Genomic DNA, 230,686 nt, shown 5'->3' with positions numbered 1-230,686 from the left:
GTGACCTGTACTATCTTATGGGAGAAGCCAAAGTCACTGATCAAAAAGCGGTCATTGATGTTTCAAAGTTCAAATCCGGGCTTTACAAGATTGTGCTGGAAGGAAAATACAATACCGTCAACCGCTGGATTGTGGAGAAATAGTTGGCCGTAAATAATTACATCGGAGAGGCGGGAATTACTAGTTCCCGCCTCTTCCTGCTTTATAGGAATCATACTCTTCCAACAGTTTCAGCAGGTCATCCTCTCCGCTGAAATCAAGCATTTCTTCCTTGATCACATATTGCATTTTGTTCTTTTCGTCAGCGAGCAGTTTAAGAAAACTATTGCGGTCGCTGAGCGTTACCAGGTTGAGCTTATTATTTTTCAAAATGTAAAGCCTGGCATCTTTATCCATCTCCGTAGTAGCACTTGCCTTTTCAATTTCGATAGGCTTGGTATATTTTTTCAAAAGCTTGGTATTTCCGTCGTAAATAAGCCGGTAAAAACTCTTGTCAGTTTGTCCCGCTACGGCCGGGTACCCGTTTTTAAAAGTATACAAATCTGTACCGGTAGGAATATTGAACTCCGTCACACGCGCATCAGCCCGGTAAATGCTGCCGCCCGACCGGTACTCCACTTCATCCCTGGTAAGATCATAGCGAAGCATCACGCCATCGTGCATCTGGTCGTCATCTGTTCGCACGGAGCCGGTGTACCAGTCACTGAACAGGTAGGACGAGGTTCCGCGGGCATCCGCCTGATATGGTTTACCACCAATACCGGTAGAGTCCTGAGCTTGCAATGCAGAGCCGAAAACAACACTGAGAAAGAACAGAGAGGTCAATAAATAATTCATCATCTTGGTTGTGTTTATAGGTTTGTGTATAGATTCCCTACCATCTTTATGTACTTTTGCCTAAAAAATTATACCCGGAGCATTGGACATAAACGAGCAGCTGATACACATCCGGCAAAGCCTTGCCGGGATTTTACCGGAAATTTTCCTTGCCGTTTTGTTCTGCGTTTTTCTGCTTGCAGAGCTTCTTTTTTTGAATAAGGCAAAAGAACAAAAAAGCTCATACTTGCAAAACATTGCGCTGGCAGGAAGCCTCATTGCCCTCCTGCTGGTGCTCACCCAGTGGAACACCGAGCCCTCTTATCGTTTTCACCCCATGCTGTTTCTCGACCGGCAGGCGGTGTTTTTCAAACTGCTGATCATCAGTTCCTGGATTTTCACGCTGATCCATGTACGCATTCTGAAATATGATTTTCCTCCTGAATTTCATGCCCTGCTGATTGCGGTGGTAGCCGGCCTCAACCTGCTGAGTATGTCTACCCACCTGCTGAGCATTTACCTTTCTCTTGAACTTGTTTCCATTACCTCCTACCTGCTTGTCGCCCTTTCTCCCTACAAAAAAGCCGCCGAAGGAGGTATCAAATACCTGCTTTTCGGTACAGCGAGCTCGGCCGTGATGCTGTATGGCGTTTCGTACCTGTACGGACTTACCGGCACGATGGACATTACCAGCGATGCTATGGCGCGCGGCCTTGTCACAAATCCTGAGCTCGTAGTGACCGTAGTGATCGTACTTACGCTCGGAGGTTTGTTGTTTAAATTGTCACTCGTGCCTTTTCACGTATGGACCCCGGATGTATATGAATCGGCTCCTACTCCCCTGGTTTCATTCCTTTCGGTAGCACCCAAGGCTGCTGTAATCCTCGTCCTGATGAGGCTTGCCGGTGTTTTCCCGGAAGTTTACTTCCCGATCCTGGGTGGTATTGCATTGATTAGTATGACCTTTGGAAATGTGGCGGCATTGTGGCAGACCAATGCGCGCAGGCTGCTTGCCTACTCGTCCATTGCGCAGGCCGGCTACCTGCTGGTAGGTATTGCTGCTTACAGCCGTTTTGGCTTCGAAGCTGCGGTTTTTTATACCACCGCCTACCTGGTCATCAACCTGGCTGCCTTTTTCCTGATAGATCTGCTGCATCCGCGGGATACCACCAGGCTGGAACATTATGAAGGGCTTGGCAAAACCTCGGTGTGGATTTCTGGTATATTGACGGTAACAATGATTGCCCTGGCCGGCCTCCCGCCTACTGTCGGTTTTTCTTCCAAACTCTTTATTTTCTCGTCCCTGTGGGATAGTTACCGGGAGCAGCAGTTTCCATGGATGCTGTGGCTGCTCGTCGGCGGGATTCTTAATGCTGCTGTTTCCCTCGCTTACTACCTGCGGCTTCCGTATCTGTTGTTTTTCAAAGAGGCGGCGGCATACAACCCGGCTGAACAGCGCTTCTCGGGTAAGGTAGTGGCCGGAATGCTGCTGCTGCTCATCACACTTCTTTTTTTCAACCCCGAGTGGTTGATGACATGGATTTCTTCCTTCTGAACCGACAGCTGGAAAACGCATATCCACCGCTTGAAAATCGGTTTACCTAACAATGTCTGGGAGATCTATATTGGGTACAGTCAGGAAATCGCCCTGATGCACAGTTAAACCCGACTTTCAGGAATGATCCCTTTTCTTAATCTGCATAAGGTGAACGAACCACATCTCCGCGCCATTGAAGAAGCTATTTCCCGCGTATTGCGCTCAGGCCGTTTTATCCTGGGCAAAGAGCTGGAAAACTTTGAATCCTCATTTGCATCGTACTGCCGCGCAAAGCACTGCATAGGTGTAGCCAGCGGCATGGACGCCATTTTCCTGATTTTAAAAGCCCTCTCCCTACCTCCCGACAGCGAGGTAATTGTACCCGGCAACACGTACATTGCCTCCGTCCTGCCACTCAGCCAGCTCAATCTGCGACCCGTATTTGCAGAGCCGGATGCGCATACAATGACACTCGACCCGGCCAAGATCAAAGAAAAAATTTCGCGCTACACCCGTGCTATCCTGTGCGTGGACCTGTACGGGCGATGCTGCGACATGGATCCGATCTTTAAAATTGCCAGCCAGTTTGACCTCAAAGTGATTACCGATGCAGCCCAGTCGCATGGTGCTTTGTACAAAAACAAAAAAACGGGCAGCATTGCATTTGCAACTGCATTCAGCTTTTATCCTACCAAAAACCTGGGTGCGACGGGTGATGCCGGGGCAATTACCACCAACGATCATGCGCTGGCCGAAAAAATCAGGTATCTGCGCAATTACGGCTCACTTACCCGCTACCAGCACAGGTTTCAGGGAGTGAACAGCCGCATGGACGAAATCCAGGCTGCGGTACTCAATGCCAAGCTGCCTTTTCTGGACGCACAAAACAAAAGAAGGAGAAGGATTGCAGCACGTTACCTGGCCGAAATCAAGCTTAAAGACCTCATACTTCCTCCCGGCGATCAGATCAACCAGGATGTATGGCACTTGTTTGTAGTGCGGCACCCCATGCGCTCCGAGCTGGCTGCATTCCTGCATTCCAAAGGTATCGAAACCCAGATCCACTATCCCGTAGCCGTTCACAAGCAGCCGGCTTACAGCAGGTATATGCATTTGTCACTTCCGCTGACAGAGTGCCTGCATGAGCAGATTCTCAGCCTTCCGCTGAACACAGCCCTGCGCGACGAGGAGGTTACCCACATTATCCGCAGTGTCAATGCATTTGAAGCGACCAGTTTGTAAACATTGTACTAACCGTAAATCACAAATCCGCCCGGTGGGACTGTGAGTAAAACCGCGCAGCCGTTGCGCGGTTCAACCGGCAGTATTTCCGCACTTTCACCGGATGCGTAAAGACGCCTGAAAACACCCCCGCTCCGGTGCAGCGTGTAATCCACCGTTACCCAGGCTGTAATCGTGTTTTGGGGATCCGTATTAAAAGCGCACAGGATTTCTGTATCGTTCAATATTCTCGACCACGCTACTACCGAATGCATGCGCTCACCGCCCAGGCTTGGGTAGCCGAAAGTTTCCCCGTCACCTGAAATCTGCCGCAGGTACTGCCTGCCTCTTCGGAGCGGAATGCAGGCTTTCCGTACGGCAATGATCCTGGCTATTTCAGGAAAATAGGGATTGTCTTCTTTAAAAAAGTGGACATCTTTGGATCTGAACGCTCCAAACTTACCTCCGAACATCGTTTCGCGAATGTACCGGTCGCTATCCCCTGCACCATCAAATGCCTGTTCGGTACCATAGTACAAACACGGGATTCCCAATGAAGTAAGATTGAGCCCTACAATAGCTATCAAGAAGTCCCTCCCCGACTCTCCGGCACAAAACCGCGCCTTGTTACCCCCTTTTCTTACCTGATCATGATCATCGAAAAGCGTAACCACCTTGTTCCTGAACCACACATGTGAATCTTTCTGCACCAGTTCCGAGTTACGGAACAAGCTGAAATAATCTGACGGGTTGCGATAACCTTTCACGAGGTACTCCATTTTGTCAGGAATATCATCAATACCCAATGCAGCATCGAGCCCGGTCAGTTCCAGGGTTTCAAAAGCTCTCCTGCGCCCGCCGGTGATCTCTCCGATCAGGTAGAAATTTTCCTTTCCGATAGCCACTGCAAACTCTTTAATGCATGAAGAAAAAAAGCGCGTTGCACCCAGCTCCATGTGTTTAACCGTATCAATGCGAAAACCATCAATGTCTGTCAGTGCGATCCAATACTTATAAGCTTCTGCCAGACCATGGAGCGCGTCAGACACAACAAAATCTTCCAGGCCGCCAGTACCGTGATGAATGTCTTTCAGGGACTCAAAATCCCCTTCCAGAAATTCAGGATAATCGTCCCAGTGCGTGATCTTGCCTTTTTGGGTAAATGATTCAGCCTTTTGCAACTCTGCCGGCCAGATACCGGCATCAGGATCAGCATTACCTGTCAGGGTGTCAAATGGAAGGAAAGGCGAGCCGTCTGCAGTCCGGTAGCCGCGTACCGGGTAGGTTTGTCCGTTCTGATAAACCGGCTGGCCGTTCTCATAGGCATATACGTCGCCGGAGTGGTTCAGGATTATGTCAAGAATAATGTAAATGCCATGCTGGTGGGCGATCTTCACTACTTCAATCAGGTCCTCCTTGGAACCAAATCTGGGCTCGATTTCCAGAAAATCCTGAATTCCATACCCATGATACGTTTCCTGTGAAACAACTTGCTTGAATACCGGGCTGATCCAGATTGCGGTAATGCCCAGTCGGGCCAGGTAGCCGATTTTGGAAGCAAGACCCTTCAGGTTACCTCCCGTAAACCTTGTACCTGCCTCCCGCCACGCAGCAGTATCCTCAGGAGTGAGCACAGCGTTGCCGGCATCTTCCGGCTGAAAGGGCTTTGTGGTACCGGAGCTGACTTTATTCCCCTGATTATCCAAAAATGCATTTTCGCGGTTGTCAGAAAACCGGTCGAGCAGCAGGAAGTAGAGTACCTGATCTTCCCAGGCAAGTGGTGAGGGAAAATAGCCGGACTGCCTGATCTCACTGAGATCCACTTCCGCAACAGACTTATACTTTTTCATAACAGCTACATAGTTAAGCTGTTATAATAGTTTAGTTTATACAAAAACAAAAACCGCACGCTAAGTACCTGCACTTTCCCGATTACAAACCCTGGCGCAGCCTCCCGGAAATCGGGATATAGTTACCTCCCACAAGCCCGATAAAGCTTGCCACCAATCCGTAAATCATAGGTGGATACTCGGTATTGAGGTATGCGCACAGCATCCAGACAACCAGGCCGGCAATCATGGACAGGATACAGCCATTTTCATTGGACGACGACCAGTAAATACCCGCAGTGAGGGGTACAAACAAAGAAACCAGGCTGAACGCCGAAGATTCCGAAACCAGCTCAAAAATACTTTCGCGGGTGACGGCAAGCACGATACAAATGGAAGTAATCACCACAATCCCGATCCGGATAATGCGCAGTAACTGCTTGTCATCCAGTTCAGGATTAAAGAACTTGAAAATATTTTCGCCCAAAACCGCCGCTGGCGCCATGATGGCACTGCTCGTGGTACTCAGGATTGCGGATACCAATGCCCCGAAAAACATGATCTGTAAGGGAAGGCTCATGTGCTGCAATACCATATCGGGAATGATCATCTGCCTGTCGCCACCGGAGGATGGATAAAGGAAGTGGGCGCACAATGCAATAAAAAGGGGCAGCAGCGCAACCGTCAGGTACATCATGGACGAGAGCAGCGTCGCCTTTACAGAAACACTGGCGGACTTTGCAGACATAACACGCTGAAAAACATCCTGCTGCGGAATGGAACCTAAGCCGATGGTTATCCAGGCTGCGATATACTCGACCCCTGCTTTAAAGGTAAAGTCGGGAAAGAAGCGGAAAAATCCTTCCGGAGCAGCATCGACCAGCGGCTTAAAGCCTCCTACTTTCCCGTATAATACGTAGGAAACGGCAATCAGCCCGGCAATGATCATGATCGTTTGCAGGAAATCGGTAATGGAAATGGACCACATACCTCCCCAGATGGTATAAATGATCACAACTACCGAGCTGGTGAGGACGCAGGCGGTAAGCGACCAGCCGAGTACGATTTTGAGCACAATACCCATAGCCAGTAGCTGCGCGGCGATCCAGCTGAAATAAGAAGGTATAATGAGCACAGCCGAGAGCAGCTCGGCATACCGCCCGAACCGTATCCTGAAAAAATCACAGAACGTGATAATGTTCATTTTGTAGAAACGCCGCGCAAAAAACACGCCTACCAGAAAAAGGCAGAGTGCGGCCCCAAACGGATCTTCGATCACACCCAGCAATCCGTTTTCTACAAATTCCGCAGGTGCGCCCATGATCGTTTCCGACCCGAACCAGGTAGCGAATGTAGCCGATGCAGCCAGTACCAGCGGGAGGCGCCTGCCGGCAAGTACAAAATCCTGTGTAGTTGAAATTTTCCGGGATGCCCACAAGCCGATGAGGAGGTTGGCAAACAGGTAAAGGAGGATGGAAAAAGCAAGCATTAGTCGGGTACGATCGTCAGTTTTAACGAATTGGAGGTTGAAAATATAAAAAAATACATCAATTAGGGTATGGGCAGGCGTTTCTCTCCATCTTAGGAGGGACCAATTCCTGTTATCATGATTTTTCGAAGATTTGTTTTTACCCTGACTTTATGCTGCTGGTCCTTGCTGGGCTTTTCGCAGCAGACTTCCAACAAACCCGATCGCGTCCAATGGTTTCAGAACCTTGGCTTCGGGATGTTTGTACACTGGAATGTGGATGTATCACTGGGAGCGGTGATCAGTCACTCGCTGGCGGGCGCGTCGGATGAATATGTCGACAAATACATCCGCGAGCTGCCGGGCTTTTTCAATCCCAAGAAATTTGATCCGGATGAATGGGCGACCATGGCGCGGCTGGCGGGAATGAAGTACGTGGTTTTCACCACCAAGCATCATTCCGGATTCTGCATGTTTGATACAAAGTCAACCACCTTCAATGTGATGAACACACCCTTTAAAAGGGACGTGACGAAGGAGATCATCCAGGCTTTCCGCAAGCAGGGAATTGCCATAGGGCTCTATTTTTCACCGGAGGATTTCCTGTTTTTTCATAAAAACAATATCCCGCTGGGCAGGCTGCAGGATAAAAGACAGTTCCCTGTAAACAATCCGGAACTGATGGCCTACGACAAGCAGCAGATCAAGGAATTACTGACCAATTACGGCAAGATTGACATCATGTTTTTTGACGGGCCCGGTGACGGACTGCGTGAATATGCGTGGAGCCTGCAACCCGACCTCGTCATTACACGTGACGCCATGAACACGCCCGAGCAGAACATTCCCGACAAAGCTTCGCCCCGCCCCTGGGAAGCTTGTTATACCATGGGTACCGACTGGCAGTACAAGCCCACCAATGATCCGCATAAATCGGGTACTGAAATCATTAACATGCTGATCGAGATCCGGGCAAAAGGAGGAAATTTCCTGCTGAACGTAGGTCCGAAACCCAATGGAGAGATCCAGATTGAGCAGGAAAGCCTGCTGCGTGAGATCGCGCTCTGGAATTTTGCAAACAGTGAATCTATTTACGCGGTGAAGCCACTGCCGGTGATCCGTGACAAGGATGTATGGTTTACGCAGTCCAATGACGAGAAGACGATATATGCATTTGTAACCAAAAAGCGGGATGATGACTGGAAGTATGGCCAGCGGCGCGAGTTTTTGTTCCCGCTGATTGAAGGCACTGCGCAAACGAAGGTAAGCGTACTAGGATACAAAAGTGAGCTTGTGGAGTACGTCAACAATTTTGATGCCTCTATCCGGAGCTCGGCAACACCTCTGGGACTTGCAGTGAGTGCCGTGAATGGTCAGCGGTTTTACACCAACCGCCAGTGGCCCAATACGGTCGTACTCAAAATTGAGCATGCAAAATTTAAAGCGCCTGAGGAAGCCAAAACATCCAAATCAAACATAGACGGAGCTAACTAGCACGGGCATTACGCAAAAACAGAAAAAGGTAGAAATGCATGTCATTTCTACCTTTTTCTGTTTTCAAAATGTAACCTGATTATCTCGGACCGCGTGTGCGGTTCCGATTTCCGTAGTGATCGCCCCGGTGGTATTGCTGCCGGTAATGACGCTTGTCGTACCTGCTGGGCCGGTGCCTATCCGCATAAATAATGCGGTGTCGCGGTGCAGGAACAACTACTACTCGTCGGGGAGGGGGCGGTGGTAATGGCCTGTGATACCGGTAACCGTAACCATATCCATAATCCGGTCCGTAATAGGTACGATGGGAGCATGATGAGATGATAATGGTTGCGATCAACGCGAATACCGCTGTTAAGATTACTCGGTTCCTATTCATGGCAATCCTTGGTTTGTACTATTAATAAAACGTCAGATACCATTCAAAAGTGTCCTTTCAGGGATCAAGTAGTCACAGGGCAGAAGGTTGTAACAGAGTTATCCACATTTTACAACACTTGTAAACATAGGTTAACTAGCTGTCGTTCAATTATTTTCAATGTTATTAACAGTTTATCCACAAAATGAATGTGGATAAACTGTTAACATTTATTATCAAAGGTCAGGCTTCCACATCGTATATCACCACTTTCTCCCAGAGGTGGGCGCACTCTTCCACAAACTTTGTATGGAGGGGGTGAACCTGGTATTCGTCATGCGCGGCTTCATCTGCAAAAACAAGGACTTCGGCAAAGTCGTAAGAAGCATCGATTACCGGGCGGCGTGTACCGGCAGGCTCGCCAATGTAAGCTTTGTCGATGGACTCAATAGCTTCGAGTGACTTGATACCGGCCAGCAGAGCGCTTTTTGCTTCTTGATTATCTTTTTCTTTAAGCCAGAAGAATACGTTGTGAACAAACATGGAAAGAAGTTTAAATGATTATAAAATAGATTAAGGATGTTGCTCGGGCAGGGCTTCTTCGGTCTGGTTTTCGAGTGCATGATGCACAAAGGCTTTTTCAAGCTTGAACGAGAAAGTTGTCCCTTTGTCGGGCTTGGACATGACGGCGATCTTGGTATGGTGCGCATTGAGAATATGCTTCACAATGGCCAGTCCCAGCCCGGTCCCCCCGATGTCCTTCGACCGGCTTTTATCCACCCTGTAAAAGCGTTCAAAAATACGATTTAAATGCTCATGCGGAATTCCGGGACCATTATCACGAACCGCCACGTCAATATATTTTTTCGTTTCGGTAAACTGTACAACCACTTTTCCACCTTCCTTCCCGTACTTGATTGCATTTTCAATGAGGTTGAGCATTACCTGCTCGATCCGGTCCATGTCGGCCAGCACCCATACTTCGGGCATATCCTCGGGTTTAACTTTAAGTGTTACCTCCCGGCTATGGGCAATGTTTTCGAGCCGGCTAAAAATGTTATGCGTAAGCAGCCGGATGTCCATGGGAGCAGTATTCATTTTAATATCGCCTGTTTCCATTTGCGACAGCACCAGCAGGTCTTTTACCAGCACATCCAGGCTATCCAGATTTTTGGCCGCTTTTCTCAGAAAACGCTCCCGCACATTTTCGTCTTCCATAGCTCCGTCCAACAAAGTATGGATAAACCCCTGAGCCGCAAAAATGGGTGTTTTAAACTCGTGGGAGACATCTGCCAGGAACTCGCGGCGGAAGAGTTCCAGCTTTTTCAGCTCATCGATTTCCTTCTGTTTTTTGGTAACATAAACAAAGATCTCATCATTGATAGTCCGCATAGGGTTGGATTCCTGGATGAGCTTTTTGCGGGGCGTCATATTGAAATCCCTCATTTTGAGCTTGTGGATCGTGCGGTACATCTTGTTCACTTCCCTGAAAACAAGCACATCAATGGTGTAGAGGGTCAGGAAAAAGGAGGTTACCACCGACGAAATGGCGGTCACGAAAAGCATGCCTTTGGACACCCCGTCGACAAAGGCAAGAAAACTGGTGGTGATCAGGGAAATCAGCAGGGCGAGGATAACCGCAATAAACCGGGGACTGAGGGACATGGGTGTACGTTTTCGCGCTCCGGAGCTTTGTTACCCGCAGAGATGCGCGTTTTACAGGTTGAACGATGATTTTTAACTTAAAATTAACATATCTGCCCGGAAGAAGCAGTCCATCGTACTGACAGGCGCCTGATTTAACTGAATGTTAACACAATCATTGATGTAAAACAAAAAAGGCAGTACCCCTGTCAGGATACTGCCTTTGTGCCGGCGCTGATGATCAAAACCCGCCGCGGTACTTGTAGGTACTTGACACCTTGTCGATTGCCACGATATAAGCTGCAATACGAAGCGAAACCTTGTATTTTTGAGCGGTTTCATACACTTTATCAAATGAATCCTTCATGATCCTGTCCGTACGCCGGTTGATCCGGTCGAGCGTCCATTTGTATCCGATGCGATTTTGTACCCACTCAAAGTAGGAAACGGTAACACCTCCTGCATTCGCCAGGATATCGGGTACCACCATAATTCCTTTTTCATTGATGATGTCGTCGGCTTTGGCGGAAGTAGGACCATTGGCACCTTCCACGATTATTTTGGCCTGGATACCTGCGGCATTGCGGCGGGTAATCACATCTTCCTTCGCTGCGGGTACCAGCACATCCACCGGCAGGGTCAGGATATCATCTCCCGGTATCAGCTCGGCCCCCGGATAACCTTCCAGCGAACCATTGTTGTTCTCACGGTATTTTACGGCATCCGCTACGTCAATGCCCTTATCGTTATAATAGGCTCCGGAAATATCACTGATTGCATGAATAGCAACACCTCTTTCCCTCAGCAGCAAGGCAGCATGCGAGCCCACGTTGCCGAAACCCTGTACGGCTGCAGTAGCCCGGTAGGGATTAATGCGTAGCTTTTCCATGCCGGTCACTGCTGATATGGTAACACCGCGGCCAGTGGCCTCTGTCCGGCCCAGCGAGCCGCCGAGTACCAGTGGCTTGCCGGTTACCACCGCCTGCACGGTCATACCTTTTGCCTTGGAATATTCATCCATAAGCCAGGCCATTTCGCGGGGCCCGGTACCCATATCAGGCGCCGGAATATCCTGATCAGGACCGAAAACATCCAGGAGCGCGGTGGTATAAGCGCGCGTCAAGCGTTCGATCTCCCCGGCTGACATTTCCCGTGGATTACATGCAACACCACCCTTGGCACCACCATAGGGAATGTCCACCACAGCGCATTTCCACGTCATCCAGGCAGCGAGTGCGCGTACTTCGTCAATATTCACATCCGGGTCAAACCGGATACCTCCTTTACTCGGACCCAGAATCGTGGAGTGGATCACCCGGTAACCCTCAAATACGCGGATCTCGCCGGAATCCATGGTTACCGGCAAGCCCACTGTCACCTGCTTGCGGGGTACTTTCAGGATCTGATACATTTCTCCGGATATTCCCAGTAGCTCAACAGCCTTGTCAAATCTTTGCATCATGGACTCCAGTGGATTTTCTTTATCCTTAATTGGAGCAGGTTCTATGTACGACATCTTACTTAATTTAAGGTACTGTAAATTAGCGTGTTATAATATTGCGTCGTTGTGGTTACACAAACATAAAAGATTTGCTGATATAAAAGCAAAAAACTAGATATTCTTGGAATTGTATAATAAAGTGATGTTAAATAGAATGTATCATCAATAATTCAAAGCTTAAAAGGAATACACAGCATTATACAGGAAGACAGAATTTTGTAGAGTATTTACCTGAATTACTGAAATGTAAAAGAGCATGATAATAATGCCAGCAATTAAAACCAGGTGCCCGAAGTTTCCGGGATCATTTATAGCAGCAGTTCAGTAACTTCTTAATTTGATATAGGACTAAAACAAAAAAAGGAAGCGCGAGCGCTTCCTTTTTCCCAATCTGTATGTAAGTCAGACTATGCAGTTTCCAGCTTGGACGAGTAGCGCTTGCGCTCGTTTTCGTCCAGGTAGATTTTCCGCATACGCATGCTCTGAGGCGTTACTTCCAGGTATTCGTCTTTCTGGATGTATTCCATGGATTCTTCCAGAGAGAAGTTGATTTTCGGAGCAATTCTCAAACCATCGTCCGTACCGGAGGCACGCATGTTGGTCAGTTTTTTTGCTTCCTGAAGGTTCACTACGATATCGTTCGGACGGTTGTGCTCACCAATTACCTGTCCACCGTAAATCTCGTCACCCGGCTCCACAAAGAAGCGACCGCGATCCTGCAATTTATCAATGGTGTAACCGGTTGCCGGTCCTGTATTTTTCGAAATGATCGAACCGCTGATACGTCCCGGGATAGGTCCGCGGAAAGTACCGAACTCTTTAAAACGGTGCGTCATTACTGCCTCACCCTGCGTCGCTGTCAATACGTTTGAGCGAAGACCGATCAACCCTCTTGAAGGAATCAGGAATTCAAGATGCTGCAAATCGCCTTTAGGCTCCATGATCAGCAATTCACCTTTACGCTGGGTTGCAAGCTCGATTACCTTACCCGCAGTTGCTTCAGGCACATCCACAACCAGTGTTTCGATCGGTTCAAGACGCTCTCCTTTTTCATCTTCTTTAAAAAGCACCTGAGGCTGACCTAGTTGCAGCTCGTAACCTTCACGACGCATGGTTTCGATCAATACAGACAAGTGGAGGATACCACGTCCGAAAACAAGGAATTTATCTTCAGTATCTGTCGGCTCAACGCGCAATGCCAGGTTTTTCTCAGTTTCTTTCATCAGGCGGTCACGCAAGTGACGTGATGTTACAAACTTGCCTTCTTTACCAAAGAATGGAGAGTTGTTGATCGTGAAGAGCATGTTCATCGTAGGCTCATCCACGGCAATACGTGCGATTGGTTCCGGATTTTCAAGATCAGCGATGGTATCACCAATTTCGAAATCCTCAATTCCGGTTACTGCGCAGATATCTCCGGCAGAAACTTCCGAAACTTTCACCCGGCCCAGACCTTCAAACGTCTGAAGTTCTTTTACTTTCACTTTCTTGATCACACCGTCAGCCTTGCAGAGAGACAGGGTTTGTCCTTCTTTGATCGTTCCGCGTTTCACACGGCCGATGGCAATCCGTCCTACAAATGCATTGTAGTCCAGCGAAGTGATCTGCATCTGCAGGGTACCTTCCTCAATCACCGGCTCAGGAATCGATTCGATGATCGTATCCAGCAAGTACGTAATGTTATCAGTTGGTTTCTGCCAGTCCGGGCCCATCCAGCCTTGTTTTGACGAACCATAAACGGTCACAAAATCCAGCTGGTCTTCGGTAGCGCCAAGGTTGAACATCAGGTCAAACACATTTTCCTGAACTTCTTCCGGGCGGCAGTTTTCCTTATCTACTTTATTTACAACAACAATTGGTTTCAGGCCAAGTCCGATGGCTTTTCCCAAAACAAAACGAGTTTGTGGCATAGGTCCTTCAAATGCATCCACAAGAAGTAAAACACCATCCGCCATTTTGAGTACGCGTTCCACCTCTCCGCCAAAGTCGGCGTGACCTGGTGTATCAATTACGTTGATCTTCGTGTCTTTGTAGCGAACGGATACGTTCTTGGAAACAATGGTGATCCCACGTTCACGTTCCAGATCATTATTATCAAGGATCAGGTCCTCAAATTCCTGGTTGTCGCGGAAAAGCTTGGATGCATGGATGATTTTGTCAACCAACGTAGTTTTACCGTGGTCAACGTGCGCAATAATTGCGATGTTGCGAATGGCTTGCATTGTATTATTTGTCAATGGTTTATGATCCCCAAAAAGCAGAACGTTCTCACCGGCCGGGAACCATGGTGCTGTGTTGTAGTTTTGCACCCGGGCAAATGAGGTGCAAATGTACTGCTTTTTTACCTGAATAACAGTATTTTACAATTAAATAATTGTTACCTGGCTAAAAAGAGGCATTAAGCTGAAAGAAGTGCAAAAAGCCGGATTGAACTTCATGGCTGGAAGGATAGTGCTCCCATTTTATACAAGTTGTCAGGATCAAAATCAACTCCATTTCCCCAAGTCAATGTGCCGTAGGAATCAAGCTTCACAGACTTAAAATAATCAGGGTCACGCAACTGGCTGACCAATCCATCATTGATATCACTGTACTTCTGAATGATTGCCTGGAGGTTGACAGTCTTTACTTCCCCTGTATTGAAAAGGCAGGTAACAGTGTAAGCCTCTACATTAAGAATTTCCTTGATGTAATAGAGCATTATAGCAGTGGATCTATTTTTCTCCATTGTTTGATATCTAATCCAAGATCACGAAAATTACTGAGTAGCTCTTCCTCGCGCAGAATGGTCCAGGCCTGAACCAGCTTTAATTGTTTTGCAGGTAAATACCCCTCTAACAACTCTGCATCTCTGATACCGATGATTGTACGGCAATCCTGATATTCAACGTGAAAATGTGGTGGATTATGGTCATCAAAATACATATGGATAACAATTCCGAAGAATCTGCAAATTTCTGGCATAGCGTGATTTGTGTATAGTCAGGTTAAAATTACAACATTTTGCTTTGGCTCCATCGTTTGCTTTATTTGTAGAAACAGACCATACCTATTTTCATGAATAAAAGGAATTTACTGGCGGGTTGTGCATTGGCAATCAGCATGGTGGCCCAGGCACAGGACGACGCAGCAAAATACGCAGCTACCATTGACCCGGCCGATCTGAAAAAGCATCTCACGATCATTGCCTCAGATAGTCTTGAAGGACGGGACACCGGCTCGCCGGGCCAGAAAAAGGCTGCGGCATATGTATCCGGATTTTATAAGCAATATGGCCTCACTCCCGCTGCTACGGACTCGGCAGGCCAAAAATCATTTCTGCAGAAGTACCAGCTTTACAAAAGAAGCTGGGGCGAGGTTTACGTACGGGCAGGTGAAAGAAAGTACGAGTTCAACAAGGATTTTTACCTCAACGGACTCCTGAGCATTCCCGAGGAGATCAGAACACAGGCTGTATTTGCAGGCTTTGGGATACAGGAAGGCAGCTATAATGACTACGCCAGTGTTGATGTCAAAGGCAAGTCCGTGATCATTTTTGATGGGGAGCCAAAAAATGCCGAAGGCAAATCCATTCTGGGTAATTCGGAAAAAACAAAATGGAGCGGCTCACTCTCGTGGCAACCCAAAATGGCACTGGCACTGGAAAAAGGTGCAGCGTACGTTTTCATCATCACCGAGAAAACCGGCGAGGACCTGGACAAGGAAATTCGTCAGCGTGCTGTTATGACGCGGCGGTTCAGCGCGCCTACCCTGAAACCGGTACAGGAAAGCCCCGACAGACGGGCGGCATTTGTAATTTCTCCGGAAATGGCCGCTGATATCCTGAAAACATCGGTTCAGAAGCTGGAAAAAGACCGGGCTGACATCGGCAAATCGGGCAAGCCTGTTTCCAAAAACATGAAAGGAGAAATTGCCATCAAGGCCGAGCGCGCAAACGAAATCATTCACACCGAAAACGTAGCGGCTTTCATGGAGGGTACCGACAAGAAAGAAGAAGTGCTGGTAATCAGCGCCCACCTGGACCATATTGGCATTTCCCCCAATGGCGAGATCAACAATGGAGCTGACGATGACGGCTCAGGAACGGTGTCGCTGCTCGAAATCGCCGAGGCATTTTCAAAGGCGAAAGCCGATGGCAAAGGACCAAGAAGAAGCATTCTGTTTTTGAATGTAACAGGAGAAGAAAAAGGCCTTTTTGGTTCGGAATACTATTCAGAAAACCCGATCTTCCCTGTAAAAAATACGATTGCCGATCTGAACATTGATATGATCGGGCGAGTGGATGAAGCCCATAAATCGGACCCGAAGTATGTATACTTGATTGGGTCAGACAAGCTTTCATCTACGTTACATACGATCAGCGAAGACGTCAACAAAAAGTACGTCAACTACAAGCTTGATTATACTTTTAACGACCCCAAAGATCCGAACCGCTTCTACTACCGGTCTGACCACTACAACTTTGCCAAAAAAGGAATTCCGGTCATCTTTTATTTTACCGGCGTCCATAAAGACTACCATCGCCCTGGTGACGACGTCGAGAAGATTATGTTTGATAAACAATCCGGGATTGTAAAGCTGGTATTTCATACGGCATGGGAGCTGGTGAACCGGGACGAGCGCATTGTGGTGGATAGTCATAAAGAGTAGAATGGTAAAAGGAGGAAGGAGTATGGAGGCAAGGAGGAGATTTTTATTGTTTTGGATTTTGCTGATGATGCCCTGCTGGCCATTCGCGCAGGTTCCGGCGAAGGATGCTTTGCTCTGGGAAGTAAAAGCACCGGGCACAGCGGAACGGTCATATCTTTTTGGGACCATTCATTTGATCTGTGAAAAAGATTTCGTGCTCAGTGATTCCCTGAAATTCGCTCTGTCAAAATCGGCTAAACTCGCGCTGGAAGTAGATATTGACGATCCCGGTATGATGGGCAAGATGATGAAAACCATGTACATGGCCGGCGGACAGGATTTGAAAAGCCTGGTAGGAGAAGCCGGCTATGCGAAGCTCAGCCGCTTTTTTCGCGACTCTGTGGGTTTGGGCATTGATATGTTTGCCAAAGCAAAACCTTTTGTGATGATGGGGCCGCTCTTTAATGCCATACTTCCCTGCGAGCCCCGGTCCTACGAACTGACCCTCGCCAACCTGGCCGGAGAACAAAAATCGGAGGTGATAGGCCTGGAAACCATTGAAGAACAAATGGCCGTTTTTGACTCAATACCTTATCAGGAACAGGCTACCATGCTGATGTCGCTCATAGATAGCCTCCCCAAAGCACGGAAGGAGTTTGCCACACTGGTAAGCCTCTACAAAGATGCAAAGATCAATGACCTGTACCAGGCAGCGCTGAAAAGTGAATTTGGTATGGAAGGCAATGAAGAGCTAGTCCTCTTTGAGCGCAACCAGAAGTGGATTCCGCGTATCCGGCAGATGATGACGGCAGCACCAACCCTGTTTGCAGTAGGAGCGGCCCATCTCGGGGGTGAGAAAGGGATCATTGCCCTGCTACGCAAAGAAGGCTACACCGTACGTGCCATTCAATAATCTCATTTCCAGCTTTCCTGAATGCGGCTGCCCTCTTCGGTATCGGTAATTTTCAGGAAAGTCTGGATTTCCTGCTGCAATTCTTCCACGTGACTGATAATACCGACAATCCTGTTTTCTTTACGCAGTGATTTGAGCGTGTCAAAAACGGTCTGCAGTGCCAGCTTGTCGAGCGAGCCGAAGCCCTCGTCCAGAAAAAAGAAGTTATGCTGCGACTCATTGCGCACATGGATATGGTCTGCAAGCGCCAGCGCCAGGGACAATGCAGCCTGAAATTTCTGTCCGCCCGAAAGCGTTTTCAGCAGGCGCAGATGTCCGCCATTAAGCAGGTCGCGCACCCAGAAGCTATTGCCCTCACCCAGTTCAAGGTGGAGGCGCTGGTGTGTCATCTGGTGAAAACGATGGTTTGCAGCCTGAATCAAGTTCTTAAGGTAAATGCTTGATGCATAATCCACAAACCCGCTCGACCGGAAAAGCCTTGTCAGCTCGTCCAGATGTTCTTTCCTGAGCTGTAATTTGCCTTTTTCTTCCAGTAAAGACGCCTTTCGAGCCAGGTCTTCGGCCATTTTTTTCAGGAGCCGGTCCAGTCCGCCTTCCTCTTTGCGCAGTGCATTTAATTTTTCTTCAAAATCACGTTTTGACTGAATCAGCGCAATGTGCTGGTCAGCATCATAATCCTGTCCGGCATTTTCCTGAACCAGCCTGTTCAGGTCTCTTTCCGTGGTCTCACAGGCAAACCGGAATGTATCCAGTGCAGTGCGCTCCTCGTCTATCCTGATTGGGTGCTGCAAAATCACTGCAACCTGATCTTCTCCCGCAAACCCATACTTTACAAGCTGAAGATCCATTTGATGCTGTACTTCTTTCAGCTCGTTACGGCTGCCTTCCAGGGCAACTTCCAGGGTGGCCTGACTGCCTGCCAGCATATCCCGCTCCTTTTCCATCACATCCACGAGCTGCCGGGTTTCTTCATAAAGACGTGTTATCTCTCCGTAGCTTTGATGCAGCAGCTGCATTTTCTCCCTGATTTCCGCTTGGGGCTGCGTTGCTATTTCATCCAGGTCGACTTTCTCAAGCTGGGCCGAAAGCAATGCAGTAGTACTGTCCAGCCGCAGGATTTCGTCCCGCAGTACTTGCAAAGGTTTTTCAAACTTTTCAGTTTTTTCGAGTATTTCGGATTCGAGCCGGGCATTCAGCCGGCGTATCTGAGCCTCGGTTTCACGAATCAGCGCCTGGTCACGGGTTACCTGCTGAAAATGCTGCTCAAAGCCGCTGCGATCTGTTTTGTCAAACTTTTGCCAGATAAAACCAAGATCATGCTGCTCGATCCTGAGTCTGGCCTCGGTCCAGCGTTCCTTGATAGATGCCTTTTGTTTTTCAAGGTTCTCAATCTGATTGAAAAGCCGCTCAACTGGCGTCTGCATCTTCCTTGCATGGTCATCGAGCTCATCAAAGCGGGCAAGCTGACTTTCAATGCCGGTGAGCTCTTTAGTCACACTTTCGTCCGTGTGAAGCACAGCCGGGTGATGCTCCGCCCCGCAGAGCGGACAAGGTTCGCCTTCCTGCAGACTGACGGCATATTGCTGCAGCGCCAGCCGGGTACTTGCTTTGACCAGCTCTTGCCTCAGCGCTTTCCTGCGCTCTTCATTTTGGATGGCATAACCCTGCATAGCCGATTGAAAAACCGTCAGAACTGGCTGCTGAGGAAGATTGATGGCTAGCCGCGTGCTGATTTCACTCAATTTTGCGTCCAGTAATGCTTGCTGTGTGCCGATTTCAGCTTGCAGGTCCTCGGCCTCCTTTTTGATGGCCTGACGTGCTTCCACGAGGAGATCAGCCTGTGCAAACCATGACTTTATCGCCGTAATTTCCTGAATGTCGATCAATGCAGCCTTTCTGGTTTCATTGGCACCTTCCTGATCGAGCTTTTGGATCCTGATGGCTTCAATGCCTTTTTCCTTTTCGGCAAGCTGATGTTCACCACTTGCAAGCCGCTGTTTTTTCTGGCTTATCCATGCATTGTTGTCAATGATCTGAATGACTTTTCCAAGTTCGGCAATGGTATCCAGGAGTTCTTCGCGGGTGTCATAGCGTGGTTTCAGCTCCTGAATGACAGCTCTTTCACGGTCCGCACCCACCGTAAGTTCCCTGATCCGGGTTTGCTGGCTGAAATACACCTTTTCATCGCGGAGTACCGCGGCATTCAGGTGTTTTTTCTGATCGAGCAAAGATTTGAAATGCAGGGAGCAAATTTCAAAAAGTCGCAATGCCTCTTCTCTCGCCTGCATACCGGGACGCTGGCCGTCAAGTATATGGAGCTGGTTCCGAAGCAACCTGATCTTTTCATCAGCCGCTTTTTGATCCTGAAAAACTTTCTCCTGCTCAGCCAGCAGCAGCAACGCTGCATTCACCTCCCCGATCTCCGTCCTGATTGCATTCCTGCGGTTTTCTTCGGCTTCTACCATTTCAGGAGTCACTTCGCCCAGGCCTATGAGCTGGCCATCGAGACCGGAAAGAGATAAGTCGTTTTGCTTGGTCAAAGAGCCTACTTTCCGGCTCAGATCATACTTTTCGAGCTGGAAAAGCTCTTTCATCATCCTCGTACGGTCCGAATCTCTCAGTTCGATAAACTCCTGAAAGCGTCCCTGTGGAATAATAATGGTGCGGCGAAAGTTATCATAGCTCAGTCCGATAATGCTTTCCGCATTCACACTTTCTGACAGCGGTACCCAGGTACCCTCTTCGTGCACATAGGCTTTGCGCTCAAAAGTTTTTACATCCCTGAAATTTTTGCTGTTTCTTCTTCCCCGCACCGTAAACCGGTAATGCTCCGCATCCTTGCCTGCAATGCATTCAAAATCAATGAGCAGCTCGTCGGAGCGCAGGTTCATCATGTTGTAAGTACGATCATCCCCCGACTTGTTGAGCCGCTCGGTATCGCCGTACAATGCAAAGGTAATTGCTTCGAGAATGGAAGATTTACCACTGCCTACCGCGCCAAAAATCCCGAACAGGGAGGCATCAGTCAGTGCATCAAAGTGGATTTCCTGCTCGGTCTGGTAGGAATAGAGACCTTTTATTTTGAGGTACTTGGGGATCATGGGAGGGGGCTTTCGGCAGTCGGCTATCGGCAGTCGGCCTTTATGGGTTTGTATAATGCTTTTTTTGGGTAAATGTGGAATATAGTTGCAGTATTAAGTCAGCATCGTCGGAACCGGCAAAAAAGCCGGCAGACCGCTACTAACTCACTGCCGACTGCTATCCCAGCAGATCTTCCAAAAACTCCCGGCTGTTGCTCAGCCTCGGGACTTTGTTCTGGCCACCGAGCTTGTGGCGTTTTCCCATCCATGCATAGAAAGTCCCTGCGGGAACGTAATGCATAAGTGGCGGCAGCAGCGCCAGGTCTTTGTAGCGTTTGGCGTCGTAGTCGGAGTTTACCTCGCGCAGTGCTTCGTCGAGGATGGAGGTAAATGCATCGTAATTGTCAGGTTCTCTCGAAAATTCGACAATCCACTCGTGTCTGCCGCGCGTGCCATCGCCCATGTACACGGGTCCGGCGGTATAGTTGGCGACGACTGCACCGGTTTTTTGCGAAGCTACTTTGATACCATAATCCGCATTTTCCACGATCAGCTCCTCACCGAATGCATTGATAAAATGTTTGGTTCGTCCGCTTACCTTCAACCGGAAAGGGTATTTGGAGGTAAACCGTACCGTATCACCGATGAGGTAGCGCCACAAGCCCGCATTGGTCGAGATGACGAGTGCATAGCTTTTTCCAACCTCCACCTCGTCCAGCAGCAGTGCCCGGGGGTGCGGCTGACCAACTTCTTCCATCGGAATAAACTCATAAAAGATGCCATAATCGAGCATCAGGAGCATTTCCCCTACCCTGCTTACATCATCCTGTATCGCAAAAAATCCTTCCGACGCACTGTACGTTTCCAGGTACAGCACCTGGTCGGAGGGGAAGTACTTGGTCATAAATAACTCCCTGTACGGCTCAAACGACACAGCTCCATGCACAAATACCTCAAAGTCAGGCCATACTTCCAGCATATTTTTCGCCCCGGAACGCTCCATAATCTGATCCAGCAGCACGATGGTCCAGGTAGGAACACCCAGGATGCTGGTCACATTTTCCTGCGAACAAATGGACGCCATTTTGTCCAGCTTACTTTCCCAATGATCCATGAGTGCGACATCCAGCGGCGGTGTCCGCATAAATTCCGCCCAGGAGGGAAGATTCTGCATGATTACTGCGGACACATCGCCGATCTGCGTGTAATCATCAAAGGGATTGGCATGCAGCGTACCTCCGATCGACAACCCTTTGCCGTCAAAAACGCGGGTATCGGGCCGGTTATGGATCAGGAGCGTCATCATGTCCTTACCCCCTTCGTAGTGACATTCCTCCAATGCTTCGGGTGATACCGGGAGGAATTTGCTGCGGGCATTGGTAGTTCCCGACGACTTCGAAAACCATTCAATGGAGGAAGGCCAGAGCACATTGGGCTCGCCTTTGAGTACACGCTCGATATAAGGGTACAGGTCCTCGTAAGAGGATACGGGAACCTGGTTCTGAAAGTCTTTAATGGTTTTAATCTGTCCGTAATTGTACCTGCTGCCCCACTCCGTATACCGCGCAGTTTCGATCAGCTCGGAAAAAATGCGTTGCTGAGTTTCAACGGGGTACTTCATAAACTGTTCAATCCTTTCGAAGCGCCGCTTCAAAAACCAGACAGTCATATCATTGACCAGCTTCATGAATTCAGACTATTAAAATTTGTAATATGCAATCTGTAAAAATAGCAAAAATGGTGAGAGAACAGTTGGAAGCTGTTTCACCCACCATCTTATAAATGCGCGGACTACTGTTTTTTACCGGTCAAAAAACATATTGCTTCCGCCGGCCTTTTTCTCGATTGTCGACTCAATTTCTTCGCCCTTTTCAGACAAAATCCGTGTGTGATGCGCCATGCGGGTCACATGCGTACCCGTAATCTCGAAAAGTGCTTCGCCAAGCAGCGGGTCTTTGGGGCTGCCGTATGGATAAAGGATAATACCTTCGCCTATCGTGGTATTGGGAACAAAGCCCGTCGCATAGTCTGATTGCTTCAGGCTGTTCAGCGACTTGGATACGATCGGCTGCATACCCCACTTTATCTTGCCGTCAGAATCGGTAATGGTCACCGACCCGACGTTTTTGCCAACCGTTTTTTCACCTATAATTGTCACATCCATAAAGGGCTTCAGTCCGTTGATCAGCAGCTCGCTGGCCGAGGCTGTGCGGGATGAAGTGAGTACAATCAGCTTTTGAAGGCTGCTGCTGATGTTCTGACTTTTGGAAACAAACTTGTCGTAAAAGTAGGAGTCACCGTATTTTTTACGATTGGTCTCAGTCACCTGCGGGTTGTACTCTTTGTAATAAAAAACATCATTGGTAGTCCCTTTTGTGATGAGGCTGGCCAGGTTTATAGCCGAACTTACGTAGCCGCCGGGATTATAGCGCAGGTCCAATACCAGTGCATTTACCTGGGCTGCCTTGAATTTTGCAAAAATATCATCCAGCTTCTGGTCATACTCCTTGCCGGATGATCCATTGGGTGACGGAATAAACTGGTGATATACCACGTACCCAATTTTGTGAGCGTCGTAGGTATAGGTAGTATCAAAAAAGACAGGGTTTTCCTGCAAAACAACCGGTGCAACCTTCCTTTTTACCGTTGTCTCTTTCAGCACGTCGTCCACATCGAATTTGGAGATCGTGTAGGAAAGTGCGCCGCCTGCATTGAGCAGCTGGCGGTAATTGTCGCCTGTCAGCTTTGTACCGCCCACACTGCTGAAAATATCACCCCGCCGGAATCCCGCGTCAGATGCAGACGAGCCGGGAGCAACATACAATACCACCCCAATCACATTGGTGGAGCCGCTGGGATAGTAAAACAGCTTGTATTGCATTCCGGTTGTTTTGGTTTCACCGCTGAGTGAGGCTTTTAGCTCGTCGGCGCTCTCCTGGATCCACGAAAACCGGTCGCCATCGGGCCGCGTACCGGCATCGTAGCGATACAGCAGCGATTCAAAAAAGTCTTCGGGCGATTGCGTCAGGTCCGGATTGGCTGTGATATGGTCGTTCCAGTAATACCAGTACTTCATCTGGTCATAAATCCACTGGTTGGTCTCCGTGCTTGTGGCCGGCTCTACGTTCTTTTCCTTGCAGGCTGCACAAAGCAATGCAAGCAGGAAAAATGGAAGTAAAATTTTATTTCTCATCGACTTGCGTTTGTTTCCAGAAACACTTCCTCAATAATATCACAGGCCTGGTTCATCTGCTGTTCATTGATAACCAGAGGAGGTGCAAAGCGGATCTTGTTGCCGTGGGTAGGCTTGCAGAGCAACCCTTTTTCCATCATTTTGTAACAAAGATCCATTGCTGTGGTACTTTCCTCGGTATCATTGATAACGATAGCATTCAACAGGCCTTTTCCTCTAACGACCTCTATCAGAGAACATTGTTTTTGAAGATCAGAAATCCTCTGCCTGAACAACGCTCCCATCGCCTCTGCATTTCCAGCCAGGTTTTCACGCTGTACTACTTCCAGTGCGGCAATGGTCACGGCACAGGCCAGGGGGTTGCCGCCATAGGTAGAGCCGTGCTCTCCGGGCGCGATTGTGAGCATAACTTCGTTGTCCGCGAATGCAGCAGACACAGGCATCGTACCGCCCGAGAGGGCTTTTCCCAAAACCAGGATATCAGGTTTCACACCTTCCCAGTCACATGCCAGCCGCATGCCCGTGCGGCCAATGCCGGTCTGGACCTCATCGGCTATAAAAAGCACATTGTATTGGCTGCAAAGTTCGCGCACGCCCCTCAGGTAGCCCGCCCTCGGTACTACCACCCCGGCCTCGCCCTGGATAGGTTCCACCATGAAGCCGGCAATATCAGGATCATTTTTGAGCAGATTTTCCAATGCATCCAGGTTGTCGTAGGGAATGATTTCGTAGCCCGGCAGAAACGGACCGTAATCATCGGTACTGGACGGATCCGTGGAAGAAGAAATGGCTGCCAGCGTCCGGCCCCAGAAATTACCTGCGGCGTACACGGTTTTGGCTTTACCCGGCGCAATGCCTTTGACTTTGTATGCCCATTTGCGGGTCAGCTTCAATGCGGTCTCACCGCCTTCCACGCCCGAATTCATCATAAGTACCTTATCGTAGCCGAAATATTCGCACAGCATTTTTTCACATTCACCCAGCCGGTCATTGTAAAATGCACGGGAAGTGAGGGTGAGCTTTTGCGCCTGGCTGATCATGGCATTGACGATATGCGGATGACAATGCCCCTGGCTCACCGCACTGTATGCCGAAAGAAAATCCAGATATTGCTTGCCCTCCACATCCCAGACATACACACCCGCACCGCGTTCCAGCACTACGGGCATCGGTTTGTAATTATGTGCACCGTAGCGGTATTCGAGGTCGATCGCCTGTGCAGCTGCGCTGGTGAGCGTGTCGGAGAAGGTTGTCATGAGATAGTCAGGTTATACAGGATTTTCACTTCGTGTTTATGTAAAAATAGCGAAAAGAACTAGCTTTGCCCCATAATCTCAAAGGGGTGCCCTACCTGACGGGCTGAGATCATACCCATAAACCTGATCCGGGTAATGCCGGCGTAGGGAGAGAAGCCGGTTTTCAGGCTGTTTCTTGTTTTTATTTTTTGTATCCAAGATAGGTGGCCCCTGCCTGTTGTAACAACTTTATCGCAATGCGAACCGTTACTACCTATCTGCTGACATTCATTTTCAGCATTCTTTCCTTGTCCACTTTCGCCCAGCGCATGCTGAAAGGCCGCATTACCGATGCGGAAGACGGCAAGCCGCTGCCTGGCGCCACCATCAAAGCCGGCGATATCCGCGGCACACAATCCGATCAGCAGGGGAATTTTACATTAAGGAATATTCCTGACGCGATCCATGCGGTGGAGGTTTCTTACGTCGGCTTTCAGACTGCGGCTGTCACCCTTTCCGAAAATGATTTTCTGGATGTAAAACTGGTACGCAGTACTTATCAGGCCGACGAAGTAGTCATTAATGCGACGCGCGTCACGGACAAAAGTGCGATGGCTTATACCAATGTAAGCGCCGCCGCAATCGACAAGCAGAACCTTGGTCAGGATTTGCCGGTATTGCTCAACTTTACACCTTCACTCGTCAGTACCAGCGATGCCGGGGCGGGCGTGGGTTACTCGGGCATCCGCATCCGGGGCTCGGATGCAACGCGCATTAACGTTACCGTCAATGGAATCCCGTATAATGATGCCGAAAGCCAGGGTGTTTTCTGGGTCAACATGCCGGACTTTGCATCTTCCGTGAGCAGCATTCAGATTCAGCGCGGGGTAGGTACCTCCACCAATGGTGCAGGATCGTTCGGAGCAACGGTCAACATCAATACCAATGCATTGCGCAAGGAAGCATATGCCGAGCTCAACAACGCATACGGCTCTTTTAACACATTCAAAAATACGCTGAAAGTAGGCTCAGGATTGATCCGGGACAAGTTTACCTTCGATGCCAGGCTATCGCGCGTTTCGTCTGACGGCTTCGTGGACCGGGCTTCGTCGGAGCTGCATTCCTACTATTTGTCGGGCGGTTATTTTGGTAAAAAAAGCTTTGTGCGTGTCAATGTGTTTTCAGGAAAAGAGCGCACCTACCAGTCGTGGAATGGGGTGCCCGAGGCTAAGCTCCGGGGTGACAGGGAGGGTATCCTGAGCTACATTGACCGGAACGGACTGGATGAAGAAGATGCCCGGAACCTGCTTAATTCGGGAAACAGGACCTATAATTCATACACCTACAAAAACGAGGTCGATAATTACAGGCAGGATCATTACCAGCTCGTGTCGTCTCATAACCTTAGTCAGCAATGGACTTTTAACCTCAACGGATTTCTGGTCCGGGGACTGGGTTACTATGAACAATACCGCAAGGACGACGCCTATGCAAACTACAACCTGCCCGATGTAATCACCGGCACTGATACGCTCACCAGTACCGATCTGGTCCGCAGGCGCTGGCTCGACAACTACTTTTATGGAACTACCTTTTCATTTGATTATAATAGTTTTAAAAAGCTGACGGCAAGCATTGGCGGTGGCTGGAACAAGTACGACGGCGATCATTACGGACAGATTACCTGGGCACGCAATGCCGGGAACACCGAAAATGAGCACCGGTACTATTACAGTCAGGGGATCAAAAAGGACTTTAACATTTATGGAAAGCTGTACTACCAGTTTACAGATAAGCTGAATGCATTTGCAGACCTGCAATTCAGGACAGTAAGTCACGCCATTCACGGTACGGATAATGTTCAGATACAGCTGGCGGTGGATCAGTCGTATAATTTTGTCAATCCGAAAGCCGGGATTAATTACCAGCTGGCCGATCAGAGCTCGGTCTATGCATCGTACAGCGTCGGCAACCGGGAGCCGAACCGGGATGACTTTACAGCAGCCACAGCATTACTTTTTCCCAAAAAGGAAAATCTGCAGAACGTGGAGGCCGGCTTCCGGACGCAGCAGGGAAAATGGGCTTTTTCTGCGAATTACTACCTGATGCGCTACAAAAACCAGCTTGTACTCACCGGCCAGATCAATGATGTCGGCAACTCCATCCGGGTGAATGTCCCGAAAAGTTACCGGACCGGCATTGAACTTGAAGGAGCCGTAGCGCTGGGCACTTATCTGAAATGGAATGTCAATGCGACTTTCAGCAGCAATAAAATCGACAACTTTACGGAGTATGTCGTCAACTATGACACAGGCGGCTATAACACAATCAGTCACGGCAAATCCGATATCTCCTTTTCACCCAATGCGATTGCGGGCAGCCAGCTCATTTATTCCCTCCGGAAAAACCTGGAAATTGCTTTGCTGACCAAGTATGTCAGTAAACAATACCTGGACAATACCACAACCGAAACGCGGAAACTGGATGCTTACGTAACCAATGATGTGCGTCTTTCGTGGACGATCAAACCGGCCTGGGCAAATGAAATTGGCTTTAATCTGCTGGTTAATAATATTTTTAACGAGCAATATGAATCCAACGGATATACCTACGGCTACCTGGCCGGCGGTGCCCTGACACAGGAAAACTTCTACTTTCCGCAGGCAGGCACCAACTTTCTGGTTGGGGTGAATTTTAGGTTTTGAGTTTATCTTCCTGTTACCTTTGCCGCATGGATTTGAAAAATGACCTTTTACTCCGTGCGGCACGGGGGGAAAATACAGAACGCACACCGGTTTGGATGATGCGGCAGGCAGGACGGATTCTGGCGGAGTACCGCGCAGTGCGCGAGAAAGCCGGAAGCTTTATCGCACTCGCTACTACCCCTGAGCTGGCTGCCGAAGTGACTATCCAGCCGGTAGACCTGCTGGGTGTCGATGCAGCGATCATCTTTTCAGATATTCTTGTCGTACCGGAGGCGATGGGACTGCCCTATGAGATGGTGGAGCAGCGCGGACCTGTTTTCCCTGCTACCGTGCATACTTCGGCCGACCTGCAGAAACTTCATGTTGCAGAACCTGAAACAGACCTGAAATATGTACTTGATGCCATTAAAATCACCAAGCAGGCACTTGCCGGCCGTGTGCCTCTGATTGGTTTTGCGGGTGCTCCTTTCACCATCTTCTGCTACATGACGGAAGGAAAGGGTTCCAAGACCTTCTCAGTTGCCAAGAAGCATTTGTATGCTGATCCGGAATTCTCACATTCCCTGCTGCAGCAGATTACCGACAGTACCATTGCATACCTGAAAGCGCAGATCGCTGCCGGGGCCGACCTGGTACAGGTTTTCGATTCGTGGGCCGGTATCCTGTCGCCGGAACAATACCAGGTTTTTTCCCTTCCCTACATTAAACAGATTTGCGACGCCATCACGGAAGTACCGGTCACGGTGTTTGCCAAAGGTGCATTTTTCGCACGAAAGGAAATTGGCGAGCTCAGCTGCTCGGTGGTAGGGCTCGACTGGAACATGGATGTGAGGGAGTCGCGCGAGCTTATTCCCGGTAAAACGCTGCAGGGCAACCTGGATCCCTGTGTACTGTACGCATCCTACGATCAGATCAGGCTGGAAGTAAAGAAAATGCTGGAACAGTTTGGTACCCAAAGGTATATTGCCAACCTCGGCCACGGGGTTTATCCGGATACCGATCCCAATAAGGTCCGCTGCTTTATCGATGCTGTAAAAGAATTTTCCAGCTAGTGTGATGGAAAGTCTGAAAACCAGGTGCGTGTTCCTCGACCGTGATGGGGTACTCAATGAAGACTGTCCCGATTACCTCTACACGCTGGATCGTCTTGTCATTCCCGAAGGTGTGCCTGATGCACTTCGTGCGCTGAAAGATGCAGGGTATCTTTTGATTGTTATTACCAACCAGGCCGGTATTGCCAAAGGATTATACACGGCTGATAATGTATATGCAATCCACGAAGCTTTACAGCAGGCTTCGGGCCATGTGCTGGACGATCTTTATTTTTCGCCCTGCCATCCTGCTTACTCGGGCCGGTCGCTTTCGCGTAAGCCCGGCAGTCTGATGCTGGAAAAAGCAATAGCCAGGTATAACATTGATCCCGCTCAGTCGTGGATGATCGGCGACCGGGACAGGGATATGGAAGCGGGCCGGAATGCAGGTGTAAAAACCATTCACATTATAGCCGGCACGGAAGAATCAACGGGAGATTTTGCAGCCGGAAGTCTCCGGGAAGCTGCAAACATTATTTTAAAAACTAATTAAGCTTTTTCAGCAGCAACCGGCATAGCTTTCTGGACAGATCCGTAGGCCGGGCAGGCATGTTTGGTGCAGGAAGAAGCGGCGATGGTTCCGCAGACAGCAAGGAGGAGCAGTAGTTTTTTCATTTTCCTGATCGTATAGTTTTCTGTATAAGGCAAAAGTTCTTTGAACGATGTTATTTTCAATAACGAACCCGCTCAAAGAACTTTATACCCGGTATTAAATTTTTGTTTCCGCCAATTCAGGTTCTACTTCCACAGGCTGGCTTTCGTGTTCGTTTTTCACTTCAGGTGAAGTGTACGACTCATCCTTAAAGCCCAGGATACGCAGCATGGAATCACTTTTTTGTTCCTGCGCAAACACCCGCGTTGTGATTTTACCATCCTCATCCCGGTCTACCAGCACATGCTTGGGTGCAGGAATCAGGCAATGCTGAATGCCGCCATATCCACCCAGTGATTCCTGATAGGCGCCTGTATGGAAAAATCCTATGTACTGCTTTTCTGAATCCTCTTCAAAAATGGGCATGTACAAGTCGGCGCTGTGCATTTCACTGTTATAAAAGTCCTGGGAATCGCAGGTCAGCCCGCCCAGGTTTACTTTCTGGTACGGATTATCCCAGTTGTTGATCGGCAGCATGATGTACTTCTGGTTCATGCCCCAGGAGTCGGGCAGCTGGGTGATAAAAGATCCGTTGATCATATACCAGAGCTCTTTATCGTTTTGCAGCTTTTTATCGATAATCTCGTAAATAACCGCTCCGCTCTCTCCTACAGTATAGCTACCGAACTCTGTAAAAATGTGCGGTACAGGCACATTGTTCTTATTACAGATCCACTGAATGTTTTCAATGATTTCATCGATCATCTGCTGGTAATCGTAGCCGCTCTGCAGGGAGGTCTGGATAGGCAGCCCGCCGCCGATATCGATAGAGTCAAGTTCCGGACAAATTTTCTTCATCTCGCAGTACTTGAACATAAACCGGGTGAGCTCACTCCAGTAGTATGCGCTGTCCTTGATACCGGTATTGATAAAGAAATGCAGCATTTTGAGCTTGAACCGCGGATTGGTCTCTATTTTCTCTTTATAAAGCTGCTGTACATCATTATAGCGGATTCCAAGACGGGAGGTATAAAAAGCAAAATTCGGCTCCTCATCCGTAGCGATGCGCATACCAAAGTACACGGTATCCGCAGTAACCTGCTGCTCGTACGACTCAATTTCTTTCAGGTTGTCCAGGATTGGCACTACATTAAAGCCCTCGTTGATTAGCTCGCTGAGGTACTGGGTATAACGCGGCAGCTTGTAACCATTGGCAAGGATGTAGGTCGACTTGGTAACCTTTCCGCGGCGGTACAACTCCCGGATAATGGGAATATCAAAAGCCGAGGAAGTTTCAAGGTGAATATTATGCTTCAGAGCCTCTTCCAGCACGAAGCTGAAATGGGAGGACTTGGTACAGTAGCAATACGTGTACGTCCCTTTATAATTATGGCGCTTGAACGCATTCCGGAAAAACATATTGGCATTTTCAATATGCTCCCCGATCTTGGGCAGGTAATTGATTTTTAACGGCGTACCATGTTCCTTGATGATATCCATCAGAGGTACATTGTTGAACAGCAGCTCGTTGTTATCAACGTTAAACTCCATCGTGGGAAATTCGAACGTCTGCTGAATCAGGTCAATGTAGCTTTTCATTGATTTGTTTGTCGCGATGGCAATTAATGAATTGTGAGTTAATAATAGGAACGAAACGACCCGAAATTTGGCCAGAATTCATGTGATTTCCAAACACCGGAATTCAGCAAATCATTCCCCTGCAAAAGCAATTTATCAGGCTAATAACGAAGTTCATACCGGGTTTCATCCATTTGGTATTTCTTAGGTTGACCCCGACCAGCCTGCCTGCCTACTTTTGAACAGGCAGGTCAGCAAAAAACAGACCTGAGGTTACAAGAGAGTAGCCCGGGAAGCCTTGCAGCACTACCGGATCTGTCTGGAATACAATGCTTAATCCAAAGGATGATTTTCCCAGATCATGAAAGGCAGCAATATTTAACAATAAGATAATGTCAGCAGGGGAAATATACCGGTTTCGTAACCCGCTTCACCGGTATCTTGTATCTAGACTTACGTCCTGCTTGTAAGGATCAGAACAGTCAGACTTTTTTGATCTCAGAAAACTTTGAAACTTTCCGGAGTTTTCTTGGTTTTTGTGATCGGAAAATTACAAATTTGCCGGTGTGAAAGAGCGTATTATACAATCGGCCTATAAGCTATTCTGGCGCTACGGCATCAAGAGCGTAACCATGGACGATATTGCCAGGGAACTTGGAATTTCAAAGCGTACCATTTACCAGCATTATGCAGACAAGGAAGCGATTCTGGAGTTGGTTATCAGGCAGGTACTGGCCGACGAGCAATGTGAGATAGAGCGGATCGACGAGCAGGGACCCAATCCGGTGGAGCAGATGATTTTTACAACTGAACAAATGCAGCAAACGCTCACCCATATGAACCCGACTTTCCTGTATGACCTGAAAAAGTACTATCCGGATGCCTGGGGACTTTTTGATTCCTATAAGCATGAGGTCATACTCCGGCACATCCGCGACAACCTGGACCGCGGCATTGCATTAGGGCTCTACCATGCCGACATTGACACCGAAATACTCTCGCTCCTGCGCGTCGAACAGGTGATGATGGCCTTTGACCATACGATTTTCACCAACAAAAAGCATAATGTCATGTACATCCAATTGGAGCTGCTGACCCACTTTTTGCGGGGTATACTGTCGGAAAAAGGTTTGCAGCATTACAATTCTATCAAAGGCAAATCAGCAATCGAATATAACACCCATGAAAAATGAAACCTTTATGCGCCGCAGCTTCGCCCTGTTCGCGATCATACTCAGCTTTGGTCACGCGAAAGCCCAGGACAACAGCTTTTCACTGTCACAGGCAGTGGATTATGCCATCAAAAACAACCTGAATGTAAAAAACACGCAGCTGGATGCACTTTCCGCCGAAGCCCGGATTGGTGAAATACGTGCTGCCGGGCTGCCACAGGTGACTGCCAATTTCAATATCACTGACAATGTGATCATCCAGCGCTTCTTCCTGCCGGCCAACTTCGCGGATCCCAATGCGTCCGCTGATGCACCTCCGGTAGCCGTGAAGTTTGGGGTAAGGTACCAGGGTACAGCCGCGGCCACACTGCAGCAGCTGATCTTCAATGGATCTTATTTCATTGGTTTAAAAGCAGCAGCTACCTACCGCGAGCTTGCTCAGAAAAGCATTACCCAATCCAAAGTATCCGTGGCAGAAGCTGTGACCAAGGCGTATTATTCGGCCCAGGTGGCCGAAGAACGCGCAAAGCTGCTGGATCTGAACATCAGCCGTGTAGACACGCTCATGCTGGAAACGAAAGTCATGAATGAAAGCGGGTTTGTAGAATTGCTGGATGTAAACAGGCTCGAAGTACAACTCAACAACCTGCGTACCGAGCGGCAGAAAGTGCAGAACCTGATTGAGATCAGCTACGCACTTTTGAAATTTCAGATGGGCATGCCGGCAACGCAATCTGTGCGGCTGACGGACGATATCAATGCGGTAGACATCGACGCATTGCGTGCCAGTACCTCCAACCTGGCAGCCAGCTATGAAAACCGGGTAGAATTTGCATTGCTGCAAACACAGGAAAAACTTGCCGGCCTGGATATCAGAAATGTGCGTGCGGGCTACCTGCCCAGTTTGTCGCTGTCGTTCGGATACGGCCACAACAATGGTCAGGACAGCTTTACCAGCTTATTTTCGACCAAATGGTTTAACAATGCATTACTCAGCCTGAACCTTACTGTGCCGATCTTCGATGGTTTCAGCAAACGTTACCAGCTCGACCAGAAAAAGCTTGCGCTGGATAAAGTAAAAAATAACCAGACGCTTTTACAGCAGTCCATCGACCTGGAAACCAGTCAGGCCAGCATTAACATCAAGAATGCATTTGCCACCCTGGAAACCCAGAAACGCAACCTTGACCTGGCGCAGGAAATTGTACGTGTTTCCAAAATCAAGTACAAGGAAGGCGTAGGATCCAACATTGAGGTGATTAATGCGGAATCGTCCCTGAAAGAAGCCCAGACCAACTATTTCACAGCCCTTTATGACCTGATACTGGCCAAAGTAGACCTGAGCAGGGCAAGAGGCGAACTTTATGTTGAAAAATGAACAGAATATTAACACCGAAACAAAATCTGAAACTGCTACCTGATTATACCATGAAAAAGCATATCCTGATAATTACCATAATGGCCGCGCTGCTGTACTCCTGCGGTGACGCAAAAAAGGAAGGCCTGGAAGGTAAAAAGGAAGAACTCGCCAAGCTGAAAGCCGAGCGCAGTGAAACCGAAAAGAAGATCAAGACGCTGGAAACCGAGATCGCCAAACTGGATCCGAAAAAGGCCGGTGAAAGCAAGGTGAAGGCGGTATCTGTTGATACCCTGGGCGCGGAGACATTCCGGCATTATGTAGAGCTGCAAGGTACTGTCGATGCCAAAAACAACGTACTGGTCACGCCCAAAACAGGGGGCGTGATTACGGCCATGTACGTCAAGGAAGGTGATAATGTACGTGCAGGCACCGTAATCGGCAAGATCGACAACAGTATTCTGAGTGAGTCCATAGAAGAACTGAAAACACAGCTTTCGCTTGCAAATACGCTTTTTGAAAAGCAGCAGCACCTATGGGAGCAGAAAATCGGTACCGAGCTGCAATACCTTCAGGCCAAAAACAACAAGGAAGCACTGGAAAGAAAGCTTTCTACGCTGAATACCCAGCTGTCGCAAGGCAACATCGTCTCGCCCATGGCCGGCGTGGTGGACCAGGTTAATGTGAAGGTAGGAGAAACAGCGTCACCAGGTGTGGGCGTAGTGCGGGTTGTGAACCTGAGCAACCTGAAAGTATCGGCCAAAGTATCGGATACGTATGCGGCCAGCGTCAAAAAAGGCGATGAGGTGATTGTACAGTTTCCTGACCTGAAAAAGGAGTTTAAAGCCCGCGTTACATTTGTGAGCACCGCCGTGGACCCGCTTTCGCGTACGTTTACCATTGAAGCCAACCTGCCTTCCGACCGCGCCATCAAGCCCAACATGATGGCAGCCGTACAGATCAATGATGCCACTAGCAAAAATGCACTGGCCATCGACCAGAACTTTGTTCAGAGTACGGAACAAGGCAATGTAGTGTACGTAGCTGTGACCGAAGGCAATAAAAAAGTGGCGAAGGCCCGGGAAGTACAGACTGGTTTGAGCTACAAGGGCAAAGTGGAAATCCTGAAAGGACTCAGTGCCGGCGACCAGCTGATTACCATGGGTTACCAGGATGTTTCGGACGGCCAGCCGATCAGCTACTAAACATGAAGAGTGACGACCGCTCAGGTCAGTTGTAGTCAGTGAGTCAGAAATTGTCCGTCATTCGGTCATTCAATCATTCAGTCATTCAACATTATGAAATTTAGCGAATATAAAACCCTGGGCTTCACCAACTGGTGCGTTGAAAACCGGACGACGATTTACATCTTCACGTTCATTATCACGCTTGCCGGGTTTATGGTGTACAATAACCTGCCCAAAGAACAATTTCCGGATATCAAGATCCCCCAGATTTATATCAATACGGTATACTTCGGTACGGCGCCTGCAGACATCGAAAATACGATTAACAAGCCCATTGAAAAACAGCTGAAATCGCTGAACGGGGTGAAAAAGATTAAGTCCAATGCATTGCAGGACGTATCGGTGATCCTGGTGGAATTCACACCCGACGTACAGGTGGAGGTAGCATTGCAGCGTGTCAGGGATGCCATTGACAAAGCCAAAACCGACCTGCCGCAAAACCTGGATTCCGGCCCTACTGCCCAGGATGTGAACTTCTCGGAGTTTCCGATCATGAACGTAAACATCGCTGGTAACTATTCCCTGAAACAGCTTAAGCAATACGCGGAAGACCTTCAGGACGGCATTGAAGCCCTGCCTGAAATCACCCGAGTAGACATTCTCGGCGCATTGAACCGCGAGATCCAGATCAATGTCAACCTGGACCGGATGAAGGCGTCGGGACTTACGTTTTTTGATGTACAAACGGCGGTACAAGGCGAAAACATCAACGTGTCAGGCGGTGAACTGAATGTGGAAGGTGTACGCCGTACCTTGCGGGTAAAGGGTGAGTATACCAATGTAGACGATATGGGCAACATTCGCATTCGTACTTCTACGGGTGCTACGGTTCGCCTGGGTGACGTCGCTGAGGTAACCGACAGCTTTGAGGAGCAGCAGGACTTTGCGCGGCTGGCCAACAAATCCGTTATTACGCTGAACGTTATCAAGCGTTCGGGAGAAAACCTGGTAGAAGCAGCAGACAAGATCGAGAATGTAATTGCAGAATATAAGGAAGACCGTTTTCCGCAGGGACTTGATGTAAAAATTACAGCAGATCAATCCATACAGACACGGGCAGACCTGCACGATCTGATCAATACGGTGGTACTCGGCTTTATCTTTGTGGTAATGGTACTGATGTTCTTCATGGGTGTGCGCGACGCGATCTTTGTAGGGCTTTCGGTTCCGCTGTCTGCACTGGTAGCATTTGTGATGATGCCAATCATCGGACCTATGGTTGGTACTGAATTTACCCTGAACACCATTGTACTGTTTGCCTTTTTGCTGGGAATCGGGCTGGTGGTGGACGACGCGATTGTGGTGATCGAAAATACCCACCGGCTCTTCAACATGCACAAGGACTGGACCATCCAGCAGGCGGTAAAGGCAGCCGCCGGGGAAGTGTTTATCCCGGTACTTTCAGGTACGCTTACGACCATTGCACCGTTTTTTCCACTGCTTTTCTGGACCGGGATTGTGGGGGAATTTATGAAGTTCATGCCGCTCACGCTCATTATCACGCTGGGAGCCTCGCTGTTTGTGGCTTATGTCATGAACCCGGTTTTTGCCGTATCGTTTATGGGACGGCATGACGACGAAAAGGAAGCGCACGATACCAGCCTGAAATCCATCCGCCGCCCGCTGATCATTCTGGCAGTAGCCGCATTGCTGGGCTACCTCGTGGATCGTGGACTGGGTAACTTCTTCATTTTCATTCTGCTCCTGTACATTTTCAACCATTATGTATTGACGCCAAGAATCCTTGTGCCTTTTCAGGACAAACTTTTACCCGCATTGAAAAATAATTACCGCAAGCTTATCGACTGGCTGCTGAGAGGCTGGCGGCCGGTAGTAGCGATCGTGGTGATGGTCCTGATGCTGGTTTGCACCTTTGTACTGACAGGGATCGTACAACCCAAGGTATTGTTCTTCCCCAGCGGCGATCCCGACTATGTGTATGTTTATAATAAAATGCCCATCGGTACTGACGCCCGGGTGACAGACTCGGTAACGAAAGTGATTGAAAAGAAGGTTTTTGATGTGCTGGAAAAAGAAAAGGCCATGGATATGGTAAACTCAGTGATTGCTAACGTGGGCAAAAACGCGGGTGATCCGTATAACCCTGACCGTGCTGCAACACCACACAAATCCAAAGTAACTGTTGCCTTTGTATATGGTACCGAAAGAGGCGGGCGCTCGTCCGAAGACATTCTGAGGAAAATACGTGCGGCCGTAGTAGGCATTCCCGGCGCTGAGATTTCCGTTGAACGGGAAGCAGTAGGCCCTCCGACCGGTAAGCCCATCTCCATTGAAATTTCCGGGGACGATTTCACCGTACTGCAGAAGCTTGAAAAAACAGTACTGCAGCGTGTGGCACAGTCAGGTATCGAAGGTATTGATCAGCTCCGGTCCGACCTCGTTACCAACAAGCCTGAGATCGTTATTGATATAGACCGGGAAAAGGCGCAGCGTGAAGGGATCAGCTCGCAGCAAATTGCGTTGGCAGTACGTACGGCCTTGTTTGGTCTGGAAGTTTCCAAGTTCCGCGATGATAAGGACGAGTACCCGATTATGGTCCGGCTGGAAAAGGATGACCGTGAACAAATTGAAAAACTGCTGAGCCTGAATGTGGTGTACCGCGACATGGTGATGGGAGGTGCATTGCGCCAGGTGCCCATCACTTCTGTGGCCAACATTCATTACTCTACGACATTCAGCCAGATCAACCGCCAGGATCAGCAACGTATAGTGACCCTCGGATCGGACGTACTGCCCGGCTATAATGCCAATGAAATCGTGGCGCAAATCCAGACCCTGATCGAGGATATGGAGGTTCCGAATGGTTATACGATTAAAATGGGCGGTGAGCAGGAGGAGCAGAATGAATCTATGGCATTCCTGGGCACCGCTTTCGGTGCGGCTATCCTGCTGATTTACCTGATCCTGGCCACGCAGTTCAACTCGGTTGTCAAACCATTCATTATCTTCTTTACCATCCTGCTTTCGCTGATTGGCGTGTTACTGGGCTTCATTGTTTTCGACAAAGACTTTTCGGTCATCATGTCGGGTGTGGGGATCATTGCGCTGGCGGGGATCGTGGTAAAAAATGGTATTCTCCTCATTGAGTTCATTGAAGAGCTCCGCGGCCGGGGATATCCGATGCGGGAAGCTATTATTGAAGGGGGAGCGATCAGGCTCACGCCGGTACTTCTGACGGCTTCGGCTGCGGTACTGGGACTGGTACCCCTGGCGCTTGGTATTACGGTGGACTTTGTAGGTCTGTTCCGCAACCTCGAACCAGACCTGGTTGTAGGAGGACCGAGCTCTGTTTTCTGGAACATTCTGGCCTGGACCATCATTTTCGGGCTAACATTCTCGACTTTGCTGACATTGATTATAGTACCCTGCATGTACTATGTCAACGAGCGAGTACGTGACAAATGGTTCAGAAAGAGCGCTCCGGAGGTTGTAAACCCCAATTGGCAGAGTGAAACGATATAAAATTTTTCGCCCGTCCCCGGTTATTTTATCCTGGGACGGGCTTTTTTTTGAAAACATTTATAGATTTGCAACCCAAATGAGGAACGGGATGTAGCGCAGTCCGGTAGCGCACTAGCATGGGGTGCTAGGGGTCGCAAGTTCGAATCTTGTCATCCCGACATTGAAAATCAGCCACTTATGACCGAGAGTTGTAAGTGGCTTTTTCATTAGGTCGAACATAGGTCGAACATTTTTTCTCAGGTTCATCGAGTTTTTCTTGTTGTCGTCGTACTTATCGCGCCTAATTTAAGACTTCGACTTCCATAAAAGGCATCAAAATCTTTGATCGACTAGCTCGACCAGTGTTCGATTATACGGTCGTTAAAGTGTAATTTCAAGCTTGACCAGAAACGTGCCTGTATATCATTTGGACAAAGATTTGGGTTCAGTTAGCGCGGAGCAGTACACATTAATCTGTACTTTCCTATTGACTTCAGGCGTCCACAAGCAAACGCACGTATGCTTGTGGACAAGCCTAGTTAATTCAGCAAGTTCACAATCATCGCAGCGCCAGACTTATTGATTACCTGTTCTTCCAATACCATAATTTTAGTTTCACTCTTTAATAATCGTTTGCGTGTTACATACACAGCATTGACCTAAGAAACCCGTTTTGGCTTAACAAAGTTAATCGGCGCTTACTTGTAACCTTATTGTACTAAGCACAAGTAAGGGATTCTCATGAGACTCTTTTATGAGAAACCGACTGCTCCCATGATCAAAAACTATCTCAAAATTGCCTGGCGTAATCTGATTGGCAATAAGTCCTATTCTGCCATTAACATTGGTGGGCTTGCAATGGGTATGACAATAGCCATGCTAATAGGTCTATGGATTTATGATGAGCTTTCTTTCAATAAATACCACACCCACTACAAGCATATTGCTCGCATCATGCAGCAGCAGACCTTAGATGGTCAGTTAAATACGGGAGATAACGTCCCAGCCCCACTTTTTGAATCGCTGCAAACCGACTTTGGCAAAGACTTTGACCGTGTGGTAATTACTTCATGGCTACAACAATATACACTTACCTACAAAACGTCGAGCTTTACAAGGCCAGGCAACTTCATGTCTTTTGGTGCCGCCGAAATGCTCTCCTTACAATTGCTTAGTGGAAGCGCATTGGGCTTAAAAGATCCAGCCACAGTCCTGCTATCCGAATCCGTAGCCAAAGCAATCTTTAGGAATGCTGATCCTGTGGACAAAATGATCAAAATCAATGATGATCTTGATGTTAAAGTAGTTGGCGTTTACAAAGACATTCCTTACAACTCTGAATTTCACGAGCTCGGTTTTATCGCCCCGTTCGATTTGTATACCGCATCTACGGATTGGGTAAAAGAAGCCGTTAAAAACAGAGATTGGGAAAGCAGTTCATTTCAGATTTTTGTACAGCTTTCCAAGAACAGGGATTCGGACATGCTTTCCACAAAGATCAGGGACCTGAAACTGCGCAAAGTGGATGAAGCAGGACGGAAATTCAAGCCCCAAATTATATTGGTGCCTATGAGTCGCTGGCATCTATATTCTGAATGGCTCAACGGACAAAACACAACCGGTAGGATTGATTATGTCTGGTTATTTGGGACTATTGGCATATTTGTACTGCTATTGGCTTGTATCAATTTCATGAACCTGAGTACTGCGCGGTCGCAGAAACGGGCCCGGGAAGTAGGAATAAGAAAAGCCATAGGCTCGGTGCGGATGCAGCTGGTAAGCCAGTTTTTTAGTGAGTCGTTCCTGGTTGTCTTCCCGGCATTTCTAATCTCGCTGGTCCTGACATGGCTTCTACTGCCCACATTCAATGAGATTGCTGAAAAGAAAATGAGCTTTCCCTGGCTGAGCCCTGTTTTCTGGGGTTGGGGGCTGCTATTTACCCTGCTGACCGGCTTTATTGCAGGCAGTTATCCAGCATTTTATTTGTCCTCTTTCCAGCCGATTAAAGCATTGAAAGGTAGATGGGTTTCTTCAGGCCTGCGTGCGGCACTTCCACGAAAAGTGCTGCTGGTCATACAGTTCACGGTCTCCATTACACTTATCATCGGCACTGTCGTTGTTTACAAGCAGATCCTGCACGCCAAAGATCGGGCCACCGGATATAACAGGCAAGGCTTAGTCACCATGCTGGTCACTAACGAAGGTGTTCATACGCACTTTGACGCTGTGTTGGATGATCTGTTGAAAATGGGCACTGTAACATCGATGGCAGAATCGGCAGCTCCGCTCACAGAAGTATTTTCTGCCAATGTAGGTTTCAATTGGAAAGCCAAAGACCCAGGATTGCAATCTGAGTTTGCAACCATTGGGATATCCCATGATTTTGGCAAAACAGTCGGATGGGATTTTGTAGCTGGCCGGGATTTTAACAAGGCTTTTGCCACGGATTCTGCTGGGTTTGTAATCAACAAGGCGGCCGCCCAATTCATGGGTTTAGGGAAAAAGGACTTAAATGATGCTATCGGTGAAACTGTAACCTGGGATGGACGGTCATTTAAGATCATCGGAGTGATTGAAGATATGGTGATGGAATCGCCTTATGAGCCAGTTCGAAAATCCATTTTCTTCATCCACCCGAAGGGAGGGCGGTTCATAACAGTGCGGCTTAACCCTTCAACGCGTACCAGCCAAGCCTTAGGACAATTGGAAACTGTTTTCAAAAAGCATAGTCCTGATTCACCCTTCAATTATAAGTTTGTTGATCAGGACTATGCAGCCAAGTTTGCCTCAGAGGAAAAGATCAGTAGCTTGGCGGCAGTATTTACGGGCTTGGCGATCTTCATTAGTTGTCTTGGACTTTTTGGAATGGCATCTTTTATGGCAGAACAACGAACGAAAGAGGTCGGTATCAGAAAAGTGCTAGGAGCATCCGTCATCAGCATATGGCGGCTGCTATGCGCTGATTTTGTGGTTCTGATAATACTGTCTTGTCTATTGGCAACACCCGCCGCATGGTTGATAATGGATCGCTGGTTGGAAAAATATAGTTACCATACACAAGTTTCCTGGTGGATATTTGCGCTTACAAGCATAGGAACGCTTGCAATCGCCCTTACCACTGTCAGCTTCCAGGCTATTAAGGCAGCACTGCTAAATCCAGTGAAAAGCTTGCGTAGTGAATAGACTGATGATCTGAATGGCGCTTGAAAGCTCATGTATGTTTGACAACCTGCTTGCAGGAGGTAGCATTCAAGATCTTACGTGCTTTCATCTATATAGAAAATAGGGTCTTACTCACCTAGACCTAGTAGGAGCGGCCTTTAATTGATGATGCTAGATGGGTGGTACGATCTGGCTAATCACCAACTAATCCAGCAAATGCCGCACGGCTGCCAACCGTAATTTAACAGTAGGGGAAGAAACCGAGTGGCAAAGCATTTCAACCCAGGCGGCCACATGCAGCGGCATCACGTGGTCAATGGAGCTAACGCCAAGCTGTTCGCAGTACATTATAAAATCAGCGGCTGCCCGACCATAATACCTGCGGGTATTTGGGTTCCGGATCGTGGCCGCAAAGAATTCCAGGAAGCGCTTCTTTGCCCGGTCGCCAGCACTGGCCACCAAAGCCGGCACAGGTAAGGAAGAAATTTTAACAGTCAGCTCGTTCATAATAATTACTCACTTTTAACATGTGATAAAGGACGTTATCATATGTACTAAATCGAAGTTAATGAGGCCGCCTTTTTCAAAATTACTTACGCTAGTGTATTACCGCATACTCTGCTGGCGCTGCGCTGCTACCTCAGTCGGGGCATATTCGTTTGCCCAACTTTCAAGGGTCGCCAGGGCCGGGCCTAGTGTCTTGCCGCGTTCAGACAGGGCGTAGTAGACTTCGGGAGGAAAAGTATTTCTTTCCTCGCGCACAATTAACTGGTTAATTTCCAGATCCCGTAGCTGATCTAGCAGCACTTTTTTTGTCACTTTTGGTATGACGCGCCATAATTCTGTGAAGCGCATCTGTTCGTTATGGAAGAGATAAAATAAAATAATTGGTTTCCATTTACCAGATAACATGCCTAGCGCGACATTGAGGCCACAATGTCTGAATTGTTTCATATCCATAGTTACCAAAAGGGGAACAGGTTACAAAAAAGTTAATTTCAAAAAGATACGGCAAATAAAGTCAAACTTTGAAGGGTCAAAGTTAAATCATATCCAATGAAACTGCAGCTTTTAAGAAATGCCTCCCTGGTCCTTGATGTTCATGGCAAAATCTTTCTAATCGACCCGATGCTGGCCCAAAAAGAGGCTTATGATCCCATTCCAAACTCTGCCAACCCTGTCCGCAATCCGATCGTGGACTTGCCTGTCTCCGAATTAGAGCTCCAGGATCTTATCAGCCGGACTGACGCCGTACTACTAACGCATTTGCATAACGATCATTGGGATGAAAGGGCTCGTGAGCTTCTACCGAAAGATATCACGCTATATACTCCGCCGGAGTATGCCAACATAGTCCGCGAGCAAGGCTTTACCAGCGTAGTTGCTATTGATGACCAAGTAACAATCGACGAGTTACAGATAAAGCGCACGGATGGCCATCACGGGACAGGAGAAATCGAAAAAATGCTCGGGTCAGTGTCTGGTTATGTAATAGCTCATGAGGCCTACCGGCTTTACATTGCAGGCGACACCATCTGGTGCGACGAAGTTGGCGCTGCAATTGCCGACAATAATCCGACCCACATTGTATTGAACGGGGGTGGTGCCCGTTTCACTACCGGAACACCTATCATTATGGATATCTCCGATATTTTGACCGTGTGTCGTCATGCGCCAGCCGCAAATGTATATATCGTACACCTGGAAAGCTTGAACCATGTTCCAGAGTCTCGAAGTGATGTGCGCGCAGCACTCGTTTCCAATAGATTTTCAGGCCGCGCCTGGGCGCCCAACGACGGCGAAAAACTGTTCTAATTGCCTTGCATATGGGCAAGTTTTGATTATTAACACAATGCTACATGAGCTAAATGGTCTGACCTTTAATGAAAATCAACGTATACTGCTCATGTATAGGTTTAAGTAAGGGCGGTACCGGTTAAATTACCTGAACGTTAACATTTGCGCGTTGGATAGAGGCAACCAAAAGCATCCCACATATATTGCTATTTTGCGAGTTCAATATAGCTGCTATGAAGAAGAACGAATTACTAACAAATCCGCTGTTTTAAAAGCTGGTAAAAGCAATCGGTCAACGCTTTTCAGGACAGGTCAGGGGCAGCAAGGTTCACAAATACAGTCGTTCTTCTGTACTCTGGCGAGCATACGCACAGCTCTTGAAAATATCTTATCATTTTTTGCTGAGTATGATCGGCTCAACCTTATAGCCATCCTTGCGCAGTAGGGAAATTACACCTGTCCGGTAATATAGGTGGCCTAAACCAACAGCTATTAGAGTTGGTCGAGTAGAGATCATGGAGGTAATTTTGCTTATCCAATTTTTATTTCGCTCTTCGACGGGTACAAAATCGAAATCAGATAATAGCTCCATTTTATCTGCGTGCTGATCCAACTTGTAATCAAGATCAAAGGCCTTATAGCGGGAAATGATATCTTCTATACCGTCCTGATGGTAAATATTCCAATCAGACTTATCACTTCCTTCAATATAGCGTAGTGACCGCGCAAGGTATTCTCTTGCATGTTCAATGGCAACGGAGTCAAATTCCGAAGGAGCAACGCGATCCAGACGACCTCCTTTCCTGCCTAGTTTCTGATAATACTTAAAGAGGTCTAAATCCATAAAATTGGTGATTCCATTCGGACCTTTTGTCTCAGAAATCAGAGTGGTAATAATTGCACCTCTCATTTCAGCAACAGTCATATTTTCAGCGTCTTGATTCCCTTTTATCCCTTCACCGACACGAGCTATGAAAAAAGAATCGAGCGTCGCATATTGTTCTTCGTCCAGTAGTGGTATGGCTTTTAACTGATCTTTGCGCGGAATGGAAAATGCTGGTGTCGAATCTGTTGTGAATGCTTCTGTTAAGATAAATTCGGTTTCATCAATGGCCTTTTGTATTTCAGGATATGTATACAGCCAATCGGCATCAGCCAAATGAAATGTCCCCAACAAGTAGGATGGCTGTTTGGATTCTTTGCCGGTGATTTTCCACAATATGGTCGACGGCCCTGAAAGACGGCTCCCTTTCTTGTCTTTGAGCGTGTATCTAGATGGATTAAATAGTAAAAGTGTCAATATGAAGAACAGGGCAATTTTCATAGGCTAAGTCAACACATGTTTTGTTTATAAGCTTCAGGTCGGTGCATTCTAACATTATACGATCTTATCCTTAAAATAATCCGGTGGTTTTTCTGTACTCATTCAGCGTCGGTATGTGGCACCATAGACCTTTCTACTGAGGCTCGAGGTCTTTACGTTAAGATTTCAGCGAGCGCCTTCTTCATTTGCAGGTCGTGCCTTGGGCTGGGTCGTCTAGTTAATGCATAGGAAACTACTGCTGCGGCATTCTCCGTTCTTCACCTGCTGCTGTCGGATAAAGATGCGATCGTCCTGAAACCAAGTACCTTTTTATGCTAATCTCTGTGTTATCCTGCTCGGATCCGGATTCGATGCTATCCCATACATTCTCCGGATCAACTGTGATCAGTTCCCCTTTTGCTTTATCGGATCTGGCCTCTTTAACCCTCTTTTCAAAAGAACGGCTGTAAGGGCTTTTTTTACGTTTTCCCGAGTCATTCATCATTTAAAGCTTAGGCATGTACTATCTTTGAAAAGTAATTTCAATTGTAAGATCGCCTGTTATTACCTTTTTATAGGGTTCATACTTGATAAATAAAGAGTCCCCTGAAAGGCCTGATATGAGCATGAGAGGTGGATTTGTGATCGGGAGCAGAAATGTAGCTTGAGGCTTGGAAAAAACTGTATCTGAGGCAATTTTTACTAATGCCGTATCAGATAAAGTTTCGACAAAAGATACTCTGGCAGTAGTTGCCAGTTTCTCATTGTAAACCGCTATTAAAGTATCCCTGTTAAGGTTTATAACCTTGACTTGCTCCGTAAAGATGGGCTCGGCTTCTCTGTAATCTTCGCATGATAAGAGTCCGGTAACAAAGCAGCCTAATACAGCTAATGCCCATTTTTGTGAATGGCTGTGTTTAGTGATAAATGATTTCATTTTAAAATGATAAGGGATCGACAAGAGTTTCTGTTTGTAACTGATAGACTAAAAACGGGTATTCAGTCAGCAAAATTTCATCCTCTTTGAAATTATAAAGCTCCCTTGTCATTGCACAAAAGCAAGAACTTCGCCAGCCGCGTAATATTCCTCCCGAGGAAACCGATTACTTATAGCTAAGAACAATTCGAATGTTAGCGCCTGACATCATCCCAGGCAGTGTGACTGGTTGGGGTTGGATTTGAATAGATAGGTCGTCGGAAACATCAAAGCCTTTAAGATGAGCGGCGACATTGGCCTCAATGATACTTAGCAAATAGATCATGCCTGAGATTAGAACTGAAACATTTCTGTATCTTCGCCACACATCCTTTTGCCTCGCCACCTGATCTCTCGTGTATAATTTCACCACACTCTTGGTATTGAAAAGATTCCGCACCACAACAGGCATGCGCGTATCGGCTGTTACCCCCTGGCTTAGGCTTCCATTACCAAGATTGTAGAACCCTAAGTACGCTTTCAAAAAGTCCTGATATTTGATTGAATTCAAATGGATAGCAACCAAACTTCCGCCCAACGATCCGTAGACGATCGGAATCTTCCAGAAATCTCTATTGTAAACCTGACCTAAGCCTGGAATAACCGCCAACTTGGCAGCGGTCCGGGGACTTGGCGATCTAACATGCTTAATCCTTTCGCCACTGGTGGAATCAGCTCTTGATATTTCTTTGGAGTAAAACGCAGCAGCTGATTTGATAGGTGTAAAAAGCACTGTAAAGCTTATGGCAGTTAAATACAAGAATTTTAAAGTGTTGTTCATGGCTCGATTTTTGGCGCAAGCAACCACACAGACCTTTTCAAACCAACATAAAAAATGTTAAACCATACAATCAACGCATTTGAGTGTGTGGCTTATTACCACGGTGCTTTGTAGAAAAACTGATAGGCGCATAAGTCTGGTTGACACGACAAGGGTACAGGTAAACTTATGCAGTGACGCTTAATGGTTCACTGAACTACTCCCGTTTCACTGGACAGCAAACGGATGAAATTAATTTTAATTATGATGCTTTCGTATTGGTCCCGAAAAACAGTTCATTGGGAATGTACCCAGTCCCAGTGTGTTTACGTCGGCGGTTGTAAATATGCCTTTCCATTGATAAAATCCATAAAGTAACGCTGCTTGCTGATTTCATACCTAACCGGACGTTTAATCACATTGAAACCTCGCAACCATATCGGGCGAGAAGCGTATGAGAGGGATCGCCATATCGAATAACCCACCAAGGTTGAACATATTTGCAGCGCCCTCTCGAAAGCAAATTACAAAAGTCCGCTCTCCTTGTACTTTCCCAGGAATTTCAACCAACGGGCCATCACCCCCTTGCTCTATGTTTTCTCATTTAACATAAAATCCGTTTAGTAAAACCGCTATGGCGTTTTCTGGGTTTTGTCCTGGTTAATTGTTCCGTAAGCAAGTGCAGCGGGTTGTATTTTCCTCTATAAGGTTGAGAGGAAAACAGCCTCGTATAGCCATAAAACAGTCTGTTGAGCACTAAACCAAAATTATCGCAACTGTCTTGGCGTGTTATCATTTCTTCATTAAACACTTGTTAGATCAAACCGTAGTTATCTATCGAGCCCATCTTTGTATCCTAACTTTAAAAGCTTTTCTTTAATCTCCTTGTCAATTTTTGTCTTTGCCGTGTAAAATGCAAGAATGTCTAGTGACTTTGGCAAATGCTGTTTAATTAATTCTTCAAATTTTATATCTGTCTTGTAAATTCTCAACTGCTTAAGTCGGATTAATTTTTCGAGTCCTGTTAATGATTTAAAAGTCTTGCAGTTGATTAACTTAAAGTCTGTCAAGGTAGAAATTTCTGTATCAAATTGAAGTTCATTCAATTGTATTTGATCTTCAATTCGAAGAGTTTTTAATTTTTTAAATTTGGAAATATTCTTAAAGCTATTAAATGCTCTTACTCGAATAATTTCGAGATTCTCAATTTCATTTTCTTCAATTTCATCTAAATTCTCACGCCCGCCTAAAACAAAATTTAGTGATTTTAATCTTCTAAGTTTGTTTACAAAGTCTAAGTTAATTCTTGAAATAGAATTTAAACCTAAATATTCTATTTCTGACAGTTTTCCAACAACATCAATGTTTTTAGTATGTCCGGAAATGATTAAATAATTTAAGTGTTTATAGTTTTCCAAATATTGAAGATTCAGGGCCTTTGTTCTTGTATCAGAGATAATTAACTTTTCTAAATTTTTAAGATTGTTTGCTTGAAAAATTTCTGTCTCTTTAAGCTCAAATACGCCTAAGCTTAATCGTCTTAAATTTTTCAATTCAGTCAATACTTCTAAGTTATCGGCTTTCGATAGGCAGTCAAGCCAAAGAGATTTTATGTTTGGTAATTTTAAAAGTGTCTTGCAATTAAAAGACCATTGATAATGCCCATAAAAACGAACACTGAAATTCCCGTCATAATTTAGACAAAGTTCATTTAATTCGGCAAGTATTTTGTCGGTATATAATTCGTCAGAGAATTGAACAATAACAAATTTTCCATCTTTTAAATTTTTGTCGATTAAAAGTCTGTCAATATGCTCTGGATTATTTATTCTATTCTGTGGTTTCATACAAGATACCTAATATAGATATTTTCGAAGTACTTAAATTGCATTATCATCGGGCATTATGCGGCCTAATATAGCAACCCGAAATATACTTCCAGAAGAAATGTTTGAATTTTTAATTTTTCTAATCGGAGCATTTTTCTACTTATAAATTCAGACTCATTCTCCTGTCCTTCCCCATATCCAGACCCTGTTTTCTCAGCTGCTGCCGGTATCCAGCCAGCTCCCAAGTATTTAGCAGTGTCCCTTTCTAACCATTTCCTCGCGAGATCCGCGCCGGCCGGCCCGCTGTCCTGGGCAACGCTCCGACAGATCAGCCCAATATCGTCTTCCCCCAGGTTTTCCAGGTAAGACGACACCTGTGGGGCGCTACCTTTGAAATTGGCGAAGATCCAGCCATGATCCGCTCATAGCTCTGCCGGCTGCTTTGCTCAACCTGATTGCCGCGGATCTGCTCCGAAAGTCCGCCGGCGCTGTACCGTTCGCCCAGCTTTTGTGACGATATCGGCTTTCCTTTCCCATCCTGGTAGTAGATATCCCCTTGCCCTTGCTCGATCCGGATTCCCCTTCTGGCCAGTTCCTGGAAAAAATTTTGCTCCGAGGTCGTACCCTGCAGAAAGTGTTCGACCGTTTTCTTCATCGCTTCCCCTCACTCGACCTCGATGTTGATCAGCTGGCCATGCTGATCAAGCCGGTACCCCAGCGAGAGCAGCGCCTGCTCTCCCTAGCTCTGCCGGTCGGTCCCTTTTTGCACAAGCGCTTCTATTGCCGGCGTGGCCACCTTGGCCAGCTTGTCAATTTCAATGTAGAATAGCAGAGTAATTACAGAGTTAAATTGCAGCTAACCTAGCTGTTCGCTCAGCTATTACTCGTGAGGTATTCCATCAGGCGCAATCTCTGTCGTATAAATTGATTCGAATTTGAATTGCAGAAGAGTGACCAACTCGGGCTGCATATAGTCGTACTCATCAGGTATATAAAGACAAATTATTCGCTTGGTTCGGTAGATGTCTGGAAATACGGATCGAATCTTATTGCGATGGTGCCTTTCCATGACGATTATATAATCAGCCCATTCTAGCAGATCCGCCGTAATAGGCTGCTGTGCATACTTACTCGTCCCGGCAGATTTCACCTCAAACCTCTGGTCGGCATTGTAGATGCTGTTAGCCGTTAAACTTCGCATTCGATTTATGGTGCAGACAAAAAGAACCTTAACTTTCATCTTCTACGATTCAATGTTCTAAATAGTTACCAAGCATGAGTCATGCCGCCTTGCCATACTTTTTGACTCCGTTCCTTTTAACCCAATTTGATAGTGTCGCCTCAGTAACGTGGTAACGGTTTGCTATGTACTTCTGGCTCGAACCACTAAGTAGCAAGGCCTCAATTTCGGGTCTGAACTGATCTAGCTTACTTTTACCGGGACCCGTTGGGCGACCTAGCTTTATCCCTGAGAGCTTCTTCGCAGCTAGTGATTCTTTTGTCCGCTTACTAATCAGGTCTCTTTCGATTTCAGAGGCCATCGCAAAAACCATAGCCATCACTTTGCTTTGGATAGAGTCGTCAAGTTGCCACCCGCCTTTGACTGTATAAATTCGAATACCCTTCTGCATAGCAATCGAGATAATTTCCATCACCTCAAGCATGGATCTGCCAAGTCGGGAAAATTCACTGAGTAAAATGACATCCCCTGTTTTAAGCTCATCCAGGATCGGACCGATTTTGCGGCTGCGCCAGGACACTTTGCCGGAAACTTTTTCCTGAACGAACTCGACCCGGCCTAAATTTTTCTCATTGGCCAGGTGCAGTATGTCGGCCTTGTTCTTTTCGAGGTCCTGATCTATGGTGGAGACACGTAAATAGGCAATATTCCGGGGCATTTTTGACGGATTAGATAAAAACCTTATTGGAAGATTTATTTTATAATAATAGCAATATAATATTAAGACATTTTTACTAAATTATCCTTACCGTTTATATGAACGTTTATTCTATAATTTGAACTAGCTCTTCATATTCCGTAGTTTGCAAAACAGTTAAAGAATCATGGCTCAATGCCAGACATATTCTGATATTGCGCCTGGACTAGCGTACAGCAAATTGAGAGGGACGTGCGCCGCGCCATTTCTTGATGTTTCCCATAGGCTGGACAGCTATGCAGTTAGGCTGGGAAGCTACTGCGTCCAAGCTAGGTGTACCACTTATTATGAATAATGAAAATCGTAAAAGAATTAGCAGAGCACGAATGTTATTACGACAATGCAGTCACCGGCATGTCAACGCTTACAGAGATTGATCTCGACGACGACTTGGTGACAGTGGACTTTCGGGCGATAATAGGTACTCAGTTTGTTGGTGGCAATGTCCCTGAAAAGTTCGAGAGCTTGATGGAGATTCTTCACCTAGGAAAGTTTTCTTCGGCACCCAATGGAGGATTTATCAATTTTTACTCCATACGCAGCCGTAACCATGAGAACTACATCTTATTTTCAGGTGTCAATGAAGTTAGTAACTCTCACTATATCGTGACAGTTCATAAAGTTTTCATAGCAATTTAGCTTAGGTTATCCTACCGGCGTATCGAGAGAGACCACATCAGTGCGAGAATGTCCGATTCATAACTATTAGTTATATCTTCCGGTATCAGATTTATTCGGTCGTTTTTCCGTACTCCGCGGCATGAATTGCATTCGGGGTAGTTTTTTCACGAAATCCGGCCTTCAACGGTACAGTTTAGTGGTACATGAAATCTAATTACAGTGTATTGCAGCTATGGACGTTAAACCGTACTTCCTTCATCGCCTTTTCCGCTTGCTACTTTTTGGGTTGTGCGAATTTGTTTCCAGCAACTCCCAGGCGTGCTGAAGCGAATCTACGGAGGGTTGCGTTGTTTGGTCGAAGGCTTGATCGATCATTCTCGTCAAACGAGGAGATAATTTCTGAGCCACTTCATACCTTGCCGCAGTTCGGCTCGCCTGTTCAATTTTCTCATTCGAACATCTAACTGTCACAAGCGAAGCAGAAGTAGTACAAAGCAGTACTGCTAGTGAAACGAAATAGCTTTTAGCCTTGAAATCGAGCGTGACTGGCTTGGGATTTTCCAGAGCATAAGACAGTGTGTCAAGGCGCTTTCGAATACCAGCTAGCTCAGAAAGCACCAGCTTACCTGATGGCATTTTTGCCACATTTGCCTGAATGTCTGCTAGCATTTGGCGTGCCAAATCATCGACCGGAACTTTGGGATCAGGCAATAGGCTTTCCATCACTGAGATCTTTTTTACCAGGATACTTAGTATCTGCTCGAAGCCATCAAGTTTATCTTCAATATCTTTCATAAATGTAGTCCTCTTGATTTTTTGCGTTTGTGTTTTCTTTTAAGCTCTGGATTAATCGTCTCGTGTTGATGTACCGGATCCATCAAGTCTTTCAGCAAGTTTTCTTCCCTGCAGTGCGGCAAACCATATCGGTGCGTTAGCATTTTTTCTTGCGCGGGTGGTAGTATCCCCTGATCCAACATCCGACGCCTCACCGCCATTTGGTGCTGAAAATTTTCTCGCAGTGTTCTATCGAGTGCCGGAAAACTCATGCTTCGGTCCACTTTTGAGCCCTTCAACACCGTTCCGTCCTTTTCGAAGCTGATACCCTGTATTTGATTAGTCTCAGACTTATACTTGTAAATGATGCCAATCCCGCTCGATGAAAGCGCGCCTTCCAACTGTTTCCAATTGACTGCCGATCTGCTTGCCATTCGAATCTGGTCTGCCAGCTCGTAACGCGTTTTATCAATCCCTTTAAGCCTCGTTCGGTTAACCAGCGTTCTCCCCTGACCCATGTGGTAGCCATGTTTCAAAGTCATCTCCTTGCAAATTTTCTGATTCATTCGCTTCTGAAACCGGTCAGAGATGGATTTGCCAGCATTGTCAACCCGGTTGTATATGATATGAATGTGCGGCTGATTGGTATCTCGATGTTCAACGACCAAGTATTGGGTGTTTTGGATTTTCATTTTGGCCATATATTCGGCAGCCCTCTCTACCATGACTTTTTGTGAGAGCTTATGCTTGTCAAACGCACTCCAACTCAGCACCAGGTGGCCGACAGCCTTGCCCAGCTCGGGATTCATCTGCCGCTGAGCATTGAAGTCATGGATAGCTGATTTTACATCCTGGGTCCTGACTCCTTCGCCATGAAGCACGATAGCCTGCTCTTTCTGCATGACATACCTAACCGCTCCGCCAAAGCTTGATCCTATCATTATCTTACCGATCATCGTTAGTGAGTATTTTGAGTAAATGATCAATGTCTGATAGTAGCTGCGTGGCCTTTTTTGTCTCGTACAACAGCCCCTGCATATTTGTAAACCTGAGCAGCTGGTTTAAGTTATTGGCCAGGCCAGCCAGCATTCTAACGAAGCCAGCTTCCTCTGCTGAAAGCCTCGCAACAACCCTGGCTTTCTTAGCCGCTTGTCTCAGCCAGGTGCTTGGTCTAAGACCTGCGTCCTTGGCTTTCGACTCGATTAAAAACCGCTCAGTTTCCGAAAGGCGGACCATCAGCTGCGTGTTTCGTTTGACCTTCTTGGGCGGTCTGCCGCCTTTGGATTTGTGTGACTGTTGCTCCATGCTCTCTGCCTCTTTCATTTCGTTTACGGACTCTGTTAAATATCTTTTGCGACCATCGGGAGTAAAAGCAAGTCTGAGTTCCGGCGGCGCCGGAACGAGTTTTTGCGAAGCGAAAACACAAACTTGCTCATGAAAGAAACTTAGAGGCCCAGCCCTCGAGACTTCCTGTGACGGTACCGATGTTGTGGCTGTTTTTCCTGCTGTTTGCTTGCAACCAGCAGCTGATTCAGGTCCTTGTAATCCTTATAGATACCAGAGGCATCGACGCAATTGAGCCCCGCGTTCTCGAATTTTTCAAGCAGCTTTTTCCCGGCTGTATCGTGATTCGGATATAGAAATACGGTGCTGTAACCTTTGACAATGTCCAAACTTCGCTCTGCCAAACTTACCGAATTGAGCACCACAAAGTCGGTCTGGACCTGCTCCTGTTTTCGAAGCGAGAGAAGCGACAAAAAATCCATAAAGCCTTCCAACACGCAGACCGAGTGATGACCATTCTCGATATGGGATATGTCCTTCGGAGATGCCGAACCCTTGAAGTAAGCATTTCTCAGCTCATATCCACCCGACCGGTTTTGAAAACCGGCAGCGAAATAATTCTTGTCGCCGACCCGGTAGTATACCTCCTGACAATATGATTTAGCAACGGCCAGATCGATACGGCGCGATTCCAGGTACTGGGTAATTGCGGGGTTAGTCCCTAACTCTTTCAAAGCAGTAATTTGGATGGCAGGCTGATCGATTGCTGTGGCTGGTGTAACGGCACTGTCTATATGCAAGCCAGCCAATTTTAGGTCTTGCGGTTGAAATAAGAAAAGACGGGAATCCAATTTCTCCAACAACGCTTTTGTATCGCAACGAAACAGGGCGCGCCCTAAATCAATAATATCTCCTCCCTGACCGCTTCCATGGTCGTAATAGAGGTTCAACCGCGCATTGACCTTAAAAGAAGGCGTTTTCTCTTCCCTGAACGGGGAGAGGTACCAATGGTCTTGTCCTCGGACATATTGGGGGCGGACATGACATTGTTCCAGCAGGTCTACAATAGATATCTGTTTGGCTTGCTCGCAAGTCATAATTACAGGGGTTTGAAAGTGAAAAAATTGATGAATTGATGCGAAGAGATTACAACTAATTGGTTTTTAATCATTTAAGACCGCATCAGAAAAGCATCAAAATGCATCAGGGGCCGCATCGCTATCCAGTGATCGATGCGCGTTGATGCGGATTTTGATGCGATGTAATTATTTATTAATCAATTAATTAGATATGATGCGCATCAAAGCATCAAAAATTAGGGCAATTCGTTGAGCTCATTTATACGTCTTCGGGATAGTGTATAGAACCTGCCCTTGCCGGTCTGCTCGAAGATGGAACCGTCCGTTAAAAATTTGTATTGCGGGTAAGTCAGTGAATTACTCGCCGGGCTCAACTTCCAGGCATTTTGCAAGATCCGCTTGATCTGTGAGAGGTCTTTGAAACGGATGTGCTTTTTGTTGAGCCAGTCCTGGACATCGCCAGTGCAAAACCGGATTTCATCCAGCTCCTTTTCATCTGCGATTGTTAGCAGGATATGCGCGATCTCCACTTCCAGCTTATTCCGATTTTGGTTCAGCAGCTTTTTCAATGCGGGTGTCGCAATTTGATCCGCAGTAAACCACATTCTTGTTTTACCGGGATAGACAAACTCACGGCTCACTAGAAAATGCAGAAAGAACGGGATCTGAGCCCGAAGCTGGGCCAGCAAGTGGTGATTCTCTGATTTCAGTGGTGGCACCTTTCTCACCCAGTACCGGATTTCTCCCGGCTCGGCGATGATGAAATGATCTTCATTGTTACTGCACAAAATGAATTTTCCGAAGAATTCCACCTCCTGCCGGTCATGGCCTTTGGCCTCGACTTTGTAAAACCGGGCCGTGCTCAGATTCTTGATCCGCTCGGAATCCTCCTTTCTATCCAGGAACGTTTCGTCAACCCCGATGACGAGTTTCTGCGCCCATTCGATGTTAAAGTTGGAGCGGAAATCCTCATTACTGTTGATCGTCATGTTTTCCCCGAACATGGACTTGACAAAATGCAGGAATGTGGTCTTTCCGGTTCCACGCTCCTCGCTGACAAGGCACAAGATCGGTAGGATCTGGGTAGGACGTTCGAGAAGGATTTTGAAGTAATCATAACCCATCTCGATCTGCTCGCCAAAAATGTGACCCAGGAACTGAAAGATCACCGAAGCGTCGCCCTGCTGCGTCTCATGCTGGAATGGCTGGTAGCGGTTGTAAAACCCGCCGACCTTTTGTTGGTAGTCCAGATGGCTCGGCACAAAACAGAATCCGTCGTAGCAATCCACCCGGTCTTTCAAATAGTCACGGCTGTGATCCAACCGGATGCATTCAGCCGACCAGGGGATCAAGGAGGAAATCGTGTCGCCGGAAGATAGTGGCCGGTTGACTTTCTTAAAGTAACTGGTACCAATGCGCAGATAGACCGGATTATCTTTCATGGCTACCTCCGATTTTTTGCTGACCATTCGCTATCCATTCCAGAAGCTCTTTGCGGGAAAAGAGTAGCTTGCCTTCCATTTTGCAAAATGGAATCTTTTTTTCTTTTCACCAGCCCATAAATGGAAGTCTCCTTGTATTTGGTCAGGCGCGCGGCCTCCTTGGTGTCCAGCAAAGTGTCACTGGTATCGGCGGCAGCCTCCGGTTTTGACTCTAAAACCCGGCGCAGTGAAGACTCGATCAACTCTGATAATTGCTGATCGTTCATTGAAACTAGAACTGTTGTGCTCATCCCTTTTGCGTTTTGGTGATGGGCAAAGCAAGGCTAGAAAATCGGGGAAAAACAATATGAAGTTGACTAAGTCAGATCTTCGACGCCGTACTCGTTTATTTTCCTTAATGTTTTCAACACATTTTTAGAATGTGGGCTGTCGGTCAGATTACCGATACTCTGCACGATATTGCCACGTGCTTTATTGATGTTACTGCGAAGGCTTTCGAGCTTCGTTTTCGAATAGCAGGAAAATGTATCGAGCAGCAATTGACAGTATCTGTCAAGCCCAATATTGTTCCTATCTGTATTCAGCTTGTAGGTGGCATGCATAAGCAGGTTTAAAACCCGCTCGTAGTTTCCCGGAGGCATTTCAAAATATTTGTGTTCAGGTCTAGGCAGTCTGCCTCCTTTTTCTTCAAACATCATTCCCAACAGCTGCAACACTGCCTCTTCACTGGTGAAAACCTGAATCGAGCCCACTGCCTTGCATTTCCACGCATCAACTAAAATCAACCACATGGATATGATTTCGTCAACCGCATAGTCCAACGGAATCCGCTCCGGGCCTTTCGTTTGCACTTCGGCCACTGGCAATTCTTGCTTCTGTGACACGACCGGAAATTTGTGTTTAGGAAGGCGAAGCGCATTTGCTCTATCGCCACACCCACGCACAAGGTAGGCCTGAATGAATCCAAGCGCATATAAACACGATGGAATAGCAAATCCCTCAAAGTATAAATGATAGGAGCAAAATTCAATGAATTGCTCCAAATGAGCGATTTTGCTTTCGCTGTCAGGATTACAAAGAATGGAGACTATTTGTTGTGGATACTCCTTCATCGCGTCGAAGTAACCTCTGTCAAATTGCGCTCTCAGTTCGTCGGCATAAGACTCCGAGATTGGGCTATGATGGTCCACGATGATATTCTTCCGGTCTTTCGGGTCGAAAATGGCTTTGAGATTCGGTTCACTGAGGAATGCCGGCGGCGCTGCTTTATCGGCAATGTTCTCAAAGTGGAAGTTATGTGATAAGTAGTCTGCTTTTCCTCTGCGAAAAACGTGATCCACGAATCTCAGATACGGAAACCGTCCCTGATCGTCCAGATTTATACCGAGATCAGGATCGAAACCTGGCAAATTAAAAAAATACATTCGTTCAAATCGTTGAGTTGATCAAATCATCCAGCACGGGGTCTCCAATGTCTTCCAGGTAAATATCAGTGGTCTTCAAGCTATCGTGGCCCAACGATCTGCCTATATTCTCCTTGGATATACCATTTCGCCGAAGCGTGGTCGCGTACGAGTGCCTGGCCACATAGGTCGTTAAAGGCTTCATAATACCGAGGGCTATGCCCAACTCTTTAATTTGCTTGTTAACCCTGGTCAAAATCTTCTTCTTCCGATCCCGAACCGATTGAATCGTTGCGTGACGCTTGTACAGGATTGGGAACACAAAGCCAGCATCGCTGTTACCTTTCAGATCTTTGTAGTATTCCAGTATTTGAGCTGCCGAAGGGTGCAAGCGAAACCGGAACTCTTCCTTTGTTTTTGATCTCACATAATGGAGCTCACCATCGACAATGTTCGTCCATTTCAATTCGGCCAAATCTGTAAAGTTCAGGCCTCGGCAATAGAAGCTAAACAGGAAGTAGTTACGCGAGTTGATCAGTGAATCATTTTCCGGATCGATTTCAGCTCCGGCAATCAACTCGATCTGTTCCTTCGTGATTGCCCGCTTCTTTGTGCGAGGGTTATTGTATTTAGAGAACGAGAAGTCTTTGAAGGGGTAATGTGTTTCGGGATAATAGTTTTCTTTAATCCCGACTTTCCAGAGCGTCCGGAAGGTTCTCAGGTAAAAGCTTCTGGTGACGATCGTGCAGCCTTTGTCGATCAGCCATTGTTCATAACGGTTAATGAATGGCAAGCCGATAGAGAGGATATCCTGATCCTTCTGGTTCATGAAGTGTTTAAGGCTTTTCAGCGTCGAGTTATGTGACTCTGCACTGCCTAACCGGTTTTGGCTTTTAAGCCTGGCAATGTGTTCTTCAAAAAGTACAAACAGCTTTTTCTTTTCAGGTTCTGTTTGCCCGCCAGTCAGTTTTTTTACCAGCGCCTTGATTTCGTCAAACGAGGGGCGCTTGTTTTGTTTCCCGTAAGAGATGATCATGAAGTCTACTTCCGACTCAATGGTGCGAAGCAGGAGGTTAATTTCCTTGTGCTTCGGATGTGTTTTTGCAACGGATTGAAACTTCGGCTGCCATTGAACTTCCGAACATATCTTCCTCGTACTCACCAGAAGGTTCTTTCTATCGATAATGATTTGAAGCATTATCGGGAACTGAGTTTCCTCCGAATCACGTTTCTTCCGTAATACAAACTTGGTCGAAATAGCCATAGCACTACAACTTTAGGTCGAACATAGGTCGAACATTTCGTGTCTAACGTAAGTTAACCAAAGTTACAAAAAATAATCAAAATGCTCATTTAGAGCATTTTATAATAATAATGCTTAATAAAACTTCTTGGAATAATACAATAAATATCCAATGGGGTGCTAGGGGTCGCAAGTTCGAATCTTGTCATCCCGACATTGTTGGCAGGCACTTATAACATTGCGTTATGAGTGCCTTTTTTTATCAGGATGGTATGCGGGTATGATCAATTACTGTTAATCTACTACTACCGCTTCAATGACAAAACACACTATCAGCCTTGCAACGCACAGAAGGAATAATTTCGATTTTCTCAGGCTGCTGTTTGCTGCTTTTGTCATTGTCACGCATGTATATCCGCTGACAGGCTCACAGGAATGTGATGGGTTATGCCAGCTCACACATGGGCAGTATACATTTTCGGTGATTGCCGTGCGGGGCTTTTTTGTCATCAGCGGCTATCTCATTTTTCAAAGCCTGGAAAGATCAGAAGATCTGACTGATTTTTACTGGAAAAGGGTTCTCAGACTCTTTCCCGCTCTTGCAGTAGTACTCCTGCTGACGGTGATTCTCGGACCTTTTGTTTACGAAAATGATACGCCCTATCTGCTCAACAAGCAGGTCAGGACCTATATTCCCAATAACCTCCGCCTCTACCGGCTTCAATATGGCATTCCGGGCATATTTGACCAAAATCCGCATAAGTCCGCCATCAATGGTTCGCTGTGGACGATCCCGTTTGAATTCACAATGTATATCGCCGTATCGCTACTGTTTTTTATTAAACGTAAACGTACAATTGTGATCGTCGTTCTGCTGGTAGCCTACCTGGTTCTCGCCAAGCTGGATGTCTTCAACTTTACAGAAATCCAGCAATGGAAGTTCTTCATTCTGGATTGGTACCTGATAGAGCTCGGCGTGTATTTTGCTGCGGGTTCACTGCTGGCAGCCGTGCGGATCGCCGACATTCCGCCGCGGTATTTAACGATCATACTTGCTCTTTCGCTGGGGATGTTCGTGTATGCTACAGGCAAGCCCATCTTTTCTTTTGCGAGTGTCACTTTGCTTCCTGTGATCGTGCTGAGCATTGGCCTCCTGCCCATTTACGGGATTACCCATGTTGCCGACCGTGTTGGTGACCTTTCATATGGCATTTACATTTACGGATTTCCCGTACAGCAAACGCTGGTCTACTACTTTGGAATGGATCATGCAACCCTCATTTTCCCGAGCCTTATCATTGCTGCCATGTTCGCTTACCTGTCATGGCATTGGGTTGAAGCACCCGCATTAAGGCTGAAAAACCTGAAACCGATGCCCATCCTGATACAGAAAATGCGGCGCATTACCAGGCTTTAAAGCCTGATGACTTATGTCACACGGCAACCCAAATACTAAGCACATTCTTTACCTTCCAAATGCAAAGTGCATTACGCTTCTTAGAAAGCAGGGCCTTCATTTACTGATCAGGTTGTATTGCTTTAAATAGGCTCCTTCTAATCTCTATTCTTCCTGCTTGTACCTGTTTGTAATCATTTATTTACAAGCATTCTGCCGGTATTTTATACAAGCAACAACTAGTCTTCCTTAATTACCAAGTCAATATATTCCGCTATCAGAAGTATTTTGTTTTATAGTAATTATTAAATAATTGATGAATTGTATAGAAATAGTTTGCATTTATTCCAATTGCGGCTAAATTGACCTCGTAATTATCCAATCAATCAAACATTAAATAAAATGAAAAAGCTTCTATCGCTGGTTGCTACAATTCTCATTTACCACAATGTTCAGTCTCAGAATAACGTGGGCATTAACACATCCAAGCCTGATGCATCAGCTGCACTGGATGTAAGCAGTACTACACAGGGTATGCTGGTACCCCGAATGACCCTGACGCAGCGTGACGGCATTAGTACACCTGCCAGCGGATTGCTGATTTATCAGATCGATGAAACACCCGGCTTTTACTACTTTGACGGAACAAAATGGGTTATGCTGAACGGATCTGGCGGCGGCAGTAATCTTGCAAATGGTACGGCAGGTGGGCAGTTATACATTACCGGTGACGCTGCGCCGTATGCACCCCAAAATCCAGCTTCCTTAACGGGGGATGTGACGATCAACAGTGCTGCGGTAGCTACTATTGCAGACAATGCCATCACTACGGCAAAGATCAACGATGCCTCTGTAACTGCTGCAAAGCTGGCAGATGCCTCAGTGACAGCCGCTAAGCTTTCTGCTACGGGTACGGCAAGTAATACGACTTTTCTCCGTGGCGACGGAACCTGGGCAGAGCCGATAGCTTTAACCCCGGAAGCCTACGCAGCAAAAAAAGCAGGTTCGCTTTCGCTGCTCAACGTGGGCGTGTTACCAGGTGGATTCAGACCAGTAAACTTTGTGGCTTCAGAAAGAACAGCGGGAACACCCGCGTTATTTTCGGATACCGATAATTCCTACGTTGTTCCTTCCTCGGGTGTTTACAAGATCGGATTTATGTTCAGATATGGATCGGGGCTACAAGCCGCATTGCTGACGAATAATCCAGGCCCGGCCATCCTTCGCAATCGGGCAGGAGTTTTTACACTCATTGACAATCGCTCATTTAATGGTGCAAACCTTGTTTTACTTAGTCTGACCATTTCAGAAGCAAGCCTTAGCTCACTATATCCCCTGCAGGCAGGTGACCGGATCACATTTGGGATTACTGGGGCCTCAGCGCTGGACGCTTCAATTCTAACATCAAGTCTCGGAAGCTTTTACATTTACAAAGTTTCGAACTAGTACGGGTCGGTTAAGTAATCAACATTTGAATTTGTACCACTATGAAAAAATATTGGATTACAATACTGTCCCTGGGTTTGAGCTGGAATACCTTCGCGCAAACGCCTGCTTTTTATAATAACGGTGCCGGCGTGTTCATTTCAACTGGTACACAGCTGCAAGTCAACGGTGATCTTCTCAATCAGGAAGGAAGTAATTTCGAAAACCTTGGCGTTATCACGACTTCCGGAAATGTGACCAACTTTGCGCCAATGAATGAGGCCAATGCGGGTGATCTGCACCTGGAAGGCAGCACGCCGCAGGTAATCGGGGGAGCATCTCTGTATGCCACTCACGTTACGGTCAACAATGCAGCTGGCATCACATTCACGACGCCTGTAAAAGTGAGCGACAGCCTTTCGTTCATCTCCGGAATGCTCATCAACTCGGATCTGGCCAATGCGTTTGTGTTTGGCCCCGGCGCGTCCATTAGTACTTTATTCCCTCCTTCTGATGCCAAACACATCAATGGATTTGTAGCCAGGGAAGGCTCAGGCACATTCGTTTTTCCTGTAGGTAACGGCTTGTCCTACCAGCCTGTAGGTGTAAATCTGAGTGCCAACTCGGCAGGCCTGGTAGCAAGGTATGAGGCAGGTGATGCAGGAGATGCTCCTTTTGGAAGCGGGGGCAGTAACAGTACCCCCCTTATCGCCCGTAATGCGCAGGAGTATTGGTCACTCACCCCGGTAGGTACGGCCACGGGTTCCGTCTCAATTTACTGGGATGAATACAACAACACGGGTATCGGCAACATCGCTGATCTGGCTGTGGCGCACCTCGTGAATGGAAACTGGCTGAATGAAGGCGCCAATAATGCATCAGGCATCGTTAATGCGGGTATTGTGACGAGTAACAATATCAGTACATGGAGCCCCTTTACGCTGGGAAGTACAGCGGCATCGTCTCCACTACCCGTACGCTTGACGGACTTCACAGCAAGGTGGACGGAGGGATCGGTAGCGCTGGACTGGCGGGTTTCGGATGCGAAAGGGTTCAGCCACTTTGAAGTTGAACGCAGCCTTGATGCCGTGCAGTACGATCAGGTTGGCCGAGTTGCGTATGATGGCCAGTCTGTGTTCCGGTTTGCGGATTACAGTCCCCTGGCACCATCGTGGCTGGCAGGACAGCGGTACTACCGGCTCAAAATGATCGACAAGGATGGCACCTTTGCTTACAGTAAAGTGCGGAGCGTCCACGTAGATGGTAGTGAGAACGGCTTGGTAGCTTACCCGAACCCATCCCATGATGTACTCCATTTGTCACTTCATGCAGCAGATCAGGACAAGGTACAGGCTACCTTCATCGCTATGTCAGGAAAGGCTCAGACGAAAAAAACAATTGCGATCAGGCAGGGAAAAGCGGTGCTTGACACCAGCAGTCTCACGCCTGGCGTATACCTGCTGTCTGTGCAGGTGGATGGTTATGACAAGGTTTTAAAGTTTGTAAAACAATAAAAAATCAGACATATTTTCTCTGTAAAACCAGCGTGGAAAGCAGAGGCACTTTGTACATGCACAATTCGGGGCCGCAGGATATTTCTGCGGCCTTTTTATATACCTGAATTTCTAAGCACGCTCTGATAAATGATGCATTGCTGCATTGGCCCACTTTCAAAAGGCCAAAAAAAGAGGGCGGCCGCAAGACCTGCCCTCTTATAGGAAATGTTGGTGAAGTATCATGACTAAACTTCCTGCTTTTCAATAACCCACATCCAGTTTGCAGGCCAGAAGTTGGAATGGATACCATCATGCTGTACCAGCTGCTCATCTACCAGCTCACACCCGAACAGCTTCCCGCCCTGACTTTCCAGATCCTGCTTTGCATAATGCTGCAATTGTATCCAAACCTCCGGAGCAATCAGATCTTCCGAAACCAAGCTCAACCGCTTCCATCTCGGGTCCGCTGAATTATTTACATAGCGCAGGAGAAGATAATGTTTAAAGCTCTCTCCATTGAGAGATAAAACTGTATGCTGTTGCCGTTTGAAATCATTCATGTTCTAGTAGATTTTAATTGATCATCTGTTAGCATTTAATTTGATTCAGTTTAGCATATACGATCTAAACTATGGAATAGATGAGTTCCCGAATTATCTATCAATAATTTTGCCAGAAACATTAATTTATAAACTGATCTTTCAGGAATTTAGAATAGTTTACTGGAAGTACAATGCATTGAAGATGAAATAATAGGAATTAAAAATGATTGCATTCAGCGCATAATTGGATTATTATGGCATTTGTATATTCTATATTTAAATAGAAATACTTCTATTTTTAAACTGATAATAATGTAGAATATCAGGTAAAATAAAGCCTGTGAACACATTTGCTCACAGGCTTTAATTCAGGAATCGATAACTTACTTTTATGGTTTTTTTATAGAAGTAGTGTCTGCTTGTCCGCCTCCCATTTTGTCTTTTTTATTTCTATTTTTTTCATTCTTTTTACCCGATGCCGGCATACGTGTATCATGAACGACGGCACCGGCTGGTCTCTGATCTTTGATCAACGTGTCCTCAGCAGGTACATCTGCCGGACGTGCGGGCGATTGAGGCGCATTGAATTCGGCTTTTTTTTCGGGTGTCTCCGTGGGATTGGATGGAATCGGATTGGATTCGGGTACAGGAGCAGGTACAGAGGGCTGCGGAGATGCTACCTGTGCATAGCTTGCTGCCGATAGGGTCAGGAAACCAAGCATTGCGTATACTTTTAGCTTTTTCATGATCTGGTTGTTTGGATGGATGAATTAATTAACCATTTGCTTCCAATCGGTTGCATCCAAATCTATTCCAGAAATACATCTCCCTGAAAATCAGCCCAGATTATTAAAACTAATCATCGTAAATGCTGCTTAAAATAAGGCGCAGGCACTTCTGTAATCGCCAGGTATATGACTGATATAAAGCATGATCTTATCCACAACTTGCGCATCTGTTTACACAGGAAGCTACATGATTTTTCCCCTTTGTAACCATAAATTGCATTGGCATAAAACATTGCTTTTACTACCGGTATCAGGTATAAACCCGGCGCATCCTGATCTTCTGACCCGGGGTTAAAACGAGCGGTACTTTCTCCACTTTTACAGAGCTGCTGTCCAAACCAAACCATCGGTCTTCCGGCGTAGTAATGCTTTTAATTGCAAAATATATTTTCATGATCGCCTCTTCTGTAAAGGGCAGGTTGTTCTCAATAGACAGGTATCGTTCAAGCACTACAAACCGGAAATCACCCGTAATATTCTGACGATTGAGTGATTCATAGCGACTGGTAATATCTACTTCTTTATTGAGAACCATATCTTCCACCACTTTCCTGAAAAACAGGTTGATCCGTTGTTCAATACGGAAGCCCAGCCGGAATGTTACCTTGATGACATCATCTTCTGCAAGAATATTCACATGGTAATCCATTGTGTAAGGTTCGTCGGTAGTCTCAACGTGCACAAACCAGTAAATGTCCGCCCGCTTGGGACGCTTGTAGAATATGGAGTAAATAATTTTGCTCTCGATCTCCGACTCATGGGATGCATTGGACATGAATATGAGGTGCGTCGAGTATTTCGGGATGCTGATGTCATTGCTTAATTCCTTCAGCGGGCCAATGTACTTTTTCAGACTTTCAAATTCCGTGAGGCGAAGCTTGATGAAGTAGGCGCGCAGCCAAACGGAGATGATCAGTGCAATGACAGTTGCGAGCAGCAAGGATACCCAGCCTCCGTGGGTGAATTTGAGAAGGTTGGCTGCCAGGAAAGATCCCTCAATGGCCAGGTATATGACCAGAAACAAACCAATCAGTCCTTTATTCGTTTCACGCAACATCAGGTAGGCCGACATCAGGATGGTCGTCATGACCATGGTGAGCGTAATAGCCAACCCGTAAGCCGCCTCCATTCTTGAAGATTCCTTGAAGTACAGTACCACCCCGATACATCCCGCCAGCAGCAGCCAGTTGACGCTTGGGACGTAAAGCTGGCCTTTCTGATCGCTCGGATAAATGAGCCTTACTTTTGGCCAGAAGTTGAGCCGGATGGCCTCCGAAATCAGTGTGAAAGAGCCGCTGATGAGTGCCTGGCTGGCAATAATGGCCGCCATGGTCGCAACCCCGATACCTGGGAGCAGCCACCACTCGGGCATGATTTCGTAAAATGGCTTACGTCCGGCCAGCAGCTCACCGGAATGGGCAATAAGCCAGGCTCCCTGCCCGAAGTAGTTCAGTATCAAACAGGTTTTTACAAAAATCCAGCTGACCCTAATATTACCTCTTCCGCAATGCCCCAGGTCGCTGTACAATGCTTCTGCACCCGTGGTACAAAGAAACACGGCGCCCAGCATCCAGAACCCACCCTGATGATGGGTAAGAAGCTCGTAGGCATAGTAAGGATTGAGGGATTTAAGAATTTCCATATGTCCGAGCACCTGTGAGATGCCGAGTACCGCAAGCATCAGAAACCAGATCATCATGACCGGCCCAAATGCGCGTCCCACAATGGTTGTCCCAAAAACCTGGATCACAAACAACAATGTAATAATGCCTATTACGATCGGGATCGTCTGAATTTCAGGATATAGGATGCGCAAGCCCTCCACCGCCGAGGACACTGAAATGGGAGGTGTAATAATTCCGTCTGCCAGCAGGGTACTGGCACCTATAATCGCCGGTACAGTCAGCCAGGTGGCTTTTTTCCGCACCAGGGCGTACAGGGCGAGGATACCTCCCTCACCTTTGTTATCGGCTCTGAGGATCAGAATGACGTATTTGATTGTCGTCTGGAGTGTCAGCGTCCAGAAAATGCAGGAAACTGCTCCGTAAATCACTTCACGGGAAATGCGCTCGGTACCAATGATGGCCTGCATTACGTAGAGGGGCGACGTACCAATATCGCCATAAATAATACCTAATGCTACCAGCAGCCCCGCAGCAGACGCTTTATCAATGTGTTTGTGGGCACTCATGACTTGCAGGAATTAAGGCCCGGAAATAGTTTCATTTATTAAAAAGTGTAGAATTCATAATTCACTTTCCACTTCATTTCTGCACCTGGTGCCACCGAAATTTTAACGTAAGGCTCGGGGCAGGAAGTTGTCGGGCAGGCCCAGTAAACCAGCTTGTCGAGCGGCTGATCGCTGGTAATCCTCACACCGGCCTTTGTTTTTGTATTTTCAATTTTGATGTCGTAATCCTTAGCCGTCGGCCCGAAACCCTCCAATCCGGCACTGAATACCTGATCCCCTTTTGTGACCTCACGGCTGTAAGCAAGTGACTTTCCATTTGCATTAATAATTGTTCCAAAACCTTTTCCTTCTCCTTTCACTTCGAAGGGAAAAACAATACGGATGTTGGGACTGCTCGGCTCATTGTCAATCATGAAAAAGTTGTGATTGTACGTCTTGGTTTCGATGGCCTTCGTACCTGTATTTTTCAGGCTGTGTTCGAGGACGAGTTCGGGCTTATCTTTGGCAAGCCTCACTGTTTTTTTATATAAATACGAATACCCCGCGGCATCTTTCAGCTCGTGGGTAAACTCAACTGCATCCTTACGGGTGTTCACGCTCCATTTACCCGGATTTTTGATTTCATAGTACCGGGCAAAAGCATAAGGCTTGTCATCCGGCTTGATCAAACCACCCACACCTATTTTTACAAACTCTTCCCCGCTTTTGGTCCCGTCAAAGTCCAGTGCGACAAACTCTTCCACCGGACCCTGAATGGCATCGTGCAGCTTGGGATCATAATCCGGAAACCATTGGCCAAAATAAGTGTGGCCTTTATATTCCAGCTTTGGTATTACGCCAGCCCAATCAAACCTGGTACCGCGGTAATATCCGTTTGCAGCATCCGGCAAAAGGAGCGTTGCCTTGATCGTTCCGTTGGAAATGTCGGCATCCGGGTAATCTGCAGCAATAAAGCCTGCGGTTAGGAAGCAGATAAGTGCGCTGAAAACCATTAAGTATTTTTTCATAGATTATCCCGGATTTAGCCCCGATTTACGACGAAAATAAAAGACAGTAAATTGAAAATGCAATATGTGCATTTCAACTTACTGTCTTTATGTTATTACCTCAGATTGTTACGAAATACCTTTAAAAGCCTCATCATTGATGAAAGGCTGATTGCGCAAACGCTGCTTTGTAGCCTTATAGAAAGCATTCGCCACCGCAGCTCCTGCCGGCGGCAATGCAGGTTCACCAAGGCCAGTCGGCGATATACCGTTATCTACAAAATGCACATCCACTTCGGGGATTTCGTTCATCCTGATCAGGCGGAAACCATTGAAATTACTCTGGTCCGGTTTGCCGTCTTTGAAGGTGAGATTACCGTACATGGCATGGCCTACCCCATCCACAACACCTCCGCGTACCTGCTGCAGTGACCCGCTCTTGTTAATGACAATCCCGCAGTCTACTGCTGCAACTACGTTTTTCAGAACAGGCTTTCCTTTTTCAACCACTACTTCTCCCACCTGAGCTACGTACGAGCGGTGTGAAAAATACACGCTGAATCCCTGGTGAACCCCTTTCTTTTTACCCCAGTTACTCTTCTCGGCAGCCAGCCTGATTACCGAGACCATGCGGTCTATATCATATTTGACTTCTCCAGCCGGTGCTTTCCTGGCTTTTTCCAGCAATGCAAGTCTGAAAGCCACAGGATCCTTACCGGCTGCTTCTGCTACTTCGTCCAAAAAAGACTGCTCTGCATAGGCCAGGAAGTTGGTGATCGGTGCGCGCCAGGGGCCCGTGGTAATCGCCGATTTGTACTCTACCGAATCTATCAGCAGATTATCGACCGCACCTGAAGGAAAGTTATCCTCCCGGGTAGGATTCCCCGAGTTGATACCCACGCCACGTAGTTTATAGCCGGTCATTTCTCCGTTTTTATCCAATGCAGCCTCAAACCGGTACCTTACTGCAGGTCTGTAAGTCCCACCGGTCATATCATCCTCCCGCGTCCAGATGACCTTTACGGGTGCTTTGGTGAGTTTGGAAACATGTGCTGCCTCCATTACGAAATCAGCCGAAAGCCTGCGACCAAATCCGCCACCCTGCCTGGTGATTTCAACTGTGATTTTTTCAGCAGGAATACCCGTGAGCTTTGCAACTTCTGTCCTGGCCCGGTCCGGCGTTTGTGTCGGGCCTACCAGTTCTACGCCGTCCTCGCGAACGTGCGCAAAGAAGTTCATGGGTTCCAATGGGCTGTGCGGCAGAAATGGGCACTGAAATTCGGATTTGATCACCTTTACCGCATCTCTGAATGCCGCATCCACATCACCGTTTTTACGCCTGACGGTCGCTTCTTTGCTGTCCAGCAGTTCTTTAAAAATGCGGTCGTGATCCGCTGAACTTTCGAGTGCAGCTTCTTTCTCGTATTCTATATTAAGAACCTCCCTGGCCTTCTTCACCTGCCAGGTTGATTTGCCTACAACGGCAACGCTGTTTTCAAATGTGACAACGTCTACGATCCCGGGCATCGCCTTTGCAGCATCTGCATTGACAGATTTGAGTTTCAAACCAAAAGCTTTGGGACGCTGGATGATGGCATAGAGCATTCCCTCCCTATGAAAATCCAGCCCGAAAAGCGGCTTACCGGTTGCAATGTTGTGATTATCCACATTGCGTACGGATTTTCCAATAAGCTTGAAGTCTTTCTCATTTTTGAGGGGAACATTGTCCGGTACTGTGAGCCTGGATGCTGCTTCGGCCAGCTCTCCGTACGACAGCGACTTCCCGGATACTTTATGCAGTACCTTGCCGTTTTCGGTAGTACACTCGGCGGCAGGAACATGCCAGCCCGCAGCAGCGGCTTCAACGAGCAGGTGCCGGGCAGTAGCGCCGGCTTTGCGGAGGCGTTCCCATGAATGCGGTACGGCACCACTCCCTCCTGTAACCTGGCGCTCAAAAATGGTAGTATCCAGATTTCCCTGAACAGTCTTCACCTGTTTCCAGTCGGCGTCAAGCTCTTCGGCTACTACCATAGGAAAGGCCGTTTTGATACCCTGGCCTATTTCAGGATTGGGAGAAACAATGGTGATAATATTATCGGTACCAATGGAAAGATAGCTGTTGAAATGTATGGAGCCGGCTGCTATGCTCTTCGCGCTGACTACCACCGGCAGTGCGGAAGAGTTGGTCCAATTGAAACCAAGAAACAGTCCTCCACCAGCCGCAGCGGCAAGTTTCATGAAATCCCGCCTGGACGTTTGTTCTGATGTATGCATGGTTTAGTTGGTTTTGGAGGCTGCTACTTTGACGGCTTCGCGGATGCGGTGATAAGTACCGCAGCGACAGATGTTGCCGCTCATCGTCGATACAATCTCTTCGTCGGTCGGTTTTGGTTTCTCTTTGAGTAAAGCCGCAGCAGTCATGATCTGGCCGGCCTGGCAGTACCCGCATTGGGCTACATCCACCTCGTCCCAGGCTTTTTGCACAGGATGATCTCCTTTTTCGGACAAACCTTCAATGGTTGTTACTTTGGATTTACCGACAGCTGACACCGGAAGCACACATGAGCGCGCTGCCTTGCCGTCGATATGGACAGTACAGGCGCCGCATTGGGCAATGCCGCAGCCAAACTTGGTCCCTACGAGGCCAAGGTTATCGCGTAATACCCATAGTAAAGGAGTATCCTCCTCCACATCTGCGTCGTAAGCGCGGTTGTTGATGGTAAGTTTGAATAAAGCCATGGTGAATGAAAATATTGGGAATTTGAAGTAACAGCAATTTCCTAACTAACTGTCTAGAAAACAAGTATAACACGGAATAATCGTACGTTGGATCATAAACAAGAATGTCCGGGAGAAGACTCTTCCGGACATTCTTGTTTATGCAGATAGTTAATCTCAGGCTTCGCCTCCAGGTCCACCGAAACTGATCGGGAAATTGAATGCCGGCTCGGTGTCCTGTGTATTCTGAATGGGACCATATTGGTCTTCGTACTTGTTAATATTGTCTTTGAGCGCAGCAACAAGCCTTTTGGCATGTTCAGGAGTAATGATGATGCGTGCCTTGACCTTTGCCCGCGGCACGCCCGGCATCAGGCGGATAAAGTCGAGAATGAATTCACTATTTGAATGTGCAATCATTGCCAGGTTGGAGTAGACCCCTTCCGCCATTTCTTCGGATAATTCTACATTGATCTGCTGATCATTATCCTTGTTTTCTTCGCTCATGAGTTTGATGATTGTTATTGGGTTTACCCGGGTAGAATGCGTTAAGGGGTGGAAATTACTAAAATTTACCCTAAGCAAAAAAGAAATGGCCGGTCCCGCGTGAGCAGAACCGGCCATTCAAAGATTTATGAAAACCTAAACGAGCTCTCTTTTCTTACGTGATTGTTTTTCACGGGATTCTGCGAGCGCATCGAATTCCTCTTTGGAACCAATGATAAGATTTTCGTACTGACGCATACCTGTACCGGCAGGGATCAGGTGACCTACGATCACGTTTTCCTTCAGACCTTTCAGCTCATCGCGTTTTCCACGAACAGCGGCCTCGCTGAGTACTTTGGTTGTTTCCTGGAACGAAGCTGCGGAAACAAAGCTTTCAGTACCCAATGAAGCCTGCGTGATACCCATCAGTGTAGGACGTGCAACAGCAGCCTGTGCATCACGGGCAGTAACCAGTTTCAGGTCACGACGTTTCAGGCTTGAATTTTCATCACGCAAACGGCGTACCGAAACGATCATACCTGGTTTCAGCGTCTCGGAGCTACCTGAGTCTTCAACAACCTTCATATCCAGGATCTTATCGTTTTCTTCGCGGAATACCACGCGGTCAACTGCCTGCATTTCCAGAAAGTTGGTATCACCCGCATCCAGGATATCCACTTTCTGCATCATCTGGCGTACGATACATTCGATATGCTTATCGTTGATCTTCACACCTTGCAGACGGTATACTTCCTGAATCTCGTTCACCAGGTACTCCTGTACTGCGGTTGGTCCTTTGATAGAAAGGATGTCCGCAGGAGTGATTGCACCATCGGAAAGCGGGTCACCGGCACGTACGAAGTCACCATCCTGAACAAGAATGTGTTTCGACAAAGGCACCATGTAACGACGCTGTGTTCCGTCTTTTGATTCGATATGGATTTCACGGTTACCGCGTTTTACGCCACCGTAAGATACTACACCATCAATTTCGGAAACCGTAGCCGGGTTGGACGGGTTACGTGCTTCGAACAATTCGGTCACACGTGGCAGACCTCCTGTGATATCTCGGGTTTTACCAACGACACGCGGGATTTTTGCCAGCGGCTGACCAGCCTTGATTGCTGCACCAGCCTTCACAACCAGACGCGCTCCAACAGGAAGGTTATACCCTTTTTCAGTCTGATCTTTCAACAACGTAGACTTACCTTTTACCACGATAGCCGGGTTTTTGGTTTTGTCACGTGTTTCAATGATCACTGACTCCTGGAAGCCTGTTTGCTCGTCAAACTCCTCCCGGAATGTAATACCTTCTTCGATTGCGTCAAAGGAAACAGTTCCTGTGAATTCTGAAAGGATTACTGCGTGGTATGGATCCCAGGTACAAAGTTCCTGTCCTTTGAAAACCTTGTCACCATCTTTTACCAAAAGGGTTGCACCGTAAGGTACGTTGTTTGAAATAAGCAGCTGTTTTGTTTCAGGATGAATGATTTTCACCTCACCTGAACGTCCCATTACTACTGTAATTTCATCTCCTTCTGAGTTAACAGATTGTACAAGACGCAGATCCTCAAATTCAATCACACCGTCAAACTTCGCCTTGATATTGGCTTCAACGGAAATGTTGGATGCAGTACCACCGACGTGGAAGGTACGCAGGGTGAGCTGTGTACCCGGCTCACCGATTGACTGGGATGCAATTACACCCACAGCTTCACCAATGTTTACCATATGCGCCGATGCCAGAGAGCGTCCGTAACATTTCGCACAAACACCATTTCGGGTTTCGCAAGTCAGTACTGAGCGGATTTCAACCGTTTCAATGCTTGTTTCATCAATATAAGAGGCAATTTCCTCTGTAATTTCCTGTCCAGAAGCAAGAATCAGTTCATTGGACAAAGGATCAAATACATCATGAACACTTACACGACCGAGGATACGCTCAGAAAGTGGTTCAACAATATCTTCATTGTCTTTCAACGCAGAGATTGCGATTCCGCGAAGAGATCCGCAGTCCTCTTCAACCACAACCACATCCTGTGCCACGTCGTGCAGACGACGGGTCAGGTAACCTGCATCCGCAGTTTTCAATGCAGTATCGGCAAGACCTTTACGCGCACCGTGTGTTGAGATAAAGTATTCCAGAACGTCAAGACCTTCCTTAAAGTTGGAAAGAATCGGGTTCTCGATGATTTCACCTGCACCACCAGCAATGTTTTTCTGAGGTTTGGCCATAAGACCCCTCATACCACCCAGCTGACGGATCTGCTCGCGGGAACCACGGGCACCCGAGTGCATCATCATATAAATCGAGTTAAATCCGCCCTGGTCTGTTTCCAGCTGCTTCATTAACGTCTCTGTGATACGTGAGTTAACACGCGTCCAGATATCAATAACCTGGTTATAACGCTCGTTTTCGGTGATAAGACCCATCAGGTAGTTGCTCCAAACGTTTTCAACATCCCCTTTGGCTTGCTCAATGAGTTTTTCTTTCTCATCCGGTACCATCACGTCATTCAATCCCATTGACAAACCACCTTTAAAGGCCATCTGGAAACCAAGTTCTTTGATTTCATCCAGGAATTGAGCCGTACGAGCTACACCCGCCTGTTTAAATACCAGACCGATAATTTGCTGTAGTTTCTTTTTAGTCAACAGCTCATTGATGTAGCCTACTTCATCAGGCACAGCCTGGTTGAAGAGAATACGTCCGGCTACTGTATCAATCAGTCTGGTTTCAAATGAACCATCTTCATTACGCACACGAACACGACATTTCACATTCGCATGTTTCGAAAGTTTCCCTTCATTGATCGCAATGATAACTTCATCCGGACCATAAAAAAGTTTGCCTTCCCCTGTAATCGGATATTCAGGCGTACTTACACGTCCTTTGGTCACATAGTACAGACCCAAAACCATGTCCTGAGATGGTACCGTAATTGGCGCACCGTTGGCAGGGTTGAGGATATTATGCGAAGAAAGCATCAGCATGGACGCTTCTAAAACGGCTTCCTGACCTAGTGGTACGTGTACCGCCATCTGGTCACCGTCAAAGTCAGCGTTGAATGCCGTACAAACCAATGGGTGAAGCTGGATCGCCTTTCCTTCGATCAGTTTAGGCTGGAATGCCTGGATACCCAAACGGTGAAGTGTCGGAGCACGGTTAAGCAACACCGGGTGACCTTTCAGTACGTTTTCAAGAATATCCCAGATCACAGGATCCTTGCGGTCTACGATCTTCTTCGCTGATTTTACAGTTTTAACAATACCACGCTCGATCAGCTTGCGGATAATGAACGGTTTGAAAAGCTCAGCCGCCATATCTTTCGGCAGACCGCATTCGTGCAGTTTCAATTCAGGGCCTACCACGATAACCGAACGACCAGAGTAGTCGACACGCTTACCGAGCAAGTTCTGACGGAAACGGCCTTGCTTACCTTTCAGCATGTCTGAAAGTGATTTCAAAGCACGGTTACCTTCTGAACGCACAGCATTCACTTTACGGCTGTTATCGAAAAGGGAGTCAACCGCTTCCTGCAACATCCGTTTTTCGTTACGCAAGATCACCTCAGGTGCCTTGATCTCGATAAGACGTTTCAGACGGTTGTTACGGATGATCACACGACGGTAAAGGTCGTTCAAATCCGAAGTCGCGAAACGACCACCATCCAGAGGCACAAGCGGACGCAATTCTGGTGGAATAACCGGTACCATTTTGATCACCATCCATTCAGGGCGGTTTTCGATACGGGTATTCGCGTCACGGAAAGCTTCCACTACTTTCAGACGTTTCAAAGCTTCCGCTTTACGTTGCTGAGAAGTGTCGGTAGCAGCCTGGTGACGAAGCTCGTAAGAAAGTTCGTCAAGCTTAATGCGGCTCAACAGCATTTCCAATGCATCGGCACCCATTTTCGCGATGAATTTGTTGGGATCCGCATCAGGAAGCAACTGGTTCTCGCGTGGAAGCTTGTCGATGATATCAAGGTATTCATCCTCGGTCAGGAAGTCTAGGTAGCTAACGCCATCCTCTTCCTTAATACCTGGCTGAACAACCGCGTACCGTTCGTAATAAATGATCTGGTCAAGTTTCTTGGTAGAAAGTCCCAACAGGTAACCGATTTTGTTCGGCAAGCTGCGGAAGTACCAGATATGTGCAACAGGAACCACCAGTTCAATGTGACCCATGCGCTCGCGACGAACCTTTTTCTCGGTTACCTCGACGCCGCAACGGTCGCAAATGATTCCTTTATAGCGAATGCGTTTGTATTTACCGCAGTGACATTCCCAGTCTTTTACAGGACCGAAAATGCGCTCGCAGAACAGACCACCCATCTCCGGCTTGTAGGTCCGGTAATTGATGGTTTCAGGCTGGGTTACTTCACCGAAGGAGCTTTCTAGAATAGACTCCGGTGACGCCAGACTGATCGTCATTCTGGAAAAGTCGCTGTTTAATTTTTTATTCTTTTTGAAAGACATAATAAAGAGTCGTTTGTCTGTTAGTCGAAACTAAATGATTGCATTTCTAAGCGGCGCATTGTACAATGCGCCGCTTACGACTAAAAATTAGTCCAGTGTAATCTCCAATGCTAGTCCGCGAAGCTCGTGGACAAGTACGTTGAATGACTCTGGGATATTTGGTTTCGGAAGGTTTTCACCTTTCACGATCGCTTCATAGGCTTTGGCACGGCCTACCACATCATCGGATTTCACAGTAAGGATTTCCTGAAGAATGTGCGATGCACCGAACGCTTCCAGCGCCCACACTTCCATTTCACCGAAACGCTGTCCACCGAACTGCGCTTTACCACCCAATGGTTGCTGAGTGATGAGCGAGTATGGCCCGATAGAACGCGCGTGCATTTTATCGTCAACCAAGTGGCCCAATTTCATCATGTACATCAGACCGACTGTTACCGGCTGGTCAAATTGCTCACCAGTCAGACCATTGTACAGATAAGTACGTCCCCAATCCGGCAGACCTGCTTCTTTCAGCTCAGCAGCAACTTCTGCTTCGGTAGCACCGTCAAAGATCGGTGTTGCGTAGCGGCGGCCGAGTTTCAGACCAGCCCATGCAAGGATGGTTTCATAAATTTGACCGATGTTCATACGTGAAGGTACCCCAAGCGGGTTCAACACGATGTTTACCGGCGTTCCGTCTTCGAGAAATGGCATATCTTCGTCACGAACGATACGGGCAACAACCCCTTTGTTACCGTGACGACCTGCCATTTTATCCCCAACTTTCAGTTTACGTTTCTTAGCGATATATACTTTCGCCAGTTTCACGATACCAGCAGGTAGTTCGTCACCAACTTCCAATGCGAAACGATCGCGTTTGAAGCGGCCCATGATTTCGCTTCGGGCATTCAGGTAGTTTTTCAATACCAGAGAAACCTGACGATTGGTATCCGCATCTTCGGTCCAGGAGTCGGTCAGTACGTCACCAATGAGGTTAGCCTCCTCGGGCACTGCATACTGGCTTTCATCGCGGTATGGGTTATTAGCAGGGAAAAGGTTCTCGGAGATATTTCTCACATTGAACTTCATTCCTTTGCTGATCAGCTCATCACCAAATTTGTGTTTAACTCCCTGGCTGGTCTTATTATCTGTAAGTTGAACCAGTTTGTCGATGACACGTCCGCGCAATGCAGTAAGATCGCGGCCGTACTTTTTCATCAGTAACCGAAGCTCGTCTTTATGTTTTGCACGCTCTTCTTTTGTAGGACGGGAGAAAAGCTTCGTATCAATAACCACACCTTTCATGGATGGTGGTGCTTTTTTGGAGGCATCCTTCACATCACCAGCCTTATCACCGAAAATAGCACGAAGCAATTTTTCTTCCGGAGTAGGATCTGATTCTCCTTTTGGAGTGATCTTACCGATCAGGATATCACCTTCTTTTACCTCAGTACCAATCTGAACGATACCATTTTCATCCAGATTTTTAACCGTCTCCTCACTTACGTTCGGAATTTCAGCGGTTAATTCTTCTTCACCCCGTTTGGTATCACGTACTTCCAGCTCAAATTCTTCAATGTGAATCGAAGTAAAAATATCCTCGCGGACAACCTTCTCGGAGATAACAATCGCATCCTCGAAGTTATAACCCTGCCAAGGCATGAAGGCTACAAGCAGGTTACGTCCCAGTGCAAGTTCACCGCCCTCAGTACCATATCCCTGGCAAAGCGGCTCTCCTTTTTTCACTTTCTGCCCTTTCAACACCATTGGCTGAAGGTTAAGACAAGTGTCCTGGTTGGTTCTGCGGAACTTAACAAGGCTGTAAGACACGCTATCGTCAATAAAGCTTACAAGACGATCTTCATCAGTCCTGTCGTACTTCACTACAATCTTTTTGGAGTCCACATACTCGATTTCTCCATCACCTTCCGCCACAACCAGTGCGCGGGAATCCATGGCAACACGTCTTTCGAGACCAGTACCTACAATAGGAGCCTGAGGGCGCAACAAAGGCACACCCTGGCGCTGCATGTTAGATCCCATCAATGCACGGTTCGCATCATCGTGTTCAAGGAACGGAATCAGCGAAGCGGCAACAGATACAATCTGGTTAGCAGCTACGTCCATGTATGACGCCTGCGAAGGATCCACCATTGGGAAGTCACCTTCGAAACGTGTCTTGATTTTTTCAACGGTAAAGTTTCCTTCTTTATCAACAGAGGCATTGGCCTGCGCGATGTATTTGGAATCTTCTTCTTCCGCTGTCATGTAGATGAGCTCATCCGTCAGCTTACCTGACCCATCGATCACGCGATAAGGCGTCTCGATAAAGCCCATTCCATTCACTTTCGCAAATACGCAAAGTGAAGAGATCAGACCAATGTTCGGACCTTCAGGTGTTTCAATTGTACACAGACGCCCGTAGTGAGTGTAGTGAACGTCACGCACCTCAAAACCTGCTCTTTCACGTGAAAGACCACCTGGTCCAAGTGCCGACATACGACGTTTGTGCGTAATCTCAGCCAATGGATTCGTTTGATCCATAAACTGCGAAAGCTGGTTGGTACCGAAGAACGAGTTGATTACCGATGACAATGTTCTTGCATTGATCAAATCAACCGGTTTGAAATCTTCGTTATCCCGTACGTTCATACGCTCCTTAATCGTACGCGCCATACGAGCAAGACCTACACCGAACTGTGCATACAACTGCTCGCCTACGGTACGTACACGGCGGTTTGACAAGTGGTCAATGTCATCAACTACTGCTTTGGCATTAATCAGACCGATCAGGTATTTAACGATAGAAACGATGTCGCCTGTTGTCAGTACGCGAACGTCCAGGCTGGTATCCGATCCCAATTTCTTGTTAATCCGGTACCGGCCTACATCACCGAGGTCATAACGTTTGTCAGAGAAAAACAAGCTCTGAATAACATCCCGGGCTGTTTGCTCATCGGGTGCCTCTGCATTACGCAGCTGGCGGTATATCTGCTCAACGGCCTCCTTGTCGGAGTTTGAGCTATCTTTTTGCAGCGTATTATAAATAATATTATAATCAGCCACATTCATATCCTCTTTATGAAGAATGATGGACTTCTGACCGGATTCTACAATCACCTCAATATCCTCAGGTGAAATGGTCGAGTCACGTTCAAGCAGTACTTCATTGCGCTGGATGGAAACTACTTCACCAGTATCTTCATCCACGAAGTCCTCAGTCCAGGTCCGCAGCACCCTTGCTGCCAGCCTGCGGCCTACTGCCTTTTTAAGGTTTGCAGGCGTTGCACTAATTTCTTCGGAAAGACCAAAAAGATCCAGAATATCCTTATCAGATCCAAAGCCGATTGCCCGCAGCAGCGTTGTAACCGGAAACTTCTTCTTACGATCGATATAAGCATACATCACGTTATTGACATCCGTTGAAAACTCAATCCATGAGCCTTTGAAAGGGATAATACGTGCTGAATACAATTTGGATCCATTGGTGTGCTTGCTCATCGAGAAGAACACACCCGGAGAACGGTGAAGCTGCGACACAATTACACGCTCAGCGCCATTGATCACGAATGATCCACGCTCCGTCATGTACGGAATGTTTCCAAGGAATACCTCCTGTTCAATTGTCTCAAATTCCTCGTGATCAGCATCATTGCAAATAAGGCGCAACTTTGCTTTTAAGGGAACCGCGTAAGTCAAACCTCTGTCGATGGACTCATCAACGGAGTACTTGGGCGGCTCCAGTAAGTAGTCAATAAATTCTAGTACGAAGTTGTCGCGAGAATCCGCAATCGGAAAATTCTCTGCAAATACTTTGTACAAACCTTCTCCTGAGCGATCCTCTACTGAAGTATCCAGACTGAAGAAATCCCGGAACGATTGTACCTGGATGCCCAACAAGTCAGGATAATCAATAATCTGATTGATCCGGGAGAAATTCTTCCTTTCTGTTGTTGCTTTAATTGTAGCCAAGGCTATTTGTGATTTGGGTTAGCAGAAAAACCGGGTAATTACATTGTCCCGGCTGACTAAAAAGTTTCAACCTAATCTTTGCCTCGTAGATGAAAACACTTAGACCCTTTTCTTCTTTCCTACGAGTAAAGAAGTGTTTCGGAACAAGTATTGTTGGATGGGGATAACGGCTAAGAGCCGCCTGTATATTTCAAACGCAGAAAACTGAATTTTCGTTTGCAAACATACAAAACAGGAAAAGACCTGATGGAAATCAGGCCTGATCCTTAAATTTTATAAACTGAGCTGTTGAACCAATTATTTTACTTCAACTTCTGCACCAGCTTCTTCAAGTTGTTTTTTCAAAGCTTCTGCTTCGTCTTTTGCAACTCCTTCTTTAACTGGTTTCGGAGCACCGTCTACCAATTCCTTAGCTTCTTTCAAGCCAAGGCCAGTAAGGTCTTTCACCAATTTCACAACTGCAAGTTTGCTTGCACCAGCTGATTTCAAGATTACATCAAAAGATGTTTTCTCTTCAACAGCAGGAGCATCGCCACCTGCACCACCAGCAGGACCTGCCATAACAACTGCACCAGCAGCAGCAGGCTCGATACCATATTCGTCTTTAAGAATTGCAGCCAATTCGTTTACTTCTTTAACCGTAAGGTTAACAAGTTGTTCAGCGAAAGCTTTCAAATCTGCCATTTTTATTTTTGATTTTGTGATTATACATTAAGATAATTAAAGCTCTATTTATATATAAACCCGGAGAGCTAAACCTGGCTTGAATATTAGTCTTCTTTTTCAGACAAAGTCTTAAGGATACCTGCAAGTTTGTTACCACCGCTTGAAAGAGCAGAAATAACATTCTTCGCTGGTGATTGCAGCAATCCAATCACTTCACCAACCATTTCCTGTTTCGATTTCAGTGAAATCAGAACATCCAATTGGCTTTCTCCAACAAAAACAGCAGAGTCAACAGAAGCTCCTTTGAACTTCAACTTGTCATTACCTGATTTCTTTTTGAAGTCTTTGATCAGTTGTGCAGGAACTTTGCCTGACTCCGGATGAAACATTACTCCTGAAAATCCTTTCAACACTTCGTCAAAAGATGAATAATCAGTATCTAATGCTTCCAGCGCTTTCTTTATCAATGTATTCTTTACAACACGATACTCTATGCCGCGTTCGAAGCACAAGCTTCTGAGCGAATTAACCTCGCTAACAGTCATTCCGCTAGCATTGGTGATATAGAAATATGGTGTATTTAAGAATTTCTGACTTAACTCGTCAATGATGACGGCTTTCTCTTCCCGTGTCATATTATAATCCTGGAATCGTGCTTTTATCAATAATAACACCCGGGCTCATCGTACTTGACAAGTGAATGCTTTTCACGTAGGTTCCTTTGGCAGACGAAGGTTTCAAACGAACTAGCGTATTGATTACTTCCTGAGCATTCTGAGCAAGTTGGTCTGTTCCAAATGAAACTTTACCAATGCTCGTATGAATGATACCAGTTTTGTCTACTTTGAAGTCGATTTTACCCGCCTTCACCTCGCGTACAGCTCTGCCGACTTCCGGCGTAACTGTACCTGACTTAGGGTTTGGCATCAAACCTCTTGGTCCTAATACTTTACCTAAGCGACCTACCTTAGCCATAACGTTAGGCATTGTGATGATTACATCAACATCAGTCCAGCCTTGCTCTATCTTTTGGATATACTCATCTAAACCTACGTAATCAGCACCAGCCTCTTTCGCCTCAGCCTCCTTATCAGGAGTACACAATACAAGTACACGAACTTCTTTACCGGTTCCATGAGGAAGTGTTACTACACCCCGTACCATCTGATCAGCCTTGCGGGGATCAACGCCCAGACGAACGTCAATATCCACGGATGAATCAAATTTTGTATATGAAATCGTTTTCAGAACATCCGCTGCCTGCTCCAAGGAGTAGACCTGACTTGCGTCATATTTCGAAAGAGCTTCTTTTTGCTTTTTGGTCAATTTTCCCATGTTCTCTGTTTCTTTAGCGTATTCAATATGTCAACGCTTAGTTGTTCTCCTCCCACGGGGCTTTGCCTGCAACGGTAATACCCATACTACGGGCCGTTCCTGCAATCATTTTCATGGCAGAATCAATCGTAAAGCAGTTCAAGTCCGGCATTTTAGTTTCAGCGATCGTGCGAACCTGATCCCATGATACCGAGCCTACTTTCAGCCGGTTTGGCTGAGCAGAACCTGTCTTTATTTTTGATGCCTCCAAAAGCAGAATTGCAGCCGGGGGCGTCTTAATGACAAAGTCAAAAGACTTATCCTTATAGTAAGTAATAACTACCGGCAATACCGTTCCCATTTTATCCTGGGTACGGCCATTGAATTGCTTGCAAAACTCCATGATATTCAAACCCTTGGATCCCAAAGCAGGACCAATCGGAGGTGAAGGATTGGCTTGCCCGCCCTTTACCTGTAGTTTGACGTAACCACCTATTTCTTTTGCCATTGTTTTGAAATTTGTTGGTTCATTGACGATTAGCGGCTCAATTGCAAGTGGAAGCTTACCTGCCCGCTACTCAATCAACTATCCTTTTCTACTTGTGCGTAACTGAGTTCCACGGGTGTATTACGCCCGAATATTTTTACAACTACATTGAGTTTTTTCTTTTCGTCGAAAACCTCTTCCACTAATCCGATAAAACCGCTGAAAGGCCCGTCTACAACTTTAACCGTTTCACCTTTTATGAAGGACATGGAAGGAGCCTCTTCATGATGTTCCGCCTCGTCTACCTTACCCAGAATCCGGTTAATTTCAGACTGACGAAGTGCTACCGGAACTTTCGCATTACCCTCAGAAGCACCAAGGAATCCGATGACGCCAGGGATGCTGGTAATAATATGCAGTACTTCGCCTTTGGAAAGATCCGCTGATATAATAATGTATCCGGGAAAAAAGTTTTTCTCTCTTACCCTCTTTTTGCCATTACGCATCTCAAAAATCTTCTCGGATGGTATAAGAATCTGCGGAACGAACTCATTCAGCTTCTGGCGCGTGATTTCATTCTCTATGTAGGACTTGATCTTTTTTTCTTGTCCAGACACAGCTCTTAATACAAACCAATTCAAAGTGCTCATACTTTCCCGGGATTATTATAGCCTTAGAAAGACTGATAAAACAACTTGAGTGCGTTCTCGAATACGAAGTCCATTACACCTACGACGAAGGCGAAGATGAGGGAGCCAACCAATACCAGAGTCGTATTGGCCTGAAGTTCACTAAAAGGAGGCCAGGTGACATGCTCTGTCATTTCCTCCCACGAGGCTTTCAAAAATTCGGTAAACTTTCCCATCTATCTCTAAAATTATGCACGGGTGGAGAGATTCGAACTCCCATCAACGGTTTTGGAGACCGCTATTCTACCCTTGAACTACACCCGTTTATCATGCAACCCTATCTTTCGGGCTGCAAAGATACGACATATTTATAAAAAACAAGTGCATTCCAAATAGAATGCACTTATATAAATCGTCAATTTAAATTAGTCGAGGATCTCTGTAACCTGACCAGCACCTACGGTACGTCCACCTTCACGAATCGCGAAACGAAGACCTTTTTCCATAGCGATTTTGTTGATCAGCTTCACTTCGATCGTGATGTTATCACCTGGCATAACCATTTCAACACCTGCTGGAAGTGAGATCTCACCTGTCACGTCAGTGGTACGGAAGTAGAACTGAGGACGGTATTTATTAAAGAATGGAGTGTGACGTCCACCTTCTTCTTTCGACAGTACATAAACTTCACCTTTGAAGTGCAGGTGGGGCTTAACTGAACCTGGCTTACAGATTACCATACCGCGACGGATATCTTCTTTGTCGATACCGCGAAGCAGCAAACCTACGTTGTCACCAGCTTCACCACGGTCAAGGATCTTACGGAACATCTCAACACCAGTTACAACTGATTTAAGACCTTCTGCACCCATACCAAGGATATCAACTGCTTCTCCTGAGTTGATGATACCACGCTCGATACGACCAGTTGCAACAGTACCACGACCAGTGATCGAGAATACGTCTTCGACAGGCATCAAGAATGGAAGATCAGTCATACGTGGAGGAATTGGAATCCAGCTATCAACTGCATCCATCAATTCTTCAACAGTCTTAACCCATTTAGGCTCTCCGTTCAAAGCACCAAGTGCAGAACCTTGAACTACAGGAATATTGTCTCCATCAAATTCGTAGAAGCTCAGAAGCTCACGGATTTCCATTTCAACAAGTTCAAGCAATTCCGGATCATCCACCATATCCACTTTGTTCATGAATACAACCAGCTGAGGAACACCAACCTGACGAGCCAGAAGGATGTGCTCACGAGTTTGTGGCATAGGTCCATCCGTAGCAGCAACTACGATGATAGCTCCATCCATTTGAGCAGCACCAGTTACCATGTTCTTCACATAGTCAGCGTGACCTGGACAGTCAACGTGCGCATAGTGACGATTGGCAGTCTGGTATTCTACGTGTGAAGTGTTGATAGTGATACCACGCTCTTTCTCTTCCGGTGCGTTATCGATCGAGGAGAAATCGCGTTTTTGTGCGAAACCTTTATCCGCAAGTACAGTTGTAATTGCTGCGGTCAAGGTAGTTTTACCGTGGTCAACGTGCCCGATAGTACCAATATTTACGTGGGGTTTCGAGCGGTCAAACGTCTCTTTTGCCATGACTTAAGTACGCTTAAAAATTAAAAGTTGTTACGAATTTATTAAAGCTGAATGATTGATCCTGTTTAGCTGCAAGCCGCTTTACTCGAAAACCAAAGTACTAAATCCAAAGGATCAATGTCAAATAATCGCAGCACCATACTATCTGATGCATGCGAAGCAAGAAAAACTTATCTGAGCTTTTGAGGGGATTTGAACCCCTGACCTCTTCCTTACCAAGGAAGTGCTCTACCCCTGAGCTACAAAAGCATTGTCGTTAGAACCAAAAAGCGATTAGCGAAAAAGTTTCAGTCTGAATGTTTTCGCTAATCGCTTCGATGGTCCTTATTGAGCGGAAGACGAGGTTCGAACTCGCGACCTATAGCTTGGAAGGCTATCGCTCTACCAGCTGAGCTACTTCCGCATTTACTTGCCTGATCCTTACTGGTAATAAGGGGCTAGACAGTGGGGGCGGATGGATTCGAACCACCGTAGGCATACACCAGCAGATTTACAGTCTGCCCCATTTGGCCACTCTGGTACACCCCCAGACATCATTTCAACACAACTGCAAAACCGTTTGTTTTACTTTTGGAGTCGCAAAATTATATCCTTTTCTTAAAATCTCAAATCCTTTTTAAAAAAATGACAAAAAAAATGAGACTCGGACGTAAGTAAATGGTGTCCAGAGCCTCAATGAATGTGCTAAGTAATCTTCTATTCAGGGGTAAATGCCTGTATCAGAACAGCCTTATACCAAAACTCAGCACTTTTACGGCAGGACCTCTATTTGACTGATACAGCTCATTGAGATCGTAGCTCACAAAAAAATCAGGAAAATTCCGGATACCCAGTTCCGCCGCAAAGCCGTAACGCAAATCTTCGACAAAGAAATTCCGACGGTCGTGAGTGACATCCTTGCTACCCTCGACGCGTAATTTGGTGTAGCTACCCAAGCGATACCCCCCATACACACCTGCACTGATGTAAGACACAAAAGAGCGTGAAAAGCTGAGGGTAGGCATTAACGATAGATTCACATAGGGAACAGTCAGCTTGCTTTTTTTGAGGTCCATCTCTTTACCTTCATCATCTTTAACAAGGGAAAATTCTACTTTGTCATTGGTTTTTGTAACGGTGTTGTTTCCATCAAACATGAAATTATACCAGGAAAAATCGACGCCCAGATCCAAATGCAGCCGTGTACCGCTCCCGCCTGCAATTCGCGTACTCACCACATAGCCCAGGCTGATGTAGCGGGAGCCGAAAGGACGCAAATCGTAATCGGCAGTATTATACCCCTGACTATCATTATGCCCAAATGTATTTAGTCCCAATGCAATATTGAATCCACGTCGGGGACTAGACCCAAAGCCTGATTTGTAAAAATTTCTGTACGACTTGCGATGTGTTGAGTCAGTTACAGTAACCTGGTCATCTTTTACCTCCACTCCTTTCGCATTGATGGTAACTTCGGTATCACCGTCCTTTACGTAAATGCCCCGAAGTCCAATTTTCACAAAGTCGCGCTGGTTATTCTGACTTTTATTTTTAAGGTACTCGTTACCGTCAAATTCTTCTACCACAATGGTTGTGTCAGTCTGGCTGCTATCCAGTCGTACCTTCAGATCCCTTAATAATGCATTGAGGTCGTACTGCATAACAGTTTCAAGTTCCTTACGGCTTTCTCCAAAAATAACCAGGCGTGTTTTTGGTCCGAATGTGACAACAATAGAGTCCTTGTTGTTTGCCTCAGACATGAGAGCTGCGGCATTTGCATTTGTCAAAAAGGCTGATAATAATAATCCGAGTAATAGCTTAATTTTCATGGCTCAATCAGTTTACAACTTTGTTTTTTCTTTGATATCCTGGTACTTATCTGAAAACTTTTCCTCTCCGTTCCGCAACTTATCGTCTACTCTGGCAATTATGCGCTTCGGATTAAAACCTACTTCCTCCCAGTCCACTTTCTCTCCGGCACGCGCGTTTTTTAGCTGTCTGAATACCTTCACAAACCTGCTTTCTTTTGCTTTCCGTCCATCTTCGGAGGGAAGTTCAATGTGGACCACCATCTTGCGGTTCACTTCTTCCTGAGTGGCAGTAGCCACACTTTGCTCCGCTAACTCCGGCAACTTTGGCATGGATTGCTCTTTCTCATTAATCTCTATGGGAGCAATGCTTTCAAGCGGAGTGACGGCAGTGACGAGCTCTTCCCTCTTCTGAATTGATGATTCCTGGATATTCGGCTGAGGTGCACTTAGCTCTTGTACGTGGCGCTTTTTGTCAGTACCGGCTGCTACTACTGCGGTCATGCTGGTTTCGGGCCTGACTTCAACAGCGGATTTTGCTTCCGGTAAGTCAGTAGGTACTTCGGTCGGTTTAGGGTCGTTTGCCTGTGGCTGTTTTTGTGCCAATGAGATGTGGGTGCCAGTGCGTTGTTCATGTTCTACATTCCATACCACATACCCGATACTTACAAGCATTGCCAGACTGGCAGCCACTCCGTACCACCAGTGGGCTTTGGATTTATTTTCTTTTCCGGTGCCAGCTGACAGCTTTTCCCAGGCTGCATTCGAAGGAGTTTTGCTGATGTCTGACAACTTACTCCTGAAAAGATCATCAACAGGATGCGTTTTCATAGTTTACTTTTTTTTTAAAATCCATATCCCATTCACTAACCAGCTTTTGTAACAATGCTCTTGCCCGATGCAGCTGCGACTTGGATGTACTTTCGGACACGCCCAGCATTTCTGCTATTTCCTGATGCGCATATCCTTCAATCGCATAAAGGTTGAAAACAGTCCGGTAACCTTCGGGCAGTGTTGCAATAAGGTCTAGGAGGGCTTGTGCGTCGAGATTTTGCTCCGCATTTGCACAACTATCATCAGCGATATACGCTGCCTCGTCAGACAGGTGGCTTTCCTGAATTTTCTTAAACTTCCGGAGGTAACCCAGTGCTTCGTTAACCATGATCTTGCGTATCCAGCCTTCGAGACTACCTTCCCCACTGAATTGATCTATCTTACTGAAAACCTTCATAAACCCCTCTACCATCAGGTCCTCGGCAATCATATCATCACAAACATAGCGATAGCAAAGCCCCAGCATCCTCCGGCTGTATTTGTCATAGGCTTGTCGCTGCGCTTTGGGATCGTCCCTTTTCAAAGCGCTTACAAGCTGACCTTCCTGGCTAAACAATGCTAAAATTCGCCCCATTAGTTTGGTGATTTCAGCAGCAAGATGCGCTTTACCACAGCAGAAGTTGCACGAGCATACATTTTTTTTATCAAATCTGTTCTGATAGCTTTGAAAACCATTATCAGATATAATTCAATGCTTAATTCATCTGCACCTATCGGTATTTTCGACAGTGGAATCGGGGGAATGACGGTTGCCAGCGCGGTTACCCGGCTCCTTGGACAAGAAAACACGATCTACTTCGGTGACACTGCCCATTTACCTTATGGGGACAAATCAACCGCTGCGATTCAGGCGTATTCGATCAAAATATGCAACATGCTGATTCAGCAGAATTGTAAACTGATCCTCATAGCCTGTAACTCGGCATCTGCTGCGGCATACGAGCTGGTTAAAGAGTATGTAGGCAGTAAGGCGAAGGTGATGAATGTAATTGACCCCATCGTCGACTACATCAAGGAACATTATGAGGGTAAAACCATTGGGCTGATTGGTACCAAGCAAACCGTGCTGTCCAATGTTTACAAAAAGAAAGTGGATGCGCTGGACAAAGGAATTAACCTGAAGTCGCTTGCTACGCCGCTGCTGGCACCTATGATTGAAGAGGGTTTTTTCGACAACAACATCAGTGAAAGTATTATCACCAGCTATCTTTCAGACAGTGTGCTGACCGGTATTGAAGCATTGATTCTGGGATGCACCCATTATCCTTTAATCAAAAATCAGATTCAGACGTTTTATGAAGGCAAAGTAGAAATTCTTGATTCATCTGAGATCGTTGCTCGGTCATTGAAAGGTTTTCTGGAACAACATTATTTGCTGAACGAAAAAGGAGAAGGCAGAAGGCAGTTCTTTGTATCCGATTACACCCAGTCGTTCGAGCAATCCACTGAGATATTTTTTGGTAAACAGATTCAGCTGGAACATTATCCACTTTGGGAATAGGGAAAAAACAAAAAAGCGAAGCTCTTGCTCCGCTTTCATTTAACTACCTTGTAGCGCTTGTCTTACCCGGGAGGCAATAAAGTCGCGCTCCTGCTGCTGTTTCCGGCTGTTTCGGTACCAGAGATATCCGATGATTGCTACCAGTAAGTAGGGCATGACAAAAAGAAACATAATTCCTGTGTTAAGCCCTACGCCAACATTATTTCTTCCATTGCCCATTGAACTTTCGACGGTTCCGCGACACATTGCGCATTGTGCCCACCCATCACTTCCAATCAGGACGAGTGTCAGCACAAAACCAGCTATTATGATCCACTTTTTCATGAGTAATAAGGACTAATCATTAAATAAACGACTACACCGGAAATACTGACATACAACCAGATCGGTAATGCCCATTTTGTTGCTTTTCTATGCGCCGTAATCTGGTTAGTATAACCAAAGTACACCGCACGTAATACAAACCACACCACCACGATGGACAGCGTGATGTGCGATATCAGTAGAAAGTAGTAGACCGGGCGAATGAAGCCCTGACCACCATAAGGTGTAGACTCATTGGAAACGTGGTACAGAATGTAGCATACCAGGAAAACCGCTCCAAGAAGAAAAGCACCTGTCATCGTTTGTCGGTGAGCTGCTACCTTGCCCTGTTTCACAAATACATAGCCTGCAATAAGCAATACGGCAGTTAAAGAATTAATAACACCGATAACATGAGGTAATACCTTCGTCCAGGCACCGAGATCCACCTTTTGCCTGATTCCGAGCAGCACAGCTACTGCCAGTGGAATAACAATGGCCAGAATGTTGATTATCCTTTCGTATTTAGGTTTTTTTGCCAATACCAGCGTTGCCATAATTACTCCTCCTGCTTCTTTCTTTTTTCGTAATTCAAAATCTTAATTTCAGCCATCAGCCGGTCTATTTCAGCCGCATCCAATGCATTGTACAAGCCTCTTACGTAACCCTGGTAGTCAAATAACACAAGTTTCTTCTCAGGCATCTCAGCATCCTGCACATTGCTACTCAGCCAACTCGTAATATCCTGCTCCGATCCCCTGAGTGTATGCCAGCCAGCCACATCAGCTTTCTCACGTATCCTATCGCTATTTTCCTGTGAGTATGTTAAGGTCAACAAATTTAACTCAGGAATTGCATTTTCTAACACTGCTATGCGTTCAAGTTGAGCCAAAACCAACTCGCAGGAATCTTCACAGGTCTGCGGGAGAAAATGGACAACCGTCAGTTTGCCTGCAAGCTCAAATGAGCTTAAATTGTTGTTAAGGCTTATGACATTCAACTTCCGGAATACAGTGTCGCCCTTTGACATCACTACCTGCCCGCCTTCATTTCTTTCTGGTACGAAGTAGGGTAGATTATAATGGTTTGTGCCAAAAAACTGAAGGAATGCAAAAACAAAAGCCGGTATTACCAATGTGACGATCAGTAATCCGGCTTTGAATGATTTAGTCATTATGCTTTAATCGAAAACCGCCTTGAATATGGCATTGCCTTCAAGAAGTAGTGCCAGTATCAGCCACGCAACGAAAATCACAGGAATCAGAATTGACCATATCAGCGATTTTGTCTCGTGTTTTAAGTGCATGAATTCGCCGACAATGTAAAACGCTTTCACAATGGTCATGACAATGAAGATTGCAACCTTCAAAGTACCGTGATGCAGGGTAAATGCAATCAAGAATTCAACTGCAGTTAGTACCAGCAAGATCCAGAACGTTTTCCAGATTGCTTTTCTTTGTTCAGCGCCAGCTTCGGGATCCTGGTTATGTATATGATGTACGTTAGCCATTTTTATCTAGATGTAATATTTATTGCTTATTAAACCAGGTAAAAGAATGTAAATACAAATACCCATACCAAATCTACGAAGTGCCAGTAGAGTCCTACTTTTTCTACCATCTCATAGCTCCCTCTCTTATCGTAAAAACCGGTAGCAGCACGGAAGAATATAAGAATGTTCAGAATAACACCACTAAATACGTGCGTTCCATGGAAGCCGGTAATGAAGAAGAAGAAATCAGCAAAAGCAGGAGGACCGTACTGATTCTCCGTCAGGTTAGCCCCAAAAATTGTCTTGTTGACCCAAGTTCCATTTTCAATCACTTTCATTACGGAACCAGCGTCTGTACCATGAATAAAGTGGGACCACTCCCAGGCCTGGCATCCAAGGAAAGTAAAACCACCGAGGATTGTCCACAACATGTATTTCTCAACACTTGCACGATCCATCCTGTGGCCTGCCTCTACTGCAAGTACCATTGTAACGCTACTTGCAATCAATATAAATGTCATAATACCGACAAATACCAGCGGGAGTGAGATGCCATGAAGAAATGGCACTGCTTCATATACCTTTTCAGGTATCGGCCAGTACATGTTTGAAAATGTAAAATCCGCTGCTTCACCCTGAAAAGCAGGAAAGCTAAACCGCGCTGTGCCATAAGCAACCAGCAAGGCGGAAAAGGTAAATGTATCCGAGATGAGGAAAAACCACATCATCAGTTTACCGTAACTTGCTTTCATCGGCTCAATACCCCCCAACCACATCTTGGGTTCTACTGCGCCAGGTGTTGTTACATTTGCAGCCATTGATCAGTATTATTATTTAAAAGTCAATAAAAAAACAAAAAGGTATATCCAAAGTATGTCCAGAAAATGCCAGTATGTTACACATATCTCGATTTTCCGAAGGTTTTTTGAATGAACATTCATCCGAACTGCAGCTGCCAGTGAAAACATCAGCACGATAATACCACTAATCAGGTGCAATCCATGCAATCCTGTAAACACATAAAAAAACGATCCTGACGGATTGCCCACGAAATAAACATTCATTTCAACGAGCTTCTTCCATCCTTCAAACTGCATAAACAGAAAAGCCAGACCCAGGACAAAAGTAATAGAAATTGCTATCTTCAATTCCCTGAAACGGTCTTTTTTTGCCGCAAAATACGCCCATTGCATAGCTGCACTACTCAGAGCAAGCACTACAGTACTATACCAGAAGATTTGAGGCATTTCAAATTCTAGCCAGTTACCTTCCGCTCTTCTTACGAGGTAAGCACTGGTTTGAGACGCAAAAAGCATAATGATTGTCACGAGGAACAACCAAAGTATGAACTTAATCGGGTCCATAGACAATGTCTCCCGTGGACTCCGATCACTTTTTAACTGTTGAACACTTTCCATTTTCACCTAAAACTTAATCACAATTTATCCAACAAAAACGCAATTTGCACAATGGGCAGGTATATAAACGATCCGAACATCAGTTGCTTGGCAGTCTTGTCCGTACAGGTACGCATCAGATGGAAAGTCTGCGCAAGAAATAGAATTCCGAAAATCGAAGCTACGAACGCAGAGTTTATCCCCGTCATTCCCAACTCATATGGCAACCAGCCAACCGGAAGCAAAAACAACGTGTAAATCATAATCTGCAACGTTGTATCTGAATCTTTGAGGCCATTTGCAGGCAGCAACTTAAAGCCTGCTCTCCGATAATCATCATCCAGAACCCAGGCGATAGCCCAGAAATGCGGAAACTGCCAGAAGAACTGAATGGCAAACAGAATACCCGGTTCAAGACCAAAGTGGTTTGTAGCCGCCACCCAACCAATCATGGGAGGAAATGCCCCTGGGAATGCTCCAACAAACACCGCAATCGGACCGACTTTCTTTAATGGTGTGTAAACAAAACCATACAGAATCAGTGAAAGAAGCGATATGAGCGCAGTATTCAGGTTGAAAGCTGTAACGAAGATTGCCAAGGATCCCACGCCCAAAATGATTGCGTAAGCAGCAGCCTGTTCGACAGAGATCCGGCCACTCGGTAGGGGTCTGGACATCGTCCGCTTCATCAATTTATCCAGATCCTTTTCAAGAATCTGATTAATGATATTAGCAGCACCGGTGATAGCGATTGAAGCAATGATAAACAGCACCATTTTTACGCCGCTTACTTCCTTTGCACCGAGGCAGTAACCCATCGCGCCGGAAAAAGCAATTAATGAAGCTAATCTGAACTTCAATAGCTCGAACAGAACACTCAACCTACCCCTAACTCCACTAAAAAGACTTAAACTTTCCTCAGCTGATGTCATTCGTTAACCAATATAGGAGCGCCGGATTGGGGCGCTGTACTCAAATATCTTTTACTATTCAGAAGCCAAACCATGTACTGTAAGCCTATCAGAATGATCGCAAGTACAAGATGTGATGGTTGCGCTAAGGCTGGTACACCAAGGTAAGCCATCGATATACCTGTAAGCAACTCTATACCCAAAACACCTGCACAGGCAAAAGCAAACTTCCGTATGATTGAGCCAGCCTGCTCAACCTGCAGGACCTTATAGATCCAGAGTCCATTTATAAGCACCAGCAATATTGAGAAAGACCGGTGAATATAGAACTCGGTACCAAGTGACCCTATCCAGAGTGCCCGCTGATCATAACCCAAAGCAGCAATAGTGACGTCCATCGTCTCACGTACCTGGGTACCCAGCAGGATTTGTACCAGAGAAAGGCTCATGGCAGCAACACCCCATCCACTTAGCCCTGCTTTGTCTTTAACATTGTTGATGTCACTCTGACCAAAAAATCTCGCCCAGGTAAAAAGGTATAGTACCAAAAAGACGATTACAATAGCCAGTAACATGTGCAACGTAACTACAACAGGTGCAAGTTCAAATGAAACTACCTTTGCACCAAGCCAACCCTGAAACCCAACAAGAAGGAAAGCGGAAAGGCTGTAGTAGAATATTTTCCTGGGACCTCTTTTCAGGAATGGAAGTGAAGCTAGGAGCAGGAGGAAAATCATAACTCCCGTAAAAGCTCCTATCAGTCTGTTTACATATTCAGTCCAGGTTTTTGCCGGATTGAATATAACCTCGCCCTTCAGCTTTCCGCGGTAAACCTCCTTGTAATCAGCAGGTAGCTCGCTCAACTCGGTAGGTGGAACCCATCTTCCGAAACAGCGGGGCCAATCCGGACAACCCATGCCGGAGCCTGTACTCCTCACTACTCCACCCGCGACAATAAGCAGGTAGAGTACAATGATTGTATTTAAAGCTAACCGCCGAAAACGACGGTTAGCTTTTGGCTCAATGTGAGACTTTAAATTGGTCATTAAAATTCTGCGACTCAATAGCCTTTTCTGTGGCAATCAGTTCATTCTCATGCGGGAAGTTAGATTCCAGTGTCTGAGAATATGGAACGTTCTGAGGGATAAAATCCTCCTTTGCACCCGGCTTGCTGTAATCATAAGACCAGCGGTACACTGCAGGAAGATCACCTTCCCAGTTACCATGACCTGGGTTGACAGGAGCTGTCCATTCAAGCGTATTCGATCTCCACGGATTTTGAGGCGCTTTCTTACCTTTGAAAATGCTGTAGAAGAAGTTCCAAAGGAAGATAAACTGAGCAAGAAAAGCGAAAATCGCAGCTACGGAAATGAACATATTCATGTCCATGAACTTATGGGTAAAGTCGTAGCTTGTGAACTGATAATATCGACGAGGAAAACCAGCGATACCTACATAGTGCATTGGAATAAACACCAGATATACGCCCAGGAAAGTCAACCAAAAGTGTAGCTGTCCGAGGCTGGTATTCATCATTCTTCCAAACATTTTAGGAAACCAGTGGTAAACTCCCGCAAATAATCCAAAGGCCGAAGCCGCACCCATTACAAGGTGGAAGTGGGCAACAACAAAGTACGTATCATGCAGTTGGATATCAAGGGCACTGTTACCAAGAATAATCCCGGTTAAACCTCCTGACACAAACAGAGAAACCAATCCGATTGAAAAGAGCATACCCGGCGTAAAAACGATGTTACCTCTCCAAAGCGTAGTAATATAGTTGAACCCTTTTACTGCGGAAGGTACGGCAATGATCAGCGTCAGGAACATGAACACTGAGCCAAGGAATGGATTCATACCTGTCACAAACATGTGGTGAGCCCAAACGATGAATGCCAAAAATGCAATACCCAGCATAGATGCAATCATGGCGCGATAACCGAAGATCGGTTTGCGCGAGTTTGTTGCAATTACTTCTGAAGTAATACCAAGTGCTGGCAGAAGAACGATGTAAACTTCAGGGTGACCCAGGAACCAGAAAAGGTGCTGGAACAAAATAGGGCTACCACCTACGTTCGGCAATGCTTCTCCATTGATATATATATCTGAAAGATAAAAGCTGGTACCGAAGTGACGGTCGAAGATGAGAAGCAATACGGACGAAAGAAGAACCGGGAACGAAATAAGACCGAGTACCGCTGTAATCAGGAAAGACCAGATTGTGAGTGGCAGCCTGTCAAATGACATACCGCGTGTACGCAAATTGATAACCGTAGTAATGTAGTTAATACCACCTAGTAGCTGAGATACGATAAAGAAAGCCATACTCATCAGCCATAGGGTCATACCCATGCCTGATCCCGGGTGTGCTTGCGGAAGCGCACTTAGTGGGGGATAAATAACCCATCCACCCGCAGCAGGTCCCTGCTGTAAAAACAGTGAGGCGAACATGATAACACTGGCAAGAAAAAAGAACCAGTAGGAAAGCATGTTCATAAAGCCCGAAGCCATATCCCGGGCACCAATCTGCAATGGAATTAAGAAGTTACTAAAAGTACCGCTCAACCCGGCTGTAAGCACAAAGAATACCATAATGGTACCGTGCATGGTAACAAGCGCAAGGTAAAAGTTAGGATCCAGCTTACCTGTATCACTAATCCAACCTCCAAGTACCGGTTTTAACCATGAAAGGTTAGAATCCGGAAGACCAAGTTGTATCCGGAATATAACAGACATGGAAATGCCTATAACAGCCCAGAGGATACCAGTGATCAGATATTGCTTTGCAATGACTTTATGATCTTCTGAGAAAATATATTTTTTCCAGAAGTTAGGCTCTTCATGATGATGTTCATGCTCGACAACATGTTGGTGAGCTGAATCTAATCCTTCAATAGCTGACATATAATTATTGTATTAGATTTTTCAAAATTAGCGAAGACTGCTTGCTCCTCCACCTACACTCCCTGAAGCTGCTGAACTATCCGCCGCTGGTGTTGCTGCCTCAGCAGGAACAAACTTCATAGCCTTGGCTTTCAGATTTTCAGGAACCTTCGCCAAGTACTCCGGATAAGTCTGGAGGAAACTTGGCTGCTCAGCACACCACTTCTTGTAAGATGCTTCGTCTTCAACGATAAGGCGTATTTTCATTGAAAAGTGTCCTTGCCCACAAACTTCTGTACAGGCAATTTCATAGTCAAAGTTCGGGTTATTCAGTTCTGCACGCATGTCAGCTGTCGACTTATCAGGCACGAACCAAAACCTGGTTGGCAAACCTGGAACTGCATCCATTTTGACACGCATGTGAGGGATGAACACACTGTGCAACACATCGCGAGCTCTAATCTTCAGCAACACCGGGCGATTAACCGGGATGTGCATTTCACTTGGAGTGGTAAAATCATCAAACGAGTTTTCATCGGAGAGATCAATACCTACTTCATTTTGTGAGTCGATCAGCTTGTAATTGTAATCACCCAATGTATTATCCTTAACACCTCCGTAACGTACAATCCAGTTAAACTGCTTTCCTGTAATCTCAATCACTTCGGCATCTTTTGGCGCTTCCGAAGTAATGTCAGACCATGCTCTCCATCCGGTAAATACCAAAAGTGCCATAACAATAGCAGGAACAATTGTCCAGATCAACTCTAACCTGTGATTTTCAGGATAAAACGACGCCCTGGTATTAGGCTTGTGCTGGTACTTCCAGGAAAAGAAGAATATCAGAAAGTTGACAATGATAAATGGTATCGTCAAAATTCCCATTGAAAACCAAAACAGGTCATCAGTTCTCCTGCCATGTATTGAAGATGCCTCCGGCAGGAAGAATTCGCGTGCATGCAGGTAGGACCAGGTAATAGATACTGCTCCCAGAACTAATATAACAATGAACAACGCTCCGTTGACCTTGTTTCCTGAAGGAACCGCAGAGTACTCGTCCGATCGATTAATACTTTTCAGAACTTTCTGAAGCCGGGCGATCACAACACCCGTGAGCACGACAAAAACAAGAGCAATTAATGCGATAACTATATACATAATGATGACTGATTTTCGATTAAGCTATGTCGTGATGCAACGACTCTTCCAGCATAGGGTGATTTCTCGGAATCAGATTAGCTTTCGTCAATTGGTTAGCAATCGAATAACCGAACGCGCAGAGGAACAAAATAAAGAATCCGACTTCCAGCGGTCCAAACCCTGCACTGGCACCCATGGAACCAGGCATAATGTTCGTGTAGAAATCCAAGTAATGACCTATAATCACACTCCAGCAAGCAACTTTCAAAATAGAATGGGTAAACTTTGCATCCCTTGTCATTAAGACCAGAAAAGGAAAGAAGAAGTTCAGGAACAAGGTAATAAAGAAAGGGGCTTTGAAGAATCCACCATGTCCGCGGAAACGCTCAATGAAGTAAATCGTTTCTTCCGGTAAGTTGGCGTAGTAAATCAACAGGAATTGGGCGAACCATACATATGTCCAGAAAATACTGAAAGCAAATACAAACTTACCAAGGTCTCTCAGGTGGCTTGAATTAACCGCACGCAAATAACCACGTTCACGAAGTAAAACGATAGTCAGCGTGATAACTGCTAACCCGGCTACGTGCCAGCTTGCAAGTGTATACCATCCAAACATTGTGCTGAACCAGTGTGTGTCAACTGACATTACAAAGTCCCAGGCCGACGTGGAAGAAGTTACACCGAATACAACCAAAAATGCAGTTCCAAAACGGATTGATTTTTCATAAAAATCAGTACCACCAATCTCATCCTCCTGCAAAGACAAGTTCCGAATCACACGCCACAAACCGTACCACAATGCGAAGTAAAGAACAAGACGTATCAGGTAAAAAGGCGTATTCAAGTAGCCTCTTTTACCAGCAATGATTGCGTCGTACTCAGGACCACCAACTTCATACAATCCTTCATGCGTCCAGTGAAATAAATCGTGTCCACCAAAAAGGAATGTAACGATTAGCACAACACCCGTAACTGGCAAGAATGCTGGCAGCGCCTCAGGAACTCTCTTGAAAACCGCAGACCATCCAGCCTGAGCCAGGTAGTTATAGGACAAGAAAAACATTCCTACAACCGCCATACCTGTAAAGTACACGCCATTAACCCAAAGATTGGCCCAGATGCGTGCCATCAAACCTTTTGCATGATGCCCGCCTTCCGCAGCAGCTTCATGGCCTCCGCCATGTGCAGCGGCATGCCCTGCAGCTTGTGCTGCATGTTCTGCACCATGAGCCGCAACTTCATGACCGCTACCTGTTGCCGCAAGATAAGCTCCAAGTAAAATCAGGGCAACACCTACGCCACCGCCAATCAACAAACTCTTCTTAGCTCCTGATGTAAATTCAAACCGCTCTTCAATAGAAGGAATCGAATGTGCTGATGCCATTATATTTTAATTTCTCTGTTATTCAAATTTCGTTAAGCGCCCTTCTGTAACTTCTGAACGTAGTGTACAATCTTCCAACGTTCCTCCGGATTAATCTGCGACCCATGCGGCCACATTCTGCCTTTTCCGTAGGTAATTACATGGAAAATATGTCCTTCATTCAAATTCTTGTAAGCATCACTCGCATAATTCGGAACACCCTTATACATCGCTCCAACTTTTCCGTCACCAGCTCCCGTAGCGCCATGGCAATGCTGGCAGTACCGATCGTAAAGTACTTTACCTTCTGCTAATGACTGCTCATTAAGAGGCACTGGATTCTTCAACACGCGTTCCGAAATCGTAATGCTATCGGCAGGAACATTGTAAACCATCAGATCGGTACTCACTGAGTCTGACTCTCCAAAGGATGTACGATAATTCCGACGGGCTACTGTACCAGCAACAGGAAGTCTCATTGTCAAACCCATCGGATTGATTGGGTTTGCTTTCTCCTGCTTGTAAGGTTCGTACCCTACTGGCAGGTACATGTTGGGAGCATACTCTTTTCCAGGGTCATTAGGCTTACGCTTACAGGCAGTAACTGCCAAAAAAAGCGTAGCAGCAATCAGGGAAAATCTATATAAACCTTTAAATCTCATTACGAACACGCTTTTAAAATTGCTTAACATTGACTTCTTCTGCGCCGCTGTCTCTCAAAGCCCGGGTAATCTCGTCAACCGTCATAGAATTGCGACCAAGCTCAATTGCCATCACAAACTTGTTATCAGTAGAACGCTCATCAAACCTTGGGTGAGCATGCGTACCGGGTCCGAGTCCATTAGATACAAAAAAGGTAGTTACCATTCCAAATGCTGTGAATAGTACCGTAAGCTCAAAGGTAATAGGAATGTAGTTTGGGATCGAAATAGGATCTTTACCACCAATAATCATCGGCCAGTCAATACCCATAGTCCAGATCATCAATGCCAATGCGCAGCAGCAGCCTGTAACACCAAACATAAAGGCGGCAATACCGATTCTTGTTCTGGGATGCCCAAGGGCTTCATCCATTCCGTGAATCGGAAAGGGTGAATAAACTTCTTTGATCTTAACTCCGGCCTTCCGCAGCTTTGGCACTGCATGAAGAACAGTATCATCGTCGTCGTAAACCCCGACCAAATATTTACCAGATAACTCTGCCATGTTTATACTAATTGAAACTTTCTAAGTCGTCTAAATTTCTATTCTTTATCCTTATTATACGCCGGCTCAGCTGTTCCACGCTGACGTACTTTCGCTACACCAGCAATTTTTCCCGGAAGCTGGGCAGAAGTTGAGCGCAGTACGGCTTTTACCTCGGCCATGTTTATAACCGGCAGATATTTCGAGAATAACAGGAAGAGTGTAAAGAAAAGCCCGAATGAGAATATGTAATCACCAATGTCATACCTGGTTGGAGAAAACATCGTCCAGCTTGAAGGAATGTAGTCGCGGTGCAGTGACGTCACAATAATTACAAAGCGTTCAAACCACATCCCAATATTTACCACTACTGAAATGAAGAACGTAAAAGTGATACTTCTGCGCAGTGTTCTTGACCAGAACAGCTGTGGAGATATTACGTTACAGGTCATCATAGCCCAGTATGCCCACCAGTAAGGACCGGTCATACGATTGAAGAATGCATAATATTCGTATTCAACACCACCATACCATGCAATGAAGAACTCAGTGATATAGGCAACACCTACTACCGAACCGGTCAGGGTAATTACCTTGTTCATGGTTTCAATGTGCTCCAGTGTGATATAGTCTTCCAACCGGTAAACTACCCTAGTAATCAGCATCAGGTTTTGTACCATCGCAAAACCCGAGAAAATCGCTCCTGCAACAAAGTAAGGTGGGAAGATTGTAGTATGCCATCCCGGAATAACGGACGTTGCAAAGTCCATACTAACAATTGTGTGAACGGAAAGTACGAGCGGTGTTGATAAGCCAGCAAGAATTAAGCTGATATATTCGTAACGTGCCCATGTTTTAGCTGAACCATCCCAGCCCATAGCAAAAGTGCCGTACATGAAGCGTGAAACTTTGCTGGTTGCTCTGTCGCGGATTGTGGCAAGGTCAGGAATAAGACCAATGTACCAGAACACTAATGAAACAGAGAAGTAAGTACTGATCGCAAAAACGTCCCATACCAGCGGTGAGTTGAAGTTCACCCAAAGTGATCCGAATGCGTTTGGAAGTGGCAAAGCCCAATATGCCAACCATGGACGGCCCATGTGCATCAGAATGAAAGACGCAGCACAAAGAACCGCAAAGATCGTCATCGCTTCCGCTGCACGGTTGATAGACGTTCTCCATTTCTGACGGAAAAGCAACAAAATCGCTGAGATCAATGTACCTGCGTGACCAATACCTACCCACCATACGAAGTTGGTAATGTCCCACGCCCAGCCTACTGTCTTGTTCAATCCCCACACGCCAAGTCCTTCCCACCAGGTCCAGGCAAGGCATACTGTACCATACGCCAGAACAATCAGGGAAATACCAAATGCGATCTTCCACTCCTTGGTCGGCGCTCCTTCAACGTGGCGACAAATATCTTCCGTTACGTCTGCGTACGTTTTCCCGCCTTGAATCAGGGGTTCTCTTACAGGTGAAGTAACATGCATACTAATATCAATTTATTGTTTTGATCTTCTAATTCAACCTCAGAATCAAGCGTGTTCCTTCTCTGCACCTGCCTTAGCAACTCCCGCTTCCTTGTTACGGATCTTGCTAAGATATGCCAGCTGCGGACGAGTGTTAATTTCCTCGAGCATGTGGAATGCACGGCCTTCGCGCTCTACTTCAAGCAACTTGGAAACCCTGCTTTCAGGATCGTTCATGTCGCCAAACGTAATAGCATCAGTTGGACATGCAGAAGCACAAGCCACATTTACCTCACCATCCACAATACGTCTTCTTTCTTTTTTCGCTGTCAGCTTGGCTTCCTGAATTCTCTGTACGCACATTGAGCATTTTTCAATTACTCCACGTGAACGTACCGTTACATCAGGGTTAATCACCATTTTACCCAAATCATTATTGAAATGATAATCGAAGTTATCATTATCAAAATATTTGAACCAATTGAAACGACGTACTTTGTAAGGACAGTTGTTTGCGCAATAACGCGTACCTACGCAACGATTGTAGGTCATTTGGTTCAATCCTTCTGAGCTGTGGGTTGTTGCCAAAACTGGACAAACCGTCTCGCACGGAGCGTTGTTACAATGCTGGCACAGCATTGGCTGGAATGTAACTTCCGGATTTTCCGATGCAATTTCCAATCCGCGAAGATCTTCGGCATCAGCATCGCTGCTGTAATAGCGGTCAATCCTGATCCAGTGCATCTCACGACTGTTAATCACTTCCTGGCGACCTACTACCGGAATGTTGTTTTCAGCTTGACAGCTTACTACGCATGATCCGCAACCAAAGCAGGTATTGAGATCAATGACCATTCCCCATGAATGGTTTTTATATTTATGACCATTCCACAACGACAGGTCGGTAGCATCTACCGGACCTTCAGCAGTCTGGATTTCCGGTTTGAACCTACCGGCCATCGGATCTTTCTGGAAATGAGAAAGGATGGTTTCCTGCAGAACCGACTTACGATTCATTACAGTACTGTGCGTCTGCGTCTGAGCGATTTCACGTGTATCGCCCGTCTTGGTTACGGTAACTTCTCCCGGGTTAAATGAAATGTACCCACCGGTTGATGTAGCAAATGGAAATACATTCTTACCTACACCATTTGCAGATTTTCCTGCTTTTTCACGACCGTATCCTACGGCAATCGCTACTGTTCCGTTTGCCTGGCCTGGCTGGATAACAACAGGTACTTCAACCAATTTACCTTTCAGGTCAACTTTAACTACATCACCTTGTGACAGGCCAAGATCAGTTGCCGTTTTCTGGGAAATACAAGCGTAATTGTCCCAGCAAGCTTTTGTAATCGGATCAGGAAGTTCCTGCAACCAAGGGTTGTTTGCTGTTGAACCTGTACCTATACCAACATTCTCATACAGCATCAACTCGATTCCGGATGAAGATGCCTTGTAGTTTTTAGAAATAGCTGATGCTGCGCCTGTAAGGTCACCGGCAAACGTGGCGCCATTTGCAATAGCAGTAGTATTTATATCAAATACCCCGTCATGAAGTGATTTGATCCAGAATTTCTCGAAATCACCAGCGCCTGATTGCGGGAACACATTCTTTCTCCAGTACGAACGCACATATGCATGGAAATCGGTTGGCAAGCCAGCCCATTTCAATAAGCTCTCCTGAGATTGACGGGTCGTGAATATGCGGCTGATTGCAGGCTGTATAAGACTGTAAGATCCGGCAACTGGTTCTGCATCTCCCCAAGATTCAAGAAAATGAGGCGCAGGACAGATGTATTTCAACAGAGATGAAGTTTCGTCGGCCCGCTCACTGAAAGAAACACTAAGAGTAACTCTCGGCAATGCAGATACCAACTCAGCACCACGGGGGTGATCATAAACAGGGTTCGCACCAAGCAGGAATAATGCGCTGACCTTTCCACCTTTCACATCGTCGATAAACTGATTCATCGCGATGTCATTTCCCTGACGGAAATTTACAGGCTTGTCTAGATTAATGGTTGTGCCATAACTGCCGAGCAAACCATTCAATGCGTTGATCACAACCTGTACAGCCGGATCATTAATGCCGCTTACTACCAATGCCTGGCTTTTTGCAGCAACCAATTCGGCAGCAGCTTTGTCCAGGTCAGGGATTTGCAGTGCCGCAGCACTGATTGAAGTACCACCTAATTTGGCGGCTACTTTATTGTAAAGCGCAGCGGCTACCAAACCGATCTGGGAAGGCTTAACTGCTACACGATAATCTGCATTACTACCCGTCACGGACAAACCCGATTCAAACTGGTAATGCCGCGACATATCTTTCTTACCACCTGCTTCGCTGCTCACCCGGCGGGTTGCTGCGTAAGCTTTGGCATAACCATCCGGCGCCACCCAGGTACCCAAAAAGTCAGCATCAATCCCTATTATTACTTTCGCTTTGCTGAAATCGTACGAAGGAAAAACAGCCTTACCGAAGGAAAGCTCATTGGCCTTCAGGATTGCGGCTGAGGAATTTGCATCGTATACTACGTGTGTCGTAGTTGGGTATTTTGCAGTAAAATCAGCTATAACGGCTTTGGTTGACGGGCTGAGAATTGTTGATGACAAAATTCTGATTGCTCCGCCTTTTGCAGCGATCTGTCCGAGTTGCGCGGTAATTTCTTTATCAACCGTTTCCCAGGATACCTTGGTATCTTCACCCTTTTTCGGTCCTCTTAGTTTTTCATTGTCGTACAGGCCAAGCAGTGACGCCTGTACCCTCGCACCCGTTCCTGCAGATACTTTCGACAGGGAGTTACCTTCTATCTTAACCGGGCGGCCTTCTCTTGTTTTAACCAGAATACTGGCATATTCTCCACCTTCTGAATAGGTAGAAGCATACCAGTTTGCAATGGTTGGAAATTCTCCTTCTGGTTTATTTACATAAGGAATTGCCTTCTTTACCGGAGTTTCGCAGGCTGCCAGAGATACAGCTGCCATACCGAAACCAAGTACTTTCAGGAAATCACGTCGGTGACTACCTGCTCCATCTATTAAACTCTCATATTTCTCACCGATCGGCTCGCTACCGAACTCAGAACTTGCATCCTTTACAAACTTCTCATCATTCCGCAGCTCTTCAAGTCCCCGCCAGTATCTTTTATCAGTATTTTCCATAAAACTTATTCAATACAATGCTATGTATCCGGGTGTTATTTCTCTCTTAATAGTGGCATTTTGAACATTCCAAACCACCAATATCAGCTACTTTCAAAGCTTCCTTGCTTCCCTCAGCATGCAACTGCACCAGCTTGTCATAGTACTTGTTGTCCTTTGTATTAACCTCCGTCTTGCGGTGACAGTCTATACACCATCCCATCGTCAATGATGAACGTTGTTGTATTACTTCCATTTTTTCAACCTCACCGTGGCAGTTCTGACATTCCAGACCACCTACATTCACGTGCTGAGCGTGGTTGAAGTAAGCCAGGTCAGGCAGGTTGTGTACACGCACCCATTCAATAGGCTGGTTGTTCTCGATAGAAGTATAAATCTTCTGGATTTCAGGTGATTCCTTCTTGATCACACCGTGGCAATTCATACAGATGTTTGCCGAAGGAATGTGAGCAGACTTACCCCTGTTTACACCGGTGTGGCAGTAATTACAATCAATCTTGTATTCTCCTGCGTGTAGCTTATGTGAGAAGGAAATTGGCTGCTTTGGTGCATAACCCTGCTGAACACCAACACTGTAAGCACCGTCAATCGTAGCTTTAATAACAAGCAGAAGGAAAATCCAGATCGTAGCTGACCGGATAGCCGGGTCGCCAGCCATTTTCTTTAAAGATGCACCAAGACGACTGGCAAAATCACCTCTAACCGGCTCAACCGTCTCCCCTGTAACAGCCTTGGACAACAAGGAAACAATTACCAGCAATACGCCAAGAACCAGCAACATGACAACCACAAGTGCAACCAGCACAAGAATGAACATGTCCGAAGGTGCACCGCCTTGCGCAGAACCCGCTGCCGCTGCAGCAGGAGCCGCTGCACCACCAGCTGCCGCTGCAGGAGCCGCGCTGGATGCATTGTCTACATACGCAAAAATGCTTTTGATATCATCTTCCGACAAGTTGGGAAAGCTTGTCATCTGAGCTTTTGAGTACTCATTGTAAATCTTAACGGCATAAGGATCGCCTGATGCTATGACAGCCTGCGAGTTACGTACCCATTTGGTAAGCCACGCAAAATCATGACGTGAGCTGGCTCCCTTCAGACCAGGGCCTACTACACGCTCATCTGTTACTGAGTGGCATTGCGCACAGTTGTTTTTAAAGATTGTTTCCCCCTTTGCAGCATCCCCGCCACCCGCTGCAGGAGCACCTGCCGCTGCTGTACTGTCCTGAGCTGAAACTAGATTTGGTACAACTAGCAGAGCCGCAATTAGAAAAGACAGAAGCGTTTTGGAGAGATTTGGGAAGGAAAAAAATCTGAAGTCCATTTGCAATGGTATATTCATAATTAACTATTCATTATTCTTCAACAGACAAAACTAGCTCACGATTCGTTATCCACAAAAGTATTTAGGCGATATTTTGCCCCCCAAACTTATTTATAATTTGTCTAATTTATGGTCATTTTTCACGCTCTCAGGCCTGAAAACGAGGTTTTCATTCAAAAGTATTTAACAAAAAAATACCATTTGCAGCTTCCCCGTTGAGGTGGACTACAAATGGTATTTTTCTACTAATTTTTTGATTGCCGGTGTCTGAAATAATGCAATCTAATTGGATGAGGTTCCGAGCGGATTCGAACCGCTGTACGAGGTTTTGCAGACCTCTGCCTAGCCACTCGGCCACGGAACCTTGTAAGGTAACTGCCAGTCGCCGGGACTGGCAGTTAAACCGGGTGCAAAAGTATCAAATTTTTTGTCTGTAAGACATTAATCCGTTACTTTTTTCCTTTTTTCTCGCTTTCCTCCATTTGTTCCTTCAATGCAGAAAGAACACTCAGATCTCCGAAAGTTGATTTTTCTGCTTCTTTCGGTGTGGTATCAGCAGGTGCTTTGTTACCACTTCTTGGAGATTTATCCTCTTTTTTCTCTTCTACAGGAGCAGACTTCACTTTTGAGTGTGAAAGAACAATTTTCTTCTCGTCTTTCAGAAATTCAAGAACTGTGAAATCAAGGCTTTCACCTACTTCTGCAACTGTACCATCTTCTTTTGTCAGGTTTTTGATTGCAGATACACCCTCGATTCCGTAAGGAAGTTCAAGCGTTGCAAACTTATCACCTTTGGCAACGATGGTAGATTTATGTACTGAGCCTACTTCAAAAATTGTTTCGAAAGTATCCCATGGATTTTCTTCAAGCTGTTTGTGACCCAAAGCCAGACGACGGTTTTCAGCGTCAAGTTCAAGAACAACCACTTCCAGTTCATCGCTTACTTTCACGAAATCGGAAGGATGCTTGATCTTTTTCGTCCAGGAAAGGTCAGAAACGTGTACTAAGCCATCAATACCTTCTTCCAGCTCGATGAACAAGCCAAAATTGGTAAGGTTACGTACAACACCTTTGTGACGGGTTCCTACTGCATATTTCTCTTTCAGGGAAGCCTGAGTCCAAGGATCCTCGGTAAGCTGCTTGATGCCCAAGGACATTTTGCGTTCCTGACGATCCAGCGTCAATACTACTGCATTGATTTCATCACCTACTGTCATAAACTCCTGCGGATTGCGCAGATGCTGTGACCAAGACATTTCAGACACGTGGATCAGACCTTCAACACCTGGTTTGATTTCAAGGAATGCACCATAATCAGCCACATTGACGATACGTCCTGTAACTTTCGATCCAACCTGGATTTCTTCGTCCAGTGAATCCCATGGATGCGACTGAAGTTGTTTCAAGCCGAGAGAGATACGTTTTTTCTCTTCGTCGAAATCCAATACAACCACATTGAGTTTCTGATCCAAAGCCAGCAGGTCGGACGGATGGTTGATACGGCCCCACGAAATATCTGTAATGTGAAGAAGTCCGTCAACACCACCAAGGTCGATGAACACACCAAAGTTGGTCATGTTCTTGATCACACCTTCGAGTACCTGACCTTTTTCAAGGTTGTTCAGGATTTGCTGACGTTGTGCTTCCAGATCTTTTTCGATCAGGACTTTGTGAGATACAACCACGTTATCATTTGCGTAGTTGATCTTAACGACTTTAACCTCCATGCGTTTTCCAACGAAAATGTCGAAATCACGGATCGGTTTAACGTCGATCTGAGAACCTGGCAAGAACGCCTCGATTCCGAATATATCAACGATAAGACCACCTTTGGTCCTTCTTTTGACATTAGCATCGATCACAACATCCTCATCAAACGATTTCTGAATGTTATCCCATGCAGTAATTACTTTCGCTTTTTTACGGGACAATACCAGCTGACCTTGTGCATCCTCCTGGTTTTCCACGTAAACTTCCACTTCATCCCCGATTTTCATTCCCGGCAAATCGCGGAATTCGTTGAATGAAACGATACCGTCGGATTTGAAACCGATGTTCAGGATTACTTCACGGTCTGTTATTCCCACAACAACACCTTTTACAACCTCTTTTTCCTGAACAGGGGAAAGGGTTGTCTCATACATTTGTTCAAGGTTCCGGCGATCGGAGGATGAATACCCTGTACCGAAACCTTTGTCTTCTGCCTTATCCCAATCGAAATCGGGAAATACTTGATTTTGGTTTTCCTTTGACATAAATAGGAATTGCTGCTCTTTGATACATCAGCTCACGAGCTAAATAGCTGAAAATAAGTTAAACAAGAACTTTTTACAAAAAATAGAGCGCAAAGGTACATGTTTTCCAATTTAAATCCCGAATGCTCCGGATTTAATTGAAGGCAAAAATCAGACAAGAAAGGAGTAAGGACTTCCCGGGAGGTGAACGTTAGTAGGTTCTTTCCTTTGATCCCAGGTAGGGTAGCCAGATATCATCAGCCAATCCTGAAAAATCTCTGATGAACATGAGGAAAGAGGGCCGGAAAGGACGTTGGCGGAGAGGCATTCCAATTTCTTCGGGAGTATGGTCGCCTTTTCTCGAATTGCAGCGTTTGCAGGCAGTTGCGAGATTGTCCCAGGTTGTTTTGCCGCCCCGGGATTTCGGGATAACGTGGTCGAGGGTAAGATTGTCGTGAGTTCCGCAATACTGACACCGGTTTCCGTCCCGCTTGAAGAGGTTTTGCCTGGTCATCACCACGCCCCTGTATGGAATATGTATGTAGCGGTGCAAGCGTATGACCACAGGCATCGGGTAGCGGTCGTTAACTGTCCTGAGATGCTCGCCCGGAGATTCGGCCAGCATTTCAGCTTTGTTCATGTATACTAACAAAAATGCTTTTGGAACTGTGCAAACACTTAACGCACTATAATCTTGATTAAGAACAAGTACCTTACCCATGAGCCTTGAGGTAGTTAGTTCTCACAATATACTAACTTCTGTGCGAAAAGAACGCTATCAGATTTCCTATTATTGCGAAAATTAGACTGAAGCTCAGGAACATGCAGCTGATCTCACAAAGTGTAAAGTGCATCTGCAGGCAGAGAAATGATCAGTAATTTACCCGGTCCGTTTCTCTTTTTACATCCCGTTCTTTGATCGTTTCCCGCTTGTCGTACAATTTTTTCCCTTTCGCCAATGCAATGTGCAACTTGGCAAAACCACGGTCGCTGGTGAACATGCGAACCGGGATGATCGTCAATCCCTGGTCTTTCAGCTTCTCCTGCAGTTTTCTCCGCTCGCGTTTGGTGATCAGCAGCTTTCTGTCACGCATTGGGTCGTGGTTGTAGTGCGTACCTTCGGTATATGGGGAAATGTGCAGGCTGCGAACATATAGCTCATCATCCATGAAAAGGCAATATGCATCCTGAAAGTTAACTTTACCCTGCCTGATAGATTTGATCTCCGTGCCGGTCAGCACAATGCCTGTGGTAAATTCTTCCAGAAAAAAGTACTCGAAGGAAGCCCTGCGGTTACGGATATCTACTTTTTTGACTATTTTTTCAGACATAGCTAAACTCGATTTAAAAGAGGGTAAAATTAAGTTTTTGTTAAAACTATACCAATCCGGACAATGAACTACCTTTTTACAATCCTGACAATCCTTTTTCTGGTATCTTCTCCTGATCTCCACGCCCAAAATGCGGAGACTGACATACGACATGTCGTAGACAAACTCTTTGACGGCATGCGCAGGGGCGATTCATCCATGGTAAGCAATGTATTTGCAGCAGGCGCTACCCTGCAAAGCATTTCTGCAGATAAACCAGGACAGGCAGCCCTGCATGCCGAGTCGGTAGACGCATTTATAAAAGCGGTGGGAACGCCGCATGCAAAGCAATGGGATGAGCGCATTTACAACGTAAAGCTACTTACAGACGGACCTATGGCTGTGGTGTGGGCACCTTACAAATTCTATCTTGGAGGAACATTCTCACATTGCGGTGTTAATGTATTTACACTTTTACAAAACGGAAACCAATGGAAGATAACCGGCATTACGGACACCCGGCGCAAAGACAATTGCCAATGATCTAGAATCGCACCATTTGTTTCCAGGTGCCTTTCATCCGGTTGTATTTGATTGTGCTCGGCAGTGCTTTCCACCAGTATTTGTTTACCTCTACTGCAAATGAGGGCTGCATATAGCAATTGATCGCACAACCTTCACATGCCGGCAGCTTTCCTTCGAGCGCCACCAGCTTTTGTACTTCGTCGGAGTGGTACAGGTTAAAGAGGTCGCCATCAATCGCAAAATCCTTCATGCCCAGATGATAACAAGGCAGGATCAACTTGTTTTCTGGAGAAATTACAATGGTTGTGCTGGCAGCTTTACATACCGGATTATCAACATGATTGCCGCCGTCAATCCGGAGCTGAATGAATGCTTCGTTGAGGTAAATGTTTTTTTGGCGGGCCCACCATGCCAGCTTGTCCAGTGACTCTTTGGAGAGAGCGGATCCCACCTGATTGTATTCAAAAACAGGATTAAGAATCAGCACAAGATTATTAGGCAGACATACATCCCGCCAGAGCTGCTCGATTTGTTCTATATTATTTTCAAAAACAGTGAAAATGATGTCAGGACGCTCACCCAATGCACGGGCCACCTCAATCGACTCCATGACTTTATCGAAGCATTTTACCCCGCGCGACTGATCATGCTCATCGCGGTCAGGAGAGTCGAGCGAAAAATGCAGCATATCTATCAACCCGCTGAGCTTTTCCGCATTCTTCGGGTATAGCAGACCATTGCTGGTTACCGTAGTGATCATTCCCTGGGCTTTGGCTTCTTGCAGCAATGCAGGGAGCTCCCGGTGCAGCAGCGGCTCGCCACCGGTAAAGTCAATGACTTTTACCCCGAGCTTTTTCAGGTCCCGGAGGTTCTGTTTCAGATTTTCTACCGTAATGTAGGGCGAAGGTTTTTCCCAAATGTCGCAGAAGCTGCATGAAGCATTACAACGGTACGTAACGTAGTAATTGCAAAGTACCGGGTGGGAAACCAGACGCATATTATCGGAGCATGTTGAGCAGACTTGTAAGTTTATCCTTCAAATCTTTCCGGTCAACGATGAAGTCGAGGAAACCATGTTCCAGAACGAACTCCGCACTTTGAAATCCTTTGGGAAGATCTTTCCCGATGGTTTCACGAATAACCCTTGGTCCGGCAAAACCGATGAGTGCTTCGGGTTCAGAAATGTTAAAATCGCCGAGCATTGCATAGGATGCTGTTACACCACCTGTGGTAGGATCCGTCAGCAATGAAATATAGGGTACACCGGCATCAGAGAGCTGTGCCAGCCTGGCCGAGGTTTTTGCCATTTGCATGAGTGAAAAACCCGCCTCCATCATCCGGGCACCGCCGGACTTGGAAATCATCAGGAAAGGGATTTTTCTTTCAATCGCATAAGAGATTGCCCGTGCGATTTTTTCACCCACAACCGAGCCCATTGAGCCGCCTATAAAGTTGAAATCCATACAGGCTATTACAATATCGAGCTCGTTCATCTTGCCATGTCCTGTCCGTACGGCATCTTTGAGCCCGGTCTTGGCCATCGTGGACTTGATCCTGTCAGGATATGCTTTTGTATCAACAAAGTGCAGCGGATCGCCTGAGGTAAGATTAGGGTCCAGCTCTATAAATTCGTTATCGTCAAAGAGCAAGCTAAAGTACACATCGGAGCCTACTTTTTCATGGTAGTTACAATGCGGACATGTATATGCATTTTGCTTATGTTCTCTGGTGGGAGTGATTTTCTTGCAATTAGAACACTGGTACCATAGTCCGTCCGGCGCCTCGCGCTTCATCTCGGTGGGCGTGTTGATACCTTTCTCTTTCCTTATAAACCAGGACATAAAGTTTAGTGAGGTTAATGCGTCAAAGGCTTTAAACAGCGGCCTTTTATTCCAGTTTCATGATGAACTAAGTTTCAAATATAGTAATAATTGCATTCGTAATAAGAAATACAATCCTGCCTTCAAAAAAGTACCGGAACATGGCAGACAAGTCACCGGGGGAACAATTTCTCTTTTATTTTGTTGTTTGACCAATGCATTCAGAACCCGGATCCACTACCGCAGTTCTCCGAATTATCTCACATGAATCTATCTACTGCCCCTATCGTGATCATCGCAGGCACAAATCGTCCCGGTTCGATGTCGCGGAAAATAGCCGATTATTATCAAGGAATCCTCCACCAGCTCAATGCACCAAGCATCATACTCGACCTGGTTGATCTGCCACATGACTTTACGGTTTCGGCTATGTACGAAAACTCCGGCAAGAATGAGGCTTTCAATGCTTTGAAGTCGCTGCTGGAACAGACAGACAAGTTTGTTTTTATCGTACCGGAATATAATGGGTCTTACCCGGGAGTTTTGAAGGCTTTTATTGACGGGCTGCCTTATCCGAACAGTTTTACAAACAAAAAGGCCGCACTGGTGGGTATTTCATCAAACATGCAGGGCGCCGCCATCGCGCTCAGCCACCTCAATGATGTGTTCAGCTACCTGGGAATGAATACGCTGGCAATGAGGATCAAGCTTTCGCAAATCCGCTCGCATTATAGTGAGCATACGATTACAAATCCATTGTACCGCGAGCTGCTCGAAATCCAGGCTGGTCAGATTATTCATTTTTAATGCAAAAAGGGAGCTCTTGCTCCCTTTTCTGCTATTTAAGCCAATGCTGTTCCATTTCTCCGGCTGGTATCGCAGGCCTTTTCCAAAGCTCTACCTGACTTCTCCTGAATGCTGGTCCTTCCAGATCAGGAAACTTCACAAGTCCGTCCTTAAATGATTTAACCATCATTTCAATGCGATGAAGCTCCTCGTCCCAGGAGTCCTCCTGCGGTTGCAGCTCGGTTACTGAAATATTTACCGAATGTGGCACAGGGGTTACAGCTTCATCTTCAAGAAGTAGCTCCACCATGCCGGTATGAGTAACTTCTTCCATTTCCGATGCCAGTACCAGTTCCTCCTCTTTCACAGGCACAGGTATCACGACTTCTTCTCTTACGGGCACATGCTTCACTTCCTCTTTAAATGAGTTTTTAAGAGAAATACCGGGAATAGGTGATTCTATGCTGTCAAAACCTGCCGCTACAATAGTAACGCGGAGTTTTTCACCCAATGAATCATCGGTAATGGTACCTAGCTTAAACATCCGGGCTTCTCCCCCAACCTGCGAAAGCACATATTGCCAGATTTCTTTCTGCTCTTTCATCGTAGCCTCTTTCTTCTTGCTCGTAGCAAGCGTGACAAGAATACGTTTGGCACCGCGGATATCCCGGTCATTCAGCAAAGGTGAGTCAAGCGCTTCTTTAATGGCTACCTGGGCGCGGTCTGTACCCGTCGCCTCGGAAGTACCCATCACAGACTGACCTGCGCTTTTCAGTACTTTTTCAACATCCTTGAAGTCAGTGTTGATATTACCATTGGTAGTGATAATTTCGGAAATACTCTTGACTGCATTGAGCAGAATGCCATCGGCTTCGGCAAATGCCTGGGTCAACGTCATATCTTCATACAATTCTTCCAGTTTGTCATTCAAAACCACAAGAACTGTATCGCTGTATTCTTTTAATTGCTCAATACCTTCCAGCGCCTGCTCCTTTTTATCAAGACCTTCCCAGGTGTAAGGTGCTGTAACCACGGCTACGGTAAGCTTACCCATTTCTTTGGCAAGCTGCGCAATAACCGGGGCTGCACCAGTACCTGTACCACCGCCCATACCGGCTGTGATAAATACCATCTGGGTTGTTCCTCCCAGCAAACCTTTGATTTCTTCGATTGTTTCAAGTGCTGCTTCCTTGCCTTTGGTGGCATCGGTACCCGCTCCTAACCCTTGCGTAAGCATAGCACCCAGCTGGATCCTCACTGGTACAGGACTATTGGCCAGCGCCTGTCTGTCTGTGTTACAAACTGCAAATTCTACATCCTTGATCTTTTTTTCATACATGTAGTTTACAGCATTGCTGCCTCCCCCGCCTACTCCGATTACCTTGATAATGGCGGGCTCTGTCCTGCCCCCATTGGGTTGCTCCTTGGTAATTTCTTTCACAATGTAGTCCTGATCTAAAGCGTGGAACAAACTTGAATCCATATTTTTTAATGTTGATAGTGCACGTTGATTTTCAGTAATCCCCTAAGCTATCATCTTTCTTACCAATCATACTGCTGATGTTGTCCCAGAAAGTACCATTCTTTTTCACAGGTTCCTTTACCTCTTTCACAGGATCTTTTTGCTGGACGAGATTGCCGGTGTTAAATGCGGTCACAGGTCTGCATACCGACCTGATCCGGGGATCGATCGATTTCAGCCCGGCCAGCGCGAGCCCGATGGCCGTGCTGAAGGAAGCATTGCTCACTGCGTCCGCTTTGGCTGTACGTTCCAGGTTTTCAGGATATCCCACCCGCACCGACATGCCCGTGATCCTGGCAAAAAGATTTTCAATATTTTCAATATTGGCAGATCCGCCTGTGAGCACAAGACCACCGATCAGCTTGTCGATGTATCCTGATTTTACGATTTCCGCATAAACCATTGCAGCAATCTCTTTCAGGCGTTCTTCAATAATCAGTGCTACGTTTTTCTTTAAAACATGCTTTGGCGGCCTTCCCGCAAGGAAGTTCACCAGAATCTCTATGTTCAAGGGAATTTCGGCCGATATGGCTGCGCCATATTCCTTTTTCAGATGCTCCGCATTTTCGGCCTGTATGCCGCAGCCGATAGCAAGGTCATTGGTAATGTGCCTGCCACCGATCGGAAAAGACGTGATATAGCGGATAATGCGATCGTGATAAATGACCAGATCCGTCGTATGATCACCAATGTCGACCATAGCGATCCCAGCCTTCATTTCATTGTCATTGAGCACTGCCAGGCTCGTTGCAAGCGGCCCGTACACCATTTTGTCGCATTTCAGTGCCTGGTCAGCATCTGCCAGACTTTTCCTTGTGCGCTGAATGGACTGCGTGTTACCGGATACCACCAGAAAGTTACCTCCCAGTTTAATGCCGGTTCTGCCTACAGGCTCCCGCACACCCATGGAATTGTCAACCGTAAACTCCATCGGCAGCACATGAAGTACGTCGTAGTTGGGCTCGATCCTGGCACGGTACATATCGTCCACAAGCTGGTCAACATCGCGCTGGGTAACTTCTTCGCCCGAGGATGCAGACGGACGGATTACTCCGTCACTTTGCGGGCTGATCTTGACATGTGAGCCTCCGAAGCTTACATTTACAACCCCGATATCAAGGTCGGACCGGGATGCAGTTTCGGCAAGTGCCTCGCGTATAGCAGTACCTACTTGTTTTATATTTTCAACAGATCCATTCACTACAGCTCCCGCGGGTACGGGAACTTCACTGAAACCTAGAATTTCTATATTGCTCTGACGAGAACCGGAAGGGGCACCCTGGGCAGCAATGACGGCGATTTTGGTACTACCAATGTCAACCCCGACTACAATCTTTTCGTGTGCCATACCTCTATGGTGAATACTATTCACAAACTATTTGATCCTGAAACTTAACATTTATTCTTTTGTACCTGCCCCAATCCCGACTCAGAACCTTATTGTAAAAAGTCCGCAGCTTCCAGAATTTGGCCTGGTATGCATCGGCCTTTCCGAACTCTATCACCTGATCTCCCAAAACCGTCATCAGGCTGATTTCACCATCCCTGTCCACGATCAGCTCAGACACTTGTGCCCGCCAGAATGGATCCTCGTTCAGGTACTTGAGCAGCTCCATCAGAGAAGCTCCTTCCCCGGATTTCAGATTTTCAGGATTGTTAAAATAGGGCCCTGAAACAAGGAGCGTGCGGGCTGAATAGCTGTCCGATAATGGAAAAAAAACGCCCTCGTCACTGATATAGTATCCCGACGTGTTGCGTACTTCCCCGTTTACCGAACTGTTAATCCATCGCGCAAGCGGCTTTTCCTGCTCTACCTCAATCACAACGTCACCCCTAAGATCGCGAAATATCTGACACTTTTTTATCAACTTACTTCGACGAACTCTTCGTTCCAGTTCGTGAAGCTCCACATCATTCAGCCGGCTGCCCATCAGCGGGTCGCCGCCGTTTTCAGTGACCAGCATACGTACATCCATCTGATTCAAAAACCGGGTACCTGAGTCGCCCTGAATCGAAATTACCAGATTGTTACACCGCTGGCTGCCAAGCTTATTTTCGGCCATTCCTATCCCTGCAATTGGCAAAATCAGCCACAAACTGCGTTTCAACAAAAGCCATGGATAGTCAAATTTACGTAACATCTCAGTAATATTAAAAACGCTATTGCTAATTATTCGTAAATGAACTGGCAAGCAAGTCTTTAATCGGAGTAACCAAAGTATCAATGTCTCCGGCACCTATTGTCACGACAATATCAGTCTCCTGACTGCGCAAAATATCCAGGATCTCATCTCTGGCTACAAGCCTTTTATCATCAATCAAAACCTTATCAAGCAGCATTTCGGAAGTGATTCCTTCAATGGGCAGTTCACGGGCCGGATAGATATCCATCAGAAGAAGCCTGTCTGCCAGTGAGAGACTTTGACCAAAACCATCTGCAAAGTCACGCGTTCTTGTAAAAAGATGAGGCTGGAAAATGGCTGTAATGTGCCGCCCCGGATACAAACCCTTGACAGAAGTAAGGAATGCTTCAATTTCGGATGGGTGATGGGCATAGTCATCAATATAAACGTGTGCCTCATCCTCGACCTGGTACTCAAAACGCCTTTTCACGCCCTTATAGCTTTCCAGCGCATTCCTGACCTGTTTACCTGCAACACCCAGGTACAGCGCCACCGCACTGGCTGCTATCGCATTTTCAATATTGTGGTACCCGGGTATACTCATCCGGATGCCCTCAATTGTACCATCCGGATATATCAGGTCAAATACAAATCTGGACTGGTCAATACGGATGCCGGCAGCACGGTAGTCACCTTCGTTCAGGCCATACGTCTGCACCTTTGCCTTGGCCGCATTGGCTATTTCAAGCCCTGCTCTCATAAACAGGATCCCGTCCTCGTCAATCTGACCCACATACTCGCGAAATGATTCCAGCACGGCACTATGTTCTCCATAGATATCGAGATGATCTGCGTCCGTAGAGGTCACAATGCCTATTTCCGGAAATAAAGTCAGAAAAGAACGGTCAAATTCGTCGGCTTCCACCACGCAGAAAACGGACTCAAGCTCATCCGTAGGCTCGTTCAGCAGGAGATTGGTCCCATAATTTTGTGTAATACCGCCCAGAAATGCGGTACTGTTAACCCCGGCATGCCGGAGGATATGTGCTACAAGGGACGAAGTAGTCGTTTTTCCATGTGTTCCTGCCACACCTATCGTTCTCAGATTCCGCGTCAGTAAACCGAGTACCTGCGACCTTTTCAGGATCATAAAATTATTGTCCCTGAAAAAATTCATCTGAACATGCTTCACCGGTACGGCCGGCGTATAAATCACGAGGGTTTCATCCGGATTTTCACGAAATGCCTGCGGTATGGTTTCAATTGCATCATTCAAGGTGACTTCTATGCCCTCCTGCTCCAATGCACCTACCAGTGGTGTCATCGTTTTGTCGTAACCCGCAAGATGAAATCCATTGGCATTGAACCACCGCGCAAGTGCACTCATGCCGATGCCACCGATGCCGACAAAGTATATGTTTTTCCAATTTGTGAGGGACGACGACATACTGCTCTTTTTATTAGTTAATCAACTTCAATACTTCCAAAGCAATATCCCGTGCTGCGGAAGGTTTCGCCAGTTTGCTGATATTTTCCTTTAATCGCTGCTGCCTGGCCGGGTCCTGCAAAAGCCCGATTGCCTTGCTTACCAACGTTTTCCGGGCTTGCCCGTCTTCAATCAAAATTGCCGCCTTCTCCTGCACCAGGGCCTCCGCATTCTTAGTCTGGTGATCTTCTGAGGCATAAGGATAAGGAACAAGGATTGCCGGCTTCGCTGCCAGGCATAATTCAGACACCGACAGCGCGCCTGCACGCGATACGACTACGTCAGCAATCGCGTATGCCAGGTCCATCTGGTATATAAAGTCAAAAACACGTACCTGATCATTCCCGGAGAATGCTGCCGTGATCCCGGCCTTCTCAGCGAAGTCCTTACCGGTTTGCCAGATCACCTGGTAACCCGAACTTACAAGCTCTCCAATGCCTGCATTAATGCTTTCATTGATAGAGCGCGCCCCCAGGCTGCCACCCATTACAAACAGCGTTTGCCGGTTAGGATCGAGCTTAAAGTATTCGAGTGCCTGGGCTTTTTTGGTGGAAATATCAATAATATCATTGCGCACCGGGTTACCCAGTACGGCAAGCTTTTGCTCAGGAAAAAAGGCCTGCATTCCCGGGTATGCAACACAAATCTTCCTGGCTTTTCTGGCCAGGAGCTTGTTGGTAATGCCCGCATAGGAATTCTGCTCCTGGATAAGAGTAGGAATGCCTGCCAGAGAGGCCATCATCAGCAAAGGACCGCTTGCAAAGCCACCAACTCCCACGGCAGCGTCAGGCCGGAAGTCGCGGATAATTTGTCTTGCTTTGGAAAGACTTTTAAACAACTTGACTGGAAAAGCCAGGTTGGAAGGAGATAAAGATCTTTTTATTCCCACGATAGGCAAGCCCACGATCTCATATCCTGCACGGGGGACTTTCTCCATTTCCATTTTCCCCAAAGCTCCTACAAACAAAACCTCGAGGTCGGGTTCCAGCTGCTGTAAGGCAGTGGCAATCGCAATAGCAGGATAAATATGACCACCGGTGCCTCCACCGCTGATAATGACGCGTTTCGGCATTGACTAAATTCTTTTTTCTTCAACAATCTCTCCCCGGCTCACACTCAGGATCATCCCCATGGATATACCTGTAAAAATCAGGGACGTTCCTCCCTGACTGAAAAACGGAAGTGTTTGCCCGGTTACCGGTACCAGCCCTACCGTAACAGCCATAGCCGAAAATGCCTGACTCACGATGACAAACGTCAATCCGGCAGATAGCAGCCCTCCAAATGGCCTCTTCGTGGCTTCAATGGCTTTGAGACCGCGATAGAGCAGTATGAGGTACAAAACAATCAGGAAAGATCCGCCCAGCGTACCATATTCTTCCACGGCCACGGCAAAGATGAAATCTTTCTGTGGTTCAGGCAGAAAGCGGCGCTGGCGGCTTTTTGCCACTCCTTCTCCATATAATCCGCCCCTGGCCATCGCCATATAGGATTGCTGTGACTGGTACACTACCACATCATTGTCAAGGAAAGTGGCAATCCTGCTCTGAGCTGTGCCGGAACGCTGTGTTTTTTTAAGTAAAATAGCGCACGCGGCAAAGAAGACCAGTCCAAGCATAGTAAACAGCAGGTACTGGACAGGTACTTTTCCTACAAACATCAGCATAAAGCATATTCCTGCCAGCATAACCGCGGTAGATACATTGCTGCTGAAAATCAGGCCACAAACGAGCGCTACCAGAGCCAGGGGTTCAAGAAGCAGTTCGCGGGTATTCCAGCCACCTTTGATATGGCGTGCAAGGATCAAGGATAAGTGGGCAATCAGGGCGACTTTGGCCCATTCCGAAGGTTGAAACCGCTGACCAATCACCGGGATCTCGATCCAGCGTGCGGCTTCATTGACCGAGGTACCAAAAAAAAGTGTAAAGAGCAGCAGCAGGATTGAGCTCCAAAGTGCCAGCCGGGTAACATATACAAACTTGATGTAGGGTATCTTATGCACGAAGTACATGACCACCAGTGAAATAATGCATAACAGCACATGTTTATACAGGAAGTACTCCGTATTACCGCCCATCTGGCTGTAAGCATCTTTGACACTCGCGCTGTACACCACTACCACACTCCAGAAAAGCATGACAATGCAGGTACCCCAGATCCAGGGGTCACCTTTGAGGTTTTTGATAAACCATACCTGCGTATCTTCCCTGAGCTTTTGTAAAAAATTCATTCTGTATCCTCAACTAGCCTTATTCCCCGATCATACTCCGGACAGCAGCCTTAAACTGATCACCCCGGTCTTCATAATTCTTAAAAAGATCAAAACTGGCACAGGCGGGCGAAAGCAGCACGATATCACCGGGATTGCTCCATTCTCTGGCCTTGCGTACCGCATCCTGTATGTCCTGTGTAGGATAAATTTCAGAAACTATTCCTGAAAAGTAATCCCGCAGCTTGTCAATTTTTTTACCCAGAATGATAAGCCCTTTCACTTTATCCTGCACCATATCCCTGATCTGGTCATAGTCGTTCCCTTTATCCACTCCTCCTGCAATCAGGATCACCGGCTTGTCAAAACTTCCCAATGCATAATATACGGAATCGACGTTCGTCGCTTTCGAATCGTTAATGTATGTGACACCAGCACTTACAGCTACTTCTTCCAGCCGGTGCGGAGCATTTTTGAAGGATTTCATTCCTTCCTGTATCACATTTTCTTCAATACCTACCAGCATGGCAGCGGAGATGGCAGCCAGTGCATTGATCGCATTATGCGGACCTTTGACCGGTAGTTCTGAAAATGATTGTTCAAATTTTCTTCCCTGTATCTGACTGATCAGTGTGTTGCCGGAAAGATAAGATCCCGCCTGCACCTCATGCTCAATGGATATAGCTACCGGCTCGGGCTGGACAGCCCTTTTTTCCAGCTCTTTTTTTATGACGTCGCTTCCGTCAAAGTAAATGAGGAAATCGTCCGGAGTCTGGTTGCGTATGATGTTGAATTTGGAATCCACATAGTTCTGGAATTCGTAGCCGTAACGATCCAGGTGATCGGGCGTAATGTTCAACAGAATGGAGATATAAGGCCTGAACTTGTCAATATTGTCCAGCTGAAAGCTGCTGACTTCCAGCACGTAGTGGTCAAAATGCTGCTCAGCTACCTGCCAGGCAAAGCTGTCCCCGACATTTCCCGCCAATCCTACCTGCAACCCGGCAGTTTTCAGCAAATGGTAAGTCAGTAAAGTAGTGGTAGTTTTTCCATTGCTTCCGGTGATGGCAATCAGCCTGGCATTGGTGTACCTTGATGCAAATTCTATTTCTGATATTACCGGAGTACCTTTATCCAGCAGTGCCCGAACCAGGGGTACACTGTCGGGAATACCCGGACTTTTGATAACAAGGTCACTTTCAAGTATTCTTGCCGGTGAATGTCCGCCCTGCTCGAAAAAGATTTCCCGCTCGTCCAATATCGCTAGGTACTTATCGCTGATCGGCCCGGAGTCTGACAAGAAAACCTCAAAACCCTGCGCAGCAGCCAAAATAGCTGCTCCTACTCCGCTTTCACCTCCACCAAGAATTGTAACCTTATTTTGCACCGAATAATGGTTAAAGTTGATATGCCCGAAACAATACGAAGGTATGCGTTTTCCGTAAAAAAAGTTACCCTGCGGTAGGTCCGGCCAAATAAAAAGAGGCTGCCGGGCAGCCTCTTTCTTATAATCTTCTTTAAACCTGGTCTACGGTAGGATGATCTTTTTAAAAACAGCACCAATTACTTCTGCCCATCAGACCAGCTACATTCCCTTGGGACTAAACGTTTGAAGTTCCTGAATGCAGGTAAGCTAAAATTAATTGGAAATCAGAAGGAATAAAGAAACCCTATGCTTAGTGCCTGGGCAAACTGTATTCTGTCACTCTGGTCCTCATCATAAACCAGTATTGCACCCAGATTGACATTGACGTACTTATTGATCTTTGCAGTCAGCATGGCATCCAGCCGCTGATCGGCATTTAATGGATCGCGGAAGCTTGAATACATCAGGTACCGGAATTTCAGATTCACATTCTTTGCAATATCCTTGTCAAAATTAGCTACAAGCTGAATTAATGCCGCTTCGGTACGCACAGTCTTGCCGATAGGCACGCCATAATTCTTCTGATCGGGTGTATTTACATAAAGATCCTTGTCGGCTACGATTGTCTGGCGCAATGCACCAGGCGCGAAATCAAGAAAGAAGTACGGAACCGGACGAAACTCGATACCGACCGCCTCTGTGAGGTAAGCCGGTGAAAACAGACCCGACACCTTCCTTTTGATACTGATAGAATCACCGATTGTTTGGTAGTCGTAACCCGGGGCAAATTGCGACAGCAGGTTCAGGTTGGCAAACAGGCTCCATTTATGAGATAGCTCGCGATTGTATTTGGTATCAAAGAAAATGCGATCCAGGTTTTTGCGGCTTTGCTGGCCCTTGTTGCGTACTACCCCGTATTGCGACTGAAAATCATTTCGCCAGGCATTTTTACCTTGCTTCCTTTCACTTAATGCATTGAACATCAAGCCAACAGCTACGGAATTAACACCGCCGCCTGTCCAGTTTGAGCTGAATGATCCCTGATTAAGATTTGCTCCAAATTCCATTTTTTTCCAGACGGTATCTTTGGCAGCCTTGAATCTTGCAGCATTGATGGCATTGGTAAGGTCAACGGTGTTCTGCGCGTGTCCTGCCAGCGCGGCGGACATAAAAATAGCGCAAGCCAGAAGGACCGGCTTCAATTGTAAATTCATTCTCAATGGATTTTGTAAACTTTACAAGCATGGCCTGCCTCCTTCCGAATGAACAATCTGAGGAGACATAATGCTGTAAAAAAATGGCTTTGCGCTGTTAATTAACGCAATTTCCATCAATCCGAAAAAGGATTCTTAATTAAAATGAAGGGATTGAAAGTACTTTTTCCTGAGCTTCTCACGGCATCTCATCAGGCGCATTTTCACTGCACTTTCATTGATCTCAAAGATCTGCGCAATATCCCGGATGCTTTTGTTGTCGAGGTATTTCATGTAAAGCATGGCCCTTTCGTCGAGTTTGAGCTTGGTAAGCGCACTTCTCAGCATGTCGATACTCAGCTCTCCTTCATCCAGCATCAGGTCCTCTGACGCATCCTCAAACTCCGTCATGTCGCCATGGAGATTAATGATGTTTCTGCCCGAAATACGTACCTGATCCATGCACATGTTGTAAGTAATGGAATAAAGCCAGGTAGAGAACCGCGCACTTTGCCTGAAGGTGTCCAGCTTTTGGTGAAGCTTATAAAAAACCTCCTGGGTGAGATCCTGCGCCAGCACCGGATCCTTGATCAAAGTCAGGCATTTTTGGTGCACCTTTACAACATAGCGTTTGTAAAGCCGCTCGAAATGAGCATTGTCGCGGGAGGTAAGAAAAAGTCTGATCAGCTCTTCGTCAGACAGTGTACGACGTGTGGTGTGGGTAGAAGGTTCAATCATGCGTTTTCGGTAAGCGTGTGTAGTTTTCGTCTTACTTATTCCGTAAATATTAAAAAACAACGCCTGGTATACAAGTATATACCAGGCGTTTGTCGTTATTATTTTATTTTAAAAACTTATCCTCCGATAGCGATACGCTTAAAGGTCTTGACATTTAAACCCTTAGCTGTTTTCTCCAGCAACTGGCGGATTGTAAGTGATCCGTCTTTTACAAACTCCTGGTTCAGCAGCGTATTGTCTTTATAGAACTTCTGAAGTTTACCCTGAGCGATTTTCTCAAGCATGGCTTCCGGCTTGCCTTCTGCACGTGCCTGCTCTTTTCCAACTTCAATTTCACGCTCGATAGTAGCTGCATCAATACCATCTTTGTCAAGTGCGATCGGCTTCATGGCTGCAATCTGCATGGCAACATCTTTGCCCAGTTCACTTACATCCGCGTCGTTTGCACCTTCAAATGCTACCAGCACACCCAGTTTACCATTGGAGTGGATGTAAGGAACAACCTTGTCAGCTGTAACATTTTCATATGCAATGATTTCCAGCTTTTCGCCCAGCTTTCCAACCAGGTCAACGATGTGCTCGGACACAGGACGCCCGTCAGCCAAGGTAGCTGAAAGCAATGCTTCCTTATCGCTGATGTTATCCGAAACAGCTTTGTCAAGAATGCTTTGTGCAAGATTTTTAAAATCCTCGACATTGGATACAGGCTCTGTTTCACAAGCCAGGGCAATAAGCTTGCCGTTTGTTCCGTCTTCGCTGATTTTGATCAGTACAGTACCTTCGGAAACTGCATTGTCAGCACGTTTGGCTGCTACTTTCTGTCCTTGCTTACGGAGAATATCGACAGCTTTGTCAAAGTCACCATCAGCTTCCTGAAGTGCCTTTTTACAGTCCATCATGCCTGCGCCAGTCATCTGACGAAGTTTGTTTACATCTTGTGCAGTAATTGCCATGATTTGAATGAAATTATTTATAAATGAATTTGGAATGTTGTTGTTAAACCATGATGATCAAATGGTTAACAAATTAGTCCGCTCTGATCTAAAAAAACTGTAGCCCATAGCAAATTGGCTATGGGCTACTTTATCGTTCCAACAGGACCGGTTTTTACGCCAGTTCCCTATCGCCCTGATTACTCTTCATCACTTTCAGCTACTTCCACGCTGGCAGCCGCCTGAGGTGCAGCAGCAGCTTCTTCGCCGCCTTTGTCAACCTGGCGTTTTGCCTCTTCTTCTTCAACCAGACGCTGATCGTCTTTATCTTGTTTACGCTCCATCAGACCTTCTTCGATCGCTTTACCAACCGCCAGGGTAATCAATGAAATGGCTTTGTAAGCATCGTCATTGCTTGGGATCGGGAAATCAACCAGTTCAGGGTTGGAGTTGGTATCGCAGATTGCAAAAATAGGGATGTTCAATCTTTTTGCTTCTGCAACTGCAATGTGTTCACGTTTCACATCAACGATGAAAAGGGCTGCCGGAAGGCGAGTAAGGTCCGCTACACCACCCAGTACTCGTTCCAGTTTATCCTTTTCACGTGTAAGCATCAGGCGTTCTCTCTTCGCGATATTGCTAACCGTGGTTTCGTCTTTCAGCATCTTCTCGAGAGTCTGCATTTTTTTCAAAGACTTGCGAATCGTGCCAAAGTTTGTAAGCATACCACCCAGCCAGCGATCAGTAACGTAAGGCATCTTCAGACGTTTTGCCTCTTCGGTTACAATTTCCTGAGCTTGTTTCTTGGTAGCAACAAACATGATCTTACGTCCTGAACGAACGATCTGCTTCAATGCGGCTTCTGCATCATTAAGGCAGCTCAAAGTTTTATTCAGGTCAATGATGTGGATACCGTTCTTCTCCATAAATATATACGGAGCCATTTTCGGATCCCATTTACGGGTAAGGTGGCCAAAATGCACACCTGCATCCAATAGTTCTTTATACTCTATTTGTGCCATTGCCAAATTTTGTTTTAGAATAGTTTTTTCATTTACGCAGCACAGCACATCGGGCACGATAAGTACTGTCTGGACAAGTTTTGGTCATTTGTTGTCAGGTTTTGTCATGTATTGTCAAGTGTTGTTTAAAACTAAAAAAACAACAAATGACCACTCCTGACTACACTTGACTCTTTTGACTAAAAATGACCCCCTACTATTAACGTTTCGAGAACTGGAATCTGCGGCGGGCCTTAGCACGTCCGTATTTCTTACGCTCAACCATACGCGGGTCGCGGGTAAGGAATCCTTCTTTCTTCAATGGTCCGCGGAACTCAGCATTGTATTCAACCAGGGCACGGGAAACCGCCATACGGATTGCTTCCGCCTGACCTGAAATACCACCACCTCTTACGTTTACTTTAATGTCGTATCCATTACCTCCGCTGATCGTAGCGAAAGGCTGCTGAAGAACAATCTGGTGTACTTCAAATGGGAAATACTCTTTGTAATCGCGGCCGTTTACTTTGATATCTCCTTTGCCTGGCACCATGTAGATACGTGCCACAGCTGTTTTTCTTCTACCTATTGTGTTGATCACTTCCATGAATTACAATTGGATTTGCTTTGGTTGCTGTGCGCTGTGCGGGTGTTCTGCGGCAGCGTAAACAAACAGGTTTGTAAATAAACGACGTCCCAAACGGTTCTTTGGAAGCATGCCGCGTACGGCTTTCTCGATCACACGCTCAGGATGCTTTTCGAGCAACTCACGGGGAGTCTGAAAACGCTGACCTCCCGGGTAACCTGTGTGACGTACATAGATCTTGTCCGTCAGTTTTTTACCTGTCAACTTGATTTTATCGGCGTTGATAACGATAACGTTATCACCACAGTCAACATGCGGAGTGTAACTTGGCTTGTGTTTGCCTCTGATGATTTTCGCAATTTCACTGGCCAAACGGCCAAGAACTGCATCTTTAGCATCCACAACTATCCACTCCTTGTTCACTGTGTTTTTGTTCGCCGAGATGGTTTTGTAGCTTAACGTATCCACGATTAACAAAAAATTTGATTGATTTTCAATATTTTACACTGCAACAAGACAGTCCATTGGAAAATGGGAGTGCAAATATAGAGTTTAACAAATTGAATTACAAGTAAGTCCGGAAATTCGTACGAAAGGAAGCTACAAGGCCCTTTTTAGGTCAGGCACATTTGCGAAGCCCGTTTTATCCCGATATCTTGATCCAACCATCTATTCTGCTGCATGAAAATCTCCTTCATAGGCGCCGGAAACGTAGCCTGGCATCTGGCACAGGCCTTCGAAAATGCGGGGCACTGGATTTGCGAAGTATATAGCCGCAATCCCGATCATGCCCGGCTGCTTGCTTCCAGCCTGTATGATACCAACGTCCAGCCGGACCTCAACTTTTCAGAAAGTGAGGCCGAGCTGATCATCATCGCTGTATCCGACGACGCGATCGAGCATGTCATCGAGCAGATCGTACTTCCCGAGAATGCCATCCTGGCGCACACCTCGGGTACCCGCTCCCTGGCCGAATTTCAGAAGCTGGTTGAGGTATATAGTGACGTGTATGTGCATACCGGCGTATTTTATCCCTTACAAACATTCACAAAGGGAGTAGAGATGTACTACAGGGAAATTCCCTTCTGCATTGAATCCCGGAATGAGCTGATAGAAAGCCGGCTCATAAAGCTGGCAGAAAGCATCAGTGATTCCGTGACGCGCATGGACTCTGATGAGCGTTTTATCCTGCATGTAGGAGCCGTTTTTGCGAGCAACTTTACCAACTACCTGTTTACTGTTTCGCATAACCTCCTCGAACGCGAGCAGATCAGCTTTGAACTCCTCAAACCATTGATCCGGACTACCGTCAACAAAGTACTGCTGGCTGTCGACCCGGCTCCCGGCCAGACCGGGCCGGCACGCCGCGGTGATTGGAAAACAACATCCCGCCACCTCGAATACCTGCAGGAAACCAATCAAGACTGGATAGAAATTTACCGGGTCCTGACCGACAAAATCAGGGACTTCTACATTGCAAAATAGGCACCGCCATTTGTGCAGGGAAAAGTTCGCCTATATTTGCACGGTACACCAATATGATCCTGCATGAACCCAGAGCTGACCGAGCGCCTCGCACGAATTACTACTTTCATTTTTGACATTGACGGGGTGATGACGGACGGCAGTGTGATTGCACTGGAAACCGGTGAGCAACCCAGGACATTTAATGTGAAAGACGGCTATGGCATTAACCGCGCAGTGAAACTGGGATACCGCGTTGCTATTATTTCAGCTCAAAATCAGCTTGGTGTTCGCAAGAGGCTCGAATACCTTGGTGTGACAGACATTTTTATCGGCACCTCGCCGGACGGAAAGCTCCCTGTTTTCAAAGAATATCTGCAAAAAATGAATTTGTCGGAGGATGAGATCGTCTTCATGGGCGACGACCTGCCCGACTATGAAGTGATGCGCACCGGCGTCCTTGCAGCTTGTCCGGCCGACTCCTCCGAAGAAATCCTGGCGCTGGCAGATTATATTTCTCCAAAAAATGGCGGGCACGGCGCGGTCCGCGACCTTATTGAGCAGGTTATGAAAGTTCAGGGTAAATGGATGTCGTGGTTTGACTAAATCCTGACTGAGCAAAACGCACGCGTGGAAAAAAGACGTTACTTCCCCAATCTCAACGGAATACGCTGCATTGCTGCATTACTCGTGGTTGTACACCATCTTGAACAGGCCAAACATGCACTCGGTATTACCAACCTGTACGAGCAGCCTATTGTGCAGCATGCCGGCCGGCTGGGAGTCGGATTGTTCTTCGTTTTAAGCGGCTTCCTCATTACTTATCTGCTGCTCGACGAAAAATCCCGGTTTGGTAATGTGGATACGGGCAAGTTTTACCTGAGACGTATTTTCAGGATCTGGCCTGTTTACTTTGTAATCATTATCCTCTCCTTCTTTATTTTCCCGCATCTTGACCTGATGCATTATCCCGGCACAGCGCCGAAGCTGCACACGCATGCCGCCGAGCGACTGGGATTACTCTTTTTGGTTTTGCCCAACTATGCATTTGTCCTGTACGACCTTCCCTACTGGTGCGCCCAAACCTGGTCCATCGGTGTCGAAGAGCAATTTTATTACCTGTGGCCCTGGCTGATCAAATACCCGCGCAAAAGGCTGCTGATCTTCGTTTTCTTTCTTGCAGTGACAGCTTTGCTCCTTCTTTTGGGTTTGTATTACAGCGATGCCGGAGAAGATGCAAAATATGCGATGATCACAACATTTATCGGCCAGTTCAGGATCCAGACAATGGCACTCGGCGGAGTTTGCGCGTGGATCGTTTTCAAACAAAAGGACCGTTTTCTGAGTTTTATTTTCAGGAAAGATGTCCAATGGACTACCTACCTGATATTAGCCTTGCTGTTTTTTTCCGGCGTACACTTTACCGGCTTCCTGGAAGTATATGCCTTGTTTTTTGCATTCTTCGTGCTCAATGTCTCCTGTAACCCGGCTACGGTGATCAGCCTGGAAAACCCGGTCATGAACCACCTGGGAAAAATCTCCTATGGACTTTACATTTACCACGTAGCAGTCATTGTTCTGGTAATCAATATACTGAGCCGGGTGGCACCGCATTGGAGTACTGTACAGTACCAGGTTGTGCTGTATCTGCTTGCATTGGGGGGATCTGTCGGTGTAGCATCGCTCTCCTTTGCTTTTCTGGAAAAACCGCTGCTTGCATTCAAGGACCGCAAATTCGGAAGGTAAGCTTACTCCTCCCTGCTGATTCCGGGCAGTTCAGACATGGTGTAAAACTTCACCTGCTGCCTTGCCGCTTCTTTCAAAATTGCTTCAAGTAATGCTACATCAAAACCGTACTCGCCGGCCTGCGGTTTTTTGTGTAAAGGTTTGTGGCCAAAAAGCAGTAGCGCGTCTCCATTTTCACTGGCGGCTTGTATCGCCTCAGCGATTTCCGCTCCGGACAGTTGCTGATCCGTGTCAATCAGCAATGCATTTACTTCTTTTTGTTGGTCAAAATGGTAAAAAATACTTCTGATCAGCCGGGGCGCTACTGCATACCACTGAAATCCAAAAAGCCTTCTCTTTGAAACTGCCACATCCCGCAGTATGCTGAAACCTTTTGAAAACAGTACCGAGTCGACCTGTGCATTGTGGTTGCCGCCGGGATGTGCGTAGCTGCGCGGATGAAAACCTGCTGCTGCCAGGTAACCCAGACCAGGCGACAGCTCCTGCTCGGCATATTTAGCAGGTCCCAGGGCATTGATCAGCTCCGTAGATTTCCCATGAATTGACCCGTGAAAACCTATTTCATGGCCATCATTTTCCAGCTCCTGTAACTTGATCACCTGCTCCCGGGTGAGCGTATCCCCGCAGGTCACAAAGAAAGTTGCCCGGGCTCCATACTTCCGGAACAAGGGACGCAGGCTGTGCCATTCATGGATAAACTGATCGTCAAAAGAAATGGCGACTCCGGCATTCTGGCGGTCAATAGCCGGCTGACACGAAAACAGCATGCCTGCCAGGCTGATGCACACGGACATCAAAACGGTACGAAATGCTGGGTATGGAGCTGGATAGGGCAAATGTTAGTTTTTGATATGTTATTTTCGCTAAAATAATAGAAATGAAAATCCTTCACACGGCCGACTGGCACATTGGCAAGCGCCTCGACAGCTTTTCAAGGCTTGAAGAACAAAAGCTGGTCCTGGATGAAATATGTATGATTGCCGAATCGGAGGCAGTAGATGCTGTTGTCATTGCGGGTGACCTTTTTGATAATTTCAATCCCTCGTCCGAAGCTACCGAACTGTTGTACAGCACGCTGCACCGGCTTTCTGCAAACGGCAGCCGCGCGGTTATCGCCATTGCGGGCAACCATGATTCTCCCGAGCGTATTCAGGTACCCGATGCGCTCGCACGTGTGTGCGGGATCATATTTGTCGGTTTTCCCAATGCAGAAATAATCCCGTTTTGTACCCGTGAAAAGGTAGAGGTACTGCGTTCGGCCAAAGGTTTTATTGAATTAAAGCTCCCCAACACTCCTGTACCGCTCCGGATACTGCATACACCTTATGCCAACGAGCAGCGCCTGAAAGCATTTCTCGGTATGGAAGACTCAGAAGAAGCCTTACGGCTGCATTTGCAGGAGCACTGGCAGCAGCTCTCGGACCTGTACCTGGACGATCAGGGTTTCAATATGCTCATTACGCATTTGTATGTCATGAAAAATGGCGGCCCCATGCCCGAAGAGCCTGATGACGAGCGCCCTATCCTCCATGTAGGAGGAGCACAGGCGGTTTTTACCGAGAACTTCCCGAAAGCAGTTCATTACATTGCCCTCGGACATTTGCACCGATACCAGGTAGTAGACAAAAATCCGGCACCGGCGGTGTATTCCAGCAGTCCGCTTGCATATAGTTTTTCCGAAGCCAACCAGAACAAGTATGTGGTTATACTGGAGGCTAAGGCCGGCAGGCTGATAAACTACCAGCCAAGGCTGCTTGAAAGAGGCAAAAAGCTGAGACGAAAAAGCTTTGATGACATTGAGGAAGCTATCAGCTGGCTCGGCGAGCATCGCGATGATCTGATAGAGCTGACCATCGTGTCTGACAACTACCTGGAAGCAGCCGACAAGAAGCGGCTCAATGAAGCGCACTCCGGCATTGTACAGATCATACCACGGATCAAAAAAAGTGAGCTCGCTGAGGAAGTGGGCGACATTGACCTCTCGCTTAGTATGGAGAAGTTGTTCCAGGAATATTTTAAAACCAAAAACAAAGGCCAGGAACCATCCACAGGCTTGTTGTCGGTTTTCAGGGAAGTTTTGGGGACAGATGATGAGTAGCCCGGGCTGCATAATCAAAGCGGCCCGGGCTATGCAGATTATTTTTTGGCCTTGACCACCTCAATACCAAAGCGGCTCACCTGATCTTCTATCATACTTACAGAGATCAGGTTTCCATTGCGGTAAAAAATAAACTTCGGCGTACCGCGCAGCAAAATTTCATTGTCGCGGGTCAGCTGCGGGTAACGCGCAATCTGAATTGATTTGCGGTTTTGAGTTGCAGCGTAAATCGTTTTACCATCTTCACTGAAAGCAAAGTCGGAAAATGCCAGACTTCCTCTTTGTATCAGACCCTTGTACTCCATGGAGCGGGTAGCCAGGTATACTGCGCCTTCACTGCCTGTAACCACATAATCACCGGTTGGCGAGATCCTGAATATATTGGGATCCAGCGGATAACTGCCGTGCTGCGTATCATCCATGTGCAGCGAAATTGCTCCCTTACTGGTCAGTTCAAAATATTCCATGTCAATCGGACTGACGGATGTAGATATTGAAATGATTTTTTCCTGCCCTGGAACAAACCGGAGCCTGTCGCCCTCAAAATCGCCGTTTCCGTCAATATTGATACCCGTAGCCCTCGAATAAGTCCGGACCGGCTGTTCCCACCAGGGCGACGGCCTGACGGATGCAGCAATATATCCATGACCATTGGTAACAACGCACGGTGTGGAAAGACCCGTACTGATCGATTTTTTCAGGGTCAGTTTTTCAGCATCGTAAATGTATATCCACCCGTCGCTGCTGGGTACGTATACTTCCATTCCAAAGCTGTTATCGGCCACATCAATATTCCCTGCTGTACCCTGCAGACTGGTGCTCGCTACTTCTGTAAATGAGTCAATATCAATCAGCCGGAGTTTCCCGGCCCCGTTGTCGACCATGTACAGCTTGTTTCGTGTCGGGTGCATCACCACATCAAAGGGTGTAAAGAAAAACACCGAGCCGGCCGGATTGTCGACTTTCAATGAATTACTGTTACTGAAAAGTCCCTCGGTGGTTACTACCCGTACAAAGTAATAAGCCTGCGGCAGGAAAGGTGCGAGGGAGTCGGTCATTGTCAGCGTGTTGCTGTTGGCTGCGGAACCTACCAGCGTAACATTACTGGAGTTCTGCTCTTCGCTGCGATAAACTTCGTAGGTCTTGAAGTCTGCAGCGGTGTACTTGTTCCAGGTCAGGGCAACATTGGCGCCCTGCTTCACAGCACTCACCAGCTTTACGGCTTTGGGAGCATTGGTGGCCAGTTGAAAGGTAATTGTAGCGGTATACTTATCCTTATCTGTTGCGGTGACGGTGATCAGGTGAAGTCCTTTTGACAATGCTTTTGAAAAAGCAACATTTCCATTCTGATCGGGAGAGGACGTATGGAAAAGACCGTCGATACTGCTTTCCCATTTTACGGTAATATCACCAGGCGATGTGTCCTGGTCTTCCACATCCGCAGAAAAAGGGATTGATTCCCCTTCTGCAAAAGTAGCCGGCAATGCAGGAAGTACGAGCTTAATCTCGGGTGTTATGCCGGTACTGACCCCTTTTACAATGTAAACAAGCACATTAGTTAATGAATCTTTACGAACCGTACCCACCGACTTCCCGGAACCTACGCCCGACTGATTGGCAAATACCTCATAGGATCCCGGCTGAATTCCTTTCAGGAGCACGCTTCCGAATTCGTCAGTAACACCCTGAATGCTTTGGGGCTTGGTAAATACGTTTACATTTTTGGCTGCGCCGCCGAACCCGTCGGAGGAGTAAACCGTGACAAACATATCGCCGGTGGTAACACGTGGATCAATGGTTTTGCCACAACCAAAAAACAGGAGAGAGCAGGCAGCAAGTGCCAGCATGAGCCGGATAGAGTTAAAATGCATTTTAAAACAGAGGATTGGGTGAGTTTCTACTAAAAAGGCTATCCTGTCAGTACAGGATAGCCTTTCTTTATTGCAATAAATCAATGGTCAGCTTGCTCTCCGCAGCTTCGCTTCAATGGTCTGCTGGGTATGCGGTACGATGCGCAGGCGCTCTTTGGGGATCAATTTACCGGTATCAATACAAATGCCGTAAGTACCGTTTTTAATCCGGATCAGGGCATTTTCCAGCTGAACTGAATATTTCTGCAACCTTGCAGCCAGCTGGCTCAGATTTTCACGCTCACTTGCATCGGCACCATCTTCCACGAGCTTGGCGGCTCCTGCGGTAATGTCGGTGCCTGTATCATTCTTCTTGCTGAGTCCACCCTTGATATAATTAAGCTCACTCATAGTCGCTTCAAGTTTTCCACGTATGAGTTCTTCAAATTCCTTGAGTTCCTCTTCGGAATACCGGGTCCGTTCGTCTTGCATAGTCTTAGGTAATTTTATGAAGCTGTTAAGGAGCTAATTGAAATACAAAAATAGTACTATTTACCTTATTCTGAACAATATATTTAAGCGCTGACTTTCCCGCAGGAAAGTGCCCCGGATACCTGCTTACAAACAATAAAGCCACATCCCGGAGGGGAAATGGCTTCATTGTATGCATGATGCATGTTATTTGTAAAGTACCGATTTTACAGCTTCGGTCACCCGTTTTACACTTGGCAATACTTCCTCGATCAGTGTGGGAGCATATGGCAGCGGAACATCCCGGTTTGTGATCCGGATCACGGGAGCATCCAGGTAGTCAAATGCATGACGCTGAACATGATAGGTTACTTCTGTAGAGATTGAAGCCAGTGGCCATGCTTCTTCCACGATCACGCACCGGTTGGTTTTCTTTACCGATTCAACAACCGTCGCGTAGTCAATCGGACGAACAGTGCGGAGGTCAACTACCTCCACGTCAATGCCTTCTTTTTCCAGCTGCAACACTGCAGGCATCACCACCCGGGGGATCATTTTACCAAAAGAAACAATGGTAACATCCTTTCCCTGGCGCTTGATATCTGCTTTTCCCAGCGGGATCAGATATTCCTCTTCCGGAACCTGCATCTTGTCGCCGTACATGACCTCCGACTCCATGAAAATAACCGGGTTGTTATCGCGGATAGACGATTTCAGCAAGCCTTTGGCATCGTAGGGATTGGAAGGCACTACTACTTTCAGACCGGGTGTGTTGGCAAACCAGTTCTCAAAGTTCTGAGAGTGCTGCGCACCCAGCTGGCCGGCGTTTCCGGTTGGTCCGCGGAATACGATGGGGCAGCCATACTGCCCGCCCGACATCGACAGGATCTTGGCAGCACTATTGATAATCTGGTCAATCGCGACCAGTGAAAAGTTAAAGGTCATAAATTCCACGATCGGTCGAAGGCCGTTTCCGGCTGCACCGACAGCGATACCCGCAAAACCAAGCTCAGCGATAGGCGTGTCAATGACCCGCTCCGGACCGAATTCATCCAGCATTCCCTGGCTGGCCTTGTACGCGCCGTTGTACTCTGCAACTTCTTCACCCATCAAAAATATGCTCTTATCAAGGCGCATTTCTTCCGACATAGCGTCGCGAATGGCATCTCTGAATGCTATTTCTTTCATTCGTGATTTATAATTATTAATTCTTTGCAGAAACCAAAGCTGAAATCAGGCAGTAGATGTTGATTCGGGGCTTAGCGGTTACATAAAAGAGGTTATGTATACTTATTTGATATGATGAGGTAAAATTAGAGAAACAAGGTCAATTCTCAAATCTTTCCCGCAGCCTTTGCCCTAAAAGAAAAGGATACCTTCATAAAGTCAGGAAAGTGGTATCACGTCCACTTCCACCGACAATGAATGCTTTCCGTAACTGAAAATTATGCCTTTCAGCGGAGGCACATCGCTGTAATCGCGGCCCCATGCAGTGACAATATGCCGTTCACCGGGCACCATGTTATTGGTAGGATCAAAATCGCACCAGCCATAATCGGGAATGTAGACTGATATCCAGGCATGTGAGGCGTCGGACCCCTGCAACTTGGCCTTGCCGGGGGGCGGCAGGGTTTCGAGGTAGCCGCTCACATACCGGGCCGCAAAGCCGCAGCTCCGTATACACGCGATTGCAAGGTGTGAAAAGTCCTGACATACCCCTTTCCTGCTGGCCAGTACCTCACGCACAGGCGTGTTCACAGTTGTAAAGTGAGGCACAAACGCAAACTCGGTATAAATTTTCCTGCATAATGCATGTACCGCATCAAACAACAGGGTATGCTCTGCAAAACAGTCGCGGGCAAATCCGGCAATATCATCGTTCCACGTGACCAGCGGACTGGGCAGCATGTACTCCATGAGTGAAATGCGTAAGCTCCGGTCTGCCGCCACACGCTCCCTGGCTGCCGCGCAAGTCAGCTGCGACTGCCTGAACAGGGAGCCGGTACCCTCGCCCAGCCGCTCTACAATGCTTTCTGCCAGTACGGTCAGCTTCTTGTGGGGCGAGTGCAGTGAAAAGTAATGCACGGTATTACCATAAAAATCCGTCCGCTCCACAATCTGCGATGGCTCCGGCGTAACCGACATGCTGAAACTGCTGCAAAGCTGCCCGGGCAAAGTCCTTGGTGTAATGCAAAGCAGGCTCTGGTAATTGTTCACCGGCTCGGCATACTTGTATTCGGTTTTATGGAGCAGCCTATATTTCATCTTTTTCGTAATCCACCGGTTCAAAAAACGAATGCGGCATGGTGTGGGTAAAATAAAGATTGGTCAATGTAACCGACACAGACGAGATCAGCCCCGCTACTTCGGAAAGCAGGTTAAATAACTTTTCCCGCTCCATTTGTGCATTGTGCCTGGTCAGGTCCTGAATATTGGCCAGTTTGATCAGCGTAGAAGCCTGCAATACATGCTTCTGGGCCTCGTTGAGCCGCTCGCCGCGCGTGGTGGCAGGCAGCCGGGCCACATTGCGTTCGAGCTCATCGAGCATATGTACCAATGAAAAAGGCAGCGAACTTTCCAGCAGGATCATATCCAGCATTGCCTCTGCATTCAGCTGAGACTTGTAGATCTGCCGGTAGTTCACGAGCAGGTGGTGGTTGATCAATGTAGCCTCTATGAGTTCACTTTCAACACTTTCCGTATTTTTTGTACCAAAGTTGGACTGTATGACACTTACCCGCGACATGATCCGCTCAATCAGCTTGCCCGTGTCGAGCAGCAGAAAGCTGTTGTCGCGCGGCATACTTTCCGTAATTACGCCCAGGAAGGTCAGCATGTTGTTGTACAAACTGTCGAGTGTCCGCTGAATATTGTTGCTGTTTACCAGCGCCTGCGCATTGCGGATTTCACGGTATCCCTTGTCAATCAGGTCTACGATACGCCACACTTCCAGATCCCATTGATTGCGCACTGCGCCCACTGCATTCAGGAACGACCCGATATTGGATGCGATGGTACCGGGCCTGGAAGTATTGGATACAAGATCAATAATTTCCCTGTAAGGGTCAGCCCATAGTTGCTCCTGCTCATCCAGAAAGCCCGGGTAGGCAGCTGAAAGATGGGTCAGTGATTGTAAAAGTATTTTAATATGCTCCTGCCGTGCATACCCCCCGAAGTTGCGGTCGAGGTTGAGCACGTTAATGGTAATGTTCATAAACTTGATCACCGCCATGGTACGCTCACAGTAGCGGCCTACCCAGAAGAGGTTTTCGGCACTCCGGCTTGGAAGCGAAATATGCTTGTTGACAGGCGGCGGAGCAGCCAGAACGATCTTTTCCTGCATTCCCTGCGTCTTGTCCGACACAATCCAGGTATCCTTGGACAATCCTCCATACTGATTGGACACCACAAAACGGTCTTTTACCGCCGAGCTCCTCGTCAATCCGCCCTGCATTACATGGTACCCGTTTTCATCGGCTACCAGAAATGCCCTGAGCACGGCATAGCGGGGTTCAATGTGCCCGTCGATCAGTGAGGGGGTGGTAGAGAGGCTTACTTCCTGTTGCGCTATAAACTCCCGCGGCCTCGCCAGTATCTCGCGCCGCAGCTCATCTTTTTCGGCAGCGCTCAGCTGCCGGCCATACCGCGAGCGGTACCGGGTCTTACGGTTGGCTTTTTTGATGATGAGCTCATCCAGGTGGTCCAGCACATAGCTGAGCTCCTTGGTATGTCCGCACCACCAGGTTGCCACGGAGGGCATCAGTAGTTTTTCCTTCAGAAAATACTGGCAGATGTTTTCCATGAATGCCAGAAATGCATGGTTCTCCAATGCGCTGGATCCCGGAGGATTCAGTACATGCACATTACCCATCCGGATCGCCTGTAAAAGTCCGGGTACGCCCAGTCGTGAATCTTCCCGGAGTTCCAGCGGATCACACCAGTCGTCGTCGATCCGGCGTACGATCACATCTACTTTTTGTAAACCATCAATGGATTTCAGCCACACACAACCATCCCTGACAAGCAGATCCTCTCCCTGTGCAAGCGTGTAGCCCAGGTACGAAGCCAGGTAAGCATGTTCAAAATAGGCTTCATTGTTCGGGCCGGGAGTGAGATATACGATATTGGGAGCATCCTTACTTTTATTCGACAACACGGAAACCTTGTTCTGCAGGCTGTTGAAAAAAGGTGAAAGTTTGCTCACATACATCCCATCCGCCAGCTCAGGCAGCAGCTTGCTCATCACGATCCGATTTTCAAGGGTATACCCCGATCCCGAAGGTGCCTGGGTACGGTTATCAACAATCCACATCTGCCCGTCGGGACCGCGGGCCATATCCGCTGCAAAAAGCGCCAGCTGCTCGCCGGGTAGGCGTACATCGGCACAGCTCCTGAAAAACCCTGTATTATCGTACACCAGCTCTGCAGGGATAATGCCATCCCTGACCAGCTTTCTGGGACCGTAAAGGTCTTTCATGATCAGGTTGAGCAGCCCGGCCCTTTGCTGCAGGCCTTTGGCGATCCCGTTCCATTCTTTCTGTTCAATGAGAAAAGGAATAGGGTCTAGCTGCCAGGGGCGGTTCATGCCGTCAGGCGTGCCGTACACATTATAGGTAACACCGTTTTCCCGCAGCTTGCTGATAATCTCCTGATTCCTGCTTTTCAGCTCATGGATGCCCAGTTTTTCCAATGATGAAAAAAGTGCATTCCAGTGCGGCTTCACACGTCCATGCATATCCAGGACTTCATCATAGGAAGCCAGTCCACTCCGGTAAGCCTGCAGAAGGTTCACGGCAACATCGGTCAGCATTGTACTTTCAGGATAAATGATGGTTCAAGAGGGCTTCCGGGCACTGCATACTTATTTCGATTTCCAGAATTTACGCAAATCCAAAGTATTCGGATACTCGGGATCAATGAGCTCAATGGGCGTATCGCTCTTCATATCCTTTTTGGTTTCGGCTACAAACCGCGACACGCTACCGGTATTCTTTTCAAGAATCGGCACCTCCTGCCGGGCAGAAGGCGTATGCCCGAATCCCTGGAAAAGGGCGATTTTCCTGGACTCTGCTTCAAAGCTATTAACAGGATGCGTATCAAAGCTGCGTCCGCCCGGGTGGGAAACAAAGTAAGTACATCCGCCCAGGATCCGGTTGTTCCACGTATCTACAATGTCAAAGGTCAGCGGAGCATCCGCCCCGATCGTGGGATGCAAAGCCGAGGGCGGATTCCAGGCTTTGTAGCGTACTCCGGCCACAAAACCTCCCTTGATACCCGCGGAGCGAAGCGGAACCCGGCATCCATTACAAACCAGGATATGGCGGCCTTCTACAAAACCACTCACTTTTACCTGTATCCTTTCCAGTGACGAATCCACAAACCGCGCAGTACCCGAGTTGGAAAGCTCCTCACCGAGCACATGCCAGGGCTCAATGCCCAGCCTGATTTCCAGTTCAATATTATCCACTTTGATCCCTCCATAATGCGGAAAGCGGAACTCGAAAAAGGGATCAAACCAGGAGATATCAAAATGGTAGCCGGCCTCTTTCAGGTCATTGACAACATCCACCATATCCATATAAGCAAAATGCGGCAGCAGGAAACGGTCGTGCAGCTCAGTTCCCCAGCGGATCAGCTTGTGCTTGTAAGGCTGCTTCCAGAACTTGGCAATCAGCGCACGCACCAGCAGTGTCTGCACCAGGTTCATATGCTTGTGCGGCGGCATATCGAATGCTCGGAATTCCAGTATCCCCAGTCTGCCCGACGATGAATCGGGAGAATAAAGCTTGTCCATGCAAAATTCGGAACGGTGGGTATTGCCGGTAATATCCACCAGCAAGTTCCTGAAAATGCGGTCCACCATCCAGAAAGGCACTTCTCCGTCTTCCGGGATCTGTTCAAATGCGATTTCTACCTCGTATAACTTTTCATCCCGGCCTTCGTCAATGCGCGGAGCCTGGCTGGTGGGCCCGATAAATGGCCCCGCAAACAGGTAGCTCAATGCCGGATGGTGCTGCCAGTAAGTTACCAGGCTCCTCAGCAGGTCGGGCCGCCTGAGGATCGGACTGTCCGAAGGTTTGGCGCCGCCAATGGTCACATGGTTGCCGCCGCCGGTACCTACGTGGCGACCATCCACCATGAACTTATCGGTTCCCAGTCTTGAAAAGAATGCCTCTTCGTACAATGCACTGGTATTGTCGACCAGCTCCTGCCAGTTTTTGGCCGGGTGAATGTTCACCTCGATCACACCCGGGTCTGGCGTTACGATCAGCTTCTGTACGCGGCTGTCGGAAGGTACAGGATATCCCTCTATGCGTACGGGCATTCCCAGCTTCTCGGAAGTTGCCTCAATGGATGCAATCAGGTCCAGGTAATATTCCAGGTAATCAGTAGGCGGGAGAAAAATATAGAGGATACCATCGCGCTCCTCCACGCACAATGCCGTTTTGATAACCGGCACATCAAACAACAATTTGTTTTCCTTTACTCCCTCCTCCTTCCTCCCTTCTTCCTCTTCTCCCCCTTCCAAAACATTCAGAGGCAGCTCATAAGCTGGTGCCACCGCTCCGTACCTCGCCTGCACACCCGCCCGGAAATCGCCCAGGGAAGGCAGGTCCTCAAACGGGCTCCGTTCCACGGGCTGCTCGCGGTGTTCTTTTGCAATTTCAGGGAGTGAGTCGAGCGGCAGGCGGTAGCCTATGGCAGAGTTGCCCGGCACCAGGAAACAGTGGTTACGCCGGAACTGCCAAGCCGTGCTGGACCAGTGCTGCTTTTTTTCGTCCCATTTTACAGGTAAAACAAAGCCTGTGGGATTATTAAGCCCTTTTTCGAGCAGTCTGGCCAGTGTTCTCCTTTCAATTGAATCTTTCAGGTTGACCTTCAATGGATCCACATTGACGGGCAGCTTACCTTCCTCCATAGCCCAGTAAACTGGATCTTCGTAGGTAGGAGTAATATTATTGGGATCAATGCCCAGAAACCTCGTCAGCTCGGTCATAAACCGTTCTGCATCCTGAAAGCTATATTTCGTTTGCGCTTCTTTAGCTACCAGCTCGTCATTCCGCCACATGGGCACACCGTCGTTTCTCCAGTACAATGCATACTGCCAGCGCGGGAAAGCTTCGCCCGGGTACCATTTACCCTGACCAAAATGCAGCAGGCCGCCATGGGCAAACCGTTTTTTGAGGCGAAGTGAAAGATCGTACGCCAGCTGCCGCTTCAGAGGTCCGTCGGCTGCAGTATTCCATTCCGGCGATTCATAGTCGTCGATGGAGATAAATGTGGGCTCTCCGCCCATGGTGAGCCTCACGTCATTTTCCTGCAGGTCGCGCTCCACATCCTCTCCTACCTGCATGACCGTAGCCCATTGCTCCTCGGTATACGGTTTAGTGACGCGCGGATCTTCATGTATCCTGAAAACGCGGTTATCAAACTCAAAAGTCACTTCGCAAATGTCGGTAGCGCCCGAAACCGGTGCTGCGCTCGCATAATCGGGTGTGCAGCAAAGAGGAATGTGCCCCTCACTCGCAAAAAGTCCCGAAGTAGGATCGAGCCCGATCCAGCCCGCTCCCGGCACATAGGCTTCCGTCCAGGCGTGCAGATCCGTAAAGTCTTCCTCAGGGCCGGAAGGACCGTCGAGCGACTTGATATCCGAAGTAAGCTGCACCAGGTACCCCGACACAAACCGGGCCGCAATGCCCAGGTGCCTCAGGATTTGTACGAGCAGCCAGGCCGAGTCGCGGCAGGAACCGCTTTGGATGTTGAGCGTGTCTTCACAGGTTTGTACACCGGCTTCCATCCTGATATTGTAGCGGATCGCATTGTACAGCTCCCGATTGAGATGAACCAGGAAATCAACCGTCTTCATGGACCTGGCCATCTTCATGCTGCTGACCCAGTTCATCAGCTTCGGACCAGCTTCCCGCGGTTCCAGGTAGGGGCCCAGTTCTTTTTTCAGCCCCGCATCGTAATCAAACGGGAACATATCGGCATAATCCTCCACAAAAAAGTCGAAGGGATTAATGACCTGCAGCTTGGCGATCACCTCTACATCAATGCTGAGCTCGGTTGTCTTTTCGGGAAACACTACCCGCGCCTGGTAATTTCCAAATGGATCCTGCTGCCAGTTAATGAAATGATTTTCAGGCTTTATTTTCAGCGAGTACCCTTCGATAGGCGTCCTGGAATGGGGCGCAGGCCGCAGCCTGAAAATATGGGGCGACAGCGAAACACTCCGGTCAAACTTGTACTTGGTTTTATGCGAAATAGCAACTTTTATAGCCATAGTTGGAGTATTGCTTTATGATAGGATAATTTGGCAGTACGAATTTTACCTGAATCTAAAAAACAGTATTCGTACAAGCTTTCAAAATTTATGCTTGCTATAATTGTTCTCTGCAAAATATTCTTCTTACAGAAACAAAGGATTGCAGCAAAGTAGTGGCCGGTTGAGAAACCTTTTCATGTCAAATATGGCACCTGCATATTTCATTCCACCTGTATTTAGAAAAACCTGCTGAATAATTCCCTGAAAGTTTGCGTAATTCGCCTGTACCTTAAACTCCATTGGTTAACCTGCGAAATGAAAATTGCAATTATCGGCTGCGGCAACATGGGAATGGCATTTGCGCGTGCCTTTCTCAAATTTGATCTGGTAAAAAATGAAGATTTCCTGCTGGTCGAAAAAAGCGATGACCGGCTGGACGGGCTCAAGAGCTTTCGCCCCGGTGTGATCACCGGCGTGATCGGTCCGCAGATCAGCGAGTACGACCTGATCATACTTTCTGTGAAACCCCAGGATTTTCAGTCGGTGGCGGTGCCGCTGGCGGAGGTTGTCCGGCCGCACCAGGTAATCCTTTCAATCATGGCCGGCGTCACGATCCAGAACATACAAACTGCCCTGACGCACAAGCCGGTGATCCGGGCAATGCCCAATACGCCCGCTATGCTCGGCATGGGCATTACGGCCTACTCGGCTTCTCCGGAGGTCGACATCAATGCTTTACGTAAAATTGAAAACCTGATCAATGCCACGGGCCGCTCTGTTTTCCTGGAAGATGAGGAGCAGCTGAATGCGGTCACTGCATTGAGCGGCAGCGGGCCGGCTTACTTCTTTTACGTGGTAAAAGCCATGATTGAAGCCGGAAAACAAATGGGCTTTGACGAAGCTGTGGCGGCACTGCTGGTTAAACAGACCATGCTGGGTTCCTATCACCTGATCAATACAGCCGATAAATCACTGGACGAACTGATTAAAGCGGTAGCGTCCAAAGGAGGAACCACCGAGGCCGCATTGCGGGAATTTGGCAGCGGCAAGATGGGTGAAACCCTGGAACAGGGCATCCTGGCAGCACAGAAAAGATCACGGGAGCTGTCGGCGAGTTGAGGGTAGCGGAAAGCTGCATTATTTACTTGTTCGGCAAAGGCACGTTAAGCCAAGGAACGGAACATTAATTCTTGCTGCTCTTAACTATTAGCCCGCCTGGTATTCCGAATGGTTAGTATCACTACCTTTTCGTCATTTACAACCTGATAATAGATGATTGTATGCTTGTTGAGTATACATTCTCTTACATTAGGCTGTTTAGCAGAAACCCGATAGAGGTAGGGCATACGACTAATCAGATCAATTTGTCCGGTTAACCGTGCCAGAAAATCCATTTTTGTTTTTCGGACCAGTGACTGGAAAGGTATTCGGCAATATGCTCGATGTCAGCGCGTGCCTGATCAGTCAGCCTAACGATCAATGCCATGCGTTGACTTCATGTAATCAAAAAAATCAACATGCTTTCCATCGTGAAAATTTGCTATACCCTCCTGGATAGATGCTTTTGCATCAGCGTCGAGCGCATCCCAAAAGTCATCATTTGATCTGGCTTCCCTGGACAAAAGAATCAGGTAAGCCTGCAAAACCGCAGGATTATCAATACTGTCGATCAATGCATGCAGGTTTGATTTCAAATCGCTTTGACTTATGATTAGTCTTTTATTTTCATTCAATTTAAGTAAAAGCTGGTAATATCATTCACTCATTTACCAGAAAGTAAACAATCCGGCAGGCTGTTCCCGTGCTTTTCGCATTGGCTTTGCGATCAATCGTGACATGAAGGCGGTGCTTGCCGGGCGGCAGCTGATCGTTGAGCATAAGGTACCAGGGCAGGTGCAGCTGCGGGCTCCATGTTGTGAAAAGGTCGAGGTGCTGCGGCTTTTTACCATCCACTGAAAATGTAATACTGCCTGCGTCCAGACCCGATACAATCGCGATCCCCACGCCTCTTCCGCTAAATGTAAAATCAAACGCGGCTCCTGCATCTTCCCCGGCAAGCACGGGTACATCCACAAACCCCGGGCGGGTACCCGTCGAATCGCGGGGATGCCACGCATTTACCACCGAGAACCTGTCCAGCTTTTTCGCTTCACTAACGGAATGATAGCGACCGTTTTCGTATGAAAAAGGATCCAGGAGTGCGGGAAGCTTGGCTGGCATATTGGAAGGTGCAGGTTCCATTTTCAGCAATTCCTTAATCGTTTGTGCATAGATTTCCTGTCCGAAAGGTGAGGGATGCAGGTCTTTGAAATCGTATTCCCATGTAAATTCTCCTGCCTGGATGCGATCGTAAGTTTCTCTGGCGAGGTTGATAAATGCGGCCCCATAATGCCGGGCTACCTGCTCATGCACGGCTACTTCCCGGGGCACCCTGCCAGCCGCAAAGTCCGCATTCTTATCCGGATCAGCGAAAGCCATCAGAATGGCATTTGCCTTGGGATTTTTTTTATACAAATGCCTCAATATACCTTCCAGGGCACGTACCTGCGCTTTTTCGGAAAAGCCATTGGTACGGTCATTCACGGCAGCTTCCAGAAAAAGCAGGTCGGGGATACCTTTTGCGAGCACATCTTTCTCAAACCGGAATGCATGCGGGGTACTGCCCAGGGAGGGAATTCCAGCGGCAATAAAATTAAATTCAGTATCCGGAAAATGCTCCTGCAAGTACTGCATAACCTTGTTGCGCCACCCGGGATTATGCGTGATCGATCCGCCCAGAAATGCCACAGTCCCTTTTTTCTCTTTTCTGAACTTTTCAAATGCATTTCCCAGGCCCGCATTAGGTTGTATGTAAGCTGTACGATCCAGCGGCCTGGATACCGGAAAGCTATGCTGTTCTATAAAGTTTGCAAACCGGGCGGGGTGTTCAATCGGGAAGTGATGACCCTGTAAGGTCTGCGGGCCGCGGGTCATCGGATATACACTTACCGGTCCGCCTGCGCGCAGGTAATTTTGAATCAGCAGGTCGCTGTTTTCGGAAGGAGGAACCAGCTGATCGTCCAGTCCGAGCACATGCAGTACGGGTACTTTGAATGCAGCAAGTCCTTCCAGATCGTTTAACGGAATGTCGGTAAATGCAGCCGCCTCTGCCTCCTTTTTGCCGAACAGGCGGAGCCAGCTTTGCCAGTCACTCTCCGAACCTGGTCCTTTACCTTTGCCGCCAGGCCAGCTTCTGGGATCACATACGGGGGCTTCGGCATAAATGCAGCTTACCTTATCCGGATTTCTTTTGGCCCAGCCATATACATAAAGGCCTCCGCGACTCACGCCTTCCAGCGCGACCCTGGGCGAAAAATGTTTTTCTTTTACCAGAAAATCATAAAATGCATCCCACACCTGCATGGCCGCGGGGTGGGCAAACATGTCATTGGTATTCACATAGGCAATGTGGAAGCCACGCGTCAGCAAAATGCTGTCCATCTCGGTATGCCAGTCGGGGAAGTGTGCACGCCATACCCAGGGATTTCCTTCCTTCGCATGGGCTGGCCTGACGTACCAGGCGGCACGGTCCCGGAAGGTAAAGGTCACCTTTTCAAAGCCTTTCCAGCGGGTTACCTGCTCATCGTCCTGTGCAGGTGCAGGCGTGGCAAACAGAGACAGCAAAACAAAAATATGGAGGGGAAACGCATTGATTTTCATTACAAAATAAAAAAGATAGCTGCTTGCTGGTATGATATTTTCTCCTTTACCATAAACTCAAACTAAAACTTATGGACAAGATTGAAAAGTTTAGAAGCATGGAGAAAATACTCCGTGAAATTGAAGATTTGAAAAATAGCGAAACGGCCGTGATCAAGAAAATAGGCCAGATCGAAACTGAGAATATGAATGTGAATGTCCAGAACCTGGATAAGTCGCTGGGAGAGATTTATGACGGCGTTTATAAAAATCTGGAACAGGTTGAAAGCCTTCAGACCTCCTTCACAGAGACGCTCGCAGATTTCAAGACGAAAAATAATATTACAGACGAAATGCTCCTGGAAATTCACACCCAGGAATAAAACAAAAAACGGTTCTGAGATCTCAGAACCGTTTTTTGTTTTATAACACACTGCTTTCCCCTATGCACTCTGTAATACCGGCAGTTCGAGCTTTTTCATTTTGAGCAGCTTCTCCATCACACGCCGGCCTTTTTCCGGATCCGACATGAGCGAGCCGAGCATTGCAGGGATGATCTGCCAGGAAAGCCCGAACTTATCTTTCAGCCAGCCGCATTGAGACTCCTGCCCGCCATCGGCAGTGAGTGCATCCCAGTAGTAATCGATTTCTTCCTGCGAGTCGCAGCTGACCACAAAGGAGACGGACTCGCTGAACCGGAACTCCGGCCCTCCATTGAGGCACATAAACCGGTTTCCATTGGCTTCAAAGGTGGTCACAATCGGGTTTGAATCGAGTATACGGGCATTTTTGAAAATACCACAATAGTACTCTGCCGCTTCCCGCGCCTGCCCATTGAACCACAAACAGGGATAAATGTCATTTTTCATTGTCGTGCTGGTTTGATGTAAAATAGCTGTTCTGAAATCTCTGATGCAGGGGTTTGTCGGGACCCGGCTTTTAAATGCAAGTTTAGCAGCTCTTTACAAATTAAAGGCGGTGTAAAAGAGACTCTTTAAGGGGCCGGATGCGACAAGTATTCGATGGCCCGGAGAAGATAAATAACCGGAAAGTTGCATACAGGTACCGCCAGATCAATAAATTGCACAAACAATATGCTCATCAAATCTTAATCAACGAAAAAATGAAATCTGCATTCACACTCCTGTTGCTGCTCGTGGCTGCATGCTGCTTTGCCCAGCTGCCCAAACCCGATGACATTTCCACCTCAAAAGGGCCGCTGCGCATCCAGCCGCTTAACCATGCAACCCTTGCTCTGACCTGGAACGGCAAGACGATCTATGCGGACCCGTACCAGGGACCGAAAACGTTTGAGGGTATCGCCAAGCCCGACCTGATCCTGATCACAGACATTCACCCTGACCATTTTGATACAAAAACAATGGATGGCCTCGACCTGACCCATGTAGTTATCGTGGCGCCGCAGGCAGTGGCAGATAAAATGTCAGACGCACTGAAAGCAAAAACGACGGTGGTTGCCAATGGACAGACCATTGAAAAAATGGGAATATCCATCACAGGCGTACCGATGTACAACCTGCCCGAATCTGCCGATGCCAAGCATACCAAAGGCCGCGGGAATGGTTATGTGCTTAAAATGGGCGGAAAGACGGTTTACCTGAGCGGCGACACGGCCGGGATTCCTGAAATGCGCTCTTTGAAAGGCATTGACGTTGCGTTTGTCTGCATGAACCTGCCTTATACGATGGATGTCAAGGAGGCAGCTTCGGCCGTGCTGGATTTTAAGCCGAAAATCGTGTATCCGTATCACTACCGCGGCACCGACGGCCTGAGTGACACGGCTGAGTTCAAGAAACTGGTAAATGCGGGCAGCAAGTCGGTAGACGTGCGCCTGAGAGACTGGTATACAATAAAATAGAAGCAAGCCCGGGCTGCCTGTCACCCGGGCTTACTTCCATGAGTGTTCCTTATTGCTTTGAAAAGAAAATTCACACGTCAGCCGATAGCAGTCAGATCCGGCTGCTTTACAATGCTGCTCTGGATAAGCATTTTAATACAAATACTTACTTCAAGTCCTGTATGCATGGCGCAGCCGGGTGGCGAATGGAAGTTTGTTATCGAAAAACAAGGCATCCGGGTTTATTCCAGAGCAGTACCGGATTCAAAAATAAAGGCACTTCAGGTTAAATGCACGATGCCCGGATCCGTGGCGCAGATTGTTGCCTTGCTGATGGATCTGGATGCGGCTACAAAGTGGGTATCACATACCAAATCCTGCAAGCTCGTCCGCAAGATTTCTCCTTCCGAACTGTATTACTATTCCGAAGTGAGTTTGCCCTGGCCACTCGAAAACCGCGATTTTGTGGCACGTATACGCGTATCACTGGATCCTGCGACCAGAATCGTGACGGTGGATGCACCGGCGGTTCCGGGTTGGGTTCCCGTCAGGAAAGGCATCGTGCGGATCACCCAATCCACAGGTACCTGGACACTTACCCCGGCAGATGCGAAAAACACGCAGGTACAATATACTTTGCAGGTTGATCCGGGAGGTGTGATCCCGGCCTGGCTTGTGAATTCGCTTTCGGCCCAGGGGCCTATTGAAAGCTTTACAAACATGAAAGAGCAGCTGAAAGCGGATAAATATAAAAACGCTCAGCTGCCCTTTTAGTTTTGCCGGTAATTTGGATCGGCTATGTTGGTGACCTCAGAGATCAGAAATTAAAGGAGCTTGTCACTACTTTCTTATTTCCGTCAAATCTGAAATACCATTGCTCACTATTGGATTTATTTTTCAAAACCAGTTCGTATCCGACAACACCTTCATAGTCGGATTTCCAGTTGGCAGGACTGTTATCAAAATAGAAATCATCATACAAAGGATCAGCTGCAAAGTAGGCTTCGAATTCTGCAATATCATCTGGTGAAAAATTGGAGTATGCCAGTTGCGGGTTATCTGCAAGGTCCATTGTTTTGATGAACTTCTTCAATTTGTCGAATGAAGCTACCCATAGGATTTCTCCGGATTCGTCAAAAAAGATAGACAGCACCGTTGCTCCATAATAAGACACCCTGGTTTCATACTGCCTTTTACCACCTGGGAGATGATATACCTGAGCGTTTACAAATTTCAGCTCATTATTGTTAATGATCGCATTTTTGAATGATGCATTAAGAGACAGGCTAAGTACTTCCTCGGAATTCGGAACAGCTCTTTCATTGATAAAATCCTGCGCTTTTTGCGGCAGATTTGATAATTTATCCAGCTGATAGGTAGCTTCGTACCGGCCGGTGAGATACGTAAATTCCGATCCGTTGGACATTCCGTTTATCAAAGAGTAAAACTTTCCCTGAAGCGTGTAATCAACCCGCAGATTATTGTTAAACTGATTGGTTGAATCGCGCCACTGTTCTGAATAAACCCCTCCTGCAACACTTGCATTATCTATTTTATCAACAACCTGCTGCGGGACACTTTCTGCTGTTTTATATGAAATTGATAAAATCTTTTCAAGGTCTGAGATCATCCTGTATTGTGTATTGCGGCTATCAAAGTTTGCCTCATATATTTTTACCGGCAGCTCGCGAAATGCCAGGCCGCTATATGATTCCAACCTCTGTTCAATCTGACGCCGCAAAGTTTGTTCTGTCTGATCCGGCACAACGTGATCTTCAAGCGTACATCCGGCAAGACCAATGGCAATTAATAAAGCGTACTTTAAACTTTTAAACATTTGTTAAGCGTTTCGTTTGAGTTGTGGTTTGTATAAATAGTATTACTTCAAAAGTACAATTGCTTTGTTTATCTCAGCACTGAACTGCTGCAAAACTTCCGAAACCCGCATAATTCCTTCTTCGGCTTCACGCCAGTTCTTTTGTTCAATTGCCTCGCGGATCATTGGCAATGTTTTTACGCCATAACCCGTATAAAAGCCGGGCGCGTAAATCTGATGACGATACCACGGACGTTTGGGCAAACCTTTTTCATTGATTAGAAATCTTTCGGTTTTATAAATGATTTGATTCACCTGCGCGATTGTACCCGCTGAAATATTGCCCGGATCAGCAATTGCTCTGGTGTAGGCATCTGCACTTTCCTGTAACCCGATCAATGCATTTTCAAGGGGCGCAAAATTCAGATAAGGAGCAACCGGCATGGGTTTGATCATTTGCCTGGCCTCTTTCGGATCGGCTACGGCTTCAAAGCGGCCCTCTGACAGCAATCTGTTATGCTCCTCCGCCGAAGTACGGGTGGTTTCGAGCAGCTTTTTCACTTCGGTTGCATACCCATTTACGGTATTGGAAAAATTGCCGAATTCGAAAGGCAGGATATCTGCATTGGCAAAGCGCAGGATGGTGCGGCCGGCAGTTTTTGACAGTGCAATCCCATAGGCAAAGTCAGCGTCTTTAAACCGGACGAAATCATCGTAGGAATCAAAGATCGTGTGGTAGTCACCGCCCTCATCTTCGCCCCCAAAACCCAGGTTGAGCGAAGCAATACCGAGGTGCTGAATGAACGGCGTATAGTCTGAACCGGAACCCAGTGCACCAATGCGGAGGTCGGCCCGGGAGCGCGCCTCAGCTTTACCTTCCACAATCATTTTTGAACGCAATCTTTCCAGCACGCTCGTGCCTTTTTCCGGGTCCATGACGTCGCGCCCGACCTGATTGATAAATTTTTCCAGCGTATGTGAGCCCGCAGCCCCCAGGTACCCACGTCCGTTTCCATCGGAATTGACATAAACCACCGCCTTTTCTTTCAAATCGCTTTCATACTTTTCCACCCACTCGGTCGATCCCAGCAAGCCCGGCTCCTCTCCGTCCCAGAAGCAATACACAATGCTCCTCTTTGGCTTCCAGCCCGTTTTCAGCAGCTCGCCGATCGCCCTCGCCTCTTCCATTTCCGCTACGGCGCCGCTCACCGGGTCGGCTGCACCAAAAACCCAGGCATCATGGTGATTGCCGCGCAAAATCCATTGATCGGGGAAGTCGCTGCCCCTGATCGTGCCGATCACATTGTAGCAGGGCACGATATCGAAATTGAAATCAAGTTTGAGATGCACTTTCGCGGGACCCGGGCCGATGTGGTAAGTGATTGGCAATGCACCGCGCCAGCTGGCAGGCGCCACCTGGCCACCCAATGCTTTGAGCAGCGGCAGGGCATCGGCATAGGAAACCGGCAGAACCGGAATTTTCATCATGGCCGGAGCTTCCTCCACCGTCAGCCGCTTTTTGTCGCCCGCGGCATAAAAACCATTGCTCAGCGGGTCACCTGGCGCCTGGGGCAGATCCACGACCGAACCGCGCTGCGCACCTGTTTCATTTTTGTAGGGACCTTTCGGATAAACATCGCCCTGGAAGTACCCGTCTTCTTTCGGGTCGGAATAAATAATGCAGCCGATCGCACCTTTTTCGTAAGCTACTTTTGGTTTGATGCCACGCCACGAGTTACCGTATTTGGCAATCACAATCTTCCCTTTTACATCAATGCCGAGCTTTTCGAGTTCGTCATAATCCGCGGGAATTCCATAGTTCACAAAAACCAGCTCAGCTGTCACATCGCCCCTGGCAGAGTAGGCGTGGTAGGGCGGCAGCACGTCTTTGGTCTGGGAGGAAGTAGCGTCTTCCCTGAATGACTTTTCGAGTAAAGCAGCTTTGAATTTGGTAGGTTCCGTCAGTTCAACAATACGGACTTTGGGTGTGGGAAAAAGCACTTGTACCGTATCGATCTTAGCCTCGAATCCCCAGGATGCGAGTTTGTCTTTGATAAATAATGCATTCTTTAAACCGTAAGCCGAACCGACCTGGTGGGGATAGGCGGTCATCAGCTTCATCCATTCATTCAGGTTTTTTGCCTGTAATTGTTTGTCAAATGCAGCTTCGAGACTTAATTGTTTCCGGGCCGATTCGGAGTGAAAACCCAGTAATTGCTGGGCATCCGCATTCCAGCTCAAACAAATGGATAACAGCAACAGGACGGATCGTCGGGTAAAGTACTTCATAATACCGGATGTGAATGATCGTTCAGGAAATGTTTCGGGATGAAATTTGCGTAGCAGGACAGTTGAATGTTTCAGGACTTTATACTTTTTACCGTTAAATAAATACTCCTGTCAGCTTGAATTCAACTGTCAACACAGAGTGACAATGTTTGTAATTTGGATAGAAATTTAACCTCCCCCAAATCTATTCAATGAAAAAGTTTTTACTGCTCTTCTGTGTCCTGGCTTTCAGCCTGCCTTCTTTTTCACAGCATACCGATTCATTATCCGCCGAAGAATCAGCGCAATTCCAGAAGATACTTGACCGCGATAAAGCGATCCGGTATCAGACCGGGCAAGTTGATGTGAATACCGATGTAAAGCTTCGTGTGCCTGCCGGCTATAAGTTTATGACCAGGCCCGATGCCGAATATGTCATCTTTGATTATTGGGGAAATCCGCGCCGCGACGATGTACTGGGAATGATCGTGAAGGACGACTATTCCATTGCAGATCCCGCAGCCTGGGCCTTTGTTGTCAGCTATGAAAATTCGGGATTTGTCAAGGATGAAGATGCAGAAGACATTGATTATGACGAAATGATGGAGGAAATGCAGGCCAGTGAGGAGGAGGAAAATACAGCCCGGACCGAGGCTGGCTACGAGCCGGTTCACATGACGGGCTGGGCTGCAAAACCTTTTTACGATAAACAAAATAATATTCTGCATTGGGCAAAATCAATGCGGTTTGGTCAGGCTGCCGACACTACGCTGAATTATGATGTGCGCATTCTCGGACGCAAAGGTGTGCTCAGCTTGAATGCCGTGGGTGAATTAAGCCAACTGGGAGATATAAAAACACACATTCCCGATATTATTCACATTGCCGAATTCAAACAAGGCAGCCGGTACCAGGATTTCAATCCCGATGTAGACCAGGTTGCGGCGTATACCATCGGTGGATTGGTAGCTGGTAAGGTACTTGCAAAGGTGGGTATCCTGGCATTTGCACTCAAATACATTAAGCTGATCCTTTTTGCACTGGTCACTCTTTTTGGTGGTTTAAAAAACAAAATCCTCGGTTTGTTTTCAAAAAAGAAACCAGCCCTGATTACAGACACAAATCACGGATCGACCACAGATTCAAACCAGGATTAATGATTTAAATACGGGTAAAAAGTGGTGTGATATTGATTTAAAATGAGGTTATTTTTGGTAAAAACTTACCGGAAGTACCCTTATTTTTTTCTGAAAATACTTACTCAATAATTGCCTTTATGAAAACCGAAATGCTAAGCGATAACATTACGGCATCCACCCAGCAATCCATGCTGCAAAGGGTGAGCTTTCGCATGCTGGAATGGTCGAGCCGCATACTGACCGTTACTGTATGGACAAGTGCCAGCTTATTCGGGCTTTACATTCTGGCTTTTTATGCCGCTGCGCTTTACCAGGGCGATATGCAGCGGTGGAATGGTGTGTTGCCAAAACTTTATCAAACCAATGCAGCCACTGCTACTACCGGGATCGGTATGCACTTTGCTGCAGGCGGCATCATTCTCATTTTAGGCAGCATCCAGCTGATTGACTCGGTTCGTTTGCGGTTTCCGGCTGCGCATCGGTGGATCGGGCGCATTTACATCACGGCCTGCCTGTTTGCATCAGTCGGCGGCCTGATTTTCATTGTAGTTACCGGTACCATCGGCGGCACGGTAATGAATATCGGATTTGGCTTGTACGGTATTTTGATGGGACTTTCCGCCGTGCAGACATACCGTCATGCCGTAAAAAGAAATACCGAAGCGCATCGGCTCTGGGCACTCCGGCTTTATGCCCTGGCCATTGGATCATGGTTGTACAGGATGGATTACGGGTTCTGGATCATGCTCACCAATGGTCTCGGGCACGCCAAAGGTTTTCGCGGTCCGTTTGACCAGATCATGGCTTTTTTCTTTTACATTCCTAATCTGCTGGTTGTGGAAGCACTGGTCAGAGCCCGCACTTTCCGCGCGGCGCCCTCATTAAAAATTTTTACCTCTATATTGCTTCTTTGTGCGACGGGCTTTCTGGGTGTCGGCACGTATTATTTCACGCTCTACTATTGGGGACCGGCCATTTTGAAGTGGGCTGGCATCCAGGCATAAGTGTCTGCTCAGGCACTTGCCTGCCCGATTTTAATATTACCATCTGCCTCATACGAAAGGATCGCCACGCCGGTAGGTGTAACCGCATGCCTGGTAACCCGGAAGCTGCCGGGCACTGCCCCGTCCAGAAACAGCCTTTTTCCTTTTCCTAAAATCACCGGGTAAAGCCAGATATTCATCCGGTCGATCAGGCCATTTTGCAGTAGTGCCTGAACAAAGTTGCCGCTGCCCCAGAGATGAAGATCCATTCCATCGGATGCTTTGAGGGCTTTCACCTGTTCAATCACATCACCATTCAGTAGCACAGTATTTTCCCAGCTGGTTTCCTGCAGCGTTTTTGTGGCTACGTATTTGGTAATATTATTAAACTTTTCCGCTACCGAGCCAGTCTGGAAAGGCCAGTATTCGTCCCATATTTTGTACGTAAAACGACCGAGAAGCAGGTCATAAGGCTCATGAATGGTTTCCATGATGGACTGTCCGGTTATTTCATCCGCATACTCCGGAGACCATCCGCCCAGCTCAAAGCCGCCGGTAGTATCTTCCTCCGGTCCGCCGGGGCCTTGTATCACACCGTCCAAACTCAGATGCTCATTGATGATAATGCGTCGCATGATGTTGCTGTTTAAAGGTTTGCACTGTTTTGACAATGCAAATCTAGCCCTGATTTTACCAGCACACGGGCGGAGAAAACGACATTGAAGCGGGTGGATTGCGACAATCAATTAAACTTTCATTTGCTGAATCTCGCAATTTCACCAGCAACGTGATTTCATCATTGCAATCGCCTTTGCATCCCGGCAGTATGCCTTGACGACCTTTGTTGGCGTCAATTACGTCTAGAAAGCAGTTAGCATCACGAAGGTGCGTGTTAGTGCTGGTTGCTTACTGAAAGTCAGGTTCAAAGATTGTTTAAACAGTTATCCGCACCGGTTTAGAGATGTTAAGGAAAAAGATTTTTTTTTCGAATTATCTTTACATGTTTATTAACCCATATCCTCTGGCTGACTCAAATGCACTTAAAAATTTTACTTGGCATTACCATATCTATCCTGTTCTTTTCCTGCAAAAACAACATTAACGAGGAACCAGAGCCGCAAGGTACGGAAGCTTGCCTGGTAAAAACGTATATTATTGGGCGTGAGAACGACTGGTATGAGGAAAACTATTTTTATAATTCCAGAGCGTTATTGGATAGTATTAAGATAGAATCAAATTATCACGTGGATATTGAATACGATACAAAAGGGCGGATACAAAGAACAAACTATCTCACTTTTAAGGATGCGAAATTTACATATGATGCACAAAACCGTTTGAAATCAATAGGAATTGACTATGTCCGGGATGTACCGCTGAATACCAATCACATATTTTTTGAATATTCAGCTGACAACCATTTAATGCAAAGTACGTGGGTTCCGGGAGGCATCCATCATCTTGAGAAATATTACAATCCTAACTTTGAAAAGTTTATGGAATCCGTTCTTGAAATATATAATTTAGAAAATAACTTCTGGGATAAAAAGGCAATAAAGGAAGAAATTCAGCACATTGCTAATAACAAATATTTAGTTGATGTTCAAAATTTAACCGTCACTAAAAAAATAAATTCTCAGGTCGAGAACTATGCTGACGAACCTATTATCCGGTTTGAATATGTTGATACAATAACCAAATATGATGGTAAGAAAAGTCCCAAGGGATCTGCTCAGTGGAAAGCATTGAATCTGCTGCCATTTAATGAGGATTTTTCCGAGTTGGGAAATATTGTCGACTTAGCCAATCCACGGCCGGTAGGGTGGGTGCCTTATAAAATTGTCTATCAATACAATGATTCCAACTATCCAATTTCCGCGATACGCATTATGGGCTCGGATACTATACAAATGAAGTGGGAGTATCAATGTCGTTGAGAGATATTAGAACAGAATAGCTTAACCATGCAACTATGTTTTACATAAAAATGCAAACTGGTAAGTCCAGAAATTAAATTGGTCAATCAGGCCGATTTTAATAACGATTGCAAGATGTTACAACTGCATCAATTGTAAAATAAGATACTGAAATAAGAAATTAATATTACTTTATGATCATCCACCAAAAGACTTTCAGGCATTACAGGAAATTTTCGCCTCGGTAAATGTACCGATAGAAGTTTGGGCGTATGGAAGCCGGGTCAATGGCTCCGCGCATGATGGCAGCGACCTGGACCTGGTTATTCGCAGCGAAGATTTGTCAAAATTAGACGCCGATGTTTTCTTTGAATTAAAAGACAAAATTCGTGAAAGCAACATTCCCATTCTTGTAGACTTGCTGGATTGGGCAAGGATTGCCGCGAACTTCCAACGGAATATTGAAGAAAGGTTTGAGGTGATTTTTCAGTATCCTCCTAAACCGCACTGAGCTCAGAACCCTCACTGATTTCTCAAAATATCCCTGGCTTCCATCAGCGCAAATCCCAGCAGGTTCAGTCCGGGCCAACGTTCAGGATCACGGGCATTTTCGTCGTCTTCGGCCAGCCCAATTCCCCATACCGGATCGCGGGGACTGGCTTCCACGAGAATTCTGTTTCCGGTTTTTACAAGAAAATCAGCATAGGCAGGATTTTGCCCGAACTTTTGAACATTTCCCTCGACTACAATCCGGAACCGCTCCCTTTCCCAAACTTTCTCATCGAAATGCATTACAAGTCGTCCCAGTTCCTTTGCAGCTCCCGGCTTTTCTGCCCGGATGATTTGTTCGTACGTTTTCAGGTCGCCAAACAACTGTGCTTTTGCTGCCATCATCCAATGCTCAGACGTAAGGTAAGTCACGCCATCCACTGCAAAAGGCAGCTCAAACCACTGACTGAAACAATATTTACCAATTTCTTCACCATGCCGCCGGATATGCGACCAGAAGAGCAGGTATTTCAATGCGGCTCCGTTCCTTTCCTGCTGGATTAGCCAGTTCAGGTTGTATTTGCTTTTCATAAAGTACCTTTTTCAAGATTAAACCTAATGCAACCGAAGCTCCATCTGAATATTGGCTCGTTCATAAGGTGTTGGCCGACCCGTCACTTTCCTGAATCCCAATTTATGATACAAGTTAATCGCAGGTTTCAGAATCGTATTACTTTCTAAATAAAGTGCATTTGCGTCCAGCGACTTTGCTTTTTCAATGGCTGCATTGCCCAGCAGCCAGCCGATATTCTGCCCCTGTGCTTTGGGCGAAACAGCCATTTTAGCCAGCTCGAAATCATATTCCGGGTCATCCATTTTAATTAATGCACAAACGCCCACCGGCTCGCCGCGGTACAATGCAACCAGGATTTGGCCGCCACGATCCAGTATATACGATTGCGGGTAATCCAGTGATTTGTAATCAGCCCCCTCCATTTTGAAGTATTTTGAAATCCACGCTACGTTCAGCTCACGAAAAGCAGACTGGTACTTCGCCTCATAAGGCACAATTTCCACAAAGCTGCTCTCCCGCCGCTTCCGTGTTTCACGCACCCGCTCGAAAAGCGATTTTTGATCGAGCAAAAACTCCCACTCCTCAATTGCTTTCCAGAGATCATAGTTCGCCTCCGCCGATAGCGCTTCCACCGCATTATTCACATCCTGGTATTGATTCTGAATTTTCTCAATGATCTCTTTCCCGGTGGCCGAAAGCTGCACCACATTCCGCCGCCCGTCGGCTGAATCTTTGTTCTCAACCACCAAACCATTCGCCGCCATTTCCCGCACAATCTTGCTCACCGAAGGCTGCGAATGCCCAATCTCCATCGCAATCTCCGTAATCGTCACATCATCCCGCTCGGACAACACATAGAACACAGGAAACCATTTCGGCTGCATATCAATGTTGTAAAGCCGATAAATCGCCGCTGCGTCGTCCGTAAATTTTGCAGTCAGCATCCGTAGGCGGCTTCCAAGCGCCATTTTGCCCGTACGCTTAAATATTTTCATAGGTAATTACATAATTAATTATGTAAATGTAAATACTATTTTTCTTTCTACAAACAGCTTTGTCGTGCTGAACGCGCCGGGCCGCACGGCGGTCGAAGCAAGGCGCTTGAAAGAAAGTACTTTATAGTTGCCGCACCTGCCCTTCGACTGCGCTCAGGGTGACAAAGGTGAGACAACTCCAAACAACACCTGACCACACCTGACTACAAATGACCACCAATGACCACCATGGCAAACTTTTAATACAACCACCCCAAAACACTACAACCATGCTTCATCAAAAAACCATCACCGACCTCCTCACCATCCACCAGATCTACATGGAACCCTCCGTCCCGACCTACGAGCGCGGGCGCGAGATCCTGGCCAAATACCCCGACGCCGAACGCATTGAAGTCGATTCCCACTGGAAAATCCCCGAGCTTTTTGGCTTCGAAGGATCCGTCGATGACTGGCTTTGGAACAAAAAGAATGTACTTATCCTCGGTGCCAAAAAAGGCCTGACTTGCCGGCCCAATACCCGCAGCTCGCATTGGGTGGCGCCTTCGCAGTCCAATGGTTGCACCATGTCGTGCTCGTATTGCTACGTGCCGCGGCGGAAAGGTTATGCCAATCCCATTTCCATTTTTGTGAACATCGAGCAGATCATGGGCTACCTCAGCCGCCACGCCGCCAAGCAGGGCGTCAAAGCCGAGCCAGACGCCATCGACCCGAAATATTGGGTGTATGAAATCGGCGAAAATGGCGATTGCTCAGCCGATGCGGCCATTTGTAATAATGTGAAAGACATGATCGACCTTTACAAAACGCTGCCCAATGCCAAGCTGACTTTCGCTACCAAGTTCGTCAACCGAGAAATGCTCAGCTACGATCCGCAGCGCAAAACACGTATCCGGTTCAGCCTCATGCCGCATCAAATGTCCAGGCTCGTCGACGTCCGCACCACGCCCATCAGCGAGCGCATCGCCGTCATGAACGAATTCCGCGAGGCTGGTTATGAGGTCAATGTTAGTTTCGCGCCGGTGATATATTACGAAGGCTGGCTTGACGACTGGTACGCGCTTTTCGAGGAAATGAACCAGGTCCTCGACGAACAAACCAAAGCCCAGCTCGCCACCGAAATCATCTTCCTCACCCACAACGACCGCCTCCACGAAGTAAACCTAGCCTGGCACCCCAAAGCCGAAGAGGTCCTCTGGCGGCCGGACATTCAGCAGGTGAAGTACAGCCAGTCCGGGCAAAGGAATGTGCGGTATAAGAATAATATTAAGAGGGAGATTGTTGGGGAGTTGGTGGAGGCTGTGAAGACGCAATTGCCTTATTGCCAGATTCGATATGCTTTCTAACCCACCTTTTTTATCACCCTGAGCACTCCTACCTTTGTCACCCTGAGCGGAGTCGAAGGGCAGATGCGGCAGCCAAAAAGCACTTTGAGCAATAAGCAACGCCTTTTTAAATAGACAAAAATAAACTTGGTGAGCTAGCTCGCCCTTCGACTCCGCTCAGGGTGACAAAAGAGGGCTAGTTCACGTTGACAAATGAGGGAAACAACGATAGTTTGAGCAAGTAACCCAGCTCCCATCTCACCTTTGTCATGCTGAGCGGAGTCGAAGCACGAGCTAGCTCACCAACCATGAATAATAATAACAACACCACCCTCCCAACCAAACCCCACTACCAAACCCTAGACGGCTTACGCGGCATAGCCGCCATAATAGTAGTCTGCTTCCACCTCACCGAACCCTTAGCCGCCAGCCGGCTAGAAAACGTAATAAACCACGGCTACCTCGCCGTCGACTTCTTCTTCCTCCTCTCCGGCTACGTCATCGGCTACGCATACGACGACCGCTGGGACAAACTCACCGTCGGCGCTTTTCTCCGGCGGCGGTTCGAGCGGCTGCAACCACTTGTCGTGCTCGGCATGACGCTCGGCGCCATCGGCTTTTATTACACCGACTCCCCCATCTGGCCCCTCATTCACACCGTGCCCCTCTGGAAGCTGCTCGTCGTGATGCTCATCGGGTGGACGCTCCTGCCCGTCCCGCTTTCGATGGATATCCGCGGCTGGTTCGAAATGCACCCGCTCAACAGCGTCGGCTGGTCGCTCTTTTTCGAATACATCGCCAACATCCTCTACGCCGTCGGCCTGAGGAAGTTATCCAACCGAGCATTGGCCGTTTTCGTCGCCCTGGCCGGCGCGGTGCTTTTGCATTTCGCCGTCACGAACCCGAACGGTGACGTCACCGGCGGCTGGACATTGAATGCCGAACACATGCGCGTCGGCATCACGCGGACGATATTCCCGTTTTTCGTCGGCCTGCTCCTCTCCCGCGTCGCCCGGCCCGTCCGTATCCCGAATGCCTTTCTTTGGTGCAGCCTCCTCGTGGCGGCCGTTTTGCTCATGCCCCGCATCGGCGGCGCAGATCGCCTCTGGCTCAATGGTTTGTACGAAGCATTTTGCATCATCATCGTCTTCCCGGCTATCGTCTACCTCGGTGCCGGCGGCGTGGCGCGCAGCCCGGCCGAAGCCAAAATCTGCAAATTCCTCGGCGACCTTTCCTATCCTTTATACATGACACATTACGTGCTCGTCTATTTCTACGTCGCCTGGGTAAGCCGCCACAAAGGCATCACATTATCCGAAGCCTTCCCCGCCGCCCTGCTCACCTTCTCCGGCGCGATCGTGCTGGCGTACATCAGTTTGAAATTTTACGACGAACCCACCCGGGCCTGGCTCCGCAAAAAGCTGAAATAGCGAATCCTAAGAAAGCACCTCACTCCGCCGCGACCGCCTTTTCCGAACCGGCGCAGGTTCCGGCTCCGGCACCGGATTGAGCGTAATCTCTAATTTATTCCCAAAACACCGCACCGTCACCTCATCCCCACACGCAAAACCGGCATCCAGCAGCCACTTCCCGCAAAGCCTGATCTCCGGCATCACCACATACCGATACCAAGCCCGCGGCACATATTTGCTATAAACTGTCAACTGCCTTTCCGAAGGCGAAGAAGAATTTTTTTCGTGTGTCATAGTTTGTAAGTTTTGCTAGGCAATATTAACACAGAAAAAAGTGGAAATGAAAATGGGAGGATTTGTAAGAAGCTGTTTTACAAATGGTTGAAAATGAAAAGTATGACGTAATACGCTAATTGTTTTACACAAAATGCTAAACAATTATAATTTCGTGTACATTTTGGGAGGGTAAAAAAAATTTAAAAAACTTTTCAAAAAGGCATATTACTATTCCCATTTTGGATTCAGATTGCACAAACTCACAGTCTTGTTTTACCGTTAGATAATCGGCTTAAATCAAACTAGTAACTCCAAGTCTAATTCAACTTTCAGTAGCAAAACCCTCAACCAGCTAATGAATGCCGAAAATCACAGACGAAAACTATCAGATTAAAACTGTCCACGCCACTGAATGGCACGACGTCTTTTCAAGTGGGACGACCGAACCAATGCTGATTTGGGCTATGGACGCCGAAAGCGGGGACCGCGACAGTTATGTAATAAAACCATTCGGTCATCCCAGAATTTACCCTCAGGCTGTCATGAAAGAATGCCTGGGCGCGTGGATTGCCCTGGAACTCCAACTAAATGCATTCGAGCCGGTGTACATTGAAGTGAGTACCGATTTTGTGGAAACGCTTCGCGGAAATCAATGCTATCAAAGATTTATAGAAAGCGTTGGCGTCAACTTCGGCACCCGATATGTTCCTGGGACAACTCAAATCATTGGTAAAAACTGCCTTACGAACATTCAATCATCGCAGGCAGAAAAAGTTACATCTTTTGATTTGTTTATTTCAAATGGCGACCGAAGACTGGAAAAGCCAAACCTCGTATTGGCCGAAAACAATCTATTTGTCTTCGATCACGAGCTTGCATTTGACTTTCTGATGATATTATCCTTTACCCGAAATCCCAGACCTTGGGAGCTCGGAGATTGGGAACTGAAAATGCTACGAAATCATTTTCTCTATCCGAAACTGCAAGGAACACAAATTCACATCACAGACTTCATAGAACGCTTTACGCAACTGGACGATCATTTTTGGACAAAAGCCGCTGAACTACTGCCGGCGAACTGGCGTTCCGACGACTTGACAACAATCAAAAACCATCTTGCGTTGATCGTTGAGAATAGAACTATCTTTGCGCAACAACTGGCACAGGCAATTTTGGCATGAAAAAGTATCAATATCAAGTCATCAGATATCTTCACGACCGTGTCACCGGCGAATTCATCAACGTCGGCGTGATCGTCTATTCGCCTGAGCGTCAGTATCTAAATTGCAAAGTGATCACCAAATACGGAAGAATCACATCATTTTTCCCCGGCGCAAATGGAAAAGCAATTCTAAAATCCCTCCGCCATTTCGAAAAAGAGATCGCCAGAGCAAAACCGCAATTCTTCGGCCTCTTTCCCGCGCCAGAAGACTTAGCAGAAATTACAAGAACAATCCTCCCAAACGACGACAGCTCACTCACATTAACCGAAGTAAAAAAAGGCATCGACCTGGACTTCAACAAATCACTAGCGGACCTTTACAGATTGCTAGTCACCAAATGGCAAAGTGAAACCGACGAGTCAGCAACCAGCGACGCAGATGTTTGGAAAAAGAAATACAAAAAGTATTTCGATGAATACGGAATCACAGCGAAGTTAACTGAATACGAAGTCGAGACTAAGTATGACAATTTTCAGTTCGACAAAGCTTGGAAGAATGAGATTTGGCATTGTTATCTGCCAGTCTCATTTGATTTGCAGAATGTTGAGAATATTAGGAGTAAGGTTTATAAGTGGTCGGGGAAGTTGGCGGAATTGGCAACGGCTGAGGAGAAGATTGATGTTACGTTGCTTACCTCGATTCCAAAGAGGCATGGGGAATTGAGTGATTTTATTAGTGACAAATTGACTATACAGTCAAATAATATAACAGTATCATTAATTTCGGAACGAAATGCAGACAAATTTGCACGAGAGGTCTTCAACGAAATGAATGAGCATGCTTAGAATAAGGCGCAATCTATATACTTTGTCGCTTAGCGTGGTTATTAAATATCCTAAATACCCTCAAAATCAATATTATGCCAAAAAGTTTAGAGGAAGGATTTGAAACATTTATAGGGTGGTTAAAGCCTTTGCAATCCGAGCATACCACTGCCGCTTCTCACAAAGATTCAGTAAGGAGATGCATGGAAAATAATTTCGGGTGCACCTCATTCTTTGAAACTGGCTCGTTTGGAAACGGGACCGGTGTAAGACACTATAGTGACACGGATTATTTTGCTAGATGCCCATCGGATAAATTTTTTAATGACTCAGGATACACATTGAGAAAAGTAAAGGAGGCATTACAATACACATTTCCTAGAACTGTTGGTATAGAAGTAAAAAGTCCCGCTGTTAGAATACCATTCGGAAAATATGCTTCCGAAAGACTTGAATTGACGCCAGCTTACTACTACGGACTTGTAAATACACCTATGGGTGAGAAATACAGCTACAATATACCAAGTCATGATGGTGGTTGGATGCAGTCCAGTCCTGGCGCTCATAATGCTTACGTCAATAGAGAAAATGATAGATTAAACGGTAAGCTTAAACCACTTATTCAGCTTGTTAAAGCTTGGAAATATTACAACCAAGTCCCCATATATTCCTTTTACCTGGAACTTAGAGTGACTAAATATGCCGAAAAAGAAAGCGCAATAGTATACGATATTGATCTTCGCAATATTTTCAAATTTTTATATGACAATAATTTACCTGACATTCAAGATCCAATGGGAATATCAGGATATGTGAAAGCTTGTAAAAGTGATGCAAAGAAAACAATAGCTTTATCAAGGCTGGGAACAGGATACTCGCGAGTGTTGAAAGCCTACGATAACAGAACTTCAAGCATTGACAATGCCTTCTATTGGTGGAATCTTTTCTATAATTCCGAATTTCCTAGTCGTTAAAGTCATTCGATACTAAAACTGATCTTTAATTGACTCCACTCGTCCGCTAACTCATCTCTCATTTTAGTAAAAACCTTACTATCCAGTGGGATTGAAGCCCATGCCAAAATAGTCTCGTAAGTAATTACGTTTTTTAGCGCCTCAGGTTCTCTATCGGTAAAATCTTTTCCCCTCAACGAGGAAAAAAATGTTGAAAAGACTTCCAAAAGATTATCAAGTCTTGTAACAAAAATCGCTAGCTTGATTGCTTGTTGAATTAGGGAAAGTGGCAGAATTGATTCAATGAGATAACGTGCCATTCCTTTCTCACCGACAGTAGCGGAAAACATAAATACGGCAAAGATAACTGCCGCCTTTGCGTAGGTTTTCAACTGCATCTGTTTTACAATATTGAAGGTGTGAAACGTGTTTTCAAAACAATTTACACTGAACTTATAAAACCCAGGGCTTAGTTTATCCTGGGTAAAATAATTATCCAATTTTTTGCCTGCAAAATTAGTGTCGAACGAATTGTCTACATATTGCAGAGTTCTATTCCTCTCCGCTTTCGAAAAAATAAGATTTCCTTGAATTTCCATCCAGACGTAAACAAAAACAAAGATTGAGTTAATCCCGATTAGCCAATTTACGTAATCCAACAAAACGTCTGATCTTTTGCTAAATTCGTATTTTTCATCTATGGTCAATGATAGGGTTATTATCGTCGATAGATAAAGGATATTTGTTTTCCATTTTTCAATATTTGTTACTCGGTCATAATCTGATTGCATAGCGTAATTAATTTATAATTTGCGTCCTCTTTAAAACCTCAGAAATGCATATCAATCTTTACGGGGAAACTGTATTATTTTCCCAAGCTGTTGAATAATGGCGTCCCTGCACAATTTGGCAAAGTCATTATCTTGGTTCTCCGAAATATATTTCGCTACTCTAAAAAGATCCTCAGTTTTAATAAGCCCAATTTTTTCTCGCTCAGCACCTGAACAACATTTTTTTGTAAATGCCAATGTTCTTTCAGCTGGGTCTACTAATCTTTGAGGATTTCCAAATAACAGGCCGAAAGCCTTCTCTTGTACGTGCTCTAACTCGAAGTCTGCATTCAAAGAGTACAGTAACTGCCTAAATTTCGTCACATCGATATCCTTATTATCCTTTCCTTCGCACTCGCCGATTAACCTATCTCCTTCTGGTGATATAATGACCTGATCTAACTCTAATTCGCCATCACTGTAATTCTCTGCCTGATAGCCAAGTATTTTGAGCGCCTTGATTACCGCGTCCTCTAACGGCTTCCCGGTTTCATATAGCAAATCCTTCAAACTTTCTTGGTCTATGAATTTTTTTCTAAGCTCTGCAATCTCTGCTTCAATTCTTGTAACTTCTACTTTATGCTCTTTGATTAAAGATCTTGTACTCTCAGATGATTTGAGCAGAAATTGTTCGTTTTGTATCCAGTTCGGACGAGGGCTCTTCTCAACATGTTTCCGAATTGCCTTATCAATTTCTACAAGATTAGTCAGGAGCATTTTACCAATCTTTATGCCTGCTTCATTCCAATCATTTTGATCTTTTTTACTATTATATTTGATGAACTTATCAACTTCTAAGTTTAAATGTGGTATGAATAGAACAAGCCCTTTACCGAACTTAATATTTACACCTAAAACACGATCTTTATTTTTTGTCGTAAATGTTGGATTATTTAGCTTGTCACCTTTAATGTACATTTCGAAATGCAAATAATCCTTAAAGTTTGCAAACAAATCAGCTACAGAAGAACTACTTGGAACAATGGTTTTACCAGATGCAACCTTAAATTCTAAATCTTTAAATGGCAAAAAGTTATAATTTGAGAAAGGACTAACGTGAGGGGCAGCCTTACGATTACGTCCAGTTCCTGTAAAATCGGTAGTTCCTGTATAAATAAAGAAATCTTCTTGCTTAGATAAAATTACAAATACCGTTCCGCCATTTTCGATAAAATGCGTTAATTCATTTCGCCAGTGTTGCGAGTGTAGCAACATGTCGGCGGAAGATTTTTTATTGTATAGCTTCTTTCCTTCAAACTCTTCTCTGCTTGGATAACTATCAGAATCGTAGTTTGAATACGATGTATACGATAAGTTAGGGGAAAATAGCGCGATATCGGTATCAGAAAGCGCACCTAGACTATCAAGTGGAATATGATCGTCATTGCTAAAACTAGGTATTGAAAATCCAATAGCTGTAACTCTTTTCATCGGAAATGACTCGTTATTAATTGTTAGCATTAATATAGTGTAAAAGGTCATGGCATTACCTACAAGAGTTCCATTTGTTCCACCAAACAACCATTTTAGCGAATTTTAGCAATCGTTGAAAATTGCACTATTCCATCAAACACCTTCAAGATCAGAAGAACTTTCGCCTGTGTGGGAATTTTGTTAAACTATTGAAATACAAGATGCGTTTATGGTTTTGAGCGGCACGAAATGCTGGCTTGAAACTTTAAACATCTCCGTTCATTTTATCATTTTTACAATAAGCAGATTAAGCGAACGTGTGAACGGAGACACAAACACAGAGATCATGAAAAAATTGCAAAATTCCCTCAGACAGAACAAGCAGAAAGCGCAAGGAAACGAATTTTCGAAAAACCGTTACTCGGTACTATATACGCTGAAAGGGCAGTACCAGCACGTGGGCTGCTCGTCACAGGAAGAGGCGCAGCACGTCCTGGGCACGCTCCAGACCGACGGCCACCGCATCCCCATCGGCATTTACGATTCCCAAACCGACACTTTCGAGTGGGAAATCATCGGCCAATACTTCCATAGCCAAAACCTCATGAGCGATCCCGAGGGACGTCTGGAAGAAGTACTCACCATTTCGCGGGCATTAAGAAGGCGGGATGGCAGCTGGCAGCCCGGGGTGCTGAAAAGAGTGAGTTTTTTTGCGTAGTGCACGTTTGCTTCGACTGCGCTCAGCATGACAAGGATTGGTTAGCTGACTGGGGTGGGTTGACAAAACGAAGGTTGGTTAGCTTGGCATGAGTGGGTTAGCTTAACAAAAGCTGATAGCATAACAAGGGGCGGTTACCTCCCTACCTTTTTTACAATTAACTACGGTTACCTTTCACACATTGGCACGTCTAAACAAAAAGACAACGCCAATGCACCACAAAACTTACCACGTTTACATTCTTAAATGCGCTGACGACAGCTATTATACCGGCGTTACCAATAACCTCAACTTCCGCTTCGTGCAACACAACTCAGGCATAAATCCGGAATGCTACACCTATACAAGGCGGCCGGTGGAGCTGGTGTTTTCTTATGAATTCAAGTATGTGAATAATGCGATTGCGTTTGAAAAGCAGGTGAAAGGTTGGAGCAGAAAGAAGAAGGAGGCGATTATTAAAGGAAATTGGGAGGTGTTGAGAGAGCTGGCGGAGTGTATGAATGCTTCGCATTCGGGTAATAAGTGATTGAATTAGTCTACCAACTTTTCAGAGCTCACCAACCTTCTACTTGCTAACCAACCCTTGTCATGCTGAGCGGAGTCGAAGCACTTCCCGCAACGGCGCTTGCTACTTGCCGCCTTTTGCAATGCGAAAGCTAGAACTACGTGGTTGCTGCTGCATCGGCCCTTCGACTCCGCTCAGGGTGACAAAGTTGAAGTGAACAGAAGATAAAGGATATAATGTCAGGGTAACAAAAAAAAGGCCGGGCTTATTTGTAGCCTCACCTCACATGTAACACCACCAACGCCACAATCGCCGGCAGTGCCTGCACCCAGAAAATCTTTTTACTAGCCGTAAATGCCCCGTAAATCCCGGCTACCATTACGCAGGTCAGGAAAAATACGGCTATGTAAAATGACCAGTTGGGATCTTCGATGAATAGGGTCCAGATCAGGCCGGCGGCCAGAAAACCGTTGTATAGACCTTGATTAGCTGCTAATGTTTTGGTAGGCTCGAAAAGCTCAGGTGCGAGGGAGCCTTTGAAGGTTTCTTTGCCTTTTGTTTCCCAGGCGAACATTTCGAGGTACATGATGTAAAGATGTTCGAGAGCGACGAGGCCGACAAGGATTTTACCGAGGATTTCCATAGCGGATGTGGATTTGGAAGGTTTATAAAAAGTGTGATAATCCTCAAATATAGGATTTTATCCTATATTGCGTTTAGGCCAATCCGTTGCCGTTCACTCCAAAGTATTCCCATGATTTTTCGACTTTCTATCTTCCTTTTTGCATTGATTTCCAGCTGTACCTTCGCGCAGAAATCCGATGAACTGCATACCGACAATCTGATTATTGAAAAGGTGAAAGACCATGTGTACCGCCACGTCACCTACCTGCAGACACAAAGTTTTGGCCGGGTTGAATGCAATGGAATGATCGTTTTTGATAAAGGTGAAGCAATTATCTTTGACACACCGATAGATGATTCCACTTCCTATGCGGTCATGGAGTGGCTGCAAACGAATTTGAATGTGAAAATAAAAGCAGTGATCGCGACGCACTTTCATGAGGACTGCGTAGGCGGACTGGCGGCTTTCCACAAAAAAGGAATTCCATCCTATGCTACCAACCAAACCATTGATTCAACCAAATCAAGGCATTTCCCCGTGCCGCAAAAAGGGTTCGGGCAGCGGCTCGAAATGAAAGTAGGCGACCGTACCGTTGTAGCCGAGTTCAATGGAGAAGGCCATACGCCCGACAACATTATCGGCTATTTCCCGAGTGAAAAGGCCATGTTTGGAGGCTGCCTGGTCAAGGAGCTCAATGCGACCAAAGGCAACCTGGCCGACGCCAATGAAAAAGCCTGGCCTGCTACCATCGCCAAAATCAAGAAGAAATATCCGGATACTCAGATCGTAATTCCCGGGCACGGAGAGCTGGGGAACACATCGCTGCTGGATTATACGATGGCTTTGTTCGAGGTGAAGTAGGATAACCATCTATAATTCTTCCACTTTATAAGCCTGACTTCCCAAGCCTTCAGGGTGACAATAGTAGGGACTGCGTGGATGATAATAGGGAGTGGCGCTGCCACTTCCTATTATCAAACTAAGCAGTTATAGAGCCACTACTTCATCCCTTTCCCGGTAGCGGCCCACCAGATTCCTCCGTACAAATGATCCAGAAAAGATTGGTCTGAGTACACGAGTCCGATGTGCCCCAATCCCGTGTAAAATGCGCGGCCGCCGTCGAAATTGTGGTACCACGACATCGGGTGCTCGGCGCCCATGCCGGTCCCCTGGTTAGTCTTGGGATCGTAAGTTTTTTCGTCCAGCGTGATCAGGATTTTCAGGTCATCGGCATTGTATGGTTTTTTGTACTCGTACCACTCGTCTGTCCACAGCTGGCGCTTTGGAAAGCGTTCGAGACCTGGAAAATTGCTGTCTTTCACATCCAGAAACGCGGTTTGCTGCGCAGGGTGGGTTTTGAAATACATACCTACCAGCTTGCCGTACCATGGCCAGTCGTACTCGGTGTCGGCAGCGGAGTGAATGCCGACAAAGCCTTTTCCACTCTTGATATATTTTTCAAATGCTGCCTGCTGCTCGGCATTCAAAATATCTCCCGTCGTATTCAGGAAAATGACCACCTGGTAGTTTGCCAGATTTTTCTCGTTAAAAACATCTGCACTCTCTTGCCAGTCGACCGAGAAGTTGTGGCGGGATGCCAGGTTCCTGATGCCTGTTACGCCCTCGTGAATAGAAACGTGGTGGAAGCCGGCTGTTTTTGTAAAAAGTAATGCTTTGAACTGCTGCGCCTGAGCCGTAAAAGCTGCGGCGAGAAGCAGGGTCAGGGATAATAGTTTTTTGAACATAGCGATCATTAATCAATAAAATGTACACGTTTAAAAGCGGAATGTACCTGCTTTTCTCCTTTCCCGCGGCCAAAACAGATTTACTTTTCATCATCCCGCCTGAGTAACCGGCAGTTAAGATTTCAAAACAATCCTTTATTTTGTGTGAAACCTCTCTTCCTGTCTGTTTATGATCTTTCGCTACCTGCAACTTTGTGTGCTGATTATCCTGGCTGCGCCCGCACTTGCCCAGATTCAGTTTGAAAAAGGATATTTTATTGATGACCAAAATCAAAAAACCGAGTGCCTCCTCCGTAATGTGGGATGGGAAAATAATCCTCAATCCTTTCGTTACAAGTTGAGCCCAACAGGAGAAACCCTCACCGGCTCAATCGACCATGTGAAGGAGTTCGGCACCGAAAACGGGATCACTTATATCCGCGACCAGGCCAGGATCGACGAGTCGCCCACAGACGTAGGTGCGCTTTCGCATGATCGTAATCCGATGTGGGCGGTGCGGATGGTTTTTCTAAACCGGCTTGTCCATGGCCCTGCCAAATTGTTCCTGTACCGCTCGGGTAATCTGCGCCAGTTTTATTATCAAAAAGGCGACTCACTCATTGTGCCGCTTGTTTACAAGCAATATATCAATGACGACGGACAGGCCATGTTCAATTACGGCTTTCGGCAGCAGTTGCTTAATGATGTCAATTGCGGGGATATTTCCCAGAATAGTCTGTCACGCCTGACTTACCGTGAGGGTGACCTGGTTTCCTTTTTTCAAAAATACAATGCATGTACTGCACCCGGCGCCAAACCTTTGCTGCAACCTGAAAAGCGCGACGCCCTGCACGTCAAAGTGACACCAGGCTTGAACCTGAATATGCTTTCCACCGACCAGTTTACATTCAGCAACGAAGGAAGCCGCCATGCTACGAGCCCGGCATTTCGGATTGGACTGGAAGGTGAGTATGTTCTGAGCGTCAACAGGAACAAGTGGTCGATACTGGTTGAACCCGTGTGGCAGCATTACCATTACAAGCTCAATGTGGTCAACACAAACCTGAATGTGCAGTTCTGGTCGGTAGATGTAGTTGCGGGCGCACGCCACTATTTTTTCCTGAAAAACAATAGTAAGCTGTTTGTCAATGCCCTGGGCGTACTCCGTACCATAACAGGCACTTCCAAAAATGCAGCGCAGCAAATGGAGGTTTATACCAACTGGTTTTACTACGCTGCCGGCGCCGGGTTGGCAAGCAACCGTTTCAGTGCCGAAGTACGTTACAATAGCCCTGTCCCCTTCCGGTCGAGCTACATGCGGATTGATGCCGAACATGCCCGGCTTGCGCTGGTGCTGGGTTACAGGCTTTTCTGAATGCGCCGGAGCTGGTCCGCTACTGCCGCGTCATATCCCTCGCTGCCCACTCCGCCATGGCATTAATTACCGTCCGCAGCTCGTGGCCGGCTTCTGTGAGCGTGTAAGTAACATGAGGGGGAACTACGGGCCTGGATTCCCGTACCAGGAGCTTGTCTGTTTCAAGCTGCTTCAGATGCTGGATCAACATTTTTTCAGTAATGTGCGGCATCGCTTTCCTGATTTCCGAATATCGCTTCTCACCGCTCAGCAGGTGATATAGAATGATGGGTTTCCAATGCCCGCCGATCTTATTCATTACATAAGTTACCGGACATTCCTGCATCACGATCTCCCGGTTTACATTGTATGTCGAGCTTTCCTTGATCTTCGTCATGATACATACTTTGGGGTAAGTACTTGTCAAAAAGTATGTACAAAGTTAGCTTTGTCCCAACAAAAAACAACTTGAAACAATGAAATATATCATCACCGGATCATTGGGCAATGTAAGCTTACCCGTGACCAAAAACCTGGCAGCAGCCGGACACGACGTGACTGTTATCAGCAGCAATCCCGATAAAAAAGCAGAAATTGAAGCACTCGGTGCGCATGCGGCGATCGGATCTGCCACAGACCAGGAGTTTGTTACCCGCACATTCAGGGATGCCGAAGTGGCTTACCTCATGATCCCCAGCAGCTTTGCGCTGACAGACTATAAAGGTTTTCAGCTGAAAGTAGCGGATGCTTACCTGCATGCATTACAAGGTAGCCAGATCAAACATATTGTGGTGCTGAGCAGCCTGGGTGCCCACCTGCGCGAAGGTGCGGGGCCGATTGATGCCCTGGGCTATCTGGAAGAAAAACTGCTGCAAATCCCGGGCTTGAACCTGAATTTTCTGCGCCCGTCTTACTTTTTCAGTAATTTGTTCAGCCTTGGCGGGCTGATTCAGCAGGCAGGTATTGCAGGCAATAATTTTGGTGATACAGACGAAAAGCTGGTCCTTACCCATACTGACCACATCGCTGAAGTAGCTACCGAACAATTATTAAACCTTTTCACCGGGCATCATATCACAAACATCGCCAACGATGAGCGCCACCCCAGCGAAATCGCCACAATCCTCGGAAAAGCAATTGGAAAGGAAAATACGCCCTGGGTTACGTTCAGCGACGAAGATGCATACCAGGGAATGCTTGGTGCAGGTTTGAATGAAAGCTTCGCTTCACTTTATGTTGAAATGGGCCAGGCTTTACGCAGTGGTAAAATGCAGGAAGAATACTGGAAAAACCGTCCGGTACCCGGCAGCTACAAGCTGGAAGACTTTGCCAGGGAGTTTGCGGGAGCCTTCGGGCAGCATTGATATAAAACAAAGGCCCGGCGTCTGCCGGGCCTTTGTTTTATCATTTCCTATCTCCCCATCTTCAGCCGCGTCTGTGCGCCGCCGGGGGCATCTTTTAATTCTACTTTCAAACCCTGCTGCTTCCATGCTTCCCTGTCGATCAGCAGCGTAATCGAATGCATTCCCTGCGGGAGGTCGGCTGTGATATTGCCTTCGGAAAACTTCAGAGGCTTTGTATCGGCAGTTGCAGTAATCCCCGCCGGTGCGTTGAATGCCAGGGTCACATTGCCTTTTGTCAAAACTTCCACATCAAACCTGGCCACACTTACCTTTTTGCCGCCGGAAGTTACCTCAGGCAGATCGCCCACAGGCAGCTCGCCGGAAACCATACTATAAACCGGAGCCCATGCAGCTTTCGCGTTCCTTACAGTTTTACCCGTCACCGCGCCTGCATTAGACGTTGTTTCCCACCGGCGCACATACCGGTTGGCTGATACCCGGAAGTCTCCCGGCTCACCCATCCTGGTCAGGAAACCAACCAGGTTAATAAACTCAGTCTGATCCAACCCTGCGGTAAGTCCCGGCGGCATGAGCGAGCCAGGCACTTTTTCCATGACCTGCACCTGACTTTTCGCAATAGATACTTCCTTGCCTGTAACATCACGAATCACAATATCATTTGCCCCGTCAGAAGCAAGGTAACCCATCAGGTCAGAGCCGTCTTTTTTTACAACCCGTTTCAGATCGTAGCCTTCCTTGATCGATAGGCTCGGATACAAAATGGAGCGGATAATGGTCTCGGCAGGCGAGCTGGTACCCAGGCTGCTCAGGTCAGGACCGATCAACCCTCCTGCACCGCCAATGGCATGACAGGTCGTACAGCTGGACTCTGCCCGCCTGAAAATCTGCTCTCCTTTTACCGGGTCCGCCTTCTCGGCTACCAGTTTGGCAAGCCCGGCAATTTGCTGATCGTCCAGGTCCTGCGGCATTTTCTGGGTAGGCATTGCTCCACCCGACGTTTCCAGCGCATTTTTCAAAGCAAGTACTTCGTCGAGGTTCTGGCGTGTCCATCCGGCGCGCTGCTGTACCAGCTGGCGACCACGCTTCGCAAATCCTTCCGGTATTTTCTTGGTCCCGATGGCCTCGGCCAATGCTGCACTACCTTCATTGGTAGGAATAAATGCCAGAAAAAATTCAGAAACATCCGTGTCAGCCGGCAATGTACGCAGGAGCTCGGTGCCTATTCTTGCACCTTCCTTCGGATCAACCGACGCGAGCTGAGAGGCAGCAATCAGTCGTACCTCAGCTGGATTTTTCGGTCCGGCAAGGTCTACCATCAGCTGCTTTGCTGTTGACTGGTCAATGCCGGCCAATGCACCCAACGCGGCTTTTTTTGTCGCCGGCTCCCCGGTTTTGATCAAGTTGATCAGCTTTCCGCTCAGTTCATTCAGTTTCCACAAACCAATCAGCCGAATTGCAGCCCCGCTCACTGCTTCGTCATCATTTTCTATAAACTCAGCAATACGTGCGGGATTTTTATCAGGTTTAAGATTACGCTGGCTTGCTGCTTGTTCCAGCGCTGCCAGCTGTGCCGCTGCATTTTTGTCTTTGTTCCGGACTGTAATATCCAGCAAGGTATTCAGCTCATTCACCTGGCCGGTGCGCGAGATACTTGCAAGTACATCTTTCTGGTAATCTTCCGGTACCTGACCTTTCTGGTAGAGCTGTACCAGTAATCCGGCAGCGTCCGGCCCGGTCGCAGATTTCAATGCGTAAGCTGTCTTTTTTGCATCACCCAGAAACTCCGGCTCTGCCTTTATTTTCGACAGCCATACCGGTTCCAGTTCGCGAACAGTTTGCCACAATGCAAAGTCCAGGAACTCATCCATAGGCTGATCCAGTACCATCAATGCGGCTTTTGCGCCATCAGCAGTTTTGGTTTTACGCAATGCAATCACGGCTTCCATTCGTACCTGCGGATGTTCGTCCCTGACCGCTTTGGACAGCGTTGCGGGAACACCTGTCAGCTGCGGGTACCACAGTTCCAGGGCACGCAAACCGGCAGCACGGACTTTATGATCTTTGGCACTTAATACTTCCTGTAAAATCGGCTGGTTAACCGTTTCCATAGTCTGGTAAACCCAGAGTCCTTCAAGCAGATTATGCTCGTACTGCTTGTCATTTTTATCCAAAGCAGCAACCCACTGCTGCAAAGCCGGAATTACCTCCTTTGCACCTTTTGCTTTCAGTACCTGCTTGGCCTGCAGGCGCGTCCATTCTTCGGGCAGTTTGAGTGCTTCCAGAAGTTCCCTGACACTGGCTTTTGTAAGCTGAGGCTTGGGTACCAAAGGTCGGTTCTTGGCTACAATGCGCCAGATGCGTCCATGCTGCTGATCACGGCGCGGATCGTGAAAATCTACTTCTCCATGCTGAATAATCGGGTTGTACCAGTCGGCAACGTAAATGGCGCCATCCGGACCTACATTGATGTCCACCGGTCTGAAAGCCACATTATCCGACCACATCAGGTCATCGGTTTGTCTGGAAACGTAACCTGCCCCCTGCTCTTCCAGCTTGAAGCTGTTGATACGGTTTGCGCGGAAATCGTTGGTGATCATGCGCTCCTGCCAGGCATCAGGCAAATGTTTTCCTGAAACAACATCCAGCCCGCTGTGTTTGGGCTGGCCGGGGTTAAGCCCGCGCAGGATACGCGCTGCACCCGGCGCTGTCACGAAAGTGGCACCGGGAAAACCATAGTTGATCCCTTCGCCTCCTGCACCGTCGGTCAGGAATGATTGCCCCCAGCGGTCAAACTGCAGGCCCCAGGGGTTTACCAGGCCGCGTACATACACCTCCATGTCCAGGTTCCGGGTGTTCAATGCCCAGGCACCTCCGCCTTCGAGCCGGCGGATCCCGAAAGGTGTCTCCACGTGGCTGTAAATATAGATCGACTGATTGAAATACATCCGGCCCTCGGGACCCCAGCGGAATGTATGAATGAGGTGGTGGGTATCACCGGTACCAAATCCATTGAGGACGCGACGCTTTTTATCGGCCTTACCGTCGCCGTCTGTATCTGAAAAATGCAGGATTTCAGTTGAGTTTGCCACATAGCAGCCGCCGTCACCCGGCAGTATACCCGTAGGCTGGATCAACCCTTCTGCAAAAACAGTAGACTTGTCGGCTTTGCCGTCCCCATCGGTGTCTTCCAGGACAAAAATCTTGTCATTGGCGGACTCCCCTGTTTTGAGATGCGGGTACACAGTGCTGCTCACAACCCATAGCCGTCCCTCGGCATCCCAGTTCATCTGAATGGGCTTGGCCACCATCGGGTCTGAAGCAAATAATGTAACTTCAAATCCCTCCGCCAGTTTGAATGATTGAAGCTCTTTCTGCGGATCCGGATCGGGGTCTTCTTTCACGTTCCGGTATTTGCTGGAGGAAGTTGCCAGGAGCATGGTGGCAAGCAATGCTGCTCCGTATATTGGTTTGGTGATTTTCATACCTGGACTTTCGGCAGTCGGCTGTCCGGCCTTCGGCCTTTTAAATTTGATAATTTGATACGCTTACAGAAATACAGGCTGGCAGCTGAGAGCCGGCAGCCCAAGTTTCCCTACTCCACTTTCTTCAGCTCATAAACAGTTTCTTTCGGCACACTCTTGAGTATGATCTGCCCTTCGAGCCATTTGATCAGGATATTCTGCTCTTCCAACCCTTTCACGTGGCGGCCCTGCTCATATTTGCGGAAGCCGATGATGTAGGTTTGGTTCAATGGCCGATACTGGAAAAAGTGCAGCTCATTTTTGCGGTTAACCATTTCCTGTATCCACCTGGTTTGTTCAAACTGAGGTCCCTGCGCGATGGCAATGCCTTTGGCCCATGCACTGGCCGAGCCGGATGCTACCTGCTCATTGCCTGCCATCAATGCATAAAATCCTTTTTTCAGACCTGAAACGATGACTGTCCGTGCATTGTCCATCACCTGCGAGCCAGCCGGAGCGGGCAGCGGCAGGTACTTATCGATCACATTGAACTTCGCAAGCACGGCATTTCCGTCGAGCGGCAGTATCCTTGCATTGGACGCCTGCGGGCCGCCTTTTCCCAGCGTGATTGTGGTGGTGGCAGGTGCTGCTTCCAGGCCTAATGCTTTTTCCAGAATTTGGGCCAGGTGAAAATAGCCTAGCTCATTCAGGTGGACGGTATTCTCAATGATCTGCTCTTTTTTACTCAGCTCATCAATGGACTTGTAGATATCCACAAACATTTTTCCACGTTGTGAAGCCACTTCTGACAGGGCCTGGGAATACAGCTGCAAATCCGCATTGCGCTGAGCAATATGTTGGGCCGTATCCGGCGACATCACCGGGATGGTAGACAGCAATATGGTTTTGGCACCCAGCCCGTCGATCTTGTCGATCAGCTTGTTAAGCCCTTCTTTGAAGTGCGGCAGGCCGGCCATCCCGTCCTGAGCTTCCACGCCTCCGTAGCCCAGCACTACAACCGTGGGCTGGGATTTGGTAAGGTCCTCAATCAAATGCTCGTAGGGAGTAGGCGGGTTGGTGTAGGTACTGCGGGCTTCGCCCCACACATTGTCGCCCGTCCAGCCCAGGTTCCGGAAGGTGATACCTTTGTCGGGATTGCGGGTGGTAAGCATGGTTTCGAGGTAACCATACTGAAAATCATTCTCGAAAACAGAGCTTCCCAGCATGACAACCCGATCCCCGTCCTTCAAATCCAATGCTGCGGGCCTGGTTTGTGCGAGTGCGCTTTTACACAACAAAAAGCAAAGCATCCACAGCCACACAAAAGCAGCGTTTGCTTTTTTCATCTTAATACAACTCATTTTAAGGGTTTTAGGTAAAATATAACGCCGGAACTATCTGCAATGGTAAGCAGTGACGCTTTTATTTGATTTTTCCAACAACATTATAAAGCGGAACTCGCAGGGAAAATAATGTCCTGCCGGTAAAAAGCGCCCTGTTTTTATCAGTACCCCCAAAAAGAAAAAAGCCCGGCCCGGAAAATCCGGACGGGCTTTAAGGTTATGGGAGTTTAAATTCAGAGTTTAATAATCTTGTAGGTCACTTTCGAGCCGTCGGTCTGGCTGATCTGGACTACATACATACCTGCCGGCAGGTTTTTCACATCGATGCCGGCTGCGGGCACTGCATTCGCGCTATATATCACCCTGCCCACTGCATTCAGCAGCTGAACATGCTGAACTTTGGCCCAGTCAGCAGCTTTGATGGTCAGGTGATCTGCCACAGGGTTAGGATACACGCTTACAGCCTCTCCACCTTCAAAAGTCAGGCTTACCAGCTTCGAATGTGCAGATGTTTCATCGAAATCGATCATTTTGAGGCGGTAAAGGTTTTCTCCTGCCAATGGATTTGCATCGGTAAAGTTGTAGGCAAATTCAACTTTGCTTTCGCCCTGCGCTGCTACCGAACCGATTGTATTCCATGTCTTACCATCCCCACTCCGCTCAATGTCGAAGCTTTTGCTGTTGGTTTCTGCCGAAGTACTCCATGCCAGGGATGCAGTAGATCCTTCTTTGGTACCTTTGAAGTCGATCAGCGTCACAGGCAGCGGCGATCCGATCTTGAAGATTTCAAGACCTGCCAGCGCAAGGCGGTTGGCGCTAGGCGTGAAGTTCATGTTCAATGCCCCGCCCGAAACCGTTACATTGAAATCCTTCACAATGGCAAAACGGTAACCTACTTCATTGAAAATATCCAAGTTGCTGATCACCTGCTCGCCTTCGATGACACCATTGAATACGCGTGAGCCCTGGGAAGGGAAATAGTTTTCCACAAAGTGCAGGCGAAGCATGTAGTCACCATCAGCCATAGGAATGTTATAGCCGGTTTGTGCGAGGTTTTCCTGAGCGGAAAGATAAGTCTGGTACAATGCATCCCAGTCGGTACCTGCCACGTCAGACTGTACCATCTGTGCATCTTTCAGTGCCGAGCCTGTGCGGTACGGCTGATCCGGCTCAAATTCAAAACCGCCCACAGTTACCGGAGTATCCATACCTCCCTTGATCCGCTTTACTGCTTCGATCACCTTACCGGCCGGATTTGCATTACCGTACAATGGTACACGCAATGGAGATTTGGAGCTGGTATAGTAGTAAACCAGTGTCGCATTTTTAATCCCGGCAGTTTTGGGATTAAATTTTACATCCACGCTGTGCGTAGCTTGAGGCGCCAGTGTTTGTGAAGAAGATGGTACTGAAAAGTCAGAAGCATTGGGACCAATGATCCGTATACTTTTAATCTGCACTTCAGGATCACTACCATTGCTGTAATTCTGTCCGGTATTCTGAACCGTCACCGATCTTGTTTTGCTTTCACCTACCTGTGCCGGATCAAAGTACACGGCCGAGCCGGTAGTAGCTGAGAGTACCGAGTAATTGGCAGGACCCGTCTCAGGTCTTACATTGGTGATAAAGTACATGTTATCCTGATAGTCATAATTCGTAAAAGACACATCGATGTAGTCGTGGTTTACGAAATATGCATTGGGGATCACGTTTCCGTTTGCGTCAATCGCTTTGAGAAAGCGGAGGCCGATCAGGTTGTTTGCATTTCTGGTACGGTCAGAATAGGAGTTACCTATACGTATACCGAAAGCGCCGGAAGGCTCAAAGGTTCCATGTGCCAGGTTGGTTGAGTTTCTTTCTCTCGGGCTCAGGCTTTGTGCATCTTTACCATCATGGGTATACAGCGTTGTCAGCGTGTTACTGCCTTTTGCGTAATACCGGAACGACTCCACTGCGGTGCAGCAAGAGTGGTAAGCTGCAAGCTGGTACACTGTCACAGGCATATTCGGGTCGGCACGTACAAAGTGCGGCGCAAGCACTTCGCTGGATCCTTCCACGATGGTAGAACCCTCATTACCATTATCTGCCTGGTTGTATCCTGTTTTGGAAGTGAAGTTAAAAGCGCTGATAATTTCCTGCGCATAAGGCTCGTTTTTACCTTCGCCTTCGTACTGCCACAAGCCCATCAGCGACACCTCTTTGGAAGGTGAGAGGGCATCGTCGCTGCTGATTGTGAGCAGGTCTTTAAACACCTTTACCCGCGTCCCAGCGTCTACTGCGATGAATTTGATGATAACTTCGCGGTTACTTCCGGGACTGATGTTGATCGGATACGAAGGATTGGTATTACCGCCTACCGAAACGATTGTCCAGGCTGCAGGGTTTGAGAGCGTAAGTCCGTTCAGCCGGAGTGCGCCGTAGCCACGGTTGTAAATCTTCAGTCTTACCTGATCGTGGTTCTCGTTAAAAGGAGTCTCGGGATCTGTTCTCCGCCAGGGGATCTGGATGCGGGAAAAAGTTAGTTCATCGTTGGCCGGAAAGCCGTCCATGTTTTGCAGGACCAGGTATCCGCCTTCTGCTACCGGGGAAGCGGCTGCGGCTTCAACATCAGGGGCAAAGCTGCCCAGCATTACTGCGAAAAGAACGGCCAGGGACGACCGGAAGAGTTGCTTGCTTACAAATTGTGCTTTACGAAAATAAAGTTCTACCATCTCCATTCATTTTTAACTGATTCCAACCATTTGACAATATATGTTTCCTTGCAGAAGCCGGCTGCCTGGCAGCGGGCTTCGTTGATTTCCATTTCCTCTGTCATTCCAATTTTGTCAGGGTCAGTTCCGTCAAAAAGAAGACGCGCAGCAGGATCATCAGGCATGAACCGGAGCAGCGCGAAGTTCTCAGAGATAGAACAACTATTACATTGCTATAAAATAATTGACATAGCAACTATCCTGCAATGTGACCAAAATACCCTTAAATAACATTAAGAAAAGACATAAAGCTGACAAAAACACCCGTAAAGCAGGCAGTGTTCAGGGGAGTTCAAAAAGAGAAGATTTTTACTTATTGAAGCTACGCACCGGGCTTTTTTCCAAAATAATTATGCCTGCGGGCACAATTTTTTATCAATCGGCAGAGTTTTTTGGAACCTTTTTTGTAAACATGCTGATCCTCAGCAGAAGTTGTAATCGGGCATAGATATTGGAGTGTATTTTACAAAACACCATTTCATGCCAGCGAAGAAAAAAAGCCACAGCAGTAAAAATCGCCTCGGGGTTAAAAACTCCCTCGTCAACAACATTAATGCCCGCAAAAAAAAGGGCATTTCCCGCTCAAAAAAGAAGAAGACGGTAAACAGCAAGTCCTATAAAGACATGCAAAATAAGTGGGGAAAGAAGTAAATCAGGATACCACATTCTGCGGATCTCCTTTTTGAAAATGCGCAATATTAGCGGCTACCATCACCAGTAAACGTGACCTTGCCTCGAAAGTAGCCCAGGCTACGTGCGGCGTTATCACACAGTTTGAGGCAGACAGCAAAGGGTTATCGGAAGCGGGAGGCTCGGCAGACAATACATCGAGTCCGGCACCCCTGATAAGTCCTTTGTGCAATGCGTCGGCCAGGTCCGACTCATTGATCAAAGGACCTCTACTTGTATTAAGAAGGATTCCGGTAGGCTTCATACGTTGGATCCTTGCAGCATTTACCATCCCTTTAGTATCCTCTGTGAGCGGACAATGCAAACTGATCACATCGGCGTTTTCAAACAATGCATCCAGTGTTACCATCTCAATATGAGCATCCGTTGTTTTACCCGGATCTTTGCGGTAAGCGATGGTTTTCATTCCAAATGCCTGCGCAATCCGCGCTACCTGAGAGCCGATATCACCCAGCCCCACAAGCCCCATCGTCTTTCCCGCCAGTTCTGTCAGCGGTGACTTCCAGTAGCAAAAGTCCTGTGCCGACGCCCACTCTCCCGCAAATACACTGTCGCTATGCATTTCGGGCCGGTTCATGAGGGCGAGCAACAGGGCAAAAGTTTGCTGGGCTACCGAGGCAGGGCCGTAAGCTTTTACATTGGTTACCGTAATTCCAAGTTGGCGGGCCGCAGCGGTATCCACATTATTATAGCCGGTCGCCATCACGCCTATATACTTTACTGCCGGCAGCTTTTTCAGCGTTTCTGCCGGGAGTATTACCTTATTGACCAGCAACACCTCAGCCTTGCCAGCCCGCTCCACAATTTCATGCGGAGCAGAGCGGTCGTAAATGGTAACTTGGCCCAGCTTTTCGAGAGGCGCCCAGCTAAGGTCGCCGGGATTCAGGGTATAACCGTCCAGGACTACAATATTCATTAAGAGAGTGCTTGGTTACTGAATATCCTCAAATCGACCCTGATTCAGGTCTCCGGTATCGTACCCTTTTTTAAACCAGTACATGCGCTGCTCTGACGTACCGTGGGTAAATGCATCCGGCACGACATACCCCTGCGATTCCTTCTGCAGCTTGTCGTCCCCGATTGCATTAGCAGCTTTGAGCGCAGCTTCCAGGTCTCCGGGTTCAAGGATCTTGCTCATTTCATTGGCATGGTTGGCCCATACACCCGCAAGAAAATCGGCCTGTAATTCAAGTTTTACAGAAAGCTTGTTATACTCAGCCTCGCTCAAACGGCCACGCTGCTGCTGCATCTGTTCCGAAATTCCCATCAGGTTCTGTACATGGTGACCTACTTCATGTGCTACTACATACGCCACAGCAAAATCGCCGGGTGCCTTGAACCTGTCCCTGAGCTCATCACAAAACTCAAGGTCGATATACACTTTGTGATCGGCAGGACAATAAAACGGTCCCATCGCCGAAGAGGCACCGCCACACCCGCTTTGGGTCGCATCTTCAAATATCTGCAGTTTCGGGTTTTCGTATTGCGCATCGTTGCGCGAATAAATGTCGCCCCATACCTCCTCGGTACTTCCCAGCACTTTGGATACCAGGTCGGCTGTACGATCGTCCGGACGGGGCCCGGGAGGGCGCGTCGCACTTTGCTCCGTCGACTGACCTCCCTGAAGGTTGCCTAAAATAACAGACGGATCCTGCCCTGTAAGCAGGCCGATAGCCAGTACAATAATAGCGCCGATGCCGCCGATCGCGAATTTGCCACCGCCCGACATTCCCCGGCGGTCTTCTACATTCCCACTTCTCCGTAAATCTTGCCAACGCATATGATTCTTCTGTTTTGGGTTATGATGATATAGCAAAAAGCGGAAGAGCATTCTGTTTCTCCCGCTTTTTGAATGTACATGAATTAATACTATTTACGTAGCCCTTTAATGACCAGTGCCGTTACAATGCCGCCTGCCAGGTACCAGGCCACCGTCAGCAGCTTGGTGGTAGTGGTCCTGTTTACGGGCTCATCGTCCAGCCCCATGGGCCTGGTAAGCGTGAGGGCACCCAGGCCTGCAGCCAGGCCGTAGCTTGCGCCGAGCAGCAGCAGGTTCTTTTTCTTTGCAGAGCCGATCATGCTATAATATAATGAATTGCTCAGCAGGTCACTGGCTAGCGTAACTGCGTACAATGCATTGCCTTTGGGCGGATTCAAACCGGCGAATCTTGCGGTTTTGGAAATCGCCTCTTCTCCTACTTCATGGATATGCGGTGCATTGCCAAACAGGTGCCGGGCACCTTCATGCAGCAGGTTCAATGCTACTGAACCGGCCACACCTGCGGAAATGTTTTCAGCTGCTTTCATAGATGCATTTTTAGTTTTGCAAGAGAATCATAAAATTCCATGCCTTATTTCAGCACCAGTACTTTTTGCTGTACCACGCTATCCTGTCCTGCAAGCCTCACCACATAAATGCCGGGCGCCATACCGGCAATGGAAATACGCAGCGGAACTGCTGAACTGACGATTTCACGTTTTATCAAAACCTGCCCCGAAGTACTCACGAGCTCCACAGACCGGAAGGAGCCGCCGGCATTGACATTCAATATACCATTGTCAATCAGTGATGGCAGTACAAACAGGTCGTCATTACCCGCCGCCTGAACAGGAATAATGCGTGAGTAGCTGAAAGTCTGGTCTGTATCAATCATTTTCAGACGATAATATAGATCCGACTTTGCAGCGGTATTGTGTGAAAATGTATAGCGGGAGCCCGACTGGGTGTTCGCACCTGCAACATTGCCCGCCTTTTCAAAGGTTTTCGCATCGGTACTGAACTCAATATCAAAACCCTGAAAGTTTTCTTCAGAAGCCGTTTCCCAGGACAGCTTTACCCCTTCAACGCTGCGTTCCCCTGAAAAACTGGCCAGTCGTACGGGTAGGATTATTTCTGCGGAAATGCTGTAAACCGCACCATTGGATACTGCATAAATTTCTCCGTCCTCATCCTCCCCAAAATCGGTAATGCCGGTAAAACGGGATGTCTGATACTCTTTGACACTACCGTCAGCAGCTATTTTGTGGATGTCGCCTGAGAAATAATCCGCACCAATGTAGTAGCCCTGCATGGGCCATTTTTTTCCGCGGTATACTACGCCGCCTACAACTGACTGTCCGCGCAGAATGCCTGTCTGGTAAGTATAAACAGGCATCGTATATGCGGATGCCTCGTCGCACCCGGTCAAATCGGCTGTGGGCGAAGGACTATCACCTTCAAAGCACCGCCAGCCGAAGTTTGCGCCCAGGGCTGCATTCTTTGACAGCTGATTAATTTCCTCCTGTGCACCCTGACCTACATCCCCGATCCAAAGGTCATTGGTTTCACTGTCAAAGCTCCAACGGAAGGGATTTCGTAAACCCTTGGCAAAAACTTCATTACCATAAGGATTACTGTCGGGGATCGTGTATGTATTATTCTGGCTGTCAGTAGGTGTTACGTCAATCCGCAGAATTTTGCCCAGTAAACTTTCATTGTTTTGCGCATTGCCGGGGACATCATTGGCTCCGCCCCCATCGCCCGTGGAGAGGTACAGCAAGCCGTCTTCTTTGTTAAAATGCAGCTCGCCCCCATTGTGGTTTTTGTTGACGGGATGCGGAATCTTCAATATTTGCTGGCGTACTACCGAAGTAATTGCATCGGCAGCAGGGTCAGAAGCCGTATACCGGGCGAGTACCAGGTCGCCGGCGAGGTCGGTATAGTATACAAACAGCAATCCGTTGGAGGCAAACTCCGGATGAAATGCAATGCTGAGCAATCCTCCCTCACCCACACTGCTTACGGTGGAGTCGGGTGCATTCATGTTCAGGTAAACACCGGGAGCATCAGGCTGCCCGGGCCTGAAAACTTTGATTACGCCTCGTCGCTCTGCGATGAAAAGACGTCTGCTGGCGTCACCGGCGTGGGTCAGCTGCATGGGAAATGTGAGGCCGGAGATGACCGGAATAGTATCAATGTTGATTTTAGGAATTTGCGCGGCCACAAACCCCGGCAATCCAATACAAAATTGCACGGCCACGACCATAGCAATTTTCAATACGGCGAGTTTTTTCATCAGCACGAGTATTTTAGAAAGTTGACGAACCGGTTACAAAATAGTTGTAACCGCTATTTACCCCTTTGTAAAATACTTGTGCCTGTCAGGACCTACTGATAGCGGAACTCGCCTGCCTCGCTCCGGATCGTCAGGCTTTTATGCTCAGCCGCTTCTACCCGTCCGATTACCTGTGCTTTAATCCCGAATGAATTCGAAATACTGATAACCTGAGCAGCATATTGCTCGGAAAGATAAATTTCGAGCCGGTGCCCCATATTGAACACCTTGTACATTTCCTGCCAGCTCGTACCGCTTTCTTCCTGTATCATCCTGAACAATGGGGGTACCGGCAGAAGGTTATCTTTGATAATGTGAAGGTTATCAACAAAATGTAGAATCTTTGTCTGAGCGCCTCCGCTGCAATGTACCATGCCATGTATATGCGGCCTGATCTCATCCAGCAGCGCCTTGGCTACGGGTGCGTAGGTGCGTGTAGGCGACAGGATAAGCTGCCCTGCATTGAGCGTTGTTCCGGGTACAGCGTCTGTCAGCCTTTTTGATCCGCTATAAATCAATGCATTGTCTACTTCCGGATCAAAGCTCTCGGGATATTTTGAAGCGAGGTACTTGCCAAGTACGTCGTGACGGGCGGAGGTAAGCCCATTGCTGCCCATCCCACCATTATAGCTTGTCTCATAGGCTGCTTTCCCGTAAGATGATAATCCTACGATCACATCGCCCGGACGGATGTTTGCATTGTCAATCACTTCCGAGCGCCGCATTCTTGCAATGACAGTACTATTGACCGTAACAGTGCGCACGAGGTCGCCCACATCCGCTGTTTCGCCCCCGGTGCTGTAAATTTCCACCCCATAGCTGCGCAGCATTTCCAGTACCTCCTCGGCTCCGTTGATGATCTCGGCGATCACCTCCCCCGGAATCCGGTTCTTGTTGCGGTCGATGGTCGAGGAATACAGCATCGGCCCCAATGCGCCCACGCAAAGCAGGTCATCGGTATTCATCACGATCGCATCCTGCGCAATGCCTTTCCATACTGAGATATCGCCGGTTTCTTTCCAGTAGAGGTAAGCCAGGGAGGTTTTGGTACCCGCACCGTCGGCGTGCATGATCGTACAATAATCAGGGTCACCGGCCAGGGTATCAGGCACAATCTTGCAAAATGCTTTTGGAAAAAGCCCTTTGTCAATTTTTTCGATTGCCTTATGCACATCTTCTTTGGATGCCGATACGCCGCGTTGCAAGTAACGGTCGGTGGTGTTCATTGGAGCAGAATTAGATGGACCGGGCGCTGCCCGAAAACACAAAAGTAGGAAAAAACACGGGGCGATTGAAGCTCAAAAAGGCGTTTGCGACATTGTTAAAGCTTTACTTTAACCTGAAAAGGATTTGTTATATAAGCCCAGCGATTTACAAATTATATGGATTTTTAATACAAAATAAGAAGCTAAATGATGCAAAAAAGACGTTAGCTTTATGATTCAATGGTTTTTTAACAAAAAACAATACGGACATTTTCCTGATCCGTAAAAGTCTGGTAACAAACCTTCCTGCATTCATGCGCGTGTCTTTTTCAAGGTTATTTGTACTCGTACTGCTCAGTACCGCAGGCATTCATGGCGTAAAAGCCGTACATGTACGCACAACTGTCAAAGCAGACAGCAGTCATTCAGAAAGTGCCATCGTTAACTTTGCCGTCAAGCATCTGCACATCCCTTACCGCTCCGGCGGAACTTCTAAAAAAGGTTTTGATTGCTCGGGCTTTGTACGGTACTGTTTCAATAAATGGAACATTACACTGCCTCATTCCAGTGCAGCACAAGCCACGCACGGTGCGGAAGTGAACCTGGACGATGCCCGGCCGGGCGACCTCATATTCTTCAAAGGAGAAAGTGTAAAAAGCAAGAACATCGGCCACGTAGGCATTATCACCGATGTCGCACCCAATTCCATCCGCTTCATACATTCAGCATGGAACGGTGGAATCCGGTACGATCTGCTTGATGCTTCTTATTACCGCAAGCGGTTTGTGGCTGTCAAAAGGCTGCTCGACTGATCAGGACAGGCCTGCATCATCCGACGCACCCAGCGCCAGCGCACCCCAGTCGAGGTCCTCACGCCCTTTTGCCAATGCAGCCACAAAGCGGTTTTTCAACAAATCGGCGAGTGGCATAGGCACGTGCACGTCGGATGCGGTTTTTAAAGTAAGGTTAATATCCTTCAAGCCCAGGGGCAACCGAAATGCGGCAGGCTCGTAAATATGACGGGCCACGATTTTACCGTAATTCTGGAAAATAGGTGCTGCAAAAAGGGTCGACGTAAGCATTTCGTAGATCTTCTGCCGCTCGATACCATTCTTTTCGGCCATCGTGAATGCTTCTGCCATCATTTCCATGCTTGCCGCAATCATAAAGTTGCCTGCCAGCTTGACCACGTTGGCCGCACCCGCATCTTCCCCAAAATCAAAAACACCTTTCACAAACGTCTGCACAACAGGACGGATGCGCTCCTTGGGGGCTGCTTTACCCGACAGGCAGATATTTCCTACCGCCGACTTCACAGCTTCCGGACGTGCGAAAATGGGCGCAGCCACATACCCGACCCCGAACTTTTCGTGCGTCTTTTCGAGAAAGCGCGCAGCTTCCGGCGAGATCGTGCTCATGGAAATATGTATCCCTCCATTGCCCAGCTTTTGCAGTACCTCCTCGGAAAATGTATCCTTTACAGCAGCATCGTCGGACAGTACCGATATCACCAGCGCACCCGGCGTAATGGCTTCAACGGGGCTTGCGGCTAGTTTCGCGCCCAGCTTTGCCAGCGGATCGGCTTTGGCGGCAGTACGGTTCCAGACGGTGAGCTCATAGCCTGCATTGATCAGACTTTCGGCTATGGGCGAGCCCAGGTTGCCCAGGCCAAGAAATGCGATTTTTTCGGACATTTTTGTTTATATGTTTGTAAAAAAATGTGTTTAGCTGGATTCAGGGCACAAAAATCAAACCTGGATCACCCCTACATTGAACGTTGCATCGGAAGGCGCCTGATTGGCTGCGGCAATGCCGGTTGAAATAATCCGGCGGGTATCTGCCGGGTCAATAATCCCGTCCACCCAAAGGCGTGCAGCGGCGTAATATGGGGACAGTTCGGCATTGTATCGCTGGGTAATCTGGTCCAGAAGTTGCTGCTCGGCTGCTTCCGTCATGGTTTCACCTTTGGCCTTCATGGTGGCGGTTTGTACCTGCAAAAGGGTTTTTGCAGCAGTAGCACCGCTCATCACCGCCATTTGGGCAGTAGGCCATGCATAGATCAGCCTTGGATCATAAGCTTTGCCGCACATGGCGTAGTTGCCCGCTCCATACGAGTTGCCCACGATGAAGGTAAATTTCGGTACAACGGAATTAGCCACGGCACTCACCATTTTAGCCCCATCCTTGATAATGCCCCCCTGTTCGGCCCGGCTGCCCACCATAAAGCCTGTCACATCCTGAAAGAAGAGCAATGGTATTTTTTTTTGATTACAGTTCATGATAAAACGTGCCGCTTTATCAGCCGACTCATTGTAAATGACGCCGCCCATCTGCAGTTCACCCTTACCCGAGCGCACCATTTTTCGCTGATTGGCCACAATACCCACTGCCCAGCCATCAACCCGGGCATAGGCACATATCAGTGTTTTCCCATATTCGGGCTTGTACTCGTCCAGGCCGGGCGCATCCACGATGCATTCGAGCAGCGGCCGCATATCGTATGGTTTGAGCCTGTCGGCAGGAAGGATGCTGTAAATTTCCTGGGGATCCCGGGCGGGCAATTGTGCAGGTACCCTGTCGTACCCGGCATTCGCCGGACTACCCAGGCTGCTGATCCGTCTTTTAATGGCATCAAGGCAGGTGCGGTCGTCGGCGTAACGGTTATCAGTAACGCCGGAAATATTACAGTGCATTTCGGCCCCACCCAGGGTTTCGGCATCCACATCCTCCCCGATCGAGGATTTGACCAGAAAAGGCCCCGCCAGAAAAAGGGAGCCGGTACCTTCCACGATAAATGCTTCATCGGACATGATGGGCAGGTAAGCTCCCCCGGCCACACAGCTGCCCATGATCGCGGCAATCTGCACGATTCCCATGGCGGACATTCGTGCATTGTTTCTGAAAATACGGCCAAAATGCTCCTTATCCGCGAAAACCTCGGCCTGCAGTGGAAGGAAAATACCCGCACTGTCGACAAGGTAAATGACGGGGAGGCGGTTTTCCATGGCGATTTCCTGCGCGCGAAGGTTCTTCTTGGCGGCAATCGGGAACCAGGCGCCTGCTTTCACCGTGGCATCGTTCGCGACAATCATGCATTGACGGCCCGCCACATACCCGATACCCGCCACAACCCCGCCGGAGGGGCTTCCTCCTTCCGCTTCGTACATCCCTTCTCCGGCAAATGCACCGATTTCCAGAAAGTAGCTGCCTTCGTCAGTCAGGTGATCAATGCGTTCGCGGGCTGTAAGCTTACCTTTACGGTGGTGATCGTCGATCCGCTTTTGCCCTCCGCCGAGTTTTACGCGCTCGTAATTGCGGCGAAGCTCATTGAGCATTTGCGTCAGGCTTTCCTCGTTGGTCATGATGGTGCGTATTTTTCTAAAAATAAAAAGTCGTTTGCGGGTAAGCAAACGACTCGTATCTGATCTTCAATTCCAATGTTACTTAATGACCGTAGTGGTGTCCAGGGGCGATTCGGCAGGACCTTTATCCTTTTTACCAAAAACAGAAATACTGACGTAGCGTTTGGGATGTTCCCGGAAGTTTGTCAGCAACTTATTAAGGCTCACAATCGTGCGGTCGATGTTATTGTATAATGTTTCATCCTTGATGAGCCGGCCGGCTGTTCCCTTGCCCGACTCAACACTGTCAAGAATCTGGCGCAGCTCGCCGATGGCTTTATTGGCATTTTGCACGGTTTCTCCCAACCGCAGCGCATTAAGTGAGTCGGCCAGACTGCCGGTTTTGGTGAGGAGCGGTTTGAGTTCCTTTTCAGTTTCAACCAGTGAAGTGGAGAGCGTATTGAGATTGCCTGTCAGCGCAAGGAGGTTTTTCCGGTTTTCACCTAAAAGCCCCTGCAGACTGCTGCCGGTTTGATCGTAGTTTTTTAGTACCTGATTCAGGATCAGCCCGGTTTCTTTAAATCCGCTTACAACAAGGTCCAGGTTTTTCACAAGAGAGTCTGCATGCGTAACCAGCGGCAAAGCCTGCTTTTCGAGTACGGCACTAATGCCCGACTCCTTATCAGCCCGCAGGGTATCCCCATCTTCCAGGTTTTTGCCGGCCGGACCCATTGCCAGGTGCACTACCTTACCGCCCAGCAATCCGCCATCAGCCAGTACGGCAGTACTTCCTACCGGGATGTCCACGCTTTTCTGGATGTCCAGCGTCACGAGCAGCTTGTTATTCTGAGCAGGAAGCAGCCTGATCTCCTGTACGCGACCTACATTCAGCCCGTTTAACAGTACAGGATTGGAGGCCGTAAGACCATCGATATTATCGTAAATGACGTGGTACTTATAGGTTCTTGAGAAAACATCTGAACCTTTGAGGACATGAAAGCCGAAATAGAGAACTACAATAGCCACCAGGGCCATCGTTCCGACTTTTGCTTCTCTGGATAATTTCATGGACTAGCTGATTGGCACTGTGTGTTTGTACTGATTTACCGTAAACATCAAATTAATGACATTTGTTTGGCTAAATCAAAACAAAGTGCGCCAGGCTACCGGTCCATATCCCGCTTGTAGGCCATAAATGCCTGGTGAATGGACTCTGCCACTTCTTCCTGGCCTTCGTCCGAGCTGAGGTATTCTTCCTCGTCGGGTGAGGACAAAAAACCGGTTTCTATCAGCACGCTGGGCATGGCGGCACGCCAGAGAACCAGAAATCCGGCCTGCTTCACACCCCGGCTTTCACGTTGGGAAACAGTCTGGAACTTTCGCTCGATCAGGTCGGCGAGACGCAGGCTGCCGGAAATAAATGCACTCTGATAGTTGGCCAGCATAATATGCGCCAGCGGGGAATTAGGGTCGAAACCCTTGTATTTCTGCTTGTAGTTGGTTTCCTGAAGAATTACCGAGTTCTCCCTTCTTGCCACTTCAAGGTTGCCTTCTGTTTTGTGCAAACCCATCACGAAAGTCTCGGTACCGTGTACGGAGCGCGACCGGGGCGTGGCGTTACAATGAATGGAGATGAACAGGTCGGCATTGTTGCGGTTGGCAAAAGCCGAACGCTCACCGAGCTCAATAAAGACGTCGGTGGAGCGGGTGAAAAGTACCTTTACATCAGGTGTTTCCTCTTTGATCTTCTTCCCCAGTTCAAGGGCTACGCTGAGCGCCACATCCTTCTCTCTGGTGGTACGGCCTCTCGTACCGGGATCCTTGCCGCCATGGCCCGCATCAATCACCACAGTATTCACCTTACTTCTGGTGACTGTAAAAGCTTCTTTTCTGACAGGTACCGGCTCGTTTTTGAAGACAAATGCAAGACTTGCCAGGAGACAACTTGCAGGGATAACCAAATTAAGAACTTTTAACATTATTTTTTATAAGGTGGCGTTACTCGTTAGAGGTTTCTCTGCTAATTTTGAAATTCCGTTATGCAAAAATACTTTATTTGTTAGAACTGAAAAGAAAGGCGATTATTATATCGTCTGTTGTTGCGCTTCTTCTATTCAGCACAGTAGCATGCGTGCGGCAACGCACCGGGAAGGCGGGGAAAAATGCTGGAAAAACGAAAGTTACGGCTTCTGTCAATCAGTCAGCAGATTCTCTGGTTACTGCGCAAAACAACTCCCGTACGGACACCTCCGGTACCGGGAAAGCATTACTGTCTTCCTCACGAATGCCGGGAGACAGCGTACGGGCCGACAGCCTTTCCGCTGATTCAACCCGGGCAGATTCCCTATCCAATCCCGACGATCTTCAGAGTGTAGTCCAGTACGTGTCGCAGGACTCTACCATCACGGATGCCGTGCTGAAGCAGGTACATTTATATGGCAATGCCGAGGTAACGTACGGCACCATCAATTTGAAAGCCAACTACATCCGGCTCAACTGGATTACCAATGAAGTATATGCGGTAGGTACCTACGACTCCACGGCCAAAAAAATAGTCGGTGATCCTATCTTTCAGGATGGGACGGAGATGTACAACACCAAGGAAATACGCTACAATTTCAAGAGCAAGAAAGCATTGATCCAGGGGATTGTAACCCAGGAAGGCGACGGCAATATCCGCGGCGAGAAGGTCAAAAAGGATGACGAGGGAAACTTTTACATCCGCCACTCGATCTATACAACCTGTAACCTCACACACCCGCATTATTACATCAATGCGCCCAAAATCAAGATGGTGAACAAGAAGCAGGTGATTTCCGGGCCTTTCAACCTGGTCATCAGCGATGTACCGCTGCCAATTGCATTGCCTTTCGGCTTTTTCCCTTTTCCGAAGAAAAAAGAAACGGGTACCTCCGGGATCATTGTGCCTACCTACGGTGAGGAGCCCAACGGACGCGGTTTTTACCTCCGGGAAGGCGGATATTACTTTGCGATCAGTGAATTTGTGAACCTGACATTGCTTGGGCAGATCTACTCTACAGGCAGCTGGGGGCTTGGTCTGAGCTCGGTGTATACCAAAAGGTACCAGTACTCGGGCAATATTGCCCTGCGCTTTAACCGTAACAAGTCGAGTGACGAGATCGACAGGCTCCTGGGCCGGGGTATCACCAATGATTTCAGCATTGTATGGTCGCACACGCCAAGGCCGCGGGGCAACTCCACGTTTTCTGCGAATGTTAACGTGACAAGCAACAGTTACAATCAGTTTCAGGAATTTGATACGCAAAGGTACATTTCCAATGTAGCAAGCTCATCGGTGCAGTATAACCGCACTTTCGGGCAGTACATGCGGGCAGCAGCAAGTTTGCGCGTGAACCAGAACTTCGGTCAGTACAGCCAGGTTACAAACAGGCGGGAAGGCGGAAAAACCAACATTTCATCCGATTTCAGCTTTGGCGTCAACCAGATCGCACCATTTGCATTGAGAGGCGGACAGGGGCGGTGGTACGAAAGCTTCCGGCTGGGCCTCGATTTCAATGGAAACTACACCCTGACCAACTCGCTGGCTTCCATCGACACTTCTTACAGTACTCTGGGTTTTGTACTCACCAATAAAGTAAATTCCTCCCGCATCAACACGGCAAAAACGGTTGCATTTAACCTGAACAACCTGCCCGCAATGCTCCGCGACGCACAATTTACGGGACGGTACAGTCTTCCTATTTCTTTGCCCAACTTCAAGGTATTGCGCTTTGTGAACGTGACGCCCAGCATCGGACTTTCCGGCGAGGTATTTACCAAGCAGTACCGGTACACCAAGGTAGGCCAGGACAGCATCCGCATTGATACTCTGAAACAGGCAGGTACCGAGTACACCTACAACTTTGCGACAAGTCTTAACACCCGCTTTTACGGTACTTTCTTTATAGGCGGGAGAAGGCTGGAAGCGATCCGGCATACGGTAATCCCGCTGATCTCATTTACCTACACACCCGACTTTACCGGTGATGCATTCGGATTTTATGAAAGGATCAATGTGACCGACAGGTCGGGAAATAACCGGGAGCTGTCCCTTTCCAAATTCAGGGGAGTAGGCTCGGGTATAGGCAATGGGCGGGCATCAAGCGTCATTTCATTCAGTTTGAACAACTCTTTTGAAATGAAGCTCAAGAGCAAGAGCGACACGGCGGCAGCGCAGTTTGAAAAAGTATCACTGCTGGACAACCTGAGCATCGGAGGTAGCTATAACCTGCTTGCCGACTCGCTCAATCTGACCAATATTACTGTAAATGCAAATGCGCGGATCGGCCGGAACCTGAACCTGAACTTCAATATGAACCTTGATCCTTACGCATATGAGCCCAATCCAAGGGCCATAGGCAACCAGATAGGGACCAAAGTGAACAAGTATGCCATTACGCAGGGACAAGGCCTTGCCAACCTTCAGAACCTTGGTTTCACACTGGGTACCAGCTTTTCACCCAAAAGTTCGTCCAATAATAAACCCAAACCGACAACGCCCGGCCAGCCCGACAACTCGCCTACCGAGGCTCAAAAAGAGTTTATCGCGCAAAATCCGGACCTGTATGTGGACTTCAACATTCCGTGGAACGTGTCGCTGAACTACAACTTCGGATTGTCCAAGGCGGGGTTGTCCAATGCCATGCTGATTCAGGCCATTCAGGCTACAGGTGACCTGAGCCTAACCAAGAACTTTAAAGTAAGCGTCAGTACCGGGTTTGACTTTACGGCATTCAGTCCTACGATAACAACCCTTTCCCTGTACCGCGACCTGCACTGCTGGGATATGAGTTTCACCTGGACACCTTTTGCCGGCAGCTCGGCCCGGGTAAGCAACTATAGCTTCACCCTAAAGGTAAAATCTGCCATCCTGCAGGACCTGAAAGTAACAAGGCGCCGCTCTTTCTACGACAGGTCGGCTTATTGATGGAAAGTCACAAAAAAATGGCTGCCAGTACTGGCAGCCATTTTTTTGTGAAGTATGATGCGACGTTTATTTAGAAGACTTCGCAGCTGCTTTTGGCACAACTTCACCATTGAGATACAATGTAATAGAACCACCCTCGGTGTTGCTGAAAACTGTTACTGGCTTGTTGAAAGGGCCGGCAGCAGCAGCGTTGAAGGTAGCCTTCACAGATCCTGTTTTACCAGGGAGCACGGGATCCTTGGACCAGACCGGCGTGGTACATCCGCATGAAACTGTTACATTGGAAAGGACCACGGGATCAGTTCCGGTGTTGGTAAACACAAATTCGTGTGTAACAGGAGTTCCTTGTGGCACTTTGCCGAACTTATGCGTCTCTTCCTTGAATTTCAGAACGCCTTTCTGGGCAAAACTAACGGTAGAAAGACCTACCAATAATACCAGCGCTGAAAAGAATACTTTCATAATGCACTTAGACATTTAGTGATGAAAACTGATTAGCAAACAAGATTAACTTTAAAAAGTTAAAATTAATAATCATTAACCATTATTAACAATGGGTTTTAAAGTTATACGTATTAGTAAATGGGATTATTATTTTCCTGTATAATTTTGGCCTGGCCTCAAAAAGGCGTAATTTGATCATAGATTGAAATCCGAATTTTGCGTATGCATCAAAATGACAGTCTCACCGGTTCCGGTATTTTAAGTAAGGAAAACATCATTCATGACTACCGTTTGGCCTGCGAAAGCCGGCAGGTAAGCTTACTTGGAAGGAAGGATACGATGGGCGGACGTTCTAAGTTCGGCATATTCGGGGACGGGAAGGAACTGGCGCAATTAGCTATGGCAAGGGCCTTTAAACCCGGCGACTTCCGGTCGGGATACTACCGCGACCAGACCGTGGAAGCGGCGGTCGGCAATCTTACCTGGCAGCAGTTTTTTGCACAGATGTATGCCCATGCGGACCTTGAACACGAGCCCAGCACAGGCGGCCGCTCCATGAACGGCCACTACTCCACCCGCTGGATAGCGGAGGATGGGCAGTGGCTCGACCAGACAAAGCTTTTCAACTCAGTTTGCGATATTTCCTCTACAGCCGGGCAGATACCCCGTGCAGTAGGGCTGGCTTATGCCTCCAAATTGTTCAGGCAAAACCAGCAGCTCCATGGATTTACCAACTTCTCGCACCAGGGAAGTGAAATCGTTTTTGCAACCATCGGTGATGCATCCACTTCTCAGGGCATGTTCTGGGAGGCCATGAATGCAGCCGGCGTATTGCAGATCCCAATGCTTACTTCTGTCTGGGACGATGGTTATGGAATTTCGGTACCTATTGAGTACCAGACTACAAAAGGTAGTATCTCCAAGGCTTTGGCCGGGTTTCAGCGGAATGAGGATGAACCCGGGATGGAGCTTATTTCGGTAAAAGGCTGGGATTACCCTGCATTGATCGAAGCCTACCAGAAAGCCGCCCGTATTTGTCGGGAGGAACATGTACCGGTACTAGTGCATGTCACCGAACTGACACAGCCGCAGGGCCACTCCACATCGGGCTCGCACGAACGTTATAAGTCCAAGCAGCGCCTCAAATGGGAACAGGAACACGACTGCAACATCATTTTCCGGGACTGGATCCTGAAAAACGGCTATGCTACCGACGAGGAGCTTGAACAGATTGAAGTTGAGGCGAAGGAAACAGCAACTGCTTCCAGGAACCTGGCATGGCAGGCTTACCGCAAGGATCTGGACAGGGAATACCTGGAAACCATTCAGCTGATACAAAATGCATCCAAAGAGTCGGCACAGTCGGCGGTTGCGTTGAGCAATGTAGCGCTCGAACTTTCAAAAACTTACCTGCCGGTACGCCGCGATATGGTATCTGCCATCCGTAAGGCGCTGCGCATTCTTGTAAAAGAAGAAAATACATTTAAGCATGCATTACAGGAATGTTTGCAGAAAGATCTGAAAGAAAATGCGGCAAGGTTCAATACACACCTTTACAGTGACACTCCGCAATCGCCCCTGCACGTAGAGCCTGTACCACCGGTTTTTGGAGCACATAGTCCGCTGGTAGACGGCCGGGAGGTAATCCGCTCTTACTTCAATGCCCTGTTTGAAAAAGATCCTGGCGTAGTGGCACTCGGGGAAGATATCGGGATGATCGGGGATGTAAATCAGGGATTTGCCGGTCTGCAGGAAAAATACGGCGAGCTCCGCATTACAGACACGGGTATCCGGGAAACGACGATCATCGGACAAGGTATCGGACTTGCGATGCGCGGTTTGCGGCCGATTGTGGAAATACAGTATTTCGATTACATCTATTACGCACTATCCACCCTTACGGACGATCTGGCATCGTTGCGGTACCGGACGGCTGGCGGGCAGCGCGCGCCGCTCATCATCCGCACCCGCGGTCACCGCCTGGAAGGAATCTGGCACTCGGGCTCTCCGATGGGTACCATGCTCAGCAGCCTCCGCGGATTGCATATTGCAGTACCCCGTAACTTTACACAGGCTGCGGGATTGTATAATACCCTTTTACAAGGAGACGATCCCGGTCTGGTTGTGGAACCATTGAACTCGTACCGGCAAAAAGAAACTTTGCCCGAAAATATAGGTGAAATATGCATTCCGCTTGGCCAACCCGAAATTTTACGTCCCGGAAATGACATTACAATTGTGACTTATGGCTCCATGTGCCGTATAATAATGGAGGCCGCTGCACAATTGCAGCATTTGGGTATTGAAGCAGAGGTGATTGATGTGCAGACATTATTACCATTCGATATCAACAACAGTATCGTTGAGTCCATCAAAAAGACGAGCCGGGTTGTATTTGCCGATGAGGACCTGCCCGGAAGTGCGTCGGGGTACATGATGCAGCAGGTAGTGGAAAAACAGCAGGCATACCGCTGGCTGGACGCTGCGCCTGTAACCATATCCGCAAAGGATCATCGCCCGCCCTACGGTTCGGATGGCGATTACTTTACAAAGCCCAATATGGACGATGTAATTGAAACTGTTTACAAAATCATGCACGAGGCGGCCCCGCTAAAATATCCGGAGCTATACTAATGCGCGATTTTTATGACTTATCTTCAATCAGGAAAAAGATTTCTTGATGTATTTGCTGCGGTGGCGGGGATGATCATCCTGTCACCGCTTTTTCTTGTCCTTACCCTCCTGCTGGCAGCCGTACATAGCGGTAGTCCCCTGTTTTTTCAGCCACGCCCAGGCCTGCACGGAAAGATTTTCATTGTAGTAAAATTCAGGACGATTTGTCAACATTCCGGCCGGGCGAGTCCTTTCTGCCGCTGGTTGCGCCGGTCTTCACTGGATGAAATACCGCAACTATGGAATATACTTAAAGGTGAAATGAGCTTTGTAGGTCCCCGGCCGCTGCTGCCCGAGTACCTTCCCGCCTACAATGCTTATCAGCAGCAAAGACATAACATGCGTCCCGGCTTGACGGGCTGGGCACAGATCAACGGGCGGGACAGGCTGTCGTGGGAGCAAAAGTGCGAGCTCGATGTGTGGTATGTGCACAATGCTTCCCTGTCGCTCGACATCCACATTTTCCTGAAAACCATTTTTACAAAACACACTATTGTACCATGCTGATCTACGGTGCGGGCGGACATGCCAGCGTGCTCCTCTCCTTGTTATGTGAAAACCACATTCCCGTACAATGCATTTTTGATGACCTGGTTGCGGGTGGTAACATCGAAGGCATTCCGATTGTACATTACCAACCGGCGGTTTTCCCAGACGAAAAGATTTTAATCGCCATCGGTGATAATCAGACAAGGCGGCTGGTGGCCGGCAAAGTACTGCATTCATTTGCATGCCTTGTTCATCCGGATGCTTACATTGATAAATGCTCGGAATTGAGTCTCGGTAGTGTGGTCATGCTGGGAGCCATCGTCCAGGCTTGTAGCCGAATTGGAAAACACGTCATCATCAATACGGGAAGTATTGTCGAGCACCATTGTGTTATTCATGATTACGCACACGTTGGTCCGGGTGTGGTGCTCTGCGGGCAGGCGTCGGTAGGCGAGGGTACACTCATAGGGGCAGGAAGCGTGGTTTGTCCCAACATTTTCATCGGGGCAAACTGTATTATTGGTGCAGGTACCGTAGTTACCCGGAACATTCCTGACCACTCCGTAGCAAGAGGAAATCCCGCACGTATCATCAAAGCCAGCTGCACCCGATGAAACCAAAAATCTGGCTTTCTCCTCCGCATATGGGTGGCAGTGAGGTGCATTACGTGCAGGAGGCATTTGAGTCCAATTACATTGCTCCCACGGGCCCCAGTGTTGATGCATTTGAAGACGCGCTTTGTAAATACACCGGCAGCAGATATGCCATTGCCACCAGCTCGGGCACGGCTGCCATTCACCTCGCGCTGCTCGCACTGGGCATCACCCGGGGCGATATCGTACTTTGCCAATCCCTGACCTTTTGTGCTTCTGCGAACCCGATTATGTACCAGGGTGCTGTGCCGGTATTTATTGACAGTGAGCCTGCAAGCTGGAATATTTGCCCGAATGCTGCCGAAGACGCTATTTTGTATTACATCAGAAAAGGCATCGTACCCAAGGCAATTATGGTAGTGCACCTTTACGGCATGCCAGCCTGCATGCAGGAAATGCTCTATCTCTCACGCAAATACAACATTCCGATTATTGAAGACGCGGCAGAAGCCCTGGGATCTGCTTTTCAGGAAAAAAAGGCCGGTACTTTCGGCGATGCAGGCATACTCTCATTCAATGGAAATAAAATAATCACTACCTCAGGGGGAGGTGCGTTACTCACAGACCGGGCAGCACTTGCGGAGCGCGCCCGGTATCTTGCCAGCCAGGCCCGTGAAAATGTGGCGCATTATGAGCACAGAGAGATCGGGTATAATTACCGGCTCAGCAATGTTTGTGCAGGTATTGGCTTGGGACAAATGAAGGTACTGGATCAACGTGTGCAGCAAAGACGTCATGTATTCATGCACTATAAACAAAAGCTGGAAAATATAACAGGCATATCTTTCCAGCACGAGCAGGACACTGCATATTCAAACAGATGGCTTACAGCCTTACAGATTGATCCAGCCATGTTACTAGGACTGCGGTTGCGCCTATTTGAGAATCTGGCTGCCGAAAACATTGAGGCCCGGCCGGTATGGAAGCCGATGCATATGCAACCTGTTTTTCAGGGCACGCAATTCTTTGGCTCGGATGTGGCCCAACGTTTATACAAGAATGGAATCTGCCTGCCCTCGGGCTCAGCACTGACATCCGGCGAGCTTGACCGCATTACCGGCTGTATGTTGCGCAGTCAATAGAAAAGCCTCCGCATAGCAATGCGGAGGCCTGGTCATCAGATGATGATGAATCTATTGTACTTCAACCTCAAACTGTAATGGAGCATAAGGCAGAATGGTCCCGCTGCCGTTTTTACCATAACCCAATGAAGAAGGGAAAATGATAATTGCTTTTTCCGTTTTCTTCAGCTTGCGGATCGCCCGGTCGAAACCACTGATGGTATTGCCGTTGCCCGTGATAAATGAGGCAGTGCCACTGTCAAATTTGGTATCATCCAGCAACTTGCCGGTATACTTAACGCTGACCGACTTTGCTGGTCCGATGGTATCACCGGTGACCGTATTGGTTTTTACAATTACAATGTTATCCGCAGTTCTTTCAGACACAACGAATTTTTTAGCTGCAATGAAATCATCAATCTGCTGAACCTCCGTGCGGGTTTTGATAAACTCCACTTCCAGACGGATGGGTGAATAGGCCGGAATATTTACTTTGTCGGCATTGCCTGAAGCAAGGTAGTAGGGCAGGAAGAAAGTAGCTTTTTCACCTGTTTTCATCAGGAAGATCCCTCTTTCGATTCCACCCCAGTACACATAACCTTCTACTGGAAAAGTAAACTCAGTTTTGCTGTCGACAGTTGACGAAACGACCTTGGTACCATTCAGCAGGTAGCCGGTATATTTAATTGTCGCGGCATCCCCTGTTTTGGCAGCTATTCCCGCAGGATTGGCGGTACGCTTGATATAGTACAGGCCGGAACTATCTTTTACAGCTTTTTCGCTCATGCTGTCTGTTTTGATAACAGCTTCGATGGCAGTTTCATTCTCTGCAATTTTCTCAACATCCTTGTTGTCCGAAGAATCCATACAGGAGGACAAGCCCACAAGTGCCGCAAAGAAGTACAATGATAAACGGATATGCTTCATTGGAAATAATTAGGTATTTGAACGATTAATGGGATAAGTACTATGTCAATGGATGCGGGAGGTACCAAAATGGTTGTAATCAGGAGGGAAAAATATCTTGTCTGACATATTTCTCGTAATACTTGCAAAACGAGGTAAGTGGACATTGGTCACACTTGGGACTGCGTGCCAGACATATATACCGGCCATGCAGAATGAGCCAGTGATGCGCCTTATGTACGAGTTCTGCCGGGATGTATCTGATCAATACTTTTTCTACAGCCAGCGGCGTGGTAGCCGTTGAAGGTACCAATCCCAGCCTGTGCGAAACACGGAAAACATGCGTATCCACAGCCATGGCAGGCTGGTTGAAAATTACCGATGCAATTACATTGGCCGTCTTCCTGCCTACACCCGGAAGCTTCTGCAGATCGTCGACTGACGCGGGTACTTCAGAATGAAATTCGTGAACCAGCATATTGGCCATGCCAACCAGGTGCTTACTCTTATTGTTGGGGTATGATATGGACCGGATGTACGTAAAAACTTCCTCCGCACTGGACGCAGCGAGTGATTCAGGATCGGGAAACCGCTCAAACAGGGATGGTGTCACCAGGTTTACCCGCTTGTCTGTACATTGGGCAGAAAGGATAACTGCTACCAGAAGCTGGTAAGGATCCTGGTAGTGTAACTCAGTTTCCGGATCGGGAAAGTTCTGCGTAAAGTAATCCAGGAACAGCTTAAAGCGCGCTCTTCTTTGCATGTTAAAAAGTGCCGGACCTACGCCGCGACAAAACTGATGCCGCAGACAGAAGCTATCTGCGGCAATAAATAATAAGCATTGCCCATAACTGACGGACAAACAAAAAGCCTGCTGCTCTTAAAACAAGAGAGCAGCAGGCCGTTTGGCAGTGAATTGCTGCGAATACCTGACGATAGCGGAAACCGCCTGATCCGAAGGTACACGGACGATGTTATTGAGCTGACTTTTGATCTCAAGAGAATCAAGATAAAAGTTCATCAGATCGTCGTCCAGCGCCAGCGCCTCAATAATCAGTTCATTTTCATTCTCTGTTGTTTCGGCATAAAGGTACCTTACAACATCATCGTAGGTAGAAGTTTTTATCATACTGTGGGGCACGTTGGTTAAACTGCTTACGCAAATTTATTAACGCGTAACGCATCCTTCCTAATGCCGTATTAATACTCACACCCGTAGCATCTGCAATCTCCTGAAAACTCATGTCCTCATAATGGCGCATGATCAGAACCTGCTTCTGCACATCCGGTAACCGCTGGATCATCTCCCGCAGTTGCTCATGTGTTTCCTGACGAATCTGGACTGACTCAACGGAATCTTCCGAAAAATCCAGCGTGTTGAAAACACTGCTCCCATCTTCAAATACTACATTAGGATAGCGTTTGTCGCGTCTGAAATAATCAATAGCGAGATTGTGTGCGATTCGTATAATCCATGGCAGGAACTTGCCTTCGTCATTATACCGACCACCCTTTATTGTATCAACTGCCTTAATGAATGTATCCTGCAATAAATCTTCGGCTACATACTGGTCTTTGACAATCAGATAAATAGTGGTGTATATTCTTGACTTGTGGCGCTGAACAAGCTTTTCGAATGCTTTTTCATTACCGTGGATATACAATGTTACCAACTCACTGTCGCTAACTTGGACTTTCTCCATTTTTACTATTCGATTTAGTTAACGTAGAGCAGTTCGTCGATATTGTTTCTCCTTTCTGGTTAGGTGATAGATGGAAGTGACTTTCTCAATTTTGAATTATACATATCAAAGATGTACAGAACACAAATAATTTGCAAATCTTTGGGTTGCTTTTTTTTATAAACCGTTTTACGTTAACAGATGTTAACAAATCACCCGTGCAGGCTGCTCCCAGCTACAATTTCGCCTCCCGGCTGTTGATATTGCTACATTTTGTAGAACTATAAGAATAAAAGGAAAAAGAACCCATCAAAATTTGCGGTCAAATACACTGGTTGGCTGCCACACACAGAAATTTCACTTTATTAACAATTTTTGAACTTTTCCAAGAATGAAGTACGAGCACCTTTTCTTTGATCTCGACCATACCCTATGGGACTTTGACAAAAATTCATCCGAAAGCCTGGAAGAAATTTTTCATTCACAAACCCTGCATCAGCACGGCGTCCACTCTTGTGATGATTTTATCAGTTCTTTCCTGAAAATAAATGCAAAGCTGTGGAACGATTTTGACACAGGACAAATACACCATACCTATATACGTCAGAACCGCTTTCGGCTGGTATTTGAATCCCTAGGCCTGGCTTGCCCCGACAATCACCTTGAAATCGGAGAATTGTACCTGCAAACCTTACCGGACAAAAAACATTTACTGGAAGGTGCCTCGCAGGTGCTGGACTATGTGACTGCCGCAGGGTACAAGCTGCATATTATTACAAATGGCTTCAATGAGGTACAAGCCCGGAAGCTTTCGGGCTCGGAGATCAGCCACTATTTCGAACATGTCATCACTTTTGAGAATGCACAGGCAAAAAAGCCTGATCCAAGGATTTTTGAATACGCGCTTTCCGTATCGGGTGCAAAAGCAGGAAACAGCCTGATGATCGGGGATAACTGGATAGCTGATGTAATGGGCGCCAAACAGGCAGGGCTGGATACCGTGTACTACAATCCCGCAGGACTTACCTTTGACCAGACACCCACTTACGACATCCGGAAGCTGGACGAGTTGCTGCTGATCCTGTAAAACTGTTAATAGTCGCCCTCGTGAAAACTAACTTTTTTGTCGCGGAGAAACTGCTTGATCACGTCTACATGCACGCACTGACCTACATTCAGGAAAGGATAATTTGAAACTTTCTTACGCTGCCCGCCGGTGATTACCTCCTTGTTGACCTGGTCAAATCCAAGGTGCAGATGGCGGGTGGAAGCCTGCATTCCGAATATTGTTCCCTGACTGTCGAATAAAGGTCCGCCGCTTTGCCCCCTCAGTCCAGGCGTACTCATCTCAATACCTACAATTTCATTCTGATCGCCTATCTGGCGAGTCACAATACCGTCTATCGGGAAGGTGGGAGTGCGTGTTTTACCATCACGGGTCCATTCAATATCCCCGGACACATTGTTGTACTGAAAATTACTAAACTCCGGAAACGGGTAACCCAGCCTGCAAAGGTATCTTCCCGGCTTTACCAGGCGTGAGTCTTTCAGGAATGTCGCATGTCCCTGATACTGGCTGCTTTCAAAATCGCGAAAGTGGATGATTGCGAGATCCTGTGTGGGGTGAAGATGAATGGATAAACCTTTGTACTTGTCAACACACTTGATAAAGTCAAACAGGATCCGGATGGGTCTGGAAGCATTGATCTTATATTTCCCTTCGAGCAGGGTCCGCTGCGTGGCCAGGCCGGGGTCCTTTTCAAACCGGCGAAGCTCACTCCTGAATTTCTGATAGTTTTCGTAAATCGACTGTGCCTGCAAGATCTGACGCGCTACGTGGCTGCACGTAACCGCAAACCCCTCATCATTTACAAAAAATAAAGTAGCCGTGCCCGGAATGATATCGGTACCGTTATAGTACCTGAAAATAAAATGAATGGGACGCGTAAACCGGTCGACCTTCTCTATGGCCTCAACAAACATATTTACGCATTCTTACAGATGGGTGAATGGAACGAGTGCTTCGGTCTGATCCCAGCTCAGGACCATGTTGACGCCTTTTGGGATTTCTTCAAAATAAATCCTGAACTTTTCCTGCACAGCCGGCCGTATCCTGATCGGCACATCTACCCGGAGTACATCCTTGCCATCGTTATACTCAGTTCCCCACTGGCCTGTTTCGGCGTTTAAAATAATTTTCCAGCTGCTTTGTCCCGGCACCGAATAAAGTGAGTAGCTGCCTGCCTTAACAGGTTTGCCATTCATTGCAACATCGCGGCCTATTTCTATCACAGTGGCCTCATTGGCACCGGTACGCCATACTTTGCCATAAGGCAGCAGCGCTTTGTCCTCTTCCCGGCCGAACAATAAACGCCCCTTTTTGCCGGGACTACCGTAAGTAACTTTGATATCGACATCATTGATGCTGGTTTCGGCAACACTGGCAGGACTGAATGAGCGTGTGTACTTTCTGAAACCCAGATAGCCCAAGATGATGACAGTTGCAAGAATTAGTGTGATGCGTAAAGGTTTTTTCATTTTGTCACGGACAAACAATCTTGTAAAAGGTGTAGCTCACGGATAATCTCAGGAAAAGGTAGGAATCTTTGAGAGAAGGATCACCCTGCTGCAGTTTGTCATTATTGACAGGCTCACCACCCAGATTGTCAAGATAGTCGCTGAACGTTTTGCGCGCACCAAGTTCAAGACCAATGTTCCAGGGCCGCTTTACCTGGTACTTGATCCCTACCCCGTAAGGAAGTACAAGAGAACTGGTCTTGTAGGAAGCAGTTTGCGGGGAAGGCGAAAATTTCATCAATCCGATTCCGCCAAACACGTAAGGTGTCCAGTTAAATGCAAACCGCCTGTCTTCGTAGTTCAGGAAGTTGTACTCCGCCACGGTACTTCCCTCAAAAACCCGGCTGCGGAATGACATATTCCTGGCCTGCTGAAAAGGATCCTTGCTATGCTCGTCGGAAGCAGTAATAAGACCACCCATGATTTCTGCACGCAGTGATAATGCCTGTGAAGGATTATACCGGAAAAACAAGCTCCCACCCGGACGGAAAAACCGCAGCCGGACGGAAGGCGAAATATCTCCTTTATAATTAAGACCGCCGAGGCCTGCTCCCAGCTCTATTTTCTGGGCAGAGACGGGTGTATGTCCTGTAAAAAAGCAAATACCTGCCACAAGTACTGTAAGCAAGTATTTACACTTTGTTTTCTTAAATCCGTAATTCAAAGGTGTGTTGTGTTAAGCTGCTGCTGTCTATTTCAATGGCGGACATTTGATCTGGGATGGCAGCATATAATGTACATGTATCATCCCGAACATATATGCATCCTTTTGGGTCGGGCTGTTGCCCCGGGCTGTACCCGGTGCGCCGAAACCCGTAGTAGGCAATACTGCCAGCGGATCGTTGGTTTCGATGTTATAGTTTGTTTGTAAAAACTTCTGCAATGCCTGGGTACGATCCGCATTTTTCCGCACAGCTACCGGGTTGGTACTTCTGTTAGCCATGGCAAGTGCCAGCGGGTTGTCTGCAAACAAGGCAGGATCAGCATAATTCCCGTGTGTATCGTCCAGATAATCCGTGAATGTCTTGCGGAAACCAAGCTCAGCCGAGATATCAAACCGTGAATTGATTTTATAACGCACACCTATACCCACCGGAATCGCAAATTGTACCAGGGAGTAGGGCTTTGCATAACCTTCATTTCCCTGACCTTCTGTACCCAGCGGCTGCAGTTTCACCCAATCCCCTTTCAGCGAATCAAGTGCTTTGGGATTTTGAGCCGTTAATGCAATCCCTGCAAACAGGTAGGCTCCGAGCTGTGGACGCCTGTCGTAGCTGCGGTTATCCGGGGTAAGTTTGAAAATACCCTGCAATGAAAATTCTTTAAGATCATTACGGAAGTGCAGGTTCCTGGCATAAAAGATGTTTGCTTCATGCTTTGAATCCCTGTTCATAATATAATCATCTCCGGCAATCCTAGCATAGATAAAGCTCGCACGTGCCGCCAGCCGGGGTGTGAAGTGACGGGTATAATTACCACCTACACTCCAGCGCATCATTTTGAACGTAGAGGAAAGCGGCCGGCGGTAAGGAGCAAGGTCACCATAGTAGTTGGATGTACCAATACCGAAGCCTGCTGTTGAATAGGGAACAAAATAGCCCCGGCTTTGCGCCTGTATGTCACGGTGTGTGAGTAAAAGTCCAAAAGTCAATACTAATGCCAGCCCACCGGACACGCTCTTTAATAAAGGTTCTCTGCGCATTATAGGATCATTTTTTTGCAAAAATAGAACAGTTGTTGGTTTTCTTGAGGTAGTACACCTTTTTCAACGTAAATGCCATCCTTTTATTTACAGGCACCGTATTTTTAAAATTACACCTGTATAAAACCGGTAAACGATCATCCGTTTGAAGATTTACCCCTGGCGACAATTCCACTTGCTTAAACGACGAAAGCATTCATATCTTCCTTATTATTGTACGTCGGTTCAATTCTGCGTGCATGATTTCAAGCAATAACCTGCGTTTCGCCTATCCTTCCGGTAAGAGTTTTACATTCCCGGATATCCATTGTGACGACAGCGAGACACTGCTGATCCTGGGACAATCAGGACGTGGCAAAACGACCTTTCTTCATCTGCTGGCACTCCTGCTGAAACCTGAGTCAGGCCGGATCCTTGTTCAGAATCAGGATGTCATGCGCCTTTCTGCTTCGGAAACCGTCCGGATGCGGGCCAGGAACATGGGTATCATTTATCAAAAGCCGCACTTTGTAGGCGCACTGTCTGTGCTGGATAACATATTGCTTGCCAATTACCTTGCAGGCGCGCAGCAAGACATGCAAAAGGCCGTTCAGCTGGCTACACACCTGGGCTTTGCTGATCATTTATCCAAGAAAACCACCCAGCTCAGCCAGGGTGAGCAGCAAAGGGTAAGCATTGCACGCGCGCTGATGAACAATCCGAATGTCATCCTGGCTGATGAGCCCACTTCAAACCTGGACGATGCTAATTGCTACCGGGTGATCGAGCTGCTTCGCGAACAATCTGCTGCGATCGGCGCCAGCCTGGTAGTCGTCACGCACGATCAGCGGCTGAAAGATGAATTTCTTAACCAGGTTCTTCTGTAATGCTCTTGATTTTACATAAACGCTCAGCATGAACATATTTAAAATCAGCCTTGCCAACCTGCGCGAGAAAAAACTGAACAGCTTTCTGAGTGCATTACTGCTGACCCTGGGGATCGGCATGATTTCGCTGCTGCTGCTCCTCGACAAGCAGCTGGATGCGCAGTTTAAAAGAAACATCAAGGGAATAGACATGGTAGTAGGCGCCAAAGGCAGTCCGCTACAACTTATTCTTTCCAGCATTTACCAGATTGACGCACCTACGGGCAATGTTCCGCTGGCCGAGGTAAACAGCCTTAAACGCAATCCGTTTGTCAAAACAGTTATCCCGCTGTCCATGGGCGACAACTACCAGGGGTACCGCATTGTGGGCACTACGGACCAGTATCTTAAACATTTCGGAGCTCAGGTAGCTGAGGGTAAGCTTTTCGAGGCTTCTATGGAAGTATGCATTGGAAGTAAAGTAGCCCGCCAGCTCAACCTCCAAATCGGCGACACTTTTGCCAGCTCACACGGGCTCGATGCCGAGGGGGACGCTCATGGTGATCATAAGTACAAGGTTACAGGCATTTGTTCGCCCAGCGGAACGGTAGTGGACCAGCTTATTCTTACGGGTTTGTCGAGCGTGTGGGATATTCATGAGCATGGGGAGGAAGGAGAAAAGGAGGAGGGAGGAATGGAGGAAGGGGAAAAGGAGGAGGGAGGAATGGAGGATGGGCATGGAGCGGAGCGGCAGGTGACGAGTGCATTGATACAGTTTCGTAATCCGATGGGCCTGATGACTATTCCGCGGCAGATCAATGAGAATACATCGATGCAGGCGGCGCTGCCCAGTATTGAGATCAACCGCCTCTTTTCGCTCCTGGGAGTAGGCATTGAAACCCTGCGTGCATTGGCGATCATTATTATTACCATTGCCGGGGTAAGCGTTTTCATTTCACTTTATAATTCACTGAAAGAACGCAAGTACGAAATGGCACTCATGCTGTCTATGGGCGCGACACGCAGCAGGTTATTTCTCATGCTGCTGCTGGAAGGTATTATGCTCGCGACAATTGGGTTTCTGGCGGGTGTGGTACTCAGCCGCGTTGGATTATGGGCATTTTCGCAGGCAGCGGAACAGGACTTTCATTATTCACTGCGGGAATTTACAATCCTGAAAGAAGAGTTGTACCTGCTGGCAGGTGCACTGGCGATCGGGCTGGTAGCTGCTGCGCTGCCTTCGCTGGGCATCTACAACCTGAATATCTCCCGTACGCTGGCGGAGGAATGATATTGTGAGTAAATTTGTTAAACAGACTTTCGGGTAATATCAAATGCGAGGCACTATGAAACCAGTCAGGATTTTCTTCTTTTTACTTCTTATTGTATCGTTTGCAGCATTTAAGCCGGCGGAGAATCCGGTAAAAGTAACCTGGGAAACACTACGGGATGTGACCTTCAAGAAGAAATGGTATGCAGAAGAATCCATTTACATGCTGCATCCTACGTTCGGGCCCAATGTGCAGAAACTGAAAAACCAACAGGTAGTGATTACGGGTTACATACTTCCCGTAGATCTGGAAGCTAACTTATATGTACTATCAGCATTCCCTTTCAGCGCGTGTTTCTTTTGCGGAGGCGCAGGGCCCGAAACGGTTATGACCCTGAATTTCAAGAAAAAGGATACAAGAAAGTTTAAAACAGACGAAAAGCTTACTTTTTCAGGAACACTGAAACTGAATGCGGACGACATTTACCAGATGAACTACATTCTCGACAATGCCGAGATCGTCAACTAAGCATTACATGCCGATCAGCCGCCAGACACCGGAAATGAAGAAGAGTACCAGTCCCACGGGTGTAAGCACTTTCCAGCCCAGGTACATCAGCTGATCTACCCGCAGCCGCGGAAGCGTCCAGCGTGCCCACATCTGGATCAGGATCCCGAACATGGCTTTTGCCAATATCCAGAATGCCCCAGAGATATAACCCCAGATCGTACCCGGCTCACCGCTGGTCCATTCGGCCAGCTTTAACGGACCGATATTGGGAAAAGGTGTATTCCAGCTTCCCAAAAACAGGATTGCTCCCAGCAGGCACACCAGCAGCATCATCCCATATTCCGACAGCATAAACAGCGCCCAGCGCATACCCGAATATTCAGTATGGAAGCCGGCGACAATCTCGGACTCACCCTCGGGAAGGTCAAATGGCGCACGGTTGCACTCCGCAAGGGACGCTATAAAAAAGACTACATAGGCGATGAGCAGAAAAGGATTCCGGACAATGTTCCAGGCCAGAAAACCACCCACATTTGTCACATCTATTCCCAGCGATTTTAGTCCAAAAAGATAAACGGTATCAGTGGAATAAATACCCTGCTGGAAGCTGATCAATTGCAAATCAAGCGTTTGCGTCAGCATGATTACACAAAGAATGGAAAGCCCCAGCGGTATTTCATAAGAAATAATCTGCGCTACGGCCCGCATGGCGCCATACAATGCAAACTTGTTATTGGAACCCCACCCTGCCATCAGCAAACCAATTACATCCACCGATACAATCGTGAGCAGGAAGAAGATACCGACTGCCGTGCCCGAGCCTGCCAGTCCCGGCGCCAGGGGCACCACGGCAAAGCCCGCAAAAACAGAAATAAAAATAATGAAGGGAGCAATCAGGAAAAGCCAGCGATCCGCTGCACGGGGAACAATATCTTCTTTCTGAAGAAGCTTCAGCAAATCGGCGAAAAGCTGCAGCAAGCCCCATTTACCCACTTCCATAGGACCCAGCCTGTCCTGGATAAAAGCCGAGACTTTCCTTTCCAGGTAGACGCCTATGACTACAAAGCCGGGAACAAGGAGCAGAAAAATAATGAGAGTAACCGGCATTAATGCAGCTGAGACAGGATTCGGAACTGTGCAAAAGTAAGTAAAAAACTTACTCCTCTTCGTCCAGCTCGCCGTTATATCCCGATTCCTGCAATAGGAGAGCGGGTTTTTCCATCTGCATGAGCTCCGGCAGCTTCACATCGGGGTGCCCGGCCATATACTTGCTTACGATGCGCCAGCCTACCCAGCGGCCGATCGCGCCCGGTACTTTCTCTCCGATTTCTGTGGTAAATGGCCGTTCTTCGATGAACTTGCGCTTTTTGAGGTCGCTGTTTTCATAAATCAGCTTGCTGGACACCAGGTATGCCCATATATCCCTCTGACTATTGTAGGTACGCTTCAGATTCTCTTCCGAGTAGCCAACAATCAGGCTGTCGGGCGTGTCGGGCATAACCTGTTTTACAAACTCATACCCTTTTCCATAAGCAACCATATCGGCCAGCAGGGTGCGATCAGCAGGGTCAAGCCGGTTGTAGCGGTCCGAAACAAAGAACATAGCCGATGGAACGATATATTCTTTCTGGTACCGCCTGAGCTGATAGTCAAATACATTGGGGCGGTAAAGGGCAGCAGGACCACCGAAATAATCCAGCCCGACAATCATCAGCGAATCTGAAATGTACAGGTCATCACCCGTAAACCCCGTAGCGATCAGCTCAATTCTCGGTGCTTGAAAATTCGGGTAATATGATTTGACATGTTTGAATGCATTGGTAAAAGGCCTGATAATATTCGCCTCCCGATCTCCGATCAGGCTGTCGAGCTGGCTGGCAAACTGCCTGAATCCGGGATTTTGCATGATCCCGAACAAGTGTTGTGCAAGCTGGTTCGGGGGTACCGGCGCATGGGCGAAATAGACCTTTCCCAAGTGAGGATGTTTATCAAGAAAATTTTGTACCTCTGCCACGGATTTGCACGCATACAGGACTGTATCCAGGTTTTGATAATTTACATTTACTTCAACATCTTCCATAGCCGCCTCACTCTTCTGGTCCGTCTGACAGGAACCAAGCGCCAGTATAAGTAGGATCAGCCAGGCAAACTGAAGAAAACGAATGCTCATTTTGTGAAAAATTTATGACAGAACAGGTTTCAAAAGTAGGTAAAAAAAGTTTTGGTATCCTGGGATGCGGGTGGCTGGGGTATCCGCTAGCTCAACGTCTGAAAACCCTTCCTATTACATCATTGGTAAAAGGCAGTACTACCTCGCCTGCCAAAATAAACTTGTTTGAGGCCCAGGGCATTCAGGGCTACCTGATCGACTTGGGTAAGGAAACCGACCTTGCACAGGCGCTGGACAGCCCATTTTTTGAAGTAGACACCCTTATTATCTCACTCCCACCGCGCACCAAAGTGTATGGTGACGGCCACTATCCTTTACAGGTTTCTGCCATTGCAAACGCGATTAGAAAGTCACAGATCCGTGAGGTTGTATTTATCAGTTCCACCAGCGTGTACCCTGACCTTAACCGGGCAGTAACAGAGAAAGATGTGATTGAGGCGGCACAATCGGCATCTCAGGATATTGTTACTGCTGAAAAATTGATGGAAGATTTAAGGGCGGACAAAACGGTGACAATCCTGCGACTCGGCGGACTGCTGGGTTACAACCGCATTCCGGGCAAGTACGTGCGGGGACAAAAGAACCTGACTACAGGCGACCTTCCTGTCAATTACATTCACCGGGACGATGCCGTGGAAATTATATCAGCGATGCTCGTGCAGGGGATAAAAAGCGGGACCTACAATGTTGTAGCCCCATTGCATCCCAGTCGCCGGGCTGTCTATGATTTATGCTGTGCACAATTCGGATGGGAAGCTCCGACTTATGATTCACCGGAAAAAACGCCCGCATTCAAAATTGTTCTGGCGGAAAAGCTTTCAAGGGATTTTGATTTTAGTTACAAATTCCCTGATCCGCTCGGCTTTCATTACACTTTGGAGGAGCAATAGTCTTTATTGTCCGAGCAACTCCGTAAGCTTGCTTTCCAATGCAGGTCCGCGCAGGTTTTTAGCAATGATTTTCCCGTCACGGTCGAGCAGGAAAGTGGCGGGAATCGCATTCACGCCGTACGTCTGGGCTACACCGGAGTTCCATTTTTTCAGCTCCGAGCCATGCTGCCATTTGAGGTTATCACGTGCGATAGCCGTTTTCCAGGCTTTCTCATTATCATCCAGGGATACACCGTAAATAGAGAAACCTTTGTCCTTGAATTTATCGTACATCCGTACCACATTCGGATTTTCCATCCGGCAGGGTCCGCACCATGATGCCCAGAAGTCGATCAGTACATATTTTCCTTTGAGTGAAGAAAGTGCAAGCGGCTTGCCTTCGGGATCATTCAGGGTAAAGTCAGGCGCCTGCTCTCCCACAGCTAGACCAGCTGTGCGCTTCACCTGCCCAATAAAGGCTCTGGCCAGAGTAGGTGTAGGTTTTACCTGGTCGTAACTATCTGCCAGCTTTTTAAGTAATGGAAGATCTGTATCGGGATCCAGGAAGTTATTAGCTGTAAAAAGCGCAATCAGTGAAGTACCCATTTCAGGCAACAGTCCACGGATTACACCCAGCCGCTCCTGATCAGCCTTGGTATAAGCCTGCTGTATTTCTGCTATTTTCTTGGTGTCTTTCTTTTCTTCGGCAGCAGCAAATTCCTCGTTCCATACCGTCACTTTTTTGGAGAAGTCCTGCATCAGGCGGTCAACCTTTCCATAGTACTCCATATTTTTGGAACCTGTCACTTCCGATCCGCCTCCGTTTCCTTTGGCATCTTTGCTTGTTCCATCTGCAAGTACATTAAAAGTCTCGCCGCCTTCCACCAGCAGAACCACCTTCTGACGACCTGCTATATTTAAAGTAAAAAAGCTGCCTCTATCCTTTTCTGTACCCTGTAATTTGAAAGTACCATCATTGGCTACCATCGCCGAGTCGATCACGATCGCGGAACCGTTTGCAGCTGACTGTGCCAGAATGACCTTTTCACCCTTCGCACCATTTTTCACCTTTCCGTTTACCGTAAACTTCATGGGTTCCAGGTTCTGGGCTACTGCCAGCATTCCGGTAAGGCAAAGAAGGCAGGCAAGAAATACGGGCTTGATATACTTTTTCATAATCTCAGGTGGACCTTTTTTGTGACAGTATGCTTATAGTTTCCGGGCAAGCAGCTGGTTTACGAGCTTGGGATCAGCCGTATTATTTGACTTTTTCATCACTTCCCCGACAAACAATCCGATAAGCCCTTTTTTACCCTTCCGGTAGGCCGCTACCTTGTCCGGCATCGACGCAATAACCTCCTCTACCAACGTTTCCAACTCATTTGTATTGCTGTTTTGCAGCCAGTTATTTGCAGAAGCGATATCCGCGGGCGACTCGTCCGGGGATGCCAGCATAGCTGGAAAAATCTTTTGTGAAGCCACACTGTTACTGATCACACCATCTTCGGTCAGATCAATAAGTGCCGCCAGGGCCTCAGGTTTGATCGGAAAAGCACTGATCTCACCACCGTGCTCATTCAGGAATGATTTTACAGGGCCCATCAGCCAGTTGGATGCTGATTTGTAATGCTTTGTATTTGCACAAACTGCTTCAAAATACGCTGCAAGCTCCCGGGTATCTGTGAGTACGGCAGCATCATAAGCAGGAATTCCATAAACGTTTGTAAATTTTTCACGCAGCTCCTGCGGCAGGGAAGGCATATGTGAGCGTATTTCGCTGAGCCACTGCTCGGAGATGATAACCGGACTGAGGTCAGGATCAGGAAAATAGCGGTAATCGTTCATTGTTTCCTTTACCCGCATTCCGAAAGTCTGACCGGTTTCAACGTCAAACATTCTAGTTTCCTGGCTGATGGTATCACCACTTTCCAGGGCAGTCACCTGCCTTTTTGTTTCAAACAAAATCGCCCGCATCATGTTGCGGATCGAGTTCATATTTTTGACTTCAACCTTGGTACCATATTCAGCAGCACCTCTTTTCCTGACTGAAATATTGACATCACAGCGAAGGGAACCTTCCTCCATATTGCCATCACTAATGCCCAGGTAGCGCACCAGCCGGCGGATTTCCGTTACAAATGCGCCGGTTTCCTCCGCCGATCTCAGGTCCGGCTCAGATACCATTTCAACCAGCGGCGTACCTGCCCGGTTGTAGTCGAGCAGCGTTTCGGTATCACTGCCGTCGTGGACAGACTTGCCGGCATCCTCTTCCAGGTGAATGTGGTGAAAGCGTATGACCTTCTCGACCAGTTTACCCTCTTCATTTTTTACCGAAATCGTAACTCCGCCTTTGTCGCAAATGGGACTTTTATCCTGGGATATCTGGTATCCTTTGGGCAAATCGGGATAAAAGTAATTTTTGCGGTCAAAAATCGTCTTGCGGCTGATCTCGCAGCCACAGGCCAGTCCGAGCCGCACAGCATATTCCACTGCTTTGCGGTTCACTTTCGGCAATGTTCCCGGCAACGCAATCGTCAGCGGGCCTATATTCGTGTTAGGCTCCGTACCAAAAAGGTTCCGGTCACGGGCAAACAGCTTGGATTCTGTCAGAAGCTGGCAATGCACTTCCAGTCCTATTACAGTTTCATATTGTGCCAACACTTCGTCTGTAATTACGGCAGGTAGCAAAGTCTCTGGGGTCATAACAAGTTACTGTTGTCTTGCAAAGATATAACAACCGCCCCAAATGCGGCAGTTCTGGTGCGGATGGGACTATGTGAAAACCACGAAAGTCCGGCTCGATACCGGCCGGACTTCCAAATTACGATCTGCAAATGCAGCTTATAAAGAGTTGATCCAGGTAGCTATTACCACGATGTCACCCTTTGGAACATGAGGCATTGGAGCCATCGGAGGATAGCCCGGCCAGTGCTCAGGCTTGGGGCTGTGCACCAGCTCCACGATCTGGTCCGTAGTATATTTCTTTTTGGCAACATCCGAGTATGCAGGACCAATTACCTTATCATAAGCCTGGTGGCAGGCAAAACATGCGTGTTTGTTGACCAAAGCCAATACATCAGCAGGAACAGGCTTACGCTTGGGAGGACCCGCAGGCGCTGCCTCGGCCCCTGCTTTAGAAGCATCGGCGGTTTTGGCAGCAGCACTGTCGCCAGCTGGCTTGGCAGCGTCGGCCTGAGCTGGTGCGGCAGCAGGAGTAGCCATCGGTGCCGACTCATCTACCGGGTTTTTACGATCGTTCTGAAGCTTTACCAAGGCAGCCTCTTCCCTCACTTTACTTCCCGAGCCATAGTAGTAATCATATTTTTCCTTATCTTCCTTGGAAGAACAGCTGATCAGCAGGGAAACTGCCAGAGCAGTAAAGGCCGCAGAAGTACAATGTTTAAGTGTCATTTTTTTCAATTTAAAAATTTCCGCCAGATTAAGGTTGTTGCAAAACTTATCACGAAGAAAACAAGTTTGCTCTGAATTTCCTTAACAATCGTGCCAGAAAATAGCATTTAATGTAGGTAAACTTTGCTGTACTTTGCTGTGCTGCAACTCCTTAACATTGCGCTTTCCACCTGATTAGATGCAAAAAATTGCGTGATATTTTAAAGCAGTTATTGCGTGCAAAGTCAAAAGTCTTTACTTTTGCAATCCTATTTTGTAAAACGATCGAAAGTAATGGCTAAGAAAGGCAACAGAGTACAAGTCATATTGGAATGCACAGAACAAAAAGATAGCGGTGTTCCAGGAATGTCACGTTATGTGACGACAAAAAATCGCAAGAACACGCCAGGCCGTATGGAGCTGAAGAAATTCAATTCATTCCTGAGACGTTATACGGTTCACAAAGAGATTAAATAATGATCTGACCAGGTCCTGGGACCGGTTTTGATACAAGTTATAACTTCATAAAACATATACAGACATGGCAAAGAAAGTAGTTGCTACCCTGAAAAAAGAAGGCGGTAAATCATTTGCCAAAGTGATTAAAGCCGTGAAATCTCCAAAAACAGGAGCTTACACCTTTAAAGAAGAAATCGTACCCCTTGACGGAGTTCAGGGCGCACTGAAAAACTAGTCTTCGACTTCGCTCAGACCGACAATCACTTGATCGTACGCAAGAGCATTTGTGCATTGAACAGTCAATTATCTATGATTGTCCGGTGACCAAAGTCGAATTGTTAGCCCGAGCGAGCCGGGTTGTCAGTCTGAGCCAAGCCACCTTGTCAGTCTGAGCGCAGTCGAAGACCCCATTTGCAAAAAAGTCCCTATTCGGGACTTTTTTTGTTTTATTTGTGAAAAATTAACATCCCGGCACTATGAGCTTTTTTGGTTTTTTTTCCAAAGAGAAAAAGGAAACGCTAGATAAAGGTCTTGAAAAAACAAAGGACAGCTTCTTTGGAAAACTGTCCAAGGCACTGGTCGGCAAAACTACCATCGACGAAGATGTACTGGATGAACTGGAAGATATACTCGTCAGCTCAGATGTAGGCGTGGAAACTACCGTGAAGGTAATCCGGCGCATTGAAGAGCGGGTCGCCAAAGATAAATACGCTACGACCAGCGAGCTCGACAGGATGCTCCGGGAAGAAATTGCAGCCCTGCTGACCGAGAATAAATCCATCGATGTAACCGACAGTTTTGAAACCGAACATTTACCCAAACCATTTGTGATTATGGTAGTCGGAGTAAATGGTGTGGGAAAAACCACCACGATCGGCAAGCTGGCACATCAGTTTCATCAGCGTGGTCACAAGGTGGTACTAGGCGCTGCGGATACTTTCCGGGCTGCCGCAGTGGATCAGCTGAAATTATGGGGACAGCGGGTCAACGTACCGGTTATCGACCATGGCATGAACACAGATCCTTCCGCAGTTGCATTTGATGCATTGAAAAAAGGAAGTGAAACAGGTGCGGACGTGATCATTATCGATACAGCAGGCCGCCTTCATACGAAAGTGAACCTGATGAATGAGCTTTCGAAAATCAAGCGGGTAATGCAGAAGATCATCCCTGACGCCCCCCACGAAGTCCTGCTCGTACTCGACGGCAGTACCGGCCAGAATGCCGTGATCCAGGCCAGAGAGTTTACTAAAGTCACTGAAATCACAGCCCTTGCCATTACCAAACTCGACGGTACGGCCAAAGGCGGCGTGGTCATCGGGATTTCCGATGAATTCAAAATTCCCGTGAAGTACATCGGCGTAGGTGAGAAAATGGATGATCTGCAGGTATTTGACCGCTCGGAGTTTGTGGACTCGTTGTTTAAGAAGTAGGAGCTGCAATCTGCATTTGCTAACTTGGGATATGGGCAAACTAAAAACATCGAAAACAAATCTGACCTTTGCAGGAAATGCATTGAGTGAAGAAAAGTTTAAAAACATGATCAGAGAGGTTGAGAAGGGTCCTTTTGTCAACATGCAGGAAATGGCAAAAACCATTGACAAGTGGAAGTCGAAGTACGCGAAGTAGTCATCAGCCAGGAAGCTATACAAAGTCTGGAAGATATTTACCTGTATGGTATTGAGACGTTCTCGTATGGATCCGCCACTGTCTTTATTAATGAACTATCCGATTTAATCAAGAGTCTTTCCACAGGGTATCTTCACCATCCTGAGTGCCGGCATTTGGCTCCCAAACGAAAAAATACCGGAATGCCCGATATGGAGGTTACCTCATCATTTACAAAGTATCGGATAGAATTGAGGTTTTAAATATAATTCATGCAAGCCGGAGCATTTCAAAAATAAGGTCAGTCCGTAAGATCAGTATCCTTCCCAAGCAATAGTCTTTGACAACTCGCGAGACCGTATTTTTGGTGCTTTTCGTATTCGCCGTAGCATGCGGACCACCATTTTTTATTGCTTATGCTACTTACCAGAGCAATCTCCGGACGCAGCGTATCCTTAAAGAACCTACACTTTTTACGACTTCAGCCTGGCGCTATTTTGTAAGACTTGATAGCATAATCGCGATCATTTATGCATGCATGGGTGTGATCATGTTTTGGTTTTACATTACAAGTTCCTTTCGTGACACAATGGCCCAGTCATTAAGTCTGCTGGTAACATTTCTGATGGATTTTATAGGATATGGCTTACTTAATCTGCTATTCAATCATTGGCGCCATGTCAAGGAGACAAGCCTGTTTTTTGAGCCGGGAAGTCGTATCATAAGAGTAAGAAGAGATGAATCTGAAAGCGTGCTCTCAACCGAAACCATTATTGGAGTTGATCGGTTTCACACTCGTGGCAAAGTGAATATTTACTATTATCAGTTTAGCCTGATAGACGATACCAAGGTAATTATTCCCGGTGGCACATACGGAGTAGAGGACATTTTCAAATATTTTGAAAAGCTAAACTATACCAACCACAAATGTTGGTTTCCCAAGATCCCTAAGTAGTTCATAATTCGACCGATCGGAGTTTGTGGACTCGTTGTTTAAGAAGTAGGATTAATTCCGTTAATCCCTGCAAGTAGCCGCAGGATACAATGTTTAATGCAGTTCTTGCGAAATGAAGGTATCTTAAAGACATCGGTCATAAGATACCTTTTTTATGGATACACTCATTGTTTTCCTGATTATTTTCGTACCTGCAAGCCTCATTTTGTGGTGGATGCTCCGGCATACAAGGGACACGATCGGCTCCAACTCGCCTCTGAAAGTAAAGCGTACTTACAAGATCACAGCCTGGTATTATTTCCTGACCTCATCCAATCTGCCCGGGTACTTCATGCTTCCAATAGGCAGCATGCTTCTGAAACTAATATTTACCATATACATCGGACCGGATGTCAGTTATCAGATCCTGGTGTGGCTCTTGCTGCTTGTAACAAGCCTGGCATGCATAGGTTTGGGACTATTCGTGATTGTTATGGATCTCAACCATTGGAACAATGTACAGGGAGTTACCATTGAAACTTTCCCGGAAGAACATGAACTTGAAATTACATTTTCAGACAGCAGCCTCAGGCTGAAAAATGGGGATATTGAAAGGATTGTGGTGGTTCATAATAATGCAAAGGCAAGATTTGCTTTTACAAGGTACTATCTTACAAATGGTGATTATTTTGTTCTCTCAGACAAAATGCCGGGTGACTGGGTGATCCATGAATATTTTAAAAAGATACCGGCCACCTTCTGCGTTACTGCATTTCCCCTGATCTCATAGTAGTTCCTGTCTGATTTTTCCCGAACTTTGCACCCCATTTCACCGTTCATAATCAGTCACTTTGACGGGAAATGCAGTTTTAACCATGTAAGCCGATAGCTGAATGCCTGTGGCCCCAGCTCATACCAATGAAAACCAAAGGAATAGTTAAAAACAAAGTCAATATCGTAACACTGGGTTGCTCCAAAAACCTTGTGGACTCCGAAGTTCTGTACACACAGCTGAAAGGAAACGGATTTAATGTGGCCCACGAATCCAAAAAGGACGACTCCCAGATCGTGGTGATCAATACCTGCGGATTTATTGACGGTGCCAAGGAAGAATCCATTGAAACGATTCTGAGGTATGCCGATGCCAAGGCTGCCGGTATTGTAGACAAAGTATATGTTACCGGCTGCCTCTCTCACCGGTACAAAGATGAGCTTTCTGTTGAGATTCCTACGGTAGATGCATGGTTTGGCACCAACGAGCTACCGCGCCTGCTCAAAACCCTGAAAGCCGATTACAAACACGAGCTCGTCGGCGAACGACTGCTTACTACGCCTGCCCATTTTGCATACCTGAAAATTGCAGAAGGCTGTGATCGCCCGTGCAGCTTTTGTGCCATCCCGCTGATGCGCGGCGGACACATATCCCGTCCTATTGAGGAACTTGTAAAAGAGGCGCAATCACTGGCAAAAAGAGGCACCAAAGAGCTCATCCTCATTGCGCAGGACCTTACTTACTACGGTCTTGATATTTATAAAAAAAGAAACCTGTCTGACCTGATGCTGCGGCTGTCCGATGTGGAAGGCATTGAATGGATCAGGCTGCAGTATGCATATCCTGCGGGCTTTCCGATGGATATACTGGATGTCATGAACGAGCGGAGCAACATTTGCAAATACCTGGATATGCCGCTGCAATCGGGATCTACGGAAATCCTCCGGTCTATGCGGCGTGGAATCACGCGTGAAAAAACCGAGGCGCTGATCAGTACGATACGTGACAAAGTACCTGATGTTGCATTGCGTACCACCCTGATCGTAGGACATCCCGGCGAGACCGAGGCATTGTTCGATGAAACGTATGAGTTTGTTGAAAAAATGCGTTTTGACCGTCTGGGGGCATTTCAGTACTCTCACGAAGACAATACCCACTCCCATACAATGGAAGACGACGTACCTGCTGAGATCAAGCAGGAGCGTGCTGATGCCATTATGGAGTTGCAGCAGGGGATTTCATACGATCACAACCAGGCCAAAGTGGGCCAAACCTTCAAGGTACTTTTTGACCGGAAAGAGGGCGGGCATTTTATAGGCCGTACCCAATTTGACTCTCCCGAAGTTGACAATGAAGTACTTATCCCTGCGGCTCAGTATGTGCGGGTCGGTGACTTTGCAGAGGTAAAAATTACATCGGCAGAGGAATTTGACCTTTATGGACAACTAATTTCCTGATAAACTTTGCGCTCCAAGCGTCTTTACTAATTTTGCTGTCCGTTTTTCGGGACAAACCACATCAGACATGATACAAAGAATACAAAGTATTTTCCTGGCCCTGACGGTCATTGGAATGGGGCTTTTTGTTTCCCTGCCTATTTGGAGTAAAACTTCGCTCAATGGTACAGAAAGGGCCGACCTGACAGCCACAACGCTTACGCATTACATCAACACCGTCCAGTCGGAAGTGCAGCCGGTATATTACCTGATCTTTCTCGGGATTGTGGTAGGAGCAGTCGCAGCTTATACCATTTTTCAGTATAAAAACAGGATCCTGCAATCAGCCTTATGTGCAGTAAACTCAATACTGATGACCATCCTGATGGGTCTGGTCATTTATTTTACGTTTTATAAAACTGCCAAGCTTTTTGATCCCAACTCACCCGGCCAGTACGATCTGGGCTTTTACGGGCTGGTGGGCGCTATGCTGGCCAATGTGTTTGCAAACCGCTTTATCCGTCGGGACGAACGTACGGTTCAGAAATCAAACCGGTTCCGGTAGGTCACATTACACAAGCCCCTCCCGGAGCAAGTCATGCAGGTGGACAAACCCAAGTACCCTGCCGTGTTCGGCAACCACCACCTGCGTGATACTTTTGGCCTGCATTAATTCCAGTGCTTTCACTGCATATTCATCCGGCCCTACACTGATCGGAGTGGCCGTCATAATTTGCCTTGCACGCAGGCCGAGCATATCATTTCCATTGAACTGTTTGAGCATACGCCGCAGGTCCCCATCCGTGATAATGCCTGCCATACCACCTTCATCATCCTGCACTGCAGTAGCACCCAGCCTTTTTGAAGTCATTTCAAGGATAATTTCCTGTAAGCCTGCATTTTCATGCACCACAGGCAATGCATTATGCGGGTAAATGTCGCAGATTTTAAGATAAAGCCGCTTTCCGAGCGACCCACCGGGATGGTACTTTGCAAAATCATCTGAGGTAAATCCGCGGGCTTCGAGCAGGCAGATCGCCAGGGCATCGCCCAGGGCCATTGCCACAGAGGTACTGGTCGTGGGAGCAAGGTTCAGCGGGTCTGCCTCTGCGGGAGCGAATGCGTGCAGCACATGTCCGCAGTTGCGGGCCAGGTACGAATCCCGGTTGCTGACCATGGCGATCATCTGCACGCCTGTCCGTTTCAGAAGGGGTACAAGTACCTTGATTTCCGCGGTATCCCCGCTTTTGGAAATAACCAGCACAACATCGCTGGCCTGGATCATACCCAGGTCGCCATGGATGGCATCGGCAGCATGCATGAACAAGGCGGGCGTTCCGGTGGAGTTGAGCGTGGCTACGATTTTCTGCCCTACAATGGCACTTTTACCTACTCCCGAGATCACCACCCGACCTCCCGAATGAAGGATCAAATGCACACAGCTTTCAAATTCATCATCAATCAATTCGACCAGAGAGTGCAGCGCATCAGCCTCCTGACGCAATACTTCTTTTGCTATTGACTGGATATTTTTTATTAATTTCAAATCTGAAATACAGTTTTATAGGGACTCTTGTATTGCTCATTTCAAGGCAAAGATATAGAAGTTTGGAATAACCATTTTGTTAACTGAGTATGGTAAAGAAGGTTGATTCAGTTGTATTGGACACATTAAAAGAGAAACTGAAAGAGATATTCGGGTACAGTCAATTCAGGGGTGACCAAGAAGTCATCATTCAAAACATACTGCTTGGAAAAAACACTTTCGTCATCATGCCTACCGGTGCAGGCAAGTCGCTGTGCTACCAGTTGCCGGCGCTGGTCAGTGATGGTCTTACCATAGTCATTTCACCATTAATTGCCCTGATGAAGAATCAGGTGGACCAGCTTACTGCTTTCGGGATCAATGCACAGTTCCTGAATTCGACCCTTACCAAGGCGGAGATGAACCGCGTAAAAACCGATGCGCTGGACGGCAGTCTCAAACTGCTCTATATTGCTCCGGAGTCGCTTACGAAGGAAGATAACCTGGATTTTCTGAAAAAGGTAAGGATCTCGTTTGTCGCCATCGACGAAGCACATTGTATCTCTGAGTGGGGTCATGATTTCAGACCTGAATACCGGCGCATTTACGGGATTATCGAGAATATCGGCAGCCTGCCCATCATTGCACTTACGGCCACTGCCACCCCCAAAGTACAGCAGGATATCCGCAAGAACCTGCAGATGGAAGAAGCAGAAACCTTTAAATCGTCATTCAATCGAAAAAACCTTTACTACGAAGTCCGTCCTAAAAAGGACATAAAGAAACAGCTGATCCGGTATGTCCGCAACAACAAAGGCAAATCGGGTATTGTATACTGCCTGAGCCGGAAAACGGTGGAAGAAGTGGCCGAGCTGCTGAATGTAAATGATGTGCGCGCGCTCCCCTACCATGCTGGTCTGGACGCCAGCACACGCATGGCCAACCAGGATGCTTTCCTCAATGAGGAAGTGGACGTAATTGTAGCTACCATCGCATTCGGAATGGGCATTGACAAGCCGGATGTTCGGTTTGTGATCCATTACGACGTTCCAAAGTCCCTCGAAGGATATTACCAGGAAACAGGGCGCGCCGGTCGTGATGGTCTGGAAGGCAACTGTCTGATGTTTTACAGCTATGACGATATTCAGAAGCTCGAAAAGTTTAACAAAGACAAAACTGTTACCGAACGTGACAATGCCCGTCACTTACTGAATGAAATGGTGGCCTATGCCACACTGGGCGTATGTCGTCGCCGCCAGCTGCTGAGCTACTTCGGAGAGTATCTTGAAAAAGACTGCGGCTTTTGCGACAACTGCAACAAGTCTACCGAAAAAACAAAAGTGCAGGATGGTATCATATTGATCCTGAATGCAGTATACCAGACTGAGCAGCGGTTCGACTGCGAGCACATCGCGGACCTGCTTACTGCGACTGAAAATCAGTATGTCAGAAGCTATGAGCACGACAAGCTGGATGTATATGGTAAAGGTCTTGAAATCAATGAATCGCGGGATTACTGGATTTCGGCCATCCGCCAGCTGGTAATCTTTAATTACCTTGAAAAGGACGTTGAAAATTATGGTATCATCAGGATCAGTGAAAAAGGGCTGAGATACCTGAGCGACCCCTACCCGGTTACCCTGCATAAAGACCATAACTTTGAAGAGGAAGAGGTTAAAGCAGAAGATGAGGAGAAGGATGTAACTACCGGCAATGGAAGTGCACATGCTTACGACGAAGCCCTGCTCGGGATGCTTAAGGCACTGCGTAAGAAGGTCGCCAAGGAAAAAAACCTGCCTCCGTATGTGATTTTCCAGGATCCGTCACTGGAAGAAATGGCTACCACCTACCCTACTACCCAGCAGGAAATGGCCCAGATCAATGGGGTCGGGATGGGGAAAGTGCAGAAGTTTGGCAGGCAGTTCATAGACCTGATCACGAAGTACGTCGAGGAGAATGAGATTGAAACTGCAAAAGATGTAGTCATCAAATCGACGGTTAATAAATCCAAAATCAAGATCTTTATCATTCAGCAGGTTGACAGGAAAGTGAGCCTGGACGAAATTGCCGAAGTAAAAGACCTTGCATTGGCAGATGTGATTGAAGAAGTGGAGCATATCTGCTACTCAGGTACCAAGCTCAACCTGGACTATTACATCAATCAGGTGATTGACCGGGAGCGGCAGCAGGACATTTACGATTACTTTATGTCCGCAGAAACAGATAATATCGCACGGGCGCTGGACGAATTTGCGAATGATGAAATCAGCGAAGAGGAACTAAGACTGATGCGAATTAAATTCTTATCAGAGCTGGCCAACTGACACGACTAGGATGCTGGCTGACAGTTTAGTGTTTATTTTAATCATTTTATGAACATACTTATATTGGGGTCGGGCGGAAGAGAACATGCCTTTGCCTGGAAAATCGCCCAAAGCCCTGTTTGTGATACGCTTTTTGTGGCACCGGGTAATGCCGGCACCGCAGGAATAGCAACGAACCTTCCTATTTCTTACAATGACTTTGAGGCGGTTGGAACAGCCGTACTCGAAAACAGAATCGAACTCGTTATAGTAGGTCCCGAAGAGCCCCTTGTCAATGGAATTGTGGATTATTTCGAATCAAGGAGTGACCTTTCCAGAGTGAAGATCATCGGCCCCAACAAGGCCGGCGCCCAGCTCGAAGGAAGCAAGGATTTTTCAAAACTGTTTATGCAGAAGTATGGTATCCCTACCGCATCTTCCCGCACATTCACTGCTGAAAATCTTCAGGAAGGACTGGATTACCTCGAAAATCATTCATTGCCGATCGTACTCAAAGCGGACGGACTTGCGGCTGGCAAGGGAGTGATCATTGCTGAAAAACACGCGGAGGCCGAGCAGGCACTTCGTGAAATGCTGCTCGACGGCAAATTTGGAGCCGCGGGTAACAAGGTTGTTGTAGAGCAATTCCTGAAAGGGATAGAATTGTCCGTCTTTGTTCTTTGTGATGGTGAGCATTACAAGATTTTGCCCGAAGCAAAGGACTACAAGCGCATCGGAGAAAACGATACCGGCCTCAACACCGGTGGAATGGGTGCAGTATCCCCCGTCGTTTTCGCAGATGCCAATTTTTTGAAAAAGGTAGATGAAAAAGTAGTGAAGCCTACCCTGCACGGACTGAAAAGCGAGGGTATCAAGTATGTAGGCTTTATTTTCATTGGCCTGATGAATATAAAAGGGGAGCCTTATGTGATTGAATACAATGTTCGCATGGGTGATCCGGAAACAGAGGTAGTAGTACCGCGCATTCAGTCTGATTTCGCCATGCTGATGGCTGCCACAGCGAAAGGCACACTGAATGATTTTGACATGCAGATCTCACCCCAGGTAGCGGTGACCACGGTAGTAGTATCAGGTGGTTATCCGGGTGATTACGAAAAAGGAAAGGTAATTTCCGGCAGCCAGAAAGTGGAAGATGTTTTCCTGTATCATGCAGGGACCACTTTCAACGGCAACACCGAAATTGTTACCAACGGAGGGCGCGTGATGGCCTTGACAGGCCTCGCCAATTCCCTTGAAAACGCTGTACACAAGTCACAGCGAGCTGCACAACTGGTTCAGTTTGAAGGGAAGTACTTCCGTCATGACATTGGTGTTGACCTTATTCGATATAATGATTGATAGATGAAGACGTGTAAATTATGGGATGTGGATCATGTTCGTCCGGAGGGTGCGGCACCGGTGGTGCTGCGGTTTCGGGATGTGGAGATAAAGGCAGCTGCGGTACAGGCGGATGTAACAAAATGAACGTATTTGACTGGCTGAGCCACATGGATGTGCCCGCCGGTCAGCGCTTTGATGTTGTAGAGGTAAAGTTCAAGGGGGGTAGGAAAGAATATTTCCGCAATATCAACCAGCTTGAATTTGTTACCGGCGACTATGTGGTGTGTGAAATGGCGTCTGGACAGCATATTGGCTCGGTGTCGCTGCAGGGTGAGCTGGTACGATTGCAGATGAAGCGTAAAAATGTTGCAGTAAATGATGACCTGCACGTGATTTACCGCATTGCAACCGAAAAAGACCTCGATAAGCATACCCAGGCCATGGCCAGGGAAATGCCTACTTTGTACCGTACCCGGGAAATTATCCGCGAAATGAAGCTCAATATGAAGCTTTCTGATGTGGAATTTCAATCGGATAATTCTAAAACAACTTTCTATTACTCTTCTGAAGAGCGGGTTGACTTTCGTGAGCTGATCAAGGCACTGGCTTCTGAGTTCAAGGTCAGGATTGAGATGCGGCAGATCAGCCTCCGGCAGGAAGCCAGCCGCCTGGGCGGGCTCGGCAGCTGCGGACGCGAACTTTGCTGTTCTACCTGGCTAACCGACTTCAAGAATATTTCTACTTCGGCAGCCCGGTACCAGAATCTCTCACTTAATCCGGCCAAGCTTTCGGGACAATGCGGCAGGCTGAAATGCTGCCTCAACTACGAACTGGAAACCTACATCGATGCACTGCGCGATATTCCTACGGTAGAGGCACCATTGAAAACCAAAAAGGGAATTGCCACCCTTCAGAAAACGGATATTTTTAAAAAGATTATGTGGTTCGGGTTTGATAAGGATACCAACTGGTACCCTGTGCCCATCAGCAAAGTAATGGAGATTATTGAGCTCAACAAGAACAATATAATTCCCGAATCGCTGGAAGTACTGACGCCTGAGGCCGACAAGTCACAGGATAAAACACCGCAGCGCCTGAACAGCGACCTGGAAAACCTCGATAAGAAATACAGCGAGGAGCAGAAGAAGAAAAAGAAGAAGAAAAACCGGTCGAATAAAAACAAGAACAATACCAGCAAGCCTCAGGCGCCACAGGCGGCCACCCCGGGCAAGTAGGTTTTTTTATAGCATTAGCAGGAAGTCAAGCTCAACACTTGACTTCTTTTTTTGACCATGAAGCAGCACATCGACCATTTACAGGCCATTTCACAAAAAGGAGAAAGACGGATCATCGGCCTGATGTCCGGGACTTCGCTGGATGGGCTGGACGTAGCACTATGCCGCGTGACAGGAAGCGGGACCCAGACACAACTGTCTGTGGAGCATTTCACAACGGTACCCTACGACGAAGCATTCAGGAATGAAGTCCGGAAAGTATTTGCCCAGCAGACCATTGATTTTCAACAGCTTTGCGTAATGAACCCCTATATCGGCACACTTCATGGCGGGATGATCCTGCAATGTCTGGAAAAATGGAAGGTCGCACCTGCTCAGGTGGATCTGATTGCAAGTCACGGACAGACCGTTTTTCACGCACCTCGCAAGCAGCACATGCTTTCAGGCTTTCCCAATGCAACCCTGCAGATTGGTGATGCTGACCATATTGCCGTCCACACAGGGATTATTACCATAAGTGATTTCAGGCAGAAACACATCGCCGCAGGTGGCGAGGGCGCGCCGCTGGCTGTTTATGGCGATTTTTTTCTTTTTTCAAATCCAAAGGAAAACCGCATTCTCCTGAACATGGGCGGCATTGCCAATTTTACTTACCTGCCTGCAAGTCTGAATGCCTCAGAAGTTTTTACAACAGACACTGGTCCCGGAAATACGCTCATTGATGCATTTACACGCAGGTTTTATCATCAACCATTTGACGAAAACGGCCATATTGCTGCATCAGGGCAGGTACACGGCGAACTCCTGGATACATTAAAAAGACACTCTTTTTTCTCCCAGCCCTTTCCCAAAACGACTGGTCCGGAAGTATTCAGTACAACCTTTGTAGAGCAAGTAATGGAAGGCTGTGCTGCAAAGCTGCAACCTGATGACCTTATTGCCACACTCACCCGGTTCACAGCAGAAACCATCGCCGGCGCCATTCATCATGCATTGGATGATGCCCTGCCCTATGTAATGTATGCAAGCGGGGGCGGTGCGCATAACCAAACGCTCATGCGGGCAATTTCGGAACTGTTGCCGGGCTTACCGGTAAAACAACTTGATGAACTCGGCGTATCCGGGGATGCGAAGGAGGCAGTTTTGTTTGCAGTACTAGCCAATGAAACCATGGCCGGAACCCACACATTTTTTGGAGCAAAAGATGGCGTGCCGGGTGTATCTTTGGGTAAGATATCCTTCCCGGGATAACTTTCGAAAACGCATTTTAACCAACATTAATGTACGATATTACCATCATCGGCAGCGGCATTGTCGGGCTTGCCACTGCGCTCCGGCTGATTGAGCAGCGACCTTCCCTCAAAATTGCTGTTCTGGAAAAAGAACAAACCGTAGCCATGCACCAGACGGGTCATAACAGCGGCGTGATCCACTCGGGCTTGTACTACAAGCCAGGCAGCCTCAAAGCAACCAACTGCATCCGGGGATACCAGATGCTGATCGACTTTTGCCGGCGGGAGGAAGTACCTTTTGATCTTTGCGGTAAAATTGTGGTGGCTACCAATGAAGCACAGCGACCACTGCTCCGCAACCTGTACGAACGCGGCGTACAGAACGGATTGACTGACAACCGCATGATCAATGCCGGTGAGATCCGGGAAATCGAACCGCATGTAAAAGGACTGGAAGGAATATGGGTACCCTATACAGGTATCATCGATTATAAAAGTGTAAGTGATCAATACGCGGAATGCTTTCGCAAAGCCGGAGGTGAAATACTATTCGGGCAAAAAGTTACCGGCATTCGCAATCAAGGGCGGTACCCGGAGGTAATTGCTGAAAGTGGAAAGGTATTTGAGACCCGGCTGGTTGTTAACTGTGCCGGATTATACTCGGACAAGATCGCCCAAATGACGCAGCCCGAGCCTGTAAAAGTGCGCATTATTCCATTCAGAGGTGAATATTACAAACTCACAGCCGACAAACATCATCTGGTGCGCAACCTGATTTATCCTGTACCTGATCCCAATTTCCCGTTCCTCGGTGTACACTTTACACGGATGATTGAAGGGGGTATAGAAGCTGGACCCAATGCCGTATTTGCATTCCGGCGGGAGGGGTACAGGAAAACTGATATCCATATGCCCGAAATGCTGGAATCGCTTGCCTGGCCGGGCTTCCGCAAAGTAGCAGCCAAATACTGGCGCACGGGTATGGGTGAATATTACAGATCATTTTCAAAAGCAGCATTTACCAAAGCCTTACAGGGACTCATTCCCGAGATACAGATGAACGACCTCGTGCCCGGAGGTGCCGGTGTACGTGCACAGGCCTGCGACTACGAAGGAGGGCTGCTCGACGACTTTGCAATCATTGAAAATAAGGTGGCCATCAATGTTTGTAATGCACCTTCGCCTGCCGCTACTTCCTCGCTCTCCATCGGGCAAACGATTTCAGAAAAGGTACTCGCACGATTTTAAATAAAAGCAAAAAGGCCGCCCCCGAACAGGAGCGGCCTTTTTGCTTTTACTTATGACGCTACTTTCTGAACCTCGTTATTCCGAATGTGACCGCATGTATAGCGGCAAAAATCACGGAAAAGTAGAAAATACCAGAGTCTGCACCATCTGTTTGTGCATGATGTACAAATGCAATCACAGCGAGCAGGATTGCCAGTACCAGGCCTGTACTTCCTACGGTTTTGCTTCCGTTGCGAATGGACAAAGGCAGCCTGTCGGACAGGTAGCTGTTTTTGATTCCGTACCACAGGTACACGTCGAATCCAATGATCATCCAGACAAAAAGACGGATCCAGGTATCAAGCGGCAGGAATGCCATCATGAAAAAGCAGGTAACAATACCAAGGATAGGCACCAGCGGTACAAGAGGTGTTTTGAACGCGCGCGGTGCATCCGGCATTTGCCTGCGCATTACAATGATACCGGCGCATACCAGGATAAATGCAAACAAGGTTCCGATACTCGTCATCTCACCCACAACCCGGGCCGGCACAAACGCTGCAAACAAGCTTACAAACACCAGGAACATGGTATTGCTTCTAACAGGGGTTTGGTATTTGGGATGTACGCTTGAAAATATACGTGGTAAAAGTCCGTCTTTACTCATGCTGAAAAACACCCGGCTCTGACCCAAAAGCATCACAAGGATTACAGATGCATATCCTGCCAGGATAGCCACGATGATCGCGCGGTTCAGCCAGGGATAATCCGGATGAATAACGCCTGCTGCATCCGTTGTTCCCATACTTTCAATGGCTACGGCCACCGGCGCAATTCCATCCTGACCTTTGAAGGAAGTATAGTTTGTAACACCTGTCATTACATGTGCAAACAGGATGTACAATATGGTACAGACTACCAGTGAGCCCAGGATACCGATCGGCATGTCACGCCTTGGATTTTTGGCTTCCTGTGCGGCAGTACTTACCGCATCAAATCCTATATAGGCAAAAAACACGATGGCCGCCGCCCGGACAATACCGCTGAACCCGTACTCACCAAATTTGCCCGTATTTTCAGGAATGTAGGGTACATAGTTGGATTCGTTGATGTATTTCCAGCCCAGTACAATGAATATGATCACGACAAGTACTTTCAGCCCTACGATAACACCGTTCACCGTTGCACTTTCCTCAGTACCTTTCATGAGCAGCAAACTCATCAGAATTACAATAAAGATAGCCGGCAGGTTAATCACGCCCCCGTCCCAGGGACCTACGGTCAGGGCCGTGGGAAGATGGACATCAAAGCCTTCACAAAACTTAACCAGATAGCGACTCCAGCTGATACTGACGGTAGCCGCACCTACGGCATACTCCAGTACCAGGTCCCAGCCAATGATCCAGGCGATAAACTCGCCCATTGTTGCATACGAGTAAGTATAGGCGCTTCCTGCTACCGGGATCATGGATGCAAACTCTGCATAGCACAATCCTGCAAAAGCACATCCCAATGCAGCAACAATAAAAGAAATGGTGATTGCCGGTCCGGCCTGGTTGGCCGCAGCTCCTCCCGTAATGGAGAAAAGCCCCGCACCAATAATTGCTCCGATACCCAGCGCCACCAGACTTCCGGATCCCAGTGAACGTTTCAGCTGGTTACCTTCGCCGGTCGCTTCGTGCAACAGTTTATCAAGGGGCTTTTTAACCCAAATTTGACTTGCCATATATAATCAGCTCTTTTTTATAAAGATGAAAGACGTATAAATCTAGAAGAAAATTCGCTTACAAATAATCATTACAAAATAAAAAAGGGGAAAGTACAAGACTTACCCCTTTTTGTTTTCCTATGACTAAGCCTTGATCTTTTTAGCGGCAGCAGGTGTCGGTTCTGCAACTGCCAGGGCGGACTCTTTTCTCTGATCCCTTTGCAGGAGGTCAACCACGATCGGTGCCGCTACAAACAGGGAAGAGTAGGTACCTACAATTACACCCAAAAGCATACAGAACGTAAATCCGCGGATTACGGCGCCACCGAAAATCATCAGCACGATCAGTACAAGAATTACCGAAATACCGGTTACGGCAGTACGGCTCAGAGTACTGTTCAATGCATTGTTGATGATGGTAGGCAGGCTCTGACCGCGTGCCTTGTCATCTTTCAGGTAGTCGCGGATACGGTCATAAATTACCACGGTATCGTTCATTGAATAACCGATCATCGTCAGGATTGCCCCGATAAACGCCTGATCAATATCCAGTGACCACGGCAGCCAGCCATTGAAGAGTGAGAAGATCGCTAGGATGATCACCACATCGTGAGCCAGCGAGAACACCGCACCGTAGCTGAATGCCACCCTTTTGAACCGGATAAAAATATAAATGAAGTTAGCTATAAGTGCCAGGATCACGGCATATACCGCAGACCACAGCGTGTCTTTCGCCATCGTAGGGCCTACTTTGCTGGAACTTACGATTTTGCCCTTGTTGTCCTTCACCTTGGAGATAGACTCCATGATTTTCGTTTCGGCCTTCTGGTCTGCATCCGGCGACGGATCGTCGATCAGGTAAGGCGTAGTTACTTTGATCTGATCCAGGCCGCCGAAGGTCTTCACTTCGGTGCTGGACTGAAGCGCCTCGTCAAGGATTGTGCGTACCTCGTCTGCATCCACTGATTTGTCAAAACGAACTACATATGAGCGGCCTCCCTTAAAATCAATACCCAGTCCAAAACCTTTGAAAATAAAGGATCCTACCCCGATCGCGATGATAATGGAAGAGATAATGTAAAAACGACGACGCTGGGATACAAAATCGAAGTGGTTATCCTGGAACCAGTTTTTGGTCAGTCCTGAATAAAACTTGAATGTTTTGCCTTTTGAAATCTGGTTTTCAATGAAAAGACGCGTAATGAAGATCGCTGTAAACAGGGAAGTCAGCAAACCAAGTACCAGCGTAGTTGCAAAGCCCAGTACCAGTCCGGTTCCGAAAGTATACAGGATGATACCGGTCAGCAACGTAGTTACGTTGGAGTCGATGATCGCTGTGAGAGAGTGCTTGAAACCATCCCGTACAGCCTGCACAAAAGGCTTACCATCCGCCAGCTCGGCCTTGATTCCTTCGTAGATCAGTACGTTGGCATCCACCGCCATACCAATGGAAAGCACGATCCCAGCAATACCCGAAAGTGTCAGTACGGCACCCAGCGAAGCCATTACCCCAAGCAGGAAGAAAAGGTTGATCAGCAATGCCATATCAGCCACCCAGCCTGCTTTGCTATAATAAGCAAACATAAACACCAGTACAATCAGCAAACCTACCGCCGACGAAATCAGACCATCCTGGATCGCCTCGGCACCCAGGGACGAACCTACTACTGCTTCTTCCACAATGTGCGTCGGAGCTGGCAGTTTACCGGCTTTCAGCACGTTGGACATATCCTTGGTCTCTTCAATGGTGAAGCTGCCGGTAATGCTTGAATTTCCATTCGGAATTTCGCCCTGTACGGTGGGAGCCGTATACACCAGGTTATCAATGATAATTGCGATAGGCCGGCCTACGCTGCGCGCGGTAAGTGAGCGCCATTTGCGGGCACCTTCGCCATTCATCCGCATGGTTACTTCCGGACGTCCGCGGTCGTCGTAATCACTGGTTGCATCCACGATCACGTCCCCTTCCATAGCGGCTTCGCCGTTTGTCTTTTTGATAAAATACAAAGGAAGAATCAGCTGGTTGGTACCGGCTTCCATTCCTTTACGGTCCCACATAAATACCAGGTCGGCAGGGAACATGGAACGTACCTCAGGACGGCGCAGGATTTCGCCCGCACGCGCCGTATCTTTCAGGTACACACCCAATCCTTGCGGCATAGGCACAAACAGGCTGGTCAATGCAGCGCTCTGAGCTGCCAGAGCCGAAGAATCTGTTTTTACCGAATCGCTCTTTTGTTCCAGC

At 47.3% G+C, this 230,686-nt stretch carries 206 protein-coding genes, 6 tRNA genes and 1 riboswitch (2 of these 213 only partly in view); of the genes, 72 read left to right on the top strand and 140 right to left on the bottom strand.

The features are described from left to right. Positions 1-143, top strand: the end of a protein-coding gene (locus HWI92_RS21030) for an alkaline phosphatase family protein (protein ID WP_204658942.1). Its footprint begins 1,126 nt before the window's first position; the window shows 143 of its 1,269 coding nt (coding positions 1,127-1,269); the start codon falls outside the window, past its left edge; the stop codon is at positions 141-143. Positions 144-180: 37 nt separating this feature from the next. Here HWI92_RS21030 and HWI92_RS21025 read toward each other — a convergent pair whose 3' ends face one another. Continuing rightward, complete coding sequence (locus tag HWI92_RS21025) at positions 181-840, bottom strand: hypothetical protein (protein ID WP_229248411.1); 660 nt, start codon at positions 838-840, stop codon at positions 181-183. A gap of 79 nt (positions 841-919) precedes the next feature. Between HWI92_RS21025 and HWI92_RS21020 the strand changes: the two genes are divergently transcribed. Further along, complete coding sequence (locus tag HWI92_RS21020; protein ID WP_204658940.1) at positions 920-2,371, top strand: NADH-quinone oxidoreductase subunit N; 1,452 nt, start codon at positions 920-922, stop codon at positions 2,369-2,371. A 123-nt stretch (positions 2,372-2,494) separates the two neighbouring features. Further along, on the top strand, positions 2,495-3,595 hold the full coding sequence (locus tag HWI92_RS21015; protein ID WP_204658938.1) for a DegT/DnrJ/EryC1/StrS family aminotransferase: 1,101 nt from the start codon (positions 2,495-2,497) through the stop codon (positions 3,593-3,595). 8 nt (positions 3,596-3,603) lie between these two features. On the opposite strand, the gene HWI92_RS21010 is transcribed toward HWI92_RS21015, so the two are convergent. Both HWI92_RS21010 and HWI92_RS21005 read right to left on the bottom strand, forming a co-directional pair. Then, the gene (locus HWI92_RS21010) at positions 3,604-5,424 is read right to left on the bottom strand and encodes an alpha-amylase family glycosyl hydrolase (RefSeq protein WP_204658936.1); all 1,821 of its coding nucleotides are present in this window, start codon (positions 5,422-5,424) and stop codon (positions 3,604-3,606) included. An 82-nt stretch (positions 5,425-5,506) separates the two neighbouring features. Next, complete coding sequence (locus HWI92_RS21005) at positions 5,507-6,892, bottom strand: high affinity choline transporter 1 (RefSeq protein ID WP_204658934.1); 1,386 nt, start codon at positions 6,890-6,892, stop codon at positions 5,507-5,509. A 117-nt stretch (positions 6,893-7,009) separates the two neighbouring features. Here HWI92_RS21005 and HWI92_RS21000 point away from each other — a divergent pair, with 117 nt between their 5' ends. Beyond that, entirely contained in the window at positions 7,010-8,365 is a 1,356-nt protein-coding gene (locus tag HWI92_RS21000; protein WP_204658932.1) for an alpha-L-fucosidase, read from the top strand. 601 nt (positions 8,366-8,966) lie between these two features. Here HWI92_RS21000 and HWI92_RS20995 read toward each other — a convergent pair. The 6 genes from HWI92_RS20995 to HWI92_RS20970 all read right to left on the bottom strand — a co-directional run bounded on the left by HWI92_RS20995 (position 8,967) and on the right by HWI92_RS20970 (position 14,832). Beyond that, positions 8,967-9,266, bottom strand: a complete 300-nt coding sequence (locus tag HWI92_RS20995) for a Dabb family protein (protein ID WP_204658930.1) — start codon at positions 9,264-9,266, stop codon at positions 8,967-8,969. A gap of 30 nt (positions 9,267-9,296) precedes the next feature. Beyond that, the gene (locus tag HWI92_RS20990; protein ID WP_204658928.1) at positions 9,297-10,388 is read right to left on the bottom strand and encodes a sensor histidine kinase; all 1,092 of its coding nucleotides are present in this window, start codon (positions 10,386-10,388) and stop codon (positions 9,297-9,299) included. Between the two features lie 220 nt (positions 10,389-10,608). Continuing rightward, on the bottom strand, positions 10,609-11,883 hold the full coding sequence (locus HWI92_RS20985) for a Glu/Leu/Phe/Val family dehydrogenase (RefSeq protein WP_204658926.1): 1,275 nt from the start codon (positions 11,881-11,883) through the stop codon (positions 10,609-10,611). A gap of 392 nt (positions 11,884-12,275) precedes the next feature. Then, on the bottom strand, positions 12,276-14,090 hold the full coding sequence (typA, locus tag HWI92_RS20980) for a translational GTPase TypA (protein WP_204658924.1): 1,815 nt from the start codon (positions 14,088-14,090) through the stop codon (positions 12,276-12,278). A 212-nt stretch (positions 14,091-14,302) separates the two neighbouring features. Continuing rightward, positions 14,303-14,596 (bottom strand): DUF2442 domain-containing protein, encoded by a 294-nt coding sequence (locus HWI92_RS20975; RefSeq protein WP_204658922.1) that lies wholly within the window; start codon positions 14,594-14,596, stop codon positions 14,303-14,305. Continuing rightward, positions 14,569-14,832 carry a DUF4160 domain-containing protein gene (locus HWI92_RS20970; protein WP_204658920.1) on the bottom strand — a complete coding sequence of 88 codons (264 nt, stop codon included), beginning with the start codon at positions 14,830-14,832 and terminating at the stop codon, positions 14,569-14,571. Before HWI92_RS20970 ends, HWI92_RS20975 begins: the two co-directional genes overlap by 28 nt. Positions 14,833-14,925: 93 nt before the next feature. Here HWI92_RS20970 and HWI92_RS20965 point away from each other — a divergent pair, with 93 nt between their 5' ends. Both HWI92_RS20965 and HWI92_RS20960 read left to right on the top strand, forming a co-directional pair. Further along, positions 14,926-16,518, top strand: a complete 1,593-nt coding sequence (locus HWI92_RS20965) for a M28 family peptidase (protein WP_204658918.1) — start codon at positions 14,926-14,928, stop codon at positions 16,516-16,518. A 64-nt stretch (positions 16,519-16,582) separates the two neighbouring features. Next, a complete protein-coding gene (locus HWI92_RS20960) occupies positions 16,583-17,410 on the top strand; it encodes a TraB/GumN family protein (protein ID WP_204658916.1) in 828 nt (275 codons plus the stop codon). Between the two features lie 2 nt (positions 17,411-17,412). Here HWI92_RS20960 and HWI92_RS20955 read toward each other — a convergent pair whose 3' ends face one another. The 4 genes from HWI92_RS20955 to rocD form a co-directional block, all read right to left on the bottom strand. Then, positions 17,413-20,511, bottom strand: coding sequence for an AAA family ATPase (locus HWI92_RS20955; protein WP_204658914.1), 3,099 nt, complete (start codon positions 20,509-20,511; stop codon positions 17,413-17,415). A 157-nt stretch (positions 20,512-20,668) separates the two neighbouring features. After that, positions 20,669-22,177 (bottom strand): GH3 auxin-responsive promoter family protein, encoded by a 1,509-nt coding sequence (locus HWI92_RS20950; RefSeq protein WP_204658912.1) that lies wholly within the window; start codon positions 22,175-22,177, stop codon positions 20,669-20,671. Positions 22,178-22,291: 114 nt separating this feature from the next. Next, positions 22,292-23,683, bottom strand: coding sequence for a S41 family peptidase (locus HWI92_RS20945; protein WP_204658910.1), 1,392 nt, complete (start codon positions 23,681-23,683; stop codon positions 22,292-22,294). Then, positions 23,680-24,939 carry an ornithine--oxo-acid transaminase gene (gene rocD, locus HWI92_RS20940; RefSeq protein WP_204658908.1) on the bottom strand — a complete coding sequence of 420 codons (1,260 nt, stop codon included), beginning with the start codon at positions 24,937-24,939 and terminating at the stop codon, positions 23,680-23,682. Before rocD ends, HWI92_RS20945 begins: the two co-directional genes overlap by 4 nt. A 72-nt stretch (positions 24,940-25,011) precedes the next feature. Beyond that, positions 25,012-25,106: riboswitch (TPP riboswitch) on the top strand. A gap of 69 nt (positions 25,107-25,175) precedes the next feature. Here rocD and HWI92_RS20935 point away from each other — a divergent pair. The 3 genes from HWI92_RS20935 to HWI92_RS20925 are packed head-to-tail and all read left to right on the top strand — an operon-like array spanning position 25,176 to position 29,207. Next, positions 25,176-27,623 (top strand): TonB-dependent receptor, encoded by a 2,448-nt coding sequence (locus tag HWI92_RS20935; RefSeq protein ID WP_204658906.1) that lies wholly within the window; start codon positions 25,176-25,178, stop codon positions 27,621-27,623. A 26-nt stretch (positions 27,624-27,649) separates the two neighbouring features. Beyond that, a complete protein-coding gene (hemE, locus tag HWI92_RS20930; protein WP_204658904.1) occupies positions 27,650-28,675 on the top strand; it encodes a uroporphyrinogen decarboxylase in 1,026 nt (341 codons plus the stop codon). A gap of 4 nt (positions 28,676-28,679) precedes the next feature. After that, complete coding sequence (locus HWI92_RS20925; RefSeq protein WP_204658902.1) at positions 28,680-29,207, top strand: D-glycero-alpha-D-manno-heptose-1,7-bisphosphate 7-phosphatase; 528 nt, start codon at positions 28,680-28,682, stop codon at positions 29,205-29,207. On the opposite strand, the gene HWI92_RS25465 is transcribed toward HWI92_RS20925, so the two are convergent. Both HWI92_RS25465 and HWI92_RS20920 read right to left on the bottom strand, forming a co-directional pair. Beyond that, positions 29,204-29,329, bottom strand: a complete 126-nt coding sequence (locus HWI92_RS25465) for a hypothetical protein (RefSeq protein WP_262897677.1) — start codon at positions 29,327-29,329, stop codon at positions 29,204-29,206. The two genes, HWI92_RS20925 and HWI92_RS25465, sit on opposite strands and share 4 nt — an antisense overlap. Positions 29,330-29,423: 94 nt before the next feature. After that, entirely contained in the window at positions 29,424-30,905 is a 1,482-nt protein-coding gene (locus HWI92_RS20920; protein ID WP_204658900.1) for a type III PLP-dependent enzyme domain-containing protein, read from the bottom strand. Between the two features lie 545 nt (positions 30,906-31,450). Here HWI92_RS20920 and HWI92_RS20915 point away from each other — a divergent pair. The 6 genes from HWI92_RS20915 (at position 31,451) to HWI92_RS20890 (ending at position 41,305) form a co-directional block, all read left to right on the top strand. Further along, positions 31,451-32,077, top strand: coding sequence for a TetR/AcrR family transcriptional regulator (locus tag HWI92_RS20915; RefSeq protein WP_229248409.1), 627 nt, complete (start codon positions 31,451-31,453; stop codon positions 32,075-32,077). Beyond that, positions 32,067-33,434: a TolC family protein gene (locus HWI92_RS20910; RefSeq protein WP_229248407.1), complete on the top strand. Its 1,368-nt coding sequence runs from the start codon at positions 32,067-32,069 to the stop codon at positions 33,432-33,434. Before HWI92_RS20915 ends, HWI92_RS20910 begins: the two co-directional genes overlap by 11 nt. 50 nt (positions 33,435-33,484) lie before the next feature. Continuing rightward, entirely contained in the window at positions 33,485-34,618 is a 1,134-nt protein-coding gene (locus tag HWI92_RS20905) for an efflux RND transporter periplasmic adaptor subunit (RefSeq protein WP_204664742.1), read from the top strand. Between the two features lie 93 nt (positions 34,619-34,711). Continuing rightward, positions 34,712-38,143: an efflux RND transporter permease subunit gene (locus HWI92_RS20900; protein ID WP_204658898.1), complete on the top strand. Its 3,432-nt coding sequence runs from the start codon at positions 34,712-34,714 to the stop codon at positions 38,141-38,143. Between the two features lie 84 nt (positions 38,144-38,227). Next, a tRNA-Pro gene (locus HWI92_RS20895) sits at positions 38,228-38,301 on the top strand. 595 nt (positions 38,302-38,896) lie between these two features. Further along, positions 38,897-41,305 carry an ABC transporter permease gene (locus HWI92_RS20890; RefSeq protein ID WP_204658896.1) on the top strand — a complete coding sequence of 803 codons (2,409 nt, stop codon included), beginning with the start codon at positions 38,897-38,899 and terminating at the stop codon, positions 41,303-41,305. Positions 41,306-41,488: 183 nt separating this feature from the next. Here the strand turns inward: HWI92_RS20890 and HWI92_RS20885 are convergent, their stop codons facing one another. Beyond that, positions 41,489-41,791: a site-specific integrase gene (locus HWI92_RS20885; protein WP_204658894.1), complete on the bottom strand. Its 303-nt coding sequence runs from the start codon at positions 41,789-41,791 to the stop codon at positions 41,489-41,491. A 99-nt stretch (positions 41,792-41,890) separates the two neighbouring features. Beyond that, positions 41,891-42,238 (bottom strand): winged helix-turn-helix transcriptional regulator, encoded by a 348-nt coding sequence (locus HWI92_RS20880; protein WP_204658892.1) that lies wholly within the window; start codon positions 42,236-42,238, stop codon positions 41,891-41,893. A 102-nt stretch (positions 42,239-42,340) separates the two neighbouring features. On the opposite strand from HWI92_RS20880, the gene HWI92_RS20875 reads away from it, so the two are divergent. Next, positions 42,341-43,099, top strand: coding sequence for an MBL fold metallo-hydrolase (locus tag HWI92_RS20875; RefSeq protein WP_204658890.1), 759 nt, complete (start codon positions 42,341-42,343; stop codon positions 43,097-43,099). A gap of 373 nt (positions 43,100-43,472) precedes the next feature. Here HWI92_RS20875 and HWI92_RS20870 read toward each other — a convergent pair whose 3' ends face one another. From HWI92_RS20870 to HWI92_RS20840, 6 genes are all read right to left on the bottom strand, one after another. Beyond that, positions 43,473-44,405, bottom strand: coding sequence for a TraB/GumN family protein (locus HWI92_RS20870; RefSeq protein ID WP_204658888.1), 933 nt, complete (start codon positions 44,403-44,405; stop codon positions 43,473-43,475). Between the two features lie 502 nt (positions 44,406-44,907). Next, a complete protein-coding gene (locus tag HWI92_RS20865) occupies positions 44,908-45,321 on the bottom strand; it encodes a hypothetical protein (protein WP_204658886.1) in 414 nt (137 codons plus the stop codon). 166 nt (positions 45,322-45,487) lie between these two features. Then, positions 45,488-46,141, bottom strand: a complete 654-nt coding sequence (locus tag HWI92_RS20860; RefSeq protein WP_204658884.1) for a DUF5683 domain-containing protein — start codon at positions 46,139-46,141, stop codon at positions 45,488-45,490. An 809-nt stretch (positions 46,142-46,950) separates the two neighbouring features. After that, complete coding sequence (locus tag HWI92_RS20855) at positions 46,951-47,967, bottom strand: hypothetical protein (RefSeq protein WP_204658882.1); 1,017 nt, start codon at positions 47,965-47,967, stop codon at positions 46,951-46,953. Positions 47,968-48,277: 310 nt separating this feature from the next. Continuing rightward, a complete protein-coding gene (locus HWI92_RS20850; RefSeq protein WP_204658880.1) occupies positions 48,278-48,604 on the bottom strand; it encodes a hypothetical protein in 327 nt (108 codons plus the stop codon). A gap of 625 nt (positions 48,605-49,229) precedes the next feature. Next, positions 49,230-49,847 carry a recombinase family protein gene (locus tag HWI92_RS20840; protein ID WP_204658876.1) on the bottom strand — a complete coding sequence of 206 codons (618 nt, stop codon included), beginning with the start codon at positions 49,845-49,847 and terminating at the stop codon, positions 49,230-49,232. Between the two features lie 333 nt (positions 49,848-50,180). Between HWI92_RS20840 and HWI92_RS20835 the strand changes: the two genes are divergently transcribed. Continuing rightward, on the top strand, positions 50,181-50,525 hold the full coding sequence (locus HWI92_RS20835; protein ID WP_204658874.1) for a hypothetical protein: 345 nt from the start codon (positions 50,181-50,183) through the stop codon (positions 50,523-50,525). 237 nt (positions 50,526-50,762) lie between these two features. Here HWI92_RS20835 and HWI92_RS20830 read toward each other — a convergent pair whose 3' ends face one another. The 8 genes from HWI92_RS20830 to HWI92_RS20795 form a co-directional block, all read right to left on the bottom strand. Next, positions 50,763-51,302 carry a hypothetical protein gene (locus HWI92_RS20830; protein WP_204658872.1) on the bottom strand — a complete coding sequence of 180 codons (540 nt, stop codon included), beginning with the start codon at positions 51,300-51,302 and terminating at the stop codon, positions 50,763-50,765. Beyond that, positions 51,299-52,237 carry a relaxase/mobilization nuclease domain-containing protein gene (locus HWI92_RS20825; protein WP_229248405.1) on the bottom strand — a complete coding sequence of 313 codons (939 nt, stop codon included), beginning with the start codon at positions 52,235-52,237 and terminating at the stop codon, positions 51,299-51,301. The genes HWI92_RS20830 and HWI92_RS20825 overlap by 4 nt, the downstream gene beginning before the upstream one ends. Continuing rightward, positions 52,227-52,604, bottom strand: a complete 378-nt coding sequence (locus HWI92_RS20820; RefSeq protein ID WP_204658870.1) for a plasmid mobilization protein — start codon at positions 52,602-52,604, stop codon at positions 52,227-52,229. Before HWI92_RS20820 ends, HWI92_RS20825 begins: the two co-directional genes overlap by 11 nt. A 122-nt stretch (positions 52,605-52,726) precedes the next feature. Beyond that, a complete protein-coding gene (locus HWI92_RS20815) occupies positions 52,727-53,662 on the bottom strand; it encodes a DUF8464 domain-containing protein (protein ID WP_204658868.1) in 936 nt (311 codons plus the stop codon). A gap of 218 nt (positions 53,663-53,880) precedes the next feature. After that, complete coding sequence (locus HWI92_RS20810; RefSeq protein ID WP_204658866.1) at positions 53,881-55,086, bottom strand: primase-helicase family protein; 1,206 nt, start codon at positions 55,084-55,086, stop codon at positions 53,881-53,883. Between the two features lie 2 nt (positions 55,087-55,088). Beyond that, positions 55,089-55,352 (bottom strand): hypothetical protein, encoded by a 264-nt coding sequence (locus tag HWI92_RS20805; protein ID WP_204658864.1) that lies wholly within the window; start codon positions 55,350-55,352, stop codon positions 55,089-55,091. Positions 55,353-55,442: 90 nt separating this feature from the next. Further along, positions 55,443-56,510, bottom strand: a complete 1,068-nt coding sequence (locus tag HWI92_RS20800) for a hypothetical protein (RefSeq protein ID WP_204658862.1) — start codon at positions 56,508-56,510, stop codon at positions 55,443-55,445. A gap of 4 nt (positions 56,511-56,514) precedes the next feature. Continuing rightward, on the bottom strand, positions 56,515-57,753 hold the full coding sequence (locus HWI92_RS20795; RefSeq protein ID WP_204658860.1) for a site-specific integrase: 1,239 nt from the start codon (positions 57,751-57,753) through the stop codon (positions 56,515-56,517). A gap of 295 nt (positions 57,754-58,048) precedes the next feature. Between HWI92_RS20795 and HWI92_RS20790 the strand changes: the two genes are divergently transcribed. The 3 genes from HWI92_RS20790 to HWI92_RS20780 all read left to right on the top strand — a co-directional run bounded on the left by HWI92_RS20790 (position 58,049) and on the right by HWI92_RS20780 (position 62,067). Next, a complete protein-coding gene (locus HWI92_RS20790) occupies positions 58,049-59,149 on the top strand; it encodes an acyltransferase family protein (RefSeq protein ID WP_204658858.1) in 1,101 nt (366 codons plus the stop codon). 381 nt (positions 59,150-59,530) lie between these two features. Continuing rightward, on the top strand, positions 59,531-60,574 hold the full coding sequence (locus HWI92_RS20785) for a phage tail-like protein (RefSeq protein ID WP_204658856.1): 1,044 nt from the start codon (positions 59,531-59,533) through the stop codon (positions 60,572-60,574). Positions 60,575-60,615: 41 nt separating this feature from the next. Beyond that, on the top strand, positions 60,616-62,067 hold the full coding sequence (locus HWI92_RS20780; RefSeq protein WP_204658854.1) for a T9SS type A sorting domain-containing protein: 1,452 nt from the start codon (positions 60,616-60,618) through the stop codon (positions 62,065-62,067). Between the two features lie 227 nt (positions 62,068-62,294). Here the strand turns inward: HWI92_RS20780 and HWI92_RS20775 are convergent, their stop codons facing one another. From HWI92_RS20775 to HWI92_RS20665, 23 genes are all read right to left on the bottom strand, one after another. Further along, entirely contained in the window at positions 62,295-62,609 is a 315-nt protein-coding gene (locus HWI92_RS20775; RefSeq protein WP_204658852.1) for a hypothetical protein, read from the bottom strand. A gap of 371 nt (positions 62,610-62,980) precedes the next feature. Continuing rightward, positions 62,981-63,337, bottom strand: a complete 357-nt coding sequence (locus HWI92_RS20770) for a hypothetical protein (RefSeq protein ID WP_204658850.1) — start codon at positions 63,335-63,337, stop codon at positions 62,981-62,983. A 292-nt stretch (positions 63,338-63,629) separates the two neighbouring features. Further along, positions 63,630-65,570, bottom strand: a complete 1,941-nt coding sequence (locus tag HWI92_RS20765) for a KUP/HAK/KT family potassium transporter (RefSeq protein WP_204658848.1) — start codon at positions 65,568-65,570, stop codon at positions 63,630-63,632. A gap of 38 nt (positions 65,571-65,608) precedes the next feature. Continuing rightward, complete coding sequence (locus HWI92_RS20760; RefSeq protein ID WP_204658846.1) at positions 65,609-66,577, bottom strand: hypothetical protein; 969 nt, start codon at positions 66,575-66,577, stop codon at positions 65,609-65,611. 108 nt (positions 66,578-66,685) lie between these two features. Further along, the gene (locus HWI92_RS20755) at positions 66,686-68,830 is read right to left on the bottom strand and encodes a xanthine dehydrogenase family protein molybdopterin-binding subunit (protein WP_204658843.1); all 2,145 of its coding nucleotides are present in this window, start codon (positions 68,828-68,830) and stop codon (positions 66,686-66,688) included. Positions 68,831-68,833: 3 nt separating this feature from the next. Further along, positions 68,834-69,295, bottom strand: a complete 462-nt coding sequence (locus tag HWI92_RS20750) for a (2Fe-2S)-binding protein (protein WP_204658841.1) — start codon at positions 69,293-69,295, stop codon at positions 68,834-68,836. 156 nt (positions 69,296-69,451) lie between these two features. Further along, positions 69,452-69,781, bottom strand: coding sequence for a DUF3467 domain-containing protein (locus tag HWI92_RS20745; RefSeq protein WP_204658839.1), 330 nt, complete (start codon positions 69,779-69,781; stop codon positions 69,452-69,454). A gap of 135 nt (positions 69,782-69,916) precedes the next feature. Beyond that, positions 69,917-74,239, bottom strand: a complete 4,323-nt coding sequence (gene rpoC, locus HWI92_RS20740) for a DNA-directed RNA polymerase subunit beta' (protein WP_204658837.1) — start codon at positions 74,237-74,239, stop codon at positions 69,917-69,919. Between the two features lie 87 nt (positions 74,240-74,326). Beyond that, positions 74,327-78,184, bottom strand: a complete 3,858-nt coding sequence (gene rpoB / locus HWI92_RS20735; RefSeq protein ID WP_445447114.1) for a DNA-directed RNA polymerase subunit beta — start codon at positions 78,182-78,184, stop codon at positions 74,327-74,329. Between the two features lie 306 nt (positions 78,185-78,490). Beyond that, positions 78,491-78,877, bottom strand: coding sequence for a 50S ribosomal protein L7/L12 (rplL, locus tag HWI92_RS20730; RefSeq protein WP_204658833.1), 387 nt, complete (start codon positions 78,875-78,877; stop codon positions 78,491-78,493). A gap of 86 nt (positions 78,878-78,963) precedes the next feature. After that, positions 78,964-79,494 carry a 50S ribosomal protein L10 gene (rplJ, locus tag HWI92_RS20725; RefSeq protein WP_204658831.1) on the bottom strand — a complete coding sequence of 177 codons (531 nt, stop codon included), beginning with the start codon at positions 79,492-79,494 and terminating at the stop codon, positions 78,964-78,966. A 1-nt stretch (position 79,495) separates the two neighbouring features. Next, positions 79,496-80,194: a 50S ribosomal protein L1 gene (rplA, locus tag HWI92_RS20720; protein ID WP_204658829.1), complete on the bottom strand. Its 699-nt coding sequence runs from the start codon at positions 80,192-80,194 to the stop codon at positions 79,496-79,498. A gap of 37 nt (positions 80,195-80,231) precedes the next feature. After that, positions 80,232-80,681, bottom strand: coding sequence for a 50S ribosomal protein L11 (gene rplK, locus HWI92_RS20715; RefSeq protein ID WP_204658827.1), 450 nt, complete (start codon positions 80,679-80,681; stop codon positions 80,232-80,234). A 74-nt stretch (positions 80,682-80,755) separates the two neighbouring features. Then, complete coding sequence (gene nusG / locus HWI92_RS20710; protein WP_204658825.1) at positions 80,756-81,310, bottom strand: transcription termination/antitermination protein NusG; 555 nt, start codon at positions 81,308-81,310, stop codon at positions 80,756-80,758. A gap of 23 nt (positions 81,311-81,333) precedes the next feature. Continuing rightward, on the bottom strand, positions 81,334-81,525 hold the full coding sequence (secE, locus tag HWI92_RS20705; RefSeq protein ID WP_204658823.1) for a preprotein translocase subunit SecE: 192 nt from the start codon (positions 81,523-81,525) through the stop codon (positions 81,334-81,336). A 17-nt stretch (positions 81,526-81,542) separates the two neighbouring features. Next, positions 81,543-81,613, bottom strand: a tRNA-Trp gene (locus HWI92_RS20700). Positions 81,614-81,714: 101 nt separating this feature from the next. Continuing rightward, positions 81,715-82,902 (bottom strand): elongation factor Tu, encoded by a 1,188-nt coding sequence (gene tuf, locus HWI92_RS20695; RefSeq protein WP_204658821.1) that lies wholly within the window; start codon positions 82,900-82,902, stop codon positions 81,715-81,717. 177 nt (positions 82,903-83,079) lie between these two features. Beyond that, positions 83,080-83,151, bottom strand: a tRNA-Thr gene (locus HWI92_RS20690). Between the two features lie 81 nt (positions 83,152-83,232). Next, positions 83,233-83,305, bottom strand: a tRNA-Gly gene (locus HWI92_RS20685). 42 nt (positions 83,306-83,347) lie between these two features. Then, positions 83,348-83,430: transfer RNA gene (locus HWI92_RS20680), tRNA-Tyr, on the bottom strand. 191 nt (positions 83,431-83,621) lie between these two features. Beyond that, on the bottom strand, positions 83,622-84,710 hold the full coding sequence (locus HWI92_RS20675; RefSeq protein WP_204658819.1) for a hypothetical protein: 1,089 nt from the start codon (positions 84,708-84,710) through the stop codon (positions 83,622-83,624). A 12-nt stretch (positions 84,711-84,722) separates the two neighbouring features. Beyond that, on the bottom strand, positions 84,723-85,520 hold the full coding sequence (locus HWI92_RS20670) for a hypothetical protein (protein WP_204658817.1): 798 nt from the start codon (positions 85,518-85,520) through the stop codon (positions 84,723-84,725). Then, positions 85,501-86,097 (bottom strand): RNA polymerase sigma factor, encoded by a 597-nt coding sequence (locus tag HWI92_RS20665; protein ID WP_204658815.1) that lies wholly within the window; start codon positions 86,095-86,097, stop codon positions 85,501-85,503. The genes HWI92_RS20670 and HWI92_RS20665 overlap by 20 nt, the downstream gene beginning before the upstream one ends. Before the next feature lie 117 nt (positions 86,098-86,214). Here HWI92_RS20665 and murI point away from each other — a divergent pair, with 117 nt between their 5' ends. Further along, entirely contained in the window at positions 86,215-87,024 is an 810-nt protein-coding gene (murI, locus tag HWI92_RS20660) for a glutamate racemase (protein WP_204658813.1), read from the top strand. A gap of 39 nt (positions 87,025-87,063) precedes the next feature. Here the strand turns inward: murI and HWI92_RS20655 are convergent, their stop codons facing one another. The 20 genes from HWI92_RS20655 to smpB all read right to left on the bottom strand — a co-directional run bounded on the left by HWI92_RS20655 (position 87,064) and on the right by smpB (position 107,224). Beyond that, positions 87,064-87,348 carry a CAMCR motif-containing small membrane protein gene (locus HWI92_RS20655; RefSeq protein ID WP_204658812.1) on the bottom strand — a complete coding sequence of 95 codons (285 nt, stop codon included), beginning with the start codon at positions 87,346-87,348 and terminating at the stop codon, positions 87,064-87,066. After that, positions 87,345-87,884, bottom strand: a complete 540-nt coding sequence (locus HWI92_RS20650) for a DUF420 domain-containing protein (RefSeq protein WP_204658810.1) — start codon at positions 87,882-87,884, stop codon at positions 87,345-87,347. The genes HWI92_RS20655 and HWI92_RS20650 overlap by 4 nt, the downstream gene beginning before the upstream one ends. 2 nt (positions 87,885-87,886) lie before the next feature. Then, positions 87,887-88,462 (bottom strand): SCO family protein, encoded by a 576-nt coding sequence (locus HWI92_RS20645; RefSeq protein WP_204658808.1) that lies wholly within the window; start codon positions 88,460-88,462, stop codon positions 87,887-87,889. A gap of 45 nt (positions 88,463-88,507) precedes the next feature. Continuing rightward, the gene (locus HWI92_RS20640) at positions 88,508-88,837 is read right to left on the bottom strand and encodes a cytochrome C oxidase subunit IV family protein (RefSeq protein ID WP_204658806.1); all 330 of its coding nucleotides are present in this window, start codon (positions 88,835-88,837) and stop codon (positions 88,508-88,510) included. Between the two features lie 29 nt (positions 88,838-88,866). Beyond that, positions 88,867-89,637: a cytochrome c oxidase subunit 3 gene (locus tag HWI92_RS20635; protein WP_204658804.1), complete on the bottom strand. Its 771-nt coding sequence runs from the start codon at positions 89,635-89,637 to the stop codon at positions 88,867-88,869. A gap of 12 nt (positions 89,638-89,649) precedes the next feature. Then, positions 89,650-90,237 carry a cytochrome c oxidase subunit 3 gene (locus HWI92_RS20630; RefSeq protein ID WP_204658802.1) on the bottom strand — a complete coding sequence of 196 codons (588 nt, stop codon included), beginning with the start codon at positions 90,235-90,237 and terminating at the stop codon, positions 89,650-89,652. A 17-nt stretch (positions 90,238-90,254) separates the two neighbouring features. Next, the gene (cyoE, locus tag HWI92_RS20625) at positions 90,255-91,148 is read right to left on the bottom strand and encodes a heme o synthase (protein ID WP_229248395.1); all 894 of its coding nucleotides are present in this window, start codon (positions 91,146-91,148) and stop codon (positions 90,255-90,257) included. Continuing rightward, positions 91,145-92,173 (bottom strand): COX15/CtaA family protein, encoded by a 1,029-nt coding sequence (locus tag HWI92_RS20620; RefSeq protein ID WP_204658800.1) that lies wholly within the window; start codon positions 92,171-92,173, stop codon positions 91,145-91,147. The genes cyoE and HWI92_RS20620 overlap by 4 nt, the downstream gene beginning before the upstream one ends. Beyond that, the gene (locus HWI92_RS20615) at positions 92,148-94,031 is read right to left on the bottom strand and encodes a cytochrome c oxidase subunit I (RefSeq protein WP_204658798.1); all 1,884 of its coding nucleotides are present in this window, start codon (positions 94,029-94,031) and stop codon (positions 92,148-92,150) included. Before HWI92_RS20615 ends, HWI92_RS20620 begins: the two co-directional genes overlap by 26 nt. 27 nt (positions 94,032-94,058) lie before the next feature. After that, positions 94,059-95,168 carry a cytochrome c oxidase subunit II gene (locus HWI92_RS20610; RefSeq protein WP_204658796.1) on the bottom strand — a complete coding sequence of 370 codons (1,110 nt, stop codon included), beginning with the start codon at positions 95,166-95,168 and terminating at the stop codon, positions 94,059-94,061. A 19-nt stretch (positions 95,169-95,187) separates the two neighbouring features. Beyond that, positions 95,188-96,537, bottom strand: coding sequence for a quinol:cytochrome C oxidoreductase (locus tag HWI92_RS20605; protein WP_204658794.1), 1,350 nt, complete (start codon positions 96,535-96,537; stop codon positions 95,188-95,190). A gap of 32 nt (positions 96,538-96,569) precedes the next feature. After that, on the bottom strand, positions 96,570-97,178 hold the full coding sequence (locus tag HWI92_RS20600; RefSeq protein WP_204658792.1) for a c-type cytochrome: 609 nt from the start codon (positions 97,176-97,178) through the stop codon (positions 96,570-96,572). A 13-nt stretch (positions 97,179-97,191) separates the two neighbouring features. Then, positions 97,192-97,722 (bottom strand): DUF3341 domain-containing protein, encoded by a 531-nt coding sequence (locus HWI92_RS20595; protein ID WP_204658790.1) that lies wholly within the window; start codon positions 97,720-97,722, stop codon positions 97,192-97,194. 38 nt (positions 97,723-97,760) lie between these two features. Then, positions 97,761-99,194 (bottom strand): NrfD/PsrC family molybdoenzyme membrane anchor subunit, encoded by a 1,434-nt coding sequence (gene nrfD / locus HWI92_RS20590; protein ID WP_204658788.1) that lies wholly within the window; start codon positions 99,192-99,194, stop codon positions 97,761-97,763. Positions 99,195-99,239: 45 nt separating this feature from the next. Further along, a complete protein-coding gene (locus HWI92_RS20585; RefSeq protein WP_204658786.1) occupies positions 99,240-102,335 on the bottom strand; it encodes a TAT-variant-translocated molybdopterin oxidoreductase in 3,096 nt (1,031 codons plus the stop codon). Positions 102,336-102,381: 46 nt separating this feature from the next. Next, positions 102,382-103,659, bottom strand: a complete 1,278-nt coding sequence (locus HWI92_RS20580; protein WP_204658784.1) for a c-type cytochrome — start codon at positions 103,657-103,659, stop codon at positions 102,382-102,384. Between the two features lie 293 nt (positions 103,660-103,952). After that, a tRNA-Cys gene (locus HWI92_RS20575) sits at positions 103,953-104,023 on the bottom strand. Between the two features lie 85 nt (positions 104,024-104,108). Beyond that, positions 104,109-105,914 carry a 30S ribosomal protein S1 gene (rpsA, locus tag HWI92_RS20570; protein WP_204658782.1) on the bottom strand — a complete coding sequence of 602 codons (1,806 nt, stop codon included), beginning with the start codon at positions 105,912-105,914 and terminating at the stop codon, positions 104,109-104,111. Between the two features lie 190 nt (positions 105,915-106,104). Then, positions 106,105-106,614, bottom strand: coding sequence for an HNH endonuclease (locus HWI92_RS20565; protein ID WP_204658780.1), 510 nt, complete (start codon positions 106,612-106,614; stop codon positions 106,105-106,107). 151 nt (positions 106,615-106,765) lie between these two features. Then, positions 106,766-107,224, bottom strand: coding sequence for an SsrA-binding protein SmpB (gene smpB, locus HWI92_RS20560; RefSeq protein ID WP_204658778.1), 459 nt, complete (start codon positions 107,222-107,224; stop codon positions 106,766-106,768). Positions 107,225-107,287: 63 nt separating this feature from the next. On the opposite strand from smpB, the gene HWI92_RS20555 reads away from it, so the two are divergent. Further along, entirely contained in the window at positions 107,288-107,746 is a 459-nt protein-coding gene (locus tag HWI92_RS20555; protein ID WP_204658776.1) for a nuclear transport factor 2 family protein, read from the top strand. A gap of 1 nt (position 107,747) precedes the next feature. Here HWI92_RS20555 and HWI92_RS20550 read toward each other — a convergent pair whose 3' ends face one another. Together HWI92_RS20550 and accD are read right to left on the bottom strand one after the other, a co-directional pair. Further along, positions 107,748-108,725 (bottom strand): radical SAM protein, encoded by a 978-nt coding sequence (locus tag HWI92_RS20550; protein ID WP_204658774.1) that lies wholly within the window; start codon positions 108,723-108,725, stop codon positions 107,748-107,750. 1 nt (position 108,726) lies between these two features. After that, positions 108,727-109,569: an acetyl-CoA carboxylase, carboxyltransferase subunit beta gene (accD, locus tag HWI92_RS20545; protein WP_204658772.1), complete on the bottom strand. Its 843-nt coding sequence runs from the start codon at positions 109,567-109,569 to the stop codon at positions 108,727-108,729. Between the two features lie 243 nt (positions 109,570-109,812). Here accD and HWI92_RS20540 point away from each other — a divergent pair, with 243 nt between their 5' ends. Then, positions 109,813-110,355: an NADPH-dependent FMN reductase gene (locus HWI92_RS20540; protein ID WP_204658770.1), complete on the top strand. Its 543-nt coding sequence runs from the start codon at positions 109,813-109,815 to the stop codon at positions 110,353-110,355. Positions 110,356-110,386: 31 nt separating this feature from the next. On the opposite strand, the gene ftsZ is transcribed toward HWI92_RS20540, so the two are convergent. The 13 genes from ftsZ to rplM form a co-directional block, all read right to left on the bottom strand. Further along, positions 110,387-111,817 carry a cell division protein FtsZ gene (gene ftsZ / locus HWI92_RS20535; RefSeq protein WP_204658768.1) on the bottom strand — a complete coding sequence of 477 codons (1,431 nt, stop codon included), beginning with the start codon at positions 111,815-111,817 and terminating at the stop codon, positions 110,387-110,389. Between the two features lie 31 nt (positions 111,818-111,848). Beyond that, the gene (gene ftsA / locus HWI92_RS20530) at positions 111,849-113,204 is read right to left on the bottom strand and encodes a cell division protein FtsA (protein ID WP_204658766.1); all 1,356 of its coding nucleotides are present in this window, start codon (positions 113,202-113,204) and stop codon (positions 111,849-111,851) included. Positions 113,205-113,220: 16 nt separating this feature from the next. Continuing rightward, positions 113,221-113,997: a cell division protein FtsQ/DivIB gene (locus HWI92_RS20525; protein WP_204658764.1), complete on the bottom strand. Its 777-nt coding sequence runs from the start codon at positions 113,995-113,997 to the stop codon at positions 113,221-113,223. Positions 113,998-114,022: 25 nt separating this feature from the next. Beyond that, a complete protein-coding gene (gene murC, locus HWI92_RS20520; protein WP_204658762.1) occupies positions 114,023-115,426 on the bottom strand; it encodes a UDP-N-acetylmuramate--L-alanine ligase in 1,404 nt (467 codons plus the stop codon). A 13-nt stretch (positions 115,427-115,439) separates the two neighbouring features. Then, a complete protein-coding gene (gene murG / locus HWI92_RS20515) occupies positions 115,440-116,537 on the bottom strand; it encodes an undecaprenyldiphospho-muramoylpentapeptide beta-N-acetylglucosaminyltransferase (protein WP_204658760.1) in 1,098 nt (365 codons plus the stop codon). Positions 116,538-116,540: 3 nt separating this feature from the next. Next, the gene (locus tag HWI92_RS20510; RefSeq protein WP_204658755.1) at positions 116,541-117,695 is read right to left on the bottom strand and encodes an FtsW/RodA/SpoVE family cell cycle protein; all 1,155 of its coding nucleotides are present in this window, start codon (positions 117,693-117,695) and stop codon (positions 116,541-116,543) included. Positions 117,696-117,714: 19 nt separating this feature from the next. Next, complete coding sequence (gene murD, locus HWI92_RS20505; RefSeq protein ID WP_229248393.1) at positions 117,715-119,061, bottom strand: UDP-N-acetylmuramoyl-L-alanine--D-glutamate ligase; 1,347 nt, start codon at positions 119,059-119,061, stop codon at positions 117,715-117,717. Positions 119,062-119,324: 263 nt separating this feature from the next. Next, entirely contained in the window at positions 119,325-120,254 is a 930-nt protein-coding gene (locus HWI92_RS20500; RefSeq protein WP_204658753.1) for a DUF3078 domain-containing protein, read from the bottom strand. A gap of 135 nt (positions 120,255-120,389) precedes the next feature. After that, a complete protein-coding gene (locus HWI92_RS20495; protein WP_204658751.1) occupies positions 120,390-120,971 on the bottom strand; it encodes an RNA polymerase sigma factor in 582 nt (193 codons plus the stop codon). 116 nt (positions 120,972-121,087) lie between these two features. Then, positions 121,088-121,924: a translation elongation factor Ts gene (gene tsf / locus HWI92_RS20490; protein WP_204658749.1), complete on the bottom strand. Its 837-nt coding sequence runs from the start codon at positions 121,922-121,924 to the stop codon at positions 121,088-121,090. Between the two features lie 179 nt (positions 121,925-122,103). Further along, positions 122,104-122,925, bottom strand: coding sequence for a 30S ribosomal protein S2 (gene rpsB / locus HWI92_RS20485; protein ID WP_204658747.1), 822 nt, complete (start codon positions 122,923-122,925; stop codon positions 122,104-122,106). A gap of 199 nt (positions 122,926-123,124) precedes the next feature. Beyond that, positions 123,125-123,511, bottom strand: a complete 387-nt coding sequence (gene rpsI / locus HWI92_RS20480) for a 30S ribosomal protein S9 (protein WP_204658745.1) — start codon at positions 123,509-123,511, stop codon at positions 123,125-123,127. Between the two features lie 3 nt (positions 123,512-123,514). Continuing rightward, positions 123,515-123,958 (bottom strand): 50S ribosomal protein L13, encoded by a 444-nt coding sequence (gene rplM, locus HWI92_RS20475; RefSeq protein WP_204658743.1) that lies wholly within the window; start codon positions 123,956-123,958, stop codon positions 123,515-123,517. 213 nt (positions 123,959-124,171) lie between these two features. Here rplM and HWI92_RS20470 point away from each other — a divergent pair, with 213 nt between their 5' ends. The 3 genes from HWI92_RS20470 (at position 124,172) to HWI92_RS20460 (ending at position 126,700) form a co-directional block, all read left to right on the top strand. Next, positions 124,172-124,975: a Rossmann-like and DUF2520 domain-containing protein gene (locus HWI92_RS20470; RefSeq protein WP_204658741.1), complete on the top strand. Its 804-nt coding sequence runs from the start codon at positions 124,172-124,174 to the stop codon at positions 124,973-124,975. A gap of 63 nt (positions 124,976-125,038) precedes the next feature. Further along, on the top strand, positions 125,039-125,560 hold the full coding sequence (locus tag HWI92_RS20465) for a KdsC family phosphatase (RefSeq protein WP_204658739.1): 522 nt from the start codon (positions 125,039-125,041) through the stop codon (positions 125,558-125,560). A 24-nt stretch (positions 125,561-125,584) separates the two neighbouring features. After that, positions 125,585-126,700 (top strand): acyltransferase family protein, encoded by a 1,116-nt coding sequence (locus HWI92_RS20460; RefSeq protein ID WP_204658737.1) that lies wholly within the window; start codon positions 125,585-125,587, stop codon positions 126,698-126,700. Between the two features lie 2 nt (positions 126,701-126,702). Here the strand turns inward: HWI92_RS20460 and HWI92_RS20455 are convergent, their stop codons facing one another. After that, positions 126,703-127,494 carry a polysaccharide deacetylase family protein gene (locus tag HWI92_RS20455; RefSeq protein WP_204658735.1) on the bottom strand — a complete coding sequence of 264 codons (792 nt, stop codon included), beginning with the start codon at positions 127,492-127,494 and terminating at the stop codon, positions 126,703-126,705. An 83-nt stretch (positions 127,495-127,577) separates the two neighbouring features. On the opposite strand from HWI92_RS20455, the gene HWI92_RS20450 reads away from it, so the two are divergent. Then, complete coding sequence (locus tag HWI92_RS20450; protein WP_204658733.1) at positions 127,578-128,798, top strand: metallophosphoesterase family protein; 1,221 nt, start codon at positions 127,578-127,580, stop codon at positions 128,796-128,798. A gap of 38 nt (positions 128,799-128,836) precedes the next feature. Here HWI92_RS20450 and HWI92_RS20445 read toward each other — a convergent pair whose 3' ends face one another. The 6 genes from HWI92_RS20445 to HWI92_RS20420 form a co-directional block, all read right to left on the bottom strand. After that, on the bottom strand, positions 128,837-130,669 hold the full coding sequence (locus HWI92_RS20445) for a cytochrome D1 domain-containing protein (RefSeq protein WP_204658731.1): 1,833 nt from the start codon (positions 130,667-130,669) through the stop codon (positions 128,837-128,839). Positions 130,670-130,756: 87 nt separating this feature from the next. Continuing rightward, the gene (locus tag HWI92_RS20440; RefSeq protein ID WP_204658729.1) at positions 130,757-131,140 is read right to left on the bottom strand and encodes a TraR/DksA family transcriptional regulator; all 384 of its coding nucleotides are present in this window, start codon (positions 131,138-131,140) and stop codon (positions 130,757-130,759) included. Between the two features lie 186 nt (positions 131,141-131,326). Further along, positions 131,327-132,307 carry a pyruvate dehydrogenase complex E1 component subunit beta gene (locus tag HWI92_RS20435; RefSeq protein ID WP_204658727.1) on the bottom strand — a complete coding sequence of 327 codons (981 nt, stop codon included), beginning with the start codon at positions 132,305-132,307 and terminating at the stop codon, positions 131,327-131,329. A 198-nt stretch (positions 132,308-132,505) separates the two neighbouring features. Continuing rightward, a complete protein-coding gene (locus HWI92_RS20430) occupies positions 132,506-133,384 on the bottom strand; it encodes a transglutaminase family protein (RefSeq protein WP_204658725.1) in 879 nt (292 codons plus the stop codon). Beyond that, a complete protein-coding gene (locus tag HWI92_RS20425; RefSeq protein WP_204658723.1) occupies positions 133,374-135,929 on the bottom strand; it encodes a circularly permuted type 2 ATP-grasp protein in 2,556 nt (851 codons plus the stop codon). Before HWI92_RS20425 ends, HWI92_RS20430 begins: the two co-directional genes overlap by 11 nt. Before the next feature lie 51 nt (positions 135,930-135,980). Next, positions 135,981-139,403, bottom strand: a complete 3,423-nt coding sequence (locus tag HWI92_RS20420; RefSeq protein WP_204658721.1) for a transglutaminase family protein — start codon at positions 139,401-139,403, stop codon at positions 135,981-135,983. A gap of 297 nt (positions 139,404-139,700) precedes the next feature. Between HWI92_RS20420 and proC the strand changes: the two genes are divergently transcribed. Next, on the top strand, positions 139,701-140,504 hold the full coding sequence (gene proC, locus HWI92_RS20415; RefSeq protein ID WP_204658719.1) for a pyrroline-5-carboxylate reductase: 804 nt from the start codon (positions 139,701-139,703) through the stop codon (positions 140,502-140,504). Between the two features lie 80 nt (positions 140,505-140,584). Here the strand turns inward: proC and HWI92_RS25670 are convergent, their stop codons facing one another. The 3 genes from HWI92_RS25670 to HWI92_RS20400 all read right to left on the bottom strand — a co-directional run bounded on the left by HWI92_RS25670 (position 140,585) and on the right by HWI92_RS20400 (position 143,084). Beyond that, positions 140,585-140,779 (bottom strand): type II toxin-antitoxin system RelE/ParE family toxin, encoded by a 195-nt coding sequence (locus tag HWI92_RS25670; protein ID WP_204658717.1) that lies wholly within the window; start codon positions 140,777-140,779, stop codon positions 140,585-140,587. Positions 140,780-140,854: 75 nt separating this feature from the next. Next, positions 140,855-141,079 carry a hypothetical protein gene (locus HWI92_RS20405; RefSeq protein ID WP_204658715.1) on the bottom strand — a complete coding sequence of 75 codons (225 nt, stop codon included), beginning with the start codon at positions 141,077-141,079 and terminating at the stop codon, positions 140,855-140,857. Positions 141,080-141,143: 64 nt separating this feature from the next. Further along, the gene (locus tag HWI92_RS20400) at positions 141,144-143,084 is read right to left on the bottom strand and encodes an SGNH/GDSL hydrolase family protein (RefSeq protein WP_204658713.1); all 1,941 of its coding nucleotides are present in this window, start codon (positions 143,082-143,084) and stop codon (positions 141,144-141,146) included. A 71-nt stretch (positions 143,085-143,155) separates the two neighbouring features. On the opposite strand from HWI92_RS20400, the gene HWI92_RS20395 reads away from it, so the two are divergent. After that, positions 143,156-143,446: a hypothetical protein gene (locus tag HWI92_RS20395; RefSeq protein WP_204658711.1), complete on the top strand. Its 291-nt coding sequence runs from the start codon at positions 143,156-143,158 to the stop codon at positions 143,444-143,446. Positions 143,447-143,506: 60 nt separating this feature from the next. Here the strand turns inward: HWI92_RS20395 and HWI92_RS20390 are convergent, their stop codons facing one another. Next, a complete protein-coding gene (locus tag HWI92_RS20390; protein WP_204658709.1) occupies positions 143,507-143,932 on the bottom strand; it encodes a VOC family protein in 426 nt (141 codons plus the stop codon). Positions 143,933-144,186: 254 nt separating this feature from the next. On the opposite strand from HWI92_RS20390, the gene HWI92_RS20385 reads away from it, so the two are divergent. Further along, the gene (locus HWI92_RS20385) at positions 144,187-144,942 is read left to right on the top strand and encodes an MBL fold metallo-hydrolase (RefSeq protein ID WP_204658707.1); all 756 of its coding nucleotides are present in this window, start codon (positions 144,187-144,189) and stop codon (positions 144,940-144,942) included. A gap of 111 nt (positions 144,943-145,053) precedes the next feature. Continuing rightward, positions 145,054-145,695, top strand: coding sequence for an START domain-containing protein (locus HWI92_RS20380; protein WP_229248391.1), 642 nt, complete (start codon positions 145,054-145,056; stop codon positions 145,693-145,695). A 43-nt stretch (positions 145,696-145,738) separates the two neighbouring features. Here HWI92_RS20380 and HWI92_RS20375 read toward each other — a convergent pair whose 3' ends face one another. Together HWI92_RS20375 and HWI92_RS20370 are read right to left on the bottom strand one after the other, a co-directional pair. Beyond that, positions 145,739-146,758: a hypothetical protein gene (locus HWI92_RS20375; RefSeq protein WP_204658705.1), complete on the bottom strand. Its 1,020-nt coding sequence runs from the start codon at positions 146,756-146,758 to the stop codon at positions 145,739-145,741. Between the two features lie 42 nt (positions 146,759-146,800). After that, entirely contained in the window at positions 146,801-149,026 is a 2,226-nt protein-coding gene (locus HWI92_RS20370) for a transferrin receptor-like dimerization domain-containing protein (RefSeq protein ID WP_204658703.1), read from the bottom strand. 191 nt (positions 149,027-149,217) lie between these two features. Here HWI92_RS20370 and HWI92_RS20365 point away from each other — a divergent pair, with 191 nt between their 5' ends. Beyond that, positions 149,218-150,162: a DUF2167 domain-containing protein gene (locus HWI92_RS20365; protein ID WP_204658701.1), complete on the top strand. Its 945-nt coding sequence runs from the start codon at positions 149,218-149,220 to the stop codon at positions 150,160-150,162. A gap of 119 nt (positions 150,163-150,281) precedes the next feature. After that, on the top strand, positions 150,282-151,148 hold the full coding sequence (locus tag HWI92_RS20360) for a DUF2306 domain-containing protein (RefSeq protein WP_204658699.1): 867 nt from the start codon (positions 150,282-150,284) through the stop codon (positions 151,146-151,148). Positions 151,149-151,156: 8 nt separating this feature from the next. Here HWI92_RS20360 and HWI92_RS20355 read toward each other — a convergent pair whose 3' ends face one another. After that, on the bottom strand, positions 151,157-151,762 hold the full coding sequence (locus HWI92_RS20355) for a dihydrofolate reductase family protein (protein ID WP_204658697.1): 606 nt from the start codon (positions 151,760-151,762) through the stop codon (positions 151,157-151,159). Between the two features lie 399 nt (positions 151,763-152,161). On the opposite strand from HWI92_RS20355, the gene HWI92_RS20350 reads away from it, so the two are divergent. Continuing rightward, positions 152,162-153,064 carry a hypothetical protein gene (locus tag HWI92_RS20350; protein WP_204658695.1) on the top strand — a complete coding sequence of 301 codons (903 nt, stop codon included), beginning with the start codon at positions 152,162-152,164 and terminating at the stop codon, positions 153,062-153,064. Between the two features lie 163 nt (positions 153,065-153,227). Continuing rightward, positions 153,228-153,554 (top strand): nucleotidyltransferase family protein, encoded by a 327-nt coding sequence (locus tag HWI92_RS25665; RefSeq protein WP_204664736.1) that lies wholly within the window; start codon positions 153,228-153,230, stop codon positions 153,552-153,554. Positions 153,555-153,565: 11 nt separating this feature from the next. Here the strand turns inward: HWI92_RS25665 and ybiA are convergent, their stop codons facing one another. Both ybiA and HWI92_RS20335 read right to left on the bottom strand, forming a co-directional pair. Next, positions 153,566-154,123: a riboflavin biosynthesis intermediates N-glycosidase gene (ybiA, locus tag HWI92_RS20340; RefSeq protein ID WP_204658693.1), complete on the bottom strand. Its 558-nt coding sequence runs from the start codon at positions 154,121-154,123 to the stop codon at positions 153,566-153,568. Positions 154,124-154,147: 24 nt separating this feature from the next. Further along, complete coding sequence (locus HWI92_RS20335; RefSeq protein WP_229248389.1) at positions 154,148-155,101, bottom strand: bifunctional helix-turn-helix transcriptional regulator/GNAT family N-acetyltransferase; 954 nt, start codon at positions 155,099-155,101, stop codon at positions 154,148-154,150. A gap of 269 nt (positions 155,102-155,370) precedes the next feature. Between HWI92_RS20335 and HWI92_RS20330 the strand changes: the two genes are divergently transcribed. Together HWI92_RS20330 and HWI92_RS20325 are read left to right on the top strand one after the other, a co-directional pair. After that, entirely contained in the window at positions 155,371-156,447 is a 1,077-nt protein-coding gene (locus HWI92_RS20330; RefSeq protein WP_204658691.1) for a spore photoproduct lyase family protein, read from the top strand. A gap of 287 nt (positions 156,448-156,734) precedes the next feature. After that, on the top strand, positions 156,735-157,856 hold the full coding sequence (locus tag HWI92_RS20325; RefSeq protein WP_204658689.1) for an acyltransferase family protein: 1,122 nt from the start codon (positions 156,735-156,737) through the stop codon (positions 157,854-157,856). A gap of 6 nt (positions 157,857-157,862) precedes the next feature. Here HWI92_RS20325 and HWI92_RS20320 read toward each other — a convergent pair whose 3' ends face one another. After that, complete coding sequence (locus HWI92_RS20320; protein WP_204658687.1) at positions 157,863-158,132, bottom strand: SymE family type I addiction module toxin; 270 nt, start codon at positions 158,130-158,132, stop codon at positions 157,863-157,865. A gap of 341 nt (positions 158,133-158,473) precedes the next feature. Here HWI92_RS20320 and HWI92_RS20315 point away from each other — a divergent pair, with 341 nt between their 5' ends. The 3 genes from HWI92_RS20315 (at position 158,474) to HWI92_RS20305 (ending at position 161,075) form a co-directional block, all read left to right on the top strand. Beyond that, a complete protein-coding gene (locus HWI92_RS20315; protein WP_204658685.1) occupies positions 158,474-159,295 on the top strand; it encodes a HipA family kinase in 822 nt (273 codons plus the stop codon). Continuing rightward, positions 159,292-160,122, top strand: coding sequence for a DUF3037 domain-containing protein (locus tag HWI92_RS20310; RefSeq protein ID WP_204658683.1), 831 nt, complete (start codon positions 159,292-159,294; stop codon positions 160,120-160,122). Before HWI92_RS20315 ends, HWI92_RS20310 begins: the two co-directional genes overlap by 4 nt. 74 nt (positions 160,123-160,196) lie before the next feature. Further along, a complete protein-coding gene (locus HWI92_RS20305; RefSeq protein WP_204658681.1) occupies positions 160,197-161,075 on the top strand; it encodes a nucleotidyltransferase domain-containing protein in 879 nt (292 codons plus the stop codon). 2 nt (positions 161,076-161,077) lie between these two features. Here HWI92_RS20305 and HWI92_RS20300 read toward each other — a convergent pair whose 3' ends face one another. Then, complete coding sequence (locus tag HWI92_RS20300; protein WP_204658679.1) at positions 161,078-161,845, bottom strand: hypothetical protein; 768 nt, start codon at positions 161,843-161,845, stop codon at positions 161,078-161,080. Between the two features lie 51 nt (positions 161,846-161,896). Continuing rightward, positions 161,897-163,315 (bottom strand): hypothetical protein, encoded by a 1,419-nt coding sequence (locus HWI92_RS20295; protein ID WP_204658677.1) that lies wholly within the window; start codon positions 163,313-163,315, stop codon positions 161,897-161,899. Between the two features lie 328 nt (positions 163,316-163,643). Here HWI92_RS20295 and HWI92_RS20290 point away from each other — a divergent pair, with 328 nt between their 5' ends. Together HWI92_RS20290 and HWI92_RS20285 are read left to right on the top strand one after the other, a co-directional pair. Further along, on the top strand, positions 163,644-164,015 hold the full coding sequence (locus tag HWI92_RS20290) for a hypothetical protein (protein ID WP_204658675.1): 372 nt from the start codon (positions 163,644-163,646) through the stop codon (positions 164,013-164,015). Positions 164,016-164,226: 211 nt separating this feature from the next. Continuing rightward, on the top strand, positions 164,227-164,541 hold the full coding sequence (locus tag HWI92_RS20285; protein ID WP_204658673.1) for a GIY-YIG nuclease family protein: 315 nt from the start codon (positions 164,227-164,229) through the stop codon (positions 164,539-164,541). A gap of 256 nt (positions 164,542-164,797) precedes the next feature. Here the strand turns inward: HWI92_RS20285 and HWI92_RS20280 are convergent, their stop codons facing one another. Next, positions 164,798-165,163 (bottom strand): DUF1304 domain-containing protein, encoded by a 366-nt coding sequence (locus HWI92_RS20280; protein ID WP_204658671.1) that lies wholly within the window; start codon positions 165,161-165,163, stop codon positions 164,798-164,800. Positions 165,164-165,274: 111 nt separating this feature from the next. Here HWI92_RS20280 and bla point away from each other — a divergent pair, with 111 nt between their 5' ends. After that, complete coding sequence (gene bla / locus HWI92_RS20275; protein WP_204658669.1) at positions 165,275-166,006, top strand: subclass B1 metallo-beta-lactamase; 732 nt, start codon at positions 165,275-165,277, stop codon at positions 166,004-166,006. Positions 166,007-166,143: 137 nt separating this feature from the next. Here the strand turns inward: bla and HWI92_RS20270 are convergent, their stop codons facing one another. Beyond that, positions 166,144-166,890: a ThuA domain-containing protein gene (locus tag HWI92_RS20270; protein WP_204658667.1), complete on the bottom strand. Its 747-nt coding sequence runs from the start codon at positions 166,888-166,890 to the stop codon at positions 166,144-166,146. Positions 166,891-167,059: 169 nt separating this feature from the next. Here HWI92_RS20270 and HWI92_RS20265 point away from each other — a divergent pair, with 169 nt between their 5' ends. After that, the gene (locus tag HWI92_RS20265; RefSeq protein ID WP_204658665.1) at positions 167,060-168,244 is read left to right on the top strand and encodes a hypothetical protein; all 1,185 of its coding nucleotides are present in this window, start codon (positions 167,060-167,062) and stop codon (positions 168,242-168,244) included. A 19-nt stretch (positions 168,245-168,263) separates the two neighbouring features. Here HWI92_RS20265 and HWI92_RS20260 read toward each other — a convergent pair whose 3' ends face one another. Next, positions 168,264-168,620 (bottom strand): winged helix-turn-helix transcriptional regulator, encoded by a 357-nt coding sequence (locus tag HWI92_RS20260; RefSeq protein WP_204658663.1) that lies wholly within the window; start codon positions 168,618-168,620, stop codon positions 168,264-168,266. Positions 168,621-168,699: 79 nt separating this feature from the next. Between HWI92_RS20260 and HWI92_RS20255 the strand changes: the two genes are divergently transcribed. Further along, positions 168,700-169,587 (top strand): NAD(P)H-binding protein, encoded by an 888-nt coding sequence (locus HWI92_RS20255; protein WP_204658661.1) that lies wholly within the window; start codon positions 168,700-168,702, stop codon positions 169,585-169,587. Between the two features lie 47 nt (positions 169,588-169,634). Here HWI92_RS20255 and HWI92_RS20250 read toward each other — a convergent pair whose 3' ends face one another. From HWI92_RS20250 to HWI92_RS20240, 3 genes are all read right to left on the bottom strand, one after another. After that, positions 169,635-173,069 (bottom strand): PVC-type heme-binding CxxCH protein, encoded by a 3,435-nt coding sequence (locus HWI92_RS20250; protein ID WP_204658659.1) that lies wholly within the window; start codon positions 173,067-173,069, stop codon positions 169,635-169,637. Between the two features lie 110 nt (positions 173,070-173,179). Further along, positions 173,180-174,394, bottom strand: a complete 1,215-nt coding sequence (locus HWI92_RS20245) for a GDSL-type esterase/lipase family protein (protein WP_229248386.1) — start codon at positions 174,392-174,394, stop codon at positions 173,180-173,182. Between the two features lie 230 nt (positions 174,395-174,624). Continuing rightward, positions 174,625-177,102, bottom strand: a complete 2,478-nt coding sequence (locus HWI92_RS20240) for a malectin domain-containing carbohydrate-binding protein (protein WP_204658657.1) — start codon at positions 177,100-177,102, stop codon at positions 174,625-174,627. Between the two features lie 519 nt (positions 177,103-177,621). On the opposite strand from HWI92_RS20240, the gene HWI92_RS20235 reads away from it, so the two are divergent. Then, a complete protein-coding gene (locus HWI92_RS20235) occupies positions 177,622-177,792 on the top strand; it encodes a hypothetical protein (protein WP_204658655.1) in 171 nt (56 codons plus the stop codon). A 1-nt stretch (position 177,793) separates the two neighbouring features. Here HWI92_RS20235 and HWI92_RS20230 read toward each other — a convergent pair whose 3' ends face one another. The 5 genes from HWI92_RS20230 to HWI92_RS20210 all read right to left on the bottom strand — a co-directional run bounded on the left by HWI92_RS20230 (position 177,794) and on the right by HWI92_RS20210 (position 183,151). Next, positions 177,794-178,747, bottom strand: a complete 954-nt coding sequence (locus HWI92_RS20230; protein ID WP_204658653.1) for a D-2-hydroxyacid dehydrogenase — start codon at positions 178,745-178,747, stop codon at positions 177,794-177,796. Positions 178,748-178,762: 15 nt separating this feature from the next. Continuing rightward, positions 178,763-179,611 (bottom strand): KPN_02809 family neutral zinc metallopeptidase, encoded by an 849-nt coding sequence (ypfJ, locus tag HWI92_RS20225; protein WP_204658651.1) that lies wholly within the window; start codon positions 179,609-179,611, stop codon positions 178,763-178,765. An 89-nt stretch (positions 179,612-179,700) separates the two neighbouring features. Further along, positions 179,701-180,138, bottom strand: a complete 438-nt coding sequence (locus HWI92_RS20220) for a hypothetical protein (protein ID WP_204658650.1) — start codon at positions 180,136-180,138, stop codon at positions 179,701-179,703. A gap of 44 nt (positions 180,139-180,182) precedes the next feature. Next, a complete protein-coding gene (locus HWI92_RS20215) occupies positions 180,183-181,886 on the bottom strand; it encodes a PQQ-dependent sugar dehydrogenase (RefSeq protein WP_204658648.1) in 1,704 nt (567 codons plus the stop codon). Between the two features lie 92 nt (positions 181,887-181,978). Next, complete coding sequence (locus HWI92_RS20210; protein WP_204658646.1) at positions 181,979-183,151, bottom strand: AIR synthase related protein; 1,173 nt, start codon at positions 183,149-183,151, stop codon at positions 181,979-181,981. A 293-nt stretch (positions 183,152-183,444) separates the two neighbouring features. Here HWI92_RS20210 and HWI92_RS20205 point away from each other — a divergent pair, with 293 nt between their 5' ends. Then, positions 183,445-183,942: a C40 family peptidase gene (locus HWI92_RS20205; protein ID WP_204658644.1), complete on the top strand. Its 498-nt coding sequence runs from the start codon at positions 183,445-183,447 to the stop codon at positions 183,940-183,942. On the opposite strand, the gene HWI92_RS20200 is transcribed toward HWI92_RS20205, so the two are convergent. The 4 genes from HWI92_RS20200 to HWI92_RS20185 all read right to left on the bottom strand — a co-directional run bounded on the left by HWI92_RS20200 (position 183,943) and on the right by HWI92_RS20185 (position 188,450). After that, a complete protein-coding gene (locus HWI92_RS20200; protein ID WP_204658642.1) occupies positions 183,943-184,824 on the bottom strand; it encodes an NAD(P)-dependent oxidoreductase in 882 nt (293 codons plus the stop codon). Positions 184,825-184,878: 54 nt separating this feature from the next. Further along, entirely contained in the window at positions 184,879-186,492 is a 1,614-nt protein-coding gene (locus tag HWI92_RS20195) for an acyl-CoA carboxylase subunit beta (RefSeq protein WP_204658640.1), read from the bottom strand. 78 nt (positions 186,493-186,570) lie between these two features. Further along, a complete protein-coding gene (locus HWI92_RS20190; RefSeq protein WP_204658638.1) occupies positions 186,571-187,539 on the bottom strand; it encodes an MlaD family protein in 969 nt (322 codons plus the stop codon). A gap of 95 nt (positions 187,540-187,634) precedes the next feature. Next, positions 187,635-188,450: an N-acetylmuramoyl-L-alanine amidase family protein gene (locus tag HWI92_RS20185; protein WP_204658636.1), complete on the bottom strand. Its 816-nt coding sequence runs from the start codon at positions 188,448-188,450 to the stop codon at positions 187,635-187,637. Between the two features lie 77 nt (positions 188,451-188,527). On the opposite strand from HWI92_RS20185, the gene HWI92_RS20180 reads away from it, so the two are divergent. After that, the gene (locus HWI92_RS20180) at positions 188,528-191,419 is read left to right on the top strand and encodes a putative LPS assembly protein LptD (RefSeq protein WP_204658634.1); all 2,892 of its coding nucleotides are present in this window, start codon (positions 188,528-188,530) and stop codon (positions 191,417-191,419) included. 66 nt (positions 191,420-191,485) lie between these two features. On the opposite strand, the gene HWI92_RS20175 is transcribed toward HWI92_RS20180, so the two are convergent. After that, on the bottom strand, positions 191,486-191,881 hold the full coding sequence (locus HWI92_RS20175; RefSeq protein WP_204664732.1) for a DUF1573 domain-containing protein: 396 nt from the start codon (positions 191,879-191,881) through the stop codon (positions 191,486-191,488). 204 nt (positions 191,882-192,085) lie between these two features. On the opposite strand from HWI92_RS20175, the gene HWI92_RS20170 reads away from it, so the two are divergent. From HWI92_RS20170 to HWI92_RS20155, 4 genes are read left to right on the top strand one after another with little or no spacing between them, the layout of a single operon-like run. Beyond that, a complete protein-coding gene (locus HWI92_RS20170; RefSeq protein ID WP_204658632.1) occupies positions 192,086-194,497 on the top strand; it encodes an alpha-ketoacid dehydrogenase subunit alpha/beta in 2,412 nt (803 codons plus the stop codon). 12 nt (positions 194,498-194,509) lie between these two features. Beyond that, positions 194,510-195,043 (top strand): sugar transferase, encoded by a 534-nt coding sequence (locus HWI92_RS20165; RefSeq protein WP_204658630.1) that lies wholly within the window; start codon positions 194,510-194,512, stop codon positions 195,041-195,043. Next, complete coding sequence (locus HWI92_RS20160; RefSeq protein WP_204658628.1) at positions 195,037-195,639, top strand: acetyltransferase; 603 nt, start codon at positions 195,037-195,039, stop codon at positions 195,637-195,639. The genes HWI92_RS20165 and HWI92_RS20160 overlap by 7 nt, the downstream gene beginning before the upstream one ends. Beyond that, a complete protein-coding gene (locus HWI92_RS20155) occupies positions 195,636-196,760 on the top strand; it encodes an aminotransferase class I/II-fold pyridoxal phosphate-dependent enzyme (RefSeq protein ID WP_204658626.1) in 1,125 nt (374 codons plus the stop codon). The genes HWI92_RS20160 and HWI92_RS20155 overlap by 4 nt, the downstream gene beginning before the upstream one ends. 51 nt (positions 196,761-196,811) lie before the next feature. Here HWI92_RS20155 and HWI92_RS20150 read toward each other — a convergent pair whose 3' ends face one another. From HWI92_RS20150 to HWI92_RS20135, 4 genes are all read right to left on the bottom strand, one after another. Then, a complete protein-coding gene (locus tag HWI92_RS20150; RefSeq protein WP_204658624.1) occupies positions 196,812-197,666 on the bottom strand; it encodes an FKBP-type peptidyl-prolyl cis-trans isomerase in 855 nt (284 codons plus the stop codon). Positions 197,667-197,745: 79 nt separating this feature from the next. Next, on the bottom strand, positions 197,746-198,408 hold the full coding sequence (nth, locus tag HWI92_RS20145) for an endonuclease III (RefSeq protein ID WP_204658622.1): 663 nt from the start codon (positions 198,406-198,408) through the stop codon (positions 197,746-197,748). A 117-nt stretch (positions 198,409-198,525) separates the two neighbouring features. Further along, entirely contained in the window at positions 198,526-198,774 is a 249-nt protein-coding gene (locus HWI92_RS20140) for a hypothetical protein (RefSeq protein WP_204658620.1), read from the bottom strand. After that, the gene (locus HWI92_RS20135) at positions 198,749-199,348 is read right to left on the bottom strand and encodes an RNA polymerase sigma factor (protein ID WP_138283266.1); all 600 of its coding nucleotides are present in this window, start codon (positions 199,346-199,348) and stop codon (positions 198,749-198,751) included. The genes HWI92_RS20140 and HWI92_RS20135 overlap by 26 nt, the downstream gene beginning before the upstream one ends. A 370-nt stretch (positions 199,349-199,718) precedes the next feature. Between HWI92_RS20135 and HWI92_RS20130 the strand changes: the two genes are divergently transcribed. Next, positions 199,719-200,414, top strand: a complete 696-nt coding sequence (locus tag HWI92_RS20130; protein ID WP_204658618.1) for a YjjG family noncanonical pyrimidine nucleotidase — start codon at positions 199,719-199,721, stop codon at positions 200,412-200,414. Between the two features lie 5 nt (positions 200,415-200,419). Here the strand turns inward: HWI92_RS20130 and HWI92_RS20125 are convergent, their stop codons facing one another. The 4 genes from HWI92_RS20125 to HWI92_RS20110 all read right to left on the bottom strand — a co-directional run bounded on the left by HWI92_RS20125 (position 200,420) and on the right by HWI92_RS20110 (position 203,606). Beyond that, a complete protein-coding gene (locus HWI92_RS20125; protein ID WP_204658616.1) occupies positions 200,420-201,310 on the bottom strand; it encodes a trypsin-like peptidase domain-containing protein in 891 nt (296 codons plus the stop codon). Positions 201,311-201,322: 12 nt separating this feature from the next. Continuing rightward, entirely contained in the window at positions 201,323-201,865 is a 543-nt protein-coding gene (locus tag HWI92_RS20120; RefSeq protein ID WP_204658614.1) for a DUF2911 domain-containing protein, read from the bottom strand. A gap of 4 nt (positions 201,866-201,869) precedes the next feature. After that, the gene (gene porG, locus HWI92_RS20115; protein ID WP_229248378.1) at positions 201,870-202,532 is read right to left on the bottom strand and encodes a type IX secretion system protein PorG; all 663 of its coding nucleotides are present in this window, start codon (positions 202,530-202,532) and stop codon (positions 201,870-201,872) included. Between the two features lie 63 nt (positions 202,533-202,595). Next, complete coding sequence (locus HWI92_RS20110) at positions 202,596-203,606, bottom strand: DUF6089 family protein (protein ID WP_204658612.1); 1,011 nt, start codon at positions 203,604-203,606, stop codon at positions 202,596-202,598. Positions 203,607-203,845: 239 nt separating this feature from the next. On the opposite strand from HWI92_RS20110, the gene HWI92_RS20105 reads away from it, so the two are divergent. Genes HWI92_RS20105 through HWI92_RS20095 form a run of 3 tightly spaced genes read left to right on the top strand, consistent with a single transcriptional unit; the run spans position 203,846 to position 206,250 of the window. Continuing rightward, on the top strand, positions 203,846-204,472 hold the full coding sequence (locus HWI92_RS20105; RefSeq protein ID WP_204658610.1) for an ABC transporter ATP-binding protein: 627 nt from the start codon (positions 203,846-203,848) through the stop codon (positions 204,470-204,472). Between the two features lie 28 nt (positions 204,473-204,500). Then, a complete protein-coding gene (locus tag HWI92_RS20100) occupies positions 204,501-205,742 on the top strand; it encodes an ABC transporter permease (protein ID WP_204658608.1) in 1,242 nt (413 codons plus the stop codon). 55 nt (positions 205,743-205,797) lie between these two features. Beyond that, positions 205,798-206,250: a DUF3299 domain-containing protein gene (locus tag HWI92_RS20095; RefSeq protein ID WP_204658606.1), complete on the top strand. Its 453-nt coding sequence runs from the start codon at positions 205,798-205,800 to the stop codon at positions 206,248-206,250. 3 nt (positions 206,251-206,253) lie between these two features. On the opposite strand, the gene HWI92_RS20090 is transcribed toward HWI92_RS20095, so the two are convergent. Both HWI92_RS20090 and HWI92_RS20085 read right to left on the bottom strand, forming a co-directional pair. Continuing rightward, a complete protein-coding gene (locus HWI92_RS20090; RefSeq protein ID WP_204658604.1) occupies positions 206,254-207,339 on the bottom strand; it encodes a complex I subunit 1/NuoH family protein in 1,086 nt (361 codons plus the stop codon). Positions 207,340-207,388: 49 nt separating this feature from the next. Then, positions 207,389-208,402 (bottom strand): gliding motility protein GldB-related protein, encoded by a 1,014-nt coding sequence (locus tag HWI92_RS20085; protein ID WP_204658602.1) that lies wholly within the window; start codon positions 208,400-208,402, stop codon positions 207,389-207,391. Between the two features lie 14 nt (positions 208,403-208,416). Here HWI92_RS20085 and HWI92_RS20080 point away from each other — a divergent pair, with 14 nt between their 5' ends. Continuing rightward, positions 208,417-209,292 (top strand): NAD(P)H-binding protein, encoded by an 876-nt coding sequence (locus HWI92_RS20080; protein WP_204658600.1) that lies wholly within the window; start codon positions 208,417-208,419, stop codon positions 209,290-209,292. Between the two features lie 3 nt (positions 209,293-209,295). Here the strand turns inward: HWI92_RS20080 and HWI92_RS20075 are convergent, their stop codons facing one another. From HWI92_RS20075 to HWI92_RS20065, 3 genes are all read right to left on the bottom strand, one after another. After that, entirely contained in the window at positions 209,296-210,447 is a 1,152-nt protein-coding gene (locus tag HWI92_RS20075; protein ID WP_204658598.1) for a TlpA disulfide reductase family protein, read from the bottom strand. A 33-nt stretch (positions 210,448-210,480) separates the two neighbouring features. Next, entirely contained in the window at positions 210,481-211,974 is a 1,494-nt protein-coding gene (gene gatB / locus HWI92_RS20070) for an Asp-tRNA(Asn)/Glu-tRNA(Gln) amidotransferase subunit GatB (RefSeq protein WP_204658597.1), read from the bottom strand. 138 nt (positions 211,975-212,112) lie between these two features. After that, the gene (locus HWI92_RS20065; RefSeq protein WP_204658595.1) at positions 212,113-212,682 is read right to left on the bottom strand and encodes a c-type cytochrome; all 570 of its coding nucleotides are present in this window, start codon (positions 212,680-212,682) and stop codon (positions 212,113-212,115) included. Positions 212,683-212,955: 273 nt separating this feature from the next. On the opposite strand from HWI92_RS20065, the gene rpmG reads away from it, so the two are divergent. The 9 genes from rpmG to HWI92_RS20020 all read left to right on the top strand — a co-directional run bounded on the left by rpmG (position 212,956) and on the right by HWI92_RS20020 (position 218,435). Then, on the top strand, positions 212,956-213,138 hold the full coding sequence (rpmG, locus tag HWI92_RS20060; RefSeq protein WP_026632037.1) for a 50S ribosomal protein L33: 183 nt from the start codon (positions 212,956-212,958) through the stop codon (positions 213,136-213,138). Between the two features lie 64 nt (positions 213,139-213,202). Then, complete coding sequence (locus HWI92_RS20055) at positions 213,203-213,355, top strand: DUF4295 domain-containing protein (protein ID WP_138482365.1); 153 nt, start codon at positions 213,203-213,205, stop codon at positions 213,353-213,355. 241 nt (positions 213,356-213,596) lie between these two features. Next, on the top strand, positions 213,597-214,553 hold the full coding sequence (gene ftsY / locus HWI92_RS20050; RefSeq protein WP_204658593.1) for a signal recognition particle-docking protein FtsY: 957 nt from the start codon (positions 213,597-213,599) through the stop codon (positions 214,551-214,553). Positions 214,554-214,584: 31 nt separating this feature from the next. Then, positions 214,585-214,749 carry a hypothetical protein gene (locus HWI92_RS20045; RefSeq protein WP_204658591.1) on the top strand — a complete coding sequence of 55 codons (165 nt, stop codon included), beginning with the start codon at positions 214,585-214,587 and terminating at the stop codon, positions 214,747-214,749. Between the two features lie 145 nt (positions 214,750-214,894). After that, the gene (locus HWI92_RS25660; RefSeq protein WP_204658589.1) at positions 214,895-215,065 is read left to right on the top strand and encodes a type II toxin-antitoxin system RelE/ParE family toxin; all 171 of its coding nucleotides are present in this window, start codon (positions 214,895-214,897) and stop codon (positions 215,063-215,065) included. 3 nt (positions 215,066-215,068) lie between these two features. Then, positions 215,069-215,683 carry a PH domain-containing protein gene (locus HWI92_RS20035; RefSeq protein ID WP_204658587.1) on the top strand — a complete coding sequence of 205 codons (615 nt, stop codon included), beginning with the start codon at positions 215,069-215,071 and terminating at the stop codon, positions 215,681-215,683. 154 nt (positions 215,684-215,837) lie between these two features. Further along, complete coding sequence (locus HWI92_RS20030; RefSeq protein WP_204658585.1) at positions 215,838-216,452, top strand: PH domain-containing protein; 615 nt, start codon at positions 215,838-215,840, stop codon at positions 216,450-216,452. Between the two features lie 128 nt (positions 216,453-216,580). Next, positions 216,581-217,891 (top strand): 30S ribosomal protein S12 methylthiotransferase RimO, encoded by a 1,311-nt coding sequence (gene rimO, locus HWI92_RS20025; protein ID WP_204658583.1) that lies wholly within the window; start codon positions 216,581-216,583, stop codon positions 217,889-217,891. 67 nt (positions 217,892-217,958) lie between these two features. Then, positions 217,959-218,435, top strand: a complete 477-nt coding sequence (locus HWI92_RS20020) for a DUF4293 domain-containing protein (RefSeq protein ID WP_204658581.1) — start codon at positions 217,959-217,961, stop codon at positions 218,433-218,435. 6 nt (positions 218,436-218,441) lie between these two features. Here HWI92_RS20020 and HWI92_RS20015 read toward each other — a convergent pair whose 3' ends face one another. After that, positions 218,442-219,416: a KpsF/GutQ family sugar-phosphate isomerase gene (locus HWI92_RS20015; RefSeq protein ID WP_204658579.1), complete on the bottom strand. Its 975-nt coding sequence runs from the start codon at positions 219,414-219,416 to the stop codon at positions 218,442-218,444. A gap of 89 nt (positions 219,417-219,505) precedes the next feature. Between HWI92_RS20015 and recQ the strand changes: the two genes are divergently transcribed. From recQ to lhgD, 6 genes are read left to right on the top strand one after another with little or no spacing between them, the layout of a single operon-like run. Further along, complete coding sequence (gene recQ, locus HWI92_RS20010) at positions 219,506-221,719, top strand: DNA helicase RecQ (RefSeq protein ID WP_204658577.1); 2,214 nt, start codon at positions 219,506-219,508, stop codon at positions 221,717-221,719. Between the two features lie 48 nt (positions 221,720-221,767). Further along, positions 221,768-223,057, top strand: a complete 1,290-nt coding sequence (gene purD, locus HWI92_RS20005; RefSeq protein ID WP_204658575.1) for a phosphoribosylamine--glycine ligase — start codon at positions 221,768-221,770, stop codon at positions 223,055-223,057. A 3-nt stretch (positions 223,058-223,060) separates the two neighbouring features. Beyond that, positions 223,061-223,183, top strand: a complete 123-nt coding sequence (locus HWI92_RS25460) for a hypothetical protein (RefSeq protein WP_262897675.1) — start codon at positions 223,061-223,063, stop codon at positions 223,181-223,183. After that, on the top strand, positions 223,180-224,274 hold the full coding sequence (locus HWI92_RS20000; protein ID WP_229248368.1) for a PSP1 domain-containing protein: 1,095 nt from the start codon (positions 223,180-223,182) through the stop codon (positions 224,272-224,274). The genes HWI92_RS25460 and HWI92_RS20000 overlap by 4 nt, the downstream gene beginning before the upstream one ends. Before the next feature lie 57 nt (positions 224,275-224,331). Then, positions 224,332-225,525 carry an anhydro-N-acetylmuramic acid kinase gene (locus HWI92_RS19995; RefSeq protein ID WP_204658572.1) on the top strand — a complete coding sequence of 398 codons (1,194 nt, stop codon included), beginning with the start codon at positions 224,332-224,334 and terminating at the stop codon, positions 225,523-225,525. 29 nt (positions 225,526-225,554) lie between these two features. Further along, a complete protein-coding gene (lhgD, locus tag HWI92_RS19990) occupies positions 225,555-226,754 on the top strand; it encodes an L-2-hydroxyglutarate dehydrogenase (RefSeq protein WP_204658570.1) in 1,200 nt (399 codons plus the stop codon). 58 nt (positions 226,755-226,812) lie between these two features. On the opposite strand, the gene HWI92_RS19985 is transcribed toward lhgD, so the two are convergent. Both HWI92_RS19985 and secDF read right to left on the bottom strand, forming a co-directional pair. Then, positions 226,813-228,459 (bottom strand): amino acid permease, encoded by a 1,647-nt coding sequence (locus tag HWI92_RS19985; RefSeq protein WP_204658568.1) that lies wholly within the window; start codon positions 228,457-228,459, stop codon positions 226,813-226,815. 126 nt (positions 228,460-228,585) lie between these two features. Then, positions 228,586-230,686, bottom strand: partial view of a protein translocase subunit SecDF gene (gene secDF, locus HWI92_RS19980; protein WP_204658566.1) — the 3' portion only. It continues 869 nt past the right edge of the window; the window shows 2,101 of its 2,970 coding nt (coding positions 870-2,970); its start codon lies beyond the right edge, outside the window — the gene reads right to left on this strand; its stop codon occupies positions 228,586-228,588.

It is taken from the genome of Dyadobacter sandarakinus (genome assembly GCF_016894445.1).
In the GTDB taxonomy this organism is placed as follows: domain Bacteria; phylum Bacteroidota; class Bacteroidia; order Cytophagales; family Spirosomataceae; genus Dyadobacter; species Dyadobacter sandarakinus.
Note: the sequence above shows the minus strand (reverse complement) of the source record. Positions and strands in the feature narration are given on the sequence as shown.

Excerpts from the sequence above, each read along its gene's own strand:
- HWI92_RS21025 (WP_229248411.1), bottom strand. The coding sequence starts at position 840 with ATGATGAATTATTTATTGACCTCTCTGTTCTTTCTCAGTGTTGTTTTC.
- HWI92_RS21015 (WP_204658938.1), top strand. The coding sequence starts at position 2,495 with ATGATCCCTTTTCTTAATCTGCATAAGGTGAACGAACCACATCTCCGC.
- HWI92_RS21010 (WP_204658936.1), bottom strand. The coding sequence starts at position 5,424 with ATGAAAAAGTATAAGTCTGTTGCGGAAGTGGATCTCAGTGAGATCAGG.
- HWI92_RS21005 (WP_204658934.1), bottom strand. The coding sequence starts at position 6,892 with ATGCTTGCTTTTTCCATCCTCCTTTACCTGTTTGCCAACCTCCTCATC.
- HWI92_RS21000 (WP_204658932.1), top strand. The coding sequence starts at position 7,010 with ATGATTTTTCGAAGATTTGTTTTTACCCTGACTTTATGCTGCTGGTCC.
- HWI92_RS20995 (WP_204658930.1), bottom strand. The coding sequence starts at position 9,266 with ATGTTTGTTCACAACGTATTCTTCTGGCTTAAAGAAAAAGATAATCAA.
- HWI92_RS20990 (WP_204658928.1), bottom strand. The coding sequence starts at position 10,388 with ATGTCCCTCAGTCCCCGGTTTATTGCGGTTATCCTCGCCCTGCTGATT.
- HWI92_RS20985 (WP_204658926.1), bottom strand. The coding sequence starts at position 11,883 with ATGTCGTACATAGAACCTGCTCCAATTAAGGATAAAGAAAATCCACTG.
- typA (WP_204658924.1), bottom strand. The coding sequence starts at position 14,090 with ATGCAAGCCATTCGCAACATCGCAATTATTGCGCACGTTGACCACGGT.
- HWI92_RS20975 (WP_204658922.1), bottom strand. The coding sequence starts at position 14,596 with ATGGAGAAAAATAGATCCACTGCTATAATGCTCTATTACATCAAGGAA.
- HWI92_RS20970 (WP_204658920.1), bottom strand. The coding sequence starts at position 14,832 with ATGCCAGAAATTTGCAGATTCTTCGGAATTGTTATCCATATGTATTTT.
- HWI92_RS20965 (WP_204658918.1), top strand. The coding sequence starts at position 14,926 with ATGAATAAAAGGAATTTACTGGCGGGTTGTGCATTGGCAATCAGCATG.
- HWI92_RS20960 (WP_204658916.1), top strand. The coding sequence starts at position 16,583 with ATGATGCCCTGCTGGCCATTCGCGCAGGTTCCGGCGAAGGATGCTTTG.
- HWI92_RS20955 (WP_204658914.1), bottom strand. The coding sequence starts at position 20,511 with ATGATCCCCAAGTACCTCAAAATAAAAGGTCTCTATTCCTACCAGACC.
- HWI92_RS20950 (WP_204658912.1), bottom strand. The coding sequence starts at position 22,177 with ATGAAGCTGGTCAATGATATGACTGTCTGGTTTTTGAAGCGGCGCTTC.
- HWI92_RS20945 (WP_204658910.1), bottom strand. The coding sequence starts at position 23,683 with ATGAGAAATAAAATTTTACTTCCATTTTTCCTGCTTGCATTGCTTTGT.
- rocD (WP_204658908.1), bottom strand. The coding sequence starts at position 24,939 with ATGACAACCTTCTCCGACACGCTCACCAGCGCAGCTGCACAGGCGATC.
- HWI92_RS20935 (WP_204658906.1), top strand. The coding sequence starts at position 25,176 with ATGCGAACCGTTACTACCTATCTGCTGACATTCATTTTCAGCATTCTT.
- hemE (WP_204658904.1), top strand. The coding sequence starts at position 27,650 with ATGGATTTGAAAAATGACCTTTTACTCCGTGCGGCACGGGGGGAAAAT.
- HWI92_RS20925 (WP_204658902.1), top strand. The coding sequence starts at position 28,680 with ATGGAAAGTCTGAAAACCAGGTGCGTGTTCCTCGACCGTGATGGGGTA.
- HWI92_RS25465 (WP_262897677.1), bottom strand. The coding sequence starts at position 29,329 with ATGAAAAAACTACTGCTCCTCCTTGCTGTCTGCGGAACCATCGCCGCT.
- HWI92_RS20920 (WP_204658900.1), bottom strand. The coding sequence starts at position 30,905 with ATGAAAAGCTACATTGACCTGATTCAGCAGACGTTCGAATTTCCCACG.
- HWI92_RS20910 (WP_229248407.1), top strand. The coding sequence starts at position 32,067 with ATGAAAAATGAAACCTTTATGCGCCGCAGCTTCGCCCTGTTCGCGATC.
- HWI92_RS20905 (WP_204664742.1), top strand. The coding sequence starts at position 33,485 with ATGAAAAAGCATATCCTGATAATTACCATAATGGCCGCGCTGCTGTAC.
- HWI92_RS20900 (WP_204658898.1), top strand. The coding sequence starts at position 34,712 with ATGAAATTTAGCGAATATAAAACCCTGGGCTTCACCAACTGGTGCGTT.
- HWI92_RS20890 (WP_204658896.1), top strand. The coding sequence starts at position 38,897 with ATGATCAAAAACTATCTCAAAATTGCCTGGCGTAATCTGATTGGCAAT.
- HWI92_RS20885 (WP_204658894.1), bottom strand. The coding sequence starts at position 41,791 with ATGAACGAGCTGACTGTTAAAATTTCTTCCTTACCTGTGCCGGCTTTG.
- HWI92_RS20880 (WP_204658892.1), bottom strand. The coding sequence starts at position 42,238 with ATGAAACAATTCAGACATTGTGGCCTCAATGTCGCGCTAGGCATGTTA.
- HWI92_RS20875 (WP_204658890.1), top strand. The coding sequence starts at position 42,341 with ATGAAACTGCAGCTTTTAAGAAATGCCTCCCTGGTCCTTGATGTTCAT.
- HWI92_RS20870 (WP_204658888.1), bottom strand. The coding sequence starts at position 44,405 with ATGAAAATTGCCCTGTTCTTCATATTGACACTTTTACTATTTAATCCA.
- HWI92_RS20865 (WP_204658886.1), bottom strand. The coding sequence starts at position 45,321 with ATGAAATCATTTATCACTAAACACAGCCATTCACAAAAATGGGCATTA.
- HWI92_RS20860 (WP_204658884.1), bottom strand. The coding sequence starts at position 46,141 with ATGAACAACACTTTAAAATTCTTGTATTTAACTGCCATAAGCTTTACA.
- HWI92_RS20855 (WP_204658882.1), bottom strand. The coding sequence starts at position 47,967 with ATGAAACCACAGAATAGAATAAATAATCCAGAGCATATTGACAGACTT.
- HWI92_RS20850 (WP_204658880.1), bottom strand. The coding sequence starts at position 48,604 with ATGAAGAAAACGGTCGAACACTTTCTGCAGGGTACGACCTCGGAGCAA.
- HWI92_RS20840 (WP_204658876.1), bottom strand. The coding sequence starts at position 49,847 with ATGCCCCGGAATATTGCCTATTTACGTGTCTCCACCATAGATCAGGAC.
- HWI92_RS20835 (WP_204658874.1), top strand. The coding sequence starts at position 50,181 with ATGAAAATCGTAAAAGAATTAGCAGAGCACGAATGTTATTACGACAAT.
- HWI92_RS20830 (WP_204658872.1), bottom strand. The coding sequence starts at position 51,302 with ATGAAAGATATTGAAGATAAACTTGATGGCTTCGAGCAGATACTAAGT.
- HWI92_RS20825 (WP_229248405.1), bottom strand. The coding sequence starts at position 52,237 with ATGATCGGTAAGATAATGATAGGATCAAGCTTTGGCGGAGCGGTTAGG.
- HWI92_RS20820 (WP_204658870.1), bottom strand. The coding sequence starts at position 52,604 with ATGAAAGAGGCAGAGAGCATGGAGCAACAGTCACACAAATCCAAAGGC.
- HWI92_RS20815 (WP_204658868.1), bottom strand. The coding sequence starts at position 53,662 with ATGACTTGCGAGCAAGCCAAACAGATATCTATTGTAGACCTGCTGGAA.
- HWI92_RS20810 (WP_204658866.1), bottom strand. The coding sequence starts at position 55,086 with ATGAAAGATAATCCGGTCTATCTGCGCATTGGTACCAGTTACTTTAAG.
- HWI92_RS20805 (WP_204658864.1), bottom strand. The coding sequence starts at position 55,352 with ATGAACGATCAGCAATTATCAGAGTTGATCGAGTCTTCACTGCGCCGG.
- HWI92_RS20800 (WP_204658862.1), bottom strand. The coding sequence starts at position 56,510 with ATGTATTTTTTTAATTTGCCAGGTTTCGATCCTGATCTCGGTATAAAT.
- HWI92_RS20795 (WP_204658860.1), bottom strand. The coding sequence starts at position 57,753 with ATGGCTATTTCGACCAAGTTTGTATTACGGAAGAAACGTGATTCGGAG.
- HWI92_RS20790 (WP_204658858.1), top strand. The coding sequence starts at position 58,049 with ATGACAAAACACACTATCAGCCTTGCAACGCACAGAAGGAATAATTTC.
- HWI92_RS20785 (WP_204658856.1), top strand. The coding sequence starts at position 59,531 with ATGAAAAAGCTTCTATCGCTGGTTGCTACAATTCTCATTTACCACAAT.
- HWI92_RS20780 (WP_204658854.1), top strand. The coding sequence starts at position 60,616 with ATGAAAAAATATTGGATTACAATACTGTCCCTGGGTTTGAGCTGGAAT.
- HWI92_RS20775 (WP_204658852.1), bottom strand. The coding sequence starts at position 62,609 with ATGAATGATTTCAAACGGCAACAGCATACAGTTTTATCTCTCAATGGA.
- HWI92_RS20770 (WP_204658850.1), bottom strand. The coding sequence starts at position 63,337 with ATGAAAAAGCTAAAAGTATACGCAATGCTTGGTTTCCTGACCCTATCG.
- HWI92_RS20765 (WP_204658848.1), bottom strand. The coding sequence starts at position 65,570 with ATGAGTGCCCACAAACACATTGATAAAGCGTCTGCTGCGGGGCTGCTG.
- HWI92_RS20760 (WP_204658846.1), bottom strand. The coding sequence starts at position 66,577 with ATGAAAAAATACTTAATGGTTTTCAGCGCACTTATCTGCTTCCTAACC.
- HWI92_RS20755 (WP_204658843.1), bottom strand. The coding sequence starts at position 68,830 with ATGCATACATCAGAACAAACGTCCAGGCGGGATTTCATGAAACTTGCC.
- HWI92_RS20750 (WP_204658841.1), bottom strand. The coding sequence starts at position 69,295 with ATGGCTTTATTCAAACTTACCATCAACAACCGCGCTTACGACGCAGAT.
- HWI92_RS20745 (WP_204658839.1), bottom strand. The coding sequence starts at position 69,781 with ATGAGCGAAGAAAACAAGGATAATGATCAGCAGATCAATGTAGAATTA.
- rpoC (WP_204658837.1), bottom strand. The coding sequence starts at position 74,239 with ATGTCTTTCAAAAAGAATAAAAAATTAAACAGCGACTTTTCCAGAATG.
- rplL (WP_204658833.1), bottom strand. The coding sequence starts at position 78,877 with ATGGCAGATTTGAAAGCTTTCGCTGAACAACTTGTTAACCTTACGGTT.
- rplJ (WP_204658831.1), bottom strand. The coding sequence starts at position 79,494 with ATGACACGGGAAGAGAAAGCCGTCATCATTGACGAGTTAAGTCAGAAA.
- rplA (WP_204658829.1), bottom strand. The coding sequence starts at position 80,194 with ATGGGAAAATTGACCAAAAAGCAAAAAGAAGCTCTTTCGAAATATGAC.
- rplK (WP_204658827.1), bottom strand. The coding sequence starts at position 80,681 with ATGGCAAAAGAAATAGGTGGTTACGTCAAACTACAGGTAAAGGGCGGG.
- nusG (WP_204658825.1), bottom strand. The coding sequence starts at position 81,310 with ATGAGCACTTTGAATTGGTTTGTATTAAGAGCTGTGTCTGGACAAGAA.
- secE (WP_204658823.1), bottom strand. The coding sequence starts at position 81,525 with ATGGGAAAGTTTACCGAATTTTTGAAAGCCTCGTGGGAGGAAATGACA.
- tuf (WP_204658821.1), bottom strand. The coding sequence starts at position 82,902 with ATGGCAAAAGAGACGTTTGACCGCTCGAAACCCCACGTAAATATTGGT.
- HWI92_RS20675 (WP_204658819.1), bottom strand. The coding sequence starts at position 84,710 with ATGAAAATTAAGCTATTACTCGGATTATTATTATCAGCCTTTTTGACA.
- HWI92_RS20670 (WP_204658817.1), bottom strand. The coding sequence starts at position 85,520 with ATGAAAACGCATCCTGTTGATGATCTTTTCAGGAGTAAGTTGTCAGAC.
- HWI92_RS20665 (WP_204658815.1), bottom strand. The coding sequence starts at position 86,097 with ATGGGGCGAATTTTAGCATTGTTTAGCCAGGAAGGTCAGCTTGTAAGC.
- murI (WP_204658813.1), top strand. The coding sequence starts at position 86,215 with ATGCTTAATTCATCTGCACCTATCGGTATTTTCGACAGTGGAATCGGG.
- HWI92_RS20655 (WP_204658812.1), bottom strand. The coding sequence starts at position 87,348 with ATGAAAAAGTGGATCATAATAGCTGGTTTTGTGCTGACACTCGTCCTG.
- HWI92_RS20650 (WP_204658810.1), bottom strand. The coding sequence starts at position 87,884 with ATGGCAACGCTGGTATTGGCAAAAAAACCTAAATACGAAAGGATAATC.
- HWI92_RS20640 (WP_204658806.1), bottom strand. The coding sequence starts at position 88,837 with ATGGCTAACGTACATCATATACATAACCAGGATCCCGAAGCTGGCGCT.
- HWI92_RS20635 (WP_204658804.1), bottom strand. The coding sequence starts at position 89,637 with ATGGCTGCAAATGTAACAACACCTGGCGCAGTAGAACCCAAGATGTGG.
- HWI92_RS20630 (WP_204658802.1), bottom strand. The coding sequence starts at position 90,237 with ATGGAAAGTGTTCAACAGTTAAAAAGTGATCGGAGTCCACGGGAGACA.
- cyoE (WP_229248395.1), bottom strand. The coding sequence starts at position 91,148 with ATGACATCAGCTGAGGAAAGTTTAAGTCTTTTTAGTGGAGTTAGGGGT.
- HWI92_RS20620 (WP_204658800.1), bottom strand. The coding sequence starts at position 92,173 with ATGACCAATTTAAAGTCTCACATTGAGCCAAAAGCTAACCGTCGTTTT.
- HWI92_RS20615 (WP_204658798.1), bottom strand. The coding sequence starts at position 94,031 with ATGTCAGCTATTGAAGGATTAGATTCAGCTCACCAACATGTTGTCGAG.
- HWI92_RS20610 (WP_204658796.1), bottom strand. The coding sequence starts at position 95,168 with ATGTATATAGTTATCGCATTAATTGCTCTTGTTTTTGTCGTGCTCACG.
- HWI92_RS20605 (WP_204658794.1), bottom strand. The coding sequence starts at position 96,537 with ATGGCATCAGCACATTCGATTCCTTCTATTGAAGAGCGGTTTGAATTT.
- HWI92_RS20600 (WP_204658792.1), bottom strand. The coding sequence starts at position 97,178 with ATGAGATTTAAAGGTTTATATAGATTTTCCCTGATTGCTGCTACGCTT.
- HWI92_RS20595 (WP_204658790.1), bottom strand. The coding sequence starts at position 97,722 with ATGGCAGAGTTATCTGGTAAATATTTGGTCGGGGTTTACGACGACGAT.
- nrfD (WP_204658788.1), bottom strand. The coding sequence starts at position 99,194 with ATGCATGTTACTTCACCTGTAAGAGAACCCCTGATTCAAGGCGGGAAA.
- HWI92_RS20585 (WP_204658786.1), bottom strand. The coding sequence starts at position 102,335 with ATGGAAAATACTGATAAAAGATACTGGCGGGGACTTGAAGAGCTGCGG.
- HWI92_RS20580 (WP_204658784.1), bottom strand. The coding sequence starts at position 103,659 with ATGGACTTCAGATTTTTTTCCTTCCCAAATCTCTCCAAAACGCTTCTG.
- rpsA (WP_204658782.1), bottom strand. The coding sequence starts at position 105,914 with ATGTCAAAGGAAAACCAAAATCAAGTATTTCCCGATTTCGATTGGGAT.
- HWI92_RS20565 (WP_204658780.1), bottom strand. The coding sequence starts at position 106,614 with ATGGGTAAGGTACTTGTTCTTAATCAAGATTATAGTGCGTTAAGTGTT.
- smpB (WP_204658778.1), bottom strand. The coding sequence starts at position 107,224 with ATGTCTGAAAAAATAGTCAAAAAAGTAGATATCCGTAACCGCAGGGCT.
- HWI92_RS20555 (WP_204658776.1), top strand. The coding sequence starts at position 107,288 with ATGAACTACCTTTTTACAATCCTGACAATCCTTTTTCTGGTATCTTCT.
- HWI92_RS20550 (WP_204658774.1), bottom strand. The coding sequence starts at position 108,725 with ATGCGTCTGGTTTCCCACCCGGTACTTTGCAATTACTACGTTACGTAC.
- accD (WP_204658772.1), bottom strand. The coding sequence starts at position 109,569 with ATGTCCTGGTTTATAAGGAAAGAGAAAGGTATCAACACGCCCACCGAG.
- HWI92_RS20540 (WP_204658770.1), top strand. The coding sequence starts at position 109,813 with ATGAATCTATCTACTGCCCCTATCGTGATCATCGCAGGCACAAATCGT.
- ftsZ (WP_204658768.1), bottom strand. The coding sequence starts at position 111,817 with ATGGATTCAAGTTTGTTCCACGCTTTAGATCAGGACTACATTGTGAAA.
- ftsA (WP_204658766.1), bottom strand. The coding sequence starts at position 113,204 with ATGGCACACGAAAAGATTGTAGTCGGGGTTGACATTGGTAGTACCAAA.
- HWI92_RS20525 (WP_204658764.1), bottom strand. The coding sequence starts at position 113,997 with ATGTTACGTAAATTTGACTATCCATGGCTTTTGTTGAAACGCAGTTTG.
- murC (WP_204658762.1), bottom strand. The coding sequence starts at position 115,426 with ATGTCGTCGTCCCTCACAAATTGGAAAAACATATACTTTGTCGGCATC.
- murG (WP_204658760.1), bottom strand. The coding sequence starts at position 116,537 with ATGCCGAAACGCGTCATTATCAGCGGTGGAGGCACCGGTGGTCATATT.
- HWI92_RS20510 (WP_204658755.1), bottom strand. The coding sequence starts at position 117,695 with ATGAATTTTTTACAAAAGCTCAGGGAAGATACGCAGGTATGGTTTATC.
- HWI92_RS20500 (WP_204658753.1), bottom strand. The coding sequence starts at position 120,254 with ATGAATTTACAATTGAAGCCGGTCCTTCTGGCTTGCGCTATTTTTATG.
- HWI92_RS20495 (WP_204658751.1), bottom strand. The coding sequence starts at position 120,971 with ATGATTGAACCTTCTACCCACACCACACGTCGTACACTGTCTGACGAA.
- tsf (WP_204658749.1), bottom strand. The coding sequence starts at position 121,924 with ATGGCAATTACTGCACAAGATGTAAACAAACTTCGTCAGATGACTGGC.
- rpsB (WP_204658747.1), bottom strand. The coding sequence starts at position 122,925 with ATGGCACAAATAGAGTATAAAGAACTATTGGATGCAGGTGTGCATTTT.
- rpsI (WP_204658745.1), bottom strand. The coding sequence starts at position 123,511 with ATGGAAGTGATCAACACAATAGGTAGAAGAAAAACAGCTGTGGCACGT.
- HWI92_RS20470 (WP_204658741.1), top strand. The coding sequence starts at position 124,172 with ATGAAAATCTCCTTCATAGGCGCCGGAAACGTAGCCTGGCATCTGGCA.
- HWI92_RS20465 (WP_204658739.1), top strand. The coding sequence starts at position 125,039 with ATGAACCCAGAGCTGACCGAGCGCCTCGCACGAATTACTACTTTCATT.
- HWI92_RS20455 (WP_204658735.1), bottom strand. The coding sequence starts at position 127,494 with ATGTCCGTGTGCATCAGCCTGGCAGGCATGCTGTTTTCGTGTCAGCCG.
- HWI92_RS20450 (WP_204658733.1), top strand. The coding sequence starts at position 127,578 with ATGAAAATCCTTCACACGGCCGACTGGCACATTGGCAAGCGCCTCGAC.
- HWI92_RS20445 (WP_204658731.1), bottom strand. The coding sequence starts at position 130,669 with ATGCATTTTAACTCTATCCGGCTCATGCTGGCACTTGCTGCCTGCTCT.
- HWI92_RS20440 (WP_204658729.1), bottom strand. The coding sequence starts at position 131,140 with ATGCAAGACGAACGGACCCGGTATTCCGAAGAGGAACTCAAGGAATTT.
- HWI92_RS20435 (WP_204658727.1), bottom strand. The coding sequence starts at position 132,307 with ATGAAAGAAATAGCATTCAGAGATGCCATTCGCGACGCTATGTCGGAA.
- HWI92_RS20430 (WP_204658725.1), bottom strand. The coding sequence starts at position 133,384 with ATGAAATATAGGCTGCTCCATAAAACCGAATACAAGTATGCCGAGCCG.
- HWI92_RS20425 (WP_204658723.1), bottom strand. The coding sequence starts at position 135,929 with ATGCTGACCGATGTTGCCGTGAACCTTCTGCAGGCTTACCGGAGTGGA.
- HWI92_RS20420 (WP_204658721.1), bottom strand. The coding sequence starts at position 139,403 with ATGGCTATAAAAGTTGCTATTTCGCATAAAACCAAGTACAAGTTTGAC.
- proC (WP_204658719.1), top strand. The coding sequence starts at position 139,701 with ATGAAAATTGCAATTATCGGCTGCGGCAACATGGGAATGGCATTTGCG.
- HWI92_RS25670 (WP_204658717.1), bottom strand. The coding sequence starts at position 140,779 with ATGGATTTTCTGGCACGGTTAACCGGACAAATTGATCTGATTAGTCGT.
- HWI92_RS20400 (WP_204658713.1), bottom strand. The coding sequence starts at position 143,084 with ATGAAAATCAATGCGTTTCCCCTCCATATTTTTGTTTTGCTGTCTCTG.
- HWI92_RS20395 (WP_204658711.1), top strand. The coding sequence starts at position 143,156 with ATGGACAAGATTGAAAAGTTTAGAAGCATGGAGAAAATACTCCGTGAA.
- HWI92_RS20390 (WP_204658709.1), bottom strand. The coding sequence starts at position 143,932 with ATGAAAAATGACATTTATCCCTGTTTGTGGTTCAATGGGCAGGCGCGG.
- HWI92_RS20385 (WP_204658707.1), top strand. The coding sequence starts at position 144,187 with ATGAAATCTGCATTCACACTCCTGTTGCTGCTCGTGGCTGCATGCTGC.
- HWI92_RS20380 (WP_229248391.1), top strand. The coding sequence starts at position 145,054 with ATGCTGCTCTGGATAAGCATTTTAATACAAATACTTACTTCAAGTCCT.
- HWI92_RS20375 (WP_204658705.1), bottom strand. The coding sequence starts at position 146,758 with ATGTTTAAAAGTTTAAAGTACGCTTTATTAATTGCCATTGGTCTTGCC.
- HWI92_RS20370 (WP_204658703.1), bottom strand. The coding sequence starts at position 149,026 with ATGAAGTACTTTACCCGACGATCCGTCCTGTTGCTGTTATCCATTTGT.
- HWI92_RS20365 (WP_204658701.1), top strand. The coding sequence starts at position 149,218 with ATGAAAAAGTTTTTACTGCTCTTCTGTGTCCTGGCTTTCAGCCTGCCT.
- HWI92_RS20360 (WP_204658699.1), top strand. The coding sequence starts at position 150,282 with ATGAAAACCGAAATGCTAAGCGATAACATTACGGCATCCACCCAGCAA.
- HWI92_RS20355 (WP_204658697.1), bottom strand. The coding sequence starts at position 151,762 with ATGCGACGCATTATCATCAATGAGCATCTGAGTTTGGACGGTGTGATA.
- HWI92_RS20350 (WP_204658695.1), top strand. The coding sequence starts at position 152,162 with ATGCACTTAAAAATTTTACTTGGCATTACCATATCTATCCTGTTCTTT.
- ybiA (WP_204658693.1), bottom strand. The coding sequence starts at position 154,123 with ATGAAAAGCAAATACAACCTGAACTGGCTAATCCAGCAGGAAAGGAAC.
- HWI92_RS20335 (WP_229248389.1), bottom strand. The coding sequence starts at position 155,101 with ATGAAAATATTTAAGCGTACGGGCAAAATGGCGCTTGGAAGCCGCCTA.
- HWI92_RS20330 (WP_204658691.1), top strand. The coding sequence starts at position 155,371 with ATGCTTCATCAAAAAACCATCACCGACCTCCTCACCATCCACCAGATC.
- HWI92_RS20325 (WP_204658689.1), top strand. The coding sequence starts at position 156,735 with ATGAATAATAATAACAACACCACCCTCCCAACCAAACCCCACTACCAA.
- HWI92_RS20320 (WP_204658687.1), bottom strand. The coding sequence starts at position 158,132 with ATGACACACGAAAAAAATTCTTCTTCGCCTTCGGAAAGGCAGTTGACA.
- HWI92_RS20315 (WP_204658685.1), top strand. The coding sequence starts at position 158,474 with ATGCCGAAAATCACAGACGAAAACTATCAGATTAAAACTGTCCACGCC.
- HWI92_RS20310 (WP_204658683.1), top strand. The coding sequence starts at position 159,292 with ATGAAAAAGTATCAATATCAAGTCATCAGATATCTTCACGACCGTGTC.
- HWI92_RS20305 (WP_204658681.1), top strand. The coding sequence starts at position 160,197 with ATGCCAAAAAGTTTAGAGGAAGGATTTGAAACATTTATAGGGTGGTTA.
- HWI92_RS20300 (WP_204658679.1), bottom strand. The coding sequence starts at position 161,845 with ATGCAATCAGATTATGACCGAGTAACAAATATTGAAAAATGGAAAACA.
- HWI92_RS20295 (WP_204658677.1), bottom strand. The coding sequence starts at position 163,315 with ATGAAAAGAGTTACAGCTATTGGATTTTCAATACCTAGTTTTAGCAAT.
- HWI92_RS20290 (WP_204658675.1), top strand. The coding sequence starts at position 163,644 with ATGAAAAAATTGCAAAATTCCCTCAGACAGAACAAGCAGAAAGCGCAA.
- HWI92_RS20285 (WP_204658673.1), top strand. The coding sequence starts at position 164,227 with ATGCACCACAAAACTTACCACGTTTACATTCTTAAATGCGCTGACGAC.
- HWI92_RS20280 (WP_204658671.1), bottom strand. The coding sequence starts at position 165,163 with ATGGAAATCCTCGGTAAAATCCTTGTCGGCCTCGTCGCTCTCGAACAT.
- bla (WP_204658669.1), top strand. The coding sequence starts at position 165,275 with ATGATTTTTCGACTTTCTATCTTCCTTTTTGCATTGATTTCCAGCTGT.
- HWI92_RS20270 (WP_204658667.1), bottom strand. The coding sequence starts at position 166,890 with ATGTTCAAAAAACTATTATCCCTGACCCTGCTTCTCGCCGCAGCTTTT.
- HWI92_RS20265 (WP_204658665.1), top strand. The coding sequence starts at position 167,060 with ATGATCTTTCGCTACCTGCAACTTTGTGTGCTGATTATCCTGGCTGCG.
- HWI92_RS20260 (WP_204658663.1), bottom strand. The coding sequence starts at position 168,620 with ATGACGAAGATCAAGGAAAGCTCGACATACAATGTAAACCGGGAGATC.
- HWI92_RS20255 (WP_204658661.1), top strand. The coding sequence starts at position 168,700 with ATGAAATATATCATCACCGGATCATTGGGCAATGTAAGCTTACCCGTG.
- HWI92_RS20250 (WP_204658659.1), bottom strand. The coding sequence starts at position 173,069 with ATGAAAATCACCAAACCAATATACGGAGCAGCATTGCTTGCCACCATG.
- HWI92_RS20245 (WP_229248386.1), bottom strand. The coding sequence starts at position 174,394 with ATGAAAAAAGCAAACGCTGCTTTTGTGTGGCTGTGGATGCTTTGCTTT.
- HWI92_RS20240 (WP_204658657.1), bottom strand. The coding sequence starts at position 177,102 with ATGGTAGAACTTTATTTTCGTAAAGCACAATTTGTAAGCAAGCAACTC.
- HWI92_RS20235 (WP_204658655.1), top strand. The coding sequence starts at position 177,622 with ATGCCAGCGAAGAAAAAAAGCCACAGCAGTAAAAATCGCCTCGGGGTT.
- HWI92_RS20230 (WP_204658653.1), bottom strand. The coding sequence starts at position 178,747 with ATGAATATTGTAGTCCTGGACGGTTATACCCTGAATCCCGGCGACCTT.
- ypfJ (WP_204658651.1), bottom strand. The coding sequence starts at position 179,611 with ATGCGTTGGCAAGATTTACGGAGAAGTGGGAATGTAGAAGACCGCCGG.
- HWI92_RS20220 (WP_204658650.1), bottom strand. The coding sequence starts at position 180,138 with ATGAAAGCAGCTGAAAACATTTCCGCAGGTGTGGCCGGTTCAGTAGCA.
- HWI92_RS20215 (WP_204658648.1), bottom strand. The coding sequence starts at position 181,886 with ATGAAAAAACTCGCCGTATTGAAAATTGCTATGGTCGTGGCCGTGCAA.
- HWI92_RS20210 (WP_204658646.1), bottom strand. The coding sequence starts at position 183,151 with ATGAACACCACCGACCGTTACTTGCAACGCGGCGTATCGGCATCCAAA.
- HWI92_RS20205 (WP_204658644.1), top strand. The coding sequence starts at position 183,445 with ATGCGCGTGTCTTTTTCAAGGTTATTTGTACTCGTACTGCTCAGTACC.
- HWI92_RS20200 (WP_204658642.1), bottom strand. The coding sequence starts at position 184,824 with ATGTCCGAAAAAATCGCATTTCTTGGCCTGGGCAACCTGGGCTCGCCC.
- HWI92_RS20195 (WP_204658640.1), bottom strand. The coding sequence starts at position 186,492 with ATGACCAACGAGGAAAGCCTGACGCAAATGCTCAATGAGCTTCGCCGC.
- HWI92_RS20190 (WP_204658638.1), bottom strand. The coding sequence starts at position 187,539 with ATGAAATTATCCAGAGAAGCAAAAGTCGGAACGATGGCCCTGGTGGCT.
- HWI92_RS20185 (WP_204658636.1), bottom strand. The coding sequence starts at position 188,450 with ATGTTAAAAGTTCTTAATTTGGTTATCCCTGCAAGTTGTCTCCTGGCA.
- HWI92_RS20175 (WP_204664732.1), bottom strand. The coding sequence starts at position 191,881 with ATGAAAGTATTCTTTTCAGCGCTGGTATTATTGGTAGGTCTTTCTACC.
- HWI92_RS20170 (WP_204658632.1), top strand. The coding sequence starts at position 192,086 with ATGCATCAAAATGACAGTCTCACCGGTTCCGGTATTTTAAGTAAGGAA.
- HWI92_RS20165 (WP_204658630.1), top strand. The coding sequence starts at position 194,510 with ATGACTTATCTTCAATCAGGAAAAAGATTTCTTGATGTATTTGCTGCG.
- HWI92_RS20160 (WP_204658628.1), top strand. The coding sequence starts at position 195,037 with ATGCTGATCTACGGTGCGGGCGGACATGCCAGCGTGCTCCTCTCCTTG.
- HWI92_RS20155 (WP_204658626.1), top strand. The coding sequence starts at position 195,636 with ATGAAACCAAAAATCTGGCTTTCTCCTCCGCATATGGGTGGCAGTGAG.
- HWI92_RS20150 (WP_204658624.1), bottom strand. The coding sequence starts at position 197,666 with ATGAAGCATATCCGTTTATCATTGTACTTCTTTGCGGCACTTGTGGGC.
- nth (WP_204658622.1), bottom strand. The coding sequence starts at position 198,408 with ATGCAAAGAAGAGCGCGCTTTAAGCTGTTCCTGGATTACTTTACGCAG.
- HWI92_RS20140 (WP_204658620.1), bottom strand. The coding sequence starts at position 198,774 with ATGATAAAAACTTCTACCTACGATGATGTTGTAAGGTACCTTTATGCC.
- HWI92_RS20135 (WP_138283266.1), bottom strand. The coding sequence starts at position 199,348 with ATGGAGAAAGTCCAAGTTAGCGACAGTGAGTTGGTAACATTGTATATC.
- HWI92_RS20130 (WP_204658618.1), top strand. The coding sequence starts at position 199,719 with ATGAAGTACGAGCACCTTTTCTTTGATCTCGACCATACCCTATGGGAC.
- HWI92_RS20125 (WP_204658616.1), bottom strand. The coding sequence starts at position 201,310 with ATGTTTGTTGAGGCCATAGAGAAGGTCGACCGGTTTACGCGTCCCATT.
- HWI92_RS20120 (WP_204658614.1), bottom strand. The coding sequence starts at position 201,865 with ATGAAAAAACCTTTACGCATCACACTAATTCTTGCAACTGTCATCATC.
- HWI92_RS20110 (WP_204658612.1), bottom strand. The coding sequence starts at position 203,606 with ATGCGCAGAGAACCTTTATTAAAGAGCGTGTCCGGTGGGCTGGCATTA.
- HWI92_RS20105 (WP_204658610.1), top strand. The coding sequence starts at position 203,846 with ATGATTTCAAGCAATAACCTGCGTTTCGCCTATCCTTCCGGTAAGAGT.
- HWI92_RS20100 (WP_204658608.1), top strand. The coding sequence starts at position 204,501 with ATGAACATATTTAAAATCAGCCTTGCCAACCTGCGCGAGAAAAAACTG.
- HWI92_RS20095 (WP_204658606.1), top strand. The coding sequence starts at position 205,798 with ATGAAACCAGTCAGGATTTTCTTCTTTTTACTTCTTATTGTATCGTTT.
- HWI92_RS20090 (WP_204658604.1), bottom strand. The coding sequence starts at position 207,339 with ATGCCGGTTACTCTCATTATTTTTCTGCTCCTTGTTCCCGGCTTTGTA.
- HWI92_RS20085 (WP_204658602.1), bottom strand. The coding sequence starts at position 208,402 with ATGAGCATTCGTTTTCTTCAGTTTGCCTGGCTGATCCTACTTATACTG.
- HWI92_RS20080 (WP_204658600.1), top strand. The coding sequence starts at position 208,417 with ATGACAGAACAGGTTTCAAAAGTAGGTAAAAAAAGTTTTGGTATCCTG.
- HWI92_RS20075 (WP_204658598.1), bottom strand. The coding sequence starts at position 210,447 with ATGAAAAAGTATATCAAGCCCGTATTTCTTGCCTGCCTTCTTTGCCTT.
- gatB (WP_204658597.1), bottom strand. The coding sequence starts at position 211,974 with ATGACCCCAGAGACTTTGCTACCTGCCGTAATTACAGACGAAGTGTTG.
- HWI92_RS20065 (WP_204658595.1), bottom strand. The coding sequence starts at position 212,682 with ATGACACTTAAACATTGTACTTCTGCGGCCTTTACTGCTCTGGCAGTT.
- rpmG (WP_026632037.1), top strand. The coding sequence starts at position 212,956 with ATGGCTAAGAAAGGCAACAGAGTACAAGTCATATTGGAATGCACAGAA.
- HWI92_RS20055 (WP_138482365.1), top strand. The coding sequence starts at position 213,203 with ATGGCAAAGAAAGTAGTTGCTACCCTGAAAAAAGAAGGCGGTAAATCA.
- ftsY (WP_204658593.1), top strand. The coding sequence starts at position 213,597 with ATGAGCTTTTTTGGTTTTTTTTCCAAAGAGAAAAAGGAAACGCTAGAT.
- HWI92_RS20045 (WP_204658591.1), top strand. The coding sequence starts at position 214,585 with ATGGGCAAACTAAAAACATCGAAAACAAATCTGACCTTTGCAGGAAAT.
- HWI92_RS20030 (WP_204658585.1), top strand. The coding sequence starts at position 215,838 with ATGGATACACTCATTGTTTTCCTGATTATTTTCGTACCTGCAAGCCTC.
- rimO (WP_204658583.1), top strand. The coding sequence starts at position 216,581 with ATGAAAACCAAAGGAATAGTTAAAAACAAAGTCAATATCGTAACACTG.
- HWI92_RS20020 (WP_204658581.1), top strand. The coding sequence starts at position 217,959 with ATGATACAAAGAATACAAAGTATTTTCCTGGCCCTGACGGTCATTGGA.
- recQ (WP_204658577.1), top strand. The coding sequence starts at position 219,506 with ATGGTAAAGAAGGTTGATTCAGTTGTATTGGACACATTAAAAGAGAAA.
- purD (WP_204658575.1), top strand. The coding sequence starts at position 221,768 with ATGAACATACTTATATTGGGGTCGGGCGGAAGAGAACATGCCTTTGCC.
- HWI92_RS25460 (WP_262897675.1), top strand. The coding sequence starts at position 223,061 with ATGAAGACGTGTAAATTATGGGATGTGGATCATGTTCGTCCGGAGGGT.
- HWI92_RS20000 (WP_229248368.1), top strand. The coding sequence starts at position 223,180 with ATGAACGTATTTGACTGGCTGAGCCACATGGATGTGCCCGCCGGTCAG.
- HWI92_RS19995 (WP_204658572.1), top strand. The coding sequence starts at position 224,332 with ATGAAGCAGCACATCGACCATTTACAGGCCATTTCACAAAAAGGAGAA.
- lhgD (WP_204658570.1), top strand. The coding sequence starts at position 225,555 with ATGTACGATATTACCATCATCGGCAGCGGCATTGTCGGGCTTGCCACT.
- HWI92_RS19985 (WP_204658568.1), bottom strand. The coding sequence starts at position 228,459 with ATGGCAAGTCAAATTTGGGTTAAAAAGCCCCTTGATAAACTGTTGCAC.